This window comes from Bacillus sp. S2(2019) (assembly GCF_005144805.1).
Classification (GTDB): Bacteria; Bacillota; Bacilli; order Bacillales; family Bacillaceae; genus Bacillus; species Bacillus altitudinis.
This window is the reverse complement of record NZ_SWFL01000003.1, coordinates 459,492-687,688: the sequence shown is the minus strand read 5'-3', so window position 1 is coordinate 687,688 and position 228,197 is coordinate 459,492. Positions and strand designations below refer to the sequence as shown.

General features: G+C 41.2%; 260 protein-coding genes, 1 tRNA gene, 4 riboswitches and 1 other annotated feature (2 of these 266 cut by a window edge). Of the genes, 45 read left to right on the top strand and 216 right to left on the bottom strand.

Annotated elements, in window-relative coordinates; all coding sequences use genetic code 11:
* From trpA to FBF75_RS13705, 25 genes are all read right to left on the bottom strand, one after another.
* A protein-coding gene (gene trpA / locus FBF75_RS13825; RefSeq protein WP_136944842.1) for a tryptophan synthase subunit alpha crosses the window boundary here: on the bottom strand, positions 1 to 466 show its 5' portion. Its footprint begins 338 nt before the window's first position; only the first 466 of its 804 coding nucleotides appear in the window; its start codon is at positions 464 to 466; the stop codon falls past the left edge of the window.
* Positions 463 to 1,662: a tryptophan synthase subunit beta gene (gene trpB, locus FBF75_RS13820; RefSeq protein WP_007500937.1), complete on the bottom strand. Its 1,200-nt coding sequence runs from the start codon at positions 1,660 to 1,662 to the stop codon at positions 463 to 465. Before trpB ends, trpA begins: the two co-directional genes overlap by 4 nt.
* The gene (locus tag FBF75_RS13815; protein WP_136944841.1) at positions 1,643 to 2,311 is read right to left on the bottom strand and encodes a phosphoribosylanthranilate isomerase; all 669 of its coding nucleotides are present in this window, start codon (positions 2,309 to 2,311) and stop codon (positions 1,643 to 1,645) included. Before FBF75_RS13815 ends, trpB begins: the two co-directional genes overlap by 20 nt.
* On the bottom strand, positions 2,308 to 3,060 hold the full coding sequence (trpC, locus tag FBF75_RS13810) for an indole-3-glycerol phosphate synthase TrpC (protein WP_024718509.1): 753 nt from the start codon (positions 3,058 to 3,060) through the stop codon (positions 2,308 to 2,310). Before trpC ends, FBF75_RS13815 begins: the two co-directional genes overlap by 4 nt.
* Complete coding sequence (gene trpD, locus FBF75_RS13805; RefSeq protein WP_136944840.1) at positions 3,053 to 4,075, bottom strand: anthranilate phosphoribosyltransferase; 1,023 nt, start codon at positions 4,073 to 4,075, stop codon at positions 3,053 to 3,055. The genes trpC and trpD overlap by 8 nt, the downstream gene beginning before the upstream one ends.
* Entirely contained in the window at positions 4,047 to 5,594 is a 1,548-nt protein-coding gene (gene trpE, locus FBF75_RS13800; RefSeq protein ID WP_017359756.1) for an anthranilate synthase component I, read from the bottom strand. Before trpE ends, trpD begins: the two co-directional genes overlap by 29 nt.
* Before the next feature lie 232 nt (positions 5,595 to 5,826).
* On the bottom strand, positions 5,827 to 6,210 hold the full coding sequence (aroH, locus tag FBF75_RS13795; RefSeq protein WP_008344549.1) for a chorismate mutase: 384 nt from the start codon (positions 6,208 to 6,210) through the stop codon (positions 5,827 to 5,829).
* Complete coding sequence (aroB, locus tag FBF75_RS13790) at positions 6,207 to 7,298, bottom strand: 3-dehydroquinate synthase (RefSeq protein WP_136944839.1); 1,092 nt, start codon at positions 7,296 to 7,298, stop codon at positions 6,207 to 6,209. Before aroB ends, aroH begins: the two co-directional genes overlap by 4 nt.
* Complete coding sequence (gene aroC, locus FBF75_RS13785) at positions 7,298 to 8,470, bottom strand: chorismate synthase (protein WP_017359758.1); 1,173 nt, start codon at positions 8,468 to 8,470, stop codon at positions 7,298 to 7,300. Before aroC ends, aroB begins: the two co-directional genes overlap by 1 nt.
* A 76-nt stretch (positions 8,471 to 8,546) precedes the next feature.
* Positions 8,547 to 9,323, bottom strand: a complete 777-nt coding sequence (locus FBF75_RS13780; RefSeq protein ID WP_008344547.1) for a CheR family methyltransferase — start codon at positions 9,321 to 9,323, stop codon at positions 8,547 to 8,549.
* 144 nt (positions 9,324 to 9,467) lie between these two features.
* On the bottom strand, positions 9,468 to 9,914 hold the full coding sequence (gene ndk / locus FBF75_RS13775; protein ID WP_003216015.1) for a nucleoside-diphosphate kinase: 447 nt from the start codon (positions 9,912 to 9,914) through the stop codon (positions 9,468 to 9,470).
* A 129-nt stretch (positions 9,915 to 10,043) separates the two neighbouring features.
* On the bottom strand, positions 10,044 to 11,006 hold the full coding sequence (gene hepT / locus FBF75_RS13770) for a heptaprenyl diphosphate synthase component II (RefSeq protein ID WP_007500951.1): 963 nt from the start codon (positions 11,004 to 11,006) through the stop codon (positions 10,044 to 10,046).
* 24 nt (positions 11,007 to 11,030) lie between these two features.
* Entirely contained in the window at positions 11,031 to 11,735 is a 705-nt protein-coding gene (locus tag FBF75_RS13765) for a demethylmenaquinone methyltransferase (RefSeq protein ID WP_007500957.1), read from the bottom strand.
* 3 nt (positions 11,736 to 11,738) lie between these two features.
* On the bottom strand, positions 11,739 to 12,506 hold the full coding sequence (locus FBF75_RS13760) for a heptaprenyl diphosphate synthase component 1 (RefSeq protein ID WP_046343853.1): 768 nt from the start codon (positions 12,504 to 12,506) through the stop codon (positions 11,739 to 11,741).
* A 115-nt stretch (positions 12,507 to 12,621) separates the two neighbouring features.
* Positions 12,622 to 12,852, bottom strand: coding sequence for a trp RNA-binding attenuation protein MtrB (gene mtrB / locus FBF75_RS13755; protein ID WP_008344541.1), 231 nt, complete (start codon positions 12,850 to 12,852; stop codon positions 12,622 to 12,624).
* 23 nt (positions 12,853 to 12,875) lie between these two features.
* Positions 12,876 to 13,445, bottom strand: coding sequence for a GTP cyclohydrolase I FolE (gene folE / locus FBF75_RS13750; RefSeq protein WP_003215789.1), 570 nt, complete (start codon positions 13,443 to 13,445; stop codon positions 12,876 to 12,878).
* Between the two features lie 190 nt (positions 13,446 to 13,635).
* Entirely contained in the window at positions 13,636 to 13,914 is a 279-nt protein-coding gene (gene hbs / locus FBF75_RS13745) for a non-specific DNA-binding protein Hbs (protein WP_003215863.1), read from the bottom strand.
* A 374-nt stretch (positions 13,915 to 14,288) separates the two neighbouring features.
* Positions 14,289 to 15,767, bottom strand: a complete 1,479-nt coding sequence (gene spoIVA, locus FBF75_RS13740) for a stage IV sporulation protein A (protein ID WP_008344534.1) — start codon at positions 15,765 to 15,767, stop codon at positions 14,289 to 14,291.
* Positions 15,768 to 15,972: 205 nt separating this feature from the next.
* Positions 15,973 to 16,698 (bottom strand): hypothetical protein, encoded by a 726-nt coding sequence (locus FBF75_RS13735; RefSeq protein WP_007500961.1) that lies wholly within the window; start codon positions 16,696 to 16,698, stop codon positions 15,973 to 15,975.
* 18 nt (positions 16,699 to 16,716) lie between these two features.
* Positions 16,717 to 16,920, bottom strand: a complete 204-nt coding sequence (locus FBF75_RS13730) for a DUF2768 domain-containing protein (RefSeq protein WP_017367508.1) — start codon at positions 16,918 to 16,920, stop codon at positions 16,717 to 16,719.
* 266 nt (positions 16,921 to 17,186) lie between these two features.
* Entirely contained in the window at positions 17,187 to 18,224 is a 1,038-nt protein-coding gene (locus FBF75_RS13725) for an NAD(P)H-dependent glycerol-3-phosphate dehydrogenase (RefSeq protein ID WP_008344529.1), read from the bottom strand.
* 14 nt (positions 18,225 to 18,238) lie between these two features.
* Positions 18,239 to 19,549, bottom strand: a complete 1,311-nt coding sequence (der, locus tag FBF75_RS13720) for a ribosome biogenesis GTPase Der (protein ID WP_008344528.1) — start codon at positions 19,547 to 19,549, stop codon at positions 18,239 to 18,241.
* A 159-nt stretch (positions 19,550 to 19,708) separates the two neighbouring features.
* Complete coding sequence (locus FBF75_RS13715; RefSeq protein WP_008344527.1) at positions 19,709 to 19,903, bottom strand: capping complex subunit for YIEGIA; 195 nt, start codon at positions 19,901 to 19,903, stop codon at positions 19,709 to 19,711.
* A gap of 6 nt (positions 19,904 to 19,909) precedes the next feature.
* Positions 19,910 to 20,794: a YIEGIA family protein gene (locus FBF75_RS13710; protein ID WP_007500964.1), complete on the bottom strand. Its 885-nt coding sequence runs from the start codon at positions 20,792 to 20,794 to the stop codon at positions 19,910 to 19,912.
* Positions 20,791 to 21,384 carry a YphA family membrane protein gene (locus FBF75_RS13705; protein ID WP_419715767.1) on the bottom strand — a complete coding sequence of 198 codons (594 nt, stop codon included), beginning with the start codon at positions 21,382 to 21,384 and terminating at the stop codon, positions 20,791 to 20,793. The genes FBF75_RS13710 and FBF75_RS13705 overlap by 4 nt, the downstream gene beginning before the upstream one ends.
* Positions 21,385 to 21,511: 127 nt before the next feature.
* Here FBF75_RS13705 and FBF75_RS13700 point away from each other — a divergent pair, with 127 nt between their 5' ends.
* Positions 21,512 to 21,643 carry a YpzI family protein gene (locus tag FBF75_RS13700; RefSeq protein ID WP_008344525.1) on the top strand — a complete coding sequence of 44 codons (132 nt, stop codon included), beginning with the start codon at positions 21,512 to 21,514 and terminating at the stop codon, positions 21,641 to 21,643.
* Between the two features lie 174 nt (positions 21,644 to 21,817).
* On the opposite strand, the gene fni is transcribed toward FBF75_RS13700, so the two are convergent.
* The 17 genes from fni to FBF75_RS13615 form a co-directional block, all read right to left on the bottom strand.
* On the bottom strand, positions 21,818 to 22,885 hold the full coding sequence (fni, locus tag FBF75_RS13695; RefSeq protein ID WP_017359764.1) for a type 2 isopentenyl-diphosphate Delta-isomerase: 1,068 nt from the start codon (positions 22,883 to 22,885) through the stop codon (positions 21,818 to 21,820).
* 14 nt (positions 22,886 to 22,899) lie between these two features.
* The gene (rpsA, locus tag FBF75_RS13690; protein WP_008344519.1) at positions 22,900 to 24,051 is read right to left on the bottom strand and encodes a 30S ribosomal protein S1; all 1,152 of its coding nucleotides are present in this window, start codon (positions 24,049 to 24,051) and stop codon (positions 22,900 to 22,902) included.
* A gap of 223 nt (positions 24,052 to 24,274) precedes the next feature.
* Positions 24,275 to 24,952 carry a (d)CMP kinase gene (gene cmk, locus FBF75_RS13685; protein ID WP_007500974.1) on the bottom strand — a complete coding sequence of 226 codons (678 nt, stop codon included), beginning with the start codon at positions 24,950 to 24,952 and terminating at the stop codon, positions 24,275 to 24,277.
* Between the two features lie 71 nt (positions 24,953 to 25,023).
* Entirely contained in the window at positions 25,024 to 25,206 is a 183-nt protein-coding gene (locus FBF75_RS13680; RefSeq protein ID WP_008344514.1) for a YpfB family protein, read from the bottom strand.
* Positions 25,207 to 25,269: 63 nt separating this feature from the next.
* Entirely contained in the window at positions 25,270 to 25,917 is a 648-nt protein-coding gene (locus FBF75_RS13675; RefSeq protein WP_007500975.1) for a flagellar brake protein, read from the bottom strand.
* Positions 25,918 to 26,019: 102 nt separating this feature from the next.
* Positions 26,020 to 27,369, bottom strand: coding sequence for a germination protein YpeB (ypeB, locus tag FBF75_RS13670; RefSeq protein ID WP_046343864.1), 1,350 nt, complete (start codon positions 27,367 to 27,369; stop codon positions 26,020 to 26,022).
* Positions 27,370 to 27,385: 16 nt separating this feature from the next.
* A complete protein-coding gene (sleB, locus tag FBF75_RS13665; protein ID WP_017367511.1) occupies positions 27,386 to 28,306 on the bottom strand; it encodes a spore cortex-lytic enzyme in 921 nt (306 codons plus the stop codon).
* Positions 28,307 to 28,438: 132 nt separating this feature from the next.
* Positions 28,439 to 29,095 carry a glutamic-type intramembrane protease PrsW gene (prsW, locus tag FBF75_RS13660; RefSeq protein ID WP_008344507.1) on the bottom strand — a complete coding sequence of 219 codons (657 nt, stop codon included), beginning with the start codon at positions 29,093 to 29,095 and terminating at the stop codon, positions 28,439 to 28,441.
* 155 nt (positions 29,096 to 29,250) lie between these two features.
* A complete protein-coding gene (locus FBF75_RS13655; RefSeq protein WP_017367512.1) occupies positions 29,251 to 30,222 on the bottom strand; it encodes a YpdA family putative bacillithiol disulfide reductase in 972 nt (323 codons plus the stop codon).
* A gap of 124 nt (positions 30,223 to 30,346) precedes the next feature.
* The gene (locus FBF75_RS13650; RefSeq protein ID WP_007500982.1) at positions 30,347 to 31,621 is read right to left on the bottom strand and encodes a Glu/Leu/Phe/Val family dehydrogenase; all 1,275 of its coding nucleotides are present in this window, start codon (positions 31,619 to 31,621) and stop codon (positions 30,347 to 30,349) included.
* 196 nt (positions 31,622 to 31,817) lie between these two features.
* Positions 31,818 to 32,396: a genetic competence negative regulator gene (locus tag FBF75_RS13645; protein WP_007500984.1), complete on the bottom strand. Its 579-nt coding sequence runs from the start codon at positions 32,394 to 32,396 to the stop codon at positions 31,818 to 31,820.
* A gap of 164 nt (positions 32,397 to 32,560) precedes the next feature.
* Positions 32,561 to 33,349, bottom strand: a complete 789-nt coding sequence (locus tag FBF75_RS13640; RefSeq protein ID WP_017367513.1) for a metallophosphoesterase — start codon at positions 33,347 to 33,349, stop codon at positions 32,561 to 32,563.
* A gap of 87 nt (positions 33,350 to 33,436) precedes the next feature.
* On the bottom strand, positions 33,437 to 33,889 hold the full coding sequence (locus FBF75_RS13635; RefSeq protein WP_007500988.1) for a DUF2663 family protein: 453 nt from the start codon (positions 33,887 to 33,889) through the stop codon (positions 33,437 to 33,439).
* 64 nt (positions 33,890 to 33,953) lie between these two features.
* Positions 33,954 to 34,718 carry a LysM peptidoglycan-binding domain-containing protein gene (locus tag FBF75_RS13630; protein ID WP_019744027.1) on the bottom strand — a complete coding sequence of 255 codons (765 nt, stop codon included), beginning with the start codon at positions 34,716 to 34,718 and terminating at the stop codon, positions 33,954 to 33,956.
* Positions 34,663 to 35,304, bottom strand: a complete 642-nt coding sequence (locus FBF75_RS13625; RefSeq protein WP_136944837.1) for a CPBP family intramembrane glutamic endopeptidase — start codon at positions 35,302 to 35,304, stop codon at positions 34,663 to 34,665. Before FBF75_RS13625 ends, FBF75_RS13630 begins: the two co-directional genes overlap by 56 nt.
* On the bottom strand, positions 35,301 to 36,809 hold the full coding sequence (locus FBF75_RS13620) for a RecQ family ATP-dependent DNA helicase (protein WP_136944836.1): 1,509 nt from the start codon (positions 36,807 to 36,809) through the stop codon (positions 35,301 to 35,303). Before FBF75_RS13620 ends, FBF75_RS13625 begins: the two co-directional genes overlap by 4 nt.
* Positions 36,802 to 37,854, bottom strand: a complete 1,053-nt coding sequence (locus tag FBF75_RS13615; RefSeq protein ID WP_136944835.1) for a YpbB family protein — start codon at positions 37,852 to 37,854, stop codon at positions 36,802 to 36,804. Before FBF75_RS13615 ends, FBF75_RS13620 begins: the two co-directional genes overlap by 8 nt.
* Positions 37,855 to 38,122: 268 nt before the next feature.
* Between FBF75_RS13615 and FBF75_RS13610 the strand changes: the two genes are divergently transcribed.
* On the top strand, positions 38,123 to 38,371 hold the full coding sequence (locus tag FBF75_RS13610; protein WP_008344492.1) for a ferredoxin: 249 nt from the start codon (positions 38,123 to 38,125) through the stop codon (positions 38,369 to 38,371).
* Between the two features lie 34 nt (positions 38,372 to 38,405).
* Here the strand turns inward: FBF75_RS13610 and FBF75_RS13605 are convergent, their stop codons facing one another.
* Entirely contained in the window at positions 38,406 to 38,987 is a 582-nt protein-coding gene (locus tag FBF75_RS13605) for an ECF transporter S component (protein WP_008344490.1), read from the bottom strand.
* A 149-nt stretch (positions 38,988 to 39,136) separates the two neighbouring features.
* Positions 39,137 to 39,269: riboswitch (FMN riboswitch) on the bottom strand.
* A gap of 287 nt (positions 39,270 to 39,556) precedes the next feature.
* Between FBF75_RS13605 and serA the strand changes: the two genes are divergently transcribed.
* Complete coding sequence (gene serA / locus FBF75_RS13600) at positions 39,557 to 41,131, top strand: phosphoglycerate dehydrogenase (protein WP_008344488.1); 1,575 nt, start codon at positions 39,557 to 39,559, stop codon at positions 41,129 to 41,131.
* Between the two features lie 33 nt (positions 41,132 to 41,164).
* On the opposite strand, the gene FBF75_RS13595 is transcribed toward serA, so the two are convergent.
* The 15 genes from FBF75_RS13595 to FBF75_RS13525 form a co-directional block, all read right to left on the bottom strand.
* The gene (locus FBF75_RS13595) at positions 41,165 to 41,812 is read right to left on the bottom strand and encodes a M23 family metallopeptidase (RefSeq protein ID WP_136944834.1); all 648 of its coding nucleotides are present in this window, start codon (positions 41,810 to 41,812) and stop codon (positions 41,165 to 41,167) included.
* 120 nt (positions 41,813 to 41,932) lie between these two features.
* Complete coding sequence (locus FBF75_RS13590; RefSeq protein WP_060832420.1) at positions 41,933 to 43,039, bottom strand: hypothetical protein; 1,107 nt, start codon at positions 43,037 to 43,039, stop codon at positions 41,933 to 41,935.
* Entirely contained in the window at positions 42,999 to 43,559 is a 561-nt protein-coding gene (sigX, locus tag FBF75_RS13585) for an RNA polymerase sigma factor SigX (protein ID WP_007501006.1), read from the bottom strand. Before sigX ends, FBF75_RS13590 begins: the two co-directional genes overlap by 41 nt.
* 202 nt (positions 43,560 to 43,761) lie before the next feature.
* On the bottom strand, positions 43,762 to 45,543 hold the full coding sequence (locus tag FBF75_RS13580; protein ID WP_017359776.1) for an ATP-binding protein: 1,782 nt from the start codon (positions 45,541 to 45,543) through the stop codon (positions 43,762 to 43,764).
* Positions 45,540 to 46,262, bottom strand: a complete 723-nt coding sequence (locus FBF75_RS13575) for a response regulator transcription factor (RefSeq protein WP_017359777.1) — start codon at positions 46,260 to 46,262, stop codon at positions 45,540 to 45,542. The genes FBF75_RS13580 and FBF75_RS13575 overlap by 4 nt, the downstream gene beginning before the upstream one ends.
* 86 nt (positions 46,263 to 46,348) lie before the next feature.
* The gene (gene ccsB, locus FBF75_RS13570) at positions 46,349 to 47,527 is read right to left on the bottom strand and encodes a c-type cytochrome biogenesis protein CcsB (protein WP_060832421.1); all 1,179 of its coding nucleotides are present in this window, start codon (positions 47,525 to 47,527) and stop codon (positions 46,349 to 46,351) included.
* On the bottom strand, positions 47,511 to 49,190 hold the full coding sequence (gene resB, locus FBF75_RS13565; protein WP_136944833.1) for a cytochrome c biogenesis protein ResB: 1,680 nt from the start codon (positions 49,188 to 49,190) through the stop codon (positions 47,511 to 47,513). Before resB ends, ccsB begins: the two co-directional genes overlap by 17 nt.
* Before the next feature lies 1 nt (position 49,191).
* A complete protein-coding gene (gene resA, locus FBF75_RS13560) occupies positions 49,192 to 49,722 on the bottom strand; it encodes a thiol-disulfide oxidoreductase ResA (protein WP_008344474.1) in 531 nt (176 codons plus the stop codon).
* 90 nt (positions 49,723 to 49,812) lie between these two features.
* On the bottom strand, positions 49,813 to 50,547 hold the full coding sequence (gene rluB / locus FBF75_RS13555) for a 23S rRNA pseudouridine(2605) synthase RluB (RefSeq protein WP_008344472.1): 735 nt from the start codon (positions 50,545 to 50,547) through the stop codon (positions 49,813 to 49,815).
* A gap of 134 nt (positions 50,548 to 50,681) precedes the next feature.
* Positions 50,682 to 51,218 (bottom strand): spore maturation protein, encoded by a 537-nt coding sequence (locus FBF75_RS13550; RefSeq protein WP_019743084.1) that lies wholly within the window; start codon positions 51,216 to 51,218, stop codon positions 50,682 to 50,684.
* A 4-nt stretch (positions 51,219 to 51,222) separates the two neighbouring features.
* The gene (locus FBF75_RS13545) at positions 51,223 to 51,810 is read right to left on the bottom strand and encodes a nucleoside recognition domain-containing protein (protein WP_007501015.1); all 588 of its coding nucleotides are present in this window, start codon (positions 51,808 to 51,810) and stop codon (positions 51,223 to 51,225) included.
* Complete coding sequence (locus tag FBF75_RS13540; protein ID WP_035702877.1) at positions 51,798 to 52,949, bottom strand: D-alanyl-D-alanine carboxypeptidase family protein; 1,152 nt, start codon at positions 52,947 to 52,949, stop codon at positions 51,798 to 51,800. Before FBF75_RS13540 ends, FBF75_RS13545 begins: the two co-directional genes overlap by 13 nt.
* Before the next feature lie 113 nt (positions 52,950 to 53,062).
* Positions 53,063 to 53,542, bottom strand: coding sequence for a YpuI family protein (locus tag FBF75_RS13535; protein WP_060781158.1), 480 nt, complete (start codon positions 53,540 to 53,542; stop codon positions 53,063 to 53,065).
* 113 nt (positions 53,543 to 53,655) lie between these two features.
* The gene (gene scpB, locus FBF75_RS13530) at positions 53,656 to 54,249 is read right to left on the bottom strand and encodes an SMC-Scp complex subunit ScpB (protein ID WP_008344462.1); all 594 of its coding nucleotides are present in this window, start codon (positions 54,247 to 54,249) and stop codon (positions 53,656 to 53,658) included.
* A complete protein-coding gene (locus FBF75_RS13525) occupies positions 54,239 to 54,997 on the bottom strand; it encodes a segregation/condensation protein A (RefSeq protein WP_007501021.1) in 759 nt (252 codons plus the stop codon). The genes scpB and FBF75_RS13525 overlap by 11 nt, the downstream gene beginning before the upstream one ends.
* 211 nt (positions 54,998 to 55,208) lie before the next feature.
* Here FBF75_RS13525 and FBF75_RS13520 point away from each other — a divergent pair, with 211 nt between their 5' ends.
* Positions 55,209 to 55,301: a YjcZ family sporulation protein gene (locus FBF75_RS13520; RefSeq protein ID WP_008359694.1), complete on the top strand. Its 93-nt coding sequence runs from the start codon at positions 55,209 to 55,211 to the stop codon at positions 55,299 to 55,301.
* Positions 55,302 to 55,389: 88 nt separating this feature from the next.
* Entirely contained in the window at positions 55,390 to 55,914 is a 525-nt protein-coding gene (locus tag FBF75_RS13515) for a DUF309 domain-containing protein (protein WP_136944832.1), read from the top strand.
* 228 nt (positions 55,915 to 56,142) lie between these two features.
* Here FBF75_RS13515 and FBF75_RS13510 read toward each other — a convergent pair whose 3' ends face one another.
* The 7 genes from FBF75_RS13510 to FBF75_RS13475 form a co-directional block, all read right to left on the bottom strand.
* Positions 56,143 to 56,496: a GNAT family N-acetyltransferase gene (locus tag FBF75_RS13510; protein ID WP_008344455.1), complete on the bottom strand. Its 354-nt coding sequence runs from the start codon at positions 56,494 to 56,496 to the stop codon at positions 56,143 to 56,145.
* A gap of 113 nt (positions 56,497 to 56,609) precedes the next feature.
* Positions 56,610 to 57,074, bottom strand: coding sequence for a 6,7-dimethyl-8-ribityllumazine synthase (gene ribH / locus FBF75_RS13505; RefSeq protein ID WP_007501031.1), 465 nt, complete (start codon positions 57,072 to 57,074; stop codon positions 56,610 to 56,612).
* 26 nt (positions 57,075 to 57,100) lie between these two features.
* Complete coding sequence (gene ribB / locus FBF75_RS13500) at positions 57,101 to 57,724, bottom strand: 3,4-dihydroxy-2-butanone-4-phosphate synthase (protein ID WP_017359786.1); 624 nt, start codon at positions 57,722 to 57,724, stop codon at positions 57,101 to 57,103.
* Between the two features lie 11 nt (positions 57,725 to 57,735).
* On the bottom strand, positions 57,736 to 58,386 hold the full coding sequence (gene ribE, locus FBF75_RS13495) for a riboflavin synthase (protein WP_026050106.1): 651 nt from the start codon (positions 58,384 to 58,386) through the stop codon (positions 57,736 to 57,738).
* 252 nt (positions 58,387 to 58,638) lie between these two features.
* A riboswitch (FMN riboswitch) is annotated at positions 58,639 to 58,780 on the bottom strand.
* A gap of 114 nt (positions 58,781 to 58,894) precedes the next feature.
* Complete coding sequence (locus FBF75_RS13490; RefSeq protein WP_008344451.1) at positions 58,895 to 59,239, bottom strand: hypothetical protein; 345 nt, start codon at positions 59,237 to 59,239, stop codon at positions 58,895 to 58,897.
* A 234-nt stretch (positions 59,240 to 59,473) separates the two neighbouring features.
* Positions 59,474 to 59,710, bottom strand: a complete 237-nt coding sequence (locus FBF75_RS13485) for a DUF2164 family protein (RefSeq protein ID WP_035702871.1) — start codon at positions 59,708 to 59,710, stop codon at positions 59,474 to 59,476.
* Between the two features lie 200 nt (positions 59,711 to 59,910).
* A complete protein-coding gene (locus tag FBF75_RS13475; protein ID WP_074041969.1) occupies positions 59,911 to 60,492 on the bottom strand; it encodes a TetR/AcrR family transcriptional regulator in 582 nt (193 codons plus the stop codon).
* Between the two features lie 239 nt (positions 60,493 to 60,731).
* Between FBF75_RS13475 and FBF75_RS13470 the strand changes: the two genes are divergently transcribed.
* Positions 60,732 to 61,994, top strand: a complete 1,263-nt coding sequence (locus tag FBF75_RS13470) for an MFS transporter (RefSeq protein ID WP_046343887.1) — start codon at positions 60,732 to 60,734, stop codon at positions 61,992 to 61,994.
* A gap of 30 nt (positions 61,995 to 62,024) precedes the next feature.
* Here the strand turns inward: FBF75_RS13470 and FBF75_RS13465 are convergent, their stop codons facing one another.
* Positions 62,025 to 62,462, bottom strand: coding sequence for a peptidylprolyl isomerase (locus FBF75_RS13465; protein WP_007501040.1), 438 nt, complete (start codon positions 62,460 to 62,462; stop codon positions 62,025 to 62,027).
* Positions 62,463 to 62,783: 321 nt separating this feature from the next.
* Between FBF75_RS13465 and FBF75_RS13460 the strand changes: the two genes are divergently transcribed.
* Positions 62,784 to 63,668 (top strand): DUF1002 domain-containing protein, encoded by an 885-nt coding sequence (locus tag FBF75_RS13460; protein ID WP_046343889.1) that lies wholly within the window; start codon positions 62,784 to 62,786, stop codon positions 63,666 to 63,668.
* 40 nt (positions 63,669 to 63,708) lie between these two features.
* Here the strand turns inward: FBF75_RS13460 and lysA are convergent, their stop codons facing one another.
* From lysA to FBF75_RS13345, 23 genes are all read right to left on the bottom strand, one after another.
* Positions 63,709 to 65,034, bottom strand: coding sequence for a diaminopimelate decarboxylase (gene lysA, locus FBF75_RS13455; RefSeq protein ID WP_008344445.1), 1,326 nt, complete (start codon positions 65,032 to 65,034; stop codon positions 63,709 to 63,711).
* A 115-nt stretch (positions 65,035 to 65,149) separates the two neighbouring features.
* Positions 65,150 to 66,622 (bottom strand): spore germination protein, encoded by a 1,473-nt coding sequence (locus FBF75_RS13450; protein ID WP_007501043.1) that lies wholly within the window; start codon positions 66,620 to 66,622, stop codon positions 65,150 to 65,152.
* Positions 66,576 to 67,184 (bottom strand): stage V sporulation protein SpoVABEA, encoded by a 609-nt coding sequence (spoVAEA, locus tag FBF75_RS13445; RefSeq protein WP_007501044.1) that lies wholly within the window; start codon positions 67,182 to 67,184, stop codon positions 66,576 to 66,578. The genes FBF75_RS13450 and spoVAEA overlap by 47 nt, the downstream gene beginning before the upstream one ends.
* Positions 67,185 to 67,190: 6 nt before the next feature.
* Complete coding sequence (gene spoVAE / locus FBF75_RS13440) at positions 67,191 to 67,541, bottom strand: stage V sporulation protein AE (RefSeq protein ID WP_007501045.1); 351 nt, start codon at positions 67,539 to 67,541, stop codon at positions 67,191 to 67,193.
* Positions 67,541 to 68,557 (bottom strand): stage V sporulation protein AD, encoded by a 1,017-nt coding sequence (spoVAD, locus tag FBF75_RS13435; RefSeq protein ID WP_008344437.1) that lies wholly within the window; start codon positions 68,555 to 68,557, stop codon positions 67,541 to 67,543. Before spoVAD ends, spoVAE begins: the two co-directional genes overlap by 1 nt.
* Before the next feature lie 12 nt (positions 68,558 to 68,569).
* Complete coding sequence (gene spoVAC / locus FBF75_RS13430) at positions 68,570 to 69,022, bottom strand: stage V sporulation protein AC (RefSeq protein WP_024718929.1); 453 nt, start codon at positions 69,020 to 69,022, stop codon at positions 68,570 to 68,572.
* A 20-nt stretch (positions 69,023 to 69,042) separates the two neighbouring features.
* Positions 69,043 to 69,459 carry a stage V sporulation protein AB gene (locus FBF75_RS13425; RefSeq protein ID WP_007501049.1) on the bottom strand — a complete coding sequence of 139 codons (417 nt, stop codon included), beginning with the start codon at positions 69,457 to 69,459 and terminating at the stop codon, positions 69,043 to 69,045.
* Positions 69,449 to 70,069 (bottom strand): stage V sporulation protein AA, encoded by a 621-nt coding sequence (locus tag FBF75_RS13420; protein WP_046343891.1) that lies wholly within the window; start codon positions 70,067 to 70,069, stop codon positions 69,449 to 69,451. Before FBF75_RS13420 ends, FBF75_RS13425 begins: the two co-directional genes overlap by 11 nt.
* A 114-nt stretch (positions 70,070 to 70,183) precedes the next feature.
* Positions 70,184 to 70,951, bottom strand: coding sequence for an RNA polymerase sporulation sigma factor SigF (gene sigF, locus FBF75_RS13415; protein ID WP_007501051.1), 768 nt, complete (start codon positions 70,949 to 70,951; stop codon positions 70,184 to 70,186).
* A gap of 12 nt (positions 70,952 to 70,963) precedes the next feature.
* Positions 70,964 to 71,404 carry an anti-sigma F factor gene (gene spoIIAB, locus FBF75_RS13410; RefSeq protein WP_007501052.1) on the bottom strand — a complete coding sequence of 147 codons (441 nt, stop codon included), beginning with the start codon at positions 71,402 to 71,404 and terminating at the stop codon, positions 70,964 to 70,966.
* Positions 71,401 to 71,754: an anti-sigma F factor antagonist gene (gene spoIIAA / locus FBF75_RS13405; RefSeq protein ID WP_035390726.1), complete on the bottom strand. Its 354-nt coding sequence runs from the start codon at positions 71,752 to 71,754 to the stop codon at positions 71,401 to 71,403. The genes spoIIAB and spoIIAA overlap by 4 nt, the downstream gene beginning before the upstream one ends.
* Before the next feature lie 157 nt (positions 71,755 to 71,911).
* Positions 71,912 to 73,066: a D-alanyl-D-alanine carboxypeptidase family protein gene (locus tag FBF75_RS13400; protein ID WP_201297801.1), complete on the bottom strand. Its 1,155-nt coding sequence runs from the start codon at positions 73,064 to 73,066 to the stop codon at positions 71,912 to 71,914.
* A gap of 159 nt (positions 73,067 to 73,225) precedes the next feature.
* On the bottom strand, positions 73,226 to 74,038 hold the full coding sequence (locus FBF75_RS13395) for a purine-nucleoside phosphorylase (protein WP_019743098.1): 813 nt from the start codon (positions 74,036 to 74,038) through the stop codon (positions 73,226 to 73,228).
* 11 nt (positions 74,039 to 74,049) lie between these two features.
* Complete coding sequence (gene deoB / locus FBF75_RS13390; protein ID WP_135226723.1) at positions 74,050 to 75,234, bottom strand: phosphopentomutase; 1,185 nt, start codon at positions 75,232 to 75,234, stop codon at positions 74,050 to 74,052.
* Positions 75,235 to 75,387: 153 nt separating this feature from the next.
* Positions 75,388 to 76,278 (bottom strand): site-specific tyrosine recombinase XerD, encoded by an 891-nt coding sequence (xerD, locus tag FBF75_RS13385; RefSeq protein WP_007501057.1) that lies wholly within the window; start codon positions 76,276 to 76,278, stop codon positions 75,388 to 75,390.
* Between the two features lie 6 nt (positions 76,279 to 76,284).
* Complete coding sequence (locus FBF75_RS13380) at positions 76,285 to 76,512, bottom strand: YqzK family protein (protein WP_008344420.1); 228 nt, start codon at positions 76,510 to 76,512, stop codon at positions 76,285 to 76,287.
* Between the two features lie 117 nt (positions 76,513 to 76,629).
* Positions 76,630 to 77,082, bottom strand: a complete 453-nt coding sequence (gene fur / locus FBF75_RS13375) for a ferric iron uptake transcriptional regulator (RefSeq protein ID WP_003215577.1) — start codon at positions 77,080 to 77,082, stop codon at positions 76,630 to 76,632.
* 121 nt (positions 77,083 to 77,203) lie between these two features.
* On the bottom strand, positions 77,204 to 77,848 hold the full coding sequence (gene spoIIM, locus FBF75_RS13370) for a stage II sporulation protein M (RefSeq protein ID WP_046343901.1): 645 nt from the start codon (positions 77,846 to 77,848) through the stop codon (positions 77,204 to 77,206).
* A gap of 115 nt (positions 77,849 to 77,963) precedes the next feature.
* Positions 77,964 to 79,094: a S8 family peptidase gene (locus FBF75_RS13365; protein WP_136944831.1), complete on the bottom strand. Its 1,131-nt coding sequence runs from the start codon at positions 79,092 to 79,094 to the stop codon at positions 77,964 to 77,966.
* 111 nt (positions 79,095 to 79,205) lie between these two features.
* A complete protein-coding gene (locus FBF75_RS13360; RefSeq protein ID WP_136944830.1) occupies positions 79,206 to 79,427 on the bottom strand; it encodes a hypothetical protein in 222 nt (73 codons plus the stop codon).
* A 267-nt stretch (positions 79,428 to 79,694) separates the two neighbouring features.
* On the bottom strand, positions 79,695 to 80,147 hold the full coding sequence (locus tag FBF75_RS13355) for a GNAT family N-acetyltransferase (RefSeq protein WP_136944829.1): 453 nt from the start codon (positions 80,145 to 80,147) through the stop codon (positions 79,695 to 79,697).
* On the bottom strand, positions 80,134 to 81,315 hold the full coding sequence (locus FBF75_RS13350) for a TIGR00375 family protein (protein ID WP_136944828.1): 1,182 nt from the start codon (positions 81,313 to 81,315) through the stop codon (positions 80,134 to 80,136). The genes FBF75_RS13355 and FBF75_RS13350 overlap by 14 nt, the downstream gene beginning before the upstream one ends.
* The gene (locus tag FBF75_RS13345) at positions 81,312 to 81,869 is read right to left on the bottom strand and encodes an NUDIX hydrolase (protein WP_098680814.1); all 558 of its coding nucleotides are present in this window, start codon (positions 81,867 to 81,869) and stop codon (positions 81,312 to 81,314) included. The genes FBF75_RS13350 and FBF75_RS13345 overlap by 4 nt, the downstream gene beginning before the upstream one ends.
* A 168-nt stretch (positions 81,870 to 82,037) precedes the next feature.
* Here FBF75_RS13345 and FBF75_RS13340 point away from each other — a divergent pair, with 168 nt between their 5' ends.
* Positions 82,038 to 82,964, top strand: a complete 927-nt coding sequence (locus tag FBF75_RS13340) for an aldo/keto reductase (RefSeq protein ID WP_136944827.1) — start codon at positions 82,038 to 82,040, stop codon at positions 82,962 to 82,964.
* A gap of 174 nt (positions 82,965 to 83,138) precedes the next feature.
* Here FBF75_RS13340 and FBF75_RS13335 read toward each other — a convergent pair whose 3' ends face one another.
* Positions 83,139 to 83,363 (bottom strand): YqkE family protein, encoded by a 225-nt coding sequence (locus FBF75_RS13335; protein WP_057079334.1) that lies wholly within the window; start codon positions 83,361 to 83,363, stop codon positions 83,139 to 83,141.
* Positions 83,364 to 83,482: 119 nt separating this feature from the next.
* Here FBF75_RS13335 and FBF75_RS13330 point away from each other — a divergent pair, with 119 nt between their 5' ends.
* Positions 83,483 to 84,412 (top strand): alpha/beta hydrolase, encoded by a 930-nt coding sequence (locus FBF75_RS13330; RefSeq protein WP_039963992.1) that lies wholly within the window; start codon positions 83,483 to 83,485, stop codon positions 84,410 to 84,412.
* Positions 84,413 to 84,436: 24 nt separating this feature from the next.
* Here FBF75_RS13330 and FBF75_RS13325 read toward each other — a convergent pair whose 3' ends face one another.
* The 3 genes from FBF75_RS13325 to FBF75_RS13315 all read right to left on the bottom strand — a co-directional run bounded on the left by FBF75_RS13325 (position 84,437) and on the right by FBF75_RS13315 (position 86,578).
* On the bottom strand, positions 84,437 to 85,699 hold the full coding sequence (locus FBF75_RS13325; RefSeq protein WP_024718943.1) for a response regulator aspartate phosphatase: 1,263 nt from the start codon (positions 85,697 to 85,699) through the stop codon (positions 84,437 to 84,439).
* Positions 85,700 to 85,999: 300 nt separating this feature from the next.
* Positions 86,000 to 86,239 (bottom strand): YqkC family protein, encoded by a 240-nt coding sequence (locus FBF75_RS13320; RefSeq protein WP_008343836.1) that lies wholly within the window; start codon positions 86,237 to 86,239, stop codon positions 86,000 to 86,002.
* Between the two features lie 12 nt (positions 86,240 to 86,251).
* Entirely contained in the window at positions 86,252 to 86,578 is a 327-nt protein-coding gene (locus FBF75_RS13315) for an iron-sulfur cluster biosynthesis family protein (RefSeq protein WP_060781168.1), read from the bottom strand.
* 212 nt (positions 86,579 to 86,790) lie between these two features.
* On the opposite strand from FBF75_RS13315, the gene FBF75_RS13310 reads away from it, so the two are divergent.
* Entirely contained in the window at positions 86,791 to 87,498 is a 708-nt protein-coding gene (locus tag FBF75_RS13310) for an expansin EXLX1 family cellulose-binding protein (RefSeq protein ID WP_046343911.1), read from the top strand.
* Between the two features lie 17 nt (positions 87,499 to 87,515).
* On the opposite strand, the gene FBF75_RS13305 is transcribed toward FBF75_RS13310, so the two are convergent.
* Together FBF75_RS13305 and FBF75_RS13300 are read right to left on the bottom strand one after the other, a co-directional pair.
* The gene (locus FBF75_RS13305; RefSeq protein ID WP_136944826.1) at positions 87,516 to 88,490 is read right to left on the bottom strand and encodes a GNAT family N-acetyltransferase; all 975 of its coding nucleotides are present in this window, start codon (positions 88,488 to 88,490) and stop codon (positions 87,516 to 87,518) included.
* Positions 88,487 to 88,966, bottom strand: a complete 480-nt coding sequence (locus FBF75_RS13300; protein WP_136944825.1) for a GNAT family N-acetyltransferase — start codon at positions 88,964 to 88,966, stop codon at positions 88,487 to 88,489. The genes FBF75_RS13305 and FBF75_RS13300 overlap by 4 nt, the downstream gene beginning before the upstream one ends.
* 282 nt (positions 88,967 to 89,248) lie before the next feature.
* Between FBF75_RS13300 and FBF75_RS13295 the strand changes: the two genes are divergently transcribed.
* From FBF75_RS13295 to FBF75_RS13280, 4 genes are all read left to right on the top strand, one after another.
* Entirely contained in the window at positions 89,249 to 89,698 is a 450-nt protein-coding gene (locus FBF75_RS13295) for a YfmQ family protein (RefSeq protein WP_024718948.1), read from the top strand.
* A 141-nt stretch (positions 89,699 to 89,839) separates the two neighbouring features.
* Entirely contained in the window at positions 89,840 to 91,072 is a 1,233-nt protein-coding gene (locus FBF75_RS13290; protein WP_048001414.1) for a DNA polymerase IV, read from the top strand.
* A 15-nt stretch (positions 91,073 to 91,087) separates the two neighbouring features.
* A complete protein-coding gene (locus tag FBF75_RS13285; RefSeq protein WP_025207578.1) occupies positions 91,088 to 91,432 on the top strand; it encodes a YolD-like family protein in 345 nt (114 codons plus the stop codon).
* A 231-nt stretch (positions 91,433 to 91,663) separates the two neighbouring features.
* Entirely contained in the window at positions 91,664 to 92,899 is a 1,236-nt protein-coding gene (locus tag FBF75_RS13280; RefSeq protein WP_008343828.1) for an MDR family MFS transporter, read from the top strand.
* Between the two features lie 29 nt (positions 92,900 to 92,928).
* Here FBF75_RS13280 and coaA read toward each other — a convergent pair whose 3' ends face one another.
* Positions 92,929 to 93,888 (bottom strand): type I pantothenate kinase, encoded by a 960-nt coding sequence (gene coaA, locus FBF75_RS13275; protein WP_136944824.1) that lies wholly within the window; start codon positions 93,886 to 93,888, stop codon positions 92,929 to 92,931.
* 188 nt (positions 93,889 to 94,076) lie between these two features.
* Here coaA and FBF75_RS13270 point away from each other — a divergent pair, with 188 nt between their 5' ends.
* Together FBF75_RS13270 and FBF75_RS13265 are read left to right on the top strand one after the other, a co-directional pair.
* Entirely contained in the window at positions 94,077 to 95,405 is a 1,329-nt protein-coding gene (locus FBF75_RS13270) for a CoA-disulfide reductase (RefSeq protein WP_135226721.1), read from the top strand.
* Positions 95,406 to 95,413: 8 nt separating this feature from the next.
* Positions 95,414 to 95,836, top strand: a complete 423-nt coding sequence (locus FBF75_RS13265) for a VOC family protein (RefSeq protein ID WP_227820666.1) — start codon at positions 95,414 to 95,416, stop codon at positions 95,834 to 95,836.
* 16 nt (positions 95,837 to 95,852) lie between these two features.
* Here FBF75_RS13265 and FBF75_RS13260 read toward each other — a convergent pair whose 3' ends face one another.
* Together FBF75_RS13260 and FBF75_RS13255 are read right to left on the bottom strand one after the other, a co-directional pair.
* A complete protein-coding gene (locus FBF75_RS13260) occupies positions 95,853 to 96,629 on the bottom strand; it encodes an SDR family NAD(P)-dependent oxidoreductase (protein WP_046527209.1) in 777 nt (258 codons plus the stop codon).
* A complete protein-coding gene (locus tag FBF75_RS13255) occupies positions 96,630 to 97,592 on the bottom strand; it encodes an MBL fold metallo-hydrolase (RefSeq protein ID WP_081114349.1) in 963 nt (320 codons plus the stop codon).
* Positions 97,593 to 97,761: 169 nt separating this feature from the next.
* Positions 97,762 to 97,973: a binding site (T-box leader), on the top strand.
* Between the two features lie 41 nt (positions 97,974 to 98,014).
* On the opposite strand from FBF75_RS13255, the gene proC reads away from it, so the two are divergent.
* Positions 98,015 to 98,842: a pyrroline-5-carboxylate reductase gene (gene proC, locus FBF75_RS13250; protein ID WP_008342285.1), complete on the top strand. Its 828-nt coding sequence runs from the start codon at positions 98,015 to 98,017 to the stop codon at positions 98,840 to 98,842.
* Between the two features lie 35 nt (positions 98,843 to 98,877).
* Here proC and FBF75_RS13245 read toward each other — a convergent pair whose 3' ends face one another.
* The gene (locus tag FBF75_RS13245; RefSeq protein WP_035390754.1) at positions 98,878 to 99,369 is read right to left on the bottom strand and encodes a DinB family protein; all 492 of its coding nucleotides are present in this window, start codon (positions 99,367 to 99,369) and stop codon (positions 98,878 to 98,880) included.
* 114 nt (positions 99,370 to 99,483) lie between these two features.
* Positions 99,484 to 101,097: a M20/M25/M40 family metallo-hydrolase gene (locus tag FBF75_RS13240; RefSeq protein WP_058214168.1), complete on the bottom strand. Its 1,614-nt coding sequence runs from the start codon at positions 101,095 to 101,097 to the stop codon at positions 99,484 to 99,486.
* 140 nt (positions 101,098 to 101,237) lie between these two features.
* Between FBF75_RS13240 and namA the strand changes: the two genes are divergently transcribed.
* Positions 101,238 to 102,254, top strand: a complete 1,017-nt coding sequence (namA, locus tag FBF75_RS13235) for an NADPH dehydrogenase NamA (RefSeq protein ID WP_058214167.1) — start codon at positions 101,238 to 101,240, stop codon at positions 102,252 to 102,254.
* A 119-nt stretch (positions 102,255 to 102,373) separates the two neighbouring features.
* Entirely contained in the window at positions 102,374 to 103,138 is a 765-nt protein-coding gene (locus tag FBF75_RS13230; RefSeq protein ID WP_041091946.1) for an alpha/beta fold hydrolase, read from the top strand.
* A gap of 44 nt (positions 103,139 to 103,182) precedes the next feature.
* Here the strand turns inward: FBF75_RS13230 and FBF75_RS13225 are convergent, their stop codons facing one another.
* Both FBF75_RS13225 and rnz read right to left on the bottom strand, forming a co-directional pair.
* Positions 103,183 to 104,490: an aspartate aminotransferase type Ic gene (locus FBF75_RS13225; protein WP_017357939.1), complete on the bottom strand. Its 1,308-nt coding sequence runs from the start codon at positions 104,488 to 104,490 to the stop codon at positions 103,183 to 103,185.
* A 139-nt stretch (positions 104,491 to 104,629) separates the two neighbouring features.
* Positions 104,630 to 105,559: a ribonuclease Z gene (rnz, locus tag FBF75_RS13220; RefSeq protein WP_035390762.1), complete on the bottom strand. Its 930-nt coding sequence runs from the start codon at positions 105,557 to 105,559 to the stop codon at positions 104,630 to 104,632.
* Between the two features lie 222 nt (positions 105,560 to 105,781).
* Here rnz and zwf point away from each other — a divergent pair, with 222 nt between their 5' ends.
* On the top strand, positions 105,782 to 107,257 hold the full coding sequence (gene zwf, locus FBF75_RS13215) for a glucose-6-phosphate dehydrogenase (RefSeq protein ID WP_008342269.1): 1,476 nt from the start codon (positions 105,782 to 105,784) through the stop codon (positions 107,255 to 107,257).
* A 50-nt stretch (positions 107,258 to 107,307) separates the two neighbouring features.
* On the opposite strand, the gene FBF75_RS13210 is transcribed toward zwf, so the two are convergent.
* From FBF75_RS13210 to FBF75_RS13170, 9 genes are all read right to left on the bottom strand, one after another.
* Positions 107,308 to 108,030 carry a GntR family transcriptional regulator gene (locus FBF75_RS13210; protein ID WP_017357941.1) on the bottom strand — a complete coding sequence of 241 codons (723 nt, stop codon included), beginning with the start codon at positions 108,028 to 108,030 and terminating at the stop codon, positions 107,308 to 107,310.
* A gap of 175 nt (positions 108,031 to 108,205) precedes the next feature.
* A complete protein-coding gene (locus FBF75_RS13205; RefSeq protein WP_136944823.1) occupies positions 108,206 to 109,612 on the bottom strand; it encodes a glycoside hydrolase family 1 protein in 1,407 nt (468 codons plus the stop codon).
* Complete coding sequence (celB, locus tag FBF75_RS13200) at positions 109,596 to 110,942, bottom strand: PTS cellobiose transporter subunit IIC (RefSeq protein WP_007501108.1); 1,347 nt, start codon at positions 110,940 to 110,942, stop codon at positions 109,596 to 109,598. The genes FBF75_RS13205 and celB overlap by 17 nt, the downstream gene beginning before the upstream one ends.
* Before the next feature lie 25 nt (positions 110,943 to 110,967).
* Entirely contained in the window at positions 110,968 to 111,300 is a 333-nt protein-coding gene (locus FBF75_RS13195; protein ID WP_025207591.1) for a PTS sugar transporter subunit IIA, read from the bottom strand.
* Positions 111,301 to 111,303: 3 nt separating this feature from the next.
* Entirely contained in the window at positions 111,304 to 111,615 is a 312-nt protein-coding gene (locus tag FBF75_RS13190) for a PTS sugar transporter subunit IIB (RefSeq protein ID WP_017367558.1), read from the bottom strand.
* A 591-nt stretch (positions 111,616 to 112,206) separates the two neighbouring features.
* Positions 112,207 to 112,992 carry a glucose 1-dehydrogenase gene (locus FBF75_RS13185; RefSeq protein ID WP_041091776.1) on the bottom strand — a complete coding sequence of 262 codons (786 nt, stop codon included), beginning with the start codon at positions 112,990 to 112,992 and terminating at the stop codon, positions 112,207 to 112,209.
* Between the two features lie 13 nt (positions 112,993 to 113,005).
* The gene (locus tag FBF75_RS13180; protein ID WP_024718904.1) at positions 113,006 to 113,851 is read right to left on the bottom strand and encodes a GRP family sugar transporter; all 846 of its coding nucleotides are present in this window, start codon (positions 113,849 to 113,851) and stop codon (positions 113,006 to 113,008) included.
* A 255-nt stretch (positions 113,852 to 114,106) separates the two neighbouring features.
* Positions 114,107 to 115,516 carry an NADP-dependent phosphogluconate dehydrogenase gene (gene gndA / locus FBF75_RS13175; RefSeq protein WP_025207592.1) on the bottom strand — a complete coding sequence of 470 codons (1,410 nt, stop codon included), beginning with the start codon at positions 115,514 to 115,516 and terminating at the stop codon, positions 114,107 to 114,109.
* A gap of 98 nt (positions 115,517 to 115,614) precedes the next feature.
* Entirely contained in the window at positions 115,615 to 116,871 is a 1,257-nt protein-coding gene (locus FBF75_RS13170; RefSeq protein WP_007501120.1) for a DNA polymerase IV, read from the bottom strand.
* Positions 116,872 to 116,991: 120 nt separating this feature from the next.
* Between FBF75_RS13170 and FBF75_RS13165 the strand changes: the two genes are divergently transcribed.
* Together FBF75_RS13165 and FBF75_RS13160 are read left to right on the top strand one after the other, a co-directional pair.
* Positions 116,992 to 117,273, top strand: a complete 282-nt coding sequence (locus tag FBF75_RS13165) for a hypothetical protein (protein WP_008342247.1) — start codon at positions 116,992 to 116,994, stop codon at positions 117,271 to 117,273.
* Positions 117,274 to 117,298: 25 nt separating this feature from the next.
* Positions 117,299 to 118,117, top strand: coding sequence for a membrane protein insertase YidC (locus FBF75_RS13160; RefSeq protein ID WP_017367563.1), 819 nt, complete (start codon positions 117,299 to 117,301; stop codon positions 118,115 to 118,117).
* A gap of 126 nt (positions 118,118 to 118,243) precedes the next feature.
* On the opposite strand, the gene FBF75_RS13155 is transcribed toward FBF75_RS13160, so the two are convergent.
* The 4 genes from FBF75_RS13155 to mce are packed head-to-tail and all read right to left on the bottom strand — an operon-like array spanning position 118,244 to position 121,739.
* Positions 118,244 to 118,708, bottom strand: a complete 465-nt coding sequence (locus FBF75_RS13155) for a chemotaxis protein CheW (protein ID WP_008342245.1) — start codon at positions 118,706 to 118,708, stop codon at positions 118,244 to 118,246.
* A gap of 14 nt (positions 118,709 to 118,722) precedes the next feature.
* Positions 118,723 to 119,844, bottom strand: a complete 1,122-nt coding sequence (locus FBF75_RS13150) for a tripeptidase T (RefSeq protein ID WP_035390776.1) — start codon at positions 119,842 to 119,844, stop codon at positions 118,723 to 118,725.
* A gap of 16 nt (positions 119,845 to 119,860) precedes the next feature.
* A complete protein-coding gene (locus FBF75_RS13145; protein ID WP_136944822.1) occupies positions 119,861 to 121,324 on the bottom strand; it encodes an acyl-CoA carboxylase subunit beta in 1,464 nt (487 codons plus the stop codon).
* On the bottom strand, positions 121,317 to 121,739 hold the full coding sequence (gene mce / locus FBF75_RS13140; RefSeq protein ID WP_017367566.1) for a methylmalonyl-CoA epimerase: 423 nt from the start codon (positions 121,737 to 121,739) through the stop codon (positions 121,317 to 121,319). Before mce ends, FBF75_RS13145 begins: the two co-directional genes overlap by 8 nt.
* A 101-nt stretch (positions 121,740 to 121,840) precedes the next feature.
* Here mce and prli42 point away from each other — a divergent pair, with 101 nt between their 5' ends.
* Positions 121,841 to 121,933, top strand: coding sequence for a stressosome-associated protein Prli42 (gene prli42 / locus FBF75_RS19695; RefSeq protein ID WP_017357951.1), 93 nt, complete (start codon positions 121,841 to 121,843; stop codon positions 121,931 to 121,933).
* A 39-nt stretch (positions 121,934 to 121,972) separates the two neighbouring features.
* On the opposite strand, the gene FBF75_RS13135 is transcribed toward prli42, so the two are convergent.
* The 6 genes from FBF75_RS13135 to FBF75_RS13110 all read right to left on the bottom strand — a co-directional run bounded on the left by FBF75_RS13135 (position 121,973) and on the right by FBF75_RS13110 (position 126,494).
* A complete protein-coding gene (locus FBF75_RS13135) occupies positions 121,973 to 122,482 on the bottom strand; it encodes a L,D-transpeptidase (RefSeq protein WP_035702811.1) in 510 nt (169 codons plus the stop codon).
* 52 nt (positions 122,483 to 122,534) lie between these two features.
* Entirely contained in the window at positions 122,535 to 123,488 is a 954-nt protein-coding gene (locus FBF75_RS13130) for an aromatic acid exporter family protein (protein ID WP_007501130.1), read from the bottom strand.
* Between the two features lie 111 nt (positions 123,489 to 123,599).
* The gene (gene artM, locus FBF75_RS13125) at positions 123,600 to 124,322 is read right to left on the bottom strand and encodes an arginine ABC transporter ATP-binding protein ArtM (RefSeq protein ID WP_017357952.1); all 723 of its coding nucleotides are present in this window, start codon (positions 124,320 to 124,322) and stop codon (positions 123,600 to 123,602) included.
* The gene (artQ, locus tag FBF75_RS13120; RefSeq protein WP_008342239.1) at positions 124,315 to 124,968 is read right to left on the bottom strand and encodes an arginine ABC transporter permease ArtQ; all 654 of its coding nucleotides are present in this window, start codon (positions 124,966 to 124,968) and stop codon (positions 124,315 to 124,317) included. Before artQ ends, artM begins: the two co-directional genes overlap by 8 nt.
* A 127-nt stretch (positions 124,969 to 125,095) precedes the next feature.
* Positions 125,096 to 125,860, bottom strand: a complete 765-nt coding sequence (locus FBF75_RS13115) for a transporter substrate-binding domain-containing protein (protein WP_017357953.1) — start codon at positions 125,858 to 125,860, stop codon at positions 125,096 to 125,098.
* 196 nt (positions 125,861 to 126,056) lie between these two features.
* Entirely contained in the window at positions 126,057 to 126,494 is a 438-nt protein-coding gene (locus tag FBF75_RS13110; protein ID WP_007501138.1) for a BrxA/BrxB family bacilliredoxin, read from the bottom strand.
* 167 nt (positions 126,495 to 126,661) lie between these two features.
* On the opposite strand from FBF75_RS13110, the gene FBF75_RS13105 reads away from it, so the two are divergent.
* Positions 126,662 to 127,555, top strand: coding sequence for a YegS/Rv2252/BmrU family lipid kinase (locus tag FBF75_RS13105; protein ID WP_025207599.1), 894 nt, complete (start codon positions 126,662 to 126,664; stop codon positions 127,553 to 127,555).
* Between the two features lie 14 nt (positions 127,556 to 127,569).
* Here the strand turns inward: FBF75_RS13105 and FBF75_RS13100 are convergent, their stop codons facing one another.
* From FBF75_RS13100 to FBF75_RS13060, 9 genes are all read right to left on the bottom strand, one after another.
* A complete protein-coding gene (locus tag FBF75_RS13100) occupies positions 127,570 to 127,863 on the bottom strand; it encodes a YesK family protein (RefSeq protein ID WP_008342236.1) in 294 nt (97 codons plus the stop codon).
* A gap of 68 nt (positions 127,864 to 127,931) precedes the next feature.
* The gene (locus FBF75_RS13095; RefSeq protein WP_136944821.1) at positions 127,932 to 129,188 is read right to left on the bottom strand and encodes a dihydrolipoamide acetyltransferase family protein; all 1,257 of its coding nucleotides are present in this window, start codon (positions 129,186 to 129,188) and stop codon (positions 127,932 to 127,934) included.
* Positions 129,189 to 129,207: 19 nt separating this feature from the next.
* Entirely contained in the window at positions 129,208 to 130,191 is a 984-nt protein-coding gene (locus tag FBF75_RS13090; RefSeq protein WP_007501148.1) for an alpha-ketoacid dehydrogenase subunit beta, read from the bottom strand.
* Positions 130,192 to 130,203: 12 nt separating this feature from the next.
* Entirely contained in the window at positions 130,204 to 131,196 is a 993-nt protein-coding gene (locus FBF75_RS13085) for a thiamine pyrophosphate-dependent dehydrogenase E1 component subunit alpha (RefSeq protein ID WP_035702809.1), read from the bottom strand.
* A gap of 17 nt (positions 131,197 to 131,213) precedes the next feature.
* Complete coding sequence (lpdA, locus tag FBF75_RS13080; RefSeq protein ID WP_017367571.1) at positions 131,214 to 132,638, bottom strand: dihydrolipoyl dehydrogenase; 1,425 nt, start codon at positions 132,636 to 132,638, stop codon at positions 131,214 to 131,216.
* Positions 132,628 to 133,749, bottom strand: a complete 1,122-nt coding sequence (gene buk / locus FBF75_RS13075; protein ID WP_017357958.1) for a butyrate kinase — start codon at positions 133,747 to 133,749, stop codon at positions 132,628 to 132,630. The genes lpdA and buk overlap by 11 nt, the downstream gene beginning before the upstream one ends.
* A gap of 33 nt (positions 133,750 to 133,782) precedes the next feature.
* Positions 133,783 to 134,877 carry a branched-chain amino acid dehydrogenase gene (gene bcd, locus FBF75_RS13070; protein WP_035390779.1) on the bottom strand — a complete coding sequence of 365 codons (1,095 nt, stop codon included), beginning with the start codon at positions 134,875 to 134,877 and terminating at the stop codon, positions 133,783 to 133,785.
* 25 nt (positions 134,878 to 134,902) lie between these two features.
* On the bottom strand, positions 134,903 to 135,796 hold the full coding sequence (gene yqiS, locus FBF75_RS13065) for a phosphate butyryltransferase (RefSeq protein ID WP_008342231.1): 894 nt from the start codon (positions 135,794 to 135,796) through the stop codon (positions 134,903 to 134,905).
* A gap of 125 nt (positions 135,797 to 135,921) precedes the next feature.
* A complete protein-coding gene (locus FBF75_RS13060; RefSeq protein WP_035390780.1) occupies positions 135,922 to 137,994 on the bottom strand; it encodes a sigma-54 interaction domain-containing protein in 2,073 nt (690 codons plus the stop codon).
* Between the two features lie 149 nt (positions 137,995 to 138,143).
* On the opposite strand from FBF75_RS13060, the gene FBF75_RS13055 reads away from it, so the two are divergent.
* On the top strand, positions 138,144 to 138,380 hold the full coding sequence (locus tag FBF75_RS13055) for a DUF2627 domain-containing protein (protein WP_017357960.1): 237 nt from the start codon (positions 138,144 to 138,146) through the stop codon (positions 138,378 to 138,380).
* 33 nt (positions 138,381 to 138,413) lie between these two features.
* Here FBF75_RS13055 and FBF75_RS13050 read toward each other — a convergent pair whose 3' ends face one another.
* The 29 genes from FBF75_RS13050 to FBF75_RS12910 all read right to left on the bottom strand — a co-directional run bounded on the left by FBF75_RS13050 (position 138,414) and on the right by FBF75_RS12910 (position 163,920).
* Positions 138,414 to 139,151, bottom strand: coding sequence for a glycerophosphodiester phosphodiesterase (locus FBF75_RS13050; protein WP_017367573.1), 738 nt, complete (start codon positions 139,149 to 139,151; stop codon positions 138,414 to 138,416).
* 226 nt (positions 139,152 to 139,377) lie between these two features.
* The gene (locus FBF75_RS13045) at positions 139,378 to 140,478 is read right to left on the bottom strand and encodes a Rap family tetratricopeptide repeat protein (RefSeq protein WP_007501159.1); all 1,101 of its coding nucleotides are present in this window, start codon (positions 140,476 to 140,478) and stop codon (positions 139,378 to 139,380) included.
* Between the two features lie 436 nt (positions 140,479 to 140,914).
* Complete coding sequence (gene spo0A, locus FBF75_RS13040; protein WP_008342226.1) at positions 140,915 to 141,718, bottom strand: sporulation transcription factor Spo0A; 804 nt, start codon at positions 141,716 to 141,718, stop codon at positions 140,915 to 140,917.
* Positions 141,719 to 142,001: 283 nt separating this feature from the next.
* Positions 142,002 to 143,279, bottom strand: a complete 1,278-nt coding sequence (gene spoIVB, locus FBF75_RS13035) for a SpoIVB peptidase (protein ID WP_007501161.1) — start codon at positions 143,277 to 143,279, stop codon at positions 142,002 to 142,004.
* Between the two features lie 198 nt (positions 143,280 to 143,477).
* Positions 143,478 to 145,211, bottom strand: a complete 1,734-nt coding sequence (gene recN, locus FBF75_RS13030; RefSeq protein ID WP_136944820.1) for a DNA repair protein RecN — start codon at positions 145,209 to 145,211, stop codon at positions 143,478 to 143,480.
* Positions 145,212 to 145,245: 34 nt separating this feature from the next.
* Positions 145,246 to 145,695, bottom strand: coding sequence for a transcriptional regulator AhrC/ArgR (gene ahrC, locus FBF75_RS13025; protein ID WP_007501163.1), 450 nt, complete (start codon positions 145,693 to 145,695; stop codon positions 145,246 to 145,248).
* 161 nt (positions 145,696 to 145,856) lie between these two features.
* A complete protein-coding gene (locus tag FBF75_RS13020) occupies positions 145,857 to 146,711 on the bottom strand; it encodes a TlyA family RNA methyltransferase (protein ID WP_136944819.1) in 855 nt (284 codons plus the stop codon).
* A complete protein-coding gene (gene dxs, locus FBF75_RS13015; protein ID WP_007501165.1) occupies positions 146,708 to 148,609 on the bottom strand; it encodes a 1-deoxy-D-xylulose-5-phosphate synthase in 1,902 nt (633 codons plus the stop codon). The genes FBF75_RS13020 and dxs overlap by 4 nt, the downstream gene beginning before the upstream one ends.
* 151 nt (positions 148,610 to 148,760) lie before the next feature.
* Positions 148,761 to 149,657 carry a polyprenyl synthetase family protein gene (locus tag FBF75_RS13010; protein ID WP_169476096.1) on the bottom strand — a complete coding sequence of 299 codons (897 nt, stop codon included), beginning with the start codon at positions 149,655 to 149,657 and terminating at the stop codon, positions 148,761 to 148,763.
* Entirely contained in the window at positions 149,641 to 149,901 is a 261-nt protein-coding gene (locus FBF75_RS13005; protein WP_003215880.1) for an exodeoxyribonuclease VII small subunit, read from the bottom strand. Before FBF75_RS13005 ends, FBF75_RS13010 begins: the two co-directional genes overlap by 17 nt.
* On the bottom strand, positions 149,885 to 151,243 hold the full coding sequence (gene xseA / locus FBF75_RS13000; RefSeq protein WP_024718864.1) for an exodeoxyribonuclease VII large subunit: 1,359 nt from the start codon (positions 151,241 to 151,243) through the stop codon (positions 149,885 to 149,887). Before xseA ends, FBF75_RS13005 begins: the two co-directional genes overlap by 17 nt.
* 70 nt (positions 151,244 to 151,313) lie before the next feature.
* Positions 151,314 to 152,165, bottom strand: a complete 852-nt coding sequence (gene folD, locus FBF75_RS12995; RefSeq protein ID WP_007501171.1) for a bifunctional methylenetetrahydrofolate dehydrogenase/methenyltetrahydrofolate cyclohydrolase FolD — start codon at positions 152,163 to 152,165, stop codon at positions 151,314 to 151,316.
* A 17-nt stretch (positions 152,166 to 152,182) separates the two neighbouring features.
* Positions 152,183 to 152,572: a transcription antitermination factor NusB gene (gene nusB / locus FBF75_RS12990; protein WP_017367578.1), complete on the bottom strand. Its 390-nt coding sequence runs from the start codon at positions 152,570 to 152,572 to the stop codon at positions 152,183 to 152,185.
* A 209-nt stretch (positions 152,573 to 152,781) separates the two neighbouring features.
* Positions 152,782 to 153,189: an Asp23/Gls24 family envelope stress response protein gene (locus FBF75_RS12985; protein WP_017357965.1), complete on the bottom strand. Its 408-nt coding sequence runs from the start codon at positions 153,187 to 153,189 to the stop codon at positions 152,782 to 152,784.
* A gap of 25 nt (positions 153,190 to 153,214) precedes the next feature.
* On the bottom strand, positions 153,215 to 154,564 hold the full coding sequence (accC, locus tag FBF75_RS12980; RefSeq protein ID WP_008342217.1) for an acetyl-CoA carboxylase biotin carboxylase subunit: 1,350 nt from the start codon (positions 154,562 to 154,564) through the stop codon (positions 153,215 to 153,217).
* An 11-nt stretch (positions 154,565 to 154,575) separates the two neighbouring features.
* Positions 154,576 to 155,058 (bottom strand): acetyl-CoA carboxylase biotin carboxyl carrier protein, encoded by a 483-nt coding sequence (accB, locus tag FBF75_RS12975; RefSeq protein WP_008342216.1) that lies wholly within the window; start codon positions 155,056 to 155,058, stop codon positions 154,576 to 154,578.
* Positions 155,059 to 155,252: 194 nt separating this feature from the next.
* The gene (locus FBF75_RS12970) at positions 155,253 to 155,885 is read right to left on the bottom strand and encodes a SpoIIIAH-like family protein (protein ID WP_024718861.1); all 633 of its coding nucleotides are present in this window, start codon (positions 155,883 to 155,885) and stop codon (positions 155,253 to 155,255) included.
* Positions 155,885 to 156,520 carry a stage III sporulation protein AG gene (gene spoIIIAG, locus FBF75_RS12965; RefSeq protein WP_370539206.1) on the bottom strand — a complete coding sequence of 212 codons (636 nt, stop codon included), beginning with the start codon at positions 156,518 to 156,520 and terminating at the stop codon, positions 155,885 to 155,887. The genes FBF75_RS12970 and spoIIIAG overlap by 1 nt, the downstream gene beginning before the upstream one ends.
* A 28-nt stretch (positions 156,521 to 156,548) precedes the next feature.
* Positions 156,549 to 157,181 (bottom strand): stage III sporulation protein AF, encoded by a 633-nt coding sequence (spoIIIAF, locus tag FBF75_RS12960; RefSeq protein ID WP_007501185.1) that lies wholly within the window; start codon positions 157,179 to 157,181, stop codon positions 156,549 to 156,551.
* Positions 157,182 to 157,195: 14 nt separating this feature from the next.
* Positions 157,196 to 158,389, bottom strand: coding sequence for a stage III sporulation protein AE (spoIIIAE, locus tag FBF75_RS12955; RefSeq protein ID WP_017357967.1), 1,194 nt, complete (start codon positions 158,387 to 158,389; stop codon positions 157,196 to 157,198).
* A 19-nt stretch (positions 158,390 to 158,408) separates the two neighbouring features.
* Positions 158,409 to 158,822 carry a stage III sporulation protein AD gene (gene spoIIIAD, locus FBF75_RS12950; protein ID WP_087978339.1) on the bottom strand — a complete coding sequence of 138 codons (414 nt, stop codon included), beginning with the start codon at positions 158,820 to 158,822 and terminating at the stop codon, positions 158,409 to 158,411.
* On the bottom strand, positions 158,819 to 159,025 hold the full coding sequence (gene spoIIIAC / locus FBF75_RS12945) for a stage III sporulation protein AC (RefSeq protein WP_003153142.1): 207 nt from the start codon (positions 159,023 to 159,025) through the stop codon (positions 158,819 to 158,821). The genes spoIIIAD and spoIIIAC overlap by 4 nt, the downstream gene beginning before the upstream one ends.
* A 19-nt stretch (positions 159,026 to 159,044) precedes the next feature.
* Positions 159,045 to 159,560, bottom strand: a complete 516-nt coding sequence (spoIIIAB, locus tag FBF75_RS12940; protein WP_035702800.1) for a stage III sporulation protein SpoIIIAB — start codon at positions 159,558 to 159,560, stop codon at positions 159,045 to 159,047.
* Positions 159,554 to 160,477: a stage III sporulation protein AA gene (spoIIIAA, locus tag FBF75_RS12935; RefSeq protein WP_035390790.1), complete on the bottom strand. Its 924-nt coding sequence runs from the start codon at positions 160,475 to 160,477 to the stop codon at positions 159,554 to 159,556. Before spoIIIAA ends, spoIIIAB begins: the two co-directional genes overlap by 7 nt.
* A gap of 66 nt (positions 160,478 to 160,543) precedes the next feature.
* Complete coding sequence (locus tag FBF75_RS12930) at positions 160,544 to 160,825, bottom strand: YqhV family protein (RefSeq protein ID WP_008342211.1); 282 nt, start codon at positions 160,823 to 160,825, stop codon at positions 160,544 to 160,546.
* Positions 160,826 to 161,198: 373 nt separating this feature from the next.
* Positions 161,199 to 161,756, bottom strand: coding sequence for an elongation factor P (gene efp / locus FBF75_RS12925; protein WP_007501192.1), 558 nt, complete (start codon positions 161,754 to 161,756; stop codon positions 161,199 to 161,201).
* 25 nt (positions 161,757 to 161,781) lie between these two features.
* The gene (locus FBF75_RS12920; RefSeq protein ID WP_007501193.1) at positions 161,782 to 162,843 is read right to left on the bottom strand and encodes a M24 family metallopeptidase; all 1,062 of its coding nucleotides are present in this window, start codon (positions 162,841 to 162,843) and stop codon (positions 161,782 to 161,784) included.
* A complete protein-coding gene (gene aroQ / locus FBF75_RS12915) occupies positions 162,840 to 163,283 on the bottom strand; it encodes a type II 3-dehydroquinate dehydratase (RefSeq protein WP_007501195.1) in 444 nt (147 codons plus the stop codon). The genes FBF75_RS12920 and aroQ overlap by 4 nt, the downstream gene beginning before the upstream one ends.
* Positions 163,284 to 163,392: 109 nt before the next feature.
* Positions 163,393 to 163,920 carry a YqhR family membrane protein gene (locus tag FBF75_RS12910; RefSeq protein ID WP_136944818.1) on the bottom strand — a complete coding sequence of 176 codons (528 nt, stop codon included), beginning with the start codon at positions 163,918 to 163,920 and terminating at the stop codon, positions 163,393 to 163,395.
* 221 nt (positions 163,921 to 164,141) lie between these two features.
* On the opposite strand from FBF75_RS12910, the gene FBF75_RS12905 reads away from it, so the two are divergent.
* Entirely contained in the window at positions 164,142 to 165,098 is a 957-nt protein-coding gene (locus FBF75_RS12905) for a DUF1385 domain-containing protein (RefSeq protein ID WP_046527015.1), read from the top strand.
* A gap of 38 nt (positions 165,099 to 165,136) precedes the next feature.
* Positions 165,137 to 165,532, top strand: a complete 396-nt coding sequence (locus FBF75_RS12900) for an SA1362 family protein (RefSeq protein ID WP_007501201.1) — start codon at positions 165,137 to 165,139, stop codon at positions 165,530 to 165,532.
* Here the strand turns inward: FBF75_RS12900 and FBF75_RS12895 are convergent.
* From FBF75_RS12895 to FBF75_RS12885, 3 genes are all read right to left on the bottom strand, one after another.
* Positions 165,529 to 166,404 (bottom strand): patatin-like phospholipase family protein, encoded by an 876-nt coding sequence (locus tag FBF75_RS12895; protein ID WP_008342205.1) that lies wholly within the window; start codon positions 166,402 to 166,404, stop codon positions 165,529 to 165,531. The genes FBF75_RS12900 and FBF75_RS12895 overlap by 4 nt on opposite strands.
* 306 nt (positions 166,405 to 166,710) lie before the next feature.
* A complete protein-coding gene (mntR, locus tag FBF75_RS12890) occupies positions 166,711 to 167,145 on the bottom strand; it encodes a transcriptional regulator MntR (protein ID WP_003215946.1) in 435 nt (144 codons plus the stop codon).
* An 85-nt stretch (positions 167,146 to 167,230) separates the two neighbouring features.
* On the bottom strand, positions 167,231 to 168,067 hold the full coding sequence (locus FBF75_RS12885; RefSeq protein WP_017357972.1) for a lipoate--protein ligase family protein: 837 nt from the start codon (positions 168,065 to 168,067) through the stop codon (positions 167,231 to 167,233).
* A gap of 219 nt (positions 168,068 to 168,286) precedes the next feature.
* Here FBF75_RS12885 and FBF75_RS12880 point away from each other — a divergent pair, with 219 nt between their 5' ends.
* Positions 168,287 to 168,667 carry a rhodanese-like domain-containing protein gene (locus tag FBF75_RS12880; protein ID WP_024718853.1) on the top strand — a complete coding sequence of 127 codons (381 nt, stop codon included), beginning with the start codon at positions 168,287 to 168,289 and terminating at the stop codon, positions 168,665 to 168,667.
* A gap of 39 nt (positions 168,668 to 168,706) precedes the next feature.
* On the opposite strand, the gene gcvPB is transcribed toward FBF75_RS12880, so the two are convergent.
* From gcvPB to gcvT, 3 genes are read right to left on the bottom strand one after another with little or no spacing between them, the layout of a single operon-like run.
* Entirely contained in the window at positions 168,707 to 170,167 is a 1,461-nt protein-coding gene (gcvPB, locus tag FBF75_RS12875; protein WP_136944817.1) for an aminomethyl-transferring glycine dehydrogenase subunit GcvPB, read from the bottom strand.
* Positions 170,160 to 171,506 (bottom strand): aminomethyl-transferring glycine dehydrogenase subunit GcvPA, encoded by a 1,347-nt coding sequence (gene gcvPA / locus FBF75_RS12870; RefSeq protein WP_025207616.1) that lies wholly within the window; start codon positions 171,504 to 171,506, stop codon positions 170,160 to 170,162. The genes gcvPB and gcvPA overlap by 8 nt, the downstream gene beginning before the upstream one ends.
* Before the next feature lie 16 nt (positions 171,507 to 171,522).
* Positions 171,523 to 172,620 carry a glycine cleavage system aminomethyltransferase GcvT gene (gcvT, locus tag FBF75_RS12865; protein WP_136944816.1) on the bottom strand — a complete coding sequence of 366 codons (1,098 nt, stop codon included), beginning with the start codon at positions 172,618 to 172,620 and terminating at the stop codon, positions 171,523 to 171,525.
* Positions 172,621 to 172,724: 104 nt separating this feature from the next.
* A riboswitch (glycine riboswitch) is annotated at positions 172,725 to 172,820 on the bottom strand.
* A 3-nt stretch (positions 172,821 to 172,823) separates the two neighbouring features.
* Positions 172,824 to 172,931, bottom strand: a riboswitch (glycine riboswitch).
* Positions 172,932 to 173,181: 250 nt separating this feature from the next.
* Here gcvT and FBF75_RS12860 point away from each other — a divergent pair.
* The 4 genes from FBF75_RS12860 (at position 173,182) to sinR (ending at position 176,382) form a co-directional block, all read left to right on the top strand.
* On the top strand, positions 173,182 to 174,852 hold the full coding sequence (locus FBF75_RS12860) for a DEAD/DEAH box helicase (RefSeq protein WP_136944815.1): 1,671 nt from the start codon (positions 173,182 to 173,184) through the stop codon (positions 174,850 to 174,852).
* 14 nt (positions 174,853 to 174,866) lie between these two features.
* A complete protein-coding gene (locus tag FBF75_RS12855; protein ID WP_136944814.1) occupies positions 174,867 to 175,664 on the top strand; it encodes a YqhG family protein in 798 nt (265 codons plus the stop codon).
* 184 nt (positions 175,665 to 175,848) lie between these two features.
* Positions 175,849 to 176,013 (top strand): anti-repressor SinI family protein, encoded by a 165-nt coding sequence (locus tag FBF75_RS12850; RefSeq protein ID WP_008342197.1) that lies wholly within the window; start codon positions 175,849 to 175,851, stop codon positions 176,011 to 176,013.
* 33 nt (positions 176,014 to 176,046) lie between these two features.
* Entirely contained in the window at positions 176,047 to 176,382 is a 336-nt protein-coding gene (sinR, locus tag FBF75_RS12845; protein ID WP_017357978.1) for a transcriptional regulator SinR, read from the top strand.
* Positions 176,383 to 176,449: 67 nt separating this feature from the next.
* On the opposite strand, the gene tasA is transcribed toward sinR, so the two are convergent.
* Genes tasA through tapA form a run of 3 tightly spaced genes read right to left on the bottom strand, consistent with a single transcriptional unit; the run spans position 176,450 to position 178,458 of the window.
* Entirely contained in the window at positions 176,450 to 177,250 is an 801-nt protein-coding gene (gene tasA, locus FBF75_RS12840; RefSeq protein WP_008342195.1) for a biofilm matrix protein TasA, read from the bottom strand.
* Between the two features lie 58 nt (positions 177,251 to 177,308).
* Entirely contained in the window at positions 177,309 to 177,881 is a 573-nt protein-coding gene (gene sipW / locus FBF75_RS12835) for a signal peptidase I SipW (protein ID WP_041091749.1), read from the bottom strand.
* Between the two features lie 49 nt (positions 177,882 to 177,930).
* Positions 177,931 to 178,458: an amyloid fiber anchoring/assembly protein TapA gene (gene tapA / locus FBF75_RS12830; protein WP_019743006.1), complete on the bottom strand. Its 528-nt coding sequence runs from the start codon at positions 178,456 to 178,458 to the stop codon at positions 177,931 to 177,933.
* 252 nt (positions 178,459 to 178,710) lie between these two features.
* On the opposite strand from tapA, the gene FBF75_RS12825 reads away from it, so the two are divergent.
* The gene (locus FBF75_RS12825) at positions 178,711 to 179,037 is read left to right on the top strand and encodes a DUF3889 domain-containing protein (RefSeq protein WP_048001387.1); all 327 of its coding nucleotides are present in this window, start codon (positions 178,711 to 178,713) and stop codon (positions 179,035 to 179,037) included.
* Positions 179,038 to 179,070: 33 nt separating this feature from the next.
* Here FBF75_RS12825 and FBF75_RS12820 read toward each other — a convergent pair whose 3' ends face one another.
* From FBF75_RS12820 to FBF75_RS12780, 9 genes are all read right to left on the bottom strand, one after another.
* Complete coding sequence (locus FBF75_RS12820) at positions 179,071 to 179,259, bottom strand: YqzE family protein (RefSeq protein ID WP_008360237.1); 189 nt, start codon at positions 179,257 to 179,259, stop codon at positions 179,071 to 179,073.
* Positions 179,260 to 179,319: 60 nt separating this feature from the next.
* Positions 179,320 to 179,703 (bottom strand): competence type IV pilus minor pilin ComGG, encoded by a 384-nt coding sequence (locus FBF75_RS12815; RefSeq protein ID WP_017357982.1) that lies wholly within the window; start codon positions 179,701 to 179,703, stop codon positions 179,320 to 179,322.
* Positions 179,700 to 180,197, bottom strand: coding sequence for a competence type IV pilus minor pilin ComGF (comGF, locus tag FBF75_RS12810; RefSeq protein WP_136944813.1), 498 nt, complete (start codon positions 180,195 to 180,197; stop codon positions 179,700 to 179,702). The genes FBF75_RS12815 and comGF overlap by 4 nt, the downstream gene beginning before the upstream one ends.
* The gene (comGE, locus tag FBF75_RS12805; protein ID WP_017367593.1) at positions 180,139 to 180,453 is read right to left on the bottom strand and encodes a competence type IV pilus minor pilin ComGE; all 315 of its coding nucleotides are present in this window, start codon (positions 180,451 to 180,453) and stop codon (positions 180,139 to 180,141) included. The genes comGF and comGE overlap by 59 nt, the downstream gene beginning before the upstream one ends.
* The gene (gene comGD, locus FBF75_RS12800) at positions 180,437 to 180,883 is read right to left on the bottom strand and encodes a competence type IV pilus minor pilin ComGD (RefSeq protein WP_025207620.1); all 447 of its coding nucleotides are present in this window, start codon (positions 180,881 to 180,883) and stop codon (positions 180,437 to 180,439) included. The genes comGE and comGD overlap by 17 nt, the downstream gene beginning before the upstream one ends.
* Positions 180,876 to 181,169, bottom strand: a complete 294-nt coding sequence (gene comGC / locus FBF75_RS12795) for a competence type IV pilus major pilin ComGC (RefSeq protein ID WP_008342186.1) — start codon at positions 181,167 to 181,169, stop codon at positions 180,876 to 180,878. The genes comGD and comGC overlap by 8 nt, the downstream gene beginning before the upstream one ends.
* 16 nt (positions 181,170 to 181,185) lie before the next feature.
* Positions 181,186 to 182,226, bottom strand: a complete 1,041-nt coding sequence (gene comGB / locus FBF75_RS12790; RefSeq protein WP_008342185.1) for a competence type IV pilus assembly protein ComGB — start codon at positions 182,224 to 182,226, stop codon at positions 181,186 to 181,188.
* Positions 182,207 to 183,277: a competence type IV pilus ATPase ComGA gene (gene comGA / locus FBF75_RS12785; RefSeq protein ID WP_025207622.1), complete on the bottom strand. Its 1,071-nt coding sequence runs from the start codon at positions 183,275 to 183,277 to the stop codon at positions 182,207 to 182,209. The genes comGB and comGA overlap by 20 nt, the downstream gene beginning before the upstream one ends.
* A gap of 464 nt (positions 183,278 to 183,741) precedes the next feature.
* A complete protein-coding gene (locus FBF75_RS12780; protein WP_136944812.1) occupies positions 183,742 to 184,611 on the bottom strand; it encodes an STAS domain-containing protein in 870 nt (289 codons plus the stop codon).
* Positions 184,612 to 184,710: 99 nt separating this feature from the next.
* On the opposite strand from FBF75_RS12780, the gene FBF75_RS12775 reads away from it, so the two are divergent.
* Positions 184,711 to 184,781, top strand: a tRNA-Gln gene (locus tag FBF75_RS12775).
* A gap of 55 nt (positions 184,782 to 184,836) precedes the next feature.
* Here FBF75_RS12775 and FBF75_RS12770 read toward each other — a convergent pair.
* A complete protein-coding gene (locus FBF75_RS12770; protein ID WP_007501232.1) occupies positions 184,837 to 185,217 on the bottom strand; it encodes a Spx/MgsR family RNA polymerase-binding regulatory protein in 381 nt (126 codons plus the stop codon).
* A 212-nt stretch (positions 185,218 to 185,429) separates the two neighbouring features.
* Between FBF75_RS12770 and FBF75_RS12765 the strand changes: the two genes are divergently transcribed.
* Positions 185,430 to 185,672, top strand: coding sequence for a DUF2626 domain-containing protein (locus tag FBF75_RS12765; protein ID WP_003217440.1), 243 nt, complete (start codon positions 185,430 to 185,432; stop codon positions 185,670 to 185,672).
* A gap of 48 nt (positions 185,673 to 185,720) precedes the next feature.
* Here the strand turns inward: FBF75_RS12765 and FBF75_RS12760 are convergent, their stop codons facing one another.
* On the bottom strand, positions 185,721 to 186,359 hold the full coding sequence (locus FBF75_RS12760; RefSeq protein ID WP_017357989.1) for an MBL fold metallo-hydrolase: 639 nt from the start codon (positions 186,357 to 186,359) through the stop codon (positions 185,721 to 185,723).
* A 160-nt stretch (positions 186,360 to 186,519) separates the two neighbouring features.
* Between FBF75_RS12760 and FBF75_RS12755 the strand changes: the two genes are divergently transcribed.
* On the top strand, positions 186,520 to 186,693 hold the full coding sequence (locus FBF75_RS12755; protein WP_003217333.1) for a DUF2759 domain-containing protein: 174 nt from the start codon (positions 186,520 to 186,522) through the stop codon (positions 186,691 to 186,693).
* Positions 186,694 to 186,916: 223 nt separating this feature from the next.
* Here FBF75_RS12755 and FBF75_RS12750 read toward each other — a convergent pair whose 3' ends face one another.
* The 11 genes from FBF75_RS12750 to rpmG all read right to left on the bottom strand — a co-directional run bounded on the left by FBF75_RS12750 (position 186,917) and on the right by rpmG (position 196,614).
* Positions 186,917 to 187,231, bottom strand: coding sequence for an MTH1187 family thiamine-binding protein (locus FBF75_RS12750; RefSeq protein ID WP_008342314.1), 315 nt, complete (start codon positions 187,229 to 187,231; stop codon positions 186,917 to 186,919).
* Positions 187,232 to 187,308: 77 nt separating this feature from the next.
* A complete protein-coding gene (locus FBF75_RS12745) occupies positions 187,309 to 188,562 on the bottom strand; it encodes an MFS transporter (protein ID WP_136944811.1) in 1,254 nt (417 codons plus the stop codon).
* Between the two features lie 330 nt (positions 188,563 to 188,892).
* Positions 188,893 to 190,014, bottom strand: a complete 1,122-nt coding sequence (locus tag FBF75_RS12735; RefSeq protein ID WP_079919861.1) for a M14 family metallopeptidase — start codon at positions 190,012 to 190,014, stop codon at positions 188,893 to 188,895.
* 84 nt (positions 190,015 to 190,098) lie between these two features.
* Positions 190,099 to 192,018, bottom strand: a complete 1,920-nt coding sequence (locus FBF75_RS12730; RefSeq protein WP_017367600.1) for an LTA synthase family protein — start codon at positions 192,016 to 192,018, stop codon at positions 190,099 to 190,101.
* 212 nt (positions 192,019 to 192,230) lie between these two features.
* Positions 192,231 to 193,184, bottom strand: a complete 954-nt coding sequence (locus tag FBF75_RS12725) for an ROK family glucokinase (protein WP_007501244.1) — start codon at positions 193,182 to 193,184, stop codon at positions 192,231 to 192,233.
* A gap of 13 nt (positions 193,185 to 193,197) precedes the next feature.
* A complete protein-coding gene (locus tag FBF75_RS12720; RefSeq protein WP_008342322.1) occupies positions 193,198 to 193,401 on the bottom strand; it encodes a YqgQ family protein in 204 nt (67 codons plus the stop codon).
* A 70-nt stretch (positions 193,402 to 193,471) separates the two neighbouring features.
* Positions 193,472 to 195,010: a rhomboid family protein gene (locus tag FBF75_RS12715; protein ID WP_136944810.1), complete on the bottom strand. Its 1,539-nt coding sequence runs from the start codon at positions 195,008 to 195,010 to the stop codon at positions 193,472 to 193,474.
* A gap of 86 nt (positions 195,011 to 195,096) precedes the next feature.
* Complete coding sequence (locus tag FBF75_RS19690) at positions 195,097 to 195,270, bottom strand: hypothetical protein (protein ID WP_017367602.1); 174 nt, start codon at positions 195,268 to 195,270, stop codon at positions 195,097 to 195,099.
* A gap of 100 nt (positions 195,271 to 195,370) precedes the next feature.
* A complete protein-coding gene (locus tag FBF75_RS12710; RefSeq protein WP_234909092.1) occupies positions 195,371 to 195,694 on the bottom strand; it encodes a hypothetical protein in 324 nt (107 codons plus the stop codon).
* Positions 195,695 to 195,854: 160 nt separating this feature from the next.
* On the bottom strand, positions 195,855 to 196,415 hold the full coding sequence (locus FBF75_RS12705) for a 5-formyltetrahydrofolate cyclo-ligase (RefSeq protein ID WP_136944809.1): 561 nt from the start codon (positions 196,413 to 196,415) through the stop codon (positions 195,855 to 195,857).
* Positions 196,416 to 196,464: 49 nt separating this feature from the next.
* Positions 196,465 to 196,614, bottom strand: a complete 150-nt coding sequence (gene rpmG, locus FBF75_RS12700) for a 50S ribosomal protein L33 (protein ID WP_008360061.1) — start codon at positions 196,612 to 196,614, stop codon at positions 196,465 to 196,467.
* A 451-nt stretch (positions 196,615 to 197,065) separates the two neighbouring features.
* Here rpmG and FBF75_RS12690 point away from each other — a divergent pair, with 451 nt between their 5' ends.
* On the top strand, positions 197,066 to 197,413 hold the full coding sequence (locus tag FBF75_RS12690; protein WP_003217285.1) for a hypothetical protein: 348 nt from the start codon (positions 197,066 to 197,068) through the stop codon (positions 197,411 to 197,413).
* Positions 197,410 to 197,910, top strand: coding sequence for an endolytic transglycosylase MltG (locus FBF75_RS12685; protein ID WP_008342335.1), 501 nt, complete (start codon positions 197,410 to 197,412; stop codon positions 197,908 to 197,910). The genes FBF75_RS12690 and FBF75_RS12685 overlap by 4 nt, the downstream gene beginning before the upstream one ends.
* 44 nt (positions 197,911 to 197,954) lie before the next feature.
* Here the strand turns inward: FBF75_RS12685 and pstB (FBF75_RS12680) are convergent, their stop codons facing one another.
* The 9 genes from pstB (FBF75_RS12680) to FBF75_RS12640 form a co-directional block, all read right to left on the bottom strand.
* On the bottom strand, positions 197,955 to 198,737 hold the full coding sequence (pstB, locus tag FBF75_RS12680) for a phosphate ABC transporter ATP-binding protein PstB (RefSeq protein WP_017367606.1): 783 nt from the start codon (positions 198,735 to 198,737) through the stop codon (positions 197,955 to 197,957).
* Positions 198,738 to 198,752: 15 nt separating this feature from the next.
* Positions 198,753 to 199,565 (bottom strand): phosphate ABC transporter ATP-binding protein PstB, encoded by an 813-nt coding sequence (pstB, locus tag FBF75_RS12675; protein WP_007501258.1) that lies wholly within the window; start codon positions 199,563 to 199,565, stop codon positions 198,753 to 198,755.
* Positions 199,566 to 199,588: 23 nt separating this feature from the next.
* The gene (pstA, locus tag FBF75_RS12670) at positions 199,589 to 200,473 is read right to left on the bottom strand and encodes a phosphate ABC transporter permease PstA (protein ID WP_035390827.1); all 885 of its coding nucleotides are present in this window, start codon (positions 200,471 to 200,473) and stop codon (positions 199,589 to 199,591) included.
* Complete coding sequence (pstC, locus tag FBF75_RS12665; protein WP_017357999.1) at positions 200,473 to 201,399, bottom strand: phosphate ABC transporter permease subunit PstC; 927 nt, start codon at positions 201,397 to 201,399, stop codon at positions 200,473 to 200,475. Before pstC ends, pstA begins: the two co-directional genes overlap by 1 nt.
* A gap of 79 nt (positions 201,400 to 201,478) precedes the next feature.
* On the bottom strand, positions 201,479 to 202,396 hold the full coding sequence (locus FBF75_RS12660; protein WP_007501261.1) for a phosphate ABC transporter substrate-binding protein: 918 nt from the start codon (positions 202,394 to 202,396) through the stop codon (positions 201,479 to 201,481).
* Positions 202,397 to 202,610: 214 nt separating this feature from the next.
* Entirely contained in the window at positions 202,611 to 204,746 is a 2,136-nt protein-coding gene (locus FBF75_RS12655) for a peptidoglycan D,D-transpeptidase FtsI family protein (protein ID WP_039964027.1), read from the bottom strand.
* Positions 204,747 to 204,868: 122 nt separating this feature from the next.
* Positions 204,869 to 206,155 carry an MFS transporter gene (locus FBF75_RS12650; RefSeq protein WP_008342348.1) on the bottom strand — a complete coding sequence of 429 codons (1,287 nt, stop codon included), beginning with the start codon at positions 206,153 to 206,155 and terminating at the stop codon, positions 204,869 to 204,871.
* Between the two features lie 123 nt (positions 206,156 to 206,278).
* Positions 206,279 to 206,887 (bottom strand): superoxide dismutase SodA, encoded by a 609-nt coding sequence (sodA, locus tag FBF75_RS12645; RefSeq protein WP_007501264.1) that lies wholly within the window; start codon positions 206,885 to 206,887, stop codon positions 206,279 to 206,281.
* Between the two features lie 183 nt (positions 206,888 to 207,070).
* Complete coding sequence (locus tag FBF75_RS12640; protein WP_007501265.1) at positions 207,071 to 207,556, bottom strand: DUF456 domain-containing protein; 486 nt, start codon at positions 207,554 to 207,556, stop codon at positions 207,071 to 207,073.
* 143 nt (positions 207,557 to 207,699) lie between these two features.
* Between FBF75_RS12640 and FBF75_RS12635 the strand changes: the two genes are divergently transcribed.
* Positions 207,700 to 208,452, top strand: coding sequence for a DUF1189 domain-containing protein (locus tag FBF75_RS12635; protein ID WP_035390831.1), 753 nt, complete (start codon positions 207,700 to 207,702; stop codon positions 208,450 to 208,452).
* 39 nt (positions 208,453 to 208,491) lie between these two features.
* Here the strand turns inward: FBF75_RS12635 and FBF75_RS12630 are convergent, their stop codons facing one another.
* Positions 208,492 to 209,037 carry a GNAT family N-acetyltransferase gene (locus tag FBF75_RS12630; RefSeq protein ID WP_076822210.1) on the bottom strand — a complete coding sequence of 182 codons (546 nt, stop codon included), beginning with the start codon at positions 209,035 to 209,037 and terminating at the stop codon, positions 208,492 to 208,494.
* Positions 209,038 to 209,221: 184 nt separating this feature from the next.
* On the opposite strand from FBF75_RS12630, the gene FBF75_RS12625 reads away from it, so the two are divergent.
* Positions 209,222 to 209,524 carry a hypothetical protein gene (locus FBF75_RS12625; RefSeq protein WP_052320616.1) on the top strand — a complete coding sequence of 101 codons (303 nt, stop codon included), beginning with the start codon at positions 209,222 to 209,224 and terminating at the stop codon, positions 209,522 to 209,524.
* Positions 209,525 to 209,630: 106 nt separating this feature from the next.
* Entirely contained in the window at positions 209,631 to 210,746 is a 1,116-nt protein-coding gene (gene ispG, locus FBF75_RS12620) for a flavodoxin-dependent (E)-4-hydroxy-3-methylbut-2-enyl-diphosphate synthase (protein WP_008342357.1), read from the top strand.
* Between the two features lie 48 nt (positions 210,747 to 210,794).
* Here the strand turns inward: ispG and FBF75_RS12615 are convergent, their stop codons facing one another.
* A complete protein-coding gene (locus tag FBF75_RS12615) occupies positions 210,795 to 211,157 on the bottom strand; it encodes a DUF308 domain-containing protein (RefSeq protein ID WP_008342359.1) in 363 nt (120 codons plus the stop codon).
* Between the two features lie 139 nt (positions 211,158 to 211,296).
* Here FBF75_RS12615 and FBF75_RS12610 point away from each other — a divergent pair, with 139 nt between their 5' ends.
* The gene (locus tag FBF75_RS12610) at positions 211,297 to 211,875 is read left to right on the top strand and encodes a 5' nucleotidase, NT5C type (protein WP_025207634.1); all 579 of its coding nucleotides are present in this window, start codon (positions 211,297 to 211,299) and stop codon (positions 211,873 to 211,875) included.
* Positions 211,876 to 211,899: 24 nt separating this feature from the next.
* Here FBF75_RS12610 and FBF75_RS12605 read toward each other — a convergent pair whose 3' ends face one another.
* From FBF75_RS12605 to FBF75_RS12585, 5 genes are all read right to left on the bottom strand, one after another.
* Positions 211,900 to 212,817: an ROK family protein gene (locus FBF75_RS12605; RefSeq protein ID WP_136944808.1), complete on the bottom strand. Its 918-nt coding sequence runs from the start codon at positions 212,815 to 212,817 to the stop codon at positions 211,900 to 211,902.
* A 141-nt stretch (positions 212,818 to 212,958) separates the two neighbouring features.
* Positions 212,959 to 213,387, bottom strand: a complete 429-nt coding sequence (gene zur / locus FBF75_RS12600; RefSeq protein ID WP_003217433.1) for a zinc uptake transcriptional repressor Zur — start codon at positions 213,385 to 213,387, stop codon at positions 212,959 to 212,961.
* Positions 213,365 to 214,225 (bottom strand): metal ABC transporter permease, encoded by an 861-nt coding sequence (locus FBF75_RS12595; protein WP_007501274.1) that lies wholly within the window; start codon positions 214,223 to 214,225, stop codon positions 213,365 to 213,367. The genes zur and FBF75_RS12595 overlap by 23 nt, the downstream gene beginning before the upstream one ends.
* Complete coding sequence (locus FBF75_RS12590) at positions 214,225 to 215,001, bottom strand: metal ABC transporter ATP-binding protein (RefSeq protein WP_008342368.1); 777 nt, start codon at positions 214,999 to 215,001, stop codon at positions 214,225 to 214,227. Before FBF75_RS12590 ends, FBF75_RS12595 begins: the two co-directional genes overlap by 1 nt.
* Before the next feature lie 136 nt (positions 215,002 to 215,137).
* Positions 215,138 to 216,019: a YitT family protein gene (locus FBF75_RS12585; protein WP_007501276.1), complete on the bottom strand. Its 882-nt coding sequence runs from the start codon at positions 216,017 to 216,019 to the stop codon at positions 215,138 to 215,140.
* 140 nt (positions 216,020 to 216,159) lie between these two features.
* On the opposite strand from FBF75_RS12585, the gene FBF75_RS12580 reads away from it, so the two are divergent.
* Positions 216,160 to 216,414: a DUF2624 domain-containing protein gene (locus FBF75_RS12580; RefSeq protein WP_008342377.1), complete on the top strand. Its 255-nt coding sequence runs from the start codon at positions 216,160 to 216,162 to the stop codon at positions 216,412 to 216,414.
* Between the two features lie 49 nt (positions 216,415 to 216,463).
* On the opposite strand, the gene FBF75_RS12575 is transcribed toward FBF75_RS12580, so the two are convergent.
* Positions 216,464 to 217,357, bottom strand: coding sequence for a deoxyribonuclease IV (locus tag FBF75_RS12575; RefSeq protein ID WP_017358005.1), 894 nt, complete (start codon positions 217,355 to 217,357; stop codon positions 216,464 to 216,466).
* A gap of 9 nt (positions 217,358 to 217,366) precedes the next feature.
* Entirely contained in the window at positions 217,367 to 218,686 is a 1,320-nt protein-coding gene (locus tag FBF75_RS12570; protein ID WP_024718822.1) for a DEAD/DEAH box helicase, read from the bottom strand.
* Positions 218,687 to 218,841: 155 nt separating this feature from the next.
* Here FBF75_RS12570 and vrrA point away from each other — a divergent pair, with 155 nt between their 5' ends.
* Entirely contained in the window at positions 218,842 to 219,531 is a 690-nt protein-coding gene (gene vrrA / locus FBF75_RS12565; RefSeq protein ID WP_136944807.1) for a VrrA/YqfQ family protein, read from the top strand.
* Positions 219,532 to 219,687: 156 nt separating this feature from the next.
* Positions 219,688 to 220,632 (top strand): 4-hydroxy-3-methylbut-2-enyl diphosphate reductase, encoded by a 945-nt coding sequence (locus FBF75_RS12560; RefSeq protein ID WP_007501283.1) that lies wholly within the window; start codon positions 219,688 to 219,690, stop codon positions 220,630 to 220,632.
* A 36-nt stretch (positions 220,633 to 220,668) separates the two neighbouring features.
* Here FBF75_RS12560 and FBF75_RS12555 read toward each other — a convergent pair whose 3' ends face one another.
* The 8 genes from FBF75_RS12555 to ccpN form a co-directional block, all read right to left on the bottom strand.
* Positions 220,669 to 221,790, bottom strand: coding sequence for a Nif3-like dinuclear metal center hexameric protein (locus FBF75_RS12555; RefSeq protein ID WP_048001530.1), 1,122 nt, complete (start codon positions 221,788 to 221,790; stop codon positions 220,669 to 220,671).
* The gene (locus tag FBF75_RS12550) at positions 221,783 to 222,499 is read right to left on the bottom strand and encodes a tRNA (adenine(22)-N(1))-methyltransferase (protein WP_136944806.1); all 717 of its coding nucleotides are present in this window, start codon (positions 222,497 to 222,499) and stop codon (positions 221,783 to 221,785) included. Before FBF75_RS12550 ends, FBF75_RS12555 begins: the two co-directional genes overlap by 8 nt.
* 120 nt (positions 222,500 to 222,619) lie before the next feature.
* Entirely contained in the window at positions 222,620 to 222,979 is a 360-nt protein-coding gene (cccA, locus tag FBF75_RS12545) for a cytochrome c550 (RefSeq protein ID WP_008342390.1), read from the bottom strand.
* A gap of 301 nt (positions 222,980 to 223,280) precedes the next feature.
* Positions 223,281 to 224,402, bottom strand: coding sequence for an RNA polymerase sigma factor RpoD (rpoD, locus tag FBF75_RS12540; protein ID WP_008342392.1), 1,122 nt, complete (start codon positions 224,400 to 224,402; stop codon positions 223,281 to 223,283).
* A 203-nt stretch (positions 224,403 to 224,605) separates the two neighbouring features.
* Entirely contained in the window at positions 224,606 to 226,435 is a 1,830-nt protein-coding gene (dnaG, locus tag FBF75_RS12535) for a DNA primase (protein WP_008342393.1), read from the bottom strand.
* Between the two features lie 33 nt (positions 226,436 to 226,468).
* Positions 226,469 to 226,969 (bottom strand): YaiI/YqxD family protein, encoded by a 501-nt coding sequence (locus FBF75_RS12530; protein WP_008342395.1) that lies wholly within the window; start codon positions 226,967 to 226,969, stop codon positions 226,469 to 226,471.
* Between the two features lie 261 nt (positions 226,970 to 227,230).
* Positions 227,231 to 228,052, bottom strand: coding sequence for a pyruvate, water dikinase regulatory protein (locus tag FBF75_RS12525; protein WP_008342399.1), 822 nt, complete (start codon positions 228,050 to 228,052; stop codon positions 227,231 to 227,233).
* A 25-nt stretch (positions 228,053 to 228,077) separates the two neighbouring features.
* Positions 228,078 to 228,197, bottom strand: the end of a protein-coding gene (gene ccpN, locus FBF75_RS12520) for a transcriptional regulator CcpN (RefSeq protein ID WP_024423017.1). It continues 519 nt past the right edge of the window; 120 of the gene's 639 nt are visible here — the last part of the coding sequence; the start codon falls outside the window, past its right edge; it ends in the stop codon at positions 228,078 to 228,080.

The following is a 228,197-nucleotide window of genomic DNA, read 5'->3' as shown; positions in this document are numbered from 1 at the left end:
ATCGTTCCTTGCTTGTTGGTGCAACGAGTGATATATATGAAATGTCGTGTGCTTGACAGTTCTTCTGTAGCTCGCTGCTCTCTTCAAAAGGCAAGTCGGGTGTTAAGAGTCCCGAAATATGATTTTTGCGCAGTAAAGCGAAAAAGTATTCTGTGTCTAATTGTAACACAGGATTATAATACGTAAATAGAATTACAGGAATTTTTACGCCGTTTTTTTTCATCTTTCCTGCTAATTCTATCGCTTTTACGATATTCATACCATGATGAAGTGCTCTTTTAGAAGCTCTTTGAATGACAGGGCCGTCCGCTAACGGATCGGAATACGGCACACCTAGTTCAATCGCATGTGCCCCTGCTGCTTGAAGCGCGAGGGCTAAATCAATGGTGATCTCTTCTGATGGATCACCCGCTGTAATAAATGGAATAAATAATTTCTGACCTTGCTCTAATTGAAATGTGATCATTTTGTTTCACCCTCACTTTCAAGCACATTCATTAATGTATGCACGTCCTTATCTCCTCTGCCTGACAAGCAGACAAGAACAATGTCGTCTTCACTCATGTTCTGGCTCATCTCAAACGCTTTTGCTAAAGCATGTGCAGATTCGATCGCTGGCAGAATTCCTTCTTTTTCTGTGAGCAGCTTTAACGCATCTAGTGCTTCTTGATCTGTCGCACTCACATATTGAACCCGGCCGCTCGCATGCAAGTACGCATGCTCTGGCCCGATCCCCGGATAGTCTAATCCAGCTGAAATGGAATAGGGCTCAATAATTTGACCAAATTCGTCTTGGATCAAGTATGTCAAAGATCCATGTATGACACCTTTTGTCCCTTTCGTGATGGTTGCTGCATGAAGCGGAGTGTCGATTCCTTTCCCAGCAGCTTCTACACCAATGATATCGACCTCTTCATCTAAGAACGCCCGGTACATTCCTATCGCATTGCTTCCGCCGCCAACACAGGCAACGACTTTATGAGGAAGCTGCCCTTCCTTTTCAAGTATCTGTGCTTTTGCCTCATCTCCGATCATCCGCTGAAATTCACTGACGATTTGAGGATACGGATGAGGTCCAACGACTGAGCCGATCATATAAAAGTGGTCACTGCAATGCTGGACCCAATAGCGGATGGCTTCATTGGTTGCATCCTTTAATGTTCCGTTCCCGCTTGTGACAGGTATGACTTCAGCGCCGAGTAGTTTCATTCGGAACACATTGAGTGATTGTCTTTCCACATCTTCTTTTCCCATAAATACAGTGCAGGATAAACCGAATTTTGCCGCCACTGTTGCAGCAGCTACACCGTGCTGACCTGCTCCTGTTTCGGCGATAATATTTGATTTCCCCATTTTTTTCGCTAGCAGTGCCTGCCCAAGCGCATTGTTAATTTTATGAGCGCCTGTATGGTTTAAATCTTCTCTTTTTAAATAGATTTTAGCACCGCCGAGATATGCCGATAATTGATCAGCGTATGTGAGTGCGGTTGGTCTGCCTGAATAGTTTTTCAAAAGCGATATATATTCCTTTTGAAAAGCAGGGTCTTCTTTTAATTCACGAAAAGCTTGTTCGATCTCTTCTAGTGGCTGCATGAGCGTTTCAGGAACGAATTTCCCTCCAAATTCTCCATATCTGCCAATCTCATTTGGATATGCGTACATGGTTCAACATCCTTTCTTCGAGCGCTTTCATCTTTGTACTGCTTTTCTTCCCGTTTTCTTCTATACCGCTTGAAAGGTCTATGACGTCTGGACCAAAAGCAAGCAGATCTATTATGGTGTCTGGCGTGATCCCGCCAGCAATGGCGCAAGTTTTTCCCAGTTGTTTTGCATGCTGAACATATGAAGGCACCGCCTCCCATGCAAAAGCTGTTCCAGAACCGCCTCTCATTCCTTTTACTTTCGCATCAATGAGAAAACCGTCGACACTTGGAGCGAATGCCGTCATATGTTCAAGTGTGTCGTTTACATCGGGCTCGTGATGGAACACTTTCCAAACGAGCGCCTTCGTATGCTGTTTAATGTCATTTGCAACTTCTGGCGTCTCATCGCCATGAAGCTGCACAATATCTAAGGGGAGGTTGTTTGTGATCTCGCACACTTTTGGTGTTTTTTCATTCACAAATACGCCCACTATCTCTTTTTTACATTTTACTTTTGACAGCCAGTGTTTCACTTGATCTGGATGAACTTGTCTTTTACTCGGCGCAAAAATAAAACCGATGGCATCCGCTTGAGATTGCGAGATGCATGCGACATCCTCTTGTGAGACAGCCCCGCAATATTTTAAGTAAGGCTTACTTTCCTTCATTCTCCGAACAATGCCTGAACGGCTTTCTCCTGTGATTGTTCCCTCATTAAAGATTCACCAACAAGAACGGCATTTGCTCCGTGCTGTTTCACAAAGGTCAGATCATCAAATGTCTTTATGCCGCTTTCACTTACTAGTAATACGTCTTTTGGAACAAGTGGCGCGATCTCTTTTGTTTGTTCAACAGTTGTTGTAAACGTATTGAGATTCCGGTTGTTCACACCGATAATCTCAGGAGTGAATAGGTGTAAGATCTTTTCTAGTGTATGTGCTGCATGTACTTCAACGAGGACATCCAGTCCTTTTTCTTTCGCTTCTGTATAGAGCTCATACAGCTTTTGCGGCTCAAGCACCTCTCCAATTAATAAAATGGCATCTGCCCCTATCCGTTTCGATTCTTCTACTTGTATAGAGTCAATAATGAAATCTTTTCTTAAAATAGGACGTGTGATGTGTTCTTTAATAAGAGACAAATATTCGTTTTTCCCTTGGAAAAACGGTTCATCCGTTAAGACAGATAAACAATCTGCATTTGATGCTTCGTATGCTTTTGCTGTCTGTAAAGGATCAAAATGAGGCTGAATGATTCCTTTGGAAGGAGACGCTTTTTTCACCTCAGCAATCAGTCCGATCGACCGGTGAGGATTCATAAGGGCTTCTTTAAATGATTGTCTTTCATAATGTCCTTCCTCAGGTAATTGCAAGGTTTGCACATGTTCTTTTTTACGGGCGATAATTTGATTAAGCATAGATCTCTTCCTCTTTCGTTTTTTGTTTTAGACGGGCTAATTGTTCTTTAGCTGATCCGTTTTTGATCGTTTCTAATGCTTTCATTGTCCCTGCCATCAGACTCTCTGCTTTTCCTGCCACATATAATGCGGCCCCAGCATTAAGCGCTGTAATATGAAGCGGTGCTCCACCCGCTTGATAATTCAATATATTCTGAATCAATTTGGCGCTTTCTTCTGGTGATTGGACCTGAATGTCTGATAAATGCCCTTTTTCAAGTCCGAAGTCTTCTGGGTTTAACGTATATTCTGTCATGACACCTTTTTTGAGTTCAATGATGTATGAATTTGCTGTAATGGTTAATTCATCCAGCCCATCATCTCCGCAAACAAACAGGACATGTTCTGGCTCTAAAGGAGCAAGAGCTTTCGCCATGAGCTTTGCCTTTTCCTTTGCATACACACCAATGATTTGCTTTTTGGCCTGCATCGGATGGCAAAGCGGTCCTAATAAGTTAAATACCGTCCGAAATGCGAGCTGCTTGCGTACGGCGGCTACTTGTTTCATAGAAGAATGATAGAGCGGTGCAAATAAAAAGCCCATGTTTTTCTGCTGTATTTGCCGTCTTGTTTCTTCAGGTGTGGATTGAATTTGAATACCAAGACATTCTAGCACGTCAGCACTCCCGCTTTTAGAGGAGACGGAACGATTTCCGTGCTTGGCGATTTTCGCCCCAGCAGCCGAAGCAACGATGGCAGCGGCTGTTGATATATTAAATGTTGATAAACCGTCGCCTCCTGTCCCGCACGTATCAACGACATCAAGTGACCTTTCCACTGGTGCTGCATGCTGCCTCATGGCTTTCACGAAGCCTGTCATTTCTTCGGCGGTTTCTCCTCGATGCGCTAAAATAGATAGACTAGCAGCGACTTCAGCATCTGTTAACGAGCCGCTCATCATATCATGCATCAGGCCATTCGCTTCTTCTTCTGATAGTTTTCCTCCATTAACAAGAGCTGATAGTCGTTGATTCATTTGGCACACTCTCCTTTTCTGAGAAAATATGTTCAGCAAGCTGAATGGCTTTTAGAAGTGCTCCTGCCTTATTACATGTCTCTTCCCATTCGTTTTCTGGAACGGAATCAGCGACAATGCCGGCACCTGCTTGTATTGAAGCAGTCTGATGTTTGACGCTCATTGTGCGAATGGTAATACAGGAATCGATATTGCCGTCGAAACCAATATAGGCAATACAGCCGCCATACGTCTCTCTTGGCTCAGGCTCCATTTCGTTTAATAATTGCATCGCCCTAATTTTTGGGGCGCCTGTCAATGTGCCTGCTGGAAAAGCGGACATAAGTGCATCTACTGGATGTGTATCCTGCTTCAGCTTCCCTGTCACAATAGAAATAATGTGCATGACGTGCGAAAAGTTCACGACTTTTGTAAAAGTTGGGACAGACACACTGCCATACTCTGCCACACGCCCCACATCATTTCGAGCCAGATCCACTAGCATGTAATGTTCTGCTTTTTCTTTTTCATCATCGAGCAACTCTCTTGCTAGTGCATCATCTTCTTCTTTTGTCATTCCTCGTTTTCTTGTACCAGCAATTGGATGGATTTCTAAGTGACCGTTTTTCGCATGGATTAATCGTTCTGGCGAGCTTCCCACTAAGTCTCGATCTTTTAATTTCATAAAATACATATACGGTGATGGATTGACGATCCGAAGCACACGATATAATTCAAATGAGCTCACTGTCACTGGAATGTCAAAACGTTGAGAAAGTACACCCTGGAAGATATCACCCGCTCGAATATACTCCTTGATTTTTTCGACATCCTTTAAAAATTTTGCTTTTTCATAGGTAGACGTCACCTGTTCAAACGAAGGGGGTTCATTCATATTCCCTGAGATAATCAGTTCTTTCATATCAATTTTTGTATGAAGCTGCTGTACCATCAGTTCAAGCTGCTTTTGATTTTCTCGATAAACCAGAATTTTTTCTTCGTCTGTTTCATGACCGTTCAGCTGCGTGTACTGAATAAAATGAACTTGGTTTGTTTCATGATCAAATGCGATCATTGTTTGGCAAACAAATAATGTGCAATTATCTGTTGTTGATGCATTCGGATGCGGCTTGACAGACGGCTCAATGTTGGGAATGAGGTCGTAACTTAAGTACCCTACGGCTCCGCCAGTAAATGGGATATCAATTTCAGGTGTCTTGATTTGATATTGCTCTTTCATCCAGTCAAGCAACTCTTTCAGCTCCGCTTTTTGCATCACTGACTTTCCTGCAGCGTCACGAGCAATATAATGGTCTTGCTCGTCATGTAATGTTAAAAAAGGATGTAATCCGATAAAGGAATATCTCGACCAGCTAGAAGATTCGTCTTTGCTTTCTAGCAAATACACAATATCCTGTTTCAGTTTCTCAACAATTTGAATGGGTGAGAGCGTATCAACTGTAATGGTTTCAACAATCGGGATGGTTTTGTAAAACTGGCTGTCTCTTAAAAATTGGGTAAGGTTTGATTGGGATTTCATAAGCACACTCCTTAAATGGAATTAAGGAGAATGAGGGGACATCTTGAGGATTTGTTTGAGTATACGAAATAAGCCTAAAAGAGGCTTCGCTCTTTTAGGCAGTATGATTAAATAGAAGTATCGTATCTCTGCTCAACTCTACTCATCTCAACTACCCTAGTCTCATTCTCATCTTCTCTAAGCTTGCAATGCCGTTCACACCTGTGTGTAAACTTCGGCTGTTCATATCGTATTATAATTCCTTGTTTTTTGTCAACTGTAAATCAGGCCGAAGCGTGACAGCCTCTTCCAAGTATACGTGCTGTATGTCTTCCTGCTTGACATCTGTCTGAACGGTCATTAAAACGCGAATACACTTCTTTAGACCTCCATCAATGTCAAGCTCTTGCATACAAGTGACAGGCACATAGGTCCATCCTTCAAACTGCCTGAGTGCTTTTGCTGGAAAAACAGAGTGAATATCTTGTGTAGCTGAAATCAAGATCTGCACGACACGCTCTGGATCTACTTGGTTTTTTGAAATGATCGCTTCTAGCAGCTGCTTCGTTTTGGTTAACACTTCTGTTTCAGTATCTTCTGTCACAGTTGTAGCCCCGCGTATGCCGCGAAACATCATAGACAGCCCTCCTCCCGTTTCCATTCTTCGAGCCAGTGATACAGCTCATCTTTTGTGAAAGATTGCAGGGTGACGTCTCCAACTTGTTTTAGCAAAACAAACTGAACACTCCCGCCTCTTGCCTTCTTATCACCAATCATGCGATCGACAAATGTTTTGGTTGAAATCGTTTGTGTGACTTGTACTGGGAACCCTAGTTCTTTCATCCACACTTTAAGTTTCTCGCGATCTAGGCTGAGTCCTTGCTCTTTTTCACTGACATATAAAGCAAACTGCATGCCAATTGCAATGGCATCTCCATGCGTGATCGCACCGTATCCATACTCCGCTTCAATGGCATGCCCTAGTGTATGACCTAAATTCAAGTATGCCCGCACACCATGTTCTTTTTCATCTTCTTGAACAATGGATGCTTTCACTTGAATCCCTTGATAAAGCATATGTGCCAGTTCATCCTTTGATAATTCTGCTAACGAACGAATGGACATCAGTTCTGATAAAAAGACTTCACTTGAAATCAGTGCATGTTTTATCACTTCTGCAAAGCCTGATCTCAGCTCTATTGGTGAGAGTGTCTCTAGCATACTTGTATCATAAATGACAGCAGCCGGTTGATGAAACGCACCAATTAAATTTTTGCCGAGCGGATGATTGATTCCGGTTTTTCCGCCGACTGCACTATCATGTGCAAGCAGCGTGGTCGGTACTTGAATAAAATCAATGCCTCTCATATAAGTGGCAGCAGCAAAGCCAGCCAAGTCTCCAATCACCCCGCCTCCTAATGCAATGATGCATGAGGAGCGGTCGAGTTGAAATTGGATGGCTTTCGTATGAATCTGCTCAAACTGCGCAAAAGATTTTGATTGTTCTCCGTTTGGCACCACTATTTTTTGTACAGACCATTTCTGTTTCAGTAATTGAACCATTTCATCTCCATAAAGGGCATCGACGGCTGAATCTGTCACGATAAAGAGCTTCGTGTAGGATCGCCCAGTGGAAGTAATCAAGTCTACGATATTTTGTCTAATCCCATCACCGATATATACAGGATAAGTAGCTGAAGACGTCTTCACTTCCAGTGTTTTCATTAAAACTCCCTCTGAAGCTGTCGCATTTTGTCGACATTTTCTTTAATGCGGTCAATTTGATCAAGACCAAACTGCTCAACTACAGCATTGGCGATTTCCCATGCAACGACTGCTTCTGCCACAACACTTGCGGCTGGAACAGCACAGCTGTCAGAACGCTCAATACTTGCAGAGAAAGGTTCTTTTGTTTCAATATCCACGCTTTGCAATGGTTTGTATAAGGTTGGGATTGGTTTCATAACCCCTCTTACGACGATTGGCATGCCAGTTGACATTCCGCCTTCAAGACCACCTAAGCGATTTGTTTTTCTCGTATAGCCTTTTTCTTCATCCCAGATAATTTCATCATGAACTTCACTGCCATTTTTAGAAGCCGCCTCAAAGCCAATACCGAATTCAACTCCTTTAAAAGCGTTGATACTCAGTACTGCGCCCGCAAGCTTGCTATCCAGTTTGCGGTCATAGTGCACATAGCTGCCGACTCCAACTGGCATCCCTTCAACGATGACTTCGACAATACCACCAATTGAATCGCCGTTTTTCTTCGCTTCGTCAATGGCATCCATCATTTTTTGACCAGCTTCACTGTCATAGCAGCGAACAGGTGATTCTTCTGTTACTTTTTGCAAATCTTCAATAGATTCATAAGTGGTATGGGAAGCTTTTACTCCACCAATTTCAAGGACGTGACCAGCCACTTTGATTCCAAGGTGAGCCAAAATTTGTTTCGCTACTGCACCTGCTGCTACACGAACCGTTGTCTCGCGTGCTGATGAGCGCTCTAATACGTTTCTCATATCACGGTGACCATATTTAATCGCACCATTTAAATCCGCATGCCCTGGTCTTGGACGAGAGATTTGACGCTTCATTTCACTCTCTTCTTCTTCAGTAATTGGCTCTGCACCCATGACCTTTGTCCAGTGCTTCCAATCATTATTTTCAACAACAAGTGCAATAGGAGAACCTAATGTTTTCCCGTGGCGGACTCCACTTAACACTTTCGCTTGGTCTTTTTCAATCTGCATTCTTCTTCCGCGGCCATGACCTTTTTGTCTTCTAGCCAGTTCATAATTGATGTCATCCTGCTCTATGTAAAGTCCCGCTGGAACTCCTTCAATAATTGTGGTCAGTTGTGGACCATGTGATTCACCTGCTGTTAAGTACCTCATGACTTATTCTCCCTTCATCGCATTAACGCTTTTAAGTAAAACTATAATAACACACTTCCTACTAAAAAGTCAGCTACTACCCCTTCTTTTGATAAAAGAAAGTATCAGCAGAGGTTAGTCCAAACTTTTCTGGGTGAAAAATTTGTTCTGTAGAACCAACAAATAATACGCCGTTTTGCTTTAAACTGCTGCTCATTTTTAAGTAAATTTCTTCTTTCGCCTCTTCTGTAAAGTAGATGAGGACATTTCGGCACACGATGAGATCCAGCTGTTTTTCATATGGATCCGCTAAAAGGTTGTGTTTCTTAAATTGAATGTGCTTTCGAATCTCATCCTTCACCGTGTAAAATGAAGAATCTTCTTTGGTGAAATATTTTTGCTTGATTTGATCTGGCACCTCTTGCAAAGATCGTTCATGATATCTTCCTTTTTGCGCGGATTGCAGGACTTTATCATCAATATCCGTTGCAATAATTTGGAAGTCTTTCACAAGCGGATGGCTTGATAGCAGCATTGAGAGTGTATACGGCTCTTCTCCAGTTGAGCAAGCTGCACTCCATATTTTTAGGGTGCCGCTGTTTTTTGAAAGCAGCGGCAGGATTTTTTGATCAAGTACTTCCCAGCGCTGATAGTTTCGGTAAAATTCTGACACATTGATCGTCATTCGATCCATCGTTTCATCTAATAGTGCTTTGTCCTTTTCAAGAGCAGACGCAAATGCCTCAAAATCTTTATATCCTTTTTTATCATAAAGAGATGTTAATCTTCGTTTCATTTGTGCTTCTTTATATAAATTCAGATCTACCCCAGTTAGTTTTTTCCATTTTCCAACAAATACTTGATACTGATCCATCAATGTCCTCTCCTGTCTCATCTATCTTTGTCCTAGTATAGCTGTTTTTATCATAAATTTGTATCATCTCATGCGAAAATTCGTATAGAAATCTCAATATAAAAAAGCCAAAGTGATCGTTTGATGAACACTTTGGCTTGAACATTAATAAATCCAGCTTGAGATCGTTTGATCCCAGTTTGTCAGTTCTTCTTGTTTGAAGAACAGGTTGATTTCTCTTTCGGCACTTTCTGGTGAGTCTGAGCCATGGATAATGTTTTTGCCAACAGTTAATCCATAGTCGCCTCTTATTGTTCCCGGAAGCGCTTCCTTCGGATTTGTCTTTCCAATTATCTGCCTTGTTACGTCTACGACTTGTTCACCTTGCCATACCATCGCAAATACAGGTCCTGACGTAATAAAGTCAACCAATTCACCGAAAAATGGTTTTTCTTTATGCTCTCCGTAATGTGTTTCTGCTACTTCTTTTGGAATGCTCATGAGCTTTGCTCCAACAAGCTGAAGCCCCTTTTTTTCGAATCTTGACACAATTTCACCGATTAATTGTCTTTCCACACCATCAGGTTTGACCATAAGAAATGTTTTGTCCATATACGTTTTCCACCCCGTCGTTATGTATGTATAGGCTTACATTGTTACAAAGTGATCGTATCATTTTTTTTTATAATAATCAATTTTTGACAAAAAATTTCACAAAAAAACCAATCAACGAAACGTTGATCAGAATTTTCGTTTACCAATATATTTTGCAATCGACGCTAATGAAGATTTAGCCCGCCCACGCGGAAGTTGATCGAGCTGTTCAAATGCTTTTTTCAAGTACATTTCACTCACTCGAATGGAACGGTCGATCGCATCTGTTTGTTTGAGATGTTCAATCACAGGTTTCAGCTGCTTTTCCGTCGTTTCACTATTGATCAGCTTCAACTGACCTTCTAACGTCGGGTTCTGAAGCGCATATAAAACAGGAAGAGTGACATTTCCTTGTAAAAGGTCCCCACCAACAGGCTTGCCTAATTCTTCTTCAGTTGATGTAAAATCAAGGACATCATCAATGATTTGGTACGACATACCAACATAGTACCCAAACCAGTAAAGGGCTTTATGTGTTTTTTCATCTGTTCCAGCTGCAATCGCACCTAATTGGCAGCTGCCTGCAATAAGCAAGGCTGTTTTTCGCTTAATTCTTCTTAAATATGTACGAAGGTTTTGGTCCATGTTGTATTTATCTTTGACTTGTTCTATTTCCCCAAGACAGAGCTCGACGACCATTTTTGACAAAATTTCATGTGCCATTGGGTGATTGATTTTCGTCATGTACTCGAGTGACCTTGCAAATAAGTAATCCCCCGTGTACATCGCAATTCTGTTGTCCCATTTTGCTTTAATCGTCGGTTTTCCTCTTCTCAGTTCTGCATCATCAATGACATCGTCATGGACAAGTGATGCCATATGAATTAATTCAAGCGCTACGGCTACATATTTAATTTTATTAATATCATAGTCACCAAACATGCCTGATAGGAGAACAAAAACGGGGCGGATTCGTTTTCCGCCCGCTTGCAGCAAATGAAGACCGGCTTCACTTAATAATGCATAATCAGAGCGAACGGTTTGTTCAAGCTCTTTTTCAATTATATCGATATCATGATTTAGAAAAGAAATCATTGCTTTTAGTTTCATTATTTTCACCCAAATATCGTTTATTCAAAGCTTCTTTCCGATATGTGTTGCTGCTACACCGCCTGTAAATGGATGATACGAGACATCAGATAGACCGGCCTCTTCAAAAAGAGACGCCAGTTCTTTCATGCCAGGGAACGTTTTGGCTGATTCTTGAAGCCATGAATACTCCTGATAGCTTTTGGCAAACAGTTTGCCAAAGAGCGGCATGATGTATTTGAAATAGACATAATACCCTTGTTTAAACCCAATCATCTCAGGCTGTGATGTTTCAAGGCAGACAACCATTCCACCGGGTTTTACCACTCGTGTCATTTCCTTTAGCACTGTTAAATAATCAGGGACATTTCGAAGGCCAAAACCGATTGTGACATAATCAAATGAGTTGTCCTCAAAAGGAAGCTCCATTGCATTGCCGTGGAGCAGCTCAATTTGATTGTAGCCGCCTGTTTTCACCTTCGTTTCGCCAACACTCAGCATATTTTTACTGAAGTCAAGACCTTTGACCTCGCCTGTTTCTCCAACAGCGTCTGCAAGCGCAATCGTCCAATCGGCAGTTCCGCAGCATACATCTAGTGCTTTGGCTCCTTTTTGAACATTCATGAGCTTCATTGTTTTATCGCGCCATTTTTTATGCTGTTTAAAGCTAATGACAGAGTTCATTTGGTCATAGTTTTTATAAATTTTTTCAAATACACCGTGTACTCGCTGTTCTTTTGATTGCTGCATGACTTACCCTTCTTCCACTTTCTGATGGTACGCAGGTTCATTTTTCATATGATCCAAGCGATTTAATAGCTCTTTTTGAACGATCGGAGATGAAACTAGATGCACCTTGATTGATCGTTTGGCCTTTTCATAGCCTTCATTCTCAAAGTTGTCAAAACATGTATAGGCGTCCGTATAGCTATCGTTCAAAAAAAGTTTTAAATGTTTGTCGTCTTCTGCTTGTTTCATAAAACGTTTATAAACAAGGAAGCGACTTGCAATTTCATTCCAATGCGTCAATTGAAAGTGCTCAGAAATTCTTTGGAATAGCGCAGATTCCACTGTAGCAACACTTTTATAAAAGTGGGCTGCATCTTGAATGGATCGATCATATAGTCTAATTTTATGTTCATTAATCTCTTTGATCGCCGTGGCGAGAGTGCGGATCATGTAAATATCTTTCATGTCAGAGAGAAGAGAGTAATAGAGACCGCTGAAATAGTCTCCTGCTAGGATGGTCAACTGACGATTTTTGAACTCGTCTTGTTTGATGGCTGCAGCAGTTGTGACTTCGTCATGGGTATCAAGGGCAATTTGCACAAGCATCGCCGTTAAAATATAATTTTCTTTTTTCTCAGCATCGATTTGAGCTTCATCAAACATTGCATGAAAAAGAAGGAGCTTATCTTCATCGATGAGCGGCGCACGCAAATGCTTCGCCAAATAAGGATGAGAAAGCTTTTTGTTTAATTTTATATTCAGATTAGATAAAATTCCGTAGATGTCTTGCAAAGATATCACCCTTGTCCCAAAAATTACAGTTTCATATGTAGCTCTCTACATTGTATAGAGATTTATTATACCATATCAGGCCTGACTTTCATGCTATCAAGTGCATAGTCGTGCGTTATTTCTTTGCTTCGCTTTGAATTTCACCGAAGCTTGTTTGAATGACAGCATCGCCCCGCACTTTGATGGCTGATGTGTGCTCAGTAAATTGTGCGATAATGACTTCACCTTTATCGAGCTTTTCGGAATGGTGAAATCTTGTATCGGAACCTCTAGTTAAGCCGATCACATTGACACCATTATCAATGGCTTTAATCACCACAAAATCAGATGCTTTATTTTCACTCAATCTGTTCACCTTCCATCTATGGATTAGTCGTTTTTAATAAATGAAAGCACTTCTGCTCTTGCTGCCGCATCATTTGCAAATGTACCGCGTACGGCTGAAGTGACTGTTTTAGCGCCGGGCTTCTTCACTCCGCGCATCGTCATACACATATGCTCTGCTTCAACGACAATCATCACACCATGTGGATTTAAGGTTTCTACCATACTGTCTGCAATCGTTGATGTAATGCGTTCCTGAAGCTGCGGGCGCTTTGCCACGGCCTCTACTGCTCTTGCCAGCTTGCTGAGTCCCGTTACTTTTCCGCCGCGCGGAATATAAGCGACATGGGCTTTGCCATAGAATGGCACAAGGTGGTGTTCACACATTGAATGAAAAGCAATATCTTTGACAAGAACGAGTTCTTCATGATCTTCACCAAAAATGGTTTTAAAATGTTCTTTTGGATCTTCATTTAATCCCGAGAACACTTCTTCATACATTTTTGCTACTCGTTTTGGGGTATCAAGAAGTCCTTCACGATCTGGATCTTCTCCGATTGCTTTTAATATATCGCGTACCGCGTGTTCGATTAATTCTTTATTTATTTCACTCATGTATTATATCCTCCAAAGGCGATTACATTTCATTCAGATTCTAGCACACTTCAGATCCTAAAAGCAAAGGAGAGCGTTCTAAACAAACCATTTGATTCAAAAGGAAAAGCCCCTTATCAAAGGGGCTTTTCTAGACCAGTGTGAAACTGTATATGTATAACTCCTTCAATAGGATCATTACACATAACGATTATTTACCTGCCACCGCGTCTTTAAGTGCTTTACCTGGTTTGAAAGCAGGTACTTTGCTTGCAGGGATTTCGATCTCTGCACCAGTTTGTGGGTTACGTCCTTTACGAGCTGAACGCTCACGTACTTCAAAGTTACCAAAACCAATAAGTTGGATTTTGTCACCATTTTTAAGTGCATCTAAAATTGTATCAAAAACAGAATCAACTGCTTTTGTCGCGTCTTTTTTAGATAACTCGCTTGCTTCAGCAACCGCGTTAATAAGTTCTGTCTTGTTCATGCCTTTCACCTCCTCCCAAAAATATGCATTCAATAGATTGTTATCATTTCTTCACAATTCATCTTCTTTCTATACACTTTTTTTGAAAAAAAGAGCGTCTAGAAAGCGTCATACATGGCTTTTCATTAGAAAACTTCTCTTTGAAGGAATGTTTGTCCAACAAAGTGAAGATTTTCTGTAAGTAGATTAACACATATGAAATACCATATCAAGCATTTTAAAGGGAAGAATCCTTATTCGTCAAGGATTAAGGGCACTTTTGCGAACGAATATTCCTAATTTCAGCCTGAATCTGACTAATCTTTATACAATTGTCTTTTTATGACTTCACCCGCACGCAAAAAAAGACCCCCATCAATGAGAGGTCTCACATCCTATAGAATAATCGCGATCAGACCGCCTGATCCTTCGTTAATAATTCGTTCAAGCGTTTCCTTTAGTTTATACCTTGCATTTTCCGGCATTAGCGAGAGTTTTGCTTGAATGCCTTCTCTGACAAGCGAGCTGAGTGAGCGTCCAAATATATCGGAATTCCAGATAGAAAGCGGATCATCTTCAAAGTCTTGCATTAAGTATCGGACGAGCTCTTCACTTTGTTTTTCTGTTCCGATAATCGGCGCAAACTCACTTTCTACATCTACCTTAATCATATGAATAGATGGCGCGACTGCTTTTAATCTGACGCCGAATCTTGATCCTTGCCTAATGATTTCCGGCTCATCTAAACTCATATCTGACAAAGCTGGTGCCGCAATTCCGTAACCAGTCTGCTTCACCATTTTCAAAGCGTCAGACACTTGATCATACTCCGTTTTCGCATGTGCAAAATCTTGCATGAGCTCAAGAAGGTGATCTTTGCCCCTAATTTCCACACCAACCACTTCTTTTAGGATATGATCATATAGATCATCCGGCGCATACAGATCAATTTCTGCGATCCCCTGACCCATTTCAATGCCTGCTAAGCCCGCTCTTTCGATAAAATCGAATTCACTGAACTGACCTACCACTCGGTCAACATCTCTTAATCTCTTAATATCCTTGACGGTTTCTTTCACTGAATCCTGATAACTCTCTCTTAGCCAATGATCTTCTTTTAGTACCATGACCCAGCTTGGCAGGTTCACATTCACCTCAAGCACTGGAAATTCATATAATGCTTCACGAAGTACACTGAGAACGTCTTGTTCTCTCATACTTTCGACACTCATCGCGAGTACAGGAATATCATATTTTTGACTAAGTTCCTGCCGCAGTGCTTCTGTTTCAGGGTGATAAGGTCTCACAGAGTTGATCACCATAATAAACGGCTTTCCAACTTCTTTGAGTTCGTCAATGACACGTTCTTCTGATTCAATATAGTCATGTCTTGGGATTTCCCCAATTGATCCATCTGTTGTAATCACAACACCAATGGTTGAATGCTCTTGAATGACCTTGCGTGTACCAATTTCCGCTGCTTCATGAAACGGGATTGGCTCTTCATACCACGGTGTATTAATCATTCTCGGACCATTTTCATCTTCATACCCGCGTGCACCAGGCACGGTGTAGCCTACACAATCGACAAGTCTAATGTTGACATCCAGGCCGTCGCTCACGTGAATGGATGCCGCTTGATTTGGCACAAATTTTGGCTCTGTGGTCATAATGGTTTTTCCTGCTGCACTTTGCGGCAATTCATCCTGTGCTCTTGCACGATCTGCCTCATTATTGATATTCGGGAGCACCACGAGCTCCATAAACTTTTTAATAAACGTAGATTTCCCTGTACGAACAGCTCCAACGACTCCTAAATATATATCGCCTCCTGTTCGTTCAGCGATATCCTTGAAAATATCGACTTTTTCCAAGTGATCCCCTCCCGGACTTGCTATCCTCGTTTTCAAATAAAATACTCTATACTTCAATCAAACGGTGCTTGAAAGGTGTCAGGACAATATATGTGTATGACGTTGTCCTATTTGAATATGACACCTTTTTTGTTTTGAGAGTATGTTTAGCCATAAAAAAACCTTTCTCCTCATTTATATGCAGAGGAGAAAGGTTCATTCTTGTTTATGACGTCTTTTTTTCTAAAAAAGCCGGCTCACCTTTTTTGTTGATCGTATATGGAACAGAAAACGCTGGTACAAACGGGGTTTCCTGCCAATAGACATCTTGAATATTTTCACCTGGTTTCAGCTTTTGTTTCGTATTTTTCAAAATCTGGGCAAAATCACTGCGATAGTCAACATAGATTTCGCCATTTGAGGAAATCAGTAATGGAAGTGATTCACCCGTAACAGGGCTCGTCACTGTAGGCGGTGCTTTTAACCCTAGTTTTTTTTCATTTAACGTATATAAATCTTTGGATACTACTTTGCCATATGGCGGATATGTATGTTCATCTTGATATATTTTGATCCTTAGACGTAATTCACTGATCGTTTGTGTCATTTTGACATCAAGCAGTTTCACCGTTGGATTTTGTTCGACGTCTGTGAGGACATAGATATATTCGCCCCCGCCTTCAAAAGATGTCGACGGTACATCGTGTAAATATCTTGGTGACAGACGCTTAAAGTCAATGACATACTTCTGATAAATCGGTGTGTCGCCTTCTTTTGTTTCAATGGGCAAAAGGCCATTTGTCGCTTTTTGAAAATCTTCAATCGCTGTCTGCACACTTTGCAGCTGCTCTTTATATGGCACGCGGTTTTCAGCTTTGCGATTCTCTGGATAGAGGCACCCCGTAAGTAAAATAAGTGTTAACAGCATGACACTGATTTTTGCTTTGATCATCACATTCTTCCTTTTTCTTTATTCATTGACCGGCCCGCTAAATACAACTAAAAACACAATGACACCTGATATGAGCATTAAGCTGTACGCGACAGTTGAGGCTGTTATTTTCAGAAACCGGCTCTTCAGCTTAAATCTACTCAAATAAATGGTTACAACGGCTAAAAACATGAGCCCCATTGAACCAAGCGCAAACCACATCTTGATTAAAGCAAAACTCATCGTGCCTGTCCCCCTTTAACACAAACGAATTGTAAGCGTTTATATTTCATTCTAAACCAAAATTAACTAAAATATCAATCGTTTTTCCAATCATTCAGAAAAAAGTGCATAAAAAAACTGAAGCAAAGAGGGGGACTCTGCTTCAGTCAGTAGGTCGACTATTTTTCCTCATTCTGTAGAGGCAAAGCTCTATTCAAACTTCATTGTTATGTTATGCAAGTCTGCCCCTTCTTGCATCCTCTACACGCCTAAGTTCAGTCTTCCAATTACTTTGTTTGGTTTTCGAACATGTTCACAAGGTCTTCCATCTCATGTGTTTTCACACGTGCCATTAAGGATTCTACAGCATCGTCTACCTTTTTCCCTTCAAATAGGACGCCGTAAAGAGCCTCTGTAATCGGCATGCTGACCTTGTATTCTTTGGAGAGCTGATAAGCGCCTTTTGTTGTGCGGACGCCTTCTACCACCATGCCCATTTTTTCAAGTACTTCTTCAAGTTTATATCCTTTACCAAGTAAATTCCCGCAGCGCCAGTTACGTGAATGAACACTTGTACAGGTGACAATTAAATCTCCAACACCTGTTAACCCGGCAAACGTAAGAGGGTTTCCTCCCATTTTTGTGCCGAGGCGGGCGATTTCAGCAAGACCCCTTGTGATGAGCGCTGCTTTCGCATTATCGCCATATCCGAGTCCGTCTGTGATCCCTGCCGCAAGAGCGATGATGTTTTTCAGCGCCCCGCCAATTTCCACCCCAATCACATCAGGGTTTGTGTACACTCTGAAGTTGTTGTTCATAAACAAATCTTGAACAAATTGAGCCGCTTCAATATGTTCTGATGAAACTGTAACAGTTGTCGGATGACGCAGACCCACTTCTTCAGCGTGGCTTGGTCCTGACAGGACAACCACTGCTTCTCTTTTTGCTTCTGGGACTTCTTGTTCAATCATTTGAGAAATTCTAAGAAGTGTATCTGGTTCAATTCCTTTACTGACATGAACAAATGGCACCTTTGACGTAATGAACTCATTTGCCTGTTTCAATACCTCTCGAATAGCCTTTGTTGGCACAGCGACAATAATCGCATCTGTCCCTTCTAGTGCCTGTTTCATATCTGTTGTCGCTTGAATAGACGCTGGCAATGCAACATTAGGCAAGTAATCATGATTTTCATGTTTCTCATTGATTTGATCAATTAATTCTTGTCTATGTCCCCACATGTGTACATCATGATGATTATCAGCTAATACAAGCGCAAGAGCTGTTCCCCAGCTCCCTGCTCCAAGTACTGAAATTTTCTTCATCCTGCTCACCCTTTTTATTTTCTCGCTCTCGCAAATATTTTAATTGGTGTTCCTTCAAAACCAAATGCATCTCGAATTCGGTTTTCTAGGAAACGCTCATAAGAAAAGTGCATAAGTTCTGGATCATTTACAAACACAACAAAGGACGGCGGTTTGATCGCCACTTGTGTTGCATAGTAAATTTTCAGACGCTGTCCGTTATGGGTCGGCGTTGGGTTCATCGCTACAGCATCCATGATAATATCGTTTAGAATGTTCGTTTGAACGCGCATCGCATGATTTTCACTAGCGGTAATAATTGTTGGCATTAACGTGTGAATTCTCTTTTTCGTAAGAGCAGACATGAATAAGACAGGTGCATAATCAAGGAATTGAAAATGCTCGCGAATATTTTGCTCAAATTCCTTCATTGTACGCTCGTCTTTTTCAACAGCATCCCACTTGTTCACAATGATCACAACGGCTTTACCCGCTTCGTGTGCGTAGCCGGCAATACGTTTATCCTGTTCAATAATGCCTTCTTCACCATCAAGAACAACAGCGACAACATCCGATCGATCAATGGCTTTTAACGCACGAAGTACACTATATTTCTCTGTTGTTTCATATACTTTCCCTTTTTTTCTCATACCTGCTGTGTCGACAATGACAAAGTCACGTTGGTTGTACGTAAACATTGTATCTACAGCATCTCTTGTCGTACCAGCGATGTTGCTGACAATGACACGTTCTTCACCGAGCATCGCATTCACCAAAGAGGATTTCCCTACATTTGGGCGGCCAATTAAGCAGAACTGTACCACTTCTTCATCATACTGTGTATCTGGTAAGTTTTTGAAATGCTCTGCGACAGCATCAAGCAGATCACCTAGACCGAGTCCGTGCGTTCCAGAAATCGGATACGGTTCGCCAAATCCAAGTGCATAAAAGTCATACACGTCGCTTCTCATTTCAGGGTTGTCCAATTTATTGACAGCAAGTACGACAGGTTTTTTCGTGCGATATAAAATTTTTGCGACTTCTTCATCCGCAGATGTGACGCCATCTCTTCCATTGACCATAAAGATAATAACATCCGCTTCATCCATTGCGATTTCAGCCTGATGGCGAATTTGCGCCAAAAACGGCTCATCTCCAATATCAATTCCACCAGTATCTATTAAATTAAAGTCATAATTTAACCATTCAGCAGAGCTATAGATTCGATCTCTTGTTACACCAGGTGTGTCTTCTACAATCGATATTCTTTCGCCTGCGATTCGATTAAAAATTGTAGATTTTCCAACGTTGGGCCTTCCAACAATGGCTACGACAGGTTTACCCATAGTACCCTTCCTTTCAATCCAGCCGCGATTCAATATGTTCATCATCATGTTTCAACCGGGATTTATAATTTTCATTCAGTTTTATGAAATAAACCCTTCAAACATGAAGGGTTCAACTTATATATTATATCAATTTTTAATCAGACCACAATGAATAACTTAAAAATGTTTGACGATCAAGTAAAGATCTTCTCCAATGCCGTGTGCAATTCCATCTAAAATGGCCTCTAAATTCATGGCATACATGTCGAGCTCTTCTTTATTTTCACAGAAAAAAACGGCTGTTCCGCCAATGACCCGCTCTTTATTTGTTGTCGCCACAGCCAATATAAATTGTTCAATGGTGTTCGCCATGTCCTATTACCTCACTTTCTTTTTAATGAAATCTGTCGGCATTCTAATGGCATTTTCTAAAATAGGCACCTCTTCTAATACACGGACAGCCAAATCTTCACGCTGCCATTGCGGTAAGATGAATACGCCAAGTGTGCCATTATTCAGATCACGTTTTGCGAGCGGACAAAGCGATGGTTCACCAGAATCTCGGTATACACCAAGCACGTTGGATAAATCAAATAAGATGGCTTGCCGCTGCCCAAGGTTTGCGATGGTTGTGGCCGAGTTAAAATTCTTTGGAGTCAAGATGAACCCCATTCCATGCTCTAAAATCAATTTTTGCTTTTCAGGCAGCCCGATATTCATAATGTAAATATCATTTACGTAAAGTCCTGCGCCGTCAAAGCGAAGTTCCCCTTTTTGAATATTCACGATATCCTTTAATTGGCTCCCTGACATTAATAGTTTTGCCATGAAAAAACAAAGAATACCGACCACGGTCCCAACGACGAGCGAGAAGAAAATACAGGCGGTCGTTGTAATAAGGGCAGTAAGAATAGCAATATAATTTCGACTTTCAAAGGCAATCGCAATGCCTTCGATATATGTACTGCCTCGTGAGACAAGCTCATACGAATCCATTTGGGTCAATGTATTTCTTTCCATATTACGCACATCACGAAATTGCGTGGCTGCAAGCGTCAGAAAGGTAATTGCAGTGAATTCTTCCTGGATCAGCGCAGGCATAATAATAGCACCAAGCCCTGATGCGATAAAACCTAGCGCAATGTGAATCACTTGTCCATGAATATATGTGGGATATTGCCGATAATCAGTTCTTAGCATATAAAGCCTAGCCGCCATCCCAAAGATGACACCAATAATCACAGGAAACGTGTAATCCGTCATGTTGATTTTGCAGCCCCTTTTACTGGTTTTCTAGATGAACGGGTGTTCAAGAGTTTTTCAAGCTGACCTACACCTAATAGAAAGACAGCTCCTTGAACAGCCATGGAAAGAAACGAGAGATCTCCTATGACAATGGAAGATGTGAGGCGATGAATCGTAAGCGCATAAAGGGCTTCCCCCAGACATATAGCCATCATCCATAAAGTGATCCGTTCCGTTAACTGATGCCCATATGTTAAACACATCAAGATCAGCAAGGCAAATACAACCCAGTCCACCTTTATTATCGTGAACCAAACTGGATCATATAATGCAAAAATCATAAAAAAGGCATACGCACTGACCATGGAACCTAATTGCATGATTCGCATGATTCGATGAGCAGGCCGAAAGATCACGAATGACATGCAAGCATATAAAAAGGTCATCAAAAATCCTGCATTGATCCTCATGTCTAAAATAGAAACCATGACATGACTGCATATAATATGAATGAGAACACATACGCCTAGCACATTGCGCCACGTGCTTTTCTCCATGATAAATGTCACCATAATCCAAACGAACCATATTGACCAATAATAGTACAATGCCTCCAACCCTCATCACCTCAATTACATTATGGGAAAATCTCCAGTTTTTAAACGTATGAGAAGGTGCGAGATTTGCATGAAATAAACAAGAGGTGACACCCTAATAGTTGAGGAGGGATGTATAATGGGTAAGGATAGACAGGAAAAACGCCTAAAGGCGTCAAGAAGAGTTGAATCTGACCGCGATCAATCCATTCATCACAAAGGGGCAACAACTTTAGAAGGCCCGGAAGACGCTCGCAAAAGAAATCAATAAAAAAAGACATGTGATCACCACATGTCTCAGCGTGCAAACAAACCCTCGCATTCAATGTCAGCCTGCGCATTGGTGCTCATGAATGTCAAATTCGCTCCGCAAAAAGCAGCTGTCTTTCGTAGACAAAAAAGTTTTCTTTCACACTGAAAAGAAAACAAAGGGCTAAAATTTCATTTAGTCCTTTGTCTTCTTATTTCTTAAACTATAGTACGTAGTATCCACGCCTCTTTCTTTCAGCCAATGACTTGTTTTCCCTGTAAGCACAATTGGAGCTTGCCGTAGCTCCTCAATTGTCTTCATGCCAAGTACTGTCATCAACATCTTCACATCATCTTGTAGATCAATGATATCAGAAATGAGGCCCTTTTCTCCACCACTCGTCAGGGATTTTAAGAAAAAGCCGGCTAATCCAGCGGCAGACGCACCAAGAGCAATTGATTTTGTCACATCAAGTGCATCTTGAATGCCTCCAGAAGCTAGGACGGTTTGATCTGGAAAGGCTGTATGTACTTCAGCCAGACTCGCTGCAGTTGGAATTCCCCACTGGTCAAAATAGCGAAGTGCTTTTTGACGGCGCAGGTTCTCGATTTTAGAAAAATTCGTTCCCCCAAATCCGCCTACATCAACAGCAGCAACTCCAGCATCAAATAATTTCTTTGCTGTTTCCTTATTCATCCCAAATCCAACTTCTTTGACGACAACAGGTACCTCAATTGATTCAGTGATGGCTGCGATCCGCTCAACAGCACCTCTGAAATCACGATCTCCTTCAGGCATGACGATCTCTTGAATCACGTTTAAGTGAATTTGGAGCATGTTTGCCTCCAGCATGTCAACGGCATCCTGCGCTTGCTGAATTGTCGCCTCACTGCCTAAATTGGCAAAAACGAGTCCATCCGGATTCACCTTTCGAACCACTTCATACGTACGACGTTCGTCTGCATCTTTCAGTGCAGCCATTTGTGATCCGACTGCTACTGGAATATTGGTTTCCTTCGCTGCGATAGATAAAGAGCGATTAATCTCATAGGTCGATTCTCCGCCTCCACCAGTCATTGCATTGATAAAAATTGGCGAACCGAAAGTCAGTCCGCCAATTGTCGTATGTGTATCAATTTGTGATGTCGCAAGATCTGGTAAACTGGCGTGAACGAAGGAAACATCTTGTAAACCTGTTGCTGCATGCTGGCCAGTCGACAAAGCATGCTCAATATGCTGTTTCTTTCTTTCTGCTCGCGTCAATTTTGATCACCAAATTATTTTAGTTTATTGAGTTTATCACCAATCAGGTCACCAAGCTGGAATCCGCTTGTATTTTCTTCTTTCGCCTGATATTGACGGTAATCCTCTTCGATTTGTTTTTCAGGATTCTCTTCTAATTCACGAATGCTAAGTGAAATGCGCTCTTCATCTTCATTGACATCAAGCACTTTCACTTTCACAGTCTGCCCTTCTTCAAGGACTTCTTGAGGAGTACCGATATGTTTGTGTGAAATTTGGGAAATATGCACAAGTCCTTCTACACCTGGCAGAATTTCAACAAATGCTCCAAAGCTCACAAGACGTTGAACGGTTCCTTCAAGAACATCACCTTGTTTTACCTTTTCACCAATTTGGCTCCAAGGTCCTGGTAATGTTTCTTTAATAGATAGTGAGATACGTTCGTTATCACGGTCAACAGCAAGAACTTTGACTTTTACTTCCTGTCCTTCTTCAACAACGTCAGATGGCTTTTCGACATGCGCATGGGATAGTTGAGAAATGTGAACTAATCCATCAATGCCGCCAATGTCAACAAATGCACCAAAGTCAGTCAGGCGCTGCACTTTTCCATCAATCACACTGCCTACTGCAAGCTTTTGCAGGAAGTCTTGCTTCTTGTCTAATTGTTCTTGCTCAACGACTGCACGATGCGATAGAATCACGCGGTTTTTTTCGCGGTCAAGCTCTACCACAACAAGCGAGAGTGTTTTTCCTTTGTAGTCAGTGAAGTCTTCTACATAGTGTGCCTCAACAAGAGACGCAGGAATAAATCCGCGAACACCAATGTCGACCACTAGACCACCTTTGACAACGTCTTTTACTTCTGCTTCAAATACTTCTTTTGTTTCAAACTTTTTCTCTAGGTCTTCCCAAGCGCGGTCTGCATCAACAGCACGTTTCGATAAAATCAAAGCATCGTCTTCGACCTTTGTTACTTTAAGCTCTAACTCGTCGCCATCTTTCACGACATCTGATGCTTTTTCAACGTGAAGACTTGATAATTCACTGATTGGGATGATCCCAGGTTGTTTCACATTGACGATATCTACATTGACATGCTTGTCCTCAACTTTAGAAACAATCCCTTTCACTACATCTCCAACCTCTGGTACCTGAACATCGATTTGATTCATTTCCTCTGTCATTTCGATAACCTCCTTGGTCCAAACCTACACAGCTTAGTTAAAACGACTGGGTGAATATGTGTCCTTAGCATGATGATTGCCAGCCGAATATGTATTATAGAAACATTCAAATCAACAGAATTGCTTGAATGATCAATAAAAATAGTATTAGTATAAACTTCTAATAAAAGACCTTGTTTGTCAAGAGATAAACCTCTAACTTATAAAAGTTTTCTAAAATTTCTTACTGTTTTTCTACACGCTCTGCTGCATCTAAAATTTTACCTGCAACCTCTTGAATAGAAAGAGAAGTCGTGTCAATTTCAATGGCGTCATCTGCTTTCTTCAGCGGTGATACCTCCCGCTCAGAATCAAGCTTGTCACGTCTTGCAATCTCTTCGATCAGCTGATCGTAATTGACATCATAGCCTTTTTTCTGATTTTCTTCAAAACGACGTTTTGCTCTTTCCTCTACTGACGCAAGCAAGAAAATTTTCACTTCTGCATCTGGAAGAACATGCGTGCCAATGTCTCTTCCATCCATGACGACACCGCCTCGGTTCCCCAGCTCTTGCTGCCTGCGGACCATTTCTTCCCTAACAGCTCGATGCTTTGCAACAACAGAGACTTGATTGCTCACACGGTCTGTTCTGATGTCTTCTGTGACATCAATCGTGTCTAAATGTACTTTTTGACCTTCGTCAGTTGACACAAGTTCAATGACTGTCTTTTTCAATAAAGCATCAAGTGCCTGTTCGTCTTCAAGGTCTACGCCTTGATTGAGTGCCGCAAGTGTAATTGCGCGGTACATCGCACCTGTATCGATATAAATATATGATTTTTTCGCTGCGACAATTTTTGCCACAGTGCTTTTTCCTGCTGCAGCAGGACCGTCAATTGCGATAGATAATTTCTTTTTCATAATACCTCTCCTTGATTGAATCTCCCTTATGAATTGTAACACGATCACCGCTCAAACGGGGGAATTTTCTATCAATCCTTTTGCTTAAATGTCTCAATCCAATCTTCAATGCTCATGTTATTCACACCCTCGTATTGTACGACTTTTGACAAAAATAGTTCTCCTTTCGTCAAGTGAAGGGTGACCTGAACCGCTAAAAGCAGAATGAGCTGAATGAGCACTGCTTTGAATAGCCATCTTTCCATTGTTTTCATACAAAAAGCCTCCAACGCTAGATTCTTTCTCTCTAGTATGGAAGCTTTTGACAACCTTTATTCTTATACTTTTTTCACACGTGTTAGAAGCTGCTGCTGGAAGCAATACTTCATGATGTGCTGCTGGTGGTCGTTTGTGATTTCAGTAAATTCCATGATCGCTCTTGTTTTCCCCGTCTGTTCATCTTGATAAACACGATTCATTTCTGCAATCGCTTTAATTTTTACTGGTTCTTTAAGTGAAAGTTCAAACTCTGTGACGACCTCGCCATATTCTTTTAGTGAGACACCTTCTGGAACAGCAATTGCTACACCGCCAGCACTCATATTGACAATAAATGTGTCGAAGGTTTCTTCACCATTTTGCGTTATGGACGCTTTCACCATCGTATCCACTCGAAGATATTCTCTTCGCTGAAGCCGAATCATTTCTTCTTTTGGCGGAATCGAAACGACAATCATAGGGATATCTTCTTTTCTTTTCCCAATGACTTTGCTTGTACATTTGTATGGAATTTGATTTTCATCGAAAAAGAAGACGGTGATTTCTGTTTCTTGATTTAAATAGATCGTGCGCCCCGTTTCTTTATCAGCTGGATAATTAATGCAAATATCATCGTTATTATTTTCCAAAACTTTCGATTTTGCAGTTTTCACTTCTTTGTTCTCATTGACATACTCAATTGTGATTGCATCCCCTATTTGTAACATTCCTCATCACTCTTTTCATCTGTGAAATCGTATCCTCTCTTATATTAAACCATGTATAAAACAAAAGGAAAAGGCTTATTCGCCTTTTCCTCGCTTCCTTTTCTATAGGTCTTTATATATAGGTTCTGCATTTTTTAGCTTATCTACTCTTTCTTCTTTTCCAGTATCTGCATTAATGAACATTCGGTACGTGTCGTTTTTAATGGTTCCTAAAAACTCATAGCAGAGAACTTCCTCTGACATATCATTTTGAACAAGAGCTACATGTGTATCCTCAATCTTCACATGTTTATTTAAGGTCTTTTCAGCTTCTTTTTGAGAAATCTTTGGTGCTTTTATGTCACGTTTTCTGTGATTCATTAAATAGTCTTTCGCTGAGAATCCCACAACCTCTCCATCATCTAAAGCGACTTTCATTCGAATGCTATCTGGATAAAGCAATACGTTATTCTGTAAAGGGACATAGGTAAATACGCCGATATTATCAAATTGCGCACTCTCATCTAAATGAAATGATTCAGTATCGAATCCATGCTTCTTTAAGAAACTTAGTGCTTTTTCTGAGGCATCATTTAAACTGATTTTTTGTTTTTTCACTTCACGGTTCTGAAGAAGATAGACAGGATGGCCGCCTTTTTCAGTCAAGTCTAAATAAAAGTTTGCTCGGCTATCTGGGTCTGACATTGACAGGCTGTAGACATCACGGTTCGTTTTACTCCCACTTTTTCTCACCTTGAAATCTTTGTTATGGTCAGGCGCAAATTGCTGGGCGATACGGATCGCTTCTTTTTTTGAAATCTTTTGCCCTTTTAAGTGATTGTAGCCTTGCGTTTCTGATTCAGTTGACACATTTGTAGGACCAAGATCAACATCTGCAAACGCATCAGCATTTCTCTCAACGGTTTTTAATCCGTCAATGATGGTGTTGTCGTTTTTTCGATCTCCATCAGCCAGTGCCATTTCAACATCCATCCATTTTAAATTTTTGTTGAGTACGAGATGCTGCACTTGTCTAAGTTCGTTTTGAATATCTGCCGCTTGATCATATAAAGTGGTAATGGTTTTGTGTGTATCTTTGTTTAATGGTTCATCTGATAAAGATTTAAGTGACGATTTATAGCTAAAGTCACCGACATTCGCTAGAAACTCTTCTGTTTTGTTAAAAGGCATCAATGTGAGCGGAAGCTGGCTGACATTGTTATGCGCTTCTGATGACATTCTCCATACATCTGCAAGTGCTGGAGATATAGATGTTTGGCTGTTCATCGCAAGTGTTGCGCCAAGTTTATCGTGCAACTGATCGACTTGATACGTTAGATCATGGAAGGCTCTTTGATAGTTGTTCTCTGCATGAAGCAGCACTGCATCTTTTTCTTGATGCTCCTTATAGCCCCAGTATCCTGTTGAGATGACAGCAATTCCTAAAATAGCAATCAATATTCCTCTGATCATTTATTTACACCTCTTTTTATTCACAGAAAATATGTTTCCCGATTCGTTTAATTTGTGGCCTTCCCCAAATCCATGGGCTTGTCGCTGTATCAGGATTAAAGTAATAAACGGCGCTTTCAGATGGGTCCCAGCCATTAATGGCATCAAATACTGCCTTTTTAGCGGTTTCGTTTGGCGCCATATAAAATTGTCCATCTGCTACAGCAGTAAACGCAAGCGGTTCAAAAATGACACCAGCGATCGTGTTTGGAAAGGTCGGGTTGTTTAAACGGTTTAAGATGACGGCTGCGATCGCTACCTGTCCTTCATAAGGTTCACCTCTCGCTTCACTATAAACAGCTTGTGAAAGAAGCTGAATGTCATTGCTTGAAAAACCACCTGGCATGTTGGCTGCTGTTTGTTTCGGCGTTTGATTTGCTTGACCATTTCCTGACTGGTTTCCAGACTTCCCAGTCGAGCTGTTTCCTCCGCTTTGACTTTTTTGATTCTCTTTTGCACCTTGTGCTGTCTTTTTTTGCGTGTTTCTTTGAGCAGGAGCCTTTGTTTGCTGATCAAGAGGTTTCCCGCCATAATGCGTAAACTGATTTCCTTTTTGCAGCTGCTGCTGCACAAACTCTTTATAGTATTTCGTCTTTTGAACTAATAGGTTTTTTGTTTTTTCCCCTACGAGTCCATCGACTTTCTTTACACCAAACTGGCTTTGAAAATTGCGCACGGCCCAGTAAGTTCCCCAGCCATACACCCCGTCTATTTTTCCATTGTAAAAACCATTGTATTGGAGCCTTGCCTGGAGCTCGACGACATCTTCTCCTGTAGCTCCCCGCTGAATCACTTGATTCGTGAAAGCTTCACTTTTTTCAGCTGTCATCAATGAAGACGCGAGCAGAACAATTGAGAAGATAAGGACGATTTGTTTCATAAAACGAGCTTTGTCCATATTTGATCCTCCTGTACTTTTGATGTTTGAATATATGTTTCTTCCGATCCCTATTTTTATACATTCATCACAGGAGGGAATTGGATGGAAAAGACAAAAAACGCCCTAAAGACGTATAGGACGTTTTCCAATTTAAATTTGTACCATCTTCACCGCACGGGCTTTTTTGGCTTTCCGCAGACCAAACCACCATAAAAAAATCATGAACGGCAACATAATATATCCCCAATTTTTCATGCCAAGAAGAATGAAATCATATAAGCCATGAAAAAGGATAGGAAGTATTAAAGAGAGAATCAGCCATTTTCGCTGCTCTTTTTTATCAGAAAAGCGAGCTTTACCTATATAAAATCCCATCACCACACCAAATAAAGCGTGGCTTGATACAGGCAGCAAGGCACGTGTAAACGCGTACTCTACCCCATGACCCACTAAGTACAGAATATTTTCAAGTGTCGCAAATCCAAGTGAGACACTTGTTCCATAGACAATCCCGTCATAGTGTTCATCAAACTGTACGTGCGCATAGACACTGACCATTAAAATAAACCACTTTAATGATTCTTCTAAAAATCCCGATGTCACAAATGAAATCACGATAGGATTCGTAGCGATATTTTCCTCTTGGAGGACATACTGAATAAACATGGTTGGAAACACAAGTATGACACCTAGCATAAAAGATCTGATGACCATATGAACCGGCTCATTGTCGTATTGATCTTTCAAATAAAAATAACTTAAAAGTGCGATGCCGGGAGCTAAACCTGCTGAAATGATTGCGATCATAATCAGACCTCTTTCCCTACATTATCCTTTATTATCGTACCACGAATCACCCCTTTTTTATATGACTCGAGCCCATTTTCCCAAAAATAATCTTCTATATAATCCCAATTTACATAATAAAGAACTGAATCCCTTAGAAGGACCCAGTTCTTTTTTTACCCGTTGATTCTTTTGTTGATTTCTTCTGCAATTAACCCACCATGAAATCTTCCATTTTCAATGAAAATTTCGTTGGCGTTGTTACCAGCTGCAATAACCCCTGCAATGAAAATACCTTCTACATTTGTTTCCATTGTTTGTTCATCAAATGCTGGGCGGCCTGATTCTGGATCGATTGTTACACCCATTTTTTCTAAAAATGAATGATCAGGATGATAACCTGTCATCGCAAACACATAATCACTTTTCACTCGATCCGTTTGGCCCTGCTGGTTTGTAAAGACAACATCCTGTTCTGTGATTTCCTTCACCTCTGCACCAAACTCCATTCGAATGGTGCCATTTCGAACAAGCGCTTCAAACTCTGGTAAAATCCAAGGTTTGATGCTGGATGAATATTCAGTTCCTCTATATAAAACCGTCACCCTGCTTCCGCATTTCACAAGTTCTAGGGCAGCATCAACACTAGAGTTCTTCCCGCCGATCACCGTCACATCTTTATCAAAGTAGGGGTGTCCTTCTTTAAAATAATGATACACATGAGGAAGGTCTTCCCCTTTTACATTCATATAGTTAGGATGATCATAGTAGCCAGTCGCAATCACAACATAGTCACATGTATAGTCGTCTTTTGATGTATTTACCGTAAAACGGCCATCTTTTTTCGTCACAGCGTTTACCTTTTCAAAAGCATTCACACGAAGGCTTTTTCGTCTGACCACCTCTCGGTAATAGGAAAGCGCCTGAATACGAACGGGTTTCCGATTTTCAGTGATAAAAGCGACGTCACCGATCTCAAGCTTTTCACTTGTACTGAAGAAGGTTTGGTGTGTAGGGTAATGATAAATACTGTTGACCACATTGCCCTTTTCAATCACAAGTGCATCAATCCCAATTTGCTTGAATGCAATGGCAGCTGATAGACCGCACGGGCCTCCTCCTATTATGATCGCTTTTTCTTGTTTCATTTGTTCCACTCCTGTCGTTTCACTGCAATAACAATTGCTGGGCTGTTTGATTCTTTGCATGATTCCATAAAAAAATCTCCTATTTAAGGATAGGAGATTTTAAGGCGCGATGCAAATAAGTCGCTTAAATCCAGCCTCTGAATCGAGAAGCTTCAGCCATTTTACGTACACCGACCATATATGCTGCTAGTCGCATATCAATACGGCGGTTTTGCGCCATTTCATAAATATTATTAAATGATTTCACCATCATATCTTCTAAACGAGTTTCCACTTCTTCTTCTGTCCAGTAGAACCCTTGGTTATTCTGAACCCATTCAAAGTAAGAAACAGTCACTCCACCCGCACTTGCAAGTACGTCTGGAACAAGCAGTACACCACGATCTGAAAGAATTTTTGTCCCTTCCAATGTCGTTGGTCCATTTGCTGCTTCTACGACAATTTTGGCCTTAATGTTTGCCGCATTATCTTCTGTAATTTGGTTTTCAATGGCTGCAGGTACTAAGATATCACAATCTAGCTCAAGCAGCTCTTGGTTTGTAATTGTATCATTAAATAATTTAGTGACGGTTCCAAAGCTGTCACGTCGGTCAAGCAAGTAGTCAATATCGAGACCATCTTCATCATACAAACCGCCGTAAGCATCTGAAATTCCTACGATTTTCGCTCCGGCATCATACATAAATTTAGCCAAGTAACTTCCTGCATTTCCGAATCCCTGAACGACAACACGAGCCCCATTGATGTCAATTCCTTTTTTCTTCGCCGCTTCTTTGATACAGATCGTTACACCTTTTGCCGTTGCAGTATCACGTCCATGTGAGCCTCCAAGAACAATTGGTTTTCCTGTAATAAATCCTGGCGAGTTAAATTCATCAATTCTAGAATACTCATCCATCATCCATGCCATGATTTGAGAGTTTGTAAACACATCTGGTGCTGGAACATCTTTTGTTGGTCCAACGATTTGGCTAATTGCGCGAACATAGCCGCGGCTTAGTTTTTCAAGCTCCCTAAATGACATTTCTCTTGGATCACAGATAATACCGCCTTTTCCTCCGCCATAAGGAAGATCCACAATACCACATTTTAAACTCATCCAAATTGAAAGCGCTTTTACTTCTTTTTCAGTAACGTTCGGGTGGAATCGTATTCCGCCTTTTGTTGGACCGACAGCATCATTATGCTGCGCACGATAACCAGTGAAAATTTTCACCGATCCATCATCCATACGTACTGGAATTTTGACCGTTAATAGGCGAATTGGCTCCTTCAGCAATTCATACACTTCTTGCGGATAGCCCAATTTATCAAGCGCTTTATGTATGACGGTTTGAGTTGACTTTAAAACATCTAGCTTATCTTCTGCGTTATGAGCGGCGTTTTGATCGGCTGCCATTAAAATAAACCCCCTAGAAATCTTTCATGATCTACTGCTCCCTTTCAAGCAATAGTATACACCTTCGTACTGGTAAAGCAAAGGTAAAAAGCGTTTTTTATCAAAATAAAATATCAGCGTTTATAAATATAAAAATGGATATAAAAAAATACTGTTGTTTCATCACAACAGTATTAAATATAATAGAAAAAAGTGATTAAAAATACAGTTGAATCGTTTTCACTGCATCTTCCTGCATGATCACTTTTCCGTATTCTTTTAACCGGTGAATGGTTAATGTCGTCGGTGAACCGAACTCCGCTAAAATAGAAATGACCGTATCTGCAGACAGTTCTTCGAAATCATCTAGGCTGAGAAAATATTGACCTTCATAATGGTAAACTGTACCCCCTAAAAGTCCAATACGACTTAAACTATGGGACAGTTGAATCACATCTTCAAACGAGGCAAATTGATAGAGCACATGCTTGCTCTCGTCGAGCTTGACTTGCATCTCAATGTAATCTTCATCAAACTCATCATCAGCATCTTCCTGCTGACTCTTTGTCACAATGACGACCATCCCCTGCGCCTGAAGAGAAAATACTTCAACAGCAATCGGTCCATTCGCTTCAAAACCGAGCTCCTGATTCGCTTCGTTCATCATGTCTTTAAACAGCTGATGAACTTTGAACGAATCTTTCCAAAGGTCTTCTTTCGTAAGACCTCGGTCTGTCAGATCATCTAGTGTGAGAAAAATTTTGATTTTATTATAATTCAGACGCTCTAGCCGCATAACGTTCCCTCCTGCCTCTTCTAACACACATCATACTGTAGTATATGAGATGATGAGTCATAGGTTCTTAATTTTGTATTCAGTTTACACTGTGTCAAGACGGAAGACAAGCATGAAGCTATGCTTACGGTGACTTTTATGGAAAATATTGATGGGGCATCAACTTAGCGCGTTTTTAGCGGCATTAAATAGATCAGATGGGTTTCTGGTTCTGCTCCAAGACGCATCGGAATCTTTGTTGTTCCGTAACCATTACTAATCAGAAAGAAAGCACCTTTGACTTGGCCTGTTCTTCCTTTTTCATACGGACCAAATTTCCCAATACGAATTTGACCCCCATGGGTATGACCGCTCAAAACAAGATCAATTCCCTCTTCTTCACTCATCAAATGATGCACATCTGGGTTGTGTGATAAAAGGATATTCACGTCTTCTTTGACAAACTCCGGCCGTATCGCTTCATAATCTGCTTTTTCAAGCCGGATATCATCGATTCCGCCTATTTTAATGGGCTGTCCTTCAAAATTCCACACAGCCGTCTCATTTTGCAATGTCGTCACCTGATAGGTATGGAGGATGTCTTTGAGTTTTTGCTGATGCAGCTCATGGTCGTTATTCCCCCACACAAAATACACCGGGGCAATCCTTGCTAAACGTTTCACATTTTCTTCAACTCTAGCATAAGGGACTCCCTTTTCAGCTAAGTCCCCGCCGATCATAATGACATCAGGCTGCTGCTCTTTTACTTCCGCTAATAAAGTATCACTAATTAGACGGCGATGGGTATCAGAAATAAAAAAAATGACTGCAGGTCGATCTGACTGAAGTCCTTCTATTGTAAAGTAATGCTTTTTGATGTTGTTTTGTTTTGCCGTTTTCACCATTTTCGCTGTTACACACACACCTGTTGTCACAGCCGCTATGGCAGCAGTAAATCCGATGGCATATTTCATTATGAATGACTCCCTTGTATCAGCTTTCTTTTATAAGACGCTTGAATGAAAAAAGACGTTTCAACTGTTTAAACGTCTTTTGCTCATTTATTTACTTTCATAATAGAGATTGATATCATATTGCGTCTGCATGAAGTGGAAAACGGCCTCGCGCTCTTTCCATTGATTTGATTGAGGCCATAAATCTGTGCTTTTCTGTATAATTTCACATCTGAGCTTATGATATTCATCCTCAGCCTTTTCTTCTTTTTTCTTATAATAATACGATGCGTAAAAAGCAAACACTTCAGCCATGATCCAAAACAGAAACACCTCATGGCCAAGCAATGTGGCAATCATCGCTTCCGGCTGCAGGGAGCCCCCGCTATTAGCTGTTATCACAAAATAAAACAGAAGAATCGCAAGTGATAAAAGGGCTGTCCATTGCCACCTTTTGCATTGTTTTGCAAACCCCTCGTATTTGCGCTTCCTTTTGATCAATGTTTCAATCATTTTCTGTGTCGGCTGATCCATATAGCGGCTGATTGCGTGCAATGTCATCACATACACCCTTGTCCCTTTTTTCTACATATGTATGTGCTTTTCGATTCATTCATGTCAAATATTAATTTTCTAATGGGATATTCAATACTTGTCCGCTGTACACGCTATTTCCTTTTAAATGATTGTAAGCTCGAATTTTCTCTTCCCCTGATCGGTTTTGATAATACTTCATGGAAATTCGATACAAGTTTTCCTCTGGTCCAACAGTATGCTGCACGACACGAACAGGTTTTTCTTCCTGCTTCTTCTTCTCTTCTGCTTCTTTTCGCTTTTTCTCTTCCTGCTGTTTTTGAAGAGCGAGCTGTTGCTGCTCACGCTTTTTTGCAGCTTCGGCCTTTTCACGCTCAGCCTTCTCTTTAGCGGCTTGTTCTTTTTTCTTTTGCTCTGCTTTTTCTTTTGAACGCTGCTTTTCTTTATCAGCATCTTTCTTTTTCTTCTCATCATCAGACGCATCCGCTTTGTCAGCGCTTGAATCATTTTTTGTTTCAACAAGTGCTGACGGGACTGGATCTGTGTCAGCACTCGATGTTTTATCAATATAAACACCTTGATTGTTGTTATCGTTAATTTCCTTTGATGTGTAATAAATCAACAGGAAGAAAACCGTGACGACAATAATAGGAAAGATAATAGCCAGTGTCGTAAACAATGGATTACGCACCTTTTTGGTTCGCTGCTTTTTATATTCATGAAAATCTTCTCGTGTAGGAAAGTGAGAGTCATCTGAAGGATGCACTTTTTCTTCTTCAAGATTTTCCTCTACATCATCATCATGGATGTTTGTCAGCTGCTGTTTTTTTCTCTTCATTCTCGACATTTCTTCCATGTTCATCCCTCCCCCAATATTTAAAACGAATTTGACATGCAAAGACTAGGTCAATGACAAAGTGTGTCATGACAGGAACGAATAAATTTCCTGTCCACTCGTATAAAAGTCCTAAAAAAATACTAATAGAAACCACAAGGATAAACAAGAGTATTTTTGACAAGTAGCGAAAGTGAAGAAGTGCAAACACAATGCTTGCAATCTCCAGTCCAAATTGCTGCTGAACGATCCCGCGAAATAAAATTTCTTCTGAAAAGGCAATGAGCAGCGTTAACCAAACAATATGCGGGATGCTGCGGTTTTTGAACATTTTTTCATTTAATCCGCCATCATCATACATATGAGCCGGAAACACCTTCATGACAATAGCGTCGACAATAATCACAAGCAAAGCGCCGCCAATTCCGTAAGTCAGGATACGCATATCTCGGATCTGCCATAGGGCTGTAAAATCAGTCCAATGATCAAACATAAACATCCCTAGTAAAAAAGAGACAATCAGCATGAGCAGCTGTGTAAAATACAACTGTTCTACTACTTGTCGATCGGTTAATTTTTCAATAATACGGCGATGTTGTTCAATCAATGCTGCGCCTCTTTTGTCAGATGAAATAGACGATCCAGCTCGGTCTTCCAGTGTTTCATTTCATTCAGCTCCAATGGTTGATCTTTTTTTTCGTAATCAGACAGGTCAAGTCCGCATGAAGAGCAGCAGTTCCCAAAGGAAGCGTCCTCCGTTAGATCAAGCTGCTCATCAAAGTATGATAACAGAGATTGCCTAAAGCAGCGATGGCCAGTGATATGCTCTTTAAACTGCCACACTTTTTTTAGCTTTTCTGTTTGTCTATCCTGCAGCTTTTCTTTCAGCTTCTTCATGAGTAAACGGGGCTGTTCAGTTTGGTACATCGTGTAATAATGCGAGAGCATTCGCGCGCGCGTCTCCTGAAGCCCTGCTTCCATCAATTGTTCACGTAATTTTTTTTCATCATTGATCGGCATTTGTGATACTCGAGCTAAGAAAAAATCAATTTCTGGATCATCAAAACCTTCTGCTTGAATCAAATGACTTTGAATATCCGCATCCTCTTCTGTATATAAAAGAACGCTCACACTTTTTTTTCCATCCCGTCCAGCTCTTCCAATTTCCTGCATAAATGCTTCAATTGACTGAGGCGGACTCATATGAATCACAAAGCGTATATTTGCTTTATCAATTCCCATTCCAAAAGCACTTGTACAGCAAATGAGATCAATTTGACCACTGATAAATTGCTGCTGGATCAGCATGCGGTCCCCTGACTCCATTCCGCCATGATAAAACTCTACACGCTGATGCGTTTTTTGTTTCACCAAACGTGAAATATCTTCTGTCATTTGCCGGGTCGGACAATAAATCAGCCCAGGCCCTTGAAGGGCTTCCACAAGCTCAAGTGCTCGTTTCTCTTTTGCTTCTTTCGTTTCATGCGCCTCTTTTAATAGAGCAATATTCGGCCGGTTGACTGAATGAATATGAACATCTGGATGCTCTAGCCGCAACGTTTGCACAGTATCTTTTAAGGTTTGTTTCGTCGCAGTTGCCGTTAGTGCTAAGGCGACAGGATTGCCGAGCGCTTCTCTCCATTCTCCAAGCTTGGAGTATTCCGGGCGGAAATCATGTCCCCATTCCGATATACAGTGAGCTTCATCTACAACGAATAGACCCACATGCATCGCTTTGAGCTGCTCTACCAATACCTCTGACATAAGCGCCTCAGGTGCGACAAATAAAAATTTATATGATGGCAAATGCCGAATAATATGTCTTCTTTCTTGAAAAGACAGTGTACTGTTAAGCGCAGCCACTCGCTTTTCACCGCGCATTTTCATGCGTTCCACTTGATCTTCCATGAGTGATAAAAGAGGTGAAATGATCAGCACTAACCCGTCTGTCAAATAGCCCGGAATTTGATAACAAAGGGACTTCCCGCCACCAGTAGGAAGCATGGCAACCGTATCTTTTTGTTGAAGTACACTTCGAATAATGTCCTCCTGACCTGTTTTGAAGGCATCATAACCAAAATATCGCATCAGCGTCTGATGAAGCTTATCCATTTGCTTTCACCATCCTTGTCAATGCCAATCGTATTTGAAAATAAGTAAATGAATGCTCGAGACTTTCTTTGATCAGCTTCATCTTGTTGGTTTGGAGCTGACCGGCTACCTCATGTATCGCCTTTTGAGCTTCACTGCTGACATATGGTTCGATCGAGAAGCTCGGCTCATGTATCGAGAGCTCCACAATATGATCTTCAATTGTCGCTTTTTTTAATGAACGAATATGAGCAATTTGATCAATACTGAACCCTTTTTGTACAAGCTCAAGCGTTTTATGGGTAGAGGTGGTCAGCACACGTTTGAATTGAAGATCATCTATCATTCGCTGGATGATCGGCGCCTCACCTTTTTGCGCACATTGAATAAAATAATGGAGCACATTCCAAAAAAGCAAGTAAACATACCATACATCTTCTTTCATCCATTCCGCCATTTGCTGGTATGTCCGTCCGATTCTTTCATTGGAAGTCAATGAATAAACAAAAAGCAGTGCCTCTTGATCAGTTAAATGAGCAAGAAGTGTTTCAAGCTCATGATGGATATCTTCAGAAAGCTTTTTCTTCTGGTGATATTGCGAGAAGAAGGATTTTGTCCAGTTTTGAACCGATATATCTCTTTGAATCGGCACATAGTGTTGTGACCCCGCTGCATGATGTGAAAGGACCTGCACAAGTAAAGACAGCCTCATCCATAACACCTTTGCTTTATCATGATACTTGGCACCATTAAAATAAACTGGCATCGGTTTTTCAGTGAAACACTGCCTGACCATACTTATTCCTGCATCTGTGGCAATGAATGTATCCCCTGTCTTTCTGATGAAGTGCTGCTCTTTTAGCCTTTGTACAGAGCGGTCCAACTGATCCCTCGTAAAAGCTGGATAGCAGCCGAAGTAGCTAGAAAGCTGAAATAAACTTGCATCCTGTATCGTTTGTGATGATTTTTTTCCTTTAAAAAGATGGTAGACAGCACTAATGGAGCGTTCGCCGTTCAATTTATGTACGCTGTCCATCAACATGACATCCAAGTAATGAATCGTCATTGACCAAAGCACCTGTCTTCCTGACAAAATTCGAATATTTTCTCCCTTTATTTTAACAGATTTCATTGAAGAAGAAATGTTTAAACTCAATTAATGGGGGAAAGTTATGAACAAACCCTTATGTGATAAGCATTCTCAATCACTTTACAGTTGAAATGTGAATTTAAAATCATTACAATAAGGTTTGAGGAAATTGGTTTTTTATCGGTGAAACTAAAAAGGTTAAACCATTTGTTCCATCGAACAATCTGGGAGGTATTTTTTTAACATGGCAAAATATACAATTGTAGACAAAGACACATGTATTGCTTGCGGCGCATGCGGTGCAGCTGCTCCAGACATTTATGATTATGATGATGAAGGCATTGCATTTGTCACGCTTGATGACAATCAGGGGACTGTAGAAGTTCCAGAAGTACTTGAAGAAGATATGCTTGATGCATTTGAAGGTTGCCCAACTGACTCAATCAAAGTTGCGGACGAAACTTTCGATGGTGATCCACTTAAGCATGAATAGGATAAAAGCCCCTTTAAAAGGGGCTTTTTTTATATTAACTATTTTGAAGTCGGCGTTTATTTTCAAACCATGGACGCATTTTGACAAAAATGAAACTAAAGACGATGGTGATGATGATTCCTTTAATCAGGTTAAAAGGCAAGATCCCTGCTGTAATGGTTGCCTTTAGCACATGATCTGACAGGACGGGTGCATTCAAAAACCATGTATAAGCAGGAAGGAACAAGAAATAGTTTAAGATGCTCATCATGACTGTCATGAGTAATGTTCCGAGGATCATGGACCATGCTAACCCTCTTGCTGATTTAATCTTTTTAAAAATAAAAGCCACCGGTAAGATGAATAGTACACCTGCTGTAAAATTCGCTACTTGATCCACAGGCACACCGGACATGCTACCATGAATGAGGTAGTGCAGTAGATTCTTTAAAGCTTCAACAGCAATCCCAGCACCTGGCCCATAAATTAAAATCGCAATAATCGCAGGAATATCACTAAAATCAATTTTTAAATACCCAGGCAGCCCAGGGAAAGGGAAATTCAATAACATTAATACAAATGCGATACTGCTAAGCATGCTGATGACAACTAAACGTTTTACTTTACTTTGATTCAATATTCTCTCTCCTTTTCGATCAAATCTTTCGAAAAGAGGATTGTTCAATTTTAGCCACAAAAAAACCGCTCTGAATACATACACAGGAGCGGGAAATTTAGGCTACACAAATAAACGTATAAACAGACATGTTTTCAACGTTTACGAACCTCCATCTTCTCCCATCCAGACTATACTGTCGGCTTCGGAATCACACCGAATCCTGCCAAAAAAGGCTCGCGGGCTTAGAGACTATGCCTCATCACCGCCGGTAGGGAATTACACCCTGCCCCGAAGATTGATCATTATTCAATTCGACATCATTATATATGATATATGAGCATTTGTACAGATAAAAATCCTGAGCAAATTCATCAGTTTTAAGAAATCGCAAAAAACCTAAAATTTATAATGACAAATGCGTAAAAATTGGGTATCTTTTGTTTAAAGGTGTCCATTCTTGATCAAGACACTAAAAAATGTTCGTGTTTTCTTTTTCGCTTTACTGCTTTAATTTGATTGACACAGTGAAAAGGAATATGGTAAATTATCAGATATTTATGACGTTTATTTTAGGAGGAAATCTTACGATGTTTCGAGTATTAGTCTCAGATAAGATGAGCAATGATGGTCTTTTACCACTATTAGAATCAGATTTTGTTGAAATTGTTCAAAAAAATGTAACAGAAGCAGAAGATGAATTACACACGTTTGATGCCTTACTTGTCAGAAGTGCCACAAAAGTGACAAAAGAACTTTATGAAAAAATGACTTCATTAAAAATTGTTGGTCGTGCCGGTGTGGGAGTCGACAACATTGACATTGATGAAGCAACAAAACATGGTGTGATTGTCATCAATGCGCCAAATGGGAATACGATTTCAACGGCAGAGCATACGTTTGCGATGATCTCATCTCTCATGCGTCATATTCCTCAAGCCAATATTTCTGTGAAATCAAAAGAATGGAACAGAGGCGCATATGTCGGTGCTGAGCTTTACGGAAAATCTCTTGGGATTGTTGGCTTAGGCAGAATTGGAAGTGAAATCGCCCAGCGTGCAAGAGCATTTGGCATGACCGTCAACGTATTTGACCCTTTCCTCACAAAAGAACGTGCCGAAAAAATTGGTGTCAATGCAAAATCACTTGATGAAGTGCTTGAAGTATCAGATATTATTACGGTACATACACCTTTAACAAAAGAAACTAGAGGACTTCTCAATAAAGAAACAATCGCAAAAACGAAAAAAGGTGTTCGTCTAGTGAACTGTGCACGCGGCGGTATCATTGACGAACGAGACCTTCTTGAAGCACTTGAAAATGGTCATGTCGCAGGGGCTGCACTCGATGTATTTGAAGTAGAACCACCTACTGAGAATCCACTTGTGGATCATCCAAACGTCATTGCCACTCCGCATCTTGGTGCATCTACAAAAGAAGCACAATTAAATGTGGCGGCACAAGTCTCTGAAGAAGTTCTTCAATTTGCAAAAGGACTCCCGGTCATGTCATCTATTAATCTACCAGCGATGACAAAAGACGAGTTCAAAAAAATCCAGCCTTATCATCAATTTGCAGGAAAACTTGGACGTCTTGTTTCTCAATCGATGAGAGAACCTGTAAAAGAAGTCAGCATTTCATATGAAGGATCTATCGCAAAACTCGAAACATCATTTATTACAAAAAGTCTGCTTTCTGGCTTTTTGAAAGAGCGTGTCGATTCGACTGTAAATGAAGTCAATGCTGGTATGGTGGCAAAAGAACGCGGCATTAGCTTTAGCGAGAAAATTTCTTCAAGCGAATCTGGCTATGAGAACAGCATTTCCATTGAAGTCAAAGGTGACCTTTCCACCTTTACATTAAAAGCAACGTATATCCCGCATCTAGGTGAACGTGTCGTTTCTATTAATGGTTTCAATATTGACTTTTACCCAGATGGGCACCTTGTCTATATTCAGCATACTGACGCACCTGGTGTGATCGGTCAAGTTGGAAAGATTTTAGGCGACCACGATGTGAACATTGCGACAATGCAAGTAGGCCGTAAAGAAAAAGGCGGCGAAGCCATCATGATGCTTTCTTTTGACAAGCACCTTGAAGATGAAATTGTCCAAACGTTAACTAAAGTGAGCGATATTCTTTCTGTACGTCTGATTGACCTATAAAAAAATGGTAAACCTCATGCTTTTGCATGAGGTTTATTTTGTTGAAACGATTAAACGTTCACCTGTCCGTATGAGATGCGTTGTCAGTGCATTGATTTTCTTCAATTGATCAACGGTCATTTGATGTGCTTTAGCAATGGACCAGAGCGTGTCCCCTCGTTGTATGACATATGTATGTTTCTCATATCCATCTACATGAAGGGCTGGCTCTTGGAAACGATCTCTTGCAATGATTGTGAGCGGATCTACTGCATCTTCTTTACTAACTGACCAATTCCCCCTGTGCACCTCAAAATGCAAATGAGTGCCCCTAGAAGCGCCTGTGTTGCCTATGATGCCGATCGGCTGCCCTGTTTGTACATGGTTACCATTCTTTACAAAACGCGCATTTAAATGCGCATAGACGGTTTCATATCCATTTGGATGCCGAATAAATACAACTTCTCCATAAGTAGCAGATACATAGGAACGAGTAACCACACCTTCGCTTGCAGCAAAAATGGATTCTCCTTCTGGTGCAGCAATGTCTAACCCCTTATGCGAACCACCTCTTGTCCCAAACAAATCAGTGACTTCACCTTTGATTGGTTCCACCCACTCGGTTGTTTTCTCTGCATGGGCAAACGGTGATAAGGTCAAGAACAAGAAACAGCTAGCACATATGTAGCAATACCTTTTCATCAGTGACTTCCCTTCTTTGAAGTTCTTTTCATGACAGCTTAGTATACCTCAAGGAAGCCCTTTTCTATACATGAAAAAAGAACGCAATAAGTTGCGTCCTTTAGCGTTCTTTAGCGTTCTTTAGCGTTCTTTGATAACAACTGGGTTTGGCAGTGCCGGTACCTCTAGCGGTTCTTTTAATTCATATGGGCCTACTTGATCTGTTCCTGCATTTTGTATCGTGACATCTGTAAAACCGAAATCTTTCGCTGTGAGCAGCAGCCCTTCAATAAGTAAAATATGATCAATTGAGTCCGTTAATTGTGCTGATGCTCCAAACGTGATGGTTGCATGTTTACCTTTTGATGTCACTTTTTTAATAGGCTCTTCTTTAATGAGTGGATCGAGTCCTGCATCATTCGCCCGCTTCATCGCCTCTACCGCATCTTTATAAGAAGGATAATCATCTTTTGAGGGCACCAAAAATGTCCCGCTCTTATTTTCTAAAACGTAGTAAGCGTGCTTTGTTTGTTTATTAATTGAAATGGTACCTAGACGGCCATTCGTCCCTAATTGAAGGTGCGAGCCATTGACAGACTTGACCTGTACTTGTTTATATTGGCTCCATTTTAACGTTTCTTTTACCATGTCTTTAAAACGGTTGGCTTCTTTTAATGTATCAAGAGACAAATCATTTTTCAGCTGAAAAATCAGTGTATCCCCTTTTTCACTCACATCCACCATATCCATATAGGCTTGAAGAGGTTTTGTCATTTCAGGCAGCTCCAGTTTTTCATATGTATCAAGAAGCGCCTGCACATCGTCATGCTTATTTTCTTTTTGAATACTGATTGGGACAACTTGAGAAGTCGATTCATCTATGTATGAAATCGTCATATACTTTTCTTTGTCAGATGCATAAGCAACATATGAAGGATCATTTGTGTTTTTTACCGCCTCTAATGTAGCATTCACCTGTCCTTTTTCAGCACTCGAGTCCATTTTCACTTTCTTTATATCTTGAGCAGCCGGCTGAAATAAATGAGGAGAAATCAAAAACGCCATAAATAAGACCACAACGGTTGCGACCGCTGGACCGATCCATCTGGCACTTTTCTTTTTCTTCCCGCTTGCCATCAGCATTTGCTGGTAAATCTGCTTAGATGAACGGTTGTCCTCCACCTTTGGAAGCTGACTGAGTAATACTTTAATTCGTTCTTCGCTCCAATTGGACCTGTTCGTTTTCATTCACTAGCTCCTCCTTCAAAAGCTCCATATGTTTTCGGAGCACTTTCAGGCCTCGGTGCTGCGTTGTTTTGACTTTGCTTTCCGAGAACTTTAGCGCCTTGGCCGTCTCCATGATTGAGTAGCCTTGGATAAACCTTAAAATGATGACGGCTCGTTGATCAATGGTGCAATGATCAAGTGCGGCATAAATTTCTTTGATATTTTCATCCTGTACAGCCAATTCATCTGGGAGCAGGTCTGGATCTTTTACATCCTGTTTATCCCAATCAAACGTGCCGAGCACCCGTTGTCTGATGGTTTGCTGTTTGCGAAACCAGTCAATTGCCACATGCCTTGCAATTGAAAACAGCCATGTTTTCTCGCTGCTTCTTCCTTCAAAAGTTTTATATGAGTGAAGTACCCGAATGTAAACCTCCTGCACGAGATCCTCTGCCTGATTTTTATCTTTTACCATATAAAATAAAAATTGGTACAAATCTTGATGGTACGAATCATATATTTTTTGAAAGGTTTCATGCATAGGAAACCCCTCCGTTCACTTATTTTTGTCGAGTGACTCTCACAAAACGTTACATTACAACTTTATGACAAATATATTACAAGATCGACAATTTGGAAAGGGCTTTTTGTTTAACTTCTCCTTAAAAATATGAAAATAGAAAAAACACTTCATTTTCTTTCGAAAAGAAGTGTTTCTCATGTAACAAGATTCTTCGTCAAGATTAGACGAGTTCCTGCTTTTTTTTCGGAATATAGAAAGTGAAGTGAGTACCTGTTCCAGCTTTACTATGTGCATGAATGGAGCCTTGATGCGCTTCTACGATGTTCTTCACAATCGCAAGGCCCAGCCCCGTACCGGAACGTCCTCTTGTTCTTGCTTTATCTGCTTTATAGAACCGTTCAAAAATAAATGGGAGATCCTCTTCAGGAATGCCGCTTCCCGAATCTTTCACATCCATCTTGAGCCCATTTTCCACCGATTGAACTGAGAAGTGAACTTCTCCGCCTTCTGGTGTATGACGAATGGCATTGTCGATGAGATTTGTAAAAACCTGTTCTATTTTATCTGGATCAAATACAAAATACGGTTCTTCTACTTGAATTTCATATGTCAGGTTGATTTGTTTTTCTTTCGCAATTCCAAGGAATTTACGGTAGATTTTTTCAGTCAGCTCTTCTGTATCAGTTGATTCAAGATTCAGTGTAATATGACCAGCTTCCATACGTGCGAGATCGAGAAGATCATTCACAAGACGCCCCATTCGAAGTGATTCATCATAGATAATTTGGGCAATCTCTTTCTTTTCCTCTTCTGATCCGGCAATGTCATCGACAATCGCTTCACTATAGCCCTGCAGCATAGCAATAGGTGTACGGAGTTCATGACTGACATTTGCAATGAAGTCTTTTCTTAGCTTATCCAGTCTTCTCTCTTCTGTCATATCGCGAAGTACCGCAACCGCCCCTCTGACATCTTGCTGGTTATAAAGCGGAGACATAAGAAGAACCCAAGTACGCCCTTGCAGCGTGACTTCGATCATTTGCTCTTTTTCCGTACTGACGGCAGTATGAAACAATTCACGCGCTTCTGGCGGCAGTTCATCCCCATCTTTGATCTTCATATTTTGCTCGTAATACCAAGCCTGCAAGAATCTTTCTGCAGGAGGGTTTGTCATGAGGATCGTTCCATCAATATTGATCGTGATGACACCGTCTGCCATACTGCTCAGAATGTTGGACAAATGTTCTTTTTCTTGATTTAAAGCGGTTATATGAAATTTAAGCTGCTTGCCCATTTGATTAAAGGCGATCGCCAGTTCCCCAATTTCGTCTTGCGTTAAAATAGGAATCTTTGTATCAAATTTTCCTTTCGCCAAATCTTGTGCTCCCTCTCTCATCTTTCTGAGAGGATAGGTGACACGAGTGGATAAGAAGAAAGCGAAAATTGTCGTCAGCACAATCGCAATTCCGGCTGCGAGGAAGATATAACGCGTCGTATGTTTTGTTGTCTGCTCTACAGCAAGGAGGGATTGAGAAAGAAAGACCATCCCTTTCTTTCCGTTCGCCTCGTAAGGAACACCTACTACAATGCGTTCATCCTTCTGATTGCCTGTATCAGATTCAGCTCGTTTACTGATTTTTTTTCGTTCTGTCAGTGCTTTGTTCAAATCTTTGTCTGCTTCAATTTGTTCTTTTGTGATCGCAGGAAGCTTCCCGCCTTTTTCAGACGAATACCATTCTAGTCCATCCTCTTGAACAATCGCGATACTTGTCAATTTATCAGCTAGTTCTGATGTAATCGACCTTGCAAGCGATTGATCCTCATGGCTTTCTAAAATGACTGCTACTTTGTTGGCCATTTGTGTTAAATCAGACTTTGCTTCTTCGACATGGTAGTTCTCAATGAATTCTAAAAGAAGCACAGTTAAAATCGATAAAACAATGAGCACGAGGAAAAGAATGGTTAACCATAGCTTTCCTACGACACTTTTCCACAGCTTCATTCAGTGCCGACCTCAAATTTGTACCCGACACCCCATACTGTCACGATTTTTTTCGCTGCTTCAGGTGACACTTTATTTAGTTTTTCGCGAAGCCTTTTGACGTGGGTATCCACTGTTCTCAGATCCCCAAAGAATTCATACTGCCACACTTCTTTGAGAAGCTTTTCCCTGTCATAGACCTTATCCGGCGTTTTTGCCAAGAAGTACAAAAGTTCGTATTCCTTCGGCGTGAGGCTGACTTCTTTTCCATCTGCTGTGACCCGGTGTGCATCATGATCAATGGATAGATGAGAAAACACAAGAACATCTTTTGTGGTTGTTCCAGTATTGAGATATGACGTTTGAGACGATCTTCTTAACAGTGCTTTCACACGAAGAACCACTTCACGCGGACTGAAAGGTTTGACGATATAATCATCCGTTCCTGCCTCAAAACCTTGCACACGGTTGGCTTCCTCACCTTTTGCTGTCAGCATAATAATTGGTGTGGCTTTTTTATCTCGAATTTGATTACACACTTCGATCCCATCTGTCCCAGGCATCATTAAATCAAGCAAAATGAGGTCATAATCGGTTTGAAGTCCTTTTTGAATGGCCTCATCCCCATTTTCCGCTTCATCAATTTCATAATTTTCCCGTTCTAAATACATTTTTAAAAGGCGACGAATTCTTGCCTCATCATCGACGACTAATATTTTCGTTTGAGTTGTGTGTTCCATTAGACAATCCTCCTGCTTTCTCCGTTGTTACATACATTTTAACAAAAAGCCGAATCGAATCATAAAAGTTGGCCTTTTTCATGCGATTACGCGTAAGAATGAAGCCCCGCAATCACTAGGTTGACAAAGATAAGGTTAAACATAATGATCGCAAATCCGATTACAGCAAGCCAAGCGGACTTTTCACCATGCCAGCCTCGTGATAACCGAAGGTGGAGATAGGCGGCGTAAAATAAAAATGTAATTAAAGCCCATACTTCCTTCGGGTCCCATCCCCAGAATCTCGTCCATGCAATTTGTGCCCAGATCATCGCAAAAATAAGACCGCCTAACGCAAATACAGGGAAACCAATGGAAACAGCCCTGTATCCAATTTCATCGACTAAATCGAGATTCACCTGTCTTACGAGCGGCTGAAGCAGCGCACTTAGTCGTTTGCGAATGATCAATCTTAGCAGTCCATAAATAATCAGCCCAACGCCAAATGACCACAGCACTGTATTCACCTTTCTACCTGAAAAAACAGGCGGCAGATCAACTACAGGCTCTAAACGATCTTTTGTGATAAGTTCTCCTTTATGAGGTCCTACTAAAGCAGGAAGCTCATAGACCATGACGCTCTCTTCTTTATTTTTATCTACCCAATTAAATTTCGCTTCATACCCTGTCATTCTAAAGATGGACGTGACAGCGATAAATACAAGGGTGACCACAATCATAAACATGACCAGCTCTAAGCCAAAGGTTTTCTTCCCCGGTTTTGTTTGATCGACATGCTTCAAAAGAAAAATCACACCTGCCACAAAACTGATCGCTAAAATGGCTTGACCAAGCGCTGCTGTCGTGACGTGAATATATAGCCAATTACTTTGAAGCGAAGGAATCAGCGGTGAAATATCCGATGGAAACATGCTTGCATAAGCAATGATTAATAAAGCGATTGGAAGTGTGAATAAACCTAGCACAGACACTTGATAGACAAAATATAAAATAATAAATGCGAGCACCAGCATCATGCCAAAGGCTGTGGTGAATTCAAACAGATTACTGACTGGTGCGTGACCAGACGCGATCCACCTTGAAATAAAATAGCCAAATTGACTCAAAAAACCAATGATGGTGAGCGTTATGCCGATAAGTGCCGCCTTATTTTTGCGCGGACCCTCTTCTTTCTTTTTTCCTTTAATGGCCCCTCCAAAAAAAGGAACTGCCGCTAAATAAAATAGAAAAGCTGCAAATAACAGGTTTTCACTGACTGCCGCCATCTAACCCTTCCCCCTTGCTTTTGCTGATACTTGTTGTATCAGGCAGTTCTTTTTGATCCACTGGCTGTTTGATGCCACTGCCGTGCAGCAACACCTTAAGATCAGACTTTAAGCCGAACCAGTTTTTGTTTGTATGTCCTGCCACAAATACTTTTCCATCCTTTGCCGACAGCCAGATTCTTCTATGCTGCCAGTACATCCCTTGTACGACACCAATCATAAAGATGATTCCGCCAATAATAAGTACCCCGAGTGTTAAGTCTTTTCGAACCGTTAAACCTGTCACGTTTTTTGTTTCAACCCGGTCAAATTTCATTTTATAAAGATTGTTATCAGAACCCTCTACTGTCTCTTGAATTGCGACAAAGCTTTTTTCACCTTTTGGTTTTTCAGGAGAGATCATTTCAAAGACGAACGCAGGATTATTTGGATTCCTCGTTTTCGTACTAGGTGTGCCATCTTCGTCAAAATAAAAATCAGGCAAATAACTCATCACCTTGACTTTGTAACCGCTACCAAGATCATATTCTGACTTAGGCTCCAGCAGATTAATCTTCACTGTTCCGAAAGATTTCTCAGTATCTTTTCGAATCAGCTGAAAGACCATTTGATCGAGTTCATTTTGTTTAAAATCCACTTGATATAATGAGAAATTGTCAAACTTAAGCGGTTCATTCACTTTAATATCGTGTTCTGTTACCTGCTTTAGCTTGGGCTTTTCACCAAATACAACTTCCCCTTCACGTTTGTATAAAACGGCATCGGTTTTATAACTTTTGACGACTTGACCATCGCCAGCCTTTTCAATCGCATTTTCAAAGACTTCTTTTTCTTTTTCAGATTCATAGCGATCAATTGAAAACGCATTATTCTTTAAGAAGTATTGGCCTCCCGTCCCTGGGATTGGTGCCGTTTCGCCTTCTCTTACCCATAATGTTTCATCCACGTACATTCCTGGGACAAACCGGAGCATGGATCCAATGAGAAATATAATTAATCCAATATGATTGACGTAAGGTCCCCAGCGGGAAAAGCGGCCTTTTTCAGCTAAAATATGTCCATCTTCTTCTCGTACGCGGTAACGCTTTCGTTTCATCTTACTAACGATGCCTTCATATGTATGTTGATCTAATGTTTTGTTTGTTTCGCTGAAAAGACGCTGCCTTCTCATAAAGCCTTCTTTTTTGACAACCCCTTGATTTTTGAGTGCACGATAAAGTGGAATCACTCGATCAAGGCTGCAAATCACAAGGGAAATTCCGATAGATGCGACAAGGGCTAAAAACCACCAAGAATTATAAAGATCATGGAATCCAAGGATGTAATATAACTTGCCAAACGACCCATACTGCTCCTCATAATAAGTGGAAGCTGATGCACCTGGCGGAATAAACCGCTCCTGCGGAAAAATAGTTCCTAGCGAAGAAGCTAACAGTGTGATGACAATGAGCCACACACCCACTTTTACGGAAGAAAAAAAGTTCCATACTTTATCAACAATCGTTTTGTTGTATGTTTGCGAGCGTCTTGCACTGCCGTCATATCTCATATCAAGCAGCTTTGATGAATTTTTCTCTTTTGCTGCAATGGGATTCCCGCATGATTCACATAGAACAGTACCGATTGGATTAATATGTCCACACTCGCACTTTACCTCTTTCATTCTATGACCCCTTTGGTTTAATCAAATTCATATATTCATAGACATTACGTTCTGTCATCGTTCCCTTTATGACTTTGATTACTTTGCCTTCAGGATTAATTAAAAATGTGGTTGGCAGCGGCGTAATATCATATGCCTCTGTCACTTGACGATCTTTGTCCATGGCAACAGGAAAATTCACGCCATAAGCATCCATAAAGTTCTTCACAGCAATATTGGATTCCCCCACATTCACGGCAACAATTTCGACACCGCGATCCTTGAACACTTCATACTGATTTGCCATATAAGGGAATTCCTGCTTACATGGACCGCACCATGTACCCCAAAAATTGAGAAAGACGCCTTTGCCTTTTAAGTCCTTTAATTCAATCCGTTCCCCATCTACCGATTGAAGGACAAAGTTAGGCGCAATAGATCCTTCTTTGACTTGATCCTGTTTGGCAAATACTGAGTTATACATCGTATAACATAGTGCAGCAAGCATCACGAGGAGAATGCCCGTCCGTATGAAAAATCGTCTTTTCTTCATCTGAAGTACCCCTTCCCCATAGACATTCAGGTAAATTATAGCATTCTCCTTCTTTTGATGCTTCTTCATTTTTTGAAGTTTATGTGAAAATTAAAAAGCGCTTTTCCCATGATCCGCAATCGCTCTCAGACGTTTTACTTCATGCGGCGTCAATTCTCTGCGGTCTCCTGGTCTCATACCTTCAATATGAAGGAAAGCATATTGCTCTCTTTTGAGTTTTAAAACGTCGTGGCCGATTGCTTCAAACATGCGGCGAACCTGTCTGTTTCTGCCTTCATGGATGGTTAATTGCACAATACATGTTTGCTTTCGTTTATCAATTGAAAGCATTTTGGCACGGGCAGGTGCTGTTTTTTTATGGTCTAACATGATTCCTTTTTCTAACTTTCTAAGCAATTCTTTTGAAGGGATGCCTTTTAGTTTCGCTGCATACGTTTTATCAATTTGATATTTCGGATGCATGAGCTTATGGGCAAACTCACCATCATTTGTAATCAAAATTAAACCGCTCGTATCATAATCCAACCGGCCGATTGGATACAGACGCTGCGGAACATCATCAAAGAAGTCTGTCACGACTTTGCGTCCTTTATCATCCTCGGCAGCTGAAATGACGCCGCGCGGTTTATAAAGCATAAAGTAAACCGGTTCTTCTCTTTCAAGCTTTAAGCCATTGACTTCAATTTTATCTGAAGAGCCCACCTTTACTCCGAGCTCTGTCACTGTTTCACCATTAACGGTAACTCGTCCTTCTTTAATTAATTCTTCAGCCTTTCGTCTAGAAGCGACGCCGGCATGGGCAATTACTTTCTGTAAACGTTCCATTTGTCTTTCACCTCATGTACTATCTTACTTGCTTGGCTTGAAACAAACAAGCATTCGTGGAAAAATAAGCGTTTCATCTGTCTAATTTCAACAAAAAAGCTGTTTTCCATCCACGAAATAAAAAAAGCACCTGATTAGGCGCCGCTAAATAACAAACTGACGATAATAATCGATGCAATGATCCCAATCAGGTCTGCAAGCAGCCCCACTTTCAGTGCATCTCCCATTTTTTTAATACCAACTGCTCCAAAATAGACGGTTAAAATATAAAGGGTCGTATCCGTTGACCCTTGCATAACGGCGGCAAGCTTGCCGATAAAAGAATCTGGACCATAAGTCGCAATTAAGTCTGATGTCATACCAAGCGCCGCTGTTCCTGATATAGGGCGTATCAAAGCTAGCGGCACCACTTCTGTAGGAATACCAATCGCTGTAAACACAGGTTTCAATAATTCCATGACAAAGTCAAGGGCACCTGATGCTCGGAAAATCGTAATGGCGACAAGCATACCGACTAAATACGGAATGATTGAAAAGGCAATTTGAATGCCTTCTTTCCCGCCTTCTACAAATGTTTCGTACGTCGGTACTTTTTTAATCGTCCCTGCAATCAATATTCCTGCGATGATCAGTGGAATCAAAGCAAGTGACAGCCAGTTAATAAATGCCACAAGATCACCCCCGCCTGCTTCTGCGATAGTGGAAATAGCGATCAATCATAATCGCACCGATACCTGAAATAAGTGTCGCCAAAATGGTTGGGCCTACAATATCTGTTGGCTGATCTGCGCCATAGGTCATACGAATGGCAATGACAGTCGTTGGCACAAGTGTGATAGAAGATGTATTGACTGCTAAAAAAGTGATCATAGACCGGCTCGCCTCATTTTTTCCGCCATTTAATGCTTTCATCTGCTCCATCGCCTTAATCCCAAGTGGAGTGGCGGCATTGCCAAGGCCAAAGAAATTTGCCATGAGATTGGACAGAATATACCCCATCGCTGGATGATTCGCAGGAATCTCAGGAAATAGTTTTGAGATAAAGGGCCGGCATAATTTACTAAAGAAATGTAACAACCCCGCTTCTTCTGCGATCTTCATCAATCCTAGCCAGAATACAAGAACACTAATCAACCCAATTGAAATGGTGACCGCTTCTTTTGATCCTTTAAAGACCGCTTCGTTCACTTCATGCATCGTTCCGTTAAACATTGCATAGACAAGACCGATGACCGTGAGGAATACCCAGATCAGATTGACCATGAAGATCCGCCTATCGATGTCTGAAAGACAGACTTAAACATTTCTTGAAAGCTTTTTTGAGGCATTCGGTTGCGTTTATTTTCATAAAAAATGGGGACTTGCTCAATCACCTGACCATCCAGTAAGAACGTCATTTTCCCTACTACATCTGGGATCGCTTCTTTGTTTTTCTCCCATTTCTTTTCAGGCGTCAGCATTTCCGTTTCGATTTCCACTAGTTTTTTCTCATCTTCATTTAAAAAATAGTCCACATCCCGCTTAATAAACGCTTTTTTTTCGTAAAAAGTCCCTTTTAACGAAGCGAGCCTGCCTTTTTCAGCAAGCACATACGTTTTATAGTGATCAAATGCATACTCAAACATTGAGATATGATCCTTCCAATCATCCGGTGCATTAATCGTCACAGCAATGAGCGCAGCATCTCCTTTTGCAGCTGTGGAGACAAGCGTGCGTTTTGCAAGTTTTGTATATCCTGTCTTCCCTCCAGTCGAATATTGATATAAACCAGTGAGCAGCTTGTTTTTGTTTTTCCAATAACCTTCGATTGTTTTTGCTTTATAAAAGGTGGTACCGGCAATTTTTTGATATTGCTGATGCTTCATGGCGTATTTCGTTAAGATTGCCATATCATAAGCTGATGAATAATGGTTTTTATGATCATCGAGTCCATGCGGATTTTGAAAATTCGTATTCTCCATGCCTAGTTCAGAGGCCTTTTGGTTCATCATAAAAATAAAGCCTTCTAAGCTGCCACCAACATGTTCTGCAATGGCAACAGCTGCATCATTTCCAGAGCGCAGCATGAGCCCGTATGTCAAGTCTTCTAAACTCACCTTCTGTCCTTCCTTTAAATAAATCGAAGAACCTTCCGCTTGAATCGCACGTTTTGACACTTTGACCATGTCGTTCATTTTTCCTGATTCAATGGCTAATACAGCCGTCATAATTTTTGTGATACTGGCGATTCTTCTTTTTTCGTGCTCGTCCTTTCCAAATAGGACTCTGCCTGACTGTCCATCTATTAAAATGGCGCTTCTCGCACTCACCGATAATGACACGTCTGCTTGAGCGTGGGAGGAAAAAGGCAGTAAGAGTGTCAATAGAAGAAGGACTGCTGTTCCAATTTTTAAATAGGGCATGTTCATTCACGTCCTTGTCCGTTTTGTACAAGTGTATGCGCGGCTGAAAAAGTTATGATGCCTCGTCCATAAAAAAAAGCGACTCGATGATTAGAGTCGCTTTTCATTCTTCTTTATACCATTTTCATTTGCTGATGAGATGTTGTATATTCCAGCTCTTCTCTCATCGTTAAAAACTCTTTTTCTAATGAAGAAAACAAACGTTTGACCTCAGCCGATACTTCATGATGGAAAACAATGCAGCTTTTTCCTGTGTAGGCTGAACGGCTATCTTCATACCATGTATCCTTTTTTGGTGTAAAAAATTCTTCAATACATTGATGATAAATACGATGAAGCGTCTGCTGTGCGGCTTGCTGCGGGAATGTCTGTTGCTGCCTGATTTTCCGACAAACCGCCGCGGCATCCTCGCTATAAACTGCAAGCTTCCGCAATGTACTTAATATGTCACAATAATAGGCTTCCGCTTCCGGGTTTAATCGTTTCAAGCTTGATAAGGTAGCTTCGTTCAGAAAATCATTCACTTCAACTGCAACCTTTGATAAAAAAACGCCTGCTTGATCAACTTGAGCCTTTACATTCATATGTGCCATTTGTTTCGTGTTTACCTTCCCCTCATGGCTTTGTCACCATTTTATCTTTCAAACAAAGGTTTTAGACCTAAAATCTTTGTTATATTTTATCATACATTTTTCCTTATTTTGAACTATTTTATCTCTTCAAATGTTTGATTGAAGTTTTCAAAAAAGAGATCAGCCTCTTCTTGCACCCCATCTGCTTCCACATTCTCTGGAAGTGGCGGTAATTCATCTAAGGCTTTTAAACCAAATTGCTCTAAAAAGGTAGGTGTTGTCCCATAAAGGATCGCTCGTCCCGGTCCATCGGCACGTCCTACTTCACAGAGCAGTGCTTTGGCAACTAAACTATGCAGTACTCGTTCTGATTTAACGCCTCTGATCTCCTCGACTTCGCTGCGTGTAATTGGTTGTTTATACGAGACAATGGCGAGCACTTCTAGCGCTGCCTGTGACAAACCTTTCGATGGTGTCTCTACTAATTTTTTTAAATATACGCTGTATTCTTTTTTCGTCAGCAGCATATATGAATCTGCATATTCAATAAGCTCAATCCCTCGTTCTTGTTTTTGATATTCTTCCTTTACGGCAGACATAATATCAAGCAACGCTGCCTCATCAACTTCAAGAACAGACATGAGCTGTTTTCTTGTTAAGCCTTCGTCACCTGCTGCATATAGCAGCGCTTCTAAGATGGCTTTCCAATTCACGATATCAAGCGTCATGAATCGTTTCACTCCCTATGATATAAATATCTTCAAAGTTTCCTTCCTGCTCCAGCATGATTTGATGGCTTTTCATCAATTCGAGAACAGCAAGAAATGTCACGACAAGGTGTTCCTTTTGATCATGTTGAAACAAAGTCATGAAATTGGTCCGCTTTTTTGTTTTTCTTAAATGGTTCATAATCTCATTCATTTTGTCTTCAATCGGGATTTCTTGTCTTGTAATCTTTGATGGTGCTGGTTTTGTTATTTTTTTGCGGTTCAATACCTTTTGGAACGCACCTAACATATCATACACCGTGACGTGTAAGTTTGTGTCCTTCGCTTCTGCTTCTTTTGCAAATTCACTTAAATCACTTGGTGGTTTTGTGAAGGCGTTTTGCCGCTCTTCTTCACGTTCCTTCAGTTCTTGCGCTGCATTTTTATACTTGCGGTATTCAATTAACTTGCCAATCAGCTCATCACGAGGGTCCTCTTCTTCTTCCATCAGGTCTTCATCAAACAGCTCTTCCTCTTGTTTTGGGAGAAGCATTCTGCTTTTAATGCTGAGGAGGGTTGCAGCCATCACCAAATACTCACTTGCAACATCCAGTTCAAGCTCCCTCATCGTGTGGACATATAATAAATACTGCTCCGTAATTTTAGCGACGGGAATATCATAAATATCAATTTCCAAACGGTTAATTAAATGTAAAAGCAAGTCCAAAGGACCCTCAAACGAATCTATTTTCACCTGATATTCCAGCATTCTTTTTCTCACCATTTCTACTGTCTTCTAAGTACCGTTTTCATCGGCTAACCTTTAGTATAAGACACCATAAAGCTCTCGTCCAATATAATTTCGACCATGAGGCAGCAGGCAAAAAAAGAAAAACAGTGGATTCGCCCATACCAATGAGGGCATTTATACATAGAATACCATTGTAATCAGAACTGATGAAAAAGGAGGCCGTAACATTATGGGAGATGGTTATTACTTCGGCGGAGGATTTGCGCTTATTGTTGTGCTGTTCATCTTGCTGATCATCGTTGGCGCGGCTTGGGTTTATTAAAGAAACAGAGCGTCCTTTCATAAAGGGGCGCTCTTTCTTCTTTTCTTTTCGGTATGTTAGACTGATAGTGGAAAAGGAGATGACCGCTGTGTATCCTAAAGCGTACGTGGCTTTTTTACATGAATTTCATACGACAAGAGATTATTTTGAGTGTCATGAAATTCTTGAAGAATTTTGGAAAGAAGATCCTCCTCATCAGCGCAAAAAGTACTGGGTGGGTCTCATTCAGCTTGCTGTTGCTTTGTATCATCAAAGACGAGGAAATGGAAAAGGAGCAAAACGGCTGATTTCAAACAGCCTTCATATATTAGATTCGGACCGGAACATACTAACAGAATTAGGTCTTGATGAAGAGGCATTTCTTTTACTGCTGAGAACACTGAAAAAGAAAATCGATGAAGACATGCCCTACGAAAGTGTGATACTGCCAATCCGAGATGAAACGCTTCTTTCTTTATGCCAAGAGATGGCTCAAAAAGAAGGATTAACCTTCGGACAGGAGAGCAACTTATCCCATACATTCTTAATTGAAAAGCATAGACTGCGTGATCGGACGGACGTATTGCTTGAACGTGAAAAGCAGATGGAACGTAAAAAAAGCAGAGGCATATAACCTCTGCTTCAGCGTGTAGACAAACCCTCGCATTCGGTGTCAGTCCTGCGTGCCGGTGCTCACGAATATCGAATTCGCTCCGCTCCAGTACTCGTCCTTCCTAGGGCTGCAAAGGTTTTCTATCACGCTGAAAAAAAGAAGACAAAGGGCTAAAATCAAGTTTATTTTAGCCCTTTGTCAACAATCTAAAGCAGAGGCATATAGCCTCTGCTTTTACATGTGTGATATTTAGTTTGTTTCACTGTGACACTTATGAAAGAAGCCTTGCGTTAATTCATTTGGAATGAGTGTTTTCGTTTTGAATACTTCTTCCACGGCTAATACCATTTCCTTGCCGATGCCTTGGTCACGATGGGACGGATTGACACTAATATGTTCGATTTGTACTTGGTCGTCTGTTTTCAGCACACCAATCGCACCGACGATATCCTCACCATCTTTCCAAAGGAACAGCTGCCGATCTTCATCCATTTCATACGACTTTATCGTCTGCTGAAGCTGTTTGACGTCTTTCTCACCCGGCATAAAGGACAGGAGTCCCATGGCAATTTTTTCAAAAGACCTCTTGTAACGAATTAACATATATACCCCTCAATATTAAAATTATCCTATTTTCCAGCAAATGTCTTATGAATCACTTGCTCATCACACATTATAAACACTTTTAGGTTGTTTTTAAACTCTTTTTCATCAAATTAACGAAACGTTCGATTTAGGTTGGCCATTTCAATAGCAGCTGCAGCCGATTCACTGCCTTTATTTCCAGCCTTTGTACCGGCTCTTTCAATGGCTTGTTCAATAGATTCTGTTGTCAGTACACCAAAGATAATCGGCACCCCTGTTGAGATGGCACTTTGTGCGATTCCTTTAGCCGCTTCATTACAAACATAATCGTAATGTGATGTTGCCCCGCGAATCACGGTTCCAAGTGTAATGACTGCATCATATTTTTTTGTTTCTGCTAGTTTTTTTGCCATATACGGAATTTCAAAAGCCCCTGGCACCCACACGACATCAATATCGTCACCGTTTGCTCCGTGTCTAAGCAATGTATCTTCTGCTCCATCTAGCAATTTACTTGTAATAAAATCATTAAATCTAGCGACGACGATTCCAAACTTTAATCCTTCTGCTACTACATTCCCTTGTATTGTATTCATATGTTCATCATCCTTTTTTGTGATTTTTATTTTGTTTTCATTGTCGTTGTTTGCTTGTTTATATATGCCTGCAATGCTTCAATCGTCAGCATCTTTAAATCGTGTTCTTTTTGAATTTTTTGTAGTTCGGGTACGCGGGCCATGGTTCCATCTGCATTCATAATTTCACATATGACACCCGCTGGCACTGAACCCGCAAGTTTAGCAAGATCAACAGCCGCTTCTGTATGACCTGGTCTTTCTACTACGCCTCCCTCTTTCGCAATAAGAGGGAAAACATGACCTGGGCGGGCAAAATCTTCTGGTTTTGACTCTTTATTTAACATGGCCAAAATGGTCGTTGAGCGCTCAAAAGCACTTATACCAGTTGTCGTTGACGTATGGTCGATGCTCACTGTAAATGCTGTATGATGTGCATCCGTATTTCGCTCGACCATGGGATGCAGATCCAAGTGTTTCGCAATCGAGGCATGAACTGGTGTGCAAATAAGACCTCTTCCATGTAAAGCCATGAAGTTAATGACTTCCGGCGTTGCATGCTCAGCAAGTGCCACAAAGTCTCCTTCATTTTCTCTGTCTTCATCATCTACTACGATAATGATTTCTCCTCGTTTCAGGGCATTTACTGCCTCATCAACTGAATGATACATACAATCGCCTCCTAGAATCCGTGCTCTTTTAAAAATGATGGGGTTAATCGTGATGGCTGCTTTTCGTTTTGCTCTTTTGTTAAAAAGCGATAAATGTATTTACCGATCATGTCACATTCAATATTTACTACATCCCCCATAGATTTAGTCGGGAAAATAGTTCCTTCAAGCGTATGTGGAATGATAGAAACTGTCACATGAGCATCTCGCAAATCGAAAATAGTCAAGCTGACGCCGTCTATTGCGATCGATCCCTTTTTTGTGAGCATATCTGTGAGGGTCTTGTCCATTTTCAAATCATAGTAAATGGCATTACTCTTCTTTTCTACACGGGTAATCACAGCCGTTCCATCAACATGGCCTGAAACAAAATGACCGCCGAATCGTCCATTTGATGACATCGCTCGCTCTAAATTCACTTGGCTACCTGGCGCAAGCTGATCAAGTGATGTCGCTTTGACCGTCTCAGGCATCACATCTGCCGCAAACTGTTCTTTTGTGAAGCTTGTGACAGTGAGACAAACGCCATTGATGGCGATACTATCGCCTAGGTGAACATCTTCTAGTACACGACTGCACTTGATGATGATTTCCATGGCATCTGCGGATCTTTTGCTCAATGACTGAACTGTACCCACTTCTTCAATAATCCCCGTAAACATGTGATCCTCCCTTTCTCTTTCTTTTGTATTTCTCACTTTATGAAAAAGCGATGTTTGGGACATGTGATCGATTGAACACCTTCGTCGCTTTTTATGGTCCATACAAGGTAAATGAGGGATCACCTAATAAACACTGCATGCAATGACTATATTGACATACAGAAAGCCCCGGAAAAATTCCGGGGCTGTGGTTTTTTTGCATTAGAAATAAAACTATGATCAACACATATTTTTTGTTCATACATAGCTTTCGTTATCCTTCTCCCATCCAGACTTTCACTGTCGGCTTCAGCTTCTCACTGAATCAACCGTTAATAAATTAACGGGTCACGGGCTGTAAAGCATTTGCTTTATTACCGTCGGTCGGGATTTTCACCCTGCCCCGAAGGATACAATCGATATTTAGCTGTCCTTAGGGGCTATTATAGCGATCCTTGTGGTCAAATGCAACAATCAAGATTTATTCACCTGTTCATAAAAAAAGCCTCCTTATAGGAAAGGAGACTTGTTAATTGACGACTTTTACTACTTTTATAAGACCGTCTATTCTTTTTTCATTACTAAAGTACGCTTTAATACGATCGCCTTTTTTCAGATCGGCCACATCATCTTCAAATTTCTTTCCATTAAAAATGATTTTCGTGCCATTTTTGGCTTGACCGTAATACTCATCACCATCAATTTTTGTAATGGTATATTCATAGATGGTGTAATCTTTATCATTATTCGTTAAACTTTCGCCAATGGCTGTTGGCACATCTTCAATTTTCATGCCATTCATGTATAAATAACCTGCGCCTAAACAAAGCAGTAAAACAAATAAGATTGCGATTTTCAATTTGATTTTCCCCATATTTAGAACCTCCATCATCTGCACTTCGCCTATTTGTATGTTCTATTCCTTCTTTTGATGAAATAAAACCAAAAAAGCTGATTTTCATTAATGGTTACTTATATAACGATTCAAATGGACTTTTGGTTCCACCTTTTCATCATTACATATGATACGAATATGCGTTCTTTATTAAGGGGGTCTTTTTTCCTCTTTATCTGTTAGCAGGATGAATAAGATAGACGAGCTTTTTGATTATATTCTTTTCTCTAGTGCGAATAGATCTTCCTCTAACAATTGAGATCTTTGAACAGCGATATTTCGGCTGTCACGAACCCCTTGATTATAATAGTAGCTTCCAAGATATTTTGTGATAAATTCTAATATATTGATGGCTGCTAATTCACCAATCTCCTCTTCTCGTTCTTCGGCAAAGTAACGCTGAATGGCAATCATCATCTGGTTTTTTTCTTCTTTTGTTAATGGTTTCAAAGTATCTCCTGCTTTCTTTCAGCATGATCACACGCTTTTTAGATGTGCACTTCCACTTATTTTTAGAGCTACATATGGTGACACTCACGAATACGAATGTTTGTTCTCTTATCATATCACAAAAACGTGTCCATCACACCCTAAAAGAAAAAGCGTGTTTTAATCAATGGATCAAAATACGCTTTCTTTATATAGACTATTTATTTCAATATGGATAGGATCGTCGCTACAGAATGATCTACAAATGAACGCTCTGGGCGAGATTTCATGAGAACTGTAAGTCCAATAAAAGAAACAACCAGCGCCTGCGCTAAGGCTTTGGCATTCAGACTGCTTTCGAGCTCACCCGAGCGAATACCTTGTACAATTTTTTCTTCAAAAATGATCGAAAGATACATCTGATGCTCTCTTGTGAGGATTTCAAATTTCTCTTCGTGTGGGGCAAGCTCGACTATTGTATTGATGCAGAAGCACCCTTTACTCGGCCCATGTCCATATTCCTCTTCTACTAATTCAGCAAATAATGTATGAAATGCTTCCTTTGCAGATAGATTGTTTTGAAGTTTTGTTCGAATGTGGGCAGCATGCTGAGTTGTATATTTGCGTAATGCTGCTTCAAACAATTCCTCTTTATCACCGAACGCTGAGTATAAGCTTGGCCGCTGTATTCCCATTTTTGCAGTTAAGTCGCTTAATGTAGTGGCTCTGTACCCCTTCTCCCAAAAAAGCAACAAGGCCTCATCTAACGCTTTTTCCTCATCAAATTCCCGTTGTCGAACCATTATCAACCCTCATTTCTATCATAAAAATCTCTTCACTAAATCAATCATCTATTTCTTATAACGTTTTTTACTCATCGGTATATTATCATTTTATTTTATTGACATATCATTGTCAAATTGACTAGATCTTCACTACATCATCTTGACTTTAAAACGTTTCTCTGGTTATCCTTAACAGGAATCATTTTATACCAATCAGTATATTATACTTTTCAGTACAAAAGGAGCTGCTGACATGCATGAAAAAAGAAAAAATGAATGCCGTTGAACATTCTGATCTGGAAACAACTCATTTACAAATAAACACCCGATCAACGATGACTCGTAATATGGCTCTACTGTTTTCGACAGCCTCAGGGATGGCAGTTGCAAACATATACTTTGCACAGCCATTATTAGACTCCCTCGCAGCCGAGTTTGGTATCAGCTATTCAGCCATTGGTATGGTCATTACGATTACTCAGCTTTGTTATGCGCTAGGACTGCTACTGATCGTACCACTTGGTGATCTGTTCAACCAACGGCGGCTCATCGTAGCTCAAATGCTAGTATCCGTGTTATCTCTCATTCTAGTCGGTATCGCCCCTACCGCCACCGTCCTGTTCATAGGACTAGCTGCGGTGGGACTGCTTGCTGTAGTCACTCAGGTACTCGTAGCATTCGCAGCGACATGGGCCGCTCCTGAAGAACGTGGCCGCATAGTGGGCTTGGTTCAAAGTGGAATTGTGATTGGTATTCTTCTCGCACGAACGTTTGCTGGTGTACTAACCGATCTCGCCGGCTGGAGATCAGTCTACCTCGTTTCCGGCGTGATGATGCTGATCATTACTGGCGTGTTGTACCGGTATCTTCCGAGTGCTGACAGCAAGAGAGTCTCCATATCCTATGTGAACTTGCTCGCTTCAATGTTTATATTGTTCAGACAAGAACGAATTCTACGTATTCGTGGCGTACTGGGTTTTCTGATCTTTGTTGTGTTTGGCACGCTGTGGACTTCACTTGTGCTGCCTCTCAGCACTACGCCATACAATCTGTCACATACGGCGATTGGTGCATTTGGCCTCGCTGGAGTTGCCGGAGCATTAGGTGCCGCTCGAGCTGGAAGCCTTGCTGATCGAGGCTTAGGACAGTTAACAACGTGCATCGCCCTTGTCCTATTACTCTTTTCATGGTGTTTTATTTTTTTTACTGAATATTCCCTCATTTTATTAATCGTTGGTATCGTCATTCTTGACCTATCTGTGCAGGCCGTTCATGTGACCAATCAAAGTATGATTTTCATGGTCCGGCCTGAGGCGAGAAGCCGGCTGACTGCTGCTTATATGATTTTTTATTCCCTCGGCAGTGCGCTCGGTTCTATTGTATCAACTAACATATACGCCAACGCTGGCTGGAATGGGGTATGTCTATTTGGAGCCTCTATCAGCGCCTTAGCCCTTTTTTATTGGATGATCACCTATCGCTTCACGGCACAGATCACAGAAACATCAGATGTAAAATAAAAAAACACCGCAATTAAGCGGTGTTTTGGATTAAGCATCGATCACTTCGACTTTTTCCATGCCTTGTCCTTGTTCCATATCAAGAACAGCTTCGATACCAGATGTTACTTTGCCAAAAACAGTGTGAACACCGTTTAAGTGCGGCTGTGGGTCATGTACGATAAAGAATTGGCTGCCACCAGTGTCTTTACCAGCGTGTGCCATTGATAATGAACCTCTCTCGTGCTGATGAGGGTTTCCTTCTGTTTCACATTTAATTGTGTAACCAGGTCCTCCAGTTCCATTACCGTTTGGATCGCCGCCTTGGCTTACGAACCCTGGGATCACGCGGTGGAATTTCAATCCGTCGTAGAAGCCTTCATTCGCTAATTTTTCAAAGTTTGCTACTGTACCTGGAGCAGCCTCTGGGTAAAGTTCAAACTCAATTTTCTTTCCATTCGTTAATTGTATGTATCCTTTTTTCGCCATTTTTCACATTCTCCTTTCAGGTTAAACAACGCTCATTATAGCACATTTTCGGTGATGTTAAACATCCCCTGCTTACCTAATGTGATTTACCTCTTTTGCCATCATTGATAAAATAAAAGAGCTTGATCCTTTTCTCCTAAGGAAATGATCACAGACTGAGCAAATCACTTCATCATCTTGGAGGTTTCAAACATCTTTAAAAGAAAATTGAAACGTCAGACTGATTTGTTACGTCTATATGATGGAGTACGATTCAAATCATGTACTCAAAAGATGAGTTTCTCACCATCGAGAAACGCTTTCGACTTGAAGGAGGTCAACATGTTTAAAAAAACAATGCTTGGTATGATGGCAGCGCTCCTTTTACTGATTGGTGCGCCAAAAGTCAGCTTAGCGGATGCAGCTGTCGGCGATGTCATCGTCACACTCGGGCAAGACTTAACACCGGCTGATCGCCAGAAGGTGCTTGACGAGTTGAATCCACCTGAAAATGCGACAAAAATTGAAGTAACCAATAAAGAAGAGCACGAATATTTAGGAAAGTATATCCCTCGCTCTCAAATCGGGACTCGAGCATTATCATCTTCATCTATCACTATTGAAAAATCAGGTACGGGTCTGACTGTGGATACACATAACATTAAGACCATTACAGATGAGATGTATTTAAATGCTTTAATGACCGCAGGCGTGAAAGATGCAAAGGTTGTCGTGACGGCGCCGTTTGAAGTATCTGGCACAGCAGCACTGACAGGTTTATTAAAAGCCTATGAGGTGTCAAGCGACAAAGCCATTCCCGAAGATGTGAAACAGGTGGCTAACGAAGAGCTTGTAACAACATCTAAATTGGGTGACTCTATTGGAAAAGACAATGCTTCTGCCCTGATTGCAAAAATCAAAGATGACATTGCCAAAAATGGAGTTCCTAAAACAACAAAAGAAGTGGAAGAAAAAGTAGATCAAGCGGCTTCTGATTTGAACTTAAATCTGACGCAGGACCAAAAAAATCAACTTGTCTCTCTCTTCGATAAAATGAAAAATATCAATATCGATTGGAAACAAGTCGGATCTCAAATTGATAAAGCAAAAGACAAGATTACAAAATTCATAGAATCAGATGAAGGGAAAAACCTTCTACAGAAGATTTGGGATTTCTTTGTCTCCATTTGGAACGCGATCGTCTCTGTATTTACTGGTGGAAAATAAATGTCATAGAAAAAGCTGCCTGATGATCAGGCAGCTTTTTTTAAGTCGATGATTTCACTTTTGATTGATAAGGTAAATCCAATTTGACAATGTCCTCATATGTCTCACGCTCAACGACAAGCTGCGCTTCCCCATCTTCTACAAATACTACAGCCGGGCGCGGGATGCGGTTATAGTTGTTTGACATGCTGTAGCCATAAGCTCCTGTACAAAAGACAGCTAACAAGTCTCCCTGTGATAACTCTGGCAGATCAATATCCCAAATGAGCATATCTCCACTCTCGCAGCATTTCCCTGCAATGGACACAGTTTGATCATGCGTTTGGCTCATTTTATTGGCGCTCGCTGCTTCATATTTTGCTTGATATAAAGCAGGTCGAATGTTATCACTCATTCCGCCGTCAATGGCTACATAATCGCGAATGCCAGGTACATGTTTGGATGAGCCGATCGTATAAAGAGTGGTTCCCGCATCTCCAACAAGTGAGCGGCCTGGCTCAATCCAAATTTCAGGCATCTCAAATTCATAGCGGGCTACATTTTCTTTCACCGCTTGAATAATTTTCTCCACATATTCAGTCGCAGGCAGTGGCTCATCCTCTTCTGTATAACGGATGCCAAAACCTCCGCCTAAGTTCAGCACTGTGGAAATAAAGCCAAATGATTCTCTCCATTCATCTAGCTTCAAGAAAATCTTATCTGCCGCAAGGACAAAACCAGCCGTATCAAAAATTTGTGAGCCGATATGACAATGAACACCTAAGAGCTCGATCACTTCTGATTTAAGCACTTGTTTCACCGCTTCGTCTGCTTGTCCATTATGAAGATCAAAACCGAATTTTGAATCTTCTTGACCTGTTGTAATGTAGTCATGCGTATGTGCTTCGACACCCGGCGTGATGCGGAGTAGTACTTTCACCTGTTTTGACAGTTCTTGACCAAGCTGTTCAATGAGCGTCATTTCATAGAAATTATCAACGACAATACAGCCAATTCCGTGCTCTAGTGCCATCTTTAATTCTTCTCTGCTTTTGTTGTTACCATGGAAATGAATTTTTTCTACTGGAAACCCGGCACAAATGGCTGTGTGCAGCTCCCCGCCTGAAACGACATCAAGTGATAAGCCTTCTTCTTTTGCCAGCTGGAACATGGCAATAGAAGAAAACGCCTTACTCGCATATGCCACCTGAGCCTTTAGTTCTTCTTCAATAAATGCTTTCTGAAAGCTTTTTGCACGCTCCCGTATTAAAGCCACATCATATACATAAAGTGGTGTCCCATACGTTTCAGCTAAAGAAACGGCATCAACACCACCAATTTCTAAATGTCCGAGTTCATTTTGTCTGCAAGTGCCGTGTAAATACAATGTCATTCCCTCTTTCTCCGCCTCGGCTGAAAAAAGACAGCTGCACAAGCTGCCTTTTGCCGTTTCTCAAAGTTAAAAATACAATATCACAATCTTCAGCCACTTTCAACGAGCGTTAAGAATTTGGCGGAATTTTTGATCTGTTCTGAGGGTGAACGATGCTTGGCCTTACTTTTGAGCCAGGAACAGACGTCCGAATGAGCACTTGCCATAAAGCCTTTCCATTAAAAGGAATAAACGGCCACATATAAGGCGTCTGTAAGGAACGAATGGATGTTAAATAAATAAGTAACAGCGTAAAACCGATGATCAATCCATTCAGCTTAAAGATCGCTACTAGTGCTAATATGATCAGTCGGATGATTTTATTAGCGACACTCAGTTCATAACTTGGAGTGGTGAATGTGCCGATGGCTGCTAGCGAGACGTATAATATGACCTCTGGTGTAAATAAACCGACATCAATTGCAATTTGTCCAATTAAAACGGCCGCAATCAAGCCCATGGCAGTCGACAAGGCGGTCGGCGTATGGATCGCCGCCATTCGTAAAAATTCCACCCCAAAATCAGCAAGGAATACTTGGAGAATGACAGGGATATGAGAAGGTTTGTTAAATCCAATATAGCTTAGATTGTCTGGCAGAAGATTCGGTTCTAGAATAAAAAGAAACCAGATCGGCAAAAGAAAAGTAGAACATAAGATGCCTAAAAAACGCACCCATCTTAAAAAAGTCCCAACTGCTGGCGCCTGGCGGTATTCTTCAGCATGTTGAACGTGATGAAAAATAGTGGTTGGTGTAATGATGACACTAGGAGATGTATCCGTAATGATGATGACATGCCCTTCTAATATATGGTTAGCGGCTACATCTGGGCGCTCGGTGTATCGCACAAGCGGGAAGGGATTATATCCTTGCTTAATGATAAATTCTTCTATTGTTTTATCAGACATCGTCAGTCCGTCAACTTTAATCCCAGACACTTCCTTTTCGATAATATCAACAAGATCAGGATCAGCAATGTCTTCAATATAACAAACACAGACGTCTGCTTTAGAGCGCTCGCCTACTTTAAGCATTTTGTATCGCAGTTTTTCATCCCGCACTCTTCTGCGAATGAGTGCTGTGTTCACAATGATGTTTTCAACAAAGCCGTCTCTTGCACCTCTGACAACCTTTTCTGTATCCGGTTCCTCCGGCATTCTGCCAGGGTAGCTCCTGACATCAATAATAAATGCGTAATTTTCACCTTCGACAACGACTGCCACAAGTCCAGACAGCACTTGATCCACTGCCTCATCAAGCGTTTCAACTTTTGAGACTTGCTGATTGACAAGACGGTTTTCTACCACACGTGCAAGATCATCTGATTCAGGTTCGTTGTCATTGATTTCAATCAGTTCTTTTAATAAATAGATCACATATTGTGTATCACATAATCCATTTACATAGTAAAGCTGGATTTCCTGATCATGGACATAAATTTTCCGAACGCCAAGGTCAAAGCTAAGACCCATCCCGACATTGTCTTTGAAAAAATCTTCATTTTTCTTCGGATCTCGGTACACGTGCACCTTGTCTTTCTTCATGGAAACCGCTCCTTTCTAAAATTAATTCGACTGCCTTCATTGTGATGGGGGACCCTTTGCTTAGATCATCTTTCCGTCCCATCTTGCCAATATCTCCAATGCCGACAACAATCGGAAGCTGTAGTGAATCGAGACAATACACTGTATCTCCACTCATTTTGTGTGGTTCCATTTCTGGAAGTCCATGTTTGTCAACGCCGTATTCTGTCAGTTCACCTTCCCGGTCAATGGAGACATGTACCTTTGTCCATTCCGCTTGATGGGTTTTAGATGCCACTGCAATGGCGCCAATCACTTCAATTTCAGGGTGACGTGCTACGTGCTTCATCGCCGTCTCCCCTGTTCCTTCACCTGTTAAGCCAGAATCATCAAACATGACAAACACTGGGTCATACGGCGTTTTCAAAATCATCTGGACCAGTTCTGGTCCTGTTCGTTTGCTCGGATTCCCTTTTGAGCTGGAAATACATCTTCCGCCGACTTTCTTTGCGACAAGCTCAATCGTTTTGGCAGCATATATATCTCCGTCTGTCACTAAAATGACTTTGCGTCTTTGCCCCATATTAGGTTATCCTTTCGGTTTAAAGATAAGTGCAATGATAAATGAAAATAAAATCGCAGCTGATATTCCAGCAGAGGTTAACTCAAAAATTCCAATTCCAATTCCAATAAATCCGTGGACATCAGCCTGATGCATCGCCCCATGAAGCAAGCTATGACCAAAGCTTACGATAGGGACGGTAGCACCCGCTCCTGCAAATTCAATAAACTTATCATAAATACCAAACCCGTCTAAAATCGTCCCCGCCACAACAAAGGTGGTCATGACATGTGCCGGTGTGAGTTTCAGTACATCAAGTAAAAGCTGGCCGATCACGCAAATCAGTCCGCCTGCAACAAAAGCAATCAAATAATCCATTAGCTTTCTCCTCCTGCACGCTCAAATACAACTCCATGCGCAATGGTTGGAATGGTCTCTTTTTGCTGAACCATCATTGGGCTGAGAAGCGCCCCGGTTGCCACAACCAATACTCTTTGCAAATTCCCTGCTTTCATTTCTTGAAAGATGTGACTGAATGTCACGACAGCTGAGCAGGCACAGCCGCTGCCTCCAGCGAATACATTTTGATCAGGTGTGTATATGATTAATCCGCAATCATCATGCTTCCGTCCAAGCTGAATGCCATCTTCTTTGAGAAGATCCTTTAAAATAGGCGATCCAATTCCAGATAGATCTCCTGTTAAGATGAGATCATAATCATCTACTGTTCTTCCTAAGTCTTCTAAATGTTGTTTGATTGTGTCTGCCGCTGCAGGCGCCATAGCCGAACCCATATCGAATGGATCTGTAATCCCAAGATCCATCACCCGTCCGACGGTGGCACTTGTAATTTGAATTTGGGAAGGTTCTTGGCTGATGACGACAGCACCGCTCCCTGTCACTGTACTTGTTGCTGTATCGGGTTTTTGCCCGCCATATTCTGTTGGATTACGAAATTGCCGCTCTGCTGTCGCGTTGTGACTGCTTGTGGCAGCAAGCGCTCTATTGGCAAAGCCACCATCTACTAGCGCTGAGGCAATGGCGACTGATTCCATTGATGTGGAGCAGGCACCAAATAAACAAAGAAACGGGATTTTAAGTTCTCTTGCCACATAGTTGGCTGTCACGTTTTGGTTCAGTAAATCTCCTGCCAGCAGAAGGTCAATATCACTTTTTTGCAAATTCGCTTTTGATAAGGCCATTGATATGGCATCATCCATGAGCTGCCTTTCAGCCATTTCCCAGTTCTTTTGATAACAGTGCATTTCATCATAGGTTTTATCAATGAGATGACCGATTGGGCCTTCTTTTTCTTTCGGTCCTGCAGCTGTTCCTTCCGCATTCACATAAAGCTTGTGTTCAAATACCCAAGATTGCTTACCTGTTAGTTTCACGTTTTATTCCTCCTACGAAAACATCTTTTCCAAGACGTATCGAATAATCCCTACGACATATGCCGAGACGACACCAAACACAATGACGTTCCCAGCCAGTTTAAACATGTTGGTCGCTACACCTAACACAAGCCCTTCACTTTTATGCTCGAGAGCCGCACTTGTCATGCTGTTTGCAAATCCTGTCACCGGGACAGCTGATCCCGCTCCAGCAAACTGGCCGATTTTATCGTAAATACCAATACCAGTTAAAATAGAAGAAATTAAAATAAGGGTCGCCACCGTTGGATTCCCTGCTGTCTTCTCATTAAAATCAAAAAAGGTAATATAGAAATTTTGCAATCCCTCGCCTATCGCACAAATCAAACCGCCGACAAGAAAAGCCTTGATGCAGTTTAGTACATAAGGAGGTTTCGGCTGATACGTTTTCACTTTAGATGGATAATTCTCTTTTAAACTTGACACTTGTTGTTCCCTCCACATCTTTAAATATAAATAAGCCAATGAAATAGCGAGCCAAACACCTTCCCTAAGACGATGGCCATGAGCAGCAGCACAATTTTCCCGTCCATTCCAATTCTTTTCGTTAAGATAGGAAGTACATTTAACACTTCAGTGAGTGCAGCTGCAAGCATGCCGACAAAAATGCCAGATAAAAGACCGATCGGAAGCGCCAGCCATTTGGATAAATGCAAATGGACTTGACTTAAAGTAGCCCAGCCGCCAACGACCGCTCCACTTATCACGGCAGCCTCATATCCTTGAATAAAACGCTGCGTTTTCGTTAATTGCATTAATCGAGGGATAATACCAAGCACTGTGAGAAACGCCACAAATCCTGCCCCTACCGTTAAACCGCCGCCGAGCCCAACAAGCACCACAAAAAGCCATTTACCGATCATGGATATCTTTCAATGTTTCTTTGTTTTCATTGAGTGCGACATAATGATCAAGATCGAGCTGATATTTAAACATTTCCACTTCAAGCGGACTTGGCTCTTCGTTTAAACGCTTTTTAAACACATGATTGAAAAATAAAATCATGCCCAAACCGAGTCCAAAGCTATATGGAATTTGTAATAAATAAGGATGCTCAACCGTGTTTCCAGTAATCATCTCGTAAAGGCGGATATGAACAAGTCGCATACTAACATCCTCATGGAAATTCATGATGGCAAGGGCCGCTCCGACAAATAAGAGGAGCCATACAAACACGAATAATACGGGGGACAGTTGGCGTTTGCCTGTATCAATTTCAACAATGGCCTCTGAGCCTCCAACCGTTTGAATGTCGATGTCAGGCCACGCTTTTTTGATCGTTTTGACCACATGCATGATATCTAACACAACGATGTGACGATCCTTTTTGCTGACATGGTATATCGGCATTTTGCTCAGCTTTTGCACAGCACTGTCATCTCCAGTGATTTGGGCAATATCCTCTAAATAGATAAGCTGATCATTACCAGTCTTAATCCGATGGCGCAGCCGAATAAAGATTTGTCCGTCCATCCAAGTCACTTCCTATACGATGGGTTAAAAATAGTATGTGGTGAAAAATGGTTCTCATACTGAAAGAACTTAATTTACCGGTAATTACCACACAAAAAAAGCCAGCCAAATTGGCTAGCTGTCTTTTTGATCCATTTGCATTTGGATTTGTTTTAAAATCTTCTTTTCAAGCCGTGAGACTTGCACTTGGGAAATTCCGAGTCTTTCTGCTACTTCTGATTGTGTTTGGTCTTTATAATACCTTAAATAGACAATCAGTTTCTCACGCTCTTCTAATTCTTTAATCGCCTCTTTTAGCGCAATTTTATCAAACCATCTTTCTTCTGAATGATCGGCAATTTGATCGAGCAACGTAATCGGATCACCGTCATTTTCATACACGGTTTCATGAATAGATGATGGTGAGCGGACCGCTTCTTGAGCAAGTACGACATCCTCAGGTGTGATGTCCAGATATTCAGCGATTTCCTGAACAGTCGGCATTCTGCCATGAGATTTAGACAATTCGTCCCTTGCCCGCCTGATTTTATTTCCAAGTTCCTTTAAAGACCTGCTGACTTTGACGGTTCCATCATCACGAATGAAACGCTGAATTTCACCAATGATCATTGGAACGGCATAGGTCGAAAACTTCACATCATAAGACAAATCAAATTTATCAACAGATTTCAGCAGGCCAATACAGCCTATTTGGAACAGATCATCTGGTTCATATCCTCTATTTAAAAAGCGCTGAACAACGGACCAAACAAGACGCATGTTTTTTTCTACGAGGAGGTCTCTTGCTTGTTGATCTCCGTCTTGGCTTTTTTTGATGAGCTGTTTCACTTCATCATTAGACAGCTGTGCTTTTTTTGCTTGCTTTTTTACCTCCACATCCATATGAGCAGCTCCTTAATTACAAAGCGCTTTGCTTTTTGATAGATGCTTTGTTAAGCGGATCGTTGTGCCCATTTCTGGAGATGAGTCCACCATGACATCATCCATAAAGTTCTCCATGATCGTAAAACCCATCCCGGAACGCTCTAAGTCTGGTTTCGTCGTAAAAAGCGGCTGCCTTGCTTCCTCAAGATCTGAAATGCCCATACCTTCATCTCGAATCGTCAGATACACAATATGGTCATCCAGCGTGACGCTAATGTGCACCTTGCCGTCTGGATTCCCGTCATACCCGTGAATGATTGAGTTCGTGACCGCCTCTGATACAACGGTTTTGATTTCTGTTAGCTCATCTAATGTTGGATCGAGCTGAGCGATGAATGCTGCCACCGTTACTCTCGCAAAGGATTCGTTTTGACTTAAAGCAGAAAAAGTCAGATTCATTTCATTTGTCATGATGCCACCCCCAATGTTTGCAGCGCAGTTTGCTCTGAAGGCTCCATACGAATAATTTTAAACAAGCCGGACATATCAAATAAACGGTTCACCGCTGGCGAGATCGCACAGACGACCATTTCACCGCCAAGTTGTTTAATTTCTTTGTATCTTCCTAAAATCACTCCGAGCCCAGAGCTGTCCATAAACGATAAATCAGCTAAATTCAGCACGATGTGGCGAATGTCCTCTGTTTGCAAATAATTCGTCACCTTTTGTCTCAATGTCTCTGCGGAGTGATGATCCAGCTCCCCTGTCAACCGAATGCAAAGTACGCTCTCTTTTATTTGAAAATCAATACCAAGGCTCATCTTTTCTTCCTCCTTGCTCTATTTTCGGATAAAGAATGTTTCTCTTTCTTCACATGCAAATCCTTCACCATGACAAAACTAGTGATCATTCGTCACATTTAGATGTTCTTTTCGTTCATAGCAAAAAAGACTGCCAGTTGCAGCAGTCTTTCACCTTTTACTTCCATTTAACAAATTCGGCCATCGCCCGTTTGAAGAACGTCCAAACACCGGCTTTTTCCATATCTTCTTTCGCTTCAACAGGACTTTCATGAAGCACTTTTCCATCTTTTTTCAAGATGATGGTGCCAAGTTTCGTTCCTTTTGAAAATGGGGCTGTGACATCTTGAGTTAATTTAATTTCTTTTTTGATCTGATCGACATTTTCGCCTTTTTTCGTTAGAAGAGAAATCGGTTCAGACGTGACAAGCTGAATTTTTTTCTTTTTCCCTTTGCTCACTTTGATCTCTGCTACGTCTTGACCACGCTTGTACAAAGGATGCGTTGTATATTGACTAAAAGCGTAATCCAGCATTTTGACGACTTGGGCATTTCTGTCTTTTGGTGTACTTGCGCCGAATACAACAGCAATGACGCGCATGTTCCCTTTTTTAGCGGAAGCCGTTAGACAGTATTTTGCCTCGCCTGTAAACCCTGTTTTCACCCCATCCACACCTGGATAAAATTTAATGAGACGGTTTGTATTCACAAGCCAGAATTTTTTATCCGTGTTCTGACGAAGATAGTCTTCGTATACACCTGTGAACTTGGTGATTTCTTCATATTTCAACAGCTCTTTCGCCATTTTTGCCATATCATGAGCCGTGCTGTAATGATCTTTTTCAGGAAGTCCTGTTGGATTTTGAAAGACTGTCGAGGTGAGCCCAAGCTCTTTTGCCTTTTTGTTCATTTGCTCAACAAACTGTTCTTCAGATCCAGCAATATGTTCTGCCATGGCAACTGAAGCATCGTTTCCTGACGCAATCGCAATGCCTTTTAGCATGTCTTTAACCGTCATTTCTTCTCCCGGTTCAAGGAAAATTTGTGAGCCTCCCATAGATGCTGCATGATCGCTCGTTCTTACTTTATCAGTCATTTTTAATTTCCCTTGATCCATCGCTTCCATGATGAGAAGCATCGTCATGATTTTGGTCATACTTGCAGGGGCAAGCTTTTCATCACTGTTTTTGTTGTAAAGCACTTTTCCCGTGTCACGTTCCATTAAAATCGCTGATTTGGCTTCATGCGCCAATTCTGATGTTTGTTTTTCTCCTGGCTTTTCAATCTTTTCCTTTGCCATCGCTGATGGTGAAACCATTGAGATAAGGATCATTAAAGTAAACAATGCACATATATGACGTTTCAAGTGGCAAACCTCCATTATCGTAATCCTTTCTATTTTTTCCTCATAAAGGCTGTTTTATTCAGAGATCGTTTGATTGCCATAAAAAAAAGCCCTCTGTTTCATGAACAGAAGGCTTTTTCACACGATCTATGAGAGTTGTTTGACAACTTCTTTCACTAAATCAAGGAAACTTGCTTTCACTTTTTCCGTCACTTCGATCACTTCATCATGAGAAAGCGGCTGATCTAAAATACCTGAAGCCGCATTAGAGATGCATGAAATACCAAGTACTTTTATGCCTGCATGACGTGCCACAATCACTTCTGGCACAGTCGACATACCGACTGCATCAGCGCCAAGCGTTCTGAGGAAACGAACCTCTGCCGGTGTTTCATATGAAGGACCTGTCATTCCTGCATAAACGCCTTGCTGCACAGATATGCCTAAATGTTTAGCCGTTTTCTCTGCAAGTGCCAGCAAATCTTTATCATACGGTGCAGACATATCAGGGAAACGAACCCCTTGACTGTCGTTTGGTCCAATTAACGGATTGGTCCCCATCATATTGATATGATCTGTAATCAGCATAAGATCGCCAGGATGGAAGGATGTATTCACACCGCCCGCTGCATTTGTCACAATACATGTCTCAATGCCGATTTCTTTCATCACACGGACAGGAAATGTCACCTGCTTCATATCATACCCTTCATAGTAATGGAAACGTCCTTGCATGGCACAAACGACCGTGCCTTTCAGCGTTCCAATGACGAGCTGCCCTGCATGCCCTTCTACTGTTGAAACAGGGAATCCAGGAATATCTTCATATTTCAATTTGATTGGATTTTCAATCTCATCGGCTAAAATGCCAAGACCTGAACCTAAAATCAATCCAACTGTTGGTACATATGTCGATGCTTGTTTAATATATGCCGCCGCTTCTGAAAACTGTGCTCCCACGTGATTTCCCCCTATTTGAGTTTAGATAAAAAGCTTGTGCCGTATTTTGGCATCGTTGTCTTGAAATTGTCTGCGACCGTTGCCCCAAGATCAGCAAATGTTTTCGCTGTTGGCAGCTCATTCGCTTCTTGATGCTTTTTGCTGTAAGCAATAAGCGGAACGTATTCTCTTGTATGATCTGTTCCGTGATGAACCGGGTCATTTCCGTGATCTGCTGTGATCACAAGCAGATCATCCTCTTTTAATAGATCAAACACTTCAGGTAGACGTGCGTCAAATTCCTCTAGTGCCTTACCGTAGCCTTCTGGATCTCTTCTATGTCCGAAAAGCGCATCAAAGTCGACAAGATTTAAGAAGCTCAGCCCAGTAAAGTCTGTCTTCAGCGTCTCCACTAGCTTGTCCATTCCATCCATGTTGGATTTCGTTCTGAGTGAAGAGGTGATTCCTTCACCATCATAAATATCAGAGATTTTTCCGATCGCAATGACATCAAGTCCATCATCTTTCAATTCATTCATGACGGTACGGTCGAATGGTTTTAATGCATAGTCATGACGATTTGGTGTTCTAACAAATGCCCCCGGCTCCCCGACAAATGGACGAGCGATGATGCGCCCTACCATATATTTTTCATCTAAAGTCAGTTCACGTGCGATTTCGCAAATGCGGTAAAGTTCGTCTAATGGCACAACTTCTTCGTGTGCAGCAATTTGCAGCACAGAATCTGCTGAAGTATAAACGATTAAATCGCCTGTTTTCATGTGCTCTTCGCCAAGCTCATCCAGAATTTCTGTACCAGACGCTGGTTTATTTCCAATGATGCTGCGCCCTGTTTTTTCTTTTAATTCATTTAACAGTTCATCTGGAAAGCCGTCTGGAAAGACTTTAAATGGTGTGTCGATGTAAAGACCCATGATTTCCCAATGTCCTGTCATTGTGTCTTTCCCATTGGATGCTTCTTGCATTTTCCCATAATACGCAAGCGGTTTTTCGTCCGCTGGAATTCCTTTAATTTCTTTAATATGACTTAGCCCAAGCTTCGCCATATTCGGCATATGAAGCCCGTTCATTTTTTCAGCAATATGTCCAAGTGTATCTGCACCTACATCATTAAAATCAGCAGCATCAGGTGCTTCCCCGATTCCTACTGAATCCATCACAATGAGGAAAATACGTTTATACTGATAATCAGGCATAAAAAAGCGCCTCCTTCAATATTCTTGTCCTTTCACCTTTCACAACTGGAGAGGTCAGACATCTCAAGTATAAACCGTTTTCAAGTCAATTGACAACCATAAACGGTCCAAACATAAAAAAGCATGATACACGTTCACCGTGCCATGCTTTACTTATGCCCTTGGATGGAATTTGTGATACACGTCTTTTAATCTTGTTTTTGTGACATGTGTGTAAATTTGTGTAGTAGAAATATCGGCATGTCCGAGCATTTCCTGTACGGCTCTAAGATCCGCACCGTTTTCAAGCAAATGTGTCGCAAATGAATGTCTGAGCGTGTGAGGCGTCAATTCTTTTTGAATACCTGCTTCTATGGCTCGTTTCTTTAAGTTCTTCCAAAAGCCCTGCCGCGACATTTTTTTTCCGTGATGATTCAGAAACAAGGCATCGGCCGGCTGTTTTTTGAGCAGCTTGTTTCTTCCTTTTTCTATATACACTTCAATCGCACTTGCAGCAGCTTCACCAATAGGCACGATCCGCTCTTTTCTTCCTTTTCCAAAACAGCGGATAAACCCCATAGTCAGATGCACATCCGCAAGAGTCAGATCAAGCATTTCACTTACGCGAATACCTGTTGCATATAAAAGTTCGAGCATGGCTTTGTCACGGTAGTCAAATGGTGTTTGCTGCTTAGGTGTATCGAGCAGCTTTTCTACCTCATCTAATGATAGAACTTTCGGTAATTTCCGCTCTGTTTTTTGTGATTCAATGTTCCATGACGGGTCATCTGTTGTCACTTTTTCACGGAGCAGAAATTGATGAAAGGAGCGTATCGATGATAGATGACGGACGGACGTTTTACTCGATTTCCCCTCGTCTTTTAACTGTTTTAAATAATGAATAATATGAAGGCGTGTGACGTCTTTTACATCTGTCAATTGTTCATGCGTCATTAAAAAAGACAAATAGTTCTGTAAATCTCTTTTATAAGAGACAATGGTATTTTCAGAGAGTCCTCTCTCTACTGTCATAAAATGAATAAAGTCGGATAATTGATCCTTCAATGGTTTCTACTCCCCGTTTTGATAAAAATAAATCAATCGATCCTGCCAGCTGTCTTGTTTCGGCTGATCCATTTCCATCACTTTTATCGCTGCACCTTCTGGTTTATCATAACGATGATAGCTTTCATATTCTGAATTTATCCATATCATAGCATAATAGAACAGGACGGTAAAACCAGTGAACAAGATAAATACTTTCATTACTTCCCCTGTTGTTTTGAGCCATTTTCGCATGTTCTTCATGTCCTTTCTCGTGTTCTCATTACTTCAGCATATGCCAGGTGGGACAAGGAATATACAGCGAACATGCAAAAAACCTTTTCATTTTGAATGAAAAGGTTCCAATTCGGATTATTTGCCGGATTCATCATCATGACACCGGTGGCAAATACCATGGAATGTCAATCTATGATCCTTAATTTTAAATTTCCAGTCGCGTTCAATAATCTCTTCAACATCTTCTAATAAATCATCTTCTATCTCATCGACTGTCCCGCATTCCATGCAGACAAGATGGTGATGGAAGTGAGCGGCTCCTTCTTTGCGAAGATCATATCGCGAAACGCCGTCTCCAAAGTTAATTTTATCAACAACTTTCAGTTCAGTAAGCAATTCTAACGTCCGATAAACAGTAGCAAGACCAATTTCAGGAGACTTCTCTTTTACGAGGAGGTATACATCTTCTGCACTTAAATGGTCTTCTTCATTCTCAAGCAGTACTCTTACTGTTGCTTCACGCTGTGGCGTGAGCTTATAGCTGGAAGAATGAAGCTGTTTCTTAATTCGATCAATCCGATTTTCCATTGACTTTCCCTCCTACGCCACATTACTTGATCATTATATCAAATGATGTGCAGAGAGCCAACTATAATCATTTTAAATTGATAAATAAATTGATTATTATTTAATAACGATTATAAAATCATCAAAACAGAACACCTGCCAGCTTTTTCATCAGCATGAATGATAAGTATGATTCAAAAAAGGACGAAAGAGCAGCGAGGGTTAAAATCATCAGTAGAACAGAAGCATACCGGCCAAACCAATGAATTGGCGCTTGACTGATGGTTTTTTTCATAAAAAGCTGACCAATTAAACGAATGGAGAACGCAATCGCACAAGTTCCGATCACTAAATACGCAGGAATGAGCAAGATATTTTGAGGAAGCACCGAGACAAAAGAAAGAAAAAAACCGCTAAGCCCCATTTGATTGACCAAAAAACCAACAGTAAACCCAACTACAATCCCTTTTAAAAAGATCATCAGAAAAATAAGCGGCAGGCCAATGATGGAAATTCCGAGTATCCACATGAGGCCCAAATATTTCATATGATGCAAAAAGCTTTGCAAAAACATGTCTTTTGATTCTGCTGCTTTCTCATTCGTCAGTTGACCAAAAAATTGATTTAAATAGTAGAATAAATCCTCTTTCTGACTCATTGTCATACTATTGACGATAATGGCTCCAAAAATGACGCCCATTAAAAATAGTACAGAAACAAACAAATAAATTGATACATGATCTTTCACGTGCTGAAGAAGATGTTCTTTCCAAGACTTTTTCCGCATGCGCCTTCCTCCCAAATAGTAAAGGTTACTAGATTCTATGAGAGAGCAGACGAAACATGACAGTTTTATGAAAAGAAAAACGAGAAAGCAGCTGTACACTGCTTTCTCGTTTCCTTTATCGTGCAGCTTTTTGTACGTTCACAAGCCCAGCGCCATAATAAAAAGGTTCGCCAAGTTTTGTTGCCGTTTTTGTCAGCCTTTCACGCACTTCATCATTTGTGAGATTCGGATGTTTTGATAGAATGACTGCCGCAGCACCAGCTACATGAGGTGATGCCATAGACGTTCCACTCTTATATCCATATTCGTTATGAGGAATGGTACTTAATGTTGAAACACCTGGTGCTGATACTTCCACTTCTTCCCCAACAGAGGAATCAAAGGCTCTTTGCTTTCGTTGATCCACAGATGCGACTGCCATGACAGAGCTGTATTTGGCCGGGTAATCTATCGTATTAAGTGACCCGTAGCTCCCAGCATTTCCTGCAGATGCGACAATGAGAATCCCGTTGTCATATGCTCGATCGACCGCTTCTTTCAGCGCCTCCGATTCACTTGCTCCCCCCATACTAATATTGATGACATCCATCTCATTCTCAATCGCCCATTCAATGCCTTTAATGATCCAGCTATAGTAGCCGTCACCATTTTCATCTGCCACTTTCACCGCATAGATCGAAGCTTTTGGTGCCACACCAACGACGCCTACTTTATTATCTAGTGCTGCGATCGTGCCTGCAACGTGGGTTCCGTGTTCATGCGGGTCAACGAGCGGATCGGACTCTGTTGGAACAAAGCTGACACCACCAGTTACATGTAAATCTTCATGCTTGCCGTCGATTCCACTGTCAAGAACAGCTACTTTGACATTCTGTCCGGCATATCCTCGTTTATGTACCTTTTGTGCTTTAATGCTTTTGATACCATAAGGGACGCTTTGACCGCTTGTTTTTGCTTTTTGGTCTTCCTCAATAAAAGTAACTTCTTTTGCTTGATGTAGTTTTTCTTTTGATGCTTCGTTCAACGAAACTTTCATCATATCTATTTTATCTATTGATTCTTTCACATGACCGCCAGCTTTTTCAACAAGCTGTTTTTGTGTTTTGTCTTGAACGGAAGAAGAAAAACCGATCATATACTCTTTTTTTGCTTGATCCTTTGCAGATACATCTGATGCGCCGAATGTCATCGATGCCAGCAGCATACTTGCCATACAAAGCCCTGCTCCAAATGATTTGACCTTCACGATACCCACTCTCCCTTTCATTTCTTTTTGTCATTTAACTACATTTTTAGACAAAAAGAAACGACCGTTTGTCCTATTTTTTAAAATTTTTCCAATTATTTGATCTACTTGTCACAATAAAGCAAAATAAAAATGCTTATGATCCTGTTCATAGCGATCATAAGCATTCCTGCCTTTATGTTTTTTCATCATATGCTGCAAGGCTTCTTGTTTTGTTTTTGTCTTTCTTTCGTGTGTACTAAAATGCGGCATATTTCCTCTCGATTGTTCTGGATTTCGGCTGTGCTGCCTTTGAAGGTGTTCTCTCTTTTTCTTTGCTTTGCTTTTTCCCATTTCTCAAAACCTCTTTCGTTGTCGTTATGATACATGAAAGCATCTAAAAAAGATAGACGTAGACACGCCTATCTCAAATTGTTGACAAAAGGCTAAAATGTACTTGATTTTAGCCTTTTGTCTTCTTTTCAGCGTGATAGAAAACCTTTGCAGTCTAGGAAGGACGAGCACCGGAGCAGAGCGAATTTGACATTCGTGAGCACCGGAGCGCAGGACTGACAAAGAATGCGAGGGTTTGTCTACACGCTGAGATAGACGTAGACACGCCTATCTTTCTTTTCTCACCATATCAAGATGCGGGATTCCATCCTCATCATAACAATCTGAGACAGCTTCGAAGCCAAACGATTCGTAGAACGATTTCAAATAAGCCTGTGCTTGGATTTTAATCTTTGTTTCGCCTAATTCACTGAGCTTTTTTATCGCCTGATCGAGCAGGATCTTCCCGTAACCTTTTTTCCGGCCGGCCTTCGTCACAAGGACACGGCCAATGGATGCCTCTTTGTACATGATCCCGCTTTGGAAAATGCGGCAATAAGCGACAATCGTGCCGTTCTCTTTGGCGATTACATGTAGCGCCTCTTGATCACGATGATCAATTTCAGGATAAGGACATGTTTGTTCTACAACAAACACATTCACTCTTTCCATTAAAATCAGGTAAAGGTCCTCTTTAGACAGTTGTTCAAATGTGTGCCATGTCCATTTAAGTTGATTCATGATTGATATCCACCTTACCGTAGACTCCGCCTCCGCCAGCGATCAGTCCAACTTCACCTCTTCTTGCTTTGATGATGTAATCGGCTGTTTTCTCAGGCAGGACCGCTTTTAATTCTTGTTCTGTTGCTTGATGAAGAATATTCATCTCTGTATGAAAGACAGCTTTTAACTTTTCTAACGTTTTGGCTCCAACACCTGGAATAAATTGAAGGGGAAGCTGGTGAACATAAGGAGGCCTTATTCCTTTGTCACTTTCTTGGTCAGCAAGCTCCTTTAACCGCTCACTCACCCCTTTTGTCATTCGGGTATGGCCGCATGCTTGGCACTGTTCTTGCTCCTGACTGTCAGGTCTTACCCCGCATTTCTCACAGGTCGTATGATAATACTTTCCGAGCCGCGGAGCGAGCCCATAATTTCCAGTGATGTTTCTGCCTTCTTTTCCTTGAAGCGCTAGCTCGAATTCAGCAAAGGAGGCATGATCCATTCGAATCTTCGTATATTCCCGCGCAATTTTCCCTAAAGAATGGGCATCTGAATTTGTTAAAAAAGGATAACGGTTTAGCTCACTTAGCTGGGAGGCCATAGACGTATCACAGCTAAGACCAAGCTCAACAGCATCGATGAGTTCTGGATCGAATACTTCGGTTAAAGACGTATTGACCCCTTTGCCGTATAAACTTTTATGCGGCGTAAAAATATGGGCAGGAATAAATAATCCCCCTAGTTCCTTCACCTTATGCTGAAGCGTTCTCCCATCCACATATAACCGCTGTGAACTCAAATGCACATTTTTCATATGAAGAGAAAGCCATGCGGAAAACTCAGACATTATACGAAGCGTGGGCATAAAGGCAAGCACATGAATCGGGCCTTTTGATTGGTCATCATTGATTTCTAGCTCACTGCCTAAAAGCAAAACGGTCTTTCCAAATGATAACCCGCCATCGCTTAGTTCCGTGTATATGCCTTCCTCTACACCTTCTATCAATTCTTCTAGGACTTCAGGAGATTGTGCATCAATGACACCAATCATCCCCATCCCTTTACTTTGAGACGCTTCAATGAGAATTTGGTCAATGGTCAGTGACCTTGCACCTGTAATTTTGACAGCCCTACCTGTTCTTGTTCGACCAATATGAATATGGATATCTGCAAAGAATTCCCTCATTTTGTAGACTTAAGTACCTCTTGCAATTGTAAGTATTGAATGGCATAGGCTGTTTTTGCATCATAAATATGTTGTTTTTCGATGAGTTGCAGTGCTTCTTCTAGTGAGACTTCCATCACTTCGACAAATTCATCCTCATCCAGCTCTCGTTTTTCTTCAAGCGGGACGAGCTGATCAGCAAGGTAGATGTGAACAATTTCATCCGCAAACCCTGGTGATGTATAAAAGGCGGTCAGCTTTTGGAGCGCCTGAGTTGTATAACCTGTTTCTTCTTCTAATTCTCTCAACGCTGTATGTGCCGGCTCTTCTCCTTTTTCTAATTTTCCAGCCGGAATTTCAACGATGGATCTCTCCAGTGCTTTACGGTATTGCTTGACCAAAATGATTTTATTCTCGTCTGTACGTGCAATGACTGCTACTGCACCTGGATGTTTAATGATTTCGCGTTTGCCTGGTTTTCCGTTCGGCAATTCTACATCTTCAAGAACCAAGTCAATGATTTTTCCGTTATATAATGTTTTTGACGATAATGTTTTTTCTTCAAAGTCCTTCAATTTTGTCAGCTCCTCGTTCTACTTTCACTTTTTACTTCATTCATTTTAACATAGATGTTTTAGGAGAAGCCAAAATGCGGATGCCTGCTTCAATGCGCCTTTTGAAATCACCTAGCTTGAATTCCAGAATTGTTTCACTTAATGTGAAAGGATAGGAGTGTGATTGAATTGAAAAAAAGACGAATTGGCACCTCTGATCTCTTGGTTAGTGAGGCGGCACTAGGATGTATGTCCCTTGGGACTGAAAAAGAAAAAGCGCTCTCTTTATTAGATGAAGCCATTGATCTTGGGATTAACTATTTGGATACAGCTGATTTATATGATTTTGGAACAAATGAGGAAATCGTCGGGGAAGCCATTAAGAACAGACGCCAAGATTTGATTTTGGCCACAAAAGGCGGCAACCGCTTTGAAAAAGGCAAACCTGGCTGGGACTGGGATCCTTCAAAAGCATATATAAAAGAGGCAGTGAAACAAAGCCTGAAACGACTTCAAACAGATTATATTGATTTATATCAATTGCATGGCGGCACAATTGACGATCCAATTGACGAAACCATCGAGGCATTTGAAGAATTGGTTGAAGAAGGTGTCATTCGCTATTACGGCATATCGTCCATCCGTCCAAATGTCATTAAAGAATACGCCAAAAAATCAAACATCGTGAGTGTGATGATGCAATATAGTTTACTCGATCGCCGCCCAGAAGAATGGTTTTCTCTTCTTGAAGAACAAAGCATTAGTGTCGTGGCAAGAGGTCCTTTAGCAAAAGGATTATTAACTGAAAAACCCCTTTCACAAGCAAGTGCGGCGATTCAAAAGAACGGGTATCTTGACTATTCATTTGAAGAGCTCCAGCAGGTCATTCCTTCGTTAAAGAAAGTCGCTTATGACCTATCACTGACAGAGCTGTCCATTCAATACTTGCTCAAGCATTCTGCAGTCAGCTCTGTTGTTTTTGGCGCAAGCTCGGTGAAACAGTTAAAAGAAAATGTGGCAGCGGCAAATGCACGTTCATTAAGCGACCAAGAAGTAAAAGCTTTGTCATATTTCACAAAACAGTCTGTTTATGAGGCGCATCGTTTGAATCAATAGAAGACAAATGGAAGAACAGCTTGCCACTTATGTTTTGTTTTAATGTACAACCCTATTGGTGGTGCGATTCTGAAATGAAGTGATACGAGGGAGTCAGACGTGTTTTCAGGCTCATGTAGTATGTATTCACCTCAATGATATAACATAAAAAAGGGAGCATCGTAGCTCCCTTTTTTAACTTTTATACTTTCTCCAGTCTAAATGACTTTCATCTAGCAGCTCTGAGAAACTTTTATTTTTTTCTTTTTCTTTCTGTTGCCGAAGGAGGTCTTGTCGTTTTTGTTCTTCTCTTTTTTCTGTCTCGGCGGCCAGATTCTGCTTCATTTGAAGGAGCTGCTGTTTCACATCATCCTTTATGCCGTCCTTTAGCTTTACTTGATCTTGATTGGTCTTTTTCACTTTGCCTCTCTCCTTTTGTTTTAGTGTATCATCCGTTTTATTTGCTCAGCAAGAGTCACGCCAAACTCCCAACATGTGGTATGATCTTCATAGAAACCCTTCGGAAAGGAAGAATCAGCTTGAAGAAGAAATGGCTCGCTATACTCGCCTTGGTATTATTTCCACTCGCTGCAATCGGCATTTTTTTTACCAATAAAATGATGTATATACGAAAATTAACGGATGAAGAGCTCATCAAACGAGAATCAGATGAAGGGCACTATCATCACAAGGAGTTTCAGCAGCTGCAAAAAGAGAAAGTTTGTATTCCTTCAGCATTTGGTTATGATCTTCATGGCTATTTTGTACCGCTCCCTCATACAACACGCACCATCGTTCTTTGTCACGGGGTTACCGTCAGTTTGATCAATTCCGTGAAGTATATGAAATTATTCCAAAAGCTTGGATGGAATGTGCTGCTTTATGATCATAGAAGACATGGGATGAGCGGCGGAAAAACAACGAGCTATGGATATTATGAAAAAGAAGATTTGGCTCAAGTCGTCAAGTGGCTGAGAAAAAGACTTGGGGAAAAAGCAATCATTGGGATACACGGAGAATCGATGGGCGCAGTCACAACTTTATTATATGCTGCAAAACCGGATGCAAGCGCCAATTTTTACATCGCTGATTGTCCTTTTGCTTCTTTTGAGGATCAGCTTCTGTATCGATTAAAAACGGATTTTCGTCTTTCAGGACAGTGGATTCTTCCACTAAGTGATCAAGTGTTGAAATGGCGGGACGGATACAGCATTCGGCAAGTTTCTCCACTTGATGTAATCGATCAGGTGAAAGAACCTATTCTTTTTATTCATAGTCTCCATGATGACTATATCCCTTGTGAGCAAAGCGAGCAGTTATACGCACGCAAAAAGGGTGATAAACGGCTATTTATTGCGCCACATGGTGCGCATGCGATGTCTTATAGCGACAATAAGGAAGTCTATGAACAAGAGGTCGAAGCATTTCTGGAAGCATTTCAATTTAATCAAAATGAAAGAGGAGAATGAACAGCCGTTCGTCTCCTCTTTTTGCTAACTTATACGATAGTCACCACTGTTGTATGGTGTCTGCCCGCCAGCTCCATATGGCTCTCTTCCGATTGCTGCTGACTCATGACCGATAACCCTGCAGTTGCTGCCAATAAAAGAACTATCAAACTCATTTTCATATAAATGACCTCCATTTTGAATTTTTGATATGGCTTGAATTTTCCTTTCGTAATACCGGGTAGAAACTTCAAATAATCCAAGCTCATTATAATAATGAGCCGCATCAAGTGCCAGTTCCTCAATATCTGGGTATAAACGCTTGTCCTCCAACAAATCTAATGTATCGTCTATGATTTTTATTTCTGCATCAACGTATAATGCTTTTAAAAACTGAAACTTGCAGATGTAAATTTCATCTTCTAATTCACAGGCTTTCATAATACCTTGTTGATAGAGGGTTAACGACTCTTCTATTTGTTTTTGTTTAAACAGGATTTGGGTCAGCATAAATAGTGGGTCTAGAGAGCGATTCAGATGGGTTAAATTCTCCTTTTCAAACACTTCAAGAGAGTCTTTGAGATAGCGACTTGCTGTAGCAAGATCGTTCATTTGGTAATAGCAGTTACCTAAGTTGAAAAGGGCCGAACCTATGACTCGAGGGTTTCCAATTGAGCGTGCTCGCTTTAGAGCATTTTTAAAGTAGGGCAATGCATGTTCATAGCATTTCAAATCATCATAGTTTGCACCGATGACAAATTCACAGTGGATGATTCTCAGCGTGTACGTTCTGTAGGCAGAGTACGTATCTAACGCTTGCAAAGCATAGTGCATCGAAAAGTGGGTTTGTTTCATGTGGTAGTATATTTCTGCTAATTTAAAATAAAATTCTGCTCTTTCTATATCATCTGATATGAGATTGAGCTTTTTTTCTGCGGAACGGTAATAAGCAATGGCGCTCAAATAGTTTCTCTGTTCAAATTCAAACATTCCTGTAAAAAAATGAACATAGTATTCAAGCATATCTGTTAATTTGGTCTGCGAATGTTCAATTGTTTCTAGAAGCTTCTTAATCTCCTCATCATTCGAGGCTTTTTTTGCCGGTTCAAAATATTCAAGCATGACCTTATGTCGAAAATCCATCAGCTGGTAAAAAAGCAGCAAGTTCTGATCTTGCTCCATCTCAAGGATTTCCTGCTCGATCTCGGCCTTTAGCTTCTCTGCTTTCATGACATGAAATCCGCAAATCTGCCTATACCATTCGTTTATTTTGATTCCAACCTGAGGCGATGACAGCTTGAGCTTCAATTCACCTTAGCACCTCCCTCCTCATGTACGATACATGTTGTATTCTATCATATTTCCTCGAATGGAAGAAATATGAAATGTCGTTTTTCGTAAAGTTTTCGGTATCCCGCAATAACCGCTTCCATTGCCGATTTTTCGGCATTTACAGTCTCTATTTTTCTCTTTCTATTCTTCTCATTTTGTCTAAATGTTTGTTAAAAATGACTTTTTATCGTTGAAAAATCTCATTTTTCAAATTAGACAGTTCTTCTGTTTGATGAGATGATGATGGCACAAAAAAAGCCCTCTTCAGCAAAGGGCTTATAACACATCTGTTACGTGTTCCATATTCTCTTTTATCCAACTGACTGCTAATTCAAGCGTTGGAAATTCTTCCGTTTCAAATGTGACTTCATCTTGGAGAAGCCAGACGTCCTTTTTTACTGAATCCATTCCACCGATTGACCAGTGCAAAAGGCTATATGGATGATTATTATTTAAAAACGACACCCACGTTTTATTTTGTGCCGTATTTTGTATCACTTTCAGCTTTTGATCCACTACGTTTCCACCTTACTTTACAAGTATACCCATTCTCGGGCTGAGTATTTGTTGAGGACTTTTCAACATAAGTGTATTGGCTTTTTCATTAAAATCAATCGTCATTTCCTCGTCAAAAAACACCTTTTGTGCTGTGTGTATATATAGTTTTAAATCTTGACTATTATTAAGCGGTTCCCATTCACCTGTTCTTTCACTTGTTAACCAAAGCATTGGTACGCCACTCACTGCACAGCCACAACCTTCTGAATCGTAGCGAAGCAGTAATTCTTTCGTTTCGTTTCCTATTTGCTGTTTTTCTATATATGTTTTAGCCAGTTCTGTGATGTGAATATACATGGCGAACATCCTTTTTAAATTGATGCTTACATTGTAACACATAAAACACCATAAAACATGACACACGACTAAATCCGAAAGTCATACTCTTTGAAATACACGCTCTTCTCACTAGGATTATATCTATCTATTGGCTCTTTCTGCATCCTGTTTTTTAGAATTATACTGATGACGCTATCCATTTTAAAAGAAGAAACAGGAGGTTTTAGATCGTGAAAAAAAGATTATCTCTCTGCTTCATCGGGGCGCTGATATTAATGTTGAGTTTCACTATGCCAAACATGAAAGCGGCATCTATCCTTGATGAAGTACGAGAAAGCTATGCGACTTATACGGGATCTGGTTACTCAGGGGGCGCCGCTTTATTAGATCCTATTCCATCTGACATGAAAATTACGGCTTTAAATCCCCATGACTATAACTATAAAGGGGTAAATGCGGCACTTGCAGGGGCTTACCTTGAAGTAACGGGGCCAAAAGGAAAAACCGTTGTGTATGTAACCGATAAATATCCAGAAGGAGCAAAAGGAGCTCTTGATCTTTCTCCTAATGCCTTTACCAAAATTGGCAATATGGAAGATGGGAAAATCCCGATTAGTTGGAAAATTATAAAAGCACCGATTAGCGGAAATGTAGCTTACAGAATAAAAGAAGGTAGCAGTGAGTGGTGGGCTGCGATTCAAGTGCGCAATCATAAATATCCGGTTATGAAAATGGAATATTACAAAGATGGACAATGGGTGAACATGGAAAAGACAGACTACAACCATTTCCTTGGCTTTCATATGGGGTCTACATCTCTTCCTGTTCGAATCACAGATATCCGCGGGGTCATAGTAAAGGATCAATTACCCGCTCTTCCGTCTACTGCTGCTTCACAGGCCTATATTGTAAAAGGCAATGTTCAGCTTCCTAATTAACGAGGAGAAGAGGCAGCTTATTTAAGAGCTTCCTCTCTTCCTTCTCTATCCCAGCGATATGCCTCATTTTCTATTTCTTTTATGATTTCATTCTTTCCTGCCATATAGCTTTGTATATCTTCCGGATACTGATTTGCTAATTGTTCCTTGACAGACGCATACGCTACAGCTCGTTCTGGGTGGACTCTTAAGTAATCTCGAAACAATAAATGTCTTTTCACATCAGGATGATTTCTTTCATAAACATGGACATGATGCGTACGATTCAAGCCACCCTTTTGAAAAAAACGTCTCCCTTTTATACCATTTTCACCGAGCGCTTCGTATCCAAGGTGTTCAAATCTCTCTTTTTCTCTATCAATCTCTTCTATATCGCTTACTTCTATTAATATATCTATAATTGGTTTGGCAACAAGTCCTGTAACTGACGTGCTGCCAATATGGTATCCTTCTATCCAGCTCTTTTGAATGATTTGCTTGAGTCGCTGCTTTTCTTGACGGAATTCTTCATGCCATTCTTTTTTGAATTCGGCAACCTCAACCTTGCGTCGCGGTGTCCATTTCATTTTTGATAGGGTGAGCTTTTTTGCCACATGAATTACATTTGTTTCAAAAAAACCTAATTTTTCATATAGTCTTTTTGCAGGGGTGTTTTCCTGCCCTGTGGTCAGTTCTATCGGCACATTCTTCTCTATGATTGTGGACATAAGTCTTGTTCCAATTCCCTGCTTTAGCGCTTTTGGATGCACAGCCAATCGACTAATGATCAAACAATCTTTCAGCTCTTCATAAGAGACTACACCTAATAAAATATCATTTTGCTCAAAACCAATAAATTGCTCTTTTGCTTTCATGACATCTTGAATGGTCTCTTTTAATGGCGGAAGATCAGCATAGCCAATTTGTTCAGCTTCTTGTTGGTATGCAGCTAGTTGAATATGTAAAATCTGCTTTGCTACATCACTTATTGTGTGATCTAAATGAACAATCATTTCATTGCCTCCAGCTTCTTTACAAATAACACACGGTCTTCATGAATGCCATCGTAATCTGAAAAGACTGAGATGCCATCTACTGTTTTATCTCCCTTTTTTATCTGAAATCCGAGTTTTGTATGGTAAGCAATGGAGACTTTATTGATAGGAGCTGTGACAGCTTTAATTGTTGTTCTTCCTTCCTTTTCAGCCGCTTCATAAAAAGCTTGATAGAGGATTTTACCTATCTTTAATTTACGGTGATCTGGGTGGACGCCAACAAAGTGAATATAGGCTTCATCCGAATGAGATTGCGATAAAAAACCAACCAAAAAGCCGATCAGCTCTCCCTTTTCAACGACAACAAAACTTGTTTGCTGGAAATGTTCAAAAAAGAGCTTTGGCAATTTTGCACGCAAATCTCTGCCTCCCCACCAGCTTTGAATGACGGATGTGACTGCGTAAAAATCTGACGGTTTCACTTGACGTATCATGATGGCCTCGCCCCTTTTTCCATTTTGGCTTTCCTTTGATTCGTTTTTTCTCAAAAATGCGATTGTTTCAATAGTCTACTGTCTGATCAAATGGTTGTAAAGACAGTATGCCCGTCTTTTTTCATGTTCACTTGTTGGTTCTTCGTCTTTCAGCCGTCATCTCCTTTTAAATCTTCACACTTATTTCAAAAAGTTCACTTTTTGTGCGAAAGTTTCATTCATTTGTTATGTTAAGATGGTTCATATAGGAAATGGTACAAATGTTTATTGGAGATGATGAGATTGGTTTGGGTTGTTATTTCGCTTGTTGTATTTAGTCTTTTAAAGCTGCTTGTCACCTCTTTGCCTTCTGGTGTTGTTGAGCGTCTTTTTAGCCGCTACGCCGTACATGCTAAAGTAACAAGTGAGCAAACAAATATTACTTTTCAAGGTCGTTCGCTTGATGAGCAGCGAGCATCTGAAATCATTCAACATTTTAATGATGCGATCTTTATTGAACGCTATTATATTTACCCTGGTGATGAAGAACGCTTTCTTCATCCGAATGAAGGGCCAGCGCCGCTTACTATGCAAACAAAGCATGGGAAACATGATGTCACCCTTTATCTGTTCCATTATGATGACCATGTGGATGTGGTTCGGCAGTTTACACATAAGCCAAAGAAAAAGCTGATGGCTTATCGTCTGCGTTCTGAACCGCTCCAAACATTCCACAACATGGCACATGCCTAACAATCGTTGCAGCAGACGAGACGAAGTGTTCACCACTTCGTCTTTTTTGTATGGACAGCTTTTGAATGATTTACCAGTATGAATTTCACCTCATGTTGTTTACAATAGATACAGAACATACGTTCTAAGAGGTGAAGTACAATGAATGAACGAGCCATTCTGCTTGTGGATATGCAGTCATTTTATGCATCAGTTGAGAAGGTGGAGGCGCCTCATTTGGAGAATGTGCCGCTCATTGTCTCTGGAGATCCAGAACGAAGAAGCGGAGTCGTCCTGGCAGCCTGCCCTCTCGCGAAGAAACGTGGCGTACAAAATGCATCAAGGTTATGGGAAGCACAGGAGAAATGTCCTGAAGCAGTGGTCGTACGTCCACGTATGCAGCGCTATCTCGATATCTCTGTCATGATTACAGAACTGCTTGAACAATACACAGACCTTGTCGAGCCATATTCCATTGATGAACAGTTTCTTGATATTACAGGCAGTCTTACACTATTCGGCTCTCCACATGAGATCGCTCAACATATACAAACAACGATTATGAACCAGACTGGCATTTACGCACGTGTGGGCATAGGCCCTAATAAAGTGCTCGCTAAAATGGCCTGTGACCATTTTGCCAAAAAAAACAGAACCGGCATCTATGAACTGAGTGCCGACCGGGTTGCTGCTGATTTATGGCCGCTTCCAATTGGAAAATTATTTGGCGTCGGCAAACGAATGGAGCATCATTTGAAACGAATGGGTATCAGTACCATTGGCACACTTGCTACTTATCCGTTAGACCGATTAAAAAAACGCTGGGGAATCAATGGGGAGCTTCTGCAGCGAACAGCTTTAGGACACGATCCCTCCCCAGTCACTATTCACACACATGATCAGCAAAAAGCCGTTGGGCATCATATGACCCTTCCCCGTGATTACGCATCTTTTGAGGAGATCAAAGTTGCTCTTCTTGAATTGAGTGAGGAAGTCGCTCGGCGGGCACGTTTTAAGCATTATCTCGGTCAAACAGTGTCTGTTGGTGTAAGAGGGGCTGATTTTTCACATCCAACAGGCTTTCATCGACAAATGAAGCTTCATTCACCGACACAGTATGGCTCAGATATTGCAGAGGCAGCGATTCAGCTATGCCAGCAGCACTGGGATGGTCAGCCCATTCGCAGTGTAGGCATTACCCTCTCACAGCTGCAGCCTGACAGTCACTATCAGCTGACTTTATTTGATCATCATTTGAAGAAAGATCAACTCAGCAAAGTATTTGATGAAATCCATCTGAAATATGGACCTGCGGCATTGCTGCATGCTTCGTCACTGACAAGCGCTGGGCAGGCATATCACCGCGCCGAAAAAATTGGCGGGCATTACAAATAACGGAGGCGAACAAGCATGAATCCCAATAAATTAACACCTGGATACAACATCATGTGGGAATCAAGCCGAATGATGCTACCAGAGCACCGAGAGCAACTACTTGCTCAAAAACGAAAGAAAAAAGAATATACACCTCTACCGCTCAGCTCCGATCAGCTAGAGGAAATGAATGTTTTGATCACACAGTCGATTACCGAGGATCAAGCGATCTGCTTGACATATGTCTCATCCGGCATGAAAGCACAGTTTTGGGGCTGGGTGAAAGCCATTCATTATGAAACACGCCAAATGAAAATCGTGAATGACGAAGATGTTCTAAACCTTTCCTTACATCAAATTATTGCCATCGATCTCAATTAATTTTCGCAAAACGAAAACATGATCATTGAAAAACCCGCTTCGTTTTTCCGAAAAAATTATGACCCATCAAGGCTTAAAACCTTGAAAACGAGGCATATGCTCTTCGAATGAACGGAACGGTTCAAGCTTCTCTGTCATTTGACGGATGACTCCTCCATCAAATTGTGTATTTAATTTGCACAATTTTTCATGTATGATTGGAACATCTTACAAACTCAGGGGAGACACAGCATGAAAAATAACTTACGCACTTTACATCCACTTAGTTGGACGATCATCATCGGCACGATATTTGGCCGAATGGCGACATCCATGAGCATTCCCTTTTTAGCCGTTTATTTGACACAGGTCAAAGGCGCCTCAGCCTCTTCAGCTGGATTGATCATTGCCGTCAGCTCTCTTATTGGGATTGTTGCGAGTTTTTACGGCGGCTATGTTTCCGACCGAATCGGCAGAAAAAAGGTCATGCTTTTATCCATCTTTGGCTGGACACTTGTCTTTGTTGGCTTCGCGTTTGCAGATGCCATTTGGGTCTTCTTTTTTATGAATGCTTTAAATGGACTGTGCCGGGCGCTGTTTGAACCAACGTCTAAAGCACTCTTATCCGATGTCACCCCATCGAGCATTCGGTTGTTTGTCTTTAACTTACGGTATACGGCCATTAACATTGGTGTCATTTTCGGCCCGCTGCTTGGCTTATATCTCGGGTCATCAAAAACGACTTTTCCATTTCTCGTCGCTGCCCTCATTTACTTGTTGTACGGGTTAACGCTGGCATGGCAATTTCAAAAGCACCCAGTGGCTGCTCCAGAAAGCACCAAACAAATCGGCGTCAAAAAAGCTCTTTCCATTATTCAGAAAGATACGGTCTTTAGCATCATCCTCATTGGCGTTACTTTATGTTCATTTGGCTATTCACACCTAAGCTCAACACTGCCTCAATATTTATCGGCATCCCCTATGATTGAGGATGGCCCTAAACTGTTTGGGTATCTTTTATCCTTAAACGCAGTGGTTGTCATTGTCGTTCAGTACCCGCTGATTATGATCGCTAAGCGCTATTCAACGATTTTGTCGTTAACGACTGGGAACGTGCTTCTAGCAGGCAGTTTGTTTGCCATTGCTTTTTCACAAAGTCTCGGTACGCTTGCTTTCATCATTGTCGTGTTTACGATTGGTGAAGTGCTGCTCTTTGCAATGATGGATCTGTTTGTAGACAATATTGCAAAACCTGAAGTGAAAGGATCATACTTCGGCGCAATGGGGTTTTCTCAGCTCGGCAGCGTCGTCGGACCGTTTGTCGGAGGATTGTGTATTGACTTATTTGGCGCAGCCCATCCCCTTTCTATTTTTTCAGTCTTGGCGATTGTCACCGCTGCAGGCGTTCCGTTTTTACTTATCGGATACTACCGCCTAAAAAAACGAACGGCGGCTGCCGTGGCTGTGAAAGTAAGTGGAGGTCATTAAAAAAACCGCTCTCAATTGAGCGGTTTTCTTTATACCCTGCGGATGGCGATCTCTTCCACCTTATGCTGATCGCCTTTTTTTAAAATCAAATCGGCTCTATATTTTGTCGGCAAAATATTTTCATATAAATTTGGCCGGTTCACTGTATTCCAAATCGTGCTTGCCATCTGATCTGCTTCTTCATCCGTCAAATCTTTGTATTGATGAAAGAAAGATTCAGGGTCTTTGAAGGCTGTTTCCCGCAGCAAACGGAACCGTTCTTTATACCAGCATTGAATTTGCGTCTCAGCGGCATCTACATAAATCGAAAAATCGAAGTAATCTGATACAAACACGCGCGGCTCATCCTTCAGATCATCCAGTGCCGGTGATTGCAACACATTGATCCCTTCAATGATCACAATATCTGCATCTTCTACTGTCTCATACACCCCTTCAAGACGGTCATAGGTCAGATGTGAATATACAGGTGCATGCACAGTTTGTTTCCCTGATTTCAATTCATTTAAAAACGAAAGTAGCGCTTTAACATCATAGCTTTCCGGGAAGCCTTTCTTTTCCATCAGCCCTCGATCTTTTAATTCTTTTTGTGGATACAAAAAGCCGTCCGTTGTCACGAGACTCACCTTCAGTCCATCTCCAAGCCTTGATAAAAGTGTTTCAATGATACGTGCTGTCGTGCTTTTTCCGACGGCCACACTTCCTGCAATCCCGATTAAAAAGGGGATTTTCGCATGATGCGGGTAGTTTAAAAAAGCATTTACATGCTGATTTTTTTGTTTTTCTGCAAAAACGTGTAATGTCAGAAAACGAATAAGCGGTATGTAAATATCTCGAACTTCTTCTAGCGATAAGTAGTCGTTTAATCCTTGAAGTGCTCTCACTTCTTCTTCTGAAACAGATACCGGCATATATTCTCCAAGAGCCGCCCATGCCTCTCTCGTATGGCGTGTATATAATGTATTAAAATCTAGTCGTTCGTCACCCAAAGTCTTTCCCACCAATCTAAACTAAACTCATAACCAAAAAGACGATAATCCGATTGTAGCTTAAAATGAAGGCGCTGTCTTTATTTTTCAACGAAAGTTTGCTTCTTTTGCGAAAAAAAAGCATTAAATAAAGGAAAATGAGGGTAAATAAGAGTATTCAGTTTGATAGATAGAAGGGAGCATACCAAATGAAATATGTGATGATTGGCGGAGATGCAGCAGGAATGAGCTGCGCTATGCAAATATATAGAGAGGATCCAGACGCGCATATTGTAGCTTTTGAAAAAGGAGAGATTTTCTCATATGGACAGTGCGGACTCCCCTACTTGATCGGCGGTCTCATTGATCATCACAGAAAACTCATCGCACGCAGCGCTGACACTTTTCGTGACAAATACGGAATTGATGCCAGATGCTTACACGAAGTGACCTCAATCGACCCGGAGCAAAAAACAGTATCGGGTATTCATTCTAAAACAAAAGAACCCTTTACAGAAACGTATGACCGCCTGTTAATTGCGACAGGAGCAAGCCCCGTCACACTTGATCTAGACAGTCATTCCTTAGAAGGTGTCCACGTATTAAAAACAATCCCGCATGCGCTGTCTATTTTAGACAATCTAAAAAAAGACGTCACACATATCACGATCATCGGCGGAGGATATATCGGCTTAGAAATGGCAGAAAATTTAAAAGCGCTAGGAAAAGACGTTCATATCATTCAGCGGGGTACAGCACTTGGCCCAGGCTTTGATCCCGATATAGCAAAATATCTGAAAGAAGAAGCGGACAATCAAGGCATTCAAGTAGTACTTGGTGAAACAGTGCAAAAATTAAAGGGCAAGACACATGTAACAGCTGTTCAAACAGACAAGCAGACCATTGAAACAGATATGGTCATCATCGCCGTTGGTGTCACTCCGCAAACATCCTTTTTAGACAGCACAGAAATTCAGCGACTTCAAAATGGTGCAGTTGTTGTGAATAAATACATGCAGACCAATGTACAAGATATCTATGCGGCGGGTGACTGCGCAGCAACCTATCACCGTATCAAAAAGGAACTGGACTATATTCCGCTCGGCACGACAGCAAATAAACAAGGAAGAATCGCAGGCTTTCATATGACAGGAACAAACCGCGCGTTTCAAGGCGTAACCGGCACAGCGGTGATGAAATTTATGGACGTGACAGCGGGACGAACGGGTTTATCAGAGAAAGAAGCAAAAGACGCGGGCCTTCCTTTCTCCACCATCACCATCGACAGCACTGACCACGCTGGATATTACCCAGATGCAGAGAAAATGAAAGTGAAACTGATTTATAGAAGCGATGATCACACCTTGCTTGGCGCACAAATCATCGGTAAAGAAGGTGTTGATAAACGAATTGATGTCATGGCAACGGCTCTTTATCAAGGGCTGACTGTGACAGACCTTGAAGATTTAGATATTAGCTATGCCCCTCCTTTTAACAGTGTATGGGACCCACTTCAGCAAGCGGCAAGACGAATATAGAAAAAGGAGTGAAGCCATTGACCATTCAACAAATTGCTACTATTGAAATTCCTGTGACTGATATCCCCCGGGCTGTCTCTTGGTATGAACAGATTTTAGAGATGATCGTTCTACATCAATCAGAAGAAGCCGCCATGCTCACTTTTACTCATGGCGAGGGACCTTCTTTTTATCTCGTCAAAACAAAACACGAGAAACGAATCTACTTTATGAACTCTTTTACAGGAGTTCGGCATAGTATGATTGATTTATTTGTGAAGGATTTAAAAAACTTTCACCAGTATTTAAGCGAGCATAACGTCACCGTATCGGATATTCAAATATTAGCTGACCCAGACTTAGGCGGTTTTAGCTTCGAAGATGTTAATGGCAATGTCTTTGGCGTCACCAATATTAAGCCCCATCAAACAAAAAAAGAAACCAGCCTGTGACCGGTTTCTTTTTTTGTTATTTTTTCATCATCGCTTTCCGTGCTGCTTTTTCAAATAAAAACGGGAATAATTGATACAATTTACTACCAGCATTCATCCATCCTGGTAAATTAATCTCTCTTTTTTTCGTCATCATGGCGGATACGATCTTCCCTGCTACCTTGTCAGCACTGAGCATCATAAAATCAACATTTTTCACATATTCACCACTGCGGTCTGCAATGGTAAAGAAGTCTGTGGCAATCGGTCCTGGATTGACGGTTGTGACATGAATTCCGCTGTCTGCCAGCTCCATTCTGAGGCTGTTTGAAAATCCGAGAACCGCATGCTTTGATGCGGAATAGATGGCGGATTTAGGGGTGGCAATTTTGCCTGCCTGTGACGCAATATTGATAATATGTCCCTTCCCTCTTTGTTTCATCTCAGGAAGGACCTTTTTTGTGCAGGCAATTAAACCAAAGACATTGACCTCAAACATCGACACCATTTCCTCAATGGATGCGTCCTCGACGAGATCGAACACACCAAAGCCGGCATTGTTCACCAAAATATCAACAGCTCCCACTTGTTGATAGGCTTGATCAATGTCCTCAAGCTGACTGACATCAAGCTGAACGATGTGACATACGCCGCCAGCACTTATAATCTTTTCTTTTACACCTGTGAGCTTTTCAATTCGTCTTGCTGACACAATGATTTCTGCTCCTTCAGCTGCTGCCAAGTACGCCATCTTTTCACCAATACCGCCTGAAGCACCTGTAATCCATATTCTCTTTCCTGTTAGTCGCCCCATTTATTTCACTCCTTCATTTGCTCGATAGTAGAGGGTTCCGTCTTTTTGCACTTCTTCAATTTGTCCAGCCGCTAAAAGCACATCAAGCTGTCCGACTGTCTCAGACATTGTCAGAAATAATGCTTCTTCATACAGACCCGGAAATAAGGTGCGACAAAGATGAAAGGCGGTCATTTCCTTTCGTTGAAGCAGCTGATACATCGTATTTGCCCGTTTTTCCTGTTTTTTAAATCTTTCTTCGATCAATTCGTGATGAGAGGTAATGAGCTGGCCATGCCCTGGATAAATCGTCTGAATGGGCAAATGCAATAAACACTCGAGTGATGCTTTATATTGAAGCAGCGATTTTTGACGTTCTGTTCCTTTCATTGGCGCTTCCATTAACGGATTGGAAGAAATGGTCGTAAGCAGCAGATCACCTCCGATGAAATTCCCTGTTGTTTCATCTAAAAAAGAAAGATGAGATTGTGCATGTCCTGGTGTCTCCAGCACTTGGAAGTGCTCATGTCCCTTCAAACGATCGCCTTCTTTTATGACGTCATCAACATGTGCCGTACATGAATATGTATAGGACTGCCTCACAATTCTTTCACACTCACCTTGACGAAGCGGGACACCTAACTGCTGAAAAAAATCATTCATAAAATGGATTTGACGCTGTTTAAACGCTGCATCCTGACTAATATAGGGCTCATTCAACTCGTGTCCGATGACACGGACATGAGGTTTCATCAGATCTAAAAGACCGACATGATCTGCATGATGATGTGTCAAAACCACTTGATCAATATCATCTATTGATAAATGATGTTCCTTTAATTGCGTGACAAAGGCATGCTGCGCCTCTTGTGTCATCGGTCCGGAATCAACTAAGGTCACGGCATCGCCTTTTAATACATATGCATGGACATCCCCAACCGCAAACGGTGTGGGAATGGATAATTGAATCATTTCTTCTTTCACTTTTATACGTCATCTCCTGATTTTTGTCTCATAGATCATCTGAACTCACTCTTCTTTATTCATTGTATCTTGCAAAGGGCAGACTGTCATGCGGTTTAGATGGTCAATTTTTTTATCTCTCCCTATTGACACAAACTTGTCCATCGTTGCATAATGAACAACAAATATAAGATGCGCGATGACAAGGATTAGTAAGCAAAATAATGATGCAAGAGAGTGAGGTCCGCAGGCTGTAAGGCTTCACCATCCTCTTATTTGCTGAACCTGCCCTTTGAGCTGTTAGGCAAACCTAAACGTTTCCCGCGTTAAGGGACTAGAGCTGAGTATGTATGATTGCATGCTAATTGAGGGTGGTACCGCGAAAAACCTTTCGTCCTTTGCAGACGAGAGGTTTTTTTATTTTCTACAAGGAGGAGCAGCTTATGAGTAAAATTGGATTTATTGGTGCAGGCTCAATGGCCGAGTCTATGATTAAAGGTCTTTTAAAGAGCGGCATTATGTCAAATGAAGATATCATTGTCACAAATAAAACAAATGAAAAACGATTAGAAGAATTACATGCACGTTATGGAGTCAAAACAGATTTCGCTCGTTCCTTTATTTATGAAGAAGCCGATATGCTGGTGTTTGCTTTAAAACCAAAAGATGCGGAAAGTGGCATTTCTGAAGTAAGGCCCCATTTAAATGGACAGCTGATTATTTCTATTTTAGCGGGCATTTCTATTGAAACCATTCAGCATTATGCTGGCGCAAAAACGGCGGTGGTTCGTGCCATGCCAAATACATCAGCGGCCATACAACAATCAGCTACTGGCATTGCTGTCAGTGATGAAGTCACAGAGGCGCAAAAGGAAAAAGCAGTTCAGCTGTTTGAAACGATCGGTCATGTGACGGTTTTAGATGAATCACAACTGAATGCGGTCACAGCGATTGCAGGCAGCGGTCCTGCCTTTATTTATCATTTGATTGAAGGAATGGAGCGAGGTGCATCGGAACTTGGGATGGACCAAGAAACAGCGAAATTGCTCATTTGTCAAATGATTGCAGGCGCTGCAAATATGCTTCAGGATAGCGGTAAGGAACCTGCTGAATTGCGCAAAGAAATTACGAGCGAAGGTGGAACGACAGAAGCAGGACTTAATACCCTTGCTTCCTATCAATTTGAAGAAGCGATTGTCGATTGTGTGAAAACAGCGACAAAACGCGCAGCAGAATTAAACGACATGTTTTCAGCGAGTACGTATAAGTAAGTGAGAAAAGCACCTGCCTTGATGACAGGTGCTTTTCATCTATCACTCGATGCTCTCATGGACATGATGGCTTTGATTTGATCGAGGTGATGAATTTCATGTAAAGCAATGGTTTCAGCTAAAATTTGGACTGTCATCATCCCTTCTTCAGGATGGAGGCCTGAAAAATCCCATGTATCCTTTTCTAATAGCTGCAGTGTTTTGTTTCTGCTTTCTTTTAGGCGTTCAATCAATGCACTGACCTCTTGTGCGGTATACATTTCATAAGCTCTTCCCTTCACATATATCTCTGGATCATATGATGCGAAAAGCGTGTGCTCATTTGATATTGCCTGCTCTATCCGCTCTGACCAGACTTCTTCTGTATCATACAAATGTCCAACAATTTGTTTAATCGACCACTTGCCTTCCCCAAAAGATTCATCTAATGTAGCCTCATCACATGTCCATACTAACTCCTCAAGCTTACGCAAACTCTCATGAAGTGATCTCATGATCTCTGTTTTTGTTAGTACTCCTGTTTTCACTCTCACAATCCCCCTTCAAATATATGTAAGTATTATTCTATATCATACTCTATTTCTTTAGACAGAAGGTGATTGATATCAAGAAAAGCCCTATCATGACGATAGAGCTTTCACTTAATTCTTTTCTAATAAAGCATGAATTGTTGATTGTAAGAGCGACGGCAAAACGCCAAAAGAGAATGGGACATGCAGCCGTTCTGTCCATTTGTGCGCATCCTTTCCTAATGGACCAACGTTGATGACAGGAACGTTAAGAGCTTCTTTTTCTCCTTGTGGTAACGAGTAACCTTTTTGGTATAGCGGCATGTTGGCTGTATAATCCTCTATATCTTGATTTTCAAGCTGTAAGTAGCTTAAATCAGATAAACCAGGAAAATATTTGACTTCTTCTACTTCGATTCCATAGATCTCTTTTGCTTCTCTTTGAATCTTCTTTAAGGTCGTTTGAATATGCAGATCATCTGTTGAAGAAACAGATGGGTAAAATGGCGGACTATAAAACAACACAATCAGTGCTCCATCTTCCTTACAAAGGGTCGTCAGTTCTGATACAATTTTGGTTGAAAAATCACGATCCCCTAGCTCACCCCGGTTGGCAAAGGCGTAGTTGACAATTCGCTCGACCTCCTGCTTGCCGGATCGTTCAGCAGCTTTTTCGTACAGCTCATGATACGTTAACACCGTGATGTTTGTATCGATGGGTGTAAAATGTTTAAAGCGTTGAAATGCAGCGGTTTTCTGTTTGAGATTGGCTTCGATTTGGGCTGCTGCTTGTTTCGCAGTTTCATAGAGGAGCCCGTGAAGCTCTTCACTAGAGCGGTTCATCATCAGCACATTAAATAAAGAAACAGCCGTGTGAGGCGTTTGAACAGAGTAAGCTTCTTTCAAATCCTTTTGCATCAAATTGGTCGGAGGTGGTGTCACTTCACCATCTACTTCCTCACAATAATCACTATTCAGTTCTAACAGCCTGTTTAATTCAGATACCATAAAATTTGCATTTAATCCTGAGAAGGGCTCACCTACATGTGTTTCAATTCCTTTGCAGAAAAATCCCGCAAGTACCTTCCCTATACTACCTGTATAGATGTATTGGTGCGCATCCCCGGGATACTTTTCAAACATCGGCTCACTGTTTAAACACGCGGTATAATCAAGGTCATACTTCTGCTTGAGCTCCTTTAGTTTCGGAACAGCCTCCAGCATCCCCTGTGAATTCACTTCTTCATCTGGCACTGTGACTAGCAGAATATTTCCTTCAAACCTCCCCGCCATCGCTCTTTCTAGCATGGAAAGCTGGACAGTCAGGCCTGCTTTCATATCCATGGACCCTCGTCCAAACAGCCAGTCACCTGAAGCTAAATCCTCTCTTGCCCTTTTTGGAAGAAGTGCACTTTTTTGAGAAAAGGACGCCATTAACTCTTCGGGCTTACACGCCATATTTTGAAATTCTCCGTAATCCTCTGTATCGACGACATCAAAATGGCTGAGGAGTAAAACAGTACGTGGCAGCGTACTTCGTTTGACAAGTGCCGTTAAAAAATACCGGCCATCTTTCATTGGATGCAAAGCCAAGTGATCAGGATGCTGCTCAAAATATGGACGCTCCCTCAGCAAGTAATATAAATATTCCGCTAATGCGACTTCTCCCGTTGTACCAGATATGCTTTCATACTGCATCAGAGCTGTGAGTAGCTCCTTTAGTTCACTTTCCGTTTGCCATTTCATCCGTTTATCCCCCTTTGATGTCCATATCTTTCATTATACAAAATCATGTTCAAAAGCTATATGGTTTGAGCACCTTTTATGACGAATGTTTGAATGACTGTTATAATCGGCTATACCATTCTATGAGGAGGCGAAGGTAATTGGAAACAAAGCTTTTTTCACCTTGGACATTAAAAGGTGTCACACTCAAAAACCGCATCGTCATGTCCCCGATGTGTATGTATTCATCCTATGACCGTGATGGAAAATTACAGCCTTTCCACTTTGCACATTATATTTCCCGTGCGCAAGGTCAGGCCGGATTAATTATGGTCGAGGCAAGTGCTGTTTCACCTGAGGGAAGAATTAGTGATCAGGATCTCGGAATTTGGAGTGATGAGCACATTGAAGGGTTTGCCTCATTAAACGAACAAATCAAAGCGTACGGAACAAAAACGGCCATCCAGCTAGCCCATGCAGGACGCAAGGCTGAGCTAGATGGTGACATTTTTGCTCCATCCAGCATTCCATTTGACGAGCAATCTAAAACACCTCTTGAGATGTCTATCGATCAAATAAAAGACACCGTTCAGGCGTTTCAAGATGCCGCTGTCCGCGCCAAGAAAGCTGGATTTGACATCATTGAGATTCATGGTGCGCATGGCTATTTGATTAACGAATTTCTCTCACCGCTTGCCAATCACCGGACAGATGAATATGGCGGTTCACCAGAAAATCGTTATCGCTTCTTGAGAGAAGTGGTTGATGCAGTCAATGAAGTGTGGGATGGACCATTATTTGTCCGTGTATCCGCTTCCGATTACACAACAAAAGGACTAGATATTGCAGATTATATTGGCATTGCTGCATGGTTGAAAGAGCAAGGAGTCGATCTAATTGATGTGAGCTCAGGCGCTGTGGTGCAAGCCAGTATTAAAACTTTCCCCGGCTACCAAGTCACCTTTGCTGAGAAAATAAGAGAAGGTGCCGGCATCCAAACAGCCGCTGTCGGTATGATCACATCTGGTGTACAGGCCGAAGAAATTTTACAAAATCAGCGTGCTGACTTGATCTTTATCGGCAGAGAATTTTTACGGGATCCTTATTTCCCAAAAACAGCCGCTAAAGAGCTTCGTACATCCATCGAAAGCCCGCGCCAATACGATCGTGCTTGGTAACATCTCTAAGCAAAAAGGTGTCTATTTTTTGAAATAGGCATCTTTTTTGTTTTTAAGAGAAACATCTTTGCCTTTTGTGCCGTCTTTTAGCTAAAGAACCACTTAGAGGAGATGGAAGAATGAACTCGGCATTGATTGAAAGAACGTATCATATAGATGGGCATCACTTTTATACAAGGCATCGTCAAGGAAAAAAGCAAGCCACCATTATTTTTGAAGCAGGATATGGAATTTCAGGCGATACGTGGGCGAATATCGCTCGTGATATTGACCCAGAGCTTGGTGTTTTCTTATATGACCGTTTAGGCAATGGAAAAAGCAGTGAAAGCAAAGAAGGAAGAACTTTGCATGATCTTGCGGATGATTTAGATACACTCTTACATCAAGCCAATATTCAGCCGCCATTTCTCATTGTGGCGCACTCATTTGGCTCTCTTGTCAGTCGCTTATGGGCAAGCCGCAGAAAAGAAGATGTTATCGGTATGGTCCTTCTAGACCCAGCAAGTGAGGAGCAAGAGCAGGTCATTCTGCCGCTCTTATCAAAGGAAGAACGCACTTCATATATGGCGCAGTTCACAGCAGAATGTACACATGAGGACTTTGAGCAAATGCTGCGTACGATCAAAGAGGAGCAAACGCATTATGGGATGATGCCCCTTCTTGTCATTTCATCAGGCAAAAGCCGCTTGTTTCATCCAGCACATGAAGCTTGGCTCAGGCTTCATAAACGAATGCTCACATTATCATCCCAAAGCGGATGGATTCAGGCGCAGAACAGCTCGCACTATATTCATCACGATGAACCACATATTGTGCAGCTGGCGATTTATGATGTATGGTGTGCAGCAAAACAGCCTGTCTCTTATTATCAAACAGCTAACTAAAAACAAAAACTCCTTGACCGGACATCAGTCAAGGAGTTTTTTCATTATACCGTTGGTGCTGATTGACTTTTCTCAGACAGCAACTTTTCAATGCTGACAAGCTGAACGCATAACGTAAAGATGTCAATCGCCTGCTCTAGTTCTTCAAGTGTTGGGAACGTTGGCGCAATACGGATGTTACGATCAAGCGGATCGTTTCCATAAGGATATGTCGCCCCTGCACCTGTTAGTGTCACACCGGCTTCTTTCGCTTTTTGCACAACAGCTTTTGCACAATGATCGAGTGTATTTAAGCTGATAAAATATCCGCCATTTGGTTTGTGCCACTCAGCGATGCCTGTTCCACCAAGCTTTTCATCAAGGATCGAAAGAACGAGGTCAAATTTCGGCTTAATAATCGCTGCATGCTTTTTCATATGTTCCTTCAATCCTTCTGGATTCTTGAAGAAACGAAGGTGTCTTAATTGATTGATTTTATCTGGCCCAATGGTTTGAACTGATAGCTGTTTTTGAATAAAGCTGACGTTGTCCTGACTAGATGCCATCAGTGCAACACCCGAGCCTGGGAACGTAATTTTAGAAGTAGAGGCGAACATAAACACACGGTTTGCATGTCCTGCTTTGTCTACTGCTTGAAAAATATCTTTTAACGTATCAGGCGTATCTGTTAGATGGTGGACTGCATAGGCATCATCCCAAAAAATACGGAAGTCGTCTGCTTTTGTCTGCATAGAAGCAAGACGGTCAACAACCTCATCTGAATACGTAATGCCGTCAGGGTTACTATATTTCGGTACACACCAAATCCCTTTGATGGCTTCATCTTCTGCAACCAATTTTTCCACCTGATCCATGTCAGGTCCATCCGACTTCATATCTACCGTAATCATCTCTATGTTAAAATGCTCACAAATGGCAAAATGACGATCATATCCTGGGCTTGGTGCAAGGAATTTTACCTTTGGAAGCTCTCCCCAAGGTGTTTTGCTGCCATATACGCCGTGAGTCATAGCACGTGCAATTGTGTCATGCATCATATTCAGACTAGAATTACCGCCAATGATGATTTGTTCTGGCTTCAGATTGAGCACACTTGCAAAAAATTTCTTTGTTTCAGGAAGGCCTGTCAAGCCGCCATAGTTTCGCACATCTGTACCATCCTCAGCTGTCATTGCATCCTTTGATGTCACGACATCGAGCATGCCCATAGATAAATCGAGCTGTTTTGGTGAAGGTTTCCCTCTTGACATGTCTAAGTGTAAGTTTTTACTTTTGTACGTTTCAAATTCTTTTTGTCGTGCTGCATATAGGTCATTTAATTCTGCTTCACTTAACGCTGTAAAACCGCTCATCTTTGATTGTGCCTCCCGTATTCTTCATAGTGTAATTCGTCATTTGTTTTTTCTTCACCATTTTACCACTACCTGAAAAAGAGCGTCATCATAAATATCAAAAAAATCACACAACTATTTTTGACGATTCATCCAATTTTTACAGGGTACGGTCTATAGGAAAAGAAAAGAAATCATGTGCAGCTTCAGTCAGCGGGAATATATCGCGGGCTTCTTTGAGTAATTGTTTCAGTGACTCTTCCCCTTGGTACCGTGCACTAATATGGGTCAAAATCAGTCTTTTTGCGCCTGCTTCCTGCGCTGTTTTTGCTGCCTGTTCTGTCGTACTGTGATAATAATTATAGGCTAGTTCTGCATCTTCTTTCCCAAATGTTGCTTCATGGACTAACACATCCGCATTCTTGGCAAGCCTTGTTATATTCTCGCACAAACGGGTATCTCCTGAAAATGCAACGATTCTCCCTTTTTTAGGGGGTTCCAAATAATCGGTTCCATCAATCATTCTTCCATCTTCGAGTGTAACGGTTTCCCCATTTTTCAACTTCTGATACAAAGGTCCAGGTTTTACACCGATTTTTTTTAGGTCTTCGGCTTTTAGTGCACCGGGTACATCTTTTTCCACGACCCGATAACCGTAAGCTGGGATCCCATGAGACACTCGTTTTGCTTCTACTTGAAAGGTATCATCTTCAAAAACGATCCCTTCCTCTATTTCTATGATATGCAGCGGATAAGTCAAATGCGTTTGCGTCGCTGAAAGTGCCGCGTTTACAAAAGCTTTAATGCCGCTTGGACCATATATCGTCAATTTATCCTCTCCGCCTTGAAAGGACCTGCTGCCAAGCAGACCCGGGAGACCATATACATGATCACCGTGCATATGCGTGATAAAGATCTTCTCAATTTTTCTTGGTTTAATCGTTGTATGTAATATTTGATGCTGCGTCGCTTCTCCGCAATCAAAAAGCCACACGGCTTTTCTCTCTTCTAAAAGCTTCAGCGCAGTGCAAGTGACGTTTCTTGTTTTTGCAGGAATGCCTGCACCTGTTCCTAAAAAGAGCAGTTCCATTACGATTTCCTCCTACAGCCGGTATACAATCTCTTCATTCATATAGAATACATGAAGACAGGATAAATGTGAATTCAGCGGAATTTTTGAAAAAAGTCAAACTTGGGCAGAAAAAGTCGAATCAAATGTTTGCTTTACGAACAATGAACCTTTAAAATAAAGAAAATGTACATACATTCTCGGTTTTTACAACAATGCTACGAATAAAGTGAGGTACTTTTCGTGAATACAGAAACTAACTATCCAAAAGCAGTCATTGTCATCTTTGGCGCAACAGGAGACCTTGCAAAACGCAAGCTCTACCCTTCTATACATAGACTTTATCATAGCGGAAAGCTTGGAGATCAATTCGCTGTTGTAGGTGTTGGACGTCGTCCTTGGTCTCATGAAGACCTAAGAGCTGTGGTAAAAGAATCGGTCTCTTCTGATGATGCAGAAGCAAAAGCAGAGGAATTTATTTCTCATTTCTATTACCATGACTTTGATGTCTCAAGCCCTGCTTCCTATCAAGCACTGAACACACTTCTTTCTGGTCTTGAAGATACATACAGTATCCCAAATAACCGGATGTTCTATTTAGCGATGGCACCGGAATTCTTCGGAACCATTGCGAAGTTTTTAAAAAGTGAAGGCGTATCAGAAACGACTGGATGGTCTCGACTTGTCATTGAAAAACCGTTTGGTCATGACCTCCCTAGTGCCAAAACATTAAATGAAGAGATCCGAGATGCATTTACAGAGGATCAAATTTATCGTATTGACCACTACCTCGGTAAACAGATGGTGCAAAACATTGAGGTGATTCGTTTTGCGAATGCGATCTTTGAACCGCTTTGGACAAACCGTTACATTTCAAACATTCAAATCACATCGAGTGAATCATTAGGCGTCGAAGACCGTGCGAGATATTACGAGAGTTCTGGTGCACTGAGAGATATGGTCCAAAACCATATGCTTCAAATGGTTGCACTACTAGCCATGGAGCCGCCGATTAAGCTCAATACAGAGGAAATCCGTAGCGAAAAACGGAAAGCATTGCGTGCGCTTCGTCCTTTCTCGAAAGATGAAGTGGATCAATTCTTTGTCCGCGGACAGTATGATGCAGGAACGATTGATGGCAATATGGTTCCTTCCTATCTTGAAGAGCAAAATGTGGACCCAAACTCCAACACAGAAACATTCGTTGCAGGGAAACTTCTCATCGATAACTTTAGATGGGCCGGGGTACCATTTTACATTCGTACAGGAAAACGTCTAGAAAAGAAATCCACTCAAATCGTGGTGCAATTTAAAGACATTCCGATGAACCTGTACTATGGAAACGGGAATTCCATGCATCCAAACTTACTTGTGATTCACATTCAGCCAGACGAAGGCATTACCCTTCACCTTAATGCTCGCAAGCTTGATGGCGGAACGTATGCTAAACCAATTAAGCTGGACTATCAAACAAATTACAACGACATCATGAATACACCAGAAGCGTATGAAAAGCTGATTCATGACTGTTTGCTAGGTGACGCAACAAACTTTGCCCACTGGGATGAAGTGGCACTGTCTTGGAACTTTGTTGATCCAATTTCAGAAAAATGGGCTGAAACCAAAACGTTAAAACCAAATTACCCTGCTGGTTCTATGGGACCAAAAGAAGCAGATCAGCTTCTTGAAAAAGATGGATATCACTGGTGGAATATATAAAATCAACAAAAAAAGAGCAGTCTCCCGATTGAGGGGGTTCTGCTCTTTTTTTAAAGTCGTGTTTTCGTAATTTCAACCGTTGAAAAATCAAATTTATCATAGCGATGATGGCTAAAGGAATATTCAAACGGCCGGCCTGTGTTTAAATAAGCCACCTGCTCCACTTCTAGCACCGGATCCGTAGGGTCACAGCCTAAATATTGCTGATCAAGCTGATCTGATTTAGCCGCTCTAATTTTTTTGTGCGCTCCTGCCACTTTTAAATGAAGTGTGTTTGTAATGTAGCTATAGATAGACCCCAATAAAACCTCTTCATCTATTCCTTTAATGACATTGACAGGCATAAAGGTTTTTTCTAATACATATGGCTCTTCTTCTACCAAACGGAGCCGAATAATGTCATAGACGGGTGTGCTTGAGTCAATGGATAAATGAGCTGCCACCTCTTCACTTGGAAAATGCACATCAAAGCGAATGATTTGGCTCGTCACGTTTTTATCTGCCATCACTTTCGTGAACCCTTTATTTTCATGACCTGATACGTTGATCGCACCTTGATTTAGTGCTGCCTTCACAATAAATGTGCCATGACCTCTTTTTCTAAAGAGCAGACCTTCCGCCACTAAAAGATCGAGCGCACGTTTCATCGTCATTCTGCTGCATTTAAATTCAGCGGCAAGCGAGTTTTCATCTGGAATGGGTTGATCTTCTGGATAATATGCTGTTCCTATTCTTTTTCTAATTTCTTCTGAAATGAGTTCGTACTTTGTCATCTCACACCACCAACTGACTTGTTTTTTCATATCCTATTATAGCGCTTTCTAGCCTTCCTCTCATTCTACACTAAGCCTAGTGCGCTTAAAAGGTTCGAGCCACTTTCATTTCAACCCTTTCATCTTTACATAAGAAAAATACTTGCCCTTTTCAAGGAAAGAGCAAGTATCTTGATTAGAAACCATTATTCTCTGAAACCGATTGAAACCAGTAGCCACTTTTTTTGATGGTACGTTTCCCGTCATTCTCAAGGTCCACTGAGACAAATCCATAGCGATTTTTATAGGCATTCGACCATGACCAATTATCCATAAACGTCCACAGGTGATAGCCTTTTACATGACTTCCTTCTTGGATGGCTTGATGCACCCATTTAAGATGCTCAGAAATAAAATCAATGCGGTAATCGTCATGAATCATTCCTTCTTCATCCTGAAACCGCTCTTCTCCTTCAACACCCATTCCATTTTCAGAAATAAAGCATTCAATATTCCCATAGTCTGTCTGGACTTTTTTCAATATATCGTAAATACCCTTTTCATAGATTTCCCAGCCTCGGTACACATTCATTTTTCTGCCCGGCATTTCAAAAGAATCGAAATAATGATCTGGCATAAATGGTGCATCAGGGTGAGGCATGTGTTCCTTTGCTTTCACTCTTCTTGGCTGATAATAGTTGATGCCGAGAAGGTCGATCGTGTTCTCTTGAATGAGTTCAAGGTCTCCTTCCTCCATAGCCGGCATCAATCCTTCTTTCTTTAACACGTCCACTAGCTTTTCAGGGAAATGTCCTTTCACAGCTGGATCTAGGAAGGACCGGTTAAAGAAGGCGTCAGCCATCTCAGCTGCTTCGACATCCCGCAGATTCTGGCTTCGCGGATACGATGGAGTAAGGTTGAGGATAATGCCTATTTTCCCATCCTGCTTCATCTCTTTATAGGCCGCAATGGCCTTAGCATTTGATAAAATCTCATGAAATCCAACTTGCACTGCCTTTTGGAAATCAACTTCGTTTGGATAATGGAAGCTATACATATATCCACCCTCTACAGGGACAATCGGCTCGTTATGGGTAAACCATTTTTTCACCCGGTCGCCAAATAGCTGAAAACACAATGTCGCATAGCTGACATAATCGTCTACGACCTGCCTGTTTACCCATCCTCCCGTCTCCTGAAGCGCCATTGGCATATCAAAATGATACAAGTTCACAAACGGTTCAATGTCACTGGCTATTAGTTCATTGATCACATCATTGTAAAAAGCCACAGCTTCTTCATTAAAAGCCCCTTTTCCCTCAGGTAAAAGGCGTGACCATGAAATAGATAGACGAAACGAGTTGTGCCCAATCTCCTTCATGAGGCGGATATCCTCTTTGTATTTACGATAAAATTGCGAGGTTACACCTGGACCGACGCCCTGAAAAAAACGATTTGGCTCTTTTTCAAACCAGTGATCCCAAATGTTCGGACCCTTTCCATCTCCTGGATAACTGCCTTCTGTTTGCGTAGCAGAGGCAGAAGATCCCCACCAGAAACCTTCTGGAAATGTATATGATTGACTGTTAGTTTCCATCGACATGTATTGAGTCTCCTTCACCTTTGATGTTTGTTTGTTTCGTTTTTTCTGTCGTGACTATTTTTTCATTTTTCACATTCATACGATCAATAAATTTTAGGAACGGGAACCAAATAACAAACACAATCATTAAATTAAACAGCTGAAGCAGACCGCCCGCTAATGAATTTGTTGCCATGACTCCGCTAATAAAGATCGGGACTGTCCAAGGAATATTCACGCCTGTCGGAGGCGGCACAATACCTGCGGCCATCGCAAAATAAGAAATACAAGTAATCACCATTGGTGCCAAAATCCATGGAATGAGAATAAGCGGGTTCATCACAATCGGTAAACCGAAGATAATGGGTTCATTGACGTTAAATAAACCTGGTCCTAAGCCGAGCTTTGCTACTTGTTTCAATTGCTTACTTTTAAGGAAAATTAAAATTGTAAACACAACAGCCAGCGTCATACCGGTTCCACCCATACCCACTGTATAGATTTCGATAAACTGCTTGCTGATGATGTTCGGAACCTCACCTGTTTTTGTGTAGCTTTCTAGATTTTGAATGGACAATGTATTCCAAATCGGGTCCATGACAGAGTTGATAATAATTTGGCCGTGGAGCCCAAAGAACCAAAGAATTTGTATAAAGAAAATAGCGATCAAGGTCGGAATGATACCGCTTCCAAGTCCGACAAGCGGCGCCTGAATCGCATTGTAAATCAAGTCATGCATGTTGGTTTTGAACCCTTGTGTAATGATGATATTGATCAGTAAAAAGGTTGTGAGTGTCAAAGTAGCCGGGATGAGTGCAGCAAAAGACTTAGAGACAGCTGGCGGAACTCCTTGCGGCATATTGATGACAAATTTCTTTTGGACAAAATAGCGATAAATTTCAGCCGACAAAAAGCCTGTGATCATTCCAAGGAACATTCCCTTTGCACCTAAACGATCGACTGGGATGACGCCTGCAATGGATGCACCGCCCTCTTGCTCTAGTAAAAATGGCGTAAGGAGCAGAAAAGAGGCTAAAGCGATCACACCGCCAAAGACAGCTTCCACATCATAGCTTTTCGATAAATAGTAGCCAATCCCAAATACAACAAACACACTCATAATGCTGATGGTCGCACTCGGTGCAATATTCAGTGCAGACTGAACACCTTCCAGTGCTGTTTGACTCATGATCTTATCTAAAAATGGCAAATTCATTAATACGACCATGATGGAACCAAAAATCGTTAATGGGAACGCAAGCATAAAGGCATCCCTTAATACCCCTAGATAGCGATTGTTGTTCAATCTCCCAGCAATCGGAACCAAAATCGCACTTATTTTATCAAACATTGGTTTCCCCCCTTGTTTACACCCTTTATTGTTTCAATGATTGCAATATCGGTAAGAGCTCTCCCACAAGCTCTTTTATCGTCATCGTTGACATGAAATGATCTTCGGCATGCATGAGCAGCAAGGAGAATGAAATCGTTTCTCCGCTTGCCTCTTGCTGTACCATTTGAAAATGAATATCATGTGCATTCTGCAAGTCATCTTCCGCTTCTTTGAGAAGGTCAGATGCTACTGTTTCATGACCTTCTCTAAATTGTTTAAGAGATTGAAGCAATTTGCTTCGTGCATTTCCGCTGTGTAAGATCAATTGAAAACTGATTTGTTCTTCCGTGAGTCCTTCGAGTGTTTTCTTTTCCATCCTTTAAGATTCCCCCATCAATGAAACCGCTTGTTCATACGCTTTTTGTCCATCTGCTAGCCCATACGCCTGCATATCGATGACCTCTACTTCAATCCCATATTTTTGAGCTTCTTTTTGAAGATCCCCTTTTAAAAAGCTCATTTGCGGTCCAATTAATACAACATCGGCATGTGCCATTTCTTTTTTCGCTTGGTCTTGTCCGACTGCCCAAATCTCTGCTTCTTCCCCTATAGACTCAGCATGTGCCTTCATCTTTGTGACTAGTAAACTCGTAGACATACCTGAACTGCATGCTAATAAAATACGTTTCATTTCTCTCACCCCATTGTTGTAATAAAAGCGCTTCCAGTTAATATTATATATTTTTATTTTTAAATGTCTAGACATTTAATTATATATGTCTGTATTTTATTTTAAAAATGACCGTATCAATACTCACAACAAGCTTTCAGAACAAAAAAGATCTCATCCAGATATGAACGAGACCCCTTTTCTTTTAAAAAATACTCTCCGAATGAACCATAAAGTAGCTTCTTCTTCTGAAGACAGTCTTTGAGAACTTTGTTAAAATAAGTGCTAATGACTTAGCTCATTCAAAAACCCAATTTTTCATCCCATAAATCATGAGAAGTAACTGCCCAGAGATGGAAACAGATTCTATTCCCACTCAATTTGATGGATAGGTAAACGTCTTTTGCTGCTACTTTTCGAATCTATTCATATCTTTGCAATCAAAATTTGTGTAAAGCCTGTAAAAGAAACGAACATATTTGAATAGGGCGTATAAACGGATAAAAGCGTGTGAATGTTGATACACACGCTTTTCACTAGTCTTCACATGCACATACTAGATCATAATTTGGTGTTGTGTTGTCCTCTGGGCCCAGCCCGTGATCATCACGATTATCCTTTTCCTGCTTGGAATCCAGGGTACTTGGTCATACCGCCGTCTACATATAACGTCAACCCTGTCACATAGCTCGCCTCTTTTGATGCAAGCCAGACAGCACATGCTGCCACTTCTTCCGGTTTTCCGATATAACCAATCGGTATCAGCTCAATGACGCCCTTTTTCAATGCTGGATCATCAAATTTTTCGGCATTGATCGGGGTATCAATTGCGCCTGGTGCAATGCTGTTTACACGAATTTTTTTAGGGGCATATTCTAGTGCCAGCGTTTCCGTCAAAAGCTTGGCGCCTCCTTTACTTGCTGCATAATGGACAAAATGAGGCCACGGAATTTGCTGATGGACCGACGACATATTAATAATCGACCCCTCGATCCCGTGTTCTGTCATATACTTTAATGCATCACGGCACCCTAAAAACATTCCTGTTAAATTGGTGGACATCACTTTGTTCCAGTTATCTAGCGTCATTTCAGTTGAAGGAACTTCATTTTCAATTCCTGCATTATTGATCATGACATCAAGACTGCCATATGTATTGACAGCTTGATCAATCATCGCCTTCATATCCTCTTCTTTTGATACATCCCCTTGAATTTTGACAGCCTGTCCGCCACTTTTTTGAATCTCAGCAATCGTGTCGTCCGGGTTTTCTTTATCTGAGAAATAATTGATCACTACATTGGCTTTTTCTTGTCCAAACCGGCGCGCCATCGCCTGACCTATCCCTGTACCTGCTCCTGTGATGAGAACTGTTTTTCCTTCCAAATCTGGATACATTCGCTTAAACCTCCTATTTTGTAAAACCTAGTAGCACACCGCCTGCGATAATCATCAAGCAGCCTGCAATGACAAAGCTTGTTTTAGATGCTTTCTCTTTTAATAAATAAATACCGCCTAAAGTCGAGATGACAATTCCTGTTTGAGACATGGAAAAACTTACTGCTACGCCAATGAGTGGAATCGCCAAAAGAAGCCCTAGATTTCCTGTCGACCACACAAGACCAGCAATGATATTTCTGAACGTATATTTGCTAAACGGGTCTTGCTTTAGACTAATCGCTAACGATGAAAGCAGCATGCCGACAGATTGTGGAACGAGCGCAGACCAGCCATCTATGTGAAACCATCTTAAAATGACGACATATCCGACGTAGCCTACGGTTGAGATGAGCAAAATGATGATTCCCTTTTTAAAATTGCCGCCTTCGTTTCCGCCACTCTTTTTTTGACCGAGGGATGTCATGACAACGCCAGCAATAATAAATAAAATGGCACAAGAACCAATAAGTATGACCGTCATGGTTTGCCATTCTTTGAAGACGATGACACCAAATAATGTCGTGCTCACAAGCTGCATACCCGTTGATAAAGGAACAGCCTTTGACACCCCTAGAAAGGCGACACTTGAAAGCTGATTCATTTGCCCAATACTCCAAAAGATCCCAGAGATAACGGAAACCGCAAAAATAAGCGGTGTCAGTTCCGGCATTTTGATCAAATAGGCGCCGATTGAAAACAAAAAAGCGCCGAGGGTAATGCCGAGTGTTTGCTGATAGGCATTCCCGCCAAGTTTGACACTGATGAGAACAATACTTCCCCAAAATATCGCTGGGAGAAGTGCATATAAAATGCCCACTTCTATCCCTACTTTCTGTTCTTTTTTACTTAGCATCCCTCTTTTTCGGATTTTTAGCCGAATAGATGTAAACACAAAAAAGACCTTACCAAAGGTAAGGTCACAGCGTGTAGACAAACCCTCGCATTCGGTGTCAGTCCTGCAAAGGTTTTCTATCACGCTAAAAAGAAGACAAAGGGCTAAAATCAAGTTCATTTTAGCCCTTTGTCAACAATCTAAGACCTTACCAAGGTAAGGTCTTTTGAGGTTTTATACTTATTTCATCCATTCAGTATGGAAGACGCCTTCTTTATCTGTACGCTCATACGTATGTGCGCCGAAGTAGTCACGCTGTGCTTGAATTAAGTTAGCTGGAAGGACAGCTGTACGATAGCTATCAAAGTAAGCAAGTGCACTTGAGAATGAAGGAACAGGAACACCTTGTTCTACTGCAAGTGAAATCACTTTACGAAGTGATGATTGATAGCTTTCTACGATATCCTTGAAGTAAGGATCAAGCAATAGGTTTTTCAATTCAGGGTTACGGTCATATGCTTCTTTGATTTGCTGCAGGAAGGCTGCACGAATGATACATCCACCGCGGAAGATCATCGCAATTTCACCGTATTTCAAATCCCAGTTATACTCATCAGACGCTGCTTTCATTTGCGCAAAACCTTGTGCATATGAGCAGATTTTACTCATGAAGAGAGCTTTTCTAACAGCTTCAATTAATGCTTGTTTATCTTCAGCTGATTGAGTTGGCTCAGGCCCTTGAATTAATTGACTTGCTTCCACACGCTCATCTTTCATCGCAGAAATAAAACGAGCGAAAACAGATTCCGTAATGATTGGAAGCGGAACACCTAAATCAAGTGAGCTTTGGCTTGTCCATTTTCCAGTTCCTTTTTGGCCAGCTTTATCTAAGATGACATCTACTAGCGGCTGGTTTGTTTCCTCATCCACTTTTGTGAAAATGTCAGCTGTGATTTCGATTAAGTAGCTGTCAAGTTCTCCTTTATTCCACTCTGAGAATACTTCATGAAGCTCCCCTGCTGATAAACCAGCGACATGCTTCAAGATAAAGTATGATTCAGAGATCAATTGCATGTCTCCGTACTCGATACCGTTATGAACCATTTTGACATAATGTCCTGCTCCATCTGGACCGATATACGTTGTACAAGGCTCACCATCTACTTTCGCAGAGATGGCTTCTAAAATTGGTTTCACTAGCTCGTGCGCTTCTTTTTGACCGCCAGGCATGATAGAAGGACCTTTAAGTGCGCCTTCTTCACCGCCAGAAACACCTGTACCAATGAAGTGAATACCACTTTCCGCAAGCTCTTGGTTACGTCTTTGTGTATCCTTGTAATATGTATTTCCACCATCAATTAAAATGTCACCTTTCTCTAGGTGAGGCAGTAATGATTGAATGGTTGCATCTGTTGCTGCACCTGCTTTTACCATTAAAAGAATTTTACGCGGCGTTTCAAGCGATTGAACAAATTCTTCAATGCTGTATGTGCCTACAACGTTTTTCCCTTGTGATTCTTGAAGAAACTCTTCTGTTTTGCTGCTAGATCTGTTATAAACGGACACGGAGAAACCGCGGCTTTCAATATTTAGGGCAAGGTTTTTCCCCATAACGGCTAGTCCAACGACACCGATTTGTTGTTTTGACATAATTCTGACGTCCCTTCTAACACACTATATTGATTACTGCTGAAATGATGTACCCTTTGAAATTACCACAACATCACCTCTTTTATCAAGTTTTCAGGCTAGTCATTTCCTCTTTCGTCCTGAAAAAAGTCTTTATTAAAACTTGTACCACTTGTTTTGCTCTCTTTTTCCTTAATGGTCACCCCTCTTTGAATGAGTGGTTTACCGTATTTTTCTTTCAGTCCGTCTAAAAGAGATTGGAGCGGTTCGTCTTTTGCATCTTCTGTATAAGAGAATAAATCAAGCTGCTTGACGGCTGATTTTCGTTCCACAAGATCGGTCCCCGTCACACCTAAAAGTCTTACTGGCTGGTCATTCCAATGCTTTAGGAATAGCTGCTTTGCCGCCTCAAATAGATCTTCCTTTCGATCAGTTGGATTCGTGAGTGTGACGCTCCGTGTGATATTTTTCCAGCTTGCATACCGAATCATAATGAGCAGCCGGTTCGCCATCACTTCTTTTCTTCGTAATCTGGCACTCACCGATTGCGACAGTTTTTCTATTAATGAGACGAGTTCATCTGTATCATCAGAATCGTGAGGAAGAGTGGAAGAATTGCCGACAGATTTAAATTCGTATATTCTTTCTGGGTCGACAATGCCGTCATGCTCTCCGTTTGCTTTTTGCTTTAACCTCGGTCCATTGATGCCTAATAACTCTTTCAGCGCATATTCATTCGCTTTTGCTAAATCTTCAATAGTATGAATTCCGATGGTTTTCAGCTTATCTGCCGTTTTCTGTCCAACCCCATGCATGTCACCTGCAGGGAGCGGCCAGAGCATTGTCGGGACATCTCGTTTACGCAAAATGGTAATGCCCATTGGCTTTTTCCAATTAGACGCCATCTTCGCTAGAAATTTATTCGGTGCAATGCCAATACTCGATGGAAGCATGAGCTCTTCTACGAGCCTCGTTTGAATATCATGAGCGGTTTTTACGGCATGCTCAGCATAAGGTGTATCGGTTAAATCAATATAGCCTTCATCAATTGAAACGGGTTCAACTAAGTCACTATATTCTCTTAGTATGGTAAACATTTCTTGTGAGGAGCTGCGGTACCGGTCGAAGTTGGGTGTACGCACAATCAGTCCCGGACATAGCCGCTTCGCTTCCCAAAGTGGCATCGGCGGCTTCACCCCGAGTGCTCTTGCCTCGTAGCTGCAGGTTACAACTATGCCTTTGCGCTCTTTTGCATTTCCGCTAATGGCTAAAGGTTTCCCTCTCAAAGAAGGATCATACGCCATTTCTACCGATGCATAAAAACTATTCATATCAATATGAAAAATGATTCGCCCCTTCTTTTGAGAATCAGCCATTTGCTTGCCTCCTTAGGTGATCTACTTTCCTTCACTTCACCGTGATTTCACCTGTTTGTTCTATTAGACATTTCATATGGTGTATAGTACACTGTGAGTAATGAAATGGATGTGATAATCATGATTATTGATACATTCAATGAAGTCTTTTTCCTTGTTGAATTCTTTACGATTATTCTTCCAGCGCTGACCGCCATCGGTATTGCTTTCTTATTAAAAGACTGCCGAATGAACGAGCACCTCGGAGGACATCGTTTAGAAGAGTTGGATGCATCTTGTTTGAATCGAACAGACTTTCTGTTTATCATATATGATCGCATTACAACTTGGATTAGTAAAGTCATTCGAATGAAAAGATCATCAAATGATGATGAAGACCATTCGCTTCCTCTCTCTTATTAGATTTTATTATTGAGGAGGAAACGAATTGAAACGTTTATTGACAATTTGTACGACTTTATTTTTGATGATGGTAGCGTCACCGGCATTTGCTGCCAGTGCGCAAACAAATACAAGCTCTGATGGGTTTTTCCATCATTATTTTGTTCAGCCTTTTTCTGAGTTGATTATCTGGCTTGCGAACTTTTTCCATGATGACTACGGTTTATCTATTATGTTCGTGACATTGATTGTCCGGCTGCTTATTTTCCCGCTTTTTGCAAACCAATTTAAAAAGCAGAGAGTGATGCAAGAGAAAATGGCACTCGTTAAACCTCAGATTGACCAAATACAAAGCAAATTGAAAAAAACGAAAGAACCTGAAAAACAAAAAGAACTGCAAATGGAAATGATGAAAGTATATAAAGACAACAATGTGAACCCGCTGGCAATGGGCTGTCTGCCGATGCTGATTCAAATCCCAATTGTTCTTGGCTTTTACTCAGCAATCCGCTCAACACCTGAGATTGCAACACATTCGTTCTTATGGTTTAACTTAGGACAAACTGATCTTTTGGTAGCGATCTTTGCAGGGGCCATGTATTTCTTGCAATTTTATGTCACACAAAAATTCGCAAAACAATCAGGCACCCAAACAGAAGCTGCACTGAAACAAGCAAAAATCATGGGCATGATTTTCCCAGTCATGATGCTGTTTCTATCAATTAATGCTCCCGCTGCTCTTCCTTTATATTGGATGACAAGTGGACTTTTACTCACCATTCAAACGATTATTTTAAATGTGATGTACCAAAAATCAAAAACAAAAGCTGCGGCAAACAATTCAATTAACCCAGCAGCTGAATAAATTATAGCCCCCTTACCGGAACATGATAAGGGGGCTTTATTTGTCTTCTGTAGAGCGCAACAAATAAAAGATGCGTGAGCTCCGGCACGCAAAATGACCCCTTATCCATGGATAAGGGGCCTTTGTTTATGCCAATTCCTCTTTCAATCGCTCAGGCAATTGATCAAGATCCTCAATTTTCCCTAGAAACTTATTAGGGTCCACTTGTAAAATCATCTTGTTCTCTCTCTCAACGACGCCGAAGAAATATTCAGATGCTTTTGTGTTCATATGAAATGGCTTGATCTCACTTAGCTCGATATCAATGATATCTTTTGCATCAGAAACAAGGCAGCCAATCATTTGATCGTTTAATTCAAATAGTAGAACCTTAGACTGTTCGGTTACATCCAGAGGTTTTCCGTGCAGCATGACACCTGTGTCACTGACTGGAATGACCTCTCCTCTTAACGACATGAGTCCTTTAATCTCTTTTGGAAGGTTCGATACTTCTTGTAAATAAGGGACCTTCTCAATCGAGCGTATATGCTCTACGCTGATACCAAAATCCTCTTGTCCCACTTGGAAAATAATGATCTTTTGCGTGCTCACAGAGTCTCCTGCCTTTACGATGGATTTGTCGTTTCTTCGATAATGGCGAGAACCATTTCAGCTGTCTTGACTAATTCTTCAATCGGCATTTTCTCATTTTTCGTATGAATATCTTCATATCCAACAGCTAGGTTGACAGTTGGGATGCCATTTCCAGCAATGACGTTTGCATCACTGCCTCCCCCGCTTGTCTGTAGTTCTGAAGGGCGGCCAATTTTCGCAGCCGCTTTTTTCGCCACTTCAACGACTTGATCGCCGTGTGAGAATTTAAAGCCTGGATACATGATGTCAATTTGTACATCGGCACTTCCGCCCATTTCTTTAGCGGTTTTTTCAAAGGCTTCTTTCATTTTCGCTACTTGCGCTTCCATTTTTGCCGGTTCTAAAGAACGTGCCTCTGCCAAAATATCCACTTGATCACAGACAATATTCGTTTGTGTTCCGCCTTCAAAGCGGCCGATATTCGCCGTTGTTTCTTCATCAATACGGCCAAGCGGCATGCTCGCGATCGCTTTTGATGCAATCGTAATCGCAGAGACGCCTTTTTCAGGTGCCACACCTGCGTGAGCTGTTTTTCCGTAAATGGTTGCACGTACTTTCGCCTGTGTTGGCGCAGCCACGATGATGGTACCGACTTTGCCATCTGAATCAAGCGCATAACCATATTTTGCTGTCATCAGTTTCGGATCTAACGCTTTTGCTCCTACAAGTCCTGATTCTTCACCAGCTGTAATGACAAATTCAATTTTGCCATGCGGTACATTTTTCTCTTTTAGGACACGGATCGCTTCAAACATCGCAGCAAGCCCTGTTTTATCGTCAGCACCAAGAATGGTTGTGCCATCTGTCTTGACATAGCCGTCTTCAATGACTGGCTTAACACCATTACCTGGTACAACTGTATCCATATGAGAAGTAAAATAAATCGTATCTGCCTCTTGATTCCCTTCAAGTGTGCAAATAAGATTGCCTGCTCCATGACCGGTTGTCTCTTTTGAATCATCTTCAACTACATTAAGCCCTAAACCAGTAAATTTCTCTTTTAGGACTTCAACAATTTTTTCTTCATGTTTCGTTTCTGAATCGATTTGAACAAGTTCTAAAAATTCGTCTAATAAGCGTTTCTCATTGATCATGATGATGTTCCTCCTCTTATAGCGGCATGTTTCCATGCTTTTTTAACGGTCTATCTTCTTCCTTACTGCGAAGCAGGTCAAATGAGCGAATGAGCCGCTCTCTCGTTTCATCTGGCATTAAAATATCGTCGATTAATCCTAATTGTGCTGCCTTCATGACACTAGGTTCATTGTCCACCTCACGCAAGGCAGGATGAACAATTTCGTCTGCAAACGATTTTCCCATGACATCAATTTCTGCCTCTGGCCATGCATACACAAAGTCAGCACCTAAGCCCTTACTATTCATCGCAACGTATGCACCGCCAAACGCCTTTCGCAAAATCACAGTGATCTTTGGAACGGTCGCCTCAGCGTACGCATACAGAAGCTTTGCGCCGTGGCGGATAATGCCTGCATGCTCAGCTTTCTCACCTGGCAAAAAACCAGGAACGTCCACAAGGGTTAAAATGGGAATATGAAATGCATCGCAAAATCGAATAAACCGAGCCGCTTTATCAGCAGCATTGAGGTCAAGGCTTCCTGCCAGCACCTTAGGTTGATTGGCTACAAGACCAATGGAAGACCCTTGTAATCTGGCAAAACCTGTGACGATATTTTTGGAGAAACAACGCTGCGTTTCAAAAAATGAGCCGTGGTCGGTGATCGCTGTCACCACTTGTTTGACATCATAAGTACGTGATGGCTCCTTTGGCAAGATGTTCCCAAGATCGCTCGCATCATGCTTTTGCACCTTATTATGAATGACAGGCCGTCGTTTCGTTGGTATGTACGTTAAAAGCGTTCGAACTGCTTTTAACACGTCTCTCTCATCTTTCCCTGTATAGTGCACATTCCCGCTTGTTTGATGCTGAACTGCTGCACCTCCAAGCCGGTCAGGACAGACCGTCTCTCCTGTTGCTTTTTCTATCACTTTCGGACCAGTTAAAAACATATGAGCTGTTTGCTCCGTCATGAATACAAAATCCGTCAATGCAGGTGAATAAACTGCACCTCCCGCACAGGAGCCTAAAATAACGGATATTTGCGGAATTTGACCAGAGTACAGCACATTCCGTTTAAAAATCTGACCGTATCCCTCTAATGATACCACACCCTCTTGAATTCTCGCACCACCTGAGTCTTTTAGACCGATAACAGGCATTTGATTTTTAGCAGCCAAATCCATTAAAGCCGCTATTTTTTTCGCATGCATGTCCCCTAGCGAACCCCCGTACACGGTCGCATCTTGTGCATAAACGCCTACTTGTTTCCCATGAATCAGTCCCGTCCCAGTGACAACGCCATCCCCTAAATGCTCTGAGCGGGAGCCTTTAGCAAATGACTGGATTTCCATAAAGCTGCCTTCATCAAGAAGTTCATGAAGCCGCTGACGAACAGTCAGCTTTCCTTTGTTTCGGTGAGCCGCTGCTCGTTTTTCACCGCCACCCCTTAAAGCTTTCTCGCGCCATTCAGACAAGTCATTGAACGATTCATGCATCTTCCTGTTTCTCTCCTTTCAATGGCGCACACAATTCAAATAGCACACCTGACGTTTCTTTTGGTGAAATAAACGCGATGCGCTTTCCGTTCGCACCATTTTGTGCGTCCTTTTGAATGAGCTGCATGCCGAGCTCGTCAAGTTGACTGAGATCAGCCTGAATGTCACCTGACTTTAATGCAATATGATGAAGCCCCTCTCCTCTTTTTGTTAAGAAGGTATGTAATGTGCTGTGATTTGATATCGGTTCAATCAACTCAATGTGCAGATCACCTAGGGAAGCAAAAGATACTTTGACCCCTTGATTTGGAAGTACTTCTATGTCTGAAAATTCCCAGTTAAACAGCCTGGAGAACGTACGTGCTGTTTTTTGAATTGAAAAAACGGCAATGGCTATATGATCGATTTGATTCATCCGTTCACTTCCTTTGTACATCACTTGTCGCCTGCGTAAAAACGAGCTAGAATAAAGAAAGGTGCGCTCGTCGCAAAAACATTTGATTATAGGGGTGCGATATGTCTCAGAAATTCATGAAATTTATGGTATTGCTCATGATTAGCTTACTGTTAATTTCTTCACTTTTAGCAGGAGCGGCAGCCTTTTTATAAAGTGTTGATAAAAAAGCAGACAAGCAGGTGATTCGTTTTTTAACGAATGGCCTGTTTGTCTTTGGCCAGTTTTTCAAATGCATCGCTTGATGTCGTGATCCATACCTTTGTACCAACTGGAAGCTGATCAAATAGCCGTTCTACATCTTGATTATGAAGACGTACACAGCCCGCCGTAATAAATTTCCCTATCGATGTCTCATCACTTGTTCCATGAATGCCATAGGTTCTCCCGTCGGTTCCTCGCGCATCAAATCCAATCCACCTTCGGCCGAGTGGGTTATTCTTCGCGCCGCCTTCAATATTTTTTCTTCTGTAATAAGGATCTTTCGCTTTGATCATAATCGTAAATTCACCTTCTGGCGTTAAATCAGCTGTTTTGCCAGTAGAAGCCGGGTAGACTTTTTGAATTTCCCCATGATCAATATACGCAAGCTCGTTTGTTTGTTTATTAATAATGACATACGGGTCTCCTGGAAGCGGGTTTTGCCCAAGCGGCCAGATGGGTGAAAGGGACATGGTCAGCACAGTATAAAATAAAAGACGCATAGGCTCCTCCTTTTTCATTAGATTGACCAATGAAGGAGGAACTCATGCGTCTTTATTCTTTCATCCCTTTAAAATAACTTTTCAGCACCAAATATTGTTCCATTTCCCCGAGAAAATGAAAGAGTGCGGCTCTAGCTTCAAATTCTTCACGTGTTTGCGGAAGCGGCAGTGCATCAAACTCTTCTTTCATATCAATCAGGCGTCTTAAGAACTTATGCGCCGTGTTCCCTGGGTGAATATGTTCTCGTAAATCTCTAATATATTCTGCAATGATTTGCCCATGCTCCGTTGTAACAGAAATGGACGTAATTTTCGGAAGCACACGCTCAATGATTTCAAATTGCTTTTGTCTCATGTTGAAATAATGATAATACAGATTTTCATGTCTTAAGACATGGTTTTCAACATCACGGTATGCAAGAGCCTTCGCTTCTTTAATCAATTGATGCGTCTCTGGAATTTCTTTTCCTGTCCAGTCTTGTTTTCCGGTCATTAAATATTGCTCGATTTCTTCAAAGATTTTCGCAAAATTCGCTTCAATTTGTTCACTGTATTGTTTCAGCTTTTTATCAACGCTAGGCATATACAGGTTCATAATGAGTGCGACCCCTACACCAATGGTGATGAGTAAAAGCTCATTCCAGATGAGATGAAGCGTAATGCCTCCAGACATATACAAATGAAGGATAATCACTGAACTTGTGACAATCCCTTCTTTAATCCGAAGCAAGACCGTTGTTGGAATAAAGACGAGCAGCATCAGTCCAATGACAAAAGGATGATACCCAATCAGATCAAAAAATAAATAAGAAAATAAGATGGCAAGACTGCATGCGGCAAAGCGGGCCCCAGATGCGAGGAGTGACCTTTTTTTCGTCACCTGAATACAAAGAATCGTAATAATGCCGGCAGCTGAATAGTTTTGCAGACCGAGCATTTGTGCAATGTAAATGGCTAGAGCTGTTCCTAATGCTGTTTTCAGCGTTCGGTAGCCGATTTTAAACATGATGTGATTCACTCTTTTCTGTCTACTTTTGTGAAATGATGAACTTTTTTTACTTTCCCCATTATAATCAAAAAAAGAAGGAGATGTTAAGTCTCCTCCTCGTTTTTTTCATTATAATATTTTTTGTAAGAAATCTTGAGCACGCTGTGAAGACGGAGATTCAAAGAATTCTACAGGATTGGCATCCTCTACAATTTTCCCATCATCCATAAAGATCACACGGTCTGCCACTTCTTTTGCAAAGCCCATTTCATGTGTGACGATCATCAGCGTCATCCCAGATTGAGCGAGCTCTTTCATGACCTCTAATACTTCCTTTACCATTTCTGGATCAAGAGCAGACGTCGGCTCGTCAAAAAGCATGATGTCTGGTGTCATCGCAAGGGCACGTGCAATGGCGACACGCTGCTTTTGACCACCTGACAGCCGGTTCGGATAATCATCTTTTTTCTCTAAAAGTCCAACCTTTTTTAAAAGCTCCTCTGCCTGCTTGATGCTGTCTTCCTTCGATTGGTTCTTTACATTCATTGGCGCATACGTAATATTTTCTAGCACTGTTTTGTGCGGGAATAAGTGAAAATGCTGAAATACCATACCAATATTCTCGCGCACTTTTAATGCATTTGTTTTTGGATTGGTAATTTCCGTCCCCTGAATCGTAATCACTCCAGAAGTCGGTTTTTCAAGTAAGTTAATACAGCGAAGAAATGTTGATTTTCCTGAACCAGAAGGCCCGATGACAGCTACCACTTCGCCTTCTTTAATCGTGGTATCAATCCCTTTCAACACTTCATTTTTACCGAAAGATTTTGTGAGTTTCTCTATTTTAATCATTTGATTTTAACTTCCTTTCCACCGATTTGCCGACGAAGGTAAGAATAAGCACGATGACATAATAGATGAGACCCGCAAAAATAAGCGGTTCAAGATAGTTATAGGTGACGGCACCTGCTTGATAAGCTCGTCTCATGACATCGCCCAGTCCAATGACTGTGACAATCGCTGATTCTTTTGTCAGTGTAATCGTTTCGTTCACAAGTGCTGGTGAAATATTTTTGAATGCTTGCGGAAGCAATAAGTCCTTCATCATTTTAGCATACGGGATACCTAAAGCAACGGCCGCTTCTTTTTGCCCTTTATCAATGGCATTGATTCCTGCACGAATGATCTCAGAAACGTACGCCGCCGAGTTTAGTGAAAATGCTGCTACAGCTGCCCAGTATTGATCAATTTGAAAGCCGAGCAGCTGGGGAAGACCAAAATAAATAATCAAAAGCTGAAGCACAAGCGGTGTGCCTCGGAAGATTGACGTATAAAAATCTGCTAGCCAGATAAGCGGCTTAAATACACTAATTTTACAGAGCGTTAATAAGATTCCTAAAATAAAACCAAGGAACAGTGATACCACAACAATAGAAAGCGTTACTTTAAGACCTTCTAAAATAAAGGGCATCTGAGGTATGACATCTTTAAAATCCATCATGATATTCTCCTTTTTTTCCTTCAGATAAAATCAAAGAATAAAACAGGAAAAAAGTTCAACACATGTTGAACTTTTCAGCGCTTTCTACTTGATTTTCATGAATGACGCTGATCCTTTTCCTGACTTACTTTTCATCAGCAAACCATTTTTTAATGAGTTTATCAAGTTCGCCATTATCCTTCATTTCTTTTAATGATTTATTGAATTTCGCTGTTAAGTCGCTATTTTTTTTGAATGCAATGGCTGAACCTTCGTTTGAGCTATTCAATCCAAACGCTTGGAAATCTTTTTCCTTTTTCAAGTAGCCAGCCGCTACTTTATCTTCAATAATGGCTGCATCAAAACGGCCTGCCTTAATTTCTTGAATGATATCAGAGATTTTATTACGATCTTCGACCGTTAAGTTATATTTCTTTTGCAATCCGTTTGCTTCATCTTGCTGGATAGAACCTAATTGAACGCCAACCGTTTTGTCTTTTAAATCTTTCTCTGTTTTCATACCGCTAGATTTTTTTGATACAACCAAGTTTTCAGCATTGTAGTAAACATCTGAGAAATCAACTTGTTTTTTACGCTTTTCAGTAGGTGTCATACCTGCAAGCACAATATCAGCTTTATTTGTTTTAAGAGCTGACACGAGGCTTGCAAAGTCCATATCTTGAATTTCTAGCTTGTAGCCGTTCTTTTTCGCTAGAGCTGTAGCAAGGTCGACATCAAAACCGATAATTTTATCACCATCTTTTGATTCAAATGGCGGATAATCTGCTGAAGTCGCCATAATGAGTGTTTTGTCGTCTCCTGATGCGTTTGAATTATTAGAAGAAGTTCCGCATGCTGCTAATGCAGCTGCAAGACCAGCTGTCATAAGTAATAATAACCACTTTTTCATATGATAATGCCTCCTAGTATTTAAAATCATGAGTAGATTTGAATATTTATTCACTATAATGTATTTTAAACACTTTCTTTTTGATATGCAATAGTATTTTGCTAAAATTATTTTGATTCGTATGTCATGTAAAACAAAAAAGCAGACCGATCAAAAGACCGGACTGCCTCTAAATGATTCATTCAAAAGTAACATGTTACACTTCTTCGCAATACTCATCGAAAGCGGCTTGAAGTTTTGACACCACTTCCATCGGTTCATGTCCTTCGATTTCGTGACGTTCGACCATTTTAATGATCTTCCCGTCTTTTAATAGAGCAAATGATGGTGAAGATGGCGGGAAGCCTTCAAAGTATTCACGTGCTCTTGCGGTTGCTTCTTTGTCCTGTCCAGCAAACACTGTGAGCAATTGATCTGGACGCTTATCGTAATGAACAGAATAACCAGCCGCTGGTCTAGCAATACCGCCTGCACAGCCGCACACTGAATTCACCATGACAAGTGTCGTTCCTTTTTTCGTTAGCGCTTCATCCACTTCTTCAGCTGTTGTCAGTTCCGTATAGCCTGCCTGTTTAATTTCTTCTCGTGCTTGTTTCACAATATCATTCATAAATAAATTAAAATCAATATTCATAACCGTCCACTCCTTCTACGTACCAAACCATTTTAACTACATCATATCAAGGAAAACGCCGGCGGGCAAATGTCTTGTTTCGCCCCCTTCACTTTTTTCAAACGTCGTTTATGACCTGTGGAATTGGGGAAAAGTGATAATAAAGTGATGAAAGGGAGAACTGCGTGATGGCACAATTCAAAAAAGCGATACTCATTTATAACGGAAATGCTGGACAAAAAAACATGGAAAAAACACTAGGTCAAACAGTGCCTCTTCTTTCTTTACATATTGATGAACTCATCCTTAAGCCTACAAAACAGCCGAATGATGCCTATCATTTCTGCCGTGAGATGGATGAGTCGGTTGAATTGCTGATTATACTAGGTGGAGACGGAACCGTCCATGAATGTATGAATGGAATTGGCGGTTTAGAAAAAAGGCCGACTGTAGCGATCTTACCTGGCGGGACGTGCAATGACTTTTCTAGAACGCTGGGCATCCCTCAGCAGATGCCAAAGGCCGCTCAAATGGTGATAGATGGCACTGAAAAAAAGGTCGATTTAATCAAAGCAGAGGATCGATACCTTTTAAATTTTTGGGGGATTGGTCTTATCGCAGATACCTCAAACAATATTAATGATAAAGAAAAAGCTGTCCTCGGAAAAATCAGCTACTTCACGAGCGCTCTTCGAACCCTTCAGCAGACAGAACCTTTCTACGTACGCATTGAAACCGAAGAGGAAGACTGGGAAGAAGAAGCTGTGATTGTCCTTGTCATGAATGGGCACTTTATCGGTACAAATAAAATAGATCTGCCAAATGCTTCAATTGATGATGGAAAAGCCGAAATTTTAATTTGCAGAAATACGAGTTTCTCTGCTTTAAAAGAGATTTTTTCAATGAACCGCGAAGAGCTAGAGGATTTTAAAGGTGACCTGTCTCTTATACAAGCATCCCGCATTCATATTCATACTAAAGAGGAAATGGATGCAGATACAGATGGTGAAGTATACATGACCGCTCCTTCTTCCCTTGAAGTATTAAAACAGCATTTGACCTTTATCGTTCCGGCAGAATAAAGAAAACGCCTGCATCATTTCGATGCGGGCGTTTTTTTGATATAACGTCTGTATAAATATTCAAGTGCATACCCTAGCAGTGTACCTATCAGAAGGGAAATGCCTAATAAACTATTGGCGACTCCTTTAAATCCTCCTATCATCAACAAGCAATAGGCGATTTGAATGATTGAAACGATCGATATGATGAGCAGTAAGCGTTCAGGATGATTGCGTGATTTGGAAATATACCGAAGAAAAGCGAACGCAATGGCTGTGATAAACATCAGACCGATCGTAAGAAAAGCAAAAAAATCTAGTCCAGACATCTCATGGCTCCTTTCTGATTGATATGGAAATCCCCCTCTCATTGTGAGAAGGGGACATATAAATGAGCTTAATAGACGGACGTCTCTTCGTCAATGCCTTCAAGAATTTGTTTAATTCTTTGCAGGAATCTACCGCATACAAGACCATCGAGTACTCTATGATCTAATGAAAGACAAAGATTCACCATATCTCTTGCGGCAATCATACCATTAACAATCATCGGGCGCTTTACAATAGATTCTACTTGTAAAATGGCTGCTTGCGGATAGTTAATAATCCCCATTGATTGAACCGAACCAAATGAGCCTGTGTTGTTCACAGTGAAAGTGCCGCCTTCCATGTCACTTTGCTTCAGTTTGCCTTGTCTGACCTTGAAAGCAAGTTCATGAATTTCTTTGGCGATTCCCTTAATCGTTTTCTCATCCGCATCTTTAATCACTGGGACAAAAAGAGCGTCATCTGTCGCAACAGCAATGGAGACATTGATCGCTTTCTTTTGGACAATTTTATCACCAGCCCACATGCTGTTCATTTCAGGGAATTCTTTTAAGGCCTGAGCCACTGCTTTGACAAAGAACGCAAAGAACGTCAAATTAAAGCCTTCTTTTGCTTTGAATTGATCTTTTAGCTGATTTCTTCTTGTCACAAGGTTTGTCACATCCACTTCCATCATCGTCCATGCATGTGGAATTTCATGCTTGCTTCTTAGCATGTTTGCGGCAATCGCCTGTCTAATCGGAGTGACCGGCAGTTCAACATCTCCAGGCATTGAAGGGATGGAAGGAGCTGCTTTTGCTTGTGACGGCTTTGCAGGTTCTGTTTGACCCGTACCTTCACTCACAGGTGCTGACGTTTCTTGTGCGCCTCCACTTTCAATAAGCTTCAGCAAATCTTTTCTTGTGATTCTGCCGCCAGCTCCCGTTCCTTGAACAGTCGCTAAATCAATTCCGTGCTCATCTGCTAAACGCAGGACTGCCGGAGAGTATCGTTTCTTTTGACTCTGATCCACACTTGTTTGGTCAGGTTCTGGTGCTTCATCTTGCGCAGGCGCCTCTTCTATTTTCGCACTCTGCTGCGCACTGCCTTCTACTTCAATTTCACAAAACACTTCTCCTACTTGAAGTGTATCACCCTCTGCAGCCGCTAGTTTAGTGATTTTTCCTGTAAAGGATGACGGAACCTCTGCATTTACTTTATCTGTCATGACTTCCGCAATCGGATCATATTTATTCACATGATCGCCAGGTGAAACGAGCCATTTGCTAATGGTTCCTTCTGTTACACTTTCACCAAGCTGAGGCATTTTCATTTGTTCAGTTGCCACTTTGAAACCCTCCTCTTTCTTAAAACGCCGCTAGTTCTCTCATTTCAGCTTCTACCTTATCCGGATTAACCATGAAGAATTTCTCCATTGTCGGTGCATAAGGCATTGCAGGGATATCAGGTCCTGCTAGACGTTTAATTGGCGCATCTAAATCAAACAAGCAGTGCTCTGAAATGATGGCAGCTACTTCACTCATGATGCTTCCTTCTTTTGTATCTTCTGTTAACAAGAGTACTTTCCCTGTTTTTGATGCCGCTTCAATAATCGCTTCTTGATCAAGCGGGTACACTGTACGTAAATCGAGAATATGAGCAGAAATTCCGTCCTTCGCAAGGCGCTCTGCTGCTTGGAGGGCAAAATGAACACAAAGGCCATATGTAATGACCGTAATGTCATCGCCTTCTCGTTTCACATCCGCTTTTCCAATAGGGAGCGTATAATCCTCTTCAGGCACTTCTCCTTTAATGAGACGGTATGCACGTTTGTGTTCAAAGAACAATACAGGATCTGGATCACGCACTGCGGCTTTTAACAACCCTTTGACATCATAAGGTGTAGAAGGCATCACAATCTTTAAGCCTGGCTGATTGGCAAAAATGGCTTCGACAGATTGTGAATGATAAAGCGCCCCGTGTACGCCGCCCCCGTAAGGAGCACGAATGACCATTGGGCAGCTCCAATCATTATTGGAACGATATCTAATTTTTGCAGCCTCTGAAATGATTTGGTTGATGGCTGGCATAATAAAATCCGCAAATTGCATCTCCGCGATCGGACGCATTCCATACATAGCAGCCCCAATACCTACACCTGCAATCGCTGATTCGGCAAGAGGTGTATCCATGACGCGCGCTTCTCCAAATTGCTCGTAAAGACCCGCTGTTGCTTTAAATACGCCGCCTTTTTTCCCGACATCCTCTCCGAGCACAAACACTTTCGGATCTCGCTCCATTTCTTCTTTCATCGCTAGTGTAATAGCGTCTATATATGACATAACAGGCATTTTTCTTCCCCCTTACTCCGCATACACGTAACGAAGTGCGCTTTCTGCATCGGCATAAGTTGCGTTTTCCGCTTCATCAGTGGCTTCGTTTACGATTTGCATGATTTCTTTTGTCATGTCTTCTTTCATTTCAGAAGTCATGACATTTCCTTCGATTAAGTACGTTTCATATTGAATGAGCGGATCTTTCTTTCTTGCTTCGAGCACTTCTTCTTTTTCTCGATAGCTAGAATCATCGTCATCACTTGAATGCGCAGTTAACCGGTAAGAAATGGTTTCGATCAATGTTGGGCCTTCGCCTCTTGCCGCACGGTCTCTCGCTTCTTTGACCGCTGCATACACTTCAAGCGGATCATTTCCATCAACCGTCACACCCGGCATTCCGTACCCTATTGCACGATCTGAAATACGCTCACATGCCACTTGTTTGTCATACGGGACAGAAATCGCATACTTATTGTTTTCACACATGAAAATAACAGGCAGCTTATGCACCGCAGCAAAGTTGGCGCCTTCGTGAAAGTCTCCTTGGTTTGAAGAGCCTTCACCGAACGTGACAAAGCTAACAAAATTCTTTTGCTCTAGACGCCCGGCAAGTGCGATGCCAACCGCATGAGGAACCTGTGTTGTCACAGGCGATGATCCAGTCACAATTCGGTTTGATCTTTGCCCAAAATGACCTGGCATCTGTCTCCCGCCTGAGTTTGGATCGTCTTTTTTCGCAAAACCAGACATCATTAAATCTTTCGCCGTCATCCCGAATGCAAGGACAACCCCCATATCACGGTAATAAGGTAAAACGTAATCCTCTTCCCTATTGAGGGCAAAAGCGGCACCGACTTGCTGCGCTTCCTGTCCTTGACAAGAGATGACGAATGGAATTTTTCCAGAACGGTTTAAAAGCCACATCCGTTCATCAATTTTTCTTGCTAAAAGCATGGTTCTATATATGTCAATCGCTTGTTCATCTGATAATCCTAATTCCTGATGACGCATGTTACTCATCATGTTTCCCTCCTTGATTAAAAATGGATCGCCTTTCCGTCAACAGCCAGTGCTGCCTCGCCAATTGCCTCTGACAAGGTTGGATGCGGGTGGATCGTCTGTCCCACTTCCCACGGAGTTGCATCTAATACTTTGGCTAATCCAGCTTCAGATATCATATCTGTTACATGAGGACCAATCATATGAATCCCTAAGATATCATCTGTCTTTTGGTCAGCAATGATTTTGACAAATCCATCAGACTCTCCAAATACAAGCGCTTTTCCGATGGCCATAAAGGGAAACTTCCCAATCTTGACTTCGTAGCCTTGCTCTTTTGCCGCCTGTTCAGTCAGTCCAACGCTAGCGGTTTCTGGGTGAGAGTACACACATTTAGACACGAGCGTTTCATCAAGCGGCTTTGGATCTTGACCAGCCATATGTTCTACTGCAATCATGCCTTCATGTGATGCGACATGCGCCAGCTGAAGACCGCCAATGACATCACCTATTGCGTAAATATGCGACTCTTTCGTTTGGTAATGCTCATTCACGACAATGCCATGATTTTCTGTCTGGATGTCCGTGTTTTCAAGACCTATGCCTTCCACGTTTGGCACTCGGCCAACTGAAAGAAGCAGTTTCTCTGCTTCAAACGACTGAGTGTCTCCACCTTGTTCCACTTGGATCTTGACCAGATTCTCATGCTTTTCTGCAGTATCTGGCAGAACCTTCGCATTTGTCACTAAGGTGATGCCCTTTTTCGTTAAAAGCTTTTCCATTTCTTTAGAAATATCTTGATCCTCTGTTGGCAAAATGCGATCTGCAAATTCGATCACTGTGACTTTTACGCCAAAATCGTTAAGCATGGAAGCCCATTCGATCCCAATCACGCCTCCGCCGACAATCAGCATGGACTGAGGGAGTTCTTGCAGTTCAAGTGCTTCGTCTGATGTAAGGATGTGTGTTCCATCCGCTTCAAGTCCGGGCAGGACGCGCGGTCTTGATCCAGTCGCAATGATGACCTGCTTAGGAATCAGCATTTCATTTTCATCGCCATTCGCCATTTCTACCGAGATGGTGCCTGGCATTGGCGAAAAAATCGAAGGGCCTAAGATACGGCCTATTCCTTCGTATACATCAATTTTCCCTTGTTTCATTAAATGTTTGACGCCGCCTGCTAATTTGTCGACAATCTCTGTTTTTCTTTTTTGTACGCTTGCAAATTGTAAGGCAATTCCGCTTGCTTCAACGCCAAAATCAGCGGCACGTTTGACCGTTTGATAGACTTCTGCACTTCTAAGCAGCGCTTTAGATGGGATACAGCCTTTATGAAGACATGTTCCACCGAGCTTTGATTTTTCTACGACTGCTGTTTTCAATCCAAGTTGAGAGGCACGAATGGCCGCTACATAGCCGCCTGTGCCTCCACCAAGAATGACGAGGTCATATTCAGTTGCCATGACTTGTCACTCCTTTCTCCGCCTTTTGATCATTTGGGTATTCTTTTGGTGATTCTTCTTCTTTTAAAATGCGAAGCGCCCCTTCTGCTAAGGATTGCAATTCATTTTCACCTGGGTACACAACAACATCTGAAATCCAGTCAATGTATCCTCTAATGCTTGACGTAATTTGTTTGCTGTAGGCAAGGCCGCCTGTTAACACAATGACGTCTACAGCTCCTTTTAAGACCGCACTAGCCGCACCAATTTCTTTGGCAATTTGATAGCACATCGCTTCATAAATAAGCGCCGCACGCTCATCGCCTGCTTCAATCATTCGCTCTACTTTTACTGCATCTGTCGTGCCAAGATAGCCCGCAAGACCGCCTTCGCCAATAATGCGTTTGAGCATTTCCTCTTGCGAATATTCACCAGAAAAGCATAAATTAACAAGGTCACCTGTTGGGAGAGTACCTGCCCGCTCTGGGCTGAAAGGACCCTCACCATGAAGACCGTTATTCACATCAATGACTTTTCCTTTTTGATGTACACCAATCGTAATTCCGCCGCCCATATGGGTAATGATCATGTTCAAATCTTCATAACGTTTTCCAAACGAAGCAGCCGTTTTTCTTGCGACTGCTTTTTGATTTAACGCATGAAAAATGCTTTTCCGCTCAATTGTTGGCAGTCCTGAAATACGAGCAATTGGCTGTAGTTCATCTACGACTACGGGATCAACAATAAAAGCTGGGATGTTAAGACCAAGTGCAATTTCTCGGGCAATGATTCCGCCTAGATTAGAGGCGTGCTGGCCAGCATACCCTTCTTTTAGATCTTCAACCATTTGCTCATTTACTTCATATGTGCCACCTTCAATCGGGCGAAGCAGACCACCGCGTGCGCAAACTGCATCAAACTTTGAGATGTTCATCCCCTGTTCATGCAGTGTTTTTAAAATGGTTTCTTTACGGAATGAAAATTGATCAATGATATGAGGAAACTGCTTGATTTCCTCATCTGTATGTCTTAATGTCGTTTCAAAAATAGATCGTTCATTATGAAACACACCGATTTTTGTTGAGGTAGAGCCAGGATTAATCGTGAGTATACGCCATTCTTTTGTCAGCAAAAACAAAACCTCCGTTTCAACTCATTCATCCATTTAGCGACGACTTAAAATATGTTGACCATTTTGCAGGAATTGGCTTCTTGATTTGCGCATTCTTTCAATTCGCTCTTCAGCCAATCGGTCTGCCGCTTTATAAGTTGGAATGGCATCACGGTTAGAGATTTCAATCACTCGCTCAATGTTTTGGTAAATGCCTTCTACTTTTTTCATTGCACGATCGGCATTATAGCCATAAAGCTCATCTGCAACGTTAATCACACCGCCTGCATTGATCACATAATCCGGTGCGTACACAATGCCCATTTCATGAATAAGATCTCCATGATGTGTTTCTCTCAGCTGGTTATTCGCTGCACCTGCAATGACTTTTGCCTTTAATTTAGGAATCGTCACATCGTTAATGGTTGCACCGAGTGCACATGGTGCGTAAATATCACATTCTTGATCATAAATATCATCAGGGTCTACCGCTTTTGCACCGAAGTCTTCTACAGCTCGCTGAACTGAGTCTTTGTTGATATCAGTAACGATAAGCTGTGCGCCTTCTTCATGCAGGTGTTTACATAGGTTGTAAGCCACGTTTCCAACACCTTGAACGGCAATTGTTTTTCCTTCTAATGAATCTGTACCGAATGCTGCTTTTGCAGCTGCTTTCATGCCTTTATATACACCGTAAGCAGTCACTGGAGATGGGTTTCCTGAAGAACCAAATGCAGGAGAGATGCCTGTGACAAAGTCTGTTTCTTCATGGATAAGATCCATATCTTCTACCGTTGTACCGACATCTTCAGCGGTGATATAACGGCCATTTAATCCTTGAATGTAACGGCCAAAAGCACGGAACATTTCTTCATTCTTGTCTTTTCTCGGATCGCCAATGATGACCGTTTTACCGCCGCCAAGGTTAAGCCCTGCCGCCGCATTTTTATAAGTCATACCTCTTGCAAGACGCAAGGCATCTTCGATCGCTGCTTCTTCATTTTCATATGTCCACATTCTTGTTCCGCCGAGTGCTGGCCCAAGTGTTGTATCATGAATGGCAATGATGGCTTTTAAACCAGACTGTTCATCCTGACAAAATACAAGCTGTTCATAATCGTATTGTTCCATATATTTAAAAAGTTCCATTTTCTATTCCTCCTAATACTTTCACTTAATTTGATGTACAGATGGCAAGTGCAATTGAATAGAGCTTGCTTTCAGCTGAATCAGACCGGCTTGTTAAAGCAATCGGTGCTTTCGCTCCTGCCACCACAGCTCCCACTTTTGCATGAGCAAAGTAGATGAGAGATTTATAAAGAATGTTACCTGCTTCAATGGTTGGCACAAGCAAAATATCTGCATGACCAGCCACATCACTCGTAATATTTTTATGAGAAGCTGCCGTTTGAGAAATGGCATTATCTAAAGCAAGCGGCCCATCAATCAGACAGCCAGAAATTTGACCTCTTCGATTCATTTGCGCAAGGCTTGCAGCTGTGAGCGTCGAATCCATCGCTGGGTTTACGACTTCTACCGCTGATAATACCGCCACTTTGGGCATATCATTTCCGACAGCTTGTGCGACTTGAACGGAATTCACCGTAATTTCTTTCAGCATATTTAAATCAGGCGCAATGTTCATCGCAGAGTCCGTTACATAGATAAAACGGTCAAAGCCTGGTACTTCGAAAGCTGCAACATGTGAAAGGACACTCGCTGTCCGAAGCCCATACTCTTTATTTAGGACAGCTTTTAACAGTACGGCTGTCGGGACATGACCCTTCATGAGAATATCTGCATGATTTTCACTTACTGCCTGAACGGCAATTTTGGCAGATTCTTCGGGTGAATCTGAATGAATAATATCTATCCAGTCTTCATTGATCTCATGCTGTTTGACTAGCTCCTTTAGGTTGCGTTTGTTTCCAACCAGCAGGAAGCGAGCGACTTTTCGTTCGATTGCCATTTTGATGGCATGAAGCACTTCTTCGTCTTCTGCATGAGCCACAGCCGCTGTTTTATTCTGCAACTGCGAGGCTTTAATAATCAGATCGTCAAGCTTCATACTTGCCCACCTTTCCTTGTGCTCGGTTCCTCTTTTTATATGCAAGTTCCGTGCCAGCTTGAAATGTGTGAAAAATAAGCCTTTCCGCAAAGAAATTATGCAATTTCTTGCAGGTTACGTGCATGTTACTGCATGCTATCTTTTGCAAGATGATACTTATCCATTTTATAGTAAAGATTTCGAATGCTGATCCCTAACGTTTTCGCTGTTTTTGTGCGATTGAATTGATGTTTTTCAAGGGTTTGTTTGATCAGCTGCGCTTCAAATGCTTCTACAGCCTCTGAGAGCGTCTCCCCCTCAAATTGACTAACAGCCAGTTCCTGCTGCTCTTTTTCCTCATGCTCGTCTGACTCCATGAAGGCGATATGCGCTTCATCGATCCATTCTTCTTGCGGATTCAAAAAGATCATCGCTCGTCCAAGCACATTTTCAAGCTCTCTCACGTTGCCTGGCCAGCTATATGATCGAAGTCTATGAAGCGCACGATCTGTTAAGCCGCTGACGTTTCGCCCATAGTCTAAATTGATCTTCTGGATGAGGCGTTTACTTAATGATTCAATATCTTCGAGACGCTGTCTGAGCGGTGGGATCGATATCGGGTATCTATTCATTCGATAATATAAATCCTCTCTGAACTTCCCTTCTGCCATCGCCTTTTCAATATTGACATTTGTCGCTGTGATCACACGCACATCGACCGGTATCGCTTTCGTTCCGCCTACCCGAACAATTTCTTTTTCTTGCATGACACGCAGCAATTTCGCTTGTGTACTTGGCGTCATTTCACCGATTTCATCTAAAAAGATGCTGCCTTGATTGGCTTCTTCAAACAGCCCTTTTTTCCCGCCTCGCCTTGCACCAGAAAACGCTCCTTCCTCGTAGCCAAACAGTTCTGACTCTAAAAGAGTTTCTGATAAGGCAGCACAGTTGACACGGACAAAGCGGTTGTACTTGCGATCACTTTCATTGTGAATGGCATGTGCAAACAGCTCTTTCCCAGTACCTGATTCTCCGCGGAGTAAAATGGTTGCCGGCGTTTTTGCACCCAGCTTTGCCTGCTCAAGTGCGACAAGCATTTGTTCACTTTCTCCAATAATGTCTTCAAATGTGTACTTTGCTTCAAGTGTTCGGATGAGCTGTCTTGCTTTATTTAATTCATTCGTCAATGATTGAATTTCGGATACATCGTGAATGACGCCGACACTGCCTTTTAGAATGCCGTCCACAATAACAGGTGCTACATTGACGATGACATCTTTTTTATTTGGACCAACCTTCATTCTGACGCCACGAACAGGTCTTCTTGTTTCAAGCACCTTTAAGTGCATGCTTTCCCCTTCGGAAATATCAGCACCAGCTGGTTTACCTACGACCTCTTTATCCGTTAAACCGGTCATTTTCGTATAAGCACGGTTGATCAAAATACCTTTCCCCTGCTCATCGACAACCGATATGGCTTCATCTGATGATTGAATAATCGCCTCAAGCATCGTTCTTACTTCTTTGAGGTTTGTCACTTCTTCCGCAAGCTCCACCGCATCTGTAATGTCTTTAAAGATGGATAAAGCACCTAACATTCTCCCCGCGTCATCAATAATCGGCAGACGGGTGGTCACAATTTGAATTTGCTGATTCAAAAATTGCTTTTGGTTAAATTCCGGCTCCCTTGACCTTAATATATCGGGAAGTTTCGTGTTCGGAATCACTTCTCGAATGTGACGGCCAATCGCATCCTTTTGCGAACACCCCACCATTTTGGCAGCCGATCGATTAAACAGGACCACTTCTTCATCCATATTAATAAAAATCATGCCATCATTCGTTGCATTAAAAATGCGGTCATGTTTATAGGTTTGTTCCTTCAATATTTGAATAAGCTGTTGTTTCTCTGCCATTAATTCTGACATGACATATGCCATCGAGCTTGGCACAATCACAGCATGCTCTGGTTTTTGTTCAATTAGTTCCTTCAGTACAGCAGAACTGCCTGTGGTTTCAATGATGATATCAATGTCATCTTTTATGTATTCTTTCCAATCCGTCGTCGTCTCAATTCCATTCTTTTTCGCTTCATCCATCCCCGGTGCCTCGAGATCAAGGTCGGCGATCGCAATGATTTGAACCGTATTTGTTTTCAGCAATGTTTCAAGCAGTGCTGATCCACCTTGTCCTGCACCGACAATCAAGACTCTCTGCATCCCGTTACCCCTTTATATGAAAAATTTTGCACACCATATTTTTCCGTTGCAAAAAATTGCACAACACCTATATTACCACGTTTTCCTTTCTTGACAAAATATTTTTTGAATTAGACAATGGAAGTAAATGACGTTTAAGGGGACATTTGATGGGGAGAATACTGGCATTAGTGATTATTTTAATACCTGGAGCCTTTGCAGCACTTGGCATTAAGCTGCTGCGTGACACTGTTTTCGGCATCATCATTGCACCATTTCCATATTTATGGCTGCAAGGAATTGCAGGGTTGTTATTTTTAGGGGGAGGTCTTTATGTTGTTGCAGGATTTATTTTATATAGAGACCGTAAACGAAATAAAGTAACAACTCGTTTTAAGCAAAGGTAATCATGAAAAAGACCCGCTGTTGATAGCAGGTCTTTATTTCATTTCTTCTCTTATTTTGACGGCTCGATCAGGAAAATCAGTAAAGATTCCATCAACACCCAAGGTCAACATATTTTTTATTTGCTTCTCACTGTTTACAGTAAACGGTCTGATCACTTGTTGGTCCGCATGGAGAGCGGATACTACTTCTTTTGTCACCCCAGCGCCCTTTATATTCGGATGGTAGCCCTTTGCCGGGATTGTTTTTAAATACATGTCCGGTTGATGAATCACATCCATCGTGAGGACCGCCAGTTCAATGTGCGGCATCAGCTTGTGAAAAAGAGCTAAGCTGCCGTGATGAAATGATGAGACAAGCACTCGATCCTCTATTTGAAAGTGCTCAATTTGCTCTTTTACTTTTTCTTCAATCCCTGGATATCGATAAATAGAGTTTTTTAATTCAATGTTGATCATAAAGGATGGTCTCTGCGTCACTAGCTCTAATACTTCTTCTAATAGAGGAATGGAGACCGCACCCGTTTCTTCATAGAAAGAATGACTGGCATCTCCTCTTTTTAACTCTTCATATGTATAGTCTTTCACTAACCCTTTCATATTGGTCGTTCGGTTCAGCTTTTCATCGTGAATGACAGCTAGTCTGCCGTCTTTGGTGAGCTGAACATCAAGCTCAATCCCATCCGCTCCAGAATGGAGTGCGTGCTCAAAGGCAATCATGGTGTTCTCTGGATAGTTTCCTTTAAAGCCTCTATGTGCAAAAATTTTCGTCATATGCCACCTCTAAATATGATGATTACCTATATTATGACGTGTCTGTTTTCGTTTTGCCAGTTTGAGCACATAAAAAAACCTCTTCTAATAAGAGAGAAGAGGTTGACAGGTAAATTCGATCACGTAATCGCTCTGATGGCTTGCTCTGTCGTCTCTGCGTCAAGAGCAAAAAGGGAAGAAACAACTGCGACTGCTGTAACGATTGTTACACCTAACAACAACTTTTTCATAAGATAACCTCCACTTTCTTTTGAAGTATTTGTGCATCGAATTTCTTTTCAAGAAAACGAATGGCATTTTGATAATCATTTCGTTCCTTGAAGTATTTCGATATTTGTTCAGACAAATCCTCAAGCTCCACATATAATCTATTTTTTTCTATGTAGTCTAATTTTTCAGAGAATACGTCTGCTGCTCCACTATTTTCGCACATCAAATCCAAAATTTCAAATTTTACTATATATTCATTATTTTGGATATCGCAGCTATATTGAATCCCCTCTTTAATATATTCTTTTGCCTCATGATCCCCTAAATGAACTAAGGCATTTGCGAGAACATATAAAGATTGGATGAAATAATGGCTATTGTCGCGATGAATTTGAATGCTCATCCCTTTTTTAGCGTATTGTGCGCTTTTTTCATAATCATGTTTTGCGTAATAAAGAACCGCTAAATTGTGATAGCACTTCCCAATCAGCACTTCATTGTTAATGCGCTTACTTTTCTCAAGTGCCTCTTGGTACTTTTCCTCAGCTTCATCAAACTGTAGTAAATCAATACAGTTGCTTGCATGTAAAATCAAGCTGTCAATCGCCTGTGCGGTATATTCCTCATGCGCTTTAAACGTATCAATGGCTTTTTTAATATGATTAATGGAAATGAAATTTTGCTTCAGTTCGTAATAAATGGAAGCGACTTTATGATGAAAAGTTCCGACTTCAAGATCTTCATTCACACGTTTTAGACGCTGCTCAGCAATCTTATAAAAACTAATCGCCTCATCATATTTTTTGACATAGGCAGCATATTGGCCTTTATAAAAGTAAAAATAAAAATTAATAATGTCATCTGCTTTTTCATCCAGCGTTCCGACACTTTTCATAATCTGATTGGCTTTTTCAATATTTCCAAGTAACATTTCATGTCTGCCGTCGACTAGCTGATAATAAAGAAGAACTTCTCGATCCTCATCTGTATTTTTTAGCAAATTCTGAATTTTCTCTTTATAGACAGCAGATTTTTCTAGGTCATTCTGAGAAATGACCCTCGTCCACTTGCTAATTTCGTTCGCAACCTCAGCAGAGTGGATTTTCAGCTTTCCCATAACCTCACCCTCTTCTTTTCATTATTATAGCATAGTAAAAGAATGTGAAAATTATTAAATTCGACAATGGGAATATTCAGTTCAAATGGCACAATCTCTAAGAAGCCAGTGACTTTAAAACGCCAACCAATCAGGTCAATAGAAATAGAACTTTCGATCTCATTTACTTTATTTACTAATTACATAAGACCTTTTCCTCTCATCCTTTTTCTTACGAATGAGCGTTTTCTTCTTCTATAAGCCAATTGATTAGCGTAGCTGATTACCACTATTTTATGTCCTATTCATTTCTTTCATGCTTTATTTTTCATTTTATTCTGAAAATAAAGCAGCCCGTTTGTCCAATTTAAACATTAAAGATGATTTTATCAATATAACCATTTTTTGGCAATAAAAAAACGCCTCATTGAAGAAACGTTTTTTTATGGAAGGTGACTTAGCTTGCTCTATGCTCTAAACGCAGACGATCAGCCACCATGGCAATAAATTCGGAATTGGTCGGTTTGGCTTTTGACATGCTGACTGTGTAGCCAAAGAGTGACGAAATGGAGTCAATATTCCCTCTACTCCAAGCCACTTCAATGGCATGGCGAATCGCTCGTTCTACCCTGCTGGCTGTCGTGTTAAATTTCTTTGCAATGTCTGGGTACAATACTTTTGTAATACTGCCGAGTAGTTCAATATCATTGTACACCATCGAAATGGCTTCTCTTAAGTATAAATAACCTTTAATATGAGCTGGCACGCCAATCTCATGAATAATCGTCGTAATGCTCGCATCTAAGTTCTTACGTTTCGGTTCAGGTTTGCTGCGAAGGACACTGTTTTGGATAGATGAAGATCGATGGCTGACTTGTGTGCCGTTTCCACTGACTTGACGAATATGACCTACGAGGTTTTCCATATCGAATGGTTTCAAAATGAAATAGGATGCGCCCAAATCGACTGCTTTTTTCGTTACGTCTTCTTGTCCGAAAGCCGTCAGCATAATGACACTTGGCTGTTTGGTCATTTCATTGTTTTCACGGAGGCGTTCCAGTACAGCAAGACCGTCTAAATGAGGCATGATAATATCTAAGAGGAGAACGTCGGGCTCTTTATCTTTAAATAATGTCAGACATTCCTGACCATTATACGCCACGCCAAGTACTTCCATATCTTCCTGTCCCTCAATATACTCTGTCAAAAGGCCAACAAGTTCTCGATTGTCATCAGCTACACACACTTTAATTTTCTCCACGTTCTTTCCTCCCCAATGTCGATTCCTTAGTCTTTTGCATTTCTCTTCTGAGTGTTCAATTCGACAAAACCATGCTATCCCCTTTAAAAAAGTTTAATTTTCCGAATAATAGAGCATTATCTAGCTTTTTCTACGTTTTTCTTAATGAATCGACGATTATTGCAATTTGACAACACACTGTTTTCCATTTTGTCGAAAAATCTCTTTTTCCTTATTTTATAACATGATGGAAGAGAAAGAAAGGGTAGAAAAAAACTGCCGGAAGATTCGCGGCAGTTTTTCATCAGCTTGCTTTTTTGTTTTTTTGATAAAGGTCAATTCCTGCTTCTGACAGCATCCATTCAATGTGTACGCCGTATCCGCTTGTCGGGTCATTGACGAACACGTGAGTGACCGCTCCAATGACTTTGCCATTTTGGATGATCGGACTACCGCTCATTCCTTGAACGATCCCGCCCGTTTTGCTTAATAAGCGCTCATCCGTTACTTTAAGCACCATTCCTTTTGTTGCCGGGAATTTTTGTGGTGTTGTGCTGACGATTTTAATATCAAATTTCTCTACTTTATCATGGTCCACAACCGTTAATATTTCGGCTGGACCTTCTTTTACTTCATTTGATAATGCGACTGGAAGTGGTTTGTCTGCTACATGATTTTCAAGTTTTTCGGTTAACGTACCAAATATACCGAATGGACTGTTACGTGAAATATCACCTATCGTTTTTCTTTCGGAAGAAAACCTGGCCAATTTTTCTCCAGGGTTGCCTCCTGTCCCTTTTTCAATGGATGTGACAGTTGATCTGACAATTTCACCATTGTCGACCACGATTGGTTTTTTTGTATCCATGTCAGAAATCACATGCCCAAGGGCGCCATATTTTTTAGAAGATGGTTCAAAGAAGGTCATCGTCCCGATTCCTGCTGCGGAATCACGAATATAAAGACCGATTCGATAAGTACCTTCACTTGCATCTTTCGCGGGTGTTAGTGTCGTTTGAAAGGTTTTATGGTCTCTTTTTATGAGTAAATGAAGGGTTTCCCCCGTTTTTCCGGCTTTCTGAATAAATGGGGTGAGGTCATTCATCTTCTCCATTTTCTGACCATTGATCTCAATGATCATATCCCCTGATTGAATGCCTGCAGCTTCACCTGGTGATTTTTTGCCGTCTGCTGTTGTGATTTGATGAAAACCGACAACGAGAACTCCGACAGAATGGAGTTTGACGCCAATGGATTGTCCTCCAGGAATGACTTTTAATTCGGGAAGAACATCGACTTTTGTTTTCTTAATAGGAAATCCTTTAAAATCATAAACAATTTCGGCTTTTCCCGCCTTTTGTCCCGTTACTTCAAGTTGATTCTTTTTCTCTGAAAGACTAAAGGCTGGCGAAGAAGCATTGGCTGACGCTTCAATGGATGTATCAATCGAATGCTTCTCGTGTTCAAATACTGCGACAGTTGTTGGAATGCTGATATATTCCTTCACTATGCTCATAAACCCTGTACTTATTAAAGAAACAAGGAGAATCACACCAATGGCTTTTCTCATCTTTTCGGGCATTCATTTTTCACTCTCCTCGCTCCTTACCCACACCAGAACATTAATGTTTTGGCTACATCTTTACTTTTGCCTTCTTAGCGAGGATTTATAACCGACACCTTTAGAAAATGATTGGATAAATTGATAAAAGAAAAAGACGATTTCATGCGTATATACGGCGAATATGAGACAATATAAAAAAGGCAGCTGTTGTTTCAGCTACCCTGTCGTTTTGACATCATTTGCTTGGTGCAGTAATTCTTTTGCATGCTGTTTTGTGAGCTCAGTGACTTCTACACCAGCAATCATTCGGCCAATTTCACTCACTTTTTCATCATCACTTAGTGGTTTGACGTTCGTCATTGTTCTACCAGCTTTAGCGCGTTTAGAAATAAAAAGATGTGTATCAGCCATTGCTGCTACTTGCGGCAGATGGGTAATACAGAGTACTTGTGAACCTGCTGCTACTTTATAAATTTTTTCAGCAATGGCTTGTGCGACTCTGCCGCTAACGCCCGTATCCACTTCATCAAATATAATGGACGTCACTTCTTGTTTCGCTGAGAAAATACTTTTCACTGCCAGCATGACACGTGAAATTTCTCCTCCAGATGCTACTTTTGACAAAGATTTCATTGGTTCACCCGGATTTGTAGAAATGACAAATTGCGCTTGATCTATGCCATTTCTCCCGAGCTGTACGGGTTTTCCATCTAAAAGCGGGCAGTCCGTACTGCCAAAAGGTGCATATCGAATCGTAAAAGCGGTATCAAAAGAAGACTTCTCCATATATAAATCCTTCAATTCAGCTTGAATGTGCTTCGCCAGTTTTTTCGCCCATTTTTTACGGAGCTCTGACACGTTAAGCGCTTCAAGCAATGCATCCCGGCTTATCGCATCAAGTTTGTTTTTAAGTGTCTGCAAATGGCTGTCTCGATTTTGGATTTGGTCTATCTCCTCTTCAATCTTAGCCGCATATTCTAAAATTTCCTCAACGGTTGTGCCGTATTTTCGCTTCAGCTGCTTCATCTCATTTAGTCTAGACTCAATAAAATCAAGACGGGCTGGGTCAAATTCTAATTGATCAAGCATGCTGCGCATTTGAAAAGTAGAATCTTCTAATAAATAATAGGAGTTTGACACTTGCTCAGAGAGTGTTTTCAGATCGTCGTTGATCTCAGAAACTTGCTCAAGCTCGCTTGAAGCCATCCCAACCCAATCAAGTCCTCCCTGCTCATTACGCAGAGCATTATATGCGTTTTGAAGTGAGGAAAAGATTTTTTCAAAATTGCTAATTTGATGACGTTCCTCTTGAAGCTTCTCATCTTCCCCAGGCTCTAATTGTGCCGCTTCAATCTCTTCCAGCTGAAATTGCAATAAGTCTAACCGGTGAACCATTTCCTGTTCATTTTCAGACAGCTGTTTGAGTTTTTGCGCCGTCTTCATATATTGATCATACGCTTCTTGATACTGCGAGAGAGCAGGTGCAATTTCTTCTGCTCCAAATTGATCAAGCAAATGTAAATGATTTTCATCTTCCATTAACAGCTGATTATCGTGCTGTCCATGTATATCAAGCAAAAGCCGGCCAACTTCTCTTAAAAGCGAGATGGTGACAAGCTTACCATTAATGCGGCAAATGCTTTTCCCGCTTTGATTGATATCACGGCGAAGAATCATCATTTCATCAGATGCATCAATTCCTTGCTCCTCGCAAAGAGCAAATACAGGATGATCTGCTGGTACAAGAAAAAGACCTTCCAGCTCTGCTTTTTTTTCACCATAACGGACAAATTCGGATGATCCTCTTCCCCCTACGAGAAGTGAGACAGCGTCAATCATGATTGATTTTCCGGCACCTGTTTCCCCTGTTAGAACTGTGAGTCCTTTTTCAAACGAAACCGTTAACTCCTCAATGATTGCAAAGTTTTTAATGGTTAGTTCTGCTAACACTCATTTGACACCTCTTTTTGTAAACCTGATCTCTTTATAGAAGTTCTAAAATTTTAGACGAAACGGTATCCGTATCATCTGGCGTGCGGCAAATGATTAAGATGGTATCATCCCCACAAATGGTTCCCATAATTTCTTCCCAATCTAAATTATCCATTAAAGCACCGATGGCTTGAGCGTTCCCAGGCATTGTTTTTAGAACGATTAAATGACTGGCAGCATCCATTTTAATAAATGCGTCCATTAAGGAACGCTTTAATTTTGATAGCGGGTTAAACCGCTGATCTGCAGGAAGGCTGTATTTATATGTTCCGTTATTTGTTGGCACTTTGACTAAATGCAGTTCTTTGATATCTCTTGATACGGTCGCCTGTGTGATGTTATATCCATCCGCTTTCAAAATATCGACTAATTCGTCTTGTGTTTCGATTTCTTGGCTTGCGATAATTTCTCTAATCTTAATATGTCTTTGACCTTTGTTCATTTTGACCCCCCTAGGCGTTAGAATCTCAGTTTGTCTTTACGTTCTATGTTATATGATGCACACTTCAAAAAACAAGCATTACGTGAGAAACGGTCAATTCTGATCTTTTGACCATGTAAAAAGGAATAATAGCGAGCTATTATTCCTTTTGTTTCAATAATTCATGTGTCAGCCGGCTCAGGACTGTTTTTCTTTTCTTTCAATACGGCATGGGCTTCTTTGACGACTTTTTCAAGTTCAGATACTGAAAGTGCCGTATTCTCTTCTTGATCGGGATGCAGGACCAAGTGGAGGAGAAATTCGATATTTCCATCTCCGCCTGTAATGGGTGAAAAAGAAACATCCTTTACATCATAGCCTTCTTTTGCAGCAAATTGATTCATTTCTTCTAGCACACCAAGATGTACAGAAGGTTCTCGCACAATGCCTTTTTTTCCAACAAGCTCTCTGCCCGCTTCAAACTGCGGCTTTACTAGCGCAATACAGTCGCCGCCTGGGATAAGAATATGCTTTAATGCGGGAAGAATGAGTTTGAGCGAGATAAATGATACATCAATAGATGCAACCTCTGGCAATCCTTCGGTGAAATCTGCCGGAACAGAATGGCGGAAGTTGGTGCGTTCCATGACGATCACCCGATCATCCTGTCGTAATTTCCACGCAAGCTGATTGTAGCCAACATCCACAGCATAGGATTTGACTGCCCCATTTTGGAGTGCGCAATCTGTAAATCCCCCTGTTGATGAGCCGATATCAATTAAAAGCTTTCCTTCAACGGTTAAATCAAATTCTTGAAGTGCCTTTTCGAGCTTTAGCCCACCTCGACTGACATATTTCAGCGGATTCCCCTTCACAGTCAGCGGGGTATCACGAGCGATTTTTTCTCCTGGCTTATCCAAACGGTTTTCATTTGAATAAACGATCCCTGCCATAATGGCGCGTTTTGCTTTCTCTCTCGTTTCCATTAGTCCTTGTTCGACTAATAAAACGTCAAGTCGTTCTTTCTTTGATGTCATGATCCAATTCCTTTTCTTGGTGCTGCGGGAAGCAGGTCACGTAACGTTTCAGCAACCTGCGTTTTCGTCAGTCCAATTTCCTCAAGTAGCGCATCGACACTTCCATGCTCAATAAATTCATCTGGAATGCCCATACGTTCTACTTTTATATGAGACGCTTTTTTGTCGTGAATATATTCTAATACGCTGCTGCCAAATCCACCTTGAAGCACCGCTTCTTCTATTGTTAAAATTGGCAAACCTTCAGACAGTATCTCATTTAACATGCCTTCATCAAGAGGCTTAATGAAACGTGCATTGACAACACGGATTGATTTACCTTCTTTTTGCAGTTCTTCTGCTGCCTGCAGCGCCATTTTAATGGTTGTACCGAATGTTAAAATGACAGCATCTTTCCCGGGACGAAGAACTTCCCAAGAACCAATTGGGATGGTTTTCAGCTGTTCATCCATTTTGACGCCTAGTCCATTTCCACGCGGGAAGCGCATGGCGATTGGACCATCATCATATTGAATGGCTGTGTTGACCATATGCTGTCCTTCATTTTCATCCTTTGGCATCATGAGAACCATATTCGGCATATGACGCATGAAAGCAATGTCAAACACACCTTGATGTGTTTCTCCATCTGCACCGACAAGACCTGCACGGTCAATTCCAATGAACACATTGAGATTTTGACGGCAAATATCATGCAGCACTTGATCATAGGCTCTTTGAAGGAACGTTGAATAAATCGCTAAAAATGGCTTCATGTCCTGTGTAGCAAGTCCAGCAGCCATTGTTGCAGCGTGCTGCTCTGCAATTCCAACATCAAACATTCGCTCAGGGAATTCTTTTGCAAACCCTTCAAGCTTTGAGCCAACAGGCATTGCAGGTGTAATTGCGACAATCCGCTCATCTTCCCTTGCCAGCTTTCTAACGGTTTCACTGACGAGACCACTCCATGACGGTGCAGCTGCTGTCGGTTTTACAAAGTCACCTGTGTCGATTTTGTATGGGCCTGTTCCGTGCCATGTGCCGATCTTATCAGATTCGGCCGGCTTATAGCCTTTTCCTTTTTTCGTGATGACATGAAGGAGAACCGGGCCTTTTGTTTTCTTTGCGTACTCAAGATTCTCAAACAAATCTTCATAGGAATGTCCATCTACTGGTCCTAAGTAAGTAAAGCCCATTTCCTCAAAGAACATACCAGAGACAAGCAAATATTTCAGACTGTCCTTGATACGTTCTGCTGTTGCAGCAAGCTTCCCTCCTACTGCTGGGATACGCTTGAATAAGTATTCAAGCTCGTCCTTTACCCATTGGTATTTACCAGCTGTACGTAGTCTGCCAAGCATTGTATGGATCGCCCCAACGTTTGGCGCAATACTCATTTCATTGTCGTTTAAGATCACAATCATGTCTTTTTTTTCATCCCCGATATGGTTCAGTGCTTCTAACGCCATACCGCCGGTTAGTGCACCATCGCCGATAATCGGGAGAATGTATTCATCTGTTCCTTTAATATCACGCGCTGCCGCCATTCCCATTGCACCAGATAATGAGGTTGAACTGTGTCCAGTCTCCCAAACATCATGTTCACTTTCATTTCGTTTAGGGAACCCGCAGAGCCCTTTATACTGACGAAGTGTATCAAACTCGGCGCCTCTTCCAGTTAACAGCTTGTGAACGTAAGACTGATGTCCAACATCCCAAAGAAATTTGTCTTTCGGGCTGTCAAATACTTTGTGAAGTGCAACAGTAAGTTCAACGACACCAAGGTTTGGACCAATGTGCCCACCAGAGTTCGCTAATGACTCAATTAAAAACGTGCGAATGTCCGCACTCAGCTCCTCTAATTCTGCATTTGACATTCCTTTTAGAAACGTTGGATTTTTTATTGATAAAAGATCCAATCAGGATCAACTCGCTTTCAACAAAATTTCTATCTACATATATAATGCCTTATTCCTATGAAAACCAATTCAGGAATAAGAGTTGTCTCATCATGATAAACTGTTTACAGTTTACCACAATTGCTCGAGGACCCTCAAATCTAGGCTGTTTTTAGTGATCTCGTGAGGCAATCAGATCGCATAAATCATGCAGCAAGTTTTGCTCCAACTCAAGATTTGAGACAATTTCTTTCGCACGAGTGATATGTTCATCCAGCTTTTCTTTTGCTCCTGAAAGCGTTAATAAAGAAGGATATGTCGACTTTTCATTTGCTGTATCGGAGCCGATCCGCTTTCCTATTTTCTCTTCGCTGCCTTCAAGATCTAAAATATCATCACGGATTTGAAAAGCAATGCCAATATGATAGCTGAATTCTCTCAGCTTTTCGATCTCATCATCAGATGCACCTGCCAGTATCGCACCTGCAACCACACTAAAGGTGAGTAGCTTTCCTGTTTTGCGGGCATGAATCGATTCTAATTCAGAAAGAGGGATTTGTTTCTGTTCTGCTTCCATATCATCAAATTGCCCGCCAACCATTCCGAGTGCACCTGCTGATGTAACAAGTTCATCGATGATTCTAAGCTTTTGATCAGCAGGTACATCGTCAGATAATTGCGATGTAATCAGACGGAAGCTTTCAGTGAGCAGCGCATCACCTGCAAGAACGGCTGTTGCCTCGCCGTATACTTTATGGTTGGTCGGCTTTCCTCGGCGCAGATCATCATCGTCCATACAAGGAAGATCATCGTGTATCAAGGAATATGTATGAATCATTTCCACTGCACAGCCTACTGGTATACCCTCTTCTTCCCTTTTTCCATACGCATTTAAAAGAGCAAGAACAAGCACAGGACGCAGTCTTTTTCCGCCAGCTTTCAGAGAATAAAGCATAGAAGATTTCAGCTCTTCTGGAATAGACAATTCCTGCACATATGTAAATAAATAGTCTTCAATTGCTTGTTTTCGTGTTGTTAAAAATTCGTTTAAGTTACTTGTCACCAGCATCTGCCTCCTTCACAGAAAAAGGAGCCAGTTCACCGTCCTCTTTTAAAATGAAATCCATTTGCTTTTCAACATGCTGTAATTTTTCATGGCAAAGTTTTGAGAGCGTCATACCCTCTTGGAAATAGTGGATAGCTTGTTCTAGCGGTACATCGCCTTCTTCGAGCTTTCCCACAATCTCTTCAAGTCCTTTCATGGCCTCTTCAAATGTCATTTGTTCTTCTTTTTGTTTATTTGATTCTGTCATGATGATTGCCCTCCTTCTCAATAACCTCACAAATCAGACGTCCATCCTTCATTGTAATCGTCAGTTGATCCTTCGTTTCTACTTGATTCACACTTTTAATGAGCTCATCTTCTTTATAAGCTAAACTATAGCCTCTTTCCATGACTTGAAGCGGATTTAATGCATTTAGTTTACCAAGAACCGATTGGAACTGCGAATGAATTGTTTTCATTTGCACATTCATGCTCCGAACGAGCTGTTCTGTTTCATTGGCGTGACGTTTTTTCGCCTGAAGCAGCTGCTCTTTTGGATGAAGCGGCTTCAGTCTATATGTTTGGCGGTCAAGTTGACTGCGTTTTTGTTCCATTTGTCTTGTCAGCTGTTTTTGAAAACGATCAAATACCATATCGAATTGCTGCTCTTTTTGCTCTTGTAATCGTTTTGGAAATCGGAAAGCATAAGAGGATTGAAGTGCCACAAGACGGTCTTTTGCTTGTGACGTTCGATTTTTCACTGCTCTTGTTAACCGAATGTCGATTGATTTGATTCGTTCAATTAGATCAGCGGTGCTTGGAACAGCTAGTTCTGCTGCTCCTGTTGGTGTGGGTGCTCTCATGTCTGCAGTGAAATCACTAATGGTAAAGTCTGTTTCGTGCCCAACTGCAGAAATGATTGGAATGTCTGATGCGAAGATCGCTCTTGCGACTGCTTCTTCATTAAAGGCCCAAAGTTCTTCAATCGATCCTCCGCCTCTCCCGACAATCAAGACATCACAAAGCTGTTTTTCATTGGCTTCTTTAATCCGTTCCACAATCGAACGCGGAGCATTTTCTCCTTGGACTAATGCCGGAAGCACAATGATCTTGGCCTGCTGATAGCGCCGATTGATCGTGGTAATGACATCTCGAACAGCTGCTCCTGTTGGGGATGTAATGACACCAACAACCTCTGGATATTCAGGAATTGTTTTTTTATAGCGCTCATCAAATAAGCCTTCACTTGCTAGTTTCTTCTTCAGCTCTTCATAGGCAAGATGAAGAGCACCAACACCATCAGGCTGCATTTCTTTTGCATATAATTGATAGCTTCCGCTCGGTTCGTAGACTTGAATTCCGCCACGTACGAACACTTTCATTCCGCTCTTTGGTGAAAAAGGTAGCTTGGACGCGGAGCGCTGGAACATAACAGCTTGCATACGTGCATTTTCGTCCTTTAAGGTGAAATAAACATGACCTCTTGAATGAATCTTCACATTCGATAACTCACCTTTGATCCAAATATCTTCTAAATGAGGGTCAACATCAAATTTTCTTTTTATGTATTTTGTAAGGGCTGTGACCGTCACAAAGGCTTTTTCACTCATGACGTATTCCTCCTCTTCAAAAACGCACATTCATCCACCGGCAGCACGCAGGTGGATGAATGGATCAAGCTTATGATAATGTACGTTTTGCTGATTTAACCGTATTGTGTGCAAGCATCGTAATTGTCATTGGACCCACTCCGCCAGGGACTGGTGTGATGTAAGAAGCTTTTTCTTTTGCTGCTTCAAAGTCAACGTCCCCTACAAGTTTCCCTGTTTCTAGACGATTGACTCCTACATCAATGACAATAGCGCCTTCTTTAATTTGGTCAGCTTTAATAAAGTTTGCTCGACCGACGGCAACAACTAAAATGTCCGCTTTTAACGTATGTTCTGAAATGTTCGCCGTTCTTGAATGACAGTAGGTGACGGTTGCATTTTCGTTTAATAGCAATTGTCCAACTGGTTTGCCGACGATATTGCTTCGTCCTACAACGACCACTTCTTTGCCAGAGAGATCCACACCTGTTTTGTTCAATAATTCAACAATACCTGCTGGTGTGCAAGGGAGGAATGTGTCTTCCCCAAGTAGCATTTTCCCGATATTCAGCGGATGAAAACCATCTACGTCTTTCTCTGGTGAAATTCGTTCAATGACGGCTTTTTCAGAAATATGTTTTGGCAGTGGAAGCTGAACAAGAATTCCGTGGAATTGATCATTTGCATTGTACTGATCAATCATCTTTAGCAATTCCTCTTCTGTTAAAGAAGCATCTAAATGATCAAGCTGGAAATGCATGCCCATGGCTTCTGCTGCTTTTTTCTTCCCGCGTACGTAAGAAAGTGAAGCCGGATCATCACCGATTAGAATAACGGCAAGACCAGGTGTGACTCCTTTTTGTTTTAGCTCTTCTACTTCTTTTGCTAATTGTTCACGCTTTTCTTTTGCTGTTTCTTTCCCATCGATGATTGTTGCTGTCATGTCGAATCCTCCTATTGCTACTTTAGGTCGTTTTTAATGTTTGAAAGTACACCATTTACAAATTTCGGCGCCTTATCGTCACCGAACAATTTAGCCAGTTCAATGGCTTCATTCATTGAAACACTCACCGGGATATCTTCTTGATATACCATTTCGTACACAGACAGCCTTAAAATGGCTCTGTCTACGTTCGCAATACGATCAAGTTTCCAATTCACAAGATGCTGTGAAATCATGTCATCGAGCTTGTCCTTTTGTTCGAGCACACCGAAAACCAGTTCCTCGAAAAAAGGATCTGATTCTTGTTCATCCAGCGCATGTGTAATGGCCTCTTTCGGATCAATATTGCTGACATCAATTTGAAATAATGTTTGTAGCGCCTTTTCTCTTGCAGTTCTTCTTTTCATTATTTACTCCTTTAACCACTTTATCCGCTTGTCGTTAAGCCATACAGAGATCATAACATATTTTGACCGCTGTCGCACCAAGATCCATGCGAGCTGTGACGAAAAACGAATCACTCCATGCGTGAGGCAATCATCATGTGGAATTTTCCCAAAAATGGGCTTTAAAAAACCAAAGAGGCAATGCCTCCTTGGTTTCACTTCAACCCTTTTTACATTTCTTGATCAACTTCAGCTTCAGCTGTTTTTGTATCAAATTGAATGCCGACGACATGAATGTTGATTTCATTAATCGTTAAGGCCGTCATGTTTAAAAGGGTTTGACGGATATTTTCTTGAACAGCAGTGGATACCTTTGGAATGGATAGGCCAAATTCAACCACACAATACACATCAATTGTGATGCCTTCATCAGAGACATCTACTTTCACACCTTTACGGTGATTTTTCTTCCCAAAGCGTTCTGCCACATCAGCAGCGAAGTTCCCGCGCATTTCCGCAATTCCTTCGACCTCTGATGCAGCGATCCCAGCAATGACTTCAATCACTTCTGGCGCAATTTGCACTTTTCCCAATTGATCTTCATCAAGGTTCATTTCAAGCAAATTGTTTTCTGACACGATCATTCACCTCCGAAAGCTGTTATTATTTCATAATTTGATACGTTTCTAAAAACTTCGTATTAAAATTACCGCTCACAAATGTTTCGTGCTCTAGTAATCTGAGGTGGAATGGAATCGTTGTGTAGACTCCTTCAATGACGAATTCTTGAAGCGCACGTTTCATTCTTGCTATTGCTTCTTCTCTCGTTTTACCATATGTGATCACTTTCGCAATCATACTATCGTAATATGGCGGAATCACATAACCAGGATAAGCGGCAGAATCAATACGTACTCCTAAACCGCCTGGCGGAAGGTACATTTTAATTTCACCAGCAGAAGGCATGAAGTTTTTCTCAGGGTTCTCTGCATTAATACGACATTCAATCGCCCAGCCTTCGTATACGACATCCTCTTGCGTAAGGGAAAGCTTTTCACCTGAAGCTACTTTGATCTGTTCTTTGATCAAATCAACACCAGTGACCATTTCCGTTACAGGATGCTCTACTTGGATACGTGTATTCATTTCCATGAAGTAAAACTTCTCTTCATTATAATCGTAAATGAATTCAACCGTTCCGGCACCTGTGTATTCAACAGCTTCGGCTGCTTTTACGGCAGCTTCACCCATTTGCTCACGAATATCTGCATTTAGTGCAGGTGATGGCGTTTCTTCCAGAAGCTTTTGCATTCTTCTTTGGATAGAACAATCACGTTCACCTAAGTGAATGGTATTCCCATGCTGATCAGCAAGGACTTGAATTTCAACGTGTCTAAAGTCTTCAATGAATTTCTCCAAATAGACACCTGGGTTCCCGAAGTTTTGTGCTGCTTCCTGCTGCGTAATGGTGACACCGTTAATGAGCTCTTCTTCTGTGCGAGCCACACGGATACCTTTACCACCGCCGCCTGCAGTTGCTTTAATAATGACAGGATACCCAATACCAGCTGCTGTTGAAACAGCATCATCAAGATCTTTTACAATTCCTTGAGAACCAGGGACAATTGGAACTCCAGCTTGCTTCATTGTTTCTCTTGCCACATCTTTCGTTCCCATTTTGGAAATTGCTGACGCAGTTGGTCCAACAAAGATGACATTACATTCCTCGCAAAGCTCTGCAAAGTCTGCATTTTCAGCAAGGAAACCATATCCTGGATGAATGGCATCTGTACCTGTTAGTTTTGCCACACTGACAATATTTGTCACATTTAAATAACTATCTTTTGAAGCAGTCGGTCCGATGCAATATGCTTCATCAGCCATTTGAACATGCAGCGCATCACGATCCGCTTCAGAAAATACCGCAACTGTTTCAATTCCAAGCTCTTTACAAGCACGGATGATTCTAACTGCGATTTCTCCTCTGTTTGCAATTAATAGCTTTTTAATCATGATCGTACTCCTTACTCTGCTTTCACTAGAAAGAGGGGTTGTCCGAATTCTACAAGCTGACCGTTTTCAGCTAATACTTCGACGATTTCGCCTTTTACTTCTGCTTCGATTTCATTAAACAGTTTCATCGCTTCAACGATACATACAACTGAGTTTTCCTTCACTTTAGAACCTGTTGTCACATATGGATCTGCTTCTGGTGAAGAAGAAGCGTAAAATGTGCCAACCATTGGGGATGTGATTTTATGCAGGTTTTCAGACGCGGCTTTCTCTTGTGCAGGGGCTTCGGTCTGAGCTGGAGCTTGTGCTTTAGGAGCTTGTTGAGCTGGAGCTGCTTGGACAGGAGCCACTGGTGCTTGTGCCGCAACTTGCTGAACGACTTCTTTATTTTTCTTTAACTTGATTTTTGCACCTTCGTTTTCGTACGTAAATTCATCAATTGTTGATTCGTCAATTAATTTAATTAGTTCATGAATCTCTTCAATTTTTAACATGGATTTGCACCCCTATGTATGGATTTATCTTTTTTTATAGGCTAGTACTAAAAGTACATACTATAACCATCTTACAGGAGGATTTCGTTGAATTCAACTATTAATGTGATGAGACACCTCGCGCAAGCACCTGAAAAAGGGCGTCAACCCGCATGAAAAAACGCCCTTTTCAGAAAAGGGCGCTTGTGCATTTTTTATTGATTCGATGGCTCAAAAGTGACGGCTACGTTATCAAGCCCTCTCATTTCTTTTGTGACCAAATCAATAATATCTGCTGCTTGGGACTTTGATTTTTTATCAGAACGAACCGTGATGTTTACTTTATCTCCTTCTGCACTGACGAGCGCATCTTTATATCCTTTTGTTTTGATTAATGTCTCCAGCTGACGCTCTGTTCCTTCTGCCTCACTAAGTGCTGTCATTTGATCATAAGCTTCACTTTTCTCTTGCGCTGTTGCATCATCGCTAGACACGATTTCGTTATACTCTTCACGCTGCTTGCTGCGCTTATCTTCCAGTTCAAGTCTGTAGGTTGTGAAAAGTTCATCGTCGGTCTGCTCTGAAACAGCCTTTCCTTCTTCTCCACTTGTTTCAACATCTTCTTGTTTCGCATTGGTTTCTTTGTCAGTTGATTTCTCTTCTGCGTTCTTTTCGGTTCCTTTGTCAGTCCCTTTTTCTGGCTCAGCCTTTTTCTCTTCCATTCCTTTTGATTTTGTATCTTCTACTGTCACAGCATTCTCACCTTGTGGAGACATGATATAGTACACACTTAATACGACAACTAAACTTAGCATCGTTAATAGCCAAACCGTTTGTTTTTTTAACATCATTCCGAATCCTCCTTGATTTTTTTAGGGGCAACAGCCACTCTATGGCTCGGTACATCAAGCACTCGTGTAACCGCTTCAATGATGGTTTTCTTTATTTGAACGTTGTCTACTCCTTGAGCAACAACGAGGACACCTCGAATGTCTGGCTTTTTCGTTTGGACAACAACAGGTGTTTCTTCATTGCCATTTTTAATAATGACAATCTCTTCTTCTTTTGTTTGATCCGTGACACTTCGCACGCCGCCTTCTTTGTCTGTTTCCTCGGTCGTAGTGCTTTTATTGGATTTGTTTTTTTCAAACACTTTTAAAGAAGTTGCGTCTACATTTACCACAATGGATACATCCTCAACACCAATGATCGTTTCTAAAATCTCTTTTAGCTGATTTTCGTATTCTTGTTCAACATCCTCTATCGAGTTGTTTGACTTACCTGAAGAGGATGGTTTGAACACCGCCTGCTCTTCTGAGGATGTTTTTTTAGACGCAGGAACAGCAGCCTCTTGTTTGCTTGATGGCGGTGACAGAATCTGACTGACTAACATGAATGACACGCCGATGATGAAGACAAGCAGTAAGTAATGGTGCTTCGTTAATTTTGGTTTCCCTTCACCTTTTTCAGGTGCTTGGAACATTGATTTCAGTTTTTGTCTCCAGTCTTTGTTATTCATGATCTGCTGCGTCACCTCCCTCAATGTTCAGCGCAATGTGTTCAGGCCGTGTATTCCATACATCTGCAAGCGTCTCTTTCACCCTCGCCATCTCTTTTGCTGACGCCCCGGCGCTTTCCTCCTTTTGCCTGGAGAGATCAATGTCGACCTTTGCCACCGTTTCTACAGCATCACCTGTGAGCGGGACAAGGACTGCTTTGATGCGAAATTGATCTGCCTCCATATTCTGATCAAGGTGCTCCTCATCTGCCAACACTTCTACGTGTTTCATTTCATAGCTCTCCTTCTCCAGTGGCTCCTTTGCGCTTTTTTCTAGTTGGACAGCCATTTGCTTTAAAATATATGCACGCTGTGAAGCTTGTATTTCTTTTTTTTCTAAATTCATCTGATTTTTTATTTCTTCTGATTGCGCTTGGTCCTTCCCTTTCATGATTTCTGAGAAAATTTGGTCAGGATCTGCCCGGAATAACGCAAAGATCGGATTGAGCATCACCACAATTAACAGTAAGCTGACGACCATTTTTGCATACTTCTGCATGCTTGAATTGGGAAGCAAAAGATCAATCACAATCGCAAATAAAATAAATAGAATAATACTTGTGATCCATTCTGTGAGAAAACTCAAATGGTGTCCCCTCCTTACTTCATCATCATGGTGAGGTTGCCAGCTGTGATGATAACGGTAATGCTTAAAAAGAACATAAGCGATACAACAGCTAATGCAGCAAATATATAAAGAACACTTTTTGAAATGACATCAAGGCAGCTAATAATCGGCCCGCCCCCTAAAGGCTGAAGAATCGCAGCGGCCAATTTATAAATCAGAGCGAGCGACAGCACTTTAATCGCTGGGAAAGCCGCAATTGAAATCAAAATGGCGACGCCTACAAGGCCAACCGTATTTTTCAGCAGCACAGAGGCGCTGATAACGGTATCTGTCGCATCAGTAAACATTCTGCCAAGGACAGGGATGAAATTTCCGGTAATAAACTTGGCTGTGCGAAGAGCGATGCCATCCGTGATAGCAGCAGATGCCCCCTGTACAGAAATGACGCCGAGGAATACAGTTAAAAAAACAGCGAGCCCGCCAATGGCGACATTTCTTAACAGCTGGGCAAGCTGGGTCACTTTGTATTGTTCGGTCAGCGTACTGACAATGCTCAATATCGCTGATAAAAAAATAAGCGGAAGAACGACATATTGAATAAAAACACCGCTCGTGTTCATTAAAAACAAAATCACAGGATGAAAGAATCCGGCTGAGACAAGCCCGCCTGATGAGGCAATAAGTGCTAATAAAAGAGGAATAAGAGCAAGAATAAAACTAGTCATCGTTTGAATGGCTTCTGTTGCATAAGAGATCGCAACATGAAAACTGTTTAATGCAATAATGATAAGCACCATATAAACAAGAGCGTATGCAACTTTACTAACAGTGCTTTGCTCAAACGCATTTTGCAAAAGCTGCAAAAGCGAACAAAAGATGGTGAGTAATATAAGTGTACCTAAGAGCTTTCCATTGGCAATCAGCTCATGAAACAGATAATGAACAAAAGCCTTCAGCCACGTTTGGGGAGACAGCTCTTTATCGCCATCGATCATTTCCTTCACTGTACCTTTTTGGCTTTCAGGCAGAAAGCCGCCATACTCGTCCAATATCGTTTCCCAAAAGTCACTGATAGAATGAAGCTCTAAGGCATCAGCCTGTCCACCCGCAACTTCTTCTGCGACCGGTTCTTCACTTGATAAAGGCACACTTTCTTCTGCACCTGCATACGGAACAATCATCCAAAAGAACATCATAAACCCTAGCACAGCTGTCACCCGTTTCATCATCATCACCTCTTTTCCATCAAGTCATGGACGGGATCATACCTAGGATCGTCTCAATGATGACCGTTAAAATCGGTACCGCCATGACCAAAATAAGAATTTTGCCGCCAAGCTCTATTTTTGAAGCGATGGCGCCTTGTCCCGCATCCTTTGTGAGCTGGGCACCAAATTCTGCAATATAGGCAATGCCAATGATTTTCAAAATGGTTTCCACGTATTTCATATTGACGCCTGCACTTGCTGCAATTTTTTCAATCATGGAGATAATGGCATAGATTTGATCGATTAAATAAAGGAAAATGACACACCCAGTAAACACAACAAGCATAAAGGCGAAGGTTGGCTTTTGTTCTTTGACGATTAATGCTAGAAAAGTAGCGATTAAACCAAGTCCAACAATTTGAATAATTTCGATTTGTAAGCCCTCCCCTATCCTTGAAATAGAAATACGGCTTTAATTTTCTTAAACAAATCATCCACAATGGTAGCAACCATAAATAAAATGTAGATAAATCCAAGCAGTGTCACCCACTGTGCGTACTCTTTTTTCCCCATTTGATCTAAAATCGTATGGAGAAAAGCCACGACGATACCCACTCCCGCAATTTGGAAAATGACGTTTACATCAACGCCCATGCTCTCGACTCCCTTCCTCTCACATCAATAACAGAATCAGTAGTAAACCACTTAGAAAACCAAGACTTCTCACCATTTTTTCATTTTTTACTTGGGCAACTTCAGCTTCTTTCTCCTCTGATTCCAAATGGCCTAAAGCTAGCTTGATATATTTTTGTTGAGCCGTCACATCATGCTGACCAAGGGTTTCTCCAAAGTGCTTCAGCGCCTCATATTCGCCTTTTTTTAATACGGTTTTTTTCCATACATCCTCTAGACTTTCATTCCATGCATGCCTCGCAGAAAAGGTTCCGACATTGAGTTTTTCTGCAAATTGTTCAAATAGCCCATTCACAGGCGGTCCTACTTGGGACGCAATTTGGTCAGCGGCTCTAGCTAAAGGTGTTTGACCATACATAATTTCAGCTTCAAGAGATTGGAGTGCAAACCGGAGCTGGCGGATTTGCTTTGGCCGATCACTGTACCGCTTCGCAAACTCGAATCCTCCCCATGTCGTAGCCGCAACAATGAAAATAGCACCAATAAGCTTTAACATACGTCCACTCCCCGCCTCCTCTTCAGCTCTTGTCCCTCTTGGTCAAATATCCGTCCGATTGTGCCAGGCCCTTTTTCTCTATTTAATTCCACATATCGATCAAACACACGAAGCTGCCATAACGGTTCAAATGATGGCCGTTTAGATAAGTCTTCAAGAGAATACCCATGAGCTGAGACGATAATGGTGACTCCAGCATGGATTGCTTCTAGCAGTGCCTGTACATCTTCACTTTTTCCGATTTCATCGACAATGATGACTTCTGGGCTCATGGACCTGATCATCATCATTAACCCTTCAGCCTTTGGGCACGCATCAAGTACATCAATCCGGTGTCCAAAAGAATGCTGCGGCACTCCTCTTATACAACCTGCGATTTCAGATCGTTCATCTACAATCCCTGTTTTTCTAGGAGAAATGGTTGTTGTTCCTGTACTGACAAGACGTGCTAGATCACGCAGCAATGTCGTTTTCCCGGTTTGCGGCGGACCTATAATCAGTGTGTTACACCAATGTTTTTCATATAAATAAGGGAGAAACGGCAGAGCAATTCCGATCTTCTCTTTTGCGATGCGAATATTAAATGAAGAAATATCTCTTAAGCCTTTGACGAATCCATTTTCGACGATGACCTTTCCAGCAAGCCCAACCCGATGTCCGCCAGATATGGTGATATAGCCCTGTTTTAACTCTTCCTCAAGTGTGTACATGCTGTAATTACTGAGCCTGCCTAATAGCTGAGCCGCCTCTTCACCTGTTGTATGATAGGAAAGAAAGCGTGGTTTTCCACCTTGCATCAGCTCAATCGGGCGATCGGTGCGAATGCGGATTTCTTCTATTTGCGCCCACTCTGCTTCTTTTAACATGCTGAGTTCTTGTCCAATTGAGTGCGGGAGAATATCCAACAAACTCCGCAACGAATTCCCCTCCTTTTTTTCTTCTCTAAAATGTATGATGTATGCCGTTAATTATGCCAAGCCATTTCACTTATAAATTCCAACAAGAATAAATACGACACCAATGAAAATAAACACAAGCTTCGCATAGGATAACTGCCCTGCAATTTGATAGATTCCAATCGTCATCGTGATAATAAAAATGAGCGGCCCGATGATCGCTAATATACTATTGATGACAACCGCTTTACGCACATCATTAGTCACTAAAATGAGGATGGCGGCCGTCAGTTCAATCGAGGCAGATAAAAACCTCATCCCTGCCATGGCAGCAACTGATGGGTGTATACCCGGGAGAAATTGTTTCATATAGAACCTCCAGCTTTTTTTACACTATATGCTTCACTAGCTAGAAGTAGTCTTGTTTTTCAAAAGGAAGAGAGATGGATGAGAGAATAGAGTAAGGGGTGTCATAACGAGACGTCCTATTTTTCAAATAAAAAAAGACTGTAAACACGAGGTTTACAGTCTCAGATAGTTGACAAAGGGCTAAAATGAACTTGATTTTAGCCCTTTGTCTTCTTTTCAGCGTGATAGAAAACCTTTGCAGTCTAGGAAGGACGAGTACTGGCGCGGAGCGAATTTGACATTCGTGAGCACCAGCGCGCAGGACTGACAAAGAATGCGAGGGTTTGCCTACACGCTGAGACTGTAAACACGAGGTTTACAGTCTCTCTGTTCATTACGCTCTTGAAACGTATGAACCGTCAGATGTATTGATCACTAGTTTATCACCTTGGTTCACAAAGAAAGGAACGTTCACGATTAAACCAGTTTCTGTTTTTGCAGGTTTTGATCCACCTGATGTCGTATCACCTTTAATACCAGGCTCTGTTTCTACTACTTCTAGTTCTACAGTGTTTGGAAGTTCTACTCCAAGTGTTTCATCACCGTACATGACGATTTGAACCGACATATTTTCAAGCAAATATTTCAGCTCATCTTTGATTTGCGCTTCGCTTAGTTCAAGTTGTTCGTATGAACTTGTATCCATGAATACATGCTGATCGCCATTTGCATATAAATATTGCATTGTTTTTGTTTCAATTTGCGCTTTCGCTACTTTTTCACCTGCACGGAATGTTTTCTCTTGAATCGCACCTGTACGCAGGTTACGCAGTTTCGAACGGACAAACGCTGCGCCTTTTCCTGGTTTTACGTGTTGGAAATCCACTACACGCCAAATACCGCCGTCCACTTCAATTGTCAGGCCTGTACGAAAATCGTTTACTGAAATCATTTTGTCATCCTCCTACATTTCACCATCATAATATGATAAGTTCTTTCGGTGAGTGGGTCAATCGTTTATTGCCGTCAGCTGTCAGGACAATATCATCCTCAATTCTCACGCCGCCGACATCCGGCAAGTAAATGCCTGGTTCAACTGTCACAACCATTCCCTCTTCTAACACGACATCTGAGCGCGAGGAAAGGCCAGGTGCTTCATGTACTTCCATACCAAGACCATGTCCAGTCGAATGCCCGAAGTATTGACCGTAGCCATACTTTTCAATGATGTCTCGTGTGATGCGATCAGCTTCTTTTCCTGTTAAGCCTGGCTTGATTTTATCCACACCAGCGTTTTCTGCTTCTAATACGATATGATAAATTTCCTTTAATTTGTCGCTTGGTGTTCCTACAGCAATGGTTCTTGTCATGTCTGAACAATAGCCTTTATAATAGGCACCGAAATCCAGTGTCACCAAGTCGCCAGATTCAATCACCTTTTCGCTCGCTCTCCCGTGTGGCAGGCTTGAACGAACGCCAGAGGCAACAATCATATCGAATGAAGATCCTTCTGCCCCTTCTTTTCTCATGAAAAATTCAAGCTCGTTCATGACCGCAATTTCTGTCAGGCCCGGCTTGATGTACGTGAGAATATGATCAAAGGCATGATCTGCAATCTTCGCAGCTTCCTCTAATATCTTAATCTCTTCATTAGACTTAATCAAGCGCAACTTTTCAACTGATTCTGAGACTGGAACAAGCTCGATACCGCTTGCTTTCCCCGAGTACTGCTGGTAGGTGGCAAATGTCATATGGTTTTGTTCAAAACCAAGACGTTTCACCCCAAATTCGTTTGCCGTTTGGACAGCAGTTTCCACAATGTTTCCTTTATGTTCAATGATGTCATAGCCCTTTACTTGATCCTTTGCTTGCTCCGTGTAACGAAAATCCGTAATAAAGGCGGCTCGATCCTTTGAAACGATGGCAAGACCGGCTGATCCAGTAAAACTCGTCATATAATGTAAATTAAAGCTGCTCGTAATCACTAAACCATCTATGTCTAATTCGGCTAAAAGTTTTCTTAGTTTTTCAAGTTTCATGATACTGCTCCCCCTTCACTGACTAAATAACGAATCGCCAATTTATATCCTTCTAAACCAAGTCCAACGATTTGACCTTGACATACTGGAGCAAGAACCGAATGATGGCGGAATTCCTCTCTCTTATGAACATTTGTGATATGTACTTCGATGACAGGTAACGTAATACTTGCAATGGCATCTCTCAGTGCATAGCTATAGTGGGTAAAAGCACCCGGGTTAAACACGACGCCATCGTACTGATCTTCTGCTTCATGGAGCGCATCGACCAAATCTCCCTCGTGATTCGATTGAAAGAACGTCAATTGAATATTTGCTCTTTCTGCAAACTGAAACAAATCCGTTTCTAAATCTGTTAATGTTTTACTTCCATAAACTCCTGGCTCTCTCTTGCCGAGCCTATTTAAGTTGGGCCCATTCAGCACTAGAAAATGAGGCATATGACCACTCCTTCACCCTAATTCACTCTATATCGATGTCTGTTTCTTTTTCCTTAGAAACCTTTCGTTTCCAAAAATAATTTTATCATATGAAAGGTGGATTTACACTTTATTCTGTCTTTTTCCCGAGTGCTCTTGCAAGCTTCTGACTCGTTAATTCATTGTATTCAAATGAAATACTGTATCCGACAAACATGCCATATAAAATATATAGGCAAAATGTCGTCACAATGGTGCTTTGCTGCAAATCTTGCACTTGCTTCACATCGGGGAATATAGGATTAAATACATAAAAAACAAGCAGCCACAAAATCCCTCCATAAATCAGTCCCATCCAAAAACCTTTGATCCGTTTGAGCAGTCCATAATAAATAAAGGCTGCCCCAATAGATAAAATCCCTAAAAGAACAATACTCATAAATGTACCAAGTCCGCCTTTTTTCCATTCACCAAGCACAAATGGCTGCAACAGCATATTTGGACTCACCTCTGAAAAATGAAACACATGGGTCAGAAATCCGATAAAGCCCCAAAAAACTCCGCCGACAAAACCTGTGGCTGCTGCCCTTGCCACCATTGAAGACATTTGTACTGATTGATTTTTTTCTTCTTGGTTTTTCTTTTCATCACGTTTCATATGAACACCTCCAGCAAGTAGTATGTCCAAAATGTCATGAAAAAAAAGGATTTCCGTGCGAGAGTGTAAAATTTTTATAACAGGGTATACTGGCTAAAAAGAGGTAGATAGAATTCTAGTAGATAATCGACCTGTGAGCTAGTGATTTCCCCTCTTTTCCTGTACAATAAAGGTATAAGGAAATGCATGTAAATTACAGGAAACAGGCAGGTTGATGAAATATGTCCAATCAAACAAAACCTCCAGCATATGGAGGGCAGGCAGTTGTGGAAGGTGTCATGTTCGGAGGTAAAATGAACTATGTGACAGCGATTCGGCGTAAGGATGAGTCGATTGAGTTTTTAAAGCTTCCCCGGACCTCCAATAAACGAACCGCCTTTCTTAAGAAAATCCCTTTTGTCAGGGGTGTTGCTGCACTTGTTGAAGCAAGCGCAAACGGCAGTAAGCACTTAAACTTCTCCAGCGAGCGCTATGACTTAGATCCTTCTGAAGATCATTCTCTTGAAAAAGAACAAAAAAGCTCGAAATTATCAATGATCTTCGGCATTGCTGTGATCGGAGTTCTCTCTCTTCTTTTTAGTAAATTTGTCTTTACTTTAGTGCCTGTCTTTTTAGCTGAACTTGTGCGTCCGGTGTTTTCTGGAAACTTCGCACAAATTGCAGTGGAAACATTCTTTAAATTGATCCTGTTATTAGGCTATATTTACTTTATTTCCATGACCCCTTTAATTAAAAGGGTATTTCAATATCATGGGGCAGAACATAAAGTCATAAACTGCTATGAACAGAATCTTGACATCACAGTGGAAAATGTCCAAAGCCAATCTCGCCTGCATTATCGATGCGGCAGCAGCTTTATTTTATTCACTGTCATTGTCGGCATGTTCGTCTATTTACTCGTACCGACAGATCCTTTATGGGTGAGAGTTCTGAATCGCTTGGCGCTTATTCCGGTTGTTCTGGGCATTTCATTTGAAGTGCTTCAGCTCACAAACAAACTCCGTGACGTGCCAGTGCTTAAAGTGCTTGGCTATCCTGGCCTTTGGCTGCAATTGCTCACAACAAAAGAACCCTCTGATGATCAAGTCGAGGTAGCCATTGCAAGTTTTAATGAACTTCTTCGTTTAGAGGAAGCATCTGCGAAACAAGCATCAGATTCTTCTCATCAAGTGATCTAGTTTATAAATCCGGTAAATTCTTTCGGAGGTGGACAGTTATGAATCGCCGAGTACATCCTGCTTTTACCATTATTTTCGCTTTAGGTGTTTTGGGATTTGTGTATTTACTCACAACGAATCCAAGCAGACTCTTTACAATGCTGCTATCAGTTGTGATCGTTGGAGCGGTTCTATTTTTCTTATTTAGATGGCTGATGAATCGAAGAACTGGAACAGAAGGAAATCTTTATCGTAAAGCAGTCAAACAATCAAAACGTCGCTACCAGCAGCCTAAACCAAAAACGAAAAGCCAGATGAAAAACCGGGTCACTCATTTGCGAAGCGTGCCGACTGACCACAAGTCTAAGCCCGTCCTTCTCAAAAAGAAAAGCCAAACACATTTGACAGTCATTGAAGGCAAGAAAAACAAAAAGAAAAATCGCGCCTTATTTTAAAATGTCCAGCTCTTTAAAAATTGCTCGGCCTTCTGTCTGCCTAGATCGACGAGCGCCTTTTTCTTTTCTGTCATCAGCTGAAAATCAGTGGCAATGACGTGTTCTACAGGAATAAAAATAATATGACGTTCGTGTTTTGTGGCAATATGTCTTTCGTCATGAGCACCACGCATCGTTTCAAATAGAGCGCCAAACAGTTCAAACGCATTGCGGATGGAATGTTGAGGGCGTTCTTTTTCGTTTGGGGTTAATGTGACACCGACAAACGGTCTTTTTTTCTCTTCAGCAAAAAGCCAAATCGGAAAGTTGCTGAGCACGCCGCCATCCACTATGGTACAAATTCCTTTTGAAGACCTCAGTTTGACAGGTTCGAAAAAATACGGCAGACTGCAGCTCATCCGAATGGCTCTGGCGACAGAAAACCGTTCTGGATTTAACCCATAGGAAGGAAGGTCATCTGGAAGGACAAGGATTTTGCCATTTGTTAAATCAGAAGCGACGATTTTGAGCGTATCTTTTTTCAGATCCCCGAATACGGTGACGCCTTTTCGTTTTAACACGTCTGTCAGCCATTTTTCTAGACGGTCACCTTTGTAAAGGCCAAGACGCCAATAAATAGACACCCACCTGAGCATTTTAAACGGAATGAATTGACACCTTCGATCAAGCAATTGATGCTCATCCATTTCGTCTAACAGCTCCCGAATCTCCTGACTCGTAAAACCCGCTGCGATGAGTGAAGCAATGATCGCTCCCGCACTTGTTCCAGCGAGACGGACAAATTGAAACCCTCTTGCTTCAAGCGCTTCATAGGCGCCTGCAAGTGCTGCACCCTTAATGCCTCCACCTGAGAACACACCATCTATCTTCATCAAGGAGCCCCCTTTTCTGTCACACTATTAATAGTGTAGGAGCATTTGCCTTTCATTAGAACTATATTCAAAAAGGACACCCATGCTAAGGGTGTCCTTTCAGCGTGTAGACAAACCCTCGCATTCGGTGTCAGTCCTGCGCTCCGGTGCTTACGAATGTCAAATTCGCTCCGCTCCGATGCTCGTCCTTCTTAGACTGCAAAGGTTTTCTTTCACGCTGAAAAGAAGACAAAGAGCTAAAATAAAGTACATTTTACCCCTTTGTCAACAATTTAAAAGGACACCCTTCGACAGGTGTCCTTTTTCTTAAGATTCTTGATTTGTTTGTTCGTTTTTCTTTTGAATCGCTTTCAGCTGAACGGATCGCTCATCGTTTTCTTCAAAGAATTGGACAAGGTCGCCGATGCGGTCAATGCTGTTCCAGCTGAGATGATGCTCAATACCTTCTACATCATCATAAATTTTCTCTTCATCTACACCAATGATTCTTAAAAATTGCTCTAGCAGTTCATGTCTGTATACGAGACGTTTTCCAATTTTTTTGCCTTTCGGGGTTAAAATTAGACCACGATATTTCTCATAAATGAGGTATTCATCTTTATCTAGCTTCTGAACCATTTTTGTTACAGAGGAGGGATGGACAGCGAGGGCTTCTGCAATATCAGATACTCTTGCATATCCTTTTTCTTCTATCAGCATATAAATTTGTTCAATATAATCTTCCATACTAGGTGTAGTCATAAAACCCCTCCAAAATGCACCTTTACTTAATAATCATAACAATTCTACACCATCGCCCATTAAAAAACAAGAAGAGTCCTTCGTCTTAACGCTTGTAATTCCAATCATCTGTGGCGTATTTCGTTTTGGCGAGGTGATGAACAAATGCCAACTCTTCATCTGTCAGCTCATAAGGCACAAGCTCGATATTTAATCCTTTTTCAAACCCTCGTTTAAATGCAACACGCGCATCGTCTATCGTACATGTTCGATCTGAAATTTCATTGATCGCCACCGCTTTGTTTTTAAAGCTGCGCTGCATCCGCTCTCTCACCCGGTCATTTGGATACAGAAATAAATCAAACAATTTATCCTCATCAAGATCAATTAAAATCGAGCCATGCTGGAGGATCACACCTTTTTGCCTTGTTTGCGCACTGCCTGCTACTTTTCTGCCTTCTACAACAAGCTCGTACCATGAAGGCGCATCAAAACATACAGACGATCTTGGATTTTTTAAGCTTTCTTTTTCTTTTTCTGTACGAGGAATGGCAAAATACGCATCGAGTCCCAGTTCTTTAAAGCCCTCTAAAATCCCTTCTGAAATGACGCGGTATGCCTCTGTCACCGTCGCCGGCATCTCTGGGTGCTCTTCTGACACGATGACACTGTAGGTCAATTCCTGATCATGAAGAACGCCGCGGCCTCCTGTAGGCCTGCGAACAAATCCAAGACCATAGCGCTCAACCGCTTCCATGTTGATTTCTTTTTCAACATGTTGAAAATATCCAACAGATAATGTCGCTGGATTCCAACCATAAAAACGGATCACAGGCGGGATCAGCTTCTCGCTATGCCAATAAAGCAAGGCCTCGTCCATTGCCATGTTAAAGGCAGGGTCTTGGTTTCCTGTATCAATGAAACACCATTTCTCTTTTTGCATATAAAATCCCTTCTCTTTTACGTAGTCAATGTTAGATAATGGTGGTGACCACCGATTTTCTCTCTTCATCAGTCTATCAAATAGGGAAGGAATTGAAAATAATTCTTACCATTTATGATGACAAGTTTCTTTTGCTTTACTATAATAGTATTTGTCTAAAACGTACCATCAGACAGGTGACTGTGCTGATGCTCAAGAAGGAGTCGAGTCGTATTGCCAATATTCAACTATATCGTCCTCTCACTTTGTGGACTTTTCGTTCTTTATTCCATCGGCAGTTACATTTATCAGCAGCGCATAATGAAAACGCTGACGGAAGCAGAATTTATCAAAGGTTACCGCAAAGCCCAACTCATTGATGTGAGAGAACCAAATGAGTTTGAAGGTGGACATATTTTAGGCGCAAGAAACATTCCCCTTTCACAATTAAAGCAGCGCAAAAATGAAATACGCCCTGACAAGCCTGTTTATCTCTATTGCCAAAATAATTTGAGAAGCGGAAAGGCTGCTCAAACGTTACGTAAAAATGGCTGTCGTGAGATTTATAATTTAAAGGGCGGCTTTAAAAAATGGGGCGGCCGCATTAAAACAAAGAACTAACAAAAAAGACTCTGGGAGCTATTGCCCCCATGAGTCTTTTTATTTTCTTTCAAAAACTAGCACTGGATTCCGTGCTGCCTTTGTTTCATCCATTCGTTTCACAACGGTTGTATGTGGTGCTTCCTGTACGATTTCTGGGTTCTCTTCCGCTTCTTTTGCGATTTGAATCATCGCTTCAATAAATGCATCGAGGGTTTCTTTTGATTCTGTTTCAGTTGGTTCAATCATGATACATTCCTCTACATTTAGCGGGAAGTAAATCGTTGGCGGATGATAGCCAAAATCAAGTAATCGTTTGGCAATATCAAGTGTCCGCACACCTAGTTTCTTTTGGCGTTTACCTGAAAGGACAAATTCATGCTTACAATGGCGGTCAAATGGCAGATCATAATGAACACATAAGCGGCGCATCATATAGTTTGCATTCAACACCGCATGATCAGTTACAGCCTTTAAGCCGTCTGGTCCCATAGAGCGGATATACGCATACGCTCTGACATTGATACCAAAGTTCCCATAGAACGGTTTCACACGGCCGATGGATTCTGGACGATCGTAATCAAAGAAATAACGATCATCTTTCTTCACAAGCACTGGCTTTGGCAAATATGGAATCAAATCCTTTTTCACGCCAACTGGACCTGAACCAGGGCCTCCTCCTCCGTGTGGACCTGTAAAGGTTTTATGAAGATTTAAGTGAACCACATCAAATCCCATATCCCCAGGTCTTGCTCTGCTTAATACAGCATTTAAGTTCGCTCCATCATAATAAAGCTTCCCGCCTGCTCCGTGGACGATTTCAGCCATTTCTAAAATATTTTCTTCAAAAAGGCCGAGTGTATTTGGATTTGTGAGCATGAGAGCCGCCGTTTCTTCATTGACAACACGGCGCAGGTCGTCTAAATCGACAAGCCCATGTTCATTAGATGCCACCGTAATCGTTTCAAATCCAGCTACGGTTGCAGATGCGGGATTTGTTCCATGAGCAGAATCAGGCACGATGACTTTTGTTCGTTTATGATCTCCTCTTGCTTCATGGTATGCACGAATCATCATGAGCCCCGTCCATTCGCCATGTGCTCCTGCCGCAGGCTGTAATGTCACGGCGTCCATTCCTGTAATTTCTTCTAAATGGTCACCTAAATCATAAAGTAACTCTAATGCACCTTGCACAGTGTCTGCCTCTTGAAGTGGATGCACATGCGAGAAACCTGCAAGACGTGCCACCTTTTCGTTAATCTTTGGATTATATTTCATAGTACAAGAGCCTAGAGGATAAAAGCCAGAATCGACCCCGTGATTACGCCTAGATAATGCTGTGTAGTGACGCATAATGTCCAGTTCAGAAACCTCTGGCAGCTCCGCATCTTCATGGCGGATATACGTTTCATCAAATAAATCTGGGAGCTTCTCCTCAGGTACGTCTAAATCAGGCAGGCTGTAACCAATTCTTCCTTCTTTGGATAATTCAAAAATAAGCGGCTGATCTTGTTTATTCATGACGATCCCCCAATTCCTTGATGAACGTATCAATTTCTTCTTTTGTTCTTAGTTCTGTCACAGCGACGAGCATATGCTGCTGAAGCTCTGGATAATCCCGTCCCAAGTCATATCCACCGATGATTCCTTTTTCAAGCAATCGCTCATTCGCTTCTTTCACAGGTTCATTCAGTTTCAACACAAATTCATTAAAATGAGCGCCCTCTATTTCAGCCTGTAACCCATGTTTTTCTGCCTGCGTCTTGGCATAATGGGCCTTTTGTACGTTTTGATAGGCAATGTCTTTGATACCTGTTTTCCCAAGCGCCGTCATCGCAACAGAAGCGGCTAACGCATTTAATGCTTGGTTCGAACAAATATTTGAAGTCGCTTTGTCTCTTCGGATATGCTGCTCGCGCGCTTGAAGGGTCAGCACAAATCCTCGCACACCGTTCTCGTCTTCTGTTTGCCCGACTAAACGCCCCGGCACTTTCCGCATTAATTTTTTCGTCACAGCAAAATATCCACAATGAGGTCCGCCAAATGCAGCTGGAATGCCAAATGGCTGCGCATCACCAACGACAATATCTGCCCCAAGCTTTCCTGGAGGTGTCAGTAAACCAAGTGCAAGCGGGTTGCTTGAGACGATGAATAAACTTTTCCCTTTATGTGCAATCGGTTCAATGTCTTTTAACGGTTCAACAACACCGAAGAAGTTTGGGTATTGTACAAGGACCGCTGCTGTTTCCTCGCAGACAGCTTCTTCTAATGCAGCTAGATCGGTCTGACCTTTTCGCGCAGGTACCTCGACGACTTCAATATGCTGTCCTTTCGCATATGTTTTCAGCACCGCTCTTGATTCAGGATGAACCGTTTCAGAGACCACAACCTTTTTCTTCTTTGTATGTCCTGCAGCCAGCATCGCCGCTTCAGCTAATGCCGTTCCGCCATCATACATCGAGGAGTTGGCAAGATCCATACCGGTCAGCTCAGCAATCATTGTTTGAAATTCAAAGATTGCTTGCAATTCACCTTGAGAAATTTCAGGCTGATAAGGTGTGTACGCTGTATAAAATTCAGAACGTGAAATCACATGGTCGACAATCACAGGCTGGTAATGATCATACACACCAGCACCTAAAAACGAGGCATAAGCCACTGTATCTTTATTTTTTGCAGCAAGACGAGACAATTCCCGCACTAGCTCTGTTTCTGATGCGGCTTCTTTAATGTTGTACGCACCTTTGAATCTGACTTTCTCTGGGATATCTGAGAAAAGCTCATCAATTGACTGAACACCGATGACATCCAGCATTTCTTTTTGATCTTGCTCTGTTTGCGGCAAATACCTGTGCTTCATCCTCTATTCCTCCTCGTTATTTGGCTCTTTTATAAAATGGTGTGGCGACAATTTTGGCTTTTAGACGTTTTTTGCGAACTTGCACTTCCACTTCTGTCCCAAGCTGCGCCTCTGATGTTTCAATCAAGGCAAGCCCAATATTTTTCTTTAATGTTGGAGATTGTGTACCGGTTGTGACTAAACCAATCTGCTTATCTCCTGAGAAGACTGGATAGTCTGTCCGCGGAATCCCCTTATCTATCATTTCAATCCCGACAAGCTTTCGCTTTGGTCCTTCTTCTTTTTGTTTTTTAAGTGCATCTTTTCCGATAAAATCTGCTTCTTTATCCGTTTTAACAGCAAAACCAATGCCGCCTTCTAAAGGAGAAATATCCTTCGTGAGCTCTTGGCCATAAAGCGGGAGTCTTGCTTCAAATCTTAAGGTGTCACGTGCACCGAGTCCACATGGAATCAGTCCTTTCGGCTGTCCTGCTTCTAATAAAGCGGTCCAAAGGTGAACAGCATCTTTTGACTGGCAGTAGATTTCAAAGCCATCTTCTCCTGTGTAGCCGGTTCTTGAGACAAGCACCTCTTTTTGCGCAATGATTGCTTTTGATAAAAATGTAAATGGCTTCAGTGATGTTACCTCTTCATCCGCAACATCTTTGATGATGTCAGCAGCAAGAGGTCCTTGAAGGGCTAACAAGGCGGTTTGATCAGAGACATTTTTAATCGAAACATCTTCCCCACCTTGATGTTTCAGCAGCCAATCCACATCTTTTTCAATATTTGAAGCATTGATCACAAGCAAATAGTTGTTCTTTTCTTTTTGGTAGACGAGCAGATCATCCACCGTTCCGCCATCTTCATAACACATGGCTGTATATAGTGCCTTACCGTCTGTCAGCTTTGACAGATCATTGGTTAATAACCTTTGTAAAAAAGGAAGAGCTCCCTGACCTGTGACTTCCACCTCACCCATGTGAGACACGTCAAACAGCCCTGCTTTTGTTCGAACAGCTTCATGTTCTTCTTTAATGGAAGAAAATTGGACAGGTAATTCCCAGCCCCCGAAGTCAATGGTTTTTGCGCCAAACGTTTCATACGCATGAAAAAGCGGTGTTCGTTTCAACATCAATCGTTTCCCCCTTTTTTCTTACAGTGCACATCACAAGCTGAATTTTCAGAAAAAAATCACAGCAAAAAAGGACAGAGCGCTCCCTTTTATCAAAAAGAAGTCTCTGTCCTTGCACCTGAAAGTTTACAGCACAACATCATTGTGCGTTTTCCCCTTTGGTGGTTTGCTAAAAATCGCTGCGCAAACACTCTCCAGAGTTGCGTCCGGTAAGAGTACTTTTGCCTGAGAGATTCACTGAACCAATTCAGCTTGCTCCTTCGGCGCCTGTCAGTGCAAAATAACCGCTAGGTCTCTCCCCATACCATCATCCGCTCATATTCTTCACCTTTATTGGACATACTATCAAAATGGGTGACTTATTCTCTAGATCACTTACCAACATCCTACCATTAGAAATGGATGAAGAGCAACAGAAAAATCATTAACATTTTTAAAATAATCATTCATTATCGTTCGCTTTTATTGATATATAACATCTTTTAAATCGCTATCAAAAAATGAAGCGTTTAAAAACAGAACGATTTTATCATCACTCTACCAGAAAGGCAGGCGGTCACATTGAATATTCAAACGATATTTGATCAAAAATGGGCAAGTGAATTTCAAAAGCGGCTTACAGCAGACGGTCCCTGGGCGAATTGGGATATGTACCGTTTAGCAGCACAGGTACAAAAAGTGACAGCCATTGATTCATTTGAAGGACTGCAAGCACCTGCGCACCTGCCTGCATTTACTCCTTTAAAACACCAGCTCGAAGTCGCTAGAAGAGTCGTAGAAGAGATGAATGGGAAAGCCATTTTAGCAGATGAAGTGGGTCTTGGAAAAACCGTTGAAGCAGGACTGATTATCAAAGAATACATGATTCGCGGACTTGCCAAAAAGATTCTCATTCTCGTACCCGCCTCCCTTGTGTCCCAATGGGTACAAGAACTGCGGACGAAATTTTACATAGATGCTGTCGAGCAAAAGAAGAGCTATGTGTGGGAGCAGTGCGATGTTGTGGTTTCCTCAATTGATACAGCCAAAAGACAGCCGCATCGAGACACGATCTTATCCATCTCCTACGATATGGTCATTATTGATGAAGCACACAAACTGAAAAACAATAAAACGAAAAACTATGAGTTTGTGAGAAATTTGAATAAAAAGTTCTGCCTACTGCTCACAGCCACACCTATCCAAAATCGGATAGGAGAAATTTTTAATCTCGTCTCTCTGTTGAAGCCAGGCCATTTAGGTAATGAAACACAATTTAAAGACCTCTTTGCCAAAAAAGATCTTCAACTTGAAGACCATGACCGGCTAAAACAGTTAGTCAATAAAGTCATGATTCGGAACCGGAGACAAGACACTGGCATCGAGTGGTCAAAGCGTCATGTGAAGACAATTTCTATTGATTTCTCCCCAACAGAACAAGCATTATATGATGAAATTTGTCAGTTAAAAGAAAACCCTTCCTATACGAAGCACATGTTTTCAATTATGACCTTAGAACGAGAATGCTGTTCGAGCCGTGAGGCCGTCTATATGACCATCAAAAAAATGCAAGAAGAGGAAAAACACATTCTAGGCGCTTCTGCGATGATGCAAATCATGGAGAAAATCAACCAGGTAGAACAAAATTCTAAAGCACTTGAAGTCGTTAAACTCATTCAGCAATTAAATGAAAAAGTCATTATCTTCACTGAATACCGTGCGACACAAATTTATTTGCAATGGTTTCTCCAGCAAAACGGCATCAGTTCGGTTCCTTTTCGAGGCGGGTTTAAACGTAGTAAAAAAGACTGGATGAAAGATTTATTTAGAGAGCGGGCGCAAGTGCTCATCGCAACAGAAGCAGGCGGCGAGGGGATCAACCTTCAATTTTGCAACCAAATCATCAACTACGACCTTCCGTGGAACCCAATGCGCTTGGAACAAAGAATTGGACGTATTCACCGGCTCGGTCAAGAGCGGGATGTCCACATTTACAATATGGCAACAAGCGGGACAGTCGAAGAACATATTTTAAAACTTTTATATGAAAAAATTCAGCTGTTTAAAAACGTCATTGGCGATCTAGATGATATTTTAACCCGAATTGATATCCAAGATGCTGAAACAGAATTGCATCAAATTCTCTTCCAGCACGAGTCTGACGTAGACATGAAAAAGAAATTAACCCAATTTGCTTCCTATTTAACAGAAGCACAAACACCGCTTTTAGAAGAAAGACAGCAAGGTTCATAAAGGAGAGTTGACCAATGGAGCAGCGCGAGATTCACACATTTCTTCTCCGTTTCTTTCAGGCAAATCAATGCGACATACTTGAAGAAAGTGCAGGGCACATGACCGTACAGCTGACAATCGAAATGGATAAATTGATCATGAACCGTCCTTTTTATTGGCATTGGCTCGAAAAAACGGGAGGCGTACCTGAGCCACGGCAATTGACTTTGATCACCGATCAAAAAAAAGCTGATGACTCGGTCGAAGGAGAATTTGTCCACTTCGGCTCCCCTCGTTTATTCCAAATATTCGAGGCTGTGAAACAGCAAGGCCGTTTTATTCGGCTGTACGAAAAAGTCAGACCGCTCACAAACAGCCAGATCGCACTGGAGCCGTGGCTTGGTCTCAATGTCAAAATATCCTATCTGGCAGACCGTAAAAAAGATAAACTGCTGTCTCTTGGACTTCATCTAATACGCGGAGAAGTCATCGAACAATTTCAAGAGAAGCTGGAAGCGTGTGAGCTATCGTCTCAAATTCCTGATTATTGCTTTACAATGAGTACGATGATTAAGCCAGAGAGCGGCGTCAAACGGCTTTACAGCCTGATGGAACGTTATGCCAATGAAGAGCCGGATGATTGGGCGGTAAGAGCTGTTCAAAAGTGGAAAGAAGACTCGGAACTTTTAAACCAATTTTATGAAGGGACTTCAGACACATCTGTAGAATATGAAATAGAAAGACAAGCACTTAAAACTTTATACGAACCAAAAATCAGTCTTACGATTGAAAATGGCGGACTTTTTTACTTACAGCAAAAAAGAGGAGGTTGACTTAGCGAGTCTCCCTCCCTTTCAAGTGATATCAAATTTTCGATCAATCAAAAGCAACGTTTGTCTGTTTGTATTGGGCGGAAACATGACGCAAGCAATCTATGAGGTCTTATCACCTGTGTTTTTCCATTTCATGCGTTAAGTGCCTGAAATACACGATTCAGTATTTTAGGAGGGTATTTGTATGGAAAAGAAAACGAAGTTATTAGACAGTGAATGGGTTCAATTATTACGCGAAGCGCGCAAAGCAGGACTAACAGTAGAAGAAGTCCGTCATTTTCTCAAATCACGCGAAAAGTCCTCTGAGTCTCCCCCTATGGCAAGAAGTCATTCTATCAAACCTTTCTGAATGTGCTATAATATCGAAAGGAAGGTGATGACATTGATTGGCCAGCGTATTAAACAATACCGCAATGAAAAAGGCTACTCACTATCAGAACTGGCCGAAAAGGCTGGGGTAGCGAAGTCTTATTTAAGTTCAATAGAAAGAAACTTGCAAACAAACCCCTCCATTCAATTTCTTGAAAAAGTCTCCGCTGTTCTGGACGTCTCGGTTCATACACTGTTAAACGAAAATGATGAAACCGAATACGATGGTCAATTAGATAGTGAATGGGAAAAACTAGTTCGAGATGCAATGACATCAGGGGTTTCGAAAAAGCAATTTCGTGAATTTTTAGATTATCAAATCTGGAAAAAAAAGCAAGAAGAGGAGTAATGCGCATATTTTAGCGCATACTCCTCCAATTGCTATGCAGATCTTGTTATCAGTCTAAAGACTGACTTTATTTTTTATCTTCGCTGTGTGCTTTTTCGTTTTCTTTCACGTAGCCTTTTTCATCCGTATGCTTTTTTGGATTGATCGTTAAACCATTCCACTGAGTCGCTTCGAAGGAAAGATCAACTTGAATCGCATCGCCTTGGTATTTATTTTGGATATAGTTACCCGCTTTATCCTTCGTCTGGTCATTGACAAATTCAATGATCATTTCCATTTTATCGTAATCAAACGGATTCTTTGGAATGCCGTCATACTCTGGAGCTGTTGATCCATCAACGGTGGCAACATTAATTTTACCACTTTCATGTAAAAACTTCTCATCGACGGCATGACGAAGCTTTTCAAATGCGGTCTGATCCTGCTTTGACGTTAATAGATGCAGGTCAAGCAGGTTTGCATGGTCTAAAATAATATTTTTCGGGTATCCATTCCCACCTTCGGCTCCAACCGTTAGAACACTCACCTGAAATTGGCTGAGGAATTCTTCAGCTGTATTCTTCCCGCCATTTTTCGCTGATGTTCCATCTTGAAACTGGCTATAATCAAGACTCATCAGCACTTGATTAATTGCAAGAGACCCTTTATTTTCAAAATTAAATTCCTTCTTTATACGGTCACCGGGTTTTATGTTCGCAAGGTTGATGGCGCCGGAATTCTCTTTTGCAGATAGATTCAGCTCTCCTGTAGAGTAGACCGCGTTTGCCGTCTCAACATCATTAAATGCAGCCCATGTTCCCCCGCCAATTAAAGCAAGACCTAATGCTCCTGATAAAACACCTAAACGAATTGATTTTTTCATTGCCATGATTGAACCCCCTAATAAATTGTTTTATTGAAACCTGATTTAGGTTACAAACGAAAATTTATGCTTGTTCCTCTGACATATGTAACTCAGCCGTATGTCTTCGATGTTTGGCAGCACCAACAAAATGAATGGTTGAATAAACAAGCAGCATCACCCCTGGAATGATGAGCAAAAGAGCGGTCCCAGCAGAAGTTCCTGCATACGAAAGAAGCTTTCCTGCATAAGGAATGTTCACGCCCGTATACTGCGCAGTCACTTGATTCGCTTTGACGAGCGTGCCGTCTTGATACATATTGTGGTCTCCTTTTGTCTCAAAGGCTTTATTTACTCCTTTTCCTTTCACCCCAACAATGCGGTGAGTCACAAAGGATTGGTCTTGCTTCGTTTGAAACGTAATAATATCCCCTTTTTTGAGTGCTTCAGGTGAGGTGACATGTTTCACGACAATCAATGAACCAGTCGAAAATTCCGGTTCCATTGATCCAGATAATACTTGCTTGAACTCATAACCAAAAATCTGAGGATCTCCACCTGTCGTCCTTGATGACAACACGACAATAATACACACAATCATCATCGTGAAGACCAGCGCGTAAAGAATACTCCCAGACATTTTCATCCACTTTTTCATACCTTTCTCCCCTTTACATATCATGTTTCATTCAAAAGACTAGTCCCCTTTAGGACACCTTTTCTTGACAATTCGAAAGCTGCATATGTTGAGACGTAAAGAATGGCTTTTCAGAACCACCAAACCCTTTAGGATAATAGATTTTAAACACATAGATTCCATTTGTTTTTGCTTTAACTGACGTGACAGTCGTCGTTTCTTCTGATGAGAGGGACTGTATAGCACCTTTTTCAATAACATGGCCATCTTGTAATGGCATCTGAACACTCTCTACTTTATGTAGTTCCCACTTCCATTCAGAGTGCGCGATGGGTTGTCCAATATTTTTTAGTGACATGCTCAGCTTTTGAGGCGCACAGACTGTCCCCTCAATGATCGTTTGATCGATCAGTTTCAAATGGCTTCTATCCCATTTCTTTGGCTGGCAATGCTGATCTGTCTCTTCGAAATTTTCACATGTTTTCATGACAAAATTCGAATGCTCGACATCGTTAAAAGAAGCATTAGTAGACGTAATAAAAAAAGAAGTGAAAATCAAACAAATAGCACAAAATAGTACAAAGAGCGGCTGTTTCATTGATTCTTTCAACTCCTTGAACAATTGTTCTTTAAAAAGAACGATTACACTCAGTATAAGGAATTACCTATAAAATCCAAAACGTCAAATTAGTCCATTTTGTTCTTAAACAAGAACATTACCGAGAAAATTCTTCCATTTTCTCATTCTTTCGCCATATTCAATATTTTTTTCTGTGACATTTGTACTTCTTAAAAATTTACATAAAAGTGCAGGATTTGGTCAGGATAATAATTGGTGAGGTGATGTTAGTTGAAATATGGAAGAATCATGATCATGCTCAGTTTACTGTTAAGCCCTTCGATCCAAAGCGCCCATCTAACGGAGGCAAAAGGAATCACTGCTGCCGCAGATCAATGGGAAACAAGGGCAGTCAAAGAAGCAAAAAAACGGTATCCGTTAGCACATGTTTTATTCAAACAAAAAGTGTGGGATCGGCACCGGGAGAAAGAATCCGTGAAGCAATATCATATTACATTGAAAGATCAGGCCAAAGAATTTGGGGTATATGTCACCATTTCCTATAACCCATACTCGAACAAGGTCAATAAAGTCATTGTTGTGGAAGAATACAGCTAAAATGGCATTAAAAAACCGCCTGCTGGCGGCTTTTTACTTTTGTCGATGACGTTTTTTTAGCATCATTGAAAAGCCAAAAGGCAGAACACCGAATAAACGCTGAGAAAATGGTGGTTTCGTCTCCATTTTTTCCTGTTTATGTTCTTTCCGCTCGTCACGTGGTGTATTCATATATTTAATAATTTCCTGCGTCATATATTTTACGTAATCATTTGTCTTCATCGAACACTCACCTCTTCTTCCTTAAAGTGTTACCAAGAAGAGTATCGTTTTATACACTCGCTAATAAGTGCTGATCCATTGATTGATTTCTCCTGTCTCCTTATTCATCTCTAGTTCCCGCTCGTCAGTTACACCACCATTTGTTTCGATGTTAACCAAGAGGCGGACTATCTTTTTTCTGTGATCGCACCCAATTCGCTTCAATGTCACTCGGCCTTCTTCTGTGACAATTGGGCTCAATCGCTGATCACAAATCCGATTTAATTTATTTGCGGCTTCATTTAGACCCATTCGAAATAACTGCTGTTTTTGATAAAAAGAAATTGTGAGCTCTGCACTTTTCAACTCTTTTTGAAACCCAATGGTCATTGAGCCTAGAATCAATAAAAATAAAAGAATGACAGCAAGTACGTGAGGATAAATAAACCCGTCTTCTCTTTTCACGTTTTAGGAATCACTCCTTTGTAAGTGAAAAAAACAGCTTCATGTACTTGACCAAATACATCTGTGACTTGGAGAGTGGTGGTTTGCTCTTTTGTTCTTACATGGAATTGTTTCACCTTTTGTAATAAAGGAAGATGACCTGCCTGATCCGTTCGTTTACGAAGCATCTCTTGATACGGCTCAATCGTCACCACTCGCCCTTGACTTGAAATATACTCCAGAGCTGTTCCATTTTTCACCGCTCTTACAGCGACAGCACAATTTAGATCCTCCTCTAATTGCAGGACCGTTTGTTTCCACTCCAATTGTGAAAACTTATTGATTTCTGCAAACGGATGAGCTTTTTCAACAATTGATAAAAGCAGCATGCAGCCAAAAGAAAGCAGCAAAAATAGCTGCAATTGCCATATTGCTTGTGCGAGTGTAAAGCCTTGTTCATCGCTCCAAATGCCAAAAGCAAATCGTCTGCTTTTTTTGTACTTTGTATGAAACACATCCCTTCTCCTGACCCCAAATGAATTCATATGTGATCTCGCCTCGTTTCTTTGTACTTGTTTTCTTTTGACCTTCTATAAAAGCTTTATTCATATACTCATGTAAAATTTGATAAGCTTCCAGTTTGGCTCTTAATTCTTCTTTCCCTATTGTCAGTTTTTCAAAGGATGGCACGAGCACAAGAGCAGCAAATAGAAAGAGCTGGCAAGAAAGGAGCATCTCAAACGTACTAAATCCTTTATTGTTTCTGAACATGAATCCGCCCGCTCCCTAAGTAAATCGTGAGTTTATATATTTGACTGCCAAATTGAACAATGAGAGAACCGCCGCTATTTGGATGCCCGTTTTTATTAAAGTGAAGGCCTTGTTGGAATGTAGAGTGCTTGATGGTACCTTTTTTGTGTGCATGAGAAGCAATGATCTGCTTACTATTCTGCTCGATGACTTGATAAGATACTTTGGTCGGGTGAAACTCAACAGTTACTCGTGTTTTTTTAATAAATGCAGTATAAGATGCCAATTGAAGATCTTGTTTTAACAAGTTCACTTGCTTTTTTGCTTCAGCACTTTCTAATATATTGGGAACTTTTCCACCTATTATCGATAATAAGATAGAGAAAATCATGACGATCAAGAGCTGCTCAATGAGTGTAAATCCTTTCTCCTGGAAAAGCGATTTATTCATTTTTCACATCCCCATTTTGAATGAAAATTGCCTTTCCATTCGGACAAGTTAATCCCTTTTTGACATAGCCTTCTTTTTCTAATTCAGCTAAAGATGGCGTCTTGCCATCATGCTCTAATTCATATGCCATTACCTGTGTACTCACCATTGATTTCAGCCCTTCACAGCCCTTTGCTTGAATGCTTTGATGATGCCGAGTGATATTTGGAATGGTAATCAATAAAAGAATGGAGATCACAAGCATGACAATTAACATTTCTAACAGTGTAAATCCTTTATCATTCATGCCTTAGTCCTCCTTTTCACACTTGTTCCATTAGTTGATACATTGGTAAGAGAATAGATAAATACACAATGAGTATAAGAAATGCTGTTAAGCCATAAATGACAGGCTGCAGCCATGAAACCCATTTTTCAATTTTCAATTCTGCATTCTCTAAAAGAAATTGACTATATGTGTACATTTCTCTTGCTAGCATCCCGCTTGCTTCCCCATGATTGATGACAGCTGCAAAATGCCTTTCGAAAAAAGGGGACCGGCTTATTTGATCTTCCATACTCTCACCCTTTCTTAACTCTCCTATCATTTGTTCAGACATTTCTTGAAGGAAGGGTAAATAGGTCTGCTGTTTAAAAGCTTGCAAACTTTCGTAAATTGATAACCCGGCTTGGAGAAGTCCACTTAGCTGAAGAGAAAAAAGATACGTATGCATCAGCTGTACCCCTTTAAATAACACTGGCAGCCTGCTGATGACTTTCAATTTCTCAAGGGTCGATTTTTTCTTAAAAAAGAGCTCATAATATCCAAAAAGACAGATACATATACAACCGATCATGAGCAGCGAAGCGTGTAGGAATTGGAAGAGGCCAAACATCCCTTGAATGAGCCATGACATGCTTGTATTCATAGATGAATATAATAAAGAAAATTGAGGGACGATCATTTGCTGAACAATGATGAGCACAACAAAAACCGTAAACATAAGAAAAATCGGATATCGTAACATACGCTTGAATGTGTCTACCTGCATGGTTTTTTTCTCTAGAAAACGGGCGCTTTGTTCAAGAGCTCGCGCTAGGCTGCCATGTTTCTCTGAAAAACAAAGAATAGCGACGACTTCCCGCTGAAAATGAAGTCGCTCAAGTACAACGTAAAAAGGCTCCCCTTCAAGCAGCCACTGAATGCCTGGCGTTAATCGCTGCTGCTGTTTTTTTGATAACTGAATATTCACCATCGTTAGTGCATCAACCAATGTATATCCGGCTTGAATCAATTGAGCCAGTTTCGATAAGAATTCAGCTTGTTCTTTTTTAGACCAGGCTTTAGAGGCTCGCTTCTTCATAAACCCATCGATGATATGTGCTTTTTGATAAATAGCCGAGTGCCACTCCTTTCCGAATTAATCTTTGCAGTGTTTCGTATGACGAATGAGCGTATTCTCCTTTTGCCTCTTTGATACACTCACCAAGCTCCTTTCCGTAAAGCAATTCAAATACATTTGTTCGTCTGACTGGCCGATTTAGTTTGCAATAAAGCTCACACGTTTCGCCGCAAAATGGACATGCGAGTTCGATTAACCGCTGAGCAGCAATGGCAACCATTGTTTGTTCGAGTTCATTCATCGTCACACCAAATTCCAGCATTCGATAAAGAGCTCCTTTTGCATTTTTTGCATGCAGTGTGCTCATGACTAAATGGCCTGTCAAAGCTGCTCTAATAGCTGTTCTGGCTGTTTCCGCATCTCTTATTTCTCCAAGCACAATCATATCTGGATCATGTCTTAAAATAGCGCGTAAACCTGCCGCATACGTGATACCAGCTTTTTCATTTACTTGAACCTGCAACACTTCTTCATTTCTTGTTTCCACAGGATCTTCAAGGGTAATAATATTCCGATTAAAATGTTTTTTGGCAAACTGAATCAATGAATAAAGTGTTGTCGTTTTCCCTGAATTTGTTGGTCCTGTAAATAAAATGAGCCCATGCGAATGATTCAGAAACGATAATAATCTCGTTGAAGCTTTCGGGAACAGTGACAAATACTTTGTTTTAGGCACATGATCCTGCGGTAAAATCCGAATCACTAGACTTTCATCATTTACAGTTGGTAGTGTAGAGAGCCGAACAAACACTTGACCACGTCTTAGCATCACAGCCAATGATCCATTTTGTGGTCTCCTTCTTTCACCAATATCCATAGAAGATAAAAATTTGAAATGAGCAATGAGCCGCTCTCCGCTCTTTTTGTCAATGATCCGCTGCTGAATGAGGTCAGCGTCTACACGAAAAGAGACTGAAGCTTCCTTTTCTCTCGGAACAATATGCACATCAGATGCTCTCATTCGGCACGCCTCTTCTAACAGCTCTTGCCCCAAATATTCAATACCATACAAGTGGTTCACTCCTTTCAGTGACCATATTGTATGATGGCGTAACGTGCCTGACAAAAGCGTATTTCATGATTTTCATGACTGAAAAAGGTTAAAAATGTTCAATTTGAGGTGTATTTCATCTATAAATAACAGAAGGACATATCAAAAAATTTGACTTTTACAACAACGGGTTCTGTTCAGAGGAGAAAATAAAAAAGAAGTGCTACTGGCACCTCTTTTTTGATGATCATCATTATTTCATTTTGTTCTTTCATTATGGATGATCTGTTACAAGGAGGTGTCTCCAAATTTAATCCTCCTTAATAGGTTACTGATTTGAAGATAAAGAATATCCTTTCGTGTCTGATTTATGGATAAAAAAAGAGACCAAATCTGTATGCGAATTGGTCATCTCATCCATATGCTCATTATATTGTTTCTCCTTGTCAACGTACCCGTTACTTTTACTAGTAACATTTTTTGGTTCACGTTGCTTCTTGCTGCTCTTCAAAGATACGAAAGCCTCTTTTTTCTAAAGCTTTTGCAAGGCTGTGTTCAGTATTTACTTTTGAGAAATCAATGCCGAGTTTCACTACAGTTTGAGCGATTTCTGGTCGAATGCCTGATATAATTGTCTCAATTCCTAGCAACTTCGCACTATCAACCACTTTAAACAGCTGATACGCAACCATCGTATCAACAACGGGAACGCCAGATATATCAATAAATAAATGGGTTAGACGCAGTCTAGATGCCTGTTCTAGTACTGATTCCAAAATGATTTTCGCCCGGTACGTATCAATTTCACCAATCAGCGGCAAAATACCGATCTCTTTTGAAACTGGAATAACAGGCGCACTAAGCTCTTGAATCATTTCTCTTTGTGCATTAAGCTGATTGATTGTCACGCGGTCATACTCTTCTGATAAACGTGCAATCATGTCATCAAATGTGGCGTAAAAATGCTGATTCCAATCGCACACATCTTTGAGTGTCACTTCAAGCTCCGTTTGTTGTGTAAAGGTCTCAATTCTGGAACAAAAAATGTGGCGGAACACCTTAAATTGTCCGATGATTTCATATAAAGGTACTTCATGAACAGCTCGATCGCGGGCAATATCAACTGACCACTTTTTTAGATGGTCTTCTACTTTATCTGATAGCGTGACTAACGTTGCTGCAATCGTTTGAATAAATGCTGTGTTTTGTTCTTTCAGCTTCTTTTCTGTCTCCTCTGAAGCATGTTTGGAATATAATGAGCCTTCTTCTGTTCTTGTTTTCAGCCATTCTTCGGTCATGACAGGGGCTTCTTTAAGAATAAATTCATATAATTGCTCAGATTTTTCATTTTTCATTTCTGTCGTTCGCTCCTTTTTCACTTACAACTAGTGACAACCAACTTTTTATGTATAAATGACCGCAGATGGTGAACAATAGCATTACACGTTTCATAATGGGCTATAGCCAAGTGGTAAGGCAATGGACTTTGACTCCGTGATCGTTGGTTCGAACCCAGCTAGCCCAGTTCAGCACAAAAACGAAGACGGCTGAAACATCATTCAGCTGATCTTCGTTTTTGATTAGGAAACCGATTGATGAATCGCTTTCTTTTTTGAAATTTTCATGAGTTCTCCTGGATTATAGCCGACCACTAATTTATTTCCATCAATGATAATAGGTCTCCGGAGCAGCTTTGGTTTTTCAATGAGAAGCTGAAGTACCTCATTTACTTTTAAATCATTAATATTTAAATTTAAGCTTTTAAAAGCTTGGCTTCGAGTAGCTAAAATTTCATCCATTCCTTCTGTTGTTAAGGAAAGGATTTTTTTCAATTCGTCTAGTGTTGGCGTTTCTCTGAAAAGGTGACGCTCTTTAAAATCAATTTGATTCGCCTTTAACCAATGTTTTGTTTTGCGGCAAGACGTGCAGCTTGGGTATGAATAAAAAGTAATGTCACTCATTAGTCTTCCTCCTTAGGTCGTTAACCTTTTCTCTTATGGACTAAGTACCCTCATAAATTTAGGCATAAACACTTTTTCATCACTTTTTCAAAAAAATTTTTTCTAACGAAAGAATGAATGTTCACACGTTGTCAAAAATGTAAATGTTTACATAACAAGTGATCATCAGCTATAATATGAATCAAAGGGGTTTTTTAAGGGGAGGGAAAGAAATGAATCGCATGTTCCGCGTTCTTGGGTTTTGGACGGGTATTTTTGCTGTCATGTTCTATTTAGGACATATGAAAGATGCATCCTTGCTGTTCTTCGGTCAAACCGTTCTTTTTGTATTTTTATCCTACTTGAATTTATCCGAAAGAATGTATATTTACATTTTCGGAGCGTACTTGACGATTTTCTTTGCCGGATTTACATATTATTCGATTTTCATCATGGTTCCCGGTACCGGACATTAATAGAAAAAAGCATCTCCTTTGAAAGAGATGCTTTTTTCGTGCGTGCGATTATAAAGAAAACCCATTGATAAACGGATTTTGCTCCTGTTCTGTAAGCACAGTTGTTTCCTCGCCATGTCCACTTAACACAAGAGTTGATTCTGGCAATGACAACAATTTGTCATGTATCGATTGAAGTAGCACGTCTTGATTACCACCCGTTAAATCAGTTCTCCCGATACCGCCTTGGAATAAAGTATCACCAGAAATCACAAATCCCTCTTCCGCTGAATAGTAAGACACACTGCCAGGTGAATGACCTGGTGTGTGGAACATTTCTAATGTAAACGATCCAATTTGAAGAGGTCCTTCTGACGTAATCAATTGTTCAGCTTCTTTGACCGTAATTCCGTTACCAATTAGTCGAGCTGAACCGTTTAGCTGAGCATTTGTCAGCCATTCTTTTTCCTTTTCATGGACATAAAGCGGAATTCCCCATTCTTGACGCACCTCATCTGCTGCACCAATATGATCAAAATGGGCATGTGTCAATAAGACAGCAAGAGGTTTCAGCTGTTTTTCTTTCACATAAGAAATTAGCTTTTGCGCTTCGCCGCCTGGATCAAAAATTAAACATTCTCCCTGTTCATTTTTCCAAATATATGCGTTCGCTTGCACATAACCTAGCGGCATTCTTCTCCAATTCATTTTCATCACCTACTACTTTTTTCATTCTTTTTTATTATGAAGGCTATTCAATAAAAATTCAAACAATCGTCAACTTGAATGTACTCGACAAGCTTTATGAAAACGGTTAAAATGAAAAGAAAGGAAATCAAGGGGATTGATGACAAAGGGGGACTTTCATATGATGCTCGTCATTATTTTTGGTCTAGTCACGATTTTAGCCGCTCTCGGCATCTATCGCTCACTCAAAAAAGTGAACGTACTGGCCATTGCTTTCGCTGGCGCCACATTTTTGGTTTTTGGATGGTTTACCGTCATGACCATCATCTATAGCGGTTATCCAACTGCACATTAAAAGCCTGCAATCAGCAGGCTTTCAGATTGTTGACAAAGGGCTAAAATGAACTTGATTTTAGCCCTTTGTCTTCTTTTTAGCGTGATAGAAAACCTTTTGCAGTCTAGGAAGGACGAGTACTGGCGCGGAGCGAATTTGATATTCGTGAGCACCAGCACGCAGGACTGACAACGAATGCGAGGGTTTGTCTACACGCTAAAAGCCTGCAATCAGCAGGCTTTTTCTATTGATTCAAATGTTTATTCACGCTTTCTAATTTGCTTGAAAGGGTGGTCGTTTGATCTCTTCTGTCATCTATGCGGATATTGGTTGCTACTCGGTGTAAACCCTTTTCAAATGGAGCTTCATGAATACGCTGAATGACCTCAAATAAAACGGATAGCTCCCCTTCAATTAAAGTATTCATTGGTGTGAGCTGATATTTGATTTTCCCTTCTTGTTGAAAGCCCTCTAACAGTCTTTGTACGTCTGCTACATAAGCACTCACGCTTGGTGTATCAGTGCCTATTGGAATGATGGTGACATCTGCTATCGCCATGGTTCTTGCTCCTTTCAATGATATCCTATTTCTTTCTCGTTCTCATTGTAACCCATCGTGATTCAAAAATGCCATGATCATGTGGCGTTTAAGCTTGGTTTGTCCCGTTCTATCGTCAAATCTGCTCTCTCTACCTTCCCAATATTCGTGAAAAGGAGCAAGCATATACCTGAAATAGCCTCTATCAGTCCTCCTGCTGCAATGACATAACCTGAACCGAATAACGTCGCCATATAACCACCAATGAGAGCGCCTAACGGTATCATTAAATACGAGATCATGTTAATAATCGCATACACTTGCGGCTGATCCTCCGCTTTTACTGACAATTGAATCATCGTATGTTCAGGTACATTGACTGCACTGATGGCTGCACCTAAGGCAAATGCAGATATAAACACAAGTGGTAATAAGGCATTCATCCCTGTAATGAAAAATGCAATTCCATCAACGATCCCTGCCCCGATAAACAACAGACCGTATCGATTCACTTTCACCTTTGTTAAAACGAATCCCATCAAAAATGCACCTAATGCCGTGGTCACTTTGATGAATGAATATACTACTGGTCCACTATGTAAATCTTCTGTTAAATAAATAACCGACAATGCCTCCCACGGTGCCGCAGCAAAATTGGAGCAGACACAAAAAATGGCTAATGGAAACAAAATATGATGACTTTTTACAAGTGAAAATCCCCTTATTAATCGTTTTCCGTATGATAATCCTTTTTTTCCTTTATCCATGATCGCTTCCGTTTTATATGTAATCAGCAAAACCAGTAAAGCGGACATGAGGTAAAGAGGAATAATCACAACCATTGTATATCCTACCCCTACAAATGCAATCATGACACCACAAATCGTCACAGTCACAAGCCTGACCACATGACTGGCTGATTGAATGGTTGCATTCGCCTTTTGTATCACACCTTCATGCACAAGCTTTGGAATAATGGACACCGAAGCTGGTTCATAGGAACCACCAGTCGCTGAATGCAGCAACATACCGCCAATGATGAGTGCCAAAGGAGAAAAATCATAAAAGTAACTCACCACAATCACAAGTATAATCGCCGCCCGAGTTAAATCAGCAAAGCACATCCAAAATTTCAATTGATGCGGCTTCATCATTGGGGTAATAAACGGCCCAATAATGGCTTGAGGGACAAAACTAACGGCAATAAAAAATGCTGTTCCAATTGCTCCCTTTCCCCCTAGCACTAAAAGCCACAAAATGGTATTAAAAGATAAACTATCAGCAGTAATTTTACACATTTTAGAAACAAATAGATAAGTAAAATTCCGTTTCCACAGGCTTTGAGCATTCAATCATCGACATCTCCCTAATTCATATCCTTTTTTTTACAACCACTCTTTCACAATAGCTTACAGGGATGCTCTCGTCAATCACATCAGCACGGTTTTTATTGACCATAAGAAATTGATTGGTTTGAACGGATTAAATGATTGTTGACAAAGGGCGAAAATGAACTTGATTTTAGCCCTTTGTCTTCTTTTCAGCGTGATAAAAAACCTTTGCAGCCCTAGGAAGGACGAGTACTGGTGCGGAGCGAATTTCACCTTCGTGAGCACTGGCACGCAGGACTGACAAAGAATGCGAGGGTTTGTCTACACGCTGAAAGCACCAATTAGGTGCTTTTAATACTTACATGCTTCCCACAATAACCGCTTTGTTTTTTCATAGATCGAATCAAATTGACTCATAGAAAGCGGGTTCTTACCTCGCCCAAGTTCCACCGTATAGCCCTCACTTTTACATTGATAAATAAACCAATCTCGATAACCTGCATAGCTATCAAGATATTGAATCGCTTTGTAACCACTCACCCGTTCTAACCGTTCGACCGTCTCTTTTGAAATGGCCGGTTCGTGGCCAAGAAAACCCCAGTATATCTCTTCTCCTTGTGTATGAAGGGCAATTAGCCGGTCAAAGCGTTTTCGTAAGGCGAGATGTGCCATTGCTTTCGCTTCTGGTTCTGTTAACGGCTGATGCCCTGGGAAATCCCTATAAGACGGAGCTTTCGGCTTATTACGATAATATTCGATTTCCCAATAAGCAGGAAATTGATTGTTTAGATCAATTCCTCGAATATTCGCCTTCCATTCTCGATAATCGGAAAATCCACCATTTAGCGGCGCGAACTCCTCACCGCACAGCCCTAAAGATTCTGGACCATTGCGAACCAAATCAACACCGTCTGGATTTACCATCGGGACAATAGACAAAGCAGTAGTCTGCAATATACGAACCGCTTCATGATGTCTTGCTTGCACTGGGTCAGAGGCCGCTAAACAAAGTGATTTAAGCCATTTTAATAAAACAGAGGTCGTGATCCATTCATTTGCATGAAAAGAGGCATTAACATGTATGGAATGTAAATGTTGTACAGGCTCCGTACGGATTTCATAAATGGGCGTATCAAGCACTGATTGACCAATCACACTCATTTGAAGAAAAGGAAAAACAGCTTTCAAATATTGAAGCTCTCCTTCTAAGTGAGCGCTATCATATTCAAATATTCCGCTGATCCAATCATCTGATTGCTGGAGCCGGTAAGGCGCTATGAAGCTTTGCACATCACCTACCGATTGAAATGAATGGGTCCCTTCTGGAAGTCTATACCCCGGTAAAAGGAGGTGATCCGTATTTGATTGATTGGATAAACTGAAAGCTTCTTTCCCTATACCAAGCTGCTTTGCCACATCCTCCTTCCTTGCTTCACCCAGATGCCATTCAATTGTGCCAAACGACTTTTTCATTTACATCCCTCCTCTCACACTATATGAACCAGTAAGTAAAAAAAGAAAACCTCTGCATGTAAATAGCAGAGGTTTTCTTTTAAATTAAGACGCCTTTTTTAGCTCAGTGTCATCTTCTTTTTTAGATGGTGAATGGTCCGAGTTGTTTCGGTCATAAAATCTAAGGAGATCTCCATAGATAATTTGATCAGAGAATTGAAGCTCCTGCTTTGCCTTTTCTTCATAAGACTGACAACCAGACTCATCTTCTCTCGGCTCACCCGTTTCTTTGTTGTAGCACACACCAGCTGTGAAAACACTGTCCTTCGTAATAAAACTTCCATCTCGAAGCACTGTGAAGTCATTTGTATCTTTTGATAATAGGTCATGACCAAATTGAATTTGCTTACTTGTATCGATTCCTAGAAGGTTCATGACTGTTGGACGGATATCCACTTGGCCGCCAACTGTATCAATCTCTTTTGGATGTTTATCCGTGATACCAGGAATGTGTACAACAAATGGTACTTTTTGAAGCTGAACTTCTTCAAAAGGTGTAATGTCTTTGTTTAAGAATTGTCCCATTGCTTCGTTATGGTTTTCAGAAATTCCGTAGTGATCACCATATAACACAAAAATGGAGTTATCGTATAACCCTGCTTCCTTCATTTTTTTAAAGAAAAGCTTTAGTGCCTCATCTTGATAACGCACTGTAGGGAAGTATTTGTTCAACGTTTTGCTCTTTGAGTCATATTCATCAATGAGCTTATCTTCTTCATCTAAGTCAAATGGAAAATGGTTCGTTAATGTAATCAATCTCGTATAAAACGGTTGCGGGATCGTTTTCATTAAATCCACTGACTGCTCAAAAAACGGACCATCTTTTAGTCCCCAGCCAACTGAATTTTCTTCATTTACATCGAATGATTTAATATCAAAAAATTTGTCGTAGCCAAAGCTGTCATAGATCAGGTCACGGTTCCAGAAACTTTTGTTATTCGCATGAATAACAGAAGAATGATAGCCTTCCTCTTTTAACAACTCAGGTGCGGCTTTGAACTCGTTGCTTGGATTTGTGAAAAATACAGCTCCTCTTCCAAGCGGATAGAGTGAATTATCAACAATAAACTCGGAGTCGGATGTTTTTCCTTGACCCGTTTGATGATAGAAATTACTGAAATTGTAGCTTTTCTTGATCAATTTGTTTAAGAACGGCGTGATCTCTTTCCCATTTAATTTTTCATTGATCACAAAGCTCTGGGTAGACTCAAGCGATACTAAAATGACATTTCGTCCTTTTGCTTGACCAAACGTCTTTTCATTACGGTCTGTTTGATTTGCGCTTACATAGTTTTCAATTTCCGTTAAGCTATTGCTGTCGGCAAGTGCTCGCTGAGCGGATTGCTTCGATTGCAGAACCCCATCATAAATATGGAAGTTATATAAGCTGATGTTTTTCACTAGCATCTCACGGTCAAATGAACGAGTTAACAGCTCTGGTCTTTCTGTTTCAGCCAGACCAAGGTTAAAGAAGAAAGTGGCTGCCACAAATAAATAATAAGCTGCACGTCCCTTACGTGAAATCATTACATCTGTTCTAAAGGAAGGCTGTTTTTTATAGAGCCAAATTAAAATGATGATATCAACAAACATCAGAAAATCAACTGGTTCAATTAAAGAGGTAATACTTGACCCGAGGTCACCCATATTGTTTGTTTGAAATAGGACGGGGATGGTTAGAAAATCACTGTAGAATCGATAAAATACAATGTTAGCTAACAAAATAAATGTCAGAACAAAACTCGTCACGATGATATATCGATTGCGATTTTTTTCTTTAAAGAATAAACCGATACCGAAGATAAACAAGAGAAAGCTAAGCGGATTAATAAACAGGATAAATTCCTGCATGAAATTTTCAATTTTGATATTAAAGCTAGATTTATAGATAACATAGGTTTTCACCCACATTAACAAAGTCGCAATCAGTAAAAATGACATCGCCTTTAATCTTTTCTTTCGCATTGTAACCTCCTTATGCTAAAAACGCACTCAGGTTAGGGACATCCCCAATTATTGGTGCTTCTTCAAAAATAACTAAAGTATATCTTATCCTGTCTATGCTGGAAAATCAATGTCTTTTTCCCCATGACAAACTTATGAATATGCTAAACATTCAATTTCATGCCTATCTATCGCTGATTTTAATAAAAATGACATCATTATGACATTTTTGTTCAAGACAGCCACTTGTTTTTTGCCATCCATGCACCGCCGATCACGCCTGCATCGTTTCCTAGTGAGGCAATCACCACTTCAACATCCTCAGCACATGGCGGGAAGGCATGATGTTTGACGACACGCTCTACTTTACTGCGAAGAAGCTCGCCCGCTTTAGATACACCGCCGCCAATGACGATTTTTGTTGGGTTTAAGGCACTGGCTAGATTCGCAAGGACCAGACCAAGATGGGTTGTTACTTCATCTACGACACGCATCCCAAGTTCGTCTCCGTTTTCTGCTGCCTCAAATACATCCTTTGCAGACAGCGAAGTAAGTGAGCCAAGTGATGATGTATGGCTCTTTGTTTGTAATGTATCCTTTGCGATTCGGACGATACCTGTAGCAGACGCAATGGTTTCAATACAGCCTGTTCTCCCGCAGTTACATGGTGCTCCTTGAAATGGAACGGCACAAATATGACCAATTTCTCCACCAGCACCTGTTTCGCCTTGAACCACTTCTCCATTGACAATAATACCGCCGCCAACCCCTGTGCCCAGTGTAACCATCAGGATGTTTTTGGCGCCATCACCTGCACCCTTCCACATTTCACCGAGTGCAGCAATGTTTGCATCATTTTCAATGACAGATGGAAGTCCTGTCTCTGCCTCTAAATGGTCTTTCAAGGGATAGTTTGTCCAGCCCAGATTCGTTGTTTTATAGACAATTCCGGATACTTTATCCACTGGTCCAGGTGCCCCCATACCGATCCCAATTAGGGCTGATTTCGGCATGCTGATCTCAACTAGTTTATGGTCAATTGACTTGGCAATGTCGACTGTAATTGTCTGCCCAGATTTATCCGTAGGAATCTCCCACTTATGCTGAATTTCACCATAAAGATTAATAAACGCAAGCTTAATTGTCGTACCGCCAAGATCAACTCCTACAAACCAATCCCCTGTCATATGTCCTCCACCTTCACATTGTTTTTCGATTTAATTTGGCTAGTTCCATTTGAAGGATGGTCATTGCGTTTGACCATTCAGTTCGATCGATGATGCCCGATGTGTACATTTCCTTCAATTCATCTGCCATAAATTCTAATTCCACTTCACGATCTCCGAAATACACGTAATTTCCAAATCTCATGAGCAGCTGCTGTACATCATATAACGTTTTCATTATTTTCACCATTTCTCTAAATCAACAGATAGGATAAGCGTATTCATAAATACGCTTTCAGTCAAGTCATTCAACGTGTTTGAGTGTTTTCAATATATTGTTTCAACTTTAAAAATTGGTCATTTTGCGGATCTTGTTTTAATGCTTTTTTGATGAATTCGTCTGCTTCCGCTGTCTCGCCTTTTTCTACATACAACAACGATAAGTGATACAATTTATTCGGCTCATTTGGATCTTTTTCAAGCGACTTTTGCAAATACTCAATGGCCTTGTCAAGATGTCCAAGCTGCGCTTCGGAAAGCGCATATATATGAAGTGCTTCAGCTGAGGCATCCTTTTGCTTTACATATTCCTCTAGACGCTGACTTGCTTCGCTATAGTGCTTTTCATCAAATAAACTCGCTGCCTCGCTAGTTGCCGCCGCTTCTTTTTGATCGTCTGAATGAAACCCTGTATACAATCCAAAGCCGCCAATAAGGAGGAGAAGAAGACTAGCAAGAAGCATTTTGACAGGCTGAAACTGTTTAGGAAGACGGACCGCTAAAGCGGCTAAAAATCCCCCAGCGAGCCCCCCAAGATGCCCTGCATTATCAATCCCTGATACAGTGAAACCTATCCCTAAGTTGATGAGGATAATCACGATAATATTTGTCCCCATCGTACGAAAGAAGAGCTTCCGGTTAGAAATCGCTAAATATAACAATGCGCCTAAACAGCCAAAGATCGCACCTGATGCTCCTGCTGCGATGGCTGTATTAAACACAAAGCTTGCTATGGAGCCAAAGATGCCGGAAATTAAATAAATGAGCAAAAATCTTCCTGAACCATAAATTCTCTCAACAGCCGCTCCAACGGACCAAAGAGCAAATGTATTAAAGAGTAAATGCGTCAAACCAATGTGTAAAAACATAGGTGTCACAAAACGCCACCATTCACCCTCTAAAATCAGCATATTATTTTTCGCACCAAATGCTGTTAAAGTGGCTGTATTGGTACTTCCACCAGATAATTCAAGTAAAAGAAACATCACCACTTGAACTGCGATTAACAAGTAGGTAAAAATCGGTCTGCCATTTTGAAAAACAGCCCGTTCTCGTTCACGCTGCTTTTCCTGATCTTGAAATGCCTGAAGCACGTTCATTTTAAGCTGCATCACATCTTCGGCTGTATCTGCTTTCGCCTCTTCTACATCAATCGAAAGTGATGTATTCAGCCATTTTTGCAGCTCGTGTCCATCGTTTTGAAGGGTTTCTTCATTCAGTAAAACAGGTGTCACCGTCACCTTTTGCTGTTTTTGCGGTTGACCGTTTATGTCTTCCCAATCATCTACTGGATGATCAGCTGTAAATTGTAGCTGCAGGAGATGGAGAGAACGTTTACGCATGGCTTCTCTCAACTGATTCATCCGAAAGGCCTGCTCTTCCATATCTCGAACGATCTCCTGTCTAAAATTCACATCTTTTCTATATAGACGGATGAGATCATATCCTGAGTTTCGTGGTGCTTCAAAAAAGATTTCATCTTCTGGGTACGGACTTTGAATCATCTCGTATCCTTTTTGTCTGAGTTCATCAATCACTCGCCAAAATAGACTATCTATGACATTCATTCATTCGCGCTCCATTTTTTACATTATTATAGCAAGAATTACTCTTATACGCATTTCTCAACAAAAAAATCCCGGCTTTTGCGGGATTAGAATGCTTGGCGAATAAATTTCGTCCGAAAATATGGGATTTTCATCAGCCATTTAATAAAAAAGTGACGCACTTGGTTTTGACCTAAGATCAAATTCATGAGCCGATAACGATTTTGCACAAGAACGAATGCAAACAGTGTGAACACAATGCTCCAAATCATTTTATTCATCATATTCCCTCCTATGTTCGTATCGTGGCTTAAATAGGATTTGTTTATGCATGAACCATCATTTTTATCGCTGACAATGGCCTCTTTTATTAGTCAGTTTTCACAGCCTAATCCCTTGTTCTTTTGATTGAATATAAAACTCTTCTCCATACTCTGTGTGAAGATAAGCTACATCAAATTGTTGAAGATCAATCAAATCCTTGAACGTATGAGGCAGCTTACCATTCCACTCTAACTCTTCGATCTTGTGCGGGAAGTTGTGATCGTTTGGATTTGGTGTATGGATATATACTGCGTCAAATGCAGGATCTTGTTCGTAAATACAAATCCATGTTTGATATGGCTTTTCAAAACCTTCAAGCAGCTTGAGTGTTCTATTGTACAAGGCGACATGAGCTTTAATATGCTCTCTTCTTATTTTCAAGCTATTTTTCCCAACACCCCAAAAATCAAGATGGGTATGAAAAAAATCGAACCAATAATCATGATCAAGTTGTAAGTCAAAAGTATTCACTTCGACCAACGCATCAAACCAAACAGTCTCAACACAAAAAAGCCCGTTCTTACGCATAAGCAGCGGACTTTTACTTTTGATAAAATGTGCCTTTCTCACTGACCATGATAGATACTGGTATGTCATGCGGTTCAGCTGGAAGATGGTCTACTTGCTGAACAGAGAGGCAAAGAGCAAGCGTGGTTCCATGATAATCAGCTAAATACCGGTCATAATAGCCGCCTCCGTAACCGATACGGTAGCCGCGCTGATCGAAGCACACCCCAGGAACAATGATCAAATCAATGGCTTCTTTATGTACAACTGTAGACTCAAGAGGGTCTGGCTCCAATAGTCCAAAGTAGCTGGATGTCATCTTTGTTTCAGGTGTATATTCATAAAACACCATCTCTTTTGTTTTCGGAAAACAGGTGGGAATACAAACTGTTTTTCCTTCTTCCCACGCTTTTTCAATCAGAGGCATTGTCGGTATTTCTTTTCCCCTAGACATAGTCAAAGCAATCGTTTTCGCCTGTTTCCATTCTGACAGCTGCAGCACGTGTTCATGAAGTAGAGAAGCGTGGCGATTGAACTCTTCAGCGCTTATCTGATCAAGCATGGCCAATGTTTGAAGGCGGAGCTCCTTTTTCATACAGGTTCATCTCCCATCATAAAAAAACAGCAGGAAAATTCCCTGCTGCTTACTTTGTTTCACGATGTAAAGTTTGTTTTTTATCACGTGAGCAATACTTTTTGAATTCAACGCGATCTGGATTGTTTCGCTTATTCTTTTTAGTAATATAGTTACGCTCACCGCATTCAGTGCAAGCTAGAGTAATATTTACGCGCATGTTTTTCCCTCCAAACTAAAATCAATTCACATTCAGACCTAACTATAATACCACTTCTAGCTAAGGAATGCTAGAATGTTTTTTCACCAATTTCATTTTTCAATGCATTCCACCCGCATCCTGATCCATATTGTCTGGTCATGTGATGAAAAATCGCCTTCTCCCCTATAAAAACACGTTCTTTGTCGTACTGTATACATGAGAACCCCTTCTTTGTTCCACAGCTTTTTTTCATCTGATCCGTCTTCTTTTATTTTAACAGCGGGCAAGGTTTTCATACTTGGTTTCCCTATAAAAAGAAAAATGATGAAAAAAAGGTGATTTTTTCAGCAATTCCTTTTGAAACTAGCTTTTTTATGGTATAAAAAAGAAGGGTCGAAAACTGTCTGAAACAATCATGAGAGCCTTTTTTGGCTTTCAGCATTAAAATATGAATAAAAGGTGATGAAACATGGAAATTGCAATTATCGGATTGCTTGTTGTCAGTATTGTACTGATCGCATTCTCATATTTTCAAAGAGAGCCGATTAAAGAAGTCGAACAGGAACTTGAAACACTTCAACTATCTGCAATGCAAGAAATCTATAAACTGAAAAAGAAAATGAAGGTTCTTGAAGAAGAATTGCTTGAAACAAACATCGTTGTCCGCAAGCATTCAGAAATTGATCCATCTATTGCAAGACAAATCATTTCAAAGCATCAAAATGGCATGTCTCCTGAGGCGATTGCGCGCGCTGAGCATGTATCTGTAGAAGATGTGAACATGATCATTAAAGACAACGAGAGGGTGCTTGTATGACGAAAAAAAGCATCCAAACGTTTGCAGCAGGTATGATTCTTGCAACTGGTGTTCTGGCGATCGTCTTTTTCCTTACTGGAAAAGATGAAGCGGCAGCTGATTCTACAACAAAAGAAACCCTCGCAGCAAAAGTGACAGACACTGACGTGAAAAATTACTTAGACTCTAAAAAAGAAGTCTCCGTCAGCCGTGAAACATATCAACAACTTCTTGATTATAAAGAAAAAGCGCTGAAAGCAAATGAAGACGGCGATTCTCAGAACGATAAACAAACAACGGACAAGCCAAAAGGCAAAACGGTTAAATTCGTGATTAAAAACGGTATGAGCACAAGTGATGTTTCAGACATGCTTGAAAAGGACGGAATCATCAACTCATCTAAAGATTTTAATGATTACGTGATAGACGCAGGCTACCATAAAGAAATTCGTGCCGGCAAATTCAATTTAAAAACAGGTATGACATTCAAACAAATTGTCAAAGCCTTAACAAAATAACATCAAAAAACCCCCTGGCGGCATTGACCTCCAGGGGGTTTTGATTATCCAAATCGTCCTGATATATAATCATTTGTTCTTTGATCATTTGGCTCTGAGAACATCACATTCGTATCATTGACCTCAACAAGCTCGCCCATCAAGAAGAACGCTGTTCGGTCTGATACCCTTGCCGCTTGCTGCATATTATGCGTCACAATGGCAATCGTATATTTCTCTTTCAATTTCATGATTAATTCTTCAATCTTTAATGTTGAAACAGGATCAAGCGCAGATGTTGGTTCATCCATTAATAGAATATCCGGGCTTGTGGCAATGGCTCTTGCGATACAAAGACGCTGCTGCTGACCGCCGGAAAGACCTAATGCAGGCGCACTTAATCGATCTTTCACTTCATCCCAAAGGGCAACATCACGAAGCGCTTTTTCAGCGATTTCTTTCAATTGCTGCTTGCTCTTCACCCCGTGAATTCTTGGCCCGTAGACGACATTATCAAAGATAGATTGAGGGAATGGGTTTCCTTTTTGAAAGACCATTCCGACGTTTTTACGCAGTTCCACTAGATCGACACGGCCTTTTAAAATATTGTCACCGTTATACATCATATCCCCGGTGATTTTCACACCTGGCACTGTTTTGACCATGAGATTTAAGGTCTTTATAAATGTTGACTTTCCGCAGCCGGACGGACCGATAATCGCTGTGACCTCATGCTCTTTAATGTCTAAATCAATATGCTTCAGTGCGTGATGTTGTCCGTACCAAAGGTTCATATCATTCACACGAAACACTTCTTTTTTGGCTGTTTCAGTTGCTACTGCATTCATCAAAATCCACCCGCCTTATCCGAATCGACCATTAATATAGTCTTCTGTTTTTTGCTGCGCAGGACGTGTAAAGATACGTTCAGTCGCATCGTATTCCACTAGATCACCGTTCAGGAAAAAGGCTGTATGATCAGATACACGTAACGCTTGCTGCATATTGTGTGTGACAATGACAATCGAATAATCATGTTTTAATTCCGATAATAGCTCTTCAATTTTTGCATTTGAGATCGGGTCTAAGGCAGAAGCCGGTTCATCTAATAAAAGCACGCTAGGTTTCATCGCAAGGGTACGTGCAATACAGAGGCGCTGCTGCTGGCCTCCTGATAATGATAAGGCAGAGCGGTGCAAGCGATCCTTGACCTCATCCCATAGCGCTGCCTTTGTTAAGCTTTCTTCTACCGCATCATCAAGCACTGATTTCCTTTTTTCACCCGCATATTTTAGCGCATGCGTAATGTTGTTGTAGATGGATTTAGGAAATGGGTTTGGCTTTTGGAAGACCATTCCGATTTCTCTTCTTAAATTCACCACATTAATACGGTCATCCAAAATATTTAACCCTTCGTACATGATCGCCCCTTCACTTCGTGCACCTGGAATTAGGTCGTTCATGCGGTTAATGCTGCGTAAAAAAGTCGATTTTCCGCACCCTGATGGGCCGATTAATGCAGTAATTGCATTTTTTTCAATTTCAAATGAAATTTGATTGACTGCTCTTTTTTCACCATAATAAATACTTAAATCCTGCACCTGTAGAATCTGTTCCGCTTGAAGTGGAGCCTTTTTTGCTGCAATCTCTTTTTTTTCTGCTAGCATTTGAACCATATCCCCTTCACACCTCTCACTATTTATTTTGACGTAAGCTTCTTATGAATAAATGAACCAAGCCATCTAGCTGCTAAGTTGAATACTAATACAGAGAGCACAAGTACGGCTGATGCACCATTTGCAATGGCCTCTGCATCTGGAATAATCCCCTGTGTATTGACGTTCCATATATGAACGGCTAATGTTTCTGCCGGTCTAAAAATATTCAGTGGTGACGTATCGGAGAAAGGACTCCAGTTTGTAAAATCAAGACGCGGTGTTGAAAGACCTGCTGTGAAAAGAAGAGCAGCCGCCTCACCGAAAACTCTTCCCGATGCTAAAATCGCTCCTGTAATAATGGATGGAATCGCACCTGGGATCAGAACCGTCTTCACTGTATGCCACTTTGTCACACCGAGCGCAAGCGATGCTTCCTTTTGATCCTTCGGTACAGATCGAAGTGCATCTTCTGTCACCCTGACCATCACTGGCAGATTAAAGACAGTCAGCGCAAGGGCTCCTCCGATGATCGTATAGCCCCATCCTGTTAAATTAACAAACATCAGCAAACCAAACATACCGATGACGATCGATGGCAGAGACGATAACACTTCAATACATGTACGAATAAAATCAGTCACTTTGTTTTGAGGTGCATATTCTGCCATGTACACCCCACCGCCCACGCCAAGAGGCACAGTAAACAGCATCGTAATAAATAGAATGTAAAACGAGTTAAACAGCTGATCCCTGATACCGCCGCCAGAGCCAATCGCACTTGAGCGGGTAGTCAAAAAGTCAAAATTTAATTCTTTGGCACCGTTGAAGATGATATAAGAAAACAAGCCAACAAGTATCGCCGTAATAATGACGGCACATAATCCAAAAACGATTGTGGCAAAACGATCGGTCATTTTGCTATTCATTAAATCTTCCTCCTAGATGACAAGTATCTGATAATGAGTATGAACATAAATGATACAACTAGAAGGACAAGTCCCATTGACCAAAGTGTATTGTTTTCAACACTTCCATACGTTGTATGTCCCATGTTTAACGTAATAATGGTTGTTAATGTACCAGCTGTGTCCATAATACTTTCTGGTAGATTACGCGTGTTTCCAATGACCATCTGAACGGCAAGGGCTTCTCCAAATGCTCTTGCCATTCCAAGCACGACTGCTGTCATTAATGTCGGAAGCGCTGCCGGTACAAGAACACGTCTGATCGTTTGCCATCTTGTTGCGCCTAATGCATACGATCCCTCACGTAAACTTTTTGGAAGTGAAGCCATTGCGTCAGTTGCAATGGATGTAACAGTTGGCAGAATCATAATAGACAGGACAATCGTTCCTGCTAAAACACTGTGCCCTGAACCGCTTGACTTGAAGTGTCCAATAAACGGCACCAATACTGTAAGACCTATGAATCCGTAAACAACGGATGGAATCCCTACAAGCAGTTCAATCACTGGCTGGAGAATTTTCCGTCCCCATGCAGGTGCAATTTCTGTCATAAAGATCGCTCCTGCGATGCCTAGCGGTGCTGCTATAAGTGCTGATAGAAGCGTGACAGCGATTGAACCAAAGATAAACGGAAATGCGCCGTATTGCGGATTTTCTGCTGTAGGGTTCCAATTGATACTGGTTAAGAACTCAATTGGGCTTACACCATTTACGATGAAAGATTGTAAACCCTTAATGCCAAGGAAGATTGTGATGGCAATTGATACAGCAATCATTAAGAATGCGCAAAATTTCACCAAAATACTTCCTCTTACTTCATCCATTTGCCTATTTTTTTTCGAGCTGATCAGTCGATCGCTCGCTTCTGTATGTTCTATCTGTTTCATCTTTTTCTACACTCCTATGAATGTCATAAAAGGAAAAGTGAAAAGCTCCACTTTTCCTTCATCATCAATTCAAGACCTTTTACTTATCTGTTTGTTTGCCTGTTGCGTCTCTTTCTACTTTCATATTAGAGACTGAGATGTAGCCTTGGTCTTTCACGATTTCTTTTTGTACTTCGTCACTCATCAAGTAATCTAAAAATTGTTTTGCTAAACCGTCTGGCTCACCTTTTGTATAAGAGTGCTCGTATGCCCAAATTGTATATTTACCGCTTTCTACATTGCTTTCTTCTGGTTTCACACCATCAATGCTAAGCGGTGTAATTTTGTCATCTGTTAAATAAGAGAATGCTAGATACCCAATCGCACCTGGTGTTTCTGCAATCAACTTTTTCACTGTGTTTGAAGAATCCTCTGTGATTCCTTCTGCAGGTGTCGCGCCGTCAAGTGCATATTTCACAAATGTTGCACGAGTTCCTGATGAGTCTGGTCTGTTCACAAGTGTGATTTTTTGGTCTTTCCCGCCAAGCTCTTTCCAGTTTTTGATTTTACCAGTGAAGATTTTTTTCAATTCGTCCTTTGTGATGTCTTTGACACCAACTTCAGGGTTAACAGCTGCGGCCATTCCAACAACTGCTACTTTGTGGTCTTTTAAAGCTTTTGCGTCGATTCCGTCTTTCTCTTCTGCGAATACATCTGAGTTCCCAATTTGTACAGATCCTTCTGATACTTGAGAAAGTCCTGTTCCTGAACCGCCGGCTTGTACTTGAATATCGGCTTTTGGATGTTTATCCATGAATTTTTCTGCTGCCGCAAGAACTAAAGGCTGCATCGCAGATGATCCTGAGATGGTAATGGAACCTGATGCCTCATCTTTGTTTGAAGCATTTCCTTTACTGTCTTTTGAATCTCCGCTTGAGCTGCTGTTTCCGCATGCTGTGACGAATGCTAACAATGCGATAGTAAGGAAAGTAAGCAGCCATAATTTGTTCTTTTTCATTTCAAGAATACCCCCTGAATAATTTGTCCTACGAGTAATACATTAAAGGTTCTTTATTAATTTCGTTTAAATGGAATGTTAAGGTTTTGTAAATGTCGGAGATTTGTAGAGAAATTGCGGGGTTTTTTATGATTTTTGTCAATTTATATCGAAAAGTTTGAAGAAAATATAAAAAAACGCCCACAAAAAGTGAGCGTTTTTACCTAGAATAGGTCTAGTTATTTGTTTCTGCTTCATTTTCAATTTTGTTTTTGTTCTTCGCTTGTGTATCATTGCTTTCCTGTTTCGATTTCAGTTCAAAGTACTTGTCTAATACTTGTTCACCAATATCATTTGTAATCGGATAGCGCTGGTTGTAATCTTGATACACCCAAGGCACGACAACTGAAATCGCTACTTCTGGATTATCAGCAGGCGCATACGCAACAAGTGTTGTGTTATATGTTGGTGTGCCGCGTTTGCTTTTAATCGGGCCGTCATAGAATGATTGAGCGGTCCCTGTTTTGCCAGCTGGATTGTATTTTTTGTTGCCAAAGTTCGAATATGCTGTCCCTCTTGGGTTCTGCATCACAAGCTTGAATCCTTGCTGTACGCGTTTGATCTCATCACTTGTCATATCGAGCTTATTCAGTACATCCGGCTTGACGGACTCCGTTACAGCCCCAATGCCTCTTTGCGGATCTGGCTCTCTCACTTCTTTTACGAGCTGAGGACGTAAACGATAGCCGCCATTGGCAATCGTTGAAACGTATTGCGCCATTTGCAGCGGTGTAAACGTGTCATATTGTCCAATCGCATAGTCAAGTAACAGACCGGATTGTGTAGACGTTCCACGATAGCCAGTTGCTTCGTTTGGCAGGTCAATACCTGTCTCTACTCCAAGACCAAATTTACTAAAATTGTAACGGAACGTATCAAACGCCTTTGTATCAATTGGGAGCGGCTGATTCTTACGATATTCCCCTTTCCCAATTGCAATCGCTGTTTTAAACATATACACGTTTGATGAACGCTCTAGTGCGGTTAAATCATTAATGAGTCCCATATTTTGATAGGATTTTTTCGGCGGTGACTGAGCGATATAGAGCGGTTCATCGTATTGGGTGCTTCCAATATGAAGGACGCCTGTTTTATAACCTGTGAGCACAGTTGCCCCTTTTACTGCTGATCCCATCGCATATGATGATGTCATCGTTCCTAGTGCATAGTCATCAAATTTGTATGACCCATTCTTATTGGTAATCTGTTTACCCGCAATCGAGAGCACTTCCCCATTTCTCGGGTCCATCATGACAACAAACGCACGATCAAGAAGTTCTGTTCCGCCTCTTTGCTTCGCACTTTTCAAGTTCTTTTCGATGATTTTTTCCACCGCTTTTTGCAGCTGAATATCAATCGTCAGCACAAGGTCTTTCCCGCTCTTTCCTTCTGTTAACACTTTAGAGCTTGTGACATTGCCTTCTTTATCTGTTGTACTTTGTTCTTTTTCTTTTTGACCTTGCAGGACATCTTCATATTGATATTCAAGATAGCTTTTTCCTACACGATCATTTCGGCTGTAGCCGAGTGATAGATAATGTTCAAGCAGTGACGACGGAAGACCTTCATCACTTGAAGACACACTGCCGAGCATACTGCGGAGCAGTCCTTTATAAGGATAGCTGCGTGACCAGTCTGTTGTGACATCTACACCTGGCAGCTCGTCCAAATGCTCAGAGACGTAAGCAATTTCACTTGGTTTTACATCTTCATTTTTAATGAATTGAGGCGTAAGTGCATAGCCTGCATCCATTTGTCTTTTAATCGCAAGCACTTGCAAATCTTTTTTCGTCAGTTGATTTAATTCTTTGTCTGTGATGCGTTTCAGCTGGAGCTCGTATAGTTTATCATCAGAGACCTTATCGTCACCCTTTAAATCGGCTTCCTTTTGAACAAGCTTTTTCGCTTCATTCGGATGGGTTAAGATCCAGAAATCTTTTTTATCACGATCTGTGATTTTCTTCGTACTTACGTGAATCATATCCGCTAATTTTGTTGCCACTTTGAGCCGCTCTTCTTGTGAAGTCGTCGAGGTTCTCGTATATGTAATGGCATTTAGCGCTTTATTGCTGACAATCGTGTTATAGTTTCGATCATAAATTTTTCCGCGCGGAGCAGATGAGCTGACATTCACGTCTTCTTGTTTTTCTGCCTGCTTTTTATAATCTTCTCCATTCACAATTTGCACAAAACCGAGTCTGACCACAACACCGGTAAAAATAATGAACGCAGCTAAAAATAATAAATTCAGCCGGATCGGAAGTGTTTTGCGCCCTTCCTTCGCGTCTTTTTTGTTTTTCTTGTTTCTCATCACATCACCTTTTCTATCAAGAAAGAAATGGCACCCCTTTTTGTGTATAAAAGGTGCCATCATCATTTTAGCGGTTTTTCTATCATTTATCTAGAAATTTGATGTTCCATTGGTAAGAAATTTTACCTTTCTCCCTTCATAAGGTTCGTTTGAGAAACGGGCTTTTGACCGTCAGCCTCTTCTATATCAGCTGTTTTCTCTTTTAAATGAATGTCCTTTACAAAATAATAAATAAGGGTGTGCCCCGCTCCCAGTACGACAAGTGAAGCAGGAATCCCAAGCCGATCGCCCAGTAAGGTGACAGATAAAAGAAAAAAGACAATCGAACAAATACGCCCTGCATTTAAAAATAGTTCTCTGACGACAATATATTCAATTCGGGCTTTTCTTGCATATCTGGCATGACCGATGACATCGTAAGTTAAAGAGACATACGGAACAAGCAGAAGCGGGTAGCCGATCGCAATGGCTACAGCGTACATAAGCAGTGATACATAGGACAAGTGAAAGACGATTAAAAATAAAGCGCCGTATAAAATAAGCCCGCCAAACATAATCGCTTTTTTGCGCCATTTTTTCTTAATCAAACGAGTAGCAAAAAAATAGGCAAAAAAGGCAACACCTGAATTGACTAGACCAAATGTGCCTAAAGCAAGCTCACTGTTTGTTGCAATAAACACAAAGACACTGATTAAAAAGACAAACACGCCTTCACGGAGCCCCTGAAAAAAGTGAGCAGTTGTGATCTTACGCCAATTCTCGTCCGCATGGCGCTCTTTCCAAATTTGCTTAATGATAAATTTTCCTTTTGATTGTCTCCTCTTGAGGAAAAAACTCATCACAACCGCTAGTGAAAACAAAAAAAGCGATAAAGTGAAAATCACTGTATAGCCTGTATCATCCGTTAATTGAGAAATCACAATTCCTGCAATGAGCGGCCCGATCATACCGGCTGTAGAGGTAAGCACTCCTAAAAATCCATTAAAGAAATCCCTTGTTTCAGGTTCAGTAATCTCAAAAGTGAGCACGTTAAAGGCAAGCCAGTAAAAACCATAGCCGATTCCAAGCACACTGCCTAATAACACGAGCCGAGCTGCCGCTTGCTCTCCTGCCATGAGAACAATTAAGTAAAAAGCGGCTAAGAAGATGACACCGAAACGAAGGACAAATGCACGATCTATTTTTTTAGCGAGCCGTCCAGCAAATAAAAAGGTAATGGGCTGAAGGACAACAATTGCCAAGTTATAAATCGCAAGGTCTGTAAATCGCCCAGACTGTTTCCATAAATACACGTTCACAAACGTATTCGAAAGCGCAATCGCAAGTGCGTATAATCCGCCAATCGTGAGGAGGAGCAATAAATCTCTTGTGACATCCATGTCCCCGAACATTTTCTTTAATCTGCTCATATCATTCATTCTCCTTTTCTACACAATAGTCTGTCTCATCAAAAGGCAGATATGTAAAAAAAGGAGGGAAAATATAAAAAGACCCGCTCTCAGAGAGAAGCAGGCCTTTTCAAATCAAATCATTTATTTAGCTTCGCTGTAAAGGCGAGCCACTTCATCCCAGTTCACAACATTCCAGAATGCTGAAATGTAATCAGGACGACGGTTTTGGTAGTTTAGGTAGTAAGCATGCTCCCAAACGTCTAGTCCTAGGATTGGTGTCTTTCCTTCAGTTAAAGGAGAATCTTGGTTTGGTGTGCTTGTGATTTCAAGTTTGCCATTGTTCACAACAAGCCATGCCCAACCAGAACCAAAGCGTCCTGCAGCTGCTGCAGCGAAATCAGATTTGAATTTTTCAAATCCGCCTAATTCTTTTTCGATCGCATCTGCAAGTTCACCAGTTGGTGCGCCGCCACCGTTTGGTGAAAGAAGCGTCCAGAATAATGAGTGGTTCGCATGTCCTCCGCCATTGTTACGTACAGCTGTACGAATGTTTTCAGGCACAGAGTTCAAGTTAGCCACTAGCTCTTCAATTGATTGATCTTCAAGAGCTGATACACCTTCGATTGCTTTGTTTAAGTTTGTTACATAAGTGTTATGGTGTTTTGTGTGGTGAATCGTCATTGTTTCCTTGTCGATATGTGGTTCTAATGCATCGTAAGCATATGGTAATTCTGGAAGTTTAAAAGCCATGGTTAAATTCCTCCTTAGAAATGTATGTACTGAAATGCTTCCTTAGTAAGCAAGCAATTCACCCTAATCAAAGAGTATCAAAAGAAACGGCTTGTTTCAACGTTATTGCTCATGATCTGAAACATTTCAGTGTTTATTTTGTATTTAACCCTTCAGAAAGAGTGTTAAACACCGATTTTCCATTTAGCGAAGCACATAAAACAAAAAGATTCCCAGCATCAGTGCTTGAATCAACCCTTTTGCAAATACGCCTGACACAAAACCAATTAATGAGCCAAGCCCAACTTTCACACTTGTCTTCAGATCTTTTTGATGAACGAGCAGCTCTGCGATGACACTGCCGATAAATGGACCAATGATAATTCCAGCAATCGGAATCACAAAAGGACCGGCTAAAAGCCCAATGGTACTTCCCCAAATGGCCGCCCGGCTGCCGCCAAAGCGTTTCACCCCAATCAGATTGGAGACATAATCCGCGGCAAATAACACAGCTGTAAACATGGCTTGAATGAGCCAAAAGGTGAGCGTCAATTTCTCAAAGCTAAAAAAGAGCCCATATAAAATAAACCCAAGAACCATGAAAACCACACTAGGAATGATTGGATAGACAAGTCCCACAAACGCAATGATAAATGCACAGCCGATCAAAATCCAATACAGCACGTCCAATCCGCAGCCGCCTCCTTTTTATATGCTGTATACATTATGCCTCATTCCTTCTATCTTAACCAGCAATGAAGGCCGTACTTGTACTGGATGGATAGACATTGATACAATGTGAGAAATAGAAAAGAATGTAGGAAGTGAATCGGTTGAACGTATTTAGTTTATTGTTAAAAGGAATTTATTCACCAAAAGATATTGCCAGAGCACGTTTTACTGGGATTGGAAAGGCTATTTTATTCATCTTTATCCTTTCGATCATCGCAGCTGTCCCCCAGGGCTATCATATGAGCAAAGAGATTTCAAATGCGATGTCAGGATTTCAGCATGTGATAAAAAAAGATTTACCCGACTTTTCCATTGAAAAAGGAACGCTTCAAGCGGATCAAAGCACGCCGATCGAAAAAGAAGAAAACGGCATCACGATTATTTTTGATCCCGCTGAAAAAATAAAATCAAGTGAGCTTGAATCAAAACAAACAGCCATTGCGTTATTGAAAGAAAAAGCAGTGATTGCCATTGACGGACAAATGACAGATATTCCATACCAGCTGCTTGGCGGAACACTCACAAAAGATGAACTTGCCAGCGTCACAAACCAGAATCAAGCGATCATTATCCCTGTCATTTGTGTCCTGCTGTACCTATCTACTGCTGCTCTCATGTTCATCAGCGCAACATTCCTAGCCATGCTTGGTACATTTATTAAACGAATGCAGCAAAAAGAGCTGTCCTTTCAAATGCTTTGGAAGCTCTCTGCCTATTCACTCACATTAACAACCGTCTTTTTCGCCATCATGAGTGCATTAAACACGCCAGTTGCGAACTCATTTTTATTAAATTGGGTGATTAACTTTATTTTCTTATATCTTGTCGTTAAAGAAATACCTGCAAAAAAATAAGCTCCCTCATTTCGGGGAGCTTTTTTATTTGTTTTGACCCTATGACTCATCTGGATGGATGATCGCAAACAAATAGTGATCCTCCCACTTATCATTGATCTTTACTTTTTTACGATGAAGTCCCTCATTTTCAAACCCTGTCTTCTCAAGCACACGAATGGAACCAATGTTAGATGGTTTTACGCCAGCCTCAATACGGTGAAGGTACAGTTCATAAAAGGCATAATCGATAATCAAACGAATCGCCTCTGTCATATACCCCTTCCCGCCTTGCCTTTCATCAAGCACATATCCAAGCAATGCCCCTTGAATCGGTCCTCTTTCAACAGAATGGAGTGAGATCGTTCCAATTAATGCATCTGTTTCATTTAAGAAAATACCGTGCATATAGGCTTCATCTTTTGCACGCCTTTGCATACCGCGGTTAATCCGTTCCTTTTGACGAGGTACAGTAAAAAAATCATCCTGAACCAAAGGTGTAAATTGCTGAAAATAGGTGCGATTCTCTCGTTCAAGTGTTAATAGAGCTTCTGCATCACTTTCTGTTAGTGTTCTTACATATATATTCTGACTGATTTTCTTCATATACTCTCCCCCTTTTTTTATTTTATCATAATAAAGAAAGCGCTTCGGCTTATCAAAGATTTTTCCGATTACAAGTCATACTAGAACTCACTAGAACCACCCTTCCTAGCTTTTTCACTCTTTTTGTTCTATCAACTCAGGGACAAACATACACTGAAGTAAACTCTTAAAAGCGGTGAGTAAAATGCGGCGAATTATTTTTTTACTAGTCAGTTTGTTTGTCCTCTTTATTATCTTTTTTGATTTGAAAAATGGAACGATCCCCGTTCAGGAAGGCCCTGCTGTTCCCGCCAGCGCCTTTCAAACAGCTGATAAACAGGCATATAAAACTGTCACTGTTAAACAAGGTCAAACCGTCGTCTCTATCGTACATACAAGTAAGCCATTAGATGAAGTGATCGAAGACTTTGAAGCACTGAATCAAGGCGTCAAAGCGAACGAAATTCGGGCAGGCAGCACATACAAGTTTCCGGTCTATAAGAGATAAAACGTTAATTCCTTGTCATTCATACGAAGAGACTGTTACAATATGAGATGTAAAACACGTCGTACACTGCAAACGAATTGCATGTACACTAAGGAGCGATTGACAAGTGAGTGAAGTCACACATCGTACAAAAACGCGTCCCGTCAAAGTGGGACCTTTAACTATAGGTGGAAACAATGAAGTCGTCATTCAAAGTATGGCGACAACCAAAACACATGATGTCGAAGCGACAGTAGCTGAAATTAAACGTTTAGAAGAAGCTGGCTGTCAAATCGTGCGTGTCGCATGCCCAGATGAGCGTGCAGCAAATGCGATTGCGGACATTAAAAAACAAATCAACATTCCCCTTGTTGTCGACATTCATTTTGACTACAAGCTTGCACTGAAAGCGATTGAAGCAGGTGCAGACAAAATTCGTATCAACCCAGGAAACATCGGAAGACGAGAAAAAGTCGAAGCTGTTGTGAAAGCTGCAAAAGAAAAAGGCATTCCAATTCGTATTGGGGTAAACGCCGGTTCGCTCGAGAAAAAGATTCTTGATAAATACGGCTATCCAACAGCAGATGGTATGGTTGAAAGTGCACTGCATCACATTAAAATTTTAGAAGACCTAGACTTTCATGACATCATTGTCAGTATGAAAGCATCTGATGTAAACCTTGCGATTGAGGCATACGAAAAAGCGGCAAAAGCCTTTGATTATCCTCTTCATCTTGGGATTACAGAATCAGGTACGTTATTTGCAGGTACTGTCAAAAGTGCAGCTGGTCTTGGCGCAATCTTGAATATGGGGATTGGTAACACACTCCGTATTTCATTAAGTGCTGACCCGGTCGAAGAGGTCAAAGTGGCACGTGAATTATTAAAATCATTTGGTCTTGCATCAAATGCAGCAACACTCATCTCTTGTCCAACTTGTGGACGAATTGAAATTGACCTCATTAGCATTGCAAATGAAGTCGAAGAATATATTTCTAAAATTAAAGCACCAATTAAAGTTGCTGTTCTCGGATGTGCTGTAAACGGTCCGGGTGAAGCGCGTGAAGCTGATATCGGCATCGCTGGTGCTAGAGGTGAAGGCCTCTTATTCCGCAAAGGTGAAATTGTTCGGAAAGTACCAGAAGAAACAATGGTCGAAGAACTGAAAAAAGAAATCGATAAAATCGCTGAAGAACATTATGCGAAAATGGAAGCTGAAAAAGCAAAACAAGCGAACGCATAACAAAGAACGCCTGACATCACTGTCAGGCGTTTTTCTGTTCCTGTCCTGTTAAAAGAACGGGGTGATAAAGATGCCGAGGATGACGGAAACGATTCCGATCCCGATTGACCATGCGCCAAGCGCATGTGCTCCTTTTCTTCTTGCAATATAACCAACGACGATTGCCGCTACGCCTAATAGCACCGGCAAGACAAATAGTGAGATAATCGCGATCGCGAGTGCTGTATAGCCTATCCCCTTACTGCCTGAATCGTCACCTACATGGTCACGTTCTCTTCTGTCTTCACGATCTCTCGATGCTTGATATGGCTCTGCAATTTCAGCAGCTGTTTCCTCTAAATAGCCATCATCATTACTAAAGTGTGTGTCGATTTCACGATCATTTCTTCTGAAATCTTCGTCTCTTTCCATGATCAATTCCCCCTTTTGGTTAGTAGAAAGGAGCTTTTTTAGTATGAGCAAAAATGTCTGTTTCATGTTTGCTAAAACTTGCTGGAAATGTGAATTGATTATGTTACACTTTAAGAGGATAAATATGAGGAGTGTGGGCATGTTACGTTTAGGAATTGATATCGATGGCACAGTCACGGCGCAGGACACCTTTGTCCCCTACTTAAATGAGTCGTTTCAATGTGACATCACACTAGATGATATGACGGAATATGATTTGACGAAGCTTTTAAAGATTTCAAATGAAGAATTTTGGGGCTGGATGAATGAGTATGAGCCTCTTATTTATAAACAGGCAAAGCCTGCCGAGGGTGCAAAAGAAATCCTCAATCAAATGAAACATCATCATCAATTGATTTATATCACAGCCAGAAGGCAGCATCACTCAGACATCACCTACAAATGGTTTGAGGAGAATCATGTCCATTATGACGACATCGAGCTTGTTGGCGGACATCATAAGGTGGCAGCTGTTCAAAAACATAAGATCGATGTGTTTTTTGAAGATCACCATGGCAATGCCACAATGATTGCAAAAGAAGCTGACATTCCAGTGATTCTGTTTAACTCACCGTATAATCAAATGCCAATTGATGAACGGATCATTCGGGTTAATAACTGGCAAGAAGCATCCCAATGGATCAAACAGTATGAAAAGCGTCTGCAAACTGCTTACTAAAACAGATTAAAAGCCGATACGTTTTTAATGTATCGGCTTTTGGATTGTACGATGATGTCCTTCTTTTATTAAAAAATGGTAAAGTGCACCCATCATACCTGCCTGATTGAAGTAATAGCACGTTTCCAGTGTCACCTGTATGTTTTTCCATGCATGCAAAGTATGTAAATGTTTTTCAATGTTTGGAATCAAATCGGGCCTTGCACTCACGCCCCCGCCAATGAGGATTTTCTCTGGATTGAGAACTGTTGCCACATTGTAAATGCCAATTGCGATTCGCTTGTACCACTGATCGATCATCTTCTCAATGGCCGGATCTTGCTTGGCTTTTTCAAAGATTTCTTGACCGTCGATTTGCTGACTTTGTGGAATGCCCTGCTGCTCTTTGTAACTTCGTATCAATCCAGCTGTCGAAGCACTGCTGTTGAGTGTGGTAAACTGACCATTTTCTGTTTCTGTCAGCATCATGCCAAATTCACCGCCGCGAAAAGAGGCACCGCGCACAAGCTCGCCACCAGCAAAAATACCACCGCCGACACCAGTCCCAAGCGTCATACATATAAAGCTGTCACACTCTTTCGCATGACCACTAAATTTTTCAGCCAGAGCTGCACAGTTCGCATCATTTTCTACTTCTACACGAAGTGATGTTTTTTCTTCCAAAAGCGTTTTGACATTTTGGCCATTTAAAGCAATAATCGCTCCTGCAAATTCCGTATAACCCGTTTGACTGTCAACAAACCCCGGAAGACTCATCGCAATCCCTTTGATATCCCAAGTCCTTTGATACTCTTTCACCACGTTCTCCATGTCCTCTAAAAACGGCTCAAGCTGCCGGCAGTTTGTTTCGTAGTCGCCGCTCGTGATCAGCTCACCATGTCGATCCATGACCCCATGCTTTGTTTTTGTCCCGCCTACATCGAATACGATATAATACGCCACTTTTGACCCCTCCCCCTATTTCTAAAGACTCAAATCTGCTTCTATAGATGATCTGTTGTTCTCATTTTAATGAAACAGCTATCCTTTGTAAAACGTTTTCAACATGACAAAACAAAAAGCCAGCCCATCGGCTGGCTTCTTTCATGAATGAACTTCCTTCGGTTCGCAAGAAGGACACGTTCCGTAAATTTCAAATTTATGTCCGCTAATGTGATAATCCTCTAGATCAGCATCAAGCTTGTCCATAGGGCAAGCGTCGATTTCCTTTGTTTTACCGCATGTCAAACAAATAAAGTGGTGATGATGATGGGAAAACGAACATTTAAAACGAAACAGTTTCTCCCCTGATAATTCCGTTGTCTCTAATATCCCAAGATCTTCATATAAAGACAGGTTTCGATAAATCGTATCAAAACTAAGCCCTGGGTAATCTTCACTTAAAGCTGTTAATACATTTTTAGCGGTCAAGTATTTATCAGAATCAGAAAACAATTGAAGCATATCTTCACGTTTGCTTGTATATTTATAGCCTTTTTCCTTTAATAAATCAAGCGCTTCTTGTACGTTCATGATGATTCCCCCTTCTGAATTTCCCAATACTAATACACCCGATTAAAATCAAGATAGACAGCATCACAATGGTTCCACCCGGCGCTAAATCAAGATAATAACTTAAAATCAAGCCGACCATGACAGACAATTCCCCAAATAAGATGGAAAGGAAAATCGCCTGTTTAAACCCTTTGGCAATCCGAATACTTGCCGCAACAGGCAGTGTCATGAGTGCCGACACTAGGAGTGTACCGACAATACGCATCGATGCTGCGATGACAAGTGCAACAACTAAAATAAAAATAAAATGAATCCACTTCGCTGAAATACCAGAAGCCTTCGCATGTTCTTCATCAAAAGAAAGCAAAAACAATTCTTTATACAAGAGCACAACCACTAATACAACGACAAGTGAGATTCCAACAATAATCCAAAGATCGAGTCTTGAAACCGCACTGACACTTCCGAACAAATAACTGAACAAATCTGTATTAAAACCATTTGCAAGTGAAATGAAAATAACAGAGATCCCAATACCACCTGATAAAATAATGGGAATCGCCAGCTCCTGATAATGTTTATACACAGAGCGCAGACGTTCAATAAACAACGAGCCAGCCACAGAAAAAGCCATTCCTAAGTAAAGCGGGCTAACCCCTGTCAAAAGTCCAAACTTTTTATCAAGGAATAAACTTGCCGCTATCCCAGCAAGTGATACGTGACTAAGCGCATCTGCGATGAGAGAGAGCCTTCTCACGACAATAAATACACCAAGTAAGGGCGCAATAAAGCCGATCAGCATCCCTGCGATAAACGCATTTTGTAAAAATTCATAATGAAAAAATGGAAATAGCATTATTCATGTCCCCCATGATGGTGATGATCGTGATGAATCACTTGAATGTCATGCCCGTAAAACTGAGAAAGCGCCTGATCATCCATCGAATCAAACGTTTCCGCATCTCCATGAAAATGAAGTGTCTGATTTAAACAAGCCACATGCGTGACTTTGTCAGAAACGGTTCCTACATCATGTGTAACGAGAATTAAAGACATTCCTTTTTCTTTGTTCAATGTTTCTAACAGCTGATAAAAGCCTTCTACTGTTCTTTGGTCTACACCCACAGTCGGCTCATCTAAAATAAGCAGCTTCGGCTGACTGACGAGTGCACGGGCAATAAATGTACGCTGCTGCTGACCGCCTGAAAGCTCACCAATGTTTTGGTGTTTTAAGTCCTGTATGCCAACTGAGCGGATGGCCTCATCTACTTGAAGCTTATCCTGCTTACTCATGCGTTTGAATAAACCAATCTTCGCCGTTAAACCACTTGCCACGACCTCGTATACAGAAGCAGGAAACCCTGTATTAAAGCTATTTGCCTTTTGAGAAACAAATCCAATTTGATCCCAGTCTTTAAATTTTTGAGCAGGTGTGCCAAACAGCTTCAATTCTCCCTGCTGGGGTTTAATCAAGCCAAGCAGGCATTTTAATAAGGTTGTTTTACCAGATCCATTCGGTCCAACAAGTGCTAGAAAGTTTCCTTCCTCTACCGTTAAATGAATGTGATCGATGACATTTCGCTGTCCATATGAATACGAAATGTCCTTCATTTCAATAATTGGCTTTGCCATAAATCTTTCCACCTTTAATCCAATATAAAAAGAATGATTACGATTTATACAACAAAAAGAAAATGGCAAAAGCCATTTTCTTTGTCCATACATACATTTCATTATATAAAAGAAAGATAAAAAAGTAAAATAAAAGCTAATGAATGGCTGTTTTGAATTTACCGCCTTTTGTTTCATGCGTATCCATAATCGTAATAAAGGCTTGACCATCAATTTCAAACACGATAGATTTCAGTTTCGTAATTTCAAGTCTTGTCACGACGGCGTAAATGACATCTTTTTCTTCATCAGTATAACCGCCTTTTCCTCTAAGCTTGGTGGTTCCCCTGCCGAGACGATGAAGGATCGCATCTGAAATTTCATCATAATAATCCGAAACGATAATGACAGCTTTTGTTTCATCTAGTCCTTGAATGACAGCATCAATTGTTTTCATTGCCAAATAATATGTCATGACAGAATACATAGCCTGCTCCGGTCCGAAGACAAAGCCTGCCCAAATAAAAATGAACACATTGACGATCATGACAAACTCACCGACGGAGAAAGGAATTTTTTTCGTCAGAAGAATTCCTAAGATTTCCGTTCCGTCCATTGAGCCTCCATTCCGTATCACAAGCCCAACGCCAAACCCGAGTAACAGCCCTCCAAATACAGTAGCTAAAATCGGCTGCGTCGTAAATGCTTCTACATGATGGAGTGAAGATTCAATCACGGCCAAGCTGACAATCCCAATCACAGTGGAAATCAAGAAGGTTTTCCCAATATGTTTGTATCCTGATATCATAAATGGAATATTTAAAATGACAACAATCGTAGCAAAATTAATGAATGGGTTATCCGTAAAAAGATAATCCAAAATAAGCGAAATACCGATGATGCCTCCATCAATAATATTGTTTGGCACTAAAAATAATTCAATGCTGACTGCTGCACATGCAGCTCCTACTAGAATCAGAAAAATTCTCAAAATAAAATGAGGCACTGATTCCTTTTTATGCTGTTTACTATTTGCCATACGTTCTCCCTTCTACACATGTTTAGTTTTCAATGAACATTTTATTCACTTTACTATTTTATCATTTCACAGAGTAAAATAAAATTTTTTGCACATTTTCCGTTTTCGCCCATACATTGATACAGAGGGGAGGAATGGAATTGATTTTAATTCAAAAAATTGTGTTGCAGCGTCTGAATCAGATCACAGCAAATGACTTGTTAAGGTATGCGAAACAGTATGGGGTCAGTTTAACATCCAATCAGGCTGCTGAGGTCGCCAAACTCATGAATGGGAAAAACGTCAATATTTTTAACGATGCAGAGCGCAACCGGCTGCTTAAGCAAGTGGAAGCGATTACGTCTAAACAAACTGCACAGACCGTCAACGATCTGTTTAATCAGTTCACAAATTAGGCAAAAAAGGGCCGCATTTAGCGGCACCTCATCACATTGCATGCACTTTTTATTGACCCGTAATCTTATCTAGTAAACCTTCATCAAATTGCTTTTCTTTCAGCATCGCAATTTCGAATTTATAAGGTGGTTTCTTGTTCTTTTTATCTTCACCTACATAAGGCGTTTCTAGAATCTTCGGCACATCTTGAAGCTGTGGATGATGAACGATATAGCTCAGGGCATCAAAACCAATTTCTCCAAAACCGATATTTTCATGTCGGTCTTTTCTTGCGCCTTGTACATTTTTACTATCATTAATATGAAGAACTTTGATTCGGTCGATCCCGACAATTCGATCAAATTCTTCTAATACTCCATCAAAATCACTCACAATGGGATAACCAGCATCGTGCGTGTGACACGTATCAAAGCAAACAGAAAGTGCTTCGTTATGTGTCACACCGTCAATAATTTGGGCAAGCTCTTCAAAGCTTCTTCCGCACTCTGATCCTTTTCCCGCCATTGTTTCCAGCGCAATTTGAACCTCCTGCCCCTTCACAATGACTTCATTGAGACCTTCAATGATTTTTTGAATTCCAGCATCTGCACCTGCTCCGACATGCGCACCTGGATGAAGAACAATTTGTCTTGCACCTAGCGCTTCTGTACGCTCTATCTCAGAGCGAAGGAAGTCCACTCCAAGCTCAAATGTCGCTGGATTCACTGTGTTCCCAATATTGATAATATACGGTGCATGAACGACGATATCTGTCATACCATGCTCTTTCATATGCGCTTGTCCAGCTTCAATATTGAGATCTTCAATTTTTTTACGGCGCGTATTTTGCGGTGCACCTGTATAAATCATAAAAGTATTTGAACCATAAGAGGCAGCTTCCTCACTCGCTGCAAGAAGCATATGTTTTCCGCTCATGGATACATGTGATCCAATCTTCAACAATGTGTCCCCCTACTTTCCGTTACGCTTTGACTTTCTACGTTCTTGTCTTTTGATCTTATCCATCTCACGTGTCATTTTCTTTTTATATCCAGGTTTGACGGCTTTCGGTTTTCTGACAAGGCGTTTTGCTTTTTCTTCAATTTCATTTGGTGCTTTTTTACGTCTTTGACGCTTCAAACGATCATCTGCATCTCGCCATTCGCCATGAACAATCGTTTTGTTTTCAAACACAACACCCATTTTTTCAATTTGAACGAGTGCATCCTCATCAGCGAGATCATAAATGGTCATTGCAATGCCAGATGAACCAGCGCGAGCCGTTCTTCCCACACGGTGAACATAAAAATCAAGATCGGATGGGAGCTCATAGTTAATCACGTGGCTGACGCCCTTAATATCAATCCCGCGGGCAGCAAGATCAGATGCCACAATATATGTGAACTCCAAATCTTCAATTTGTTTCATCACTTTTTTACGTTCACGAGGCGTTAAACCACCATGAAGTACCCCAATTTTCATTCCTTTTTCCTGTAGGAATGAGGCAATTTCATCAACAGTTGATTTCGTATTCGCAAAGATGATCCCTAAATAAGGCTGTACATTCGTCACCATTTCATGAAGTAATTTTAATTTATCTCGTTGTTTAGATGGAACTAAAATATGCTGAATGTTTTCAGCCGTAATGCGTTTCGGTTCAACATGTGCATATTTCGGATTATCCATATATTTTTTGAGGAAAGGTTTTAATTTTTCTGGAATAGTTGCTGAGAACACGAGCATTTGCAACTGTTCTGGCATTTGTGAGCCAATACGATCCACATCTTCTAAAAAGCCCATATCTAGCATAAGGTCTGCTTCATCAATGACAAGAGATGTTGCTTTGTACACATTCAGCGCTTGCTCATGAATAAGATCAGCAATACGTCCAGGAGTGCCGACCACTAAGTGCGGCTGATTCTTTAGCTTTTGAATGGATTTCTGCTTGTCTGTTCCGCCAATGTAAAGCTTTGCCTTGATTTCTTCTTCTGGAGGCGTATTTTTTAAGATCGTTTGTGCTTCTTTAAAAATTTGATTCGCTAATTCTCGTGTTGGTGCAGTAATGACCACTTGTACTTGCTCTTTGCTTGGATCAATTGAATGAATAAGCGGCAATAAATACGCATGGGTTTTTCCTGTTCCTGTTTGAGACTGCCCAATCACACTTTCACCTTTTAAAACAGCAGGGATAATTCTTTTTTGAATATCAGTCGGCTCATAAAAGCCCAGTTCATGAATAGCATCTATAATAAAAGACTTTAATTCATATGTCGTAAATTTCGTTTCTTTCATGTTTTCACTCCTTAAGGCAATGCCTTTTTGCTCATCTCCTCATTATAGCTGATTTTCAGCAAAAAAACCATGTCCGCTTTTCTCACAGGAAACCAAATGATACTTCCCTGCATAACCTATGAAGAGAAAGAGAATGCAGTAAGGGAGGTACAAGTATGTTAGGGCAAAGGCCTATGGGCGATTTTCAGCCGCATCGCCCCTCACGCCGGCACCTTGGAAATGGCGGACAGCCCGGGATTTTTCAACGGAGACAGCAGGCTCCGATCGAACAGCCTTTTCAAGGGCAAGGCAACCAATTTCAACAAATGATGCCTCGCTCTCCGTCTGTACAAGGCGGCGGTCTACGCGGGATGGGTGGCATTCCTGGAGGCGAAAGCCGTGCACTAGGCGGCGGAGCCGGAATTAAGGGCATGCTGGCAAAATTTCTTCCTGGATCTGGAGGTGGTGCGGGATTACAAGGAATCCAGAGCTTCGCAAACCCTGCGAACCTTTCAAGCATGTTAGGAAATGTTCAAAAAGTACTCGGAATGGCGCAGCAATTCACGCCTATGATTCAGCAATATGGTCCTTTAGTCAGAAATTTGCCTGCCATGATTAAACTCTATAGCCAGCTTGGCAGTGCGGATGATGATGAAACAAATACGAATGATGCAGACGAAGAACCAAAAGAAATCACTGCAGAAACAGACGTTCCGCACGAACCGGTTGATGATGAAATAGAAGAAGGAAAAGAAGAAGAACCAGAGGACATCCTTGTCAAAAAAGGGACTGTACACACATCAACTGCTCCTGAAGTAAAACCGAAAAAAAGATCGGGCAGTTCCATTCCGAAACTATATGTCTAGTGACCTTTTAAAGGCGAAGTGTTTCCCATGTATAACAATCTTTGATATATGCGCTTACTTTGGCTATAATGAAGGAAGAGAATGATCAAAAGCCGTTTTTCACGGCTTTTTATATTGTTCTTCTCTAGCAGCACTTCCCTACAGGAGGACGAATAAATGAATGTAATTAAAATTTCGCCGCGTGGCTATTGCTATGGCGTTGTAGATGCAATGGTCATTGCTAAAAATGCCGCACTTGATAAAAACTTGCCACGCCCAATTTATATATTAGGTATGATTGTGCACAACAAACATGTCACAGATGCCTTCGAAGAAGATGGAATTTACACACTGGACGGACCAAACCGTCTGGATATTTTAAAGCAGGTTGAAAGTGGTACAGTCATTTTCACCGCTCACGGCGTATCTCCTGAAGTCCGTCAAATTGCAGAAGAAAAAGGCCTTGTCGCCATTGATGCGACCTGTCCAGATGTCACGAAAACACATGAACTCATTTCAGAAAAAACAGCTGATGGATATGACATTATTTATATCGGGAAAAAGGGGCACCCTGAGCCAGAAGGAGCCGTCGGTGTTGCACCTGACAAAGTCCACCTTGTTGAAACAGAAGCTGATATTAAAGCGCTCGATTTAACGTCAGATAAACTGCTCATCACCAATCAGACGACAATGTCTCAGTGGGATGTTCATGATCTGATGGAGCTCATTAAAGAAAAATATCCTCACGTCGAGTACCATCAAGAAATCTGCCTTGCGACACAGGTACGTCAGGAAGCTGTGTCACAGCAAGCAGGCCAAGCCGATCTGACCATTGTGGTCGGCGATCCAAAAAGCAATAACTCAAATCGTCTGGCGCAAGTGTCAATGGAGATTGCAGGAACGCAGGCTTACCGAATTGGTGATCTCAGTGAGCTAAAGCTTGAATGGCTCCAAGGGGTAAAAACCGTTGCCGTTACTGCAGGTGCTTCCACACCAACACCTATTACAAAAGAAGTCATTCGTTTCTTAGAAAACTACGAACCTGATGATGAATCAACATGGAAAATTGAACGGACGGTTCCTCTTTCTAAGATATTACCTCGCGTGAAAACAAAGAAATAAAAAAACGTCAGAGCTGCTATGCTCTGACGTTTTTGCTTACACAAATTGAAACGGGTTTGTGTTTGATTCTGATACAAAGAATTGCACATCATATTTTTTATCTGTACATAGCGATTCTAACTTTGTCTTTACGCCCTCTTTCATGATCTTTTCTGCGTAATGACCTGGGTCCACTACATTCAGTCCGAGCATCATGGCATCGTGAGCGACATGGAAATAAAGGTCGCCAGTCACGTACACATCTGCACCCATTCTTTTCGCTTGATGAATATATTTATTTCCGTCTCCTCCAAGCACAGCTACTTTTTTCACGACCGCTTCCTGATCTCCTACAAAACGCGCTCCATTCACATCTAACTTCGTTTTCACAAATTGAGTGAAGTCTTTAAGTGTCATAGGTTCTTTTAATTCTCCAATACGCCCAAGGCCTTTTTGAATAGGAGGAAGATCTGTCGTGTGTACACTGTAAGCCACTTCTTCATAAGGGTGTGCTTTGATCATTTCACGAATCACTTGTTTTTCAATACTCGCTGGGAAAATGGTTTCGATTCGTACTTCTTTCACAAATTCCAATTTACCCGTCTCACCAATAAATGGCACAGCTTCTTCTGATGGCAGAAAACTGCCTGTCCCTTCATTTGAAAAAGCGCAATGACTGTAGTTGCCAATATGGCCAGCTCCCGCATTTCCTAAAGCCGTCCTGATGGCCTCTTCAAATTCCACTGGAACATACAAGGCTAGCTGCTTAATTGGATCTTCGTATGTTGGAACTAGCACTTTTGTTTCCCCGAGCTCTAAAGCCTCTGCAAGCAAGTCATTGACTCCTCCATCAGCCACATCCAGGTTTGTATGTGCTACATACACCGCAATATCATGTTTGATGCATTTCTCAATGATCCGTCCTGCCGGCTGATCTGTCGCCACATGTTTTAATGGACGGAAAATTGGCGGATGGTGGGCAATAATGAGATCCACCTTCCGCTCAATTGCCTCATCTACCACATTTTCTAATACATCTAAGGTGATCATGACATTGGTCACTTTTTTATTCAGCGTTCCAATCTGGAGCCCGATTTTATCACCTTCCACCGCATATGCCTTTGGTGAGAATTGCTCAAATAATTGGATGATTTCATGCCCGTTCACTGTTTTAGCCAACAGTCAAAACCTCCTTTAGCATTTTTATTTTCGCATTCAGCTCTTTCAGACGTTCTTTGTTCTCTTCCGTCGGCGCTGCTTGTTGAATCTGGCCTTCTATATGCTCCATGTGCTGAAGCTCATTCATCCATTTGCGCCGGAAGACATCATTTTGCTCTTTGGCGAGAAACGGACCAACGAGCATGCCTTTTTCAATCGACATGCCTTCATAGGCTTTATCTTTGTCGCCAGTTTTGGCAATGATGATTTCGTATATTTTGCCATCCTCTTCTAAAATCACTTCATCCATCAGTTCATACCCCTCTTGATAGAGCCATAAACGAATATGGTGGGCATGAATATTAGGCTGAAGAATAAGCCTCTCCTGTCCTGTGAGCTTGTGTTTACCTTCATTTAGAATGCTTGCTATGAGTGCTCCGCCCATCCCTGCAATCGTGACAGCATTTACCTCGCCTTTTTCAATCACTTCAAGGCCATTTCCTTTTCTGACTGAAATCTGCTCATCTAATTCAAGCCTATGTACTTGCTGCTTCGCAGATTGAAGTGGTCCATCAGTAATTTCACCAGCAATGGCTTTCAATGCTTTATGATGTAATATCGCATAACATGGCAAATAGGCATGATCTGAGCCAATATCAGCAAAGACCGCCTCTTTTGGTAAAAAGTCTGCGACTCTTTTTAATCGTTTTGACAAATTCATTTCATTCATCCATATCACTACTTTTCTTTAATGTTCATACTTGTCTATCTTATATAAATTATGGACTTTTTAAAAGTCGTTTTCAAATGAAAAAAGCTCTTCTGATGAAAAAGAGCTTTTTGCGCTTTATTATTTAATTTTGGATACCCATTCTGACATTTCATCGAGCTTTTCATTCGGAATTAGCCCGCCCGGCATCCCATTTCCGCCTTCTTGAATTTTCTTCTTGATGTCTGCTACTTCAAGCTTGTCGCCAACACCTTTTAATGCAGGACCAGCGCCACCTTCGTAGTTTTCCCCATGACAGCTAATACAGTTCTGCTTATACAATTCTTCCGGCGTTGCATTTGCGGTCTCTTCTTGCTTTTGCTCTTTGCCCCCAGAGGCAATTTTGTCTTCATCTTTCAGCCCCTTCATTGATAAGAAAAAAGTGAGTCCAATACCTAAAATGGCAATCAATAAGAATGGTATAAGTGGATTCCGTTTCATTTCTTTCATCCTCCCCTTTGTGAAAAACCCCTTTGAGACTATGCAAACAATTCTAATTCTACTTTAATTTTACAAAAAGTAAACGAATTATGATACAAAACTTTGGTCAAGTTCACAGATTAGACAAAAATGATTCAAAATGAGAAAAGAAGCCTTCAGCACATTTAGATGTATTTTTTATACATCTTTTCTCTAAGAACGTTGCAAATTCATTTGTTATTCAGTAAAATATAATCAGATCAAAAAAGCGTTTTCATTTTGATGAAGAAAGAACGGATCTCTCTCAAGATCCGTCCGGTTTCTATTCTAAGAAGTCTTTTAATCGTTTACTTCTGCTTGGGTGTCTTAATTTACGAAGAGCTTTCGCTTCAATTTGGCGAATACGCTCTCTTGTTACGCCAAACACCTTTCCTACCTCTTCTAATGTGCGTGTTCTTCCGTCATCTAGTCCGAAACGCAGTCTCAGCACATTTTCTTCACGGTCCGTTAGCGTATCTAATACATCTTCAAGCTGCTCTTTTAAGAGCTCATAGGCAGCATGGTCTGATGGAGAAGTCGCCTCTTGGTCTTCGATAAAATCACCAAGATGCGAGTCATCTTCCTCACCAATAGGTGTTTCTAAAGATACTGGCTCTTGCGCAATTTTAAGAATTTCTCTTACTTTCTCTGGTGTTAAATCCATGTCTTCCGCAATTTCTTCTGGCGTTGGTTCTCTACCTAGATCTTGTAGAAGCTGTCTTTGAACACGGATTAATTTATTAATGGTTTCCACCATATGAACCGGGATCCGGATTGTTCTCGCCTGATCGGCAATCGCACGTGTGATCGCCTGTCTAATCCACCAAGTCGCATATGTTGAGAATTTGTATCCTTTGCGGTAATCAAACTTCTCAACCGCCTTCATGAGCCCCATGTTTCCTTCTTGAATCAAGTCAAGGAACAGCATACCACGACCAACATAACGTTTCGCAATGCTGACAACGAGACGAAGGTTCGCTTCCGCTAATCTTCTTTTTGATTCCTCATCGCCTTCTTCAATCTTTTGAGCATACGTAATCTCTTCTTTAGCAGATAGCAAATTGACGCGCCCGATCTCTTTTAAGTACATACGAACAGGATCATTAATTTTGACACCTGGTGGTACGCTTAAATCATTCAGGTCAAATTCCTCTTCTGCCTTAGCCAGCTGCTGAACATTTGGGTCTTCAGTCTCTTCATTTTCACTGATGAGTTCTACACCCTGTTCGCCTAAGTATTCATAGTATTCATCCATCTGGTCTGATTCAATTTCAAAGCTAGACATACGCTCTGCAATTTCTTCGTATGTTAAAACGCCCCGTTTTTTACCCGTTTCAGTGAGCTTATCTCTCACCTGTTCAAAGGTTAATTCAGTTTCAGTTTCGTGGGCTTGTTTATCAGCCATTATGGATCCCTCCTTCCAAAGCTTGCAACGAATTCTAAAGTAACTTGCGATTTGCTTCTGCTCTGCCTTTCTCTCTCTATCAAACAGAATGAGCAAATAGGAATAAAATAAATAATGATGAAGGCAAGATGCTTGCGGTCTTATGCTCCTCCCATTAAAGGATTCATTGCCAGCCGTAAGTCTTGTCATAAATAGTAGACGTATTACTTCAGCGAACGGTTCAACTGAATAATTTCTTTTGCAAGTGTTGCCGCTTTGAAGAAATCTTTTTGCCTCTCCGCTTCTGCACGTTCTAGTTCTTTTTCCTTTATCATTGACAAATTCCGATGATTCAACACTTTTTTTACATAATCACTTAATTCAGCTTCACTTAGTTCGTCTCCAACTTGAATCATGAAAATATCCGTCAGGAGCTGATTGATCACATCATCTTCTATACGGTTCATCAGATGCTGCGGGGTCGGCTCCTTGCCTTCTTCATACAATGCATAAATGTATGTTGCCAGCGCTCTGTGCGAATCTATATTAAATTCAAACCCTATCCTATCAAGCACTTTTCGGATCACGTCATCATTTTTTAACATATGTGCAAGGAGCATTCGCTCTGCGTTTTCATATGCCGGCCTTAGACGTTTTCGTCTTACCTGTGTTGACAGATGTGCACGCCGCTTTTCAAGTCCATTTTCTTCTTGCGAGCTCTTGGCCTCTTGTCGCTGCTGCTTTTCAAAAAGCTCCAATTGCTCCTTTAATGAGTCAAGTGAAATGGAGAACTCCCCAGCCAGCTGCTTCATGTAAATCTCTTGTTCCAAGGAACCGTTTAATCGGCTAATTTCTCGGAGAACCTGCTTCATGTAAGTCAGGCGGTCTCCTTCGTCAGACAAATTCTTTCCTCTTCGGAAAAAGTTCATCTTAAATGTCATTAATGTCACACTTGCATCTATGATGTCATTCCTAAATTTCTCGCCGCCATATTTACGAATGTAATCATCTGGATCAAGTCCATCTGGTATCATGGCAACGCGAACTTTACATCCTCTTTTTCCAAGCAAATCTGATGCTTTCATGGTCGCTTCATACCCGGCCGTGTCAGAGTCATAACACAAAATGATCTCTTCTACGTTCCGCCTAAGAAGCTTTACGTGCTCTTCTGTTAAAGACGTACCCATTGTTGCAACACTTTCGCCAACACCACTTGTGACAGCCGAGATGACGTCAGCAAATCCTTCGAAAAGGACTGCACGTTCGCGTTTTCTAATATGCATACGCGCGTCATGAAAGTGATAAAGCAGCTTACTTTTATGAAAAAGTGGCGTTTCAGGACTATTCATATACTTTGGCTGCTGATCACCAAGTGATCTTCCAGAAAAAGCGACGACCGTCCCGTGATGATCATGAATTGGAAACATGACACGATCTCTAAAGCGGTCAAAAAAACCTGTGCCGTTTTCTCGTTGAATCAAAAGACCAGCCTTCTCCATCATCGCAGGATCAAACCCTCGTTTTTCTAAAAACTTGGTCACGAAATCCCACGAGTCGAGAGCATACCCGATCTCAAACTTGGCAATTGTTTCATCCGTAAAGCCCCTGGACCTTAAATAATCGAGTGCGTTTTGACCTTCCTTTGTATTTACCAGCAAATGGTGGTAAAATTTCTTAAGAAGCTCATGCGCCTCAATCATTTTATGATCTGCTGTATCCTCTTGCTGTGAGGAACTGATCTGCGCATTCGCTACATGATCCGGCAAATCAATATGGTACTTATCAGCAACATGTGAAACGGCTTCAATAAATGAGTAGCCTTCCATTTGTCTGAGGAACGAAAATACATTGCCTCCTGCACCACAGCCAAAACAATGGAAGATTTGCTTATCTGCTGAAACAGAGAATGAAGGAGTATTTTCACCATGGAATGGACAAAGACCGAAGTAATTCCGACCTTGTTTTCTAAGCTGTACGTATTCTCCAATCACTTCGACAATGTCTGCGTTTTTTTGGATTTGCTCCAAAAGTTCATCTGGTATACGTTTGCTCATCCTAATAACACTCCGTCGTACATTATTCGCCTTTTAATTCAAAAATCCTTCATGATTCGACAGGATTTTTTGTAGTTGGGCAATAAATCGCTTTTTATCCTCTTCTAAAAGCTTTTTGGGACCTTTTCCGTATACACCTTTTCTTCGCTGTTTACTGGAAACATGCCTGCGTTCCAAATCAAAATCAATTGTTTCGTTTGTGTACATTCGTCCTCTTTCAGACAGAACAATGACTTGTCTTGGAAGCAGTAAGGAGGCCAGACCAATATCCTGGGTGACAACAATATCGTGCTTGACAGCTAAGTTCGCAATGACTAAATCTGCTGCTTCCTTATGTGTATCAACAAACCGCCAATCTTCAAGTGGTGATCGTTTGGTTTGAAAATGCTCATATGAAGCAATGAAAGTCACAGGCACTTGAAATTGAGATGCGACAGAAAGGATTTCGTCTTTTACAGGACAAGCATCTGCATCGACATAAATCGTCCTTTCTTTTTTACGTTCATTCAGGTGACTAATTCTCCATCCCTCCACCTTATTCCTGCTTTAGAGAAGCAAAAAGACCATACTTTTCCCCCATAAAGCAATCAACAGTAAAACTCATTTTGTCGAAAAGTTATGTTCAGAATCACTTGACTTCTGCCAATATTAGTTTATTCGTTCTTGACTTAACTTAAACCTAAAATCAATCATTTTATCACAATTTTTTATTATAATACAAATGCAGCAAATATGCTATTGTTTTTGTTTACCCGTTTCCCACCATAGGAAAAACCCAGGAGGAGCATCCTGAGTTTATTCGGAACCTCTTTTGGTCAGCATTTGATGAATGACATTTGCTGTCTCCTCAACTGCTTTATTCGATACATCAACAACTTGACAGTTAATGCGGTCAACCACTTTTTCAAAATATTCTAGTTCCTCTTTAATCCGCTCGATATTCGCATAAATGGCACGGTCATTTAAACCGAGTGATTTTAAACGTTCTTTACGGATATGATTTAGTTTATCTGGACTAATTTTCAGGCCGATGCATTTTTTTGGATCAACTGAGAATAACTCCTCTGGCGGATCAACTTCAGGAACAATCGGAACGTTTGCTACCTTCAAGCGTTTATGTGCTAAGTATTGAGAAAGTGGTGTCTTAGACGTACGCGATACACCAATCAGCACAATATCAGCCTTTAGAATACCTCTTGGGTCCCGGCCATCATCATATTTCACAGCGAACTCAATGGCTTCTACCTTTTTAAAATAGTCCTCATCTAATTGACGTACACGACCTGGCTCATGTTTCGCTTCATTTCCATATGCCGTCTCCATTTTATCAATAAGTGGACCGATAATGTCATAGTACACGACGCCATTCGCTTCTGCTTCTTCTATTAAGAATTGGCGCATTTCTGGCACAACAAGAGTAAAGCAAACGATCCCATTATCTGCTTTCGCCAATGAAATCACTTCTTTAATCGTACCGACATCCTCTACATATGGGATTCTTCTAATATTTGAATGGTCGGATGAGCCGCCATCAAATTGGCTAAGTGCCGCTTTGACCACGAGCTCTGCCGTTTCTCCTACTGAATCTGATACAACAAAAATTACGCGATTACTCATAACATCCCCTCGCAGTCTTCTGTAATTAGATAATTTCGTTCTCTGATAAGCTAACAAGTATTTTCGTCATGTTTGTTTTCGTAATTCTGCCGACCACTTCAAAGCCTTTATCCGTATCTTTTATAACAGGAAGTGCATCTATTTG

Bases quoted from the DNA above. Each gene is read 5' to 3' on its own strand.
- FBF75_RS12525 (WP_008342399.1), bottom strand. From the start codon at position 228,052: ATGAGTAATCGCGTAATTTTTGTTGTATCAGATTCAGTAGGAGAAACG.
- lpdA (WP_017367571.1), bottom strand. From the start codon at position 132,638: ATGGCAACTGAATATGACCTCGTCATTCTTGGTGGAGGCACAGGCGGC.
- FBF75_RS12900 (WP_007501201.1), top strand. From the start codon at position 165,137: ATGAATCGCCGAGTACATCCTGCTTTTACCATTATTTTCGCTTTAGGT.
- FBF75_RS13595 (WP_136944834.1), bottom strand. From the start codon at position 41,812: ATGAAAAGGTATTGCTACATATGTGCTAGCTGTTTCTTGTTCTTGACC.
- FBF75_RS12895 (WP_008342205.1), bottom strand. From the start codon at position 166,404: ATGAAGATAGATGGTGTGTTCTCAGGTGGAGGCATTAAGGGTGCAGCA.
- pstA (WP_035390827.1), bottom strand. From the start codon at position 200,473: ATGAATAGCAAAATGACCGATCGTTTTGCCACAATCGTTTTTGGATTA.
- yqiS (WP_008342231.1), bottom strand. From the start codon at position 135,796: ATGAAGCTTGACGATCTGATTATTAAAGCCTCGCAGTTGCAGAATAAA.
- FBF75_RS13085 (WP_035702809.1), bottom strand. From the start codon at position 131,196: ATGAGTAACATGCGTCATCAGGAATTAGGATTATCAGATGAACAAGCG.
- FBF75_RS13135 (WP_035702811.1), bottom strand. From the start codon at position 122,482: ATGCGTCTTTTATTTTATACTGTGCTGACCATGTCCCTTTCACCCATC.
- FBF75_RS12715 (WP_136944810.1), bottom strand. From the start codon at position 195,010: ATGAATGTCATAGATAGTCTATTTTGGCGAGTGATTGATGAACTCAGA.
- trpC (WP_024718509.1), bottom strand. From the start codon at position 3,060: ATGCTTAATCAAATTATCGCCCGTAAAAAAGAACATGTGCAAACCTTG.
- FBF75_RS13475 (WP_074041969.1), bottom strand. From the start codon at position 60,492: ATGGTTCGACAACGGGAATTTGATGAGGAAAAAGCGTTAGATGAGGCC.
- spoIIIAE (WP_017357967.1), bottom strand. From the start codon at position 158,389: ATGAAACGGGTGACAGCTGTGCTAGGGTTTATGATGTTCTTTTGGATG.
- FBF75_RS13100 (WP_008342236.1), bottom strand. From the start codon at position 127,863: ATGTCTGGACTAGATTTTTTTGCTTTTCTTACGATCGGTCTGATGTTT.
- rpmG (WP_008360061.1), bottom strand. From the start codon at position 196,614: ATGCGCGTAAATATTACTCTAGCTTGCACTGAATGCGGTGAGCGTAAC.
- folD (WP_007501171.1), bottom strand. From the start codon at position 152,165: ATGACAGCAACAATCATCGATGGGAAAGAAACAGCAAAAGAAAAGCGT.
- resA (WP_008344474.1), bottom strand. From the start codon at position 49,722: ATGAAGAAAAGACGATTTTTCATACGGACGGGCATTCTCCTCGTGATG.
- gndA (WP_025207592.1), bottom strand. From the start codon at position 115,516: ATGTCAAAACAACAAATCGGTGTCGTTGGACTAGCCGTTATGGGGAAA.
- sipW (WP_041091749.1), bottom strand. From the start codon at position 177,881: ATGAAAAAGTGGATGAAAATGTCTGGGAGTATTCTTTACGCGCTGGTC.
- ndk (WP_003216015.1), bottom strand. From the start codon at position 9,914: ATGGACAAAACATTTCTTATGGTCAAACCTGATGGTGTGGAAAGACAA.
- artQ (WP_008342239.1), bottom strand. From the start codon at position 124,968: ATGGATTTTAAAGATGTCATACCTCAGATGCCCTTTATTTTAGAAGGT.
- vrrA (WP_136944807.1), top strand. From the start codon at position 218,842: ATGTTAGGGCAAAGGCCTATGGGCGATTTTCAGCCGCATCGCCCCTCA.
- sleB (WP_017367511.1), bottom strand. From the start codon at position 28,306: ATGGACAAAGCTCGTTTTATGAAACAAATCGTCCTTATCTTCTCAATT.
- FBF75_RS13580 (WP_017359776.1), bottom strand. From the start codon at position 45,543: ATGAAGCTGTGGAAAAGTGTCGTAGGAAAGCTATGGTTAACCATTCTT.
- FBF75_RS13010 (WP_169476096.1), bottom strand. From the start codon at position 149,657: ATGCTGGTGACAAGTAACTTAAACGAATTTTTAACAACACGAAAACAA.
- FBF75_RS12570 (WP_024718822.1), bottom strand. From the start codon at position 218,686: ATGAAAGAAACGAAATTTACGACATATGAATTAAAGTCTTTTATTATA.
- FBF75_RS13470 (WP_046343887.1), top strand. From the start codon at position 60,732: ATGAAAAAAGAAAAAATGAATGCCGTTGAACATTCTGATCTGGAAACA.
- comGB (WP_008342185.1), bottom strand. From the start codon at position 182,226: ATGAAGAAGCGAGCCTCTAAAGCCTGGTCTAAAAAAGAACAAGCTGAA.
- pstC (WP_017357999.1), bottom strand. From the start codon at position 201,399: ATGAAACAGATAGAACATACAGAAGCGAGCGATCGACTGATCAGCTCG.
- xseA (WP_024718864.1), bottom strand. From the start codon at position 151,243: ATGAGTGAAAAAGCCTTTGTGACGGTCACAGCCCTTACAAAATACATA.
- FBF75_RS13400 (WP_201297801.1), bottom strand. From the start codon at position 73,066: ATGATCCTTATCTCAATGGTTTCACCATCAGCGATGGCAAAGGAAAAG.
- spoIVB (WP_007501161.1), bottom strand. From the start codon at position 143,279: ATGCCCGAAAAGATGAGAAAAGCCATTGGTGTGATTCTCCTTGTTTCT.
- pstB (WP_007501258.1), bottom strand. From the start codon at position 199,565: ATGGTTCAAATGCTAGCAGAAAAAAAAGAGATTGCAGCAAAAAAGGCT.
- scpB (WP_008344462.1), bottom strand. From the start codon at position 54,249: ATGACGCTTGATATCGTGAATTGGAAAGCCATCTTAGAAGCGCTGCTA.
- rpsA (WP_008344519.1), bottom strand. From the start codon at position 24,051: ATGACAGAGGAAATGAATCAAATCGATGTTCAGGTACCAGAGGTTGGA.
- aroB (WP_136944839.1), bottom strand. From the start codon at position 7,298: ATGAAAACACTGGAAGTGAAGACGTCTTCAGCTACTTATCCTGTATAT.
- FBF75_RS13045 (WP_007501159.1), bottom strand. From the start codon at position 140,478: ATGGGAAAGCTGAAAATCCACTCTGCTGAGGTTGCGAACGAAATTAGC.
- FBF75_RS13290 (WP_048001414.1), top strand. From the start codon at position 89,840: ATGAATGAACGAGCCATTCTGCTTGTGGATATGCAGTCATTTTATGCA.
- tasA (WP_008342195.1), bottom strand. From the start codon at position 177,250: ATGGCAATGAAAAAATCAATTCGTTTAGGTGTTTTATCAGGAGCATTA.
- FBF75_RS13145 (WP_136944822.1), bottom strand. From the start codon at position 121,324: ATGCATGAATCGTTCAATGACTTGTCTGAATGGCGCGAGAAAGCTTTA.
- prli42 (WP_017357951.1), top strand. From the start codon at position 121,841: ATGTCTCAGAAATTCATGAAATTTATGGTATTGCTCATGATTAGCTTA.
- FBF75_RS13130 (WP_007501130.1), bottom strand. From the start codon at position 123,488: ATGTTTAAAATCGGCTACCGAACGCTGAAAACAGCATTAGGAACAGCT.
- aroC (WP_017359758.1), bottom strand. From the start codon at position 8,470: ATGAGGTACTTAACAGCAGGTGAATCACATGGTCCACAACTGACCACA.
- folE (WP_003215789.1), bottom strand. From the start codon at position 13,445: ATGAGTGAAATAAATAAAGAATTAATCGAACACGCGGTACGCGATATA.
- prsW (WP_008344507.1), bottom strand. From the start codon at position 29,095: ATGATCGCAATCATTTCAGCAGGTTTAGCTCCCGGCATCGCACTTTTA.
- der (WP_008344528.1), bottom strand. From the start codon at position 19,549: ATGGGTAAACCTGTCGTAGCCATTGTTGGAAGGCCCAACGTTGGAAAA.
- FBF75_RS13170 (WP_007501120.1), bottom strand. From the start codon at position 116,871: ATGGCTGATTCTCAAAAGAAGGGGCGAATCATTTTTCATATTGATATG.
- FBF75_RS13610 (WP_008344492.1), top strand. From the start codon at position 38,123: ATGGCAAAATATACAATTGTAGACAAAGACACATGTATTGCTTGCGGC.
- FBF75_RS12690 (WP_003217285.1), top strand. From the start codon at position 197,066: ATGGAAATTGCAATTATCGGATTGCTTGTTGTCAGTATTGTACTGATC.
- FBF75_RS13460 (WP_046343889.1), top strand. From the start codon at position 62,784: ATGTTTAAAAAAACAATGCTTGGTATGATGGCAGCGCTCCTTTTACTG.
- FBF75_RS13225 (WP_017357939.1), bottom strand. From the start codon at position 104,490: ATGAGCGGTTTTACAGCGTTAAGTGAAGCAGAATTAAATGACCTATAT.
- nusB (WP_017367578.1), bottom strand. From the start codon at position 152,572: ATGAAAAGAAGAACTGCAAGAGAAAAGGCGCTACAAACATTATTTCAA.
- FBF75_RS13730 (WP_017367508.1), bottom strand. From the start codon at position 16,920: ATGAGTTTTGCTTTAATCAAGATGTGGTTTGCGCTTGGTTCAATGGGG.
- FBF75_RS13815 (WP_136944841.1), bottom strand. From the start codon at position 2,311: ATGAAGGAAAGTAAGCCTTACTTAAAATATTGCGGGGCTGTCTCACAA.
- FBF75_RS12730 (WP_017367600.1), bottom strand. From the start codon at position 192,018: ATGCGAAAGAAAAGATTAAAGGCGATGTCATTTTTACTGATTGCGACT.
- cmk (WP_007500974.1), bottom strand. From the start codon at position 24,952: ATGAAAAAGAAATTATCTATCGCAATTGACGGTCCTGCTGCAGCAGGA.
- artM (WP_017357952.1), bottom strand. From the start codon at position 124,322: ATGATTAAAATAGAGAAACTCACAAAATCTTTCGGTAAAAATGAAGTG.
- FBF75_RS12705 (WP_136944809.1), bottom strand. From the start codon at position 196,415: ATGAAAAAGGAGCTCCGCCTTCAAACATTGGCCATGCTTGATCAGATA.
- FBF75_RS13055 (WP_017357960.1), top strand. From the start codon at position 138,144: ATGGGGAGAATACTGGCATTAGTGATTATTTTAATACCTGGAGCCTTT.
- FBF75_RS13110 (WP_007501138.1), bottom strand. From the start codon at position 126,494: ATGAATATTGATTTTAATTTATTTATGAATGATATTGTGAAACAAGCA.
- trpD (WP_136944840.1), bottom strand. From the start codon at position 4,075: ATGAATCAACGACTATCAGCTCTTGTTAATGGAGGAAAACTATCAGAA.
- FBF75_RS13205 (WP_136944823.1), bottom strand. From the start codon at position 109,612: ATGTCGATGGAAACTAACAGTCAATCATATACATTTCCAGAAGGTTTC.
- FBF75_RS13575 (WP_017359777.1), bottom strand. From the start codon at position 46,262: ATGGAACACACAACTCAAACGAAAATATTAGTCGTCGATGATGAGGCA.
- sigF (WP_007501051.1), bottom strand. From the start codon at position 70,951: ATGGATGTGGAGGTAAAAAAGCAAGCAAAAAAAGCACAGCTGTCTAAT.
- FBF75_RS12590 (WP_008342368.1), bottom strand. From the start codon at position 215,001: ATGGCAAAGCCAATTATTGAAATGAAGGACATTTCGTATTCATATGGA.
- FBF75_RS13350 (WP_136944828.1), bottom strand. From the start codon at position 81,315: ATGAGGGAATTCTTTGCAGATATCCATATTCATATTGGTCGAACAAGA.
- FBF75_RS13650 (WP_007500982.1), bottom strand. From the start codon at position 31,621: ATGGCAGCCGATCAAAACGCCGCTCATAACGCAGAAGATAAGCTAGAT.
- FBF75_RS13150 (WP_035390776.1), bottom strand. From the start codon at position 119,844: ATGATCAATGAGAAACGCTTATTAGACGAATTTTTAGAACTTGTTCAA.
- spoIIIAC (WP_003153142.1), bottom strand. From the start codon at position 159,025: ATGGGCGTTGATGTAAACGTCATTTTCCAAATTGCGGGAGTGGGTATC.
- zur (WP_003217433.1), bottom strand. From the start codon at position 213,387: ATGAACGTACAAGAAGCGCTTGATTTATTAAAGGAAAAAGGCTATAAA.
- spoIIIAG (WP_370539206.1), bottom strand. From the start codon at position 156,520: ATGTTCCAAGCACCTGAAAAAGGTGAAGGGAAACCAAAATTAACGAAG.
- deoB (WP_135226723.1), bottom strand. From the start codon at position 75,234: ATGCCTGATTATCAGTATAAACGTATTTTCCTCATTGTGATGGATTCA.
- FBF75_RS13540 (WP_035702877.1), bottom strand. From the start codon at position 52,949: ATGCCCTATTTAAAAATTGGAACAGCAGTCCTTCTTCTATTGACACTC.
- spoIIIAB (WP_035702800.1), bottom strand. From the start codon at position 159,560: ATGTTAAAGCTTATTGGTGCTATTTTCATTGTTGCGGCTACGACATGG.
- FBF75_RS12650 (WP_008342348.1), bottom strand. From the start codon at position 206,155: ATGAGCAGATTAAAGAAAATGTTCGGGGACATGGATGTCACAAGAGAT.
- FBF75_RS13465 (WP_007501040.1), bottom strand. From the start codon at position 62,462: ATGGCGAAAAAAGGATACATACAATTAACGAATGGAAAGAAAATTGAG.
- FBF75_RS12725 (WP_007501244.1), bottom strand. From the start codon at position 193,184: ATGACAGGGGATTGGTTTGTAGGAGTTGATCTTGGCGGTACGACAATT.
- FBF75_RS19690 (WP_017367602.1), bottom strand. From the start codon at position 195,270: ATGAATAAAATGATTTGGAGCATTGTGTTCACACTGTTTGCATTCGTT.
- FBF75_RS13185 (WP_041091776.1), bottom strand. From the start codon at position 112,992: ATGTATCCAGATTTGGAAGGAAAAACAGTTCTCATCACAGGAGCAGGT.
- bcd (WP_035390779.1), bottom strand. From the start codon at position 134,877: ATGGAACTTTTTAAATATATGGAACAATACGATTATGAACAGCTTGTA.
- FBF75_RS13420 (WP_046343891.1), bottom strand. From the start codon at position 70,069: ATGGACGGACAAATCTTTATTCGGCTGCGCCATCGGATTAAGACTGGT.
- FBF75_RS13090 (WP_007501148.1), bottom strand. From the start codon at position 130,191: ATGCCTGTTATGTCATATATAGACGCTATTACACTAGCGATGAAAGAA.
- FBF75_RS13520 (WP_008359694.1), top strand. From the start codon at position 55,209: ATGGGAGATGGTTATTACTTCGGCGGAGGATTTGCGCTTATTGTTGTG.
- FBF75_RS13105 (WP_025207599.1), top strand. From the start codon at position 126,662: ATGGCACAATTCAAAAAAGCGATACTCATTTATAACGGAAATGCTGGA.
- ahrC (WP_007501163.1), bottom strand. From the start codon at position 145,695: ATGAACAAAGGTCAAAGACATATTAAGATTAGAGAAATTATCGCAAGC.
- FBF75_RS12905 (WP_046527015.1), top strand. From the start codon at position 164,142: ATGTCCAATCAAACAAAACCTCCAGCATATGGAGGGCAGGCAGTTGTG.
- ribB (WP_017359786.1), bottom strand. From the start codon at position 57,724: ATGTATCATTCAGTTGATGAGGCAGTAAATGCCCTGAAACGAGGAGAA.
- trpB (WP_007500937.1), bottom strand. From the start codon at position 1,662: ATGTACGCATATCCAAATGAGATTGGCAGATATGGAGAATTTGGAGGG.
- FBF75_RS12910 (WP_136944818.1), bottom strand. From the start codon at position 163,920: ATGAAACGTGATGAAAAGAAAAACCAAGAAGAAAAAAATCAATCAGTA.
- FBF75_RS12660 (WP_007501261.1), bottom strand. From the start codon at position 202,396: ATGAAAAAGAACAAATTATGGCTGCTTACTTTCCTTACTATCGCATTG.
- FBF75_RS12625 (WP_052320616.1), top strand. From the start codon at position 209,222: ATGCGGCGAATTATTTTTTTACTAGTCAGTTTGTTTGTCCTCTTTATT.
- FBF75_RS13355 (WP_136944829.1), bottom strand. From the start codon at position 80,147: ATGAATCAACTTAAATGGACATGGCACACATTTGAACAACTGTCTAAA.
- FBF75_RS12760 (WP_017357989.1), bottom strand. From the start codon at position 186,359: ATGAATTGGAGAAGAATGCCGCTAGGTTATGTGCAAGCGAACGCATAT.
- FBF75_RS12820 (WP_008360237.1), bottom strand. From the start codon at position 179,259: ATGAAGACAAATGATTACGTAAAATATATGACGCAGGAAATTATTAAA.
- tapA (WP_019743006.1), bottom strand. From the start codon at position 178,458: ATGAAACAGCCGCTCTTTGTACTATTTTGTGCTATTTGTTTGATTTTC.
- FBF75_RS13640 (WP_017367513.1), bottom strand. From the start codon at position 33,349: ATGAAATATGCCATCGGATTTACTGCTGCCATAGCGGCTGTGACAACA.
- celB (WP_007501108.1), bottom strand. From the start codon at position 110,942: ATGTTTGATAAAATAAGTGCGATTTTGGTTCCGATTGCTGGGAGATTG.
- FBF75_RS12585 (WP_007501276.1), bottom strand. From the start codon at position 216,019: ATGGCAAATAGTAAACAGCATAAAAAGGAATCAGTGCCTCATTTTATT.
- FBF75_RS13680 (WP_008344514.1), bottom strand. From the start codon at position 25,206: ATGAAAACAATGGAAAGATGGCTATTCAAAGCAGTGCTCATTCAGCTC.
- resB (WP_136944833.1), bottom strand. From the start codon at position 49,190: ATGAAAGAGGTAAAGTGCGAGTGTGGACATATTAATCCAATCGGTACT.
- rluB (WP_008344472.1), bottom strand. From the start codon at position 50,547: ATGGAACGTTTACAGAAAGTAATTGCCCATGCCGGCGTCGCTTCTAGA.
- FBF75_RS13675 (WP_007500975.1), bottom strand. From the start codon at position 25,917: ATGTTACAAATAGGGGATGCAATCACAATTGAGTATGTCAATGAGAAC.
- FBF75_RS12930 (WP_008342211.1), bottom strand. From the start codon at position 160,825: ATGAAACAATTTCTCCCGGGTATACACCCATCAGTTGCTGCCATGGCA.
- FBF75_RS13050 (WP_017367573.1), bottom strand. From the start codon at position 139,151: ATGACGAAAATTTTTGCACATAGAGGCTTTAAAGGAAACTATCCAGAG.
- FBF75_RS12765 (WP_003217440.1), top strand. From the start codon at position 185,430: ATGAATCGCATGTTCCGCGTTCTTGGGTTTTGGACGGGTATTTTTGCT.
- FBF75_RS12560 (WP_007501283.1), top strand. From the start codon at position 219,688: ATGAATGTAATTAAAATTTCGCCGCGTGGCTATTGCTATGGCGTTGTA.
- FBF75_RS13020 (WP_136944819.1), bottom strand. From the start codon at position 146,711: ATGACATCAAAGAAAGAACGACTTGACGTTTTATTAGTCGAACAAGGA.
- FBF75_RS13780 (WP_008344547.1), bottom strand. From the start codon at position 9,323: ATGGATCAGTATCAAGTATTTGTTGGAAAATGGAAAAAACTAACTGGG.
- pstB (WP_017367606.1), bottom strand. From the start codon at position 198,737: ATGAATGCAGTAGCAACTGAAACAGCCAAAAAAGAAGTGTTTCGTGTG.
- FBF75_RS13190 (WP_017367558.1), bottom strand. From the start codon at position 111,615: ATGAAACGTATTTTATTAGCATGCAGTTCAGGTATGTCTACGAGTTTA.
- FBF75_RS13165 (WP_008342247.1), top strand. From the start codon at position 116,992: ATGATTATTGATACATTCAATGAAGTCTTTTTCCTTGTTGAATTCTTT.
- ypeB (WP_046343864.1), bottom strand. From the start codon at position 27,369: ATGATCAGAGGAATATTGATTGCTATTTTAGGAATTGCTGTCATCTCA.
- FBF75_RS12750 (WP_008342314.1), bottom strand. From the start codon at position 187,231: ATGGCGATAGCAGATGTCACCATCATTCCAATAGGCACTGATACACCA.
- spoVAEA (WP_007501044.1), bottom strand. From the start codon at position 67,184: ATGGGGCAAAGACGCAAAGTCATTTTAGTGACAGACGGAGATATATAT.
- gcvPB (WP_136944817.1), bottom strand. From the start codon at position 170,167: ATGAATAAACAAGATCAGCCGCTTATTTTTGAATTATCCAAAGAAGGA.
- FBF75_RS12550 (WP_136944806.1), bottom strand. From the start codon at position 222,499: ATGAATGAAATGAATTTGTCAAAACGATTAAAAAGAGTCGCAGACTTT.
- comGE (WP_017367593.1), bottom strand. From the start codon at position 180,453: ATGTTCAGAAACAATAAAGGATTTAGTACGTTTGAGATGCTCCTTTCT.
- rnz (WP_035390762.1), bottom strand. From the start codon at position 105,559: ATGGAACTGCTCTTTTTAGGAACAGGTGCAGGCATTCCTGCAAAAACA.
- FBF75_RS12755 (WP_003217333.1), top strand. From the start codon at position 186,520: ATGATGCTCGTCATTATTTTTGGTCTAGTCACGATTTTAGCCGCTCTC.
- FBF75_RS12655 (WP_039964027.1), bottom strand. From the start codon at position 204,746: ATGAGAAACAAGAAAAACAAAAAAGACGCGAAGGAAGGGCGCAAAACA.
- FBF75_RS13280 (WP_008343828.1), top strand. From the start codon at position 91,664: ATGAAAAATAACTTACGCACTTTACATCCACTTAGTTGGACGATCATC.
- FBF75_RS12970 (WP_024718861.1), bottom strand. From the start codon at position 155,885: ATGTTAAAAAAACAAACGGTTTGGCTATTAACGATGCTAAGTTTAGTT.
- cccA (WP_008342390.1), bottom strand. From the start codon at position 222,979: ATGAAACGGAATCCACTTATACCATTCTTATTGATTGCCATTTTAGGT.
- FBF75_RS12920 (WP_007501193.1), bottom strand. From the start codon at position 162,843: ATGAAACTTGAAAAACTAAGAAAACTTTTAGCCGAATTAGACATAGAT.
- FBF75_RS13615 (WP_136944835.1), bottom strand. From the start codon at position 37,854: ATGACGATTCATTACTTGGATGTCATGTTGATGGACAGCGTACATAAA.
- FBF75_RS13305 (WP_136944826.1), bottom strand. From the start codon at position 88,490: ATGATTGTTCATTTAGATCACACAATAAGTGATGTAGCAAAGCAGATT.
- proC (WP_008342285.1), top strand. From the start codon at position 98,015: ATGAGTAAAATTGGATTTATTGGTGCAGGCTCAATGGCCGAGTCTATG.
- FBF75_RS13270 (WP_135226721.1), top strand. From the start codon at position 94,077: ATGAAATATGTGATGATTGGCGGAGATGCAGCAGGAATGAGCTGCGCT.
- FBF75_RS12850 (WP_008342197.1), top strand. From the start codon at position 175,849: ATGGAAAAGAAAACGAAGTTATTAGACAGTGAATGGGTTCAATTATTA.
- FBF75_RS12720 (WP_008342322.1), bottom strand. From the start codon at position 193,401: ATGAAAACGTTATATGATGTACAGCAGCTGCTCATGAGATTTGGAAAT.
- sigX (WP_007501006.1), bottom strand. From the start codon at position 43,559: ATGCATGAAACCTTTCAAAAAATATATGATTCGTACCATCAAGATTTG.
- FBF75_RS13425 (WP_007501049.1), bottom strand. From the start codon at position 69,459: ATGATCGGTAAATGGCTTTTTGTGGTGCTTGTTGGGCTCGGCGGCGGT.
- FBF75_RS12630 (WP_076822210.1), bottom strand. From the start codon at position 209,037: ATGAAGAAAATCAGTCAGAATATATATGTAAGAACACTAACAGAAAGT.
- trpE (WP_017359756.1), bottom strand. From the start codon at position 5,594: ATGAAATCCCAATCAAACCTTACCCAATTTTTAAGAGACAGCCAGTTT.
- FBF75_RS13700 (WP_008344525.1), top strand. From the start codon at position 21,512: ATGGGTAAGGATAGACAGGAAAAACGCCTAAAGGCGTCAAGAAGAGTT.
- FBF75_RS13360 (WP_136944830.1), bottom strand. From the start codon at position 79,427: ATGGGAAAAAGCAAAGCAAAGAAAAAGAGAGAACACCTTCAAAGGCAG.
- FBF75_RS13620 (WP_136944836.1), bottom strand. From the start codon at position 36,809: ATGGATAAGCTTCATCAGACGCTGATGCGATATTTTGGTTATGATGCC.
- efp (WP_007501192.1), bottom strand. From the start codon at position 161,756: ATGATTTCAGTAAACGATTTTCGTACAGGCCTGACAATTGAAGTGGAC.
- FBF75_RS13315 (WP_060781168.1), bottom strand. From the start codon at position 86,578: ATGTATATTCACATCACAGAACTGGCTAAAACATATATAGAAAAACAG.
- ribH (WP_007501031.1), bottom strand. From the start codon at position 57,074: ATGAATACAATACAAGGGAATGTAGTAGCAGAAGGATTAAAGTTTGGA.
- ribE (WP_026050106.1), bottom strand. From the start codon at position 58,386: ATGTTTACGGGGATTATTGAAGAAGTGGGTACAGTTCAGTCATTGAGC.
- gcvT (WP_136944816.1), bottom strand. From the start codon at position 172,620: ATGTTGAAACGAACACCGCTTTTTCATGCGTATGAAACGTTTGGCGCA.
- FBF75_RS13230 (WP_041091946.1), top strand. From the start codon at position 102,374: ATGAACTCGGCATTGATTGAAAGAACGTATCATATAGATGGGCATCAC.
- FBF75_RS13260 (WP_046527209.1), bottom strand. From the start codon at position 96,629: ATGGGGCGACTAACAGGAAAGAGAATATGGATTACAGGTGCTTCAGGC.
- FBF75_RS13005 (WP_003215880.1), bottom strand. From the start codon at position 149,901: ATGACAGAATCAAATAAACAAAAAGAAGAACAAATGACATTTGAAGAG.
- rpoD (WP_008342392.1), bottom strand. From the start codon at position 224,402: ATGGCTGATAAACAAGCCCACGAAACTGAAACTGAATTAACCTTTGAA.
- FBF75_RS13300 (WP_136944825.1), bottom strand. From the start codon at position 88,966: ATGATACGTCAAGTGAAACCGTCAGATTTTTACGCAGTCACATCCGTC.
- FBF75_RS12595 (WP_007501274.1), bottom strand. From the start codon at position 214,225: ATGCTATTTCCATTTTTTCATTATGAATTTTTACAAAATGCGTTTATC.
- FBF75_RS13545 (WP_007501015.1), bottom strand. From the start codon at position 51,810: ATGGTCAATCTGATCTGGGTATTCCTCACGGTCATCGGTCTTGTCTAT.
- spoVAE (WP_007501045.1), bottom strand. From the start codon at position 67,541: ATGGATTATTTGATTGCTTTTGTTGCAGGCGGACTGATTTGCGTGATC.
- FBF75_RS13590 (WP_060832420.1), bottom strand. From the start codon at position 43,039: ATGAAAACGAACAGGTCCAATTGGAGCGAAGAACGAATTAAAGTATTA.
- FBF75_RS13630 (WP_019744027.1), bottom strand. From the start codon at position 34,718: ATGGAAGAAATGTCGAGAATGAAGAGAAAAAAACAGCAGCTGACAAAC.
- FBF75_RS12780 (WP_136944812.1), bottom strand. From the start codon at position 184,611: ATGAAAAATGAAAAATCTGAGCAATTATATGAATTTATTCTTAAAGAA.
- FBF75_RS12855 (WP_136944814.1), top strand. From the start codon at position 174,867: ATGGAGCAGCGCGAGATTCACACATTTCTTCTCCGTTTCTTTCAGGCA.
- FBF75_RS12610 (WP_025207634.1), top strand. From the start codon at position 211,297: ATGTTACGTTTAGGAATTGATATCGATGGCACAGTCACGGCGCAGGAC.
- FBF75_RS12615 (WP_008342359.1), bottom strand. From the start codon at position 211,157: ATGGAAAGAGACGAAGATTTCAGAAGAAATGATCGTGAAATCGACACA.
- FBF75_RS13510 (WP_008344455.1), bottom strand. From the start codon at position 56,496: ATGTTAATTCGTTACAAGAGGTCTTTTGAAAAAATTGCCATGGGACTC.
- hbs (WP_003215863.1), bottom strand. From the start codon at position 13,914: ATGAACAAGACAGAACTTATTAACGCGGTTGCTGAAGCAAGCGAGTTA.
- dnaG (WP_008342393.1), bottom strand. From the start codon at position 226,435: ATGAGCAAACGTATACCAGATGAACTTTTGGAGCAAATCCAAAAAAAC.
- comGC (WP_008342186.1), bottom strand. From the start codon at position 181,169: ATGAATGATAAAGGATTTACACTGTTAGAAATGTTAATTGTCATGCTT.
- accB (WP_008342216.1), bottom strand. From the start codon at position 155,058: ATGTTAAAAATTGAAGAGATTCATGAACTAATTAAATTAATTGACGAA.
- sodA (WP_007501264.1), bottom strand. From the start codon at position 206,887: ATGGCTTTTAAACTTCCAGAATTACCATATGCTTACGATGCATTAGAA.
- FBF75_RS12685 (WP_008342335.1), top strand. From the start codon at position 197,410: ATGACGAAAAAAAGCATCCAAACGTTTGCAGCAGGTATGATTCTTGCA.
- spoIIAA (WP_035390726.1), bottom strand. From the start codon at position 71,754: ATGAGCCTTGGTATTGATTTTCAAATAAAAGAGAGCGTACTTTGCATT.
- accC (WP_008342217.1), bottom strand. From the start codon at position 154,564: ATGATTAAAAAGCTATTAATTGCAAACAGAGGAGAAATCGCAGTTAGA.
- FBF75_RS13210 (WP_017357941.1), bottom strand. From the start codon at position 108,030: ATGACAAAGTACGAACTCATTTCAGAAGAAATTAGAAAAAGAATAGGA.
- FBF75_RS12770 (WP_007501232.1), bottom strand. From the start codon at position 185,217: ATGAGTGACATTACTTTTTATTCATACCCAAGCTGCACGTCTTGCCGC.
- FBF75_RS13115 (WP_017357953.1), bottom strand. From the start codon at position 125,860: ATGAAAAAGTGGTTATTATTACTTATGACAGCTGGTCTTGCAGCTGCA.
- FBF75_RS12885 (WP_017357972.1), bottom strand. From the start codon at position 168,067: ATGCAAAAAGAGAAATGGTGTTTCATTGATACAGGAAACCAAGACCCT.
- comGD (WP_025207620.1), bottom strand. From the start codon at position 180,883: ATGAATAAATCGCTTTTCCAGGAGAAAGGATTTACACTCATTGAGCAG.
- FBF75_RS13525 (WP_007501021.1), bottom strand. From the start codon at position 54,997: ATGCTGGAATATCAGGTGAAAATAGATTCGTTTGAGGGTCCTTTGGAC.
- FBF75_RS13490 (WP_008344451.1), bottom strand. From the start codon at position 59,239: ATGGGGAAAATCAAATTGAAAATCGCAATCTTATTTGTTTTACTGCTT.
- FBF75_RS13195 (WP_025207591.1), bottom strand. From the start codon at position 111,300: ATGGAAAAGAAAACACTCGAAGGACTCACGGAAGAACAAATCAGTTTT.
- hepT (WP_007500951.1), bottom strand. From the start codon at position 11,006: ATGAAACTAAAAGCAATGATTTCTTTTCTAAATCATGATATCGATATA.
- FBF75_RS13765 (WP_007500957.1), bottom strand. From the start codon at position 11,735: ATGCAGCAATCAAAAGAACAGCGAGTACACGGTGTATTTGAAAAAATT.
- FBF75_RS13450 (WP_007501043.1), bottom strand. From the start codon at position 66,622: ATGAAGAAAGACAAGGTGCACGTGTACCGAGATCCGAAGAAAAATGAA.
- ccsB (WP_060832421.1), bottom strand. From the start codon at position 47,527: ATGGCGGCAGTCAGTGAAAACCTGTTATTTGCAGCTTTTCTATTTTAT.
- aroQ (WP_007501195.1), bottom strand. From the start codon at position 163,283: ATGCCTCATTTTCTAGTGCTGAATGGGCCCAACTTAAATAGGCTCGGC.
- FBF75_RS13535 (WP_060781158.1), bottom strand. From the start codon at position 53,542: ATGGCACATATGAATGTAAAGGCTCAAGTTGATCAAGCAGGCGTTTTT.
- FBF75_RS13715 (WP_008344527.1), bottom strand. From the start codon at position 19,903: ATGGCGAACACCATTGAACAATTTATATTGGCTGTGGCGACAACAAAT.
- FBF75_RS13060 (WP_035390780.1), bottom strand. From the start codon at position 137,994: ATGCAGAGAGTCTTGATTGTCGGTGCAGGACAAGGTGGATCAGCACTG.
- mntR (WP_003215946.1), bottom strand. From the start codon at position 167,145: ATGACTACACCTAGTATGGAAGATTATATTGAACAAATTTATATGCTG.
- FBF75_RS13735 (WP_007500961.1), bottom strand. From the start codon at position 16,698: ATGATCAAAGCAAAAATCAGTGTCATGCTGTTAACACTTATTTTACTT.
- FBF75_RS13240 (WP_058214168.1), bottom strand. From the start codon at position 101,097: ATGAAATGGCAAACGGAAAGTGAACTAAAGGAGCTACTCACAGCTCTG.
- spoIIM (WP_046343901.1), bottom strand. From the start codon at position 77,848: ATGCGGAAAAAGTCTTGGAAAGAACATCTTCTTCAGCACGTGAAAGAT.
- FBF75_RS13285 (WP_025207578.1), top strand. From the start codon at position 91,088: ATGAATCCCAATAAATTAACACCTGGATACAACATCATGTGGGAATCA.
- FBF75_RS13645 (WP_007500984.1), bottom strand. From the start codon at position 32,396: ATGCGGCTAGAGCGTCTGAATTATAATAAAATCAAAATTTTTCTCACA.
- FBF75_RS13655 (WP_017367512.1), bottom strand. From the start codon at position 30,222: ATGAAACAAGAAAAAGCGATCATAATAGGAGGAGGCCCGTGCGGTCTA.
- FBF75_RS13710 (WP_007500964.1), bottom strand. From the start codon at position 20,794: ATGACGGATTACACGTTTCCTGTGATTATTGGTGTCATCTTTGGGATG.
- FBF75_RS13635 (WP_007500988.1), bottom strand. From the start codon at position 33,889: ATGACATTGCACGCAATCAGCCGCTATATGGATCAGCCGACACAGAAA.
- spoIIAB (WP_007501052.1), bottom strand. From the start codon at position 71,404: ATGACAAATGAAATGAATCTGACTTTTTCTGCTTTAAGTCAAAACGAA.
- aroH (WP_008344549.1), bottom strand. From the start codon at position 6,210: ATGATGTTTCGCGGCATACGCGGGGCTACAACTGTGACAGAAGATACT.
- serA (WP_008344488.1), top strand. From the start codon at position 39,557: ATGTTTCGAGTATTAGTCTCAGATAAGATGAGCAATGATGGTCTTTTA.
- FBF75_RS13725 (WP_008344529.1), bottom strand. From the start codon at position 18,224: ATGAAGAAAATTTCAGTACTTGGAGCAGGGAGCTGGGGAACAGCTCTT.
- FBF75_RS13380 (WP_008344420.1), bottom strand. From the start codon at position 76,512: ATGCGAAAATGGCTCAAAACAACAGGGGAAGTAATGAAAGTATTTATC.
- gcvPA (WP_025207616.1), bottom strand. From the start codon at position 171,506: ATGAAGCACAGGTATTTGCCGCAAACAGAGCAAGATCAAAAAGAAATG.
- fur (WP_003215577.1), bottom strand. From the start codon at position 77,082: ATGGAAAATCGGATTGATCGAATTAAGAAACAGCTTCATTCTTCCAGC.
- mce (WP_017367566.1), bottom strand. From the start codon at position 121,739: ATGAATCAAATCGATCATATAGCCATTGCCGTTTTTTCAATTCAAAAA.
- FBF75_RS12735 (WP_079919861.1), bottom strand. From the start codon at position 190,014: ATGAAAAAGTCGTTTGGCACAATTGAATGGCATCTGGGTGAAGCAAGG.